At 70.5% G+C, this 225,615-nt stretch carries 219 protein-coding genes, 7 tRNA genes and 1 pseudogene (1 of these 227 cut by a window edge); 80 read left to right on the top strand and 147 right to left on the bottom strand.

Going from position 1 to position 225,615, the window contains the following annotated elements; genetic code table 11:
- The first annotated feature begins 22 nt into the window (after positions 1-22).
- Positions 23-574, top strand: a complete 552-nt coding sequence (locus BCF44_RS02415) for a hypothetical protein (RefSeq protein ID WP_116172379.1) — start codon at positions 23-25, stop codon at positions 572-574.
- Between the two features lie 57 nt (positions 575-631).
- Here the strand turns inward: BCF44_RS02415 and rplA are convergent, their stop codons facing one another.
- The 5 genes from rplA to BCF44_RS02390 all read right to left on the bottom strand — a co-directional run bounded on the left by rplA (position 632) and on the right by BCF44_RS02390 (position 3,495).
- Positions 632-1,351 carry a 50S ribosomal protein L1 gene (gene rplA, locus BCF44_RS02410; RefSeq protein WP_116172378.1) on the bottom strand — a complete coding sequence of 240 codons (720 nt, stop codon included), beginning with the start codon at positions 1,349-1,351 and terminating at the stop codon, positions 632-634.
- Positions 1,352-1,549: 198 nt separating this feature from the next.
- Positions 1,550-1,984: a 50S ribosomal protein L11 gene (gene rplK, locus BCF44_RS02405; protein ID WP_116172377.1), complete on the bottom strand. Its 435-nt coding sequence runs from the start codon at positions 1,982-1,984 to the stop codon at positions 1,550-1,552.
- Positions 1,985-2,069: 85 nt separating this feature from the next.
- Positions 2,070-2,876: a transcription termination/antitermination protein NusG gene (gene nusG / locus BCF44_RS02400; protein WP_116172376.1), complete on the bottom strand. Its 807-nt coding sequence runs from the start codon at positions 2,874-2,876 to the stop codon at positions 2,070-2,072.
- Between the two features lie 79 nt (positions 2,877-2,955).
- Complete coding sequence (secE, locus tag BCF44_RS02395) at positions 2,956-3,393, bottom strand: preprotein translocase subunit SecE (protein ID WP_116172375.1); 438 nt, start codon at positions 3,391-3,393, stop codon at positions 2,956-2,958.
- 29 nt (positions 3,394-3,422) lie between these two features.
- Positions 3,423-3,495: transfer RNA gene (locus BCF44_RS02390), tRNA-Trp, on the bottom strand.
- A 172-nt stretch (positions 3,496-3,667) separates the two neighbouring features.
- On the opposite strand from BCF44_RS02390, the gene BCF44_RS02385 reads away from it, so the two are divergent.
- A complete protein-coding gene (locus BCF44_RS02385; protein ID WP_116172849.1) occupies positions 3,668-4,909 on the top strand; it encodes a pyridoxal phosphate-dependent aminotransferase in 1,242 nt (413 codons plus the stop codon).
- A 45-nt stretch (positions 4,910-4,954) separates the two neighbouring features.
- Here BCF44_RS02385 and BCF44_RS02380 read toward each other — a convergent pair whose 3' ends face one another.
- The 6 genes from BCF44_RS02380 to BCF44_RS02355 form a co-directional block, all read right to left on the bottom strand.
- Positions 4,955-5,380, bottom strand: coding sequence for a MaoC family dehydratase (locus BCF44_RS02380; RefSeq protein WP_116172374.1), 426 nt, complete (start codon positions 5,378-5,380; stop codon positions 4,955-4,957).
- Entirely contained in the window at positions 5,380-5,829 is a 450-nt protein-coding gene (locus tag BCF44_RS02375; RefSeq protein ID WP_116172373.1) for a MaoC family dehydratase N-terminal domain-containing protein, read from the bottom strand. The genes BCF44_RS02380 and BCF44_RS02375 overlap by 1 nt, the downstream gene beginning before the upstream one ends.
- A gap of 81 nt (positions 5,830-5,910) precedes the next feature.
- Positions 5,911-6,075: a 50S ribosomal protein L33 gene (gene rpmG / locus BCF44_RS02370; RefSeq protein WP_025361417.1), complete on the bottom strand. Its 165-nt coding sequence runs from the start codon at positions 6,073-6,075 to the stop codon at positions 5,911-5,913.
- A 139-nt stretch (positions 6,076-6,214) separates the two neighbouring features.
- A tRNA-Met gene (locus BCF44_RS02365) sits at positions 6,215-6,287 on the bottom strand.
- A gap of 49 nt (positions 6,288-6,336) precedes the next feature.
- Positions 6,337-6,412 (bottom strand) — tRNA-Thr (locus BCF44_RS02360).
- Positions 6,413-6,490: 78 nt separating this feature from the next.
- On the bottom strand, positions 6,491-9,097 hold the full coding sequence (locus BCF44_RS02355; RefSeq protein ID WP_116172372.1) for a putative bifunctional diguanylate cyclase/phosphodiesterase: 2,607 nt from the start codon (positions 9,095-9,097) through the stop codon (positions 6,491-6,493).
- 349 nt (positions 9,098-9,446) lie between these two features.
- Here BCF44_RS02355 and BCF44_RS02350 point away from each other — a divergent pair, with 349 nt between their 5' ends.
- A complete protein-coding gene (locus BCF44_RS02350; protein WP_116172371.1) occupies positions 9,447-10,343 on the top strand; it encodes a GNAT family N-acetyltransferase in 897 nt (298 codons plus the stop codon).
- Here the strand turns inward: BCF44_RS02350 and BCF44_RS02345 are convergent.
- Positions 10,332-11,264, bottom strand: a complete 933-nt coding sequence (locus BCF44_RS02345; RefSeq protein WP_116172370.1) for a TIGR03621 family F420-dependent LLM class oxidoreductase — start codon at positions 11,262-11,264, stop codon at positions 10,332-10,334. The two genes, BCF44_RS02350 and BCF44_RS02345, sit on opposite strands and share 12 nt — an antisense overlap.
- Before the next feature lie 171 nt (positions 11,265-11,435).
- Here BCF44_RS02345 and BCF44_RS55245 point away from each other — a divergent pair, with 171 nt between their 5' ends.
- On the top strand, positions 11,436-11,900 hold the full coding sequence (locus tag BCF44_RS55245; protein WP_170217301.1) for a hypothetical protein: 465 nt from the start codon (positions 11,436-11,438) through the stop codon (positions 11,898-11,900).
- A gap of 117 nt (positions 11,901-12,017) precedes the next feature.
- Here BCF44_RS55245 and BCF44_RS55240 read toward each other — a convergent pair whose 3' ends face one another.
- Positions 12,018-12,233: a hypothetical protein gene (locus tag BCF44_RS55240; RefSeq protein WP_170217300.1), complete on the bottom strand. Its 216-nt coding sequence runs from the start codon at positions 12,231-12,233 to the stop codon at positions 12,018-12,020.
- A 128-nt stretch (positions 12,234-12,361) separates the two neighbouring features.
- On the opposite strand from BCF44_RS55240, the gene BCF44_RS55235 reads away from it, so the two are divergent.
- Both BCF44_RS55235 and BCF44_RS02335 read left to right on the top strand, forming a co-directional pair.
- Positions 12,362-13,228: a helix-turn-helix domain-containing protein gene (locus tag BCF44_RS55235; RefSeq protein ID WP_170217299.1), complete on the top strand. Its 867-nt coding sequence runs from the start codon at positions 12,362-12,364 to the stop codon at positions 13,226-13,228.
- Positions 13,225-13,419, top strand: a complete 195-nt coding sequence (locus BCF44_RS02335) for a DUF397 domain-containing protein (protein ID WP_116172369.1) — start codon at positions 13,225-13,227, stop codon at positions 13,417-13,419. The genes BCF44_RS55235 and BCF44_RS02335 overlap by 4 nt, the downstream gene beginning before the upstream one ends.
- Before the next feature lie 2,665 nt (positions 13,420-16,084).
- On the opposite strand, the gene BCF44_RS54660 is transcribed toward BCF44_RS02335, so the two are convergent.
- The 3 genes from BCF44_RS54660 to BCF44_RS02320 form a co-directional block, all read right to left on the bottom strand.
- Positions 16,085-16,615 carry a hypothetical protein gene (locus BCF44_RS54660; RefSeq protein WP_147328372.1) on the bottom strand — a complete coding sequence of 177 codons (531 nt, stop codon included), beginning with the start codon at positions 16,613-16,615 and terminating at the stop codon, positions 16,085-16,087.
- Between the two features lie 480 nt (positions 16,616-17,095).
- Positions 17,096-17,662, bottom strand: coding sequence for a class IV adenylate cyclase (locus tag BCF44_RS02325; protein ID WP_116172367.1), 567 nt, complete (start codon positions 17,660-17,662; stop codon positions 17,096-17,098).
- Between the two features lie 13 nt (positions 17,663-17,675).
- Complete coding sequence (locus tag BCF44_RS02320) at positions 17,676-18,509, bottom strand: XRE family transcriptional regulator (RefSeq protein WP_116172366.1); 834 nt, start codon at positions 18,507-18,509, stop codon at positions 17,676-17,678.
- Positions 18,510-18,586: 77 nt separating this feature from the next.
- Here BCF44_RS02320 and BCF44_RS02315 point away from each other — a divergent pair, with 77 nt between their 5' ends.
- Both BCF44_RS02315 and BCF44_RS02310 read left to right on the top strand, forming a co-directional pair.
- Complete coding sequence (locus BCF44_RS02315) at positions 18,587-18,991, top strand: hypothetical protein (protein ID WP_116172365.1); 405 nt, start codon at positions 18,587-18,589, stop codon at positions 18,989-18,991.
- Entirely contained in the window at positions 18,988-19,200 is a 213-nt protein-coding gene (locus BCF44_RS02310; RefSeq protein WP_116172364.1) for a hypothetical protein, read from the top strand. Before BCF44_RS02315 ends, BCF44_RS02310 begins: the two co-directional genes overlap by 4 nt.
- 11 nt (positions 19,201-19,211) lie before the next feature.
- On the opposite strand, the gene BCF44_RS02305 is transcribed toward BCF44_RS02310, so the two are convergent.
- Together BCF44_RS02305 and BCF44_RS02300 are read right to left on the bottom strand one after the other, a co-directional pair.
- Positions 19,212-20,153 (bottom strand): NAD(P)-dependent oxidoreductase, encoded by a 942-nt coding sequence (locus BCF44_RS02305; RefSeq protein ID WP_246014786.1) that lies wholly within the window; start codon positions 20,151-20,153, stop codon positions 19,212-19,214.
- The gene (locus tag BCF44_RS02300; RefSeq protein ID WP_116172363.1) at positions 20,150-20,989 is read right to left on the bottom strand and encodes a P-loop nucleotide/nucleoside kinase family protein; all 840 of its coding nucleotides are present in this window, start codon (positions 20,987-20,989) and stop codon (positions 20,150-20,152) included. Before BCF44_RS02300 ends, BCF44_RS02305 begins: the two co-directional genes overlap by 4 nt.
- A gap of 808 nt (positions 20,990-21,797) precedes the next feature.
- Between BCF44_RS02300 and BCF44_RS02295 the strand changes: the two genes are divergently transcribed.
- The 11 genes from BCF44_RS02295 (at position 21,798) to BCF44_RS02245 (ending at position 31,040) form a co-directional block, all read left to right on the top strand.
- Positions 21,798-22,121 (top strand): hypothetical protein, encoded by a 324-nt coding sequence (locus BCF44_RS02295; RefSeq protein WP_116172362.1) that lies wholly within the window; start codon positions 21,798-21,800, stop codon positions 22,119-22,121.
- Positions 22,121-22,585, top strand: a complete 465-nt coding sequence (locus BCF44_RS02290; RefSeq protein ID WP_116172361.1) for a Pycsar system effector family protein — start codon at positions 22,121-22,123, stop codon at positions 22,583-22,585. Before BCF44_RS02295 ends, BCF44_RS02290 begins: the two co-directional genes overlap by 1 nt.
- Positions 22,586-23,011: 426 nt before the next feature.
- Entirely contained in the window at positions 23,012-23,257 is a 246-nt protein-coding gene (locus BCF44_RS02285; protein WP_116172360.1) for a hypothetical protein, read from the top strand.
- Entirely contained in the window at positions 23,254-23,511 is a 258-nt protein-coding gene (locus BCF44_RS02280; protein ID WP_116172359.1) for a hypothetical protein, read from the top strand. Before BCF44_RS02285 ends, BCF44_RS02280 begins: the two co-directional genes overlap by 4 nt.
- Complete coding sequence (locus BCF44_RS02275; protein WP_116172358.1) at positions 23,511-23,840, top strand: hypothetical protein; 330 nt, start codon at positions 23,511-23,513, stop codon at positions 23,838-23,840. The genes BCF44_RS02280 and BCF44_RS02275 overlap by 1 nt, the downstream gene beginning before the upstream one ends.
- Positions 23,841-24,000: 160 nt before the next feature.
- Positions 24,001-24,852 carry an ABC transporter permease gene (locus BCF44_RS02270; RefSeq protein WP_116172357.1) on the top strand — a complete coding sequence of 284 codons (852 nt, stop codon included), beginning with the start codon at positions 24,001-24,003 and terminating at the stop codon, positions 24,850-24,852.
- Positions 24,853-24,864: 12 nt separating this feature from the next.
- Positions 24,865-27,132: an ATP-binding protein gene (locus BCF44_RS02265; protein WP_116172356.1), complete on the top strand. Its 2,268-nt coding sequence runs from the start codon at positions 24,865-24,867 to the stop codon at positions 27,130-27,132.
- Positions 27,133-27,393: 261 nt separating this feature from the next.
- Entirely contained in the window at positions 27,394-27,849 is a 456-nt protein-coding gene (locus BCF44_RS02260) for a DUF2742 domain-containing protein (RefSeq protein WP_116172355.1), read from the top strand.
- Positions 27,850-27,868: 19 nt separating this feature from the next.
- On the top strand, positions 27,869-29,476 hold the full coding sequence (locus tag BCF44_RS02255) for a DUF3631 domain-containing protein (protein ID WP_116172354.1): 1,608 nt from the start codon (positions 27,869-27,871) through the stop codon (positions 29,474-29,476).
- Positions 29,476-29,664 (top strand): helix-turn-helix transcriptional regulator, encoded by a 189-nt coding sequence (locus tag BCF44_RS02250; RefSeq protein WP_116172353.1) that lies wholly within the window; start codon positions 29,476-29,478, stop codon positions 29,662-29,664. Before BCF44_RS02255 ends, BCF44_RS02250 begins: the two co-directional genes overlap by 1 nt.
- A complete protein-coding gene (locus tag BCF44_RS02245; protein ID WP_116172352.1) occupies positions 29,664-31,040 on the top strand; it encodes a tyrosine-type recombinase/integrase in 1,377 nt (458 codons plus the stop codon). The genes BCF44_RS02250 and BCF44_RS02245 overlap by 1 nt, the downstream gene beginning before the upstream one ends.
- 122 nt (positions 31,041-31,162) lie before the next feature.
- Here BCF44_RS02245 and BCF44_RS02240 read toward each other — a convergent pair.
- Positions 31,163-31,243, bottom strand: a tRNA-Tyr gene (locus BCF44_RS02240).
- A 131-nt stretch (positions 31,244-31,374) separates the two neighbouring features.
- On the opposite strand from BCF44_RS02240, the gene BCF44_RS02235 reads away from it, so the two are divergent.
- Both BCF44_RS02235 and rfbA read left to right on the top strand, forming a co-directional pair.
- Positions 31,375-31,866, top strand: coding sequence for a YajQ family cyclic di-GMP-binding protein (locus BCF44_RS02235; RefSeq protein WP_116172351.1), 492 nt, complete (start codon positions 31,375-31,377; stop codon positions 31,864-31,866).
- Positions 31,867-31,878: 12 nt separating this feature from the next.
- Entirely contained in the window at positions 31,879-32,772 is an 894-nt protein-coding gene (rfbA, locus tag BCF44_RS02230) for a glucose-1-phosphate thymidylyltransferase RfbA (RefSeq protein ID WP_116172350.1), read from the top strand.
- A 116-nt stretch (positions 32,773-32,888) separates the two neighbouring features.
- On the opposite strand, the gene htpX is transcribed toward rfbA, so the two are convergent.
- From htpX to BCF44_RS57345, 4 genes are read right to left on the bottom strand one after another with little or no spacing between them, the layout of a single operon-like run.
- Positions 32,889-33,752 (bottom strand): zinc metalloprotease HtpX, encoded by an 864-nt coding sequence (htpX, locus tag BCF44_RS02225; RefSeq protein WP_116172349.1) that lies wholly within the window; start codon positions 33,750-33,752, stop codon positions 32,889-32,891.
- A gap of 5 nt (positions 33,753-33,757) precedes the next feature.
- On the bottom strand, positions 33,758-34,243 hold the full coding sequence (locus BCF44_RS02220; RefSeq protein WP_116172348.1) for a 4Fe-4S binding protein: 486 nt from the start codon (positions 34,241-34,243) through the stop codon (positions 33,758-33,760).
- Positions 34,240-34,821 carry an NADH-quinone oxidoreductase subunit C gene (locus BCF44_RS02215; protein ID WP_116172347.1) on the bottom strand — a complete coding sequence of 194 codons (582 nt, stop codon included), beginning with the start codon at positions 34,819-34,821 and terminating at the stop codon, positions 34,240-34,242. Before BCF44_RS02215 ends, BCF44_RS02220 begins: the two co-directional genes overlap by 4 nt.
- Positions 34,818-35,243, bottom strand: coding sequence for an NADH-quinone oxidoreductase subunit B (locus tag BCF44_RS57345; protein ID WP_246014785.1), 426 nt, complete (start codon positions 35,241-35,243; stop codon positions 34,818-34,820). The genes BCF44_RS02215 and BCF44_RS57345 overlap by 4 nt, the downstream gene beginning before the upstream one ends.
- 126 nt (positions 35,244-35,369) lie before the next feature.
- Between BCF44_RS57345 and BCF44_RS57340 the strand changes: the two genes are divergently transcribed.
- On the top strand, positions 35,370-35,753 hold the full coding sequence (locus BCF44_RS57340) for a hypothetical protein (RefSeq protein ID WP_246014784.1): 384 nt from the start codon (positions 35,370-35,372) through the stop codon (positions 35,751-35,753).
- 109 nt (positions 35,754-35,862) lie between these two features.
- On the top strand, positions 35,863-37,311 hold the full coding sequence (locus BCF44_RS02205) for an ATP-grasp domain-containing protein (protein WP_246014783.1): 1,449 nt from the start codon (positions 35,863-35,865) through the stop codon (positions 37,309-37,311).
- A gap of 42 nt (positions 37,312-37,353) precedes the next feature.
- Here BCF44_RS02205 and BCF44_RS02200 read toward each other — a convergent pair whose 3' ends face one another.
- Complete coding sequence (locus BCF44_RS02200; RefSeq protein ID WP_246014782.1) at positions 37,354-38,400, bottom strand: polysaccharide deacetylase family protein; 1,047 nt, start codon at positions 38,398-38,400, stop codon at positions 37,354-37,356.
- Positions 38,401-38,786: 386 nt separating this feature from the next.
- On the bottom strand, positions 38,787-39,656 hold the full coding sequence (gene ddaH / locus BCF44_RS02195) for a dimethylargininase (protein WP_116172345.1): 870 nt from the start codon (positions 39,654-39,656) through the stop codon (positions 38,787-38,789).
- Between the two features lie 75 nt (positions 39,657-39,731).
- Between ddaH and BCF44_RS02190 the strand changes: the two genes are divergently transcribed.
- From BCF44_RS02190 to BCF44_RS02175, 4 genes are all read left to right on the top strand, one after another.
- Positions 39,732-40,178: an Lrp/AsnC family transcriptional regulator gene (locus tag BCF44_RS02190; RefSeq protein WP_116172344.1), complete on the top strand. Its 447-nt coding sequence runs from the start codon at positions 39,732-39,734 to the stop codon at positions 40,176-40,178.
- A 10-nt stretch (positions 40,179-40,188) separates the two neighbouring features.
- On the top strand, positions 40,189-40,935 hold the full coding sequence (locus BCF44_RS02185) for an enoyl-CoA hydratase (RefSeq protein ID WP_116172343.1): 747 nt from the start codon (positions 40,189-40,191) through the stop codon (positions 40,933-40,935).
- A 252-nt stretch (positions 40,936-41,187) separates the two neighbouring features.
- Positions 41,188-43,071 (top strand): 2-oxoacid:acceptor oxidoreductase subunit alpha, encoded by a 1,884-nt coding sequence (locus tag BCF44_RS02180; RefSeq protein ID WP_116172342.1) that lies wholly within the window; start codon positions 41,188-41,190, stop codon positions 43,069-43,071.
- The gene (locus BCF44_RS02175; protein ID WP_116172341.1) at positions 43,068-44,141 is read left to right on the top strand and encodes a 2-oxoacid:ferredoxin oxidoreductase subunit beta; all 1,074 of its coding nucleotides are present in this window, start codon (positions 43,068-43,070) and stop codon (positions 44,139-44,141) included. Before BCF44_RS02180 ends, BCF44_RS02175 begins: the two co-directional genes overlap by 4 nt.
- Positions 44,142-44,202: 61 nt before the next feature.
- Here BCF44_RS02175 and BCF44_RS02170 read toward each other — a convergent pair whose 3' ends face one another.
- Together BCF44_RS02170 and BCF44_RS02165 are read right to left on the bottom strand one after the other, a co-directional pair.
- Positions 44,203-46,098 carry a sunset domain-containing protein gene (locus tag BCF44_RS02170; RefSeq protein WP_116172340.1) on the bottom strand — a complete coding sequence of 632 codons (1,896 nt, stop codon included), beginning with the start codon at positions 46,096-46,098 and terminating at the stop codon, positions 44,203-44,205.
- Positions 46,099-46,211: 113 nt separating this feature from the next.
- A complete protein-coding gene (locus BCF44_RS02165; RefSeq protein WP_116172339.1) occupies positions 46,212-47,234 on the bottom strand; it encodes a polyprenyl synthetase family protein in 1,023 nt (340 codons plus the stop codon).
- A gap of 182 nt (positions 47,235-47,416) precedes the next feature.
- Here BCF44_RS02165 and BCF44_RS58460 point away from each other — a divergent pair, with 182 nt between their 5' ends.
- Positions 47,417-47,545, top strand: a complete 129-nt coding sequence (locus BCF44_RS58460) for a hypothetical protein (protein ID WP_281283068.1) — start codon at positions 47,417-47,419, stop codon at positions 47,543-47,545.
- Positions 47,538-47,822, top strand: coding sequence for a helix-turn-helix domain-containing protein (locus BCF44_RS02155; protein WP_116172338.1), 285 nt, complete (start codon positions 47,538-47,540; stop codon positions 47,820-47,822). The genes BCF44_RS58460 and BCF44_RS02155 overlap by 8 nt, the downstream gene beginning before the upstream one ends.
- A 53-nt stretch (positions 47,823-47,875) precedes the next feature.
- Here BCF44_RS02155 and nuoN read toward each other — a convergent pair whose 3' ends face one another.
- The 19 genes from nuoN to BCF44_RS02060 form a co-directional block, all read right to left on the bottom strand.
- On the bottom strand, positions 47,876-49,396 hold the full coding sequence (gene nuoN, locus BCF44_RS02150; protein WP_116172337.1) for an NADH-quinone oxidoreductase subunit NuoN: 1,521 nt from the start codon (positions 49,394-49,396) through the stop codon (positions 47,876-47,878).
- Position 49,397: 1 nt separating this feature from the next.
- Positions 49,398-50,966: an NADH-quinone oxidoreductase subunit M gene (locus tag BCF44_RS02145; protein WP_116172336.1), complete on the bottom strand. Its 1,569-nt coding sequence runs from the start codon at positions 50,964-50,966 to the stop codon at positions 49,398-49,400.
- A complete protein-coding gene (nuoL, locus tag BCF44_RS02140; RefSeq protein ID WP_116172335.1) occupies positions 50,966-52,894 on the bottom strand; it encodes an NADH-quinone oxidoreductase subunit L in 1,929 nt (642 codons plus the stop codon). The genes BCF44_RS02145 and nuoL overlap by 1 nt, the downstream gene beginning before the upstream one ends.
- Before the next feature lie 15 nt (positions 52,895-52,909).
- On the bottom strand, positions 52,910-53,209 hold the full coding sequence (nuoK, locus tag BCF44_RS02135; protein WP_116172334.1) for an NADH-quinone oxidoreductase subunit NuoK: 300 nt from the start codon (positions 53,207-53,209) through the stop codon (positions 52,910-52,912).
- Positions 53,206-54,030: an NADH-quinone oxidoreductase subunit J gene (locus BCF44_RS02130; RefSeq protein ID WP_116172845.1), complete on the bottom strand. Its 825-nt coding sequence runs from the start codon at positions 54,028-54,030 to the stop codon at positions 53,206-53,208. Before BCF44_RS02130 ends, nuoK begins: the two co-directional genes overlap by 4 nt.
- 20 nt (positions 54,031-54,050) lie before the next feature.
- A complete protein-coding gene (gene nuoI, locus BCF44_RS02125; protein WP_116172333.1) occupies positions 54,051-54,575 on the bottom strand; it encodes an NADH-quinone oxidoreductase subunit NuoI in 525 nt (174 codons plus the stop codon).
- The gene (nuoH, locus tag BCF44_RS02120) at positions 54,562-55,905 is read right to left on the bottom strand and encodes an NADH-quinone oxidoreductase subunit NuoH (RefSeq protein ID WP_116172332.1); all 1,344 of its coding nucleotides are present in this window, start codon (positions 55,903-55,905) and stop codon (positions 54,562-54,564) included. Before nuoH ends, nuoI begins: the two co-directional genes overlap by 14 nt.
- Entirely contained in the window at positions 55,902-58,367 is a 2,466-nt protein-coding gene (locus tag BCF44_RS02115) for an NADH-quinone oxidoreductase subunit G (protein ID WP_116172331.1), read from the bottom strand. The genes nuoH and BCF44_RS02115 overlap by 4 nt, the downstream gene beginning before the upstream one ends.
- Positions 58,368-58,370: 3 nt before the next feature.
- Positions 58,371-59,672: an NADH-quinone oxidoreductase subunit NuoF gene (gene nuoF / locus BCF44_RS02110; protein WP_116172330.1), complete on the bottom strand. Its 1,302-nt coding sequence runs from the start codon at positions 59,670-59,672 to the stop codon at positions 58,371-58,373.
- Positions 59,673-59,682: 10 nt separating this feature from the next.
- Positions 59,683-60,417, bottom strand: coding sequence for an NADH-quinone oxidoreductase subunit NuoE (gene nuoE / locus BCF44_RS02105; RefSeq protein WP_211352883.1), 735 nt, complete (start codon positions 60,415-60,417; stop codon positions 59,683-59,685).
- Positions 60,418-60,425: 8 nt separating this feature from the next.
- Complete coding sequence (locus BCF44_RS02100) at positions 60,426-61,748, bottom strand: NADH-quinone oxidoreductase subunit D (RefSeq protein WP_116172328.1); 1,323 nt, start codon at positions 61,746-61,748, stop codon at positions 60,426-60,428.
- Positions 61,745-62,512, bottom strand: a complete 768-nt coding sequence (locus BCF44_RS02095) for an NADH-quinone oxidoreductase subunit C (protein ID WP_116172327.1) — start codon at positions 62,510-62,512, stop codon at positions 61,745-61,747. Before BCF44_RS02095 ends, BCF44_RS02100 begins: the two co-directional genes overlap by 4 nt.
- A gap of 9 nt (positions 62,513-62,521) precedes the next feature.
- Entirely contained in the window at positions 62,522-63,133 is a 612-nt protein-coding gene (locus BCF44_RS02090; RefSeq protein WP_116172326.1) for a NuoB/complex I 20 kDa subunit family protein, read from the bottom strand.
- A 16-nt stretch (positions 63,134-63,149) separates the two neighbouring features.
- On the bottom strand, positions 63,150-63,551 hold the full coding sequence (locus BCF44_RS02085; RefSeq protein WP_043721392.1) for an NADH-quinone oxidoreductase subunit A: 402 nt from the start codon (positions 63,549-63,551) through the stop codon (positions 63,150-63,152).
- Between the two features lie 429 nt (positions 63,552-63,980).
- Positions 63,981-65,261: a geranylgeranyl reductase family protein gene (locus BCF44_RS02080; protein WP_116172325.1), complete on the bottom strand. Its 1,281-nt coding sequence runs from the start codon at positions 65,259-65,261 to the stop codon at positions 63,981-63,983.
- A gap of 37 nt (positions 65,262-65,298) precedes the next feature.
- Entirely contained in the window at positions 65,299-66,249 is a 951-nt protein-coding gene (locus BCF44_RS02075) for a hypothetical protein (RefSeq protein WP_116172324.1), read from the bottom strand.
- Between the two features lie 307 nt (positions 66,250-66,556).
- Positions 66,557-67,246: a demethylmenaquinone methyltransferase gene (locus BCF44_RS02070; protein ID WP_116172323.1), complete on the bottom strand. Its 690-nt coding sequence runs from the start codon at positions 67,244-67,246 to the stop codon at positions 66,557-66,559.
- A 14-nt stretch (positions 67,247-67,260) separates the two neighbouring features.
- On the bottom strand, positions 67,261-68,370 hold the full coding sequence (locus BCF44_RS02065; protein WP_116172322.1) for a glycosyltransferase: 1,110 nt from the start codon (positions 68,368-68,370) through the stop codon (positions 67,261-67,263).
- Entirely contained in the window at positions 68,361-69,485 is a 1,125-nt protein-coding gene (locus BCF44_RS02060) for a glycosyltransferase family 4 protein (protein ID WP_211352852.1), read from the bottom strand. The genes BCF44_RS02065 and BCF44_RS02060 overlap by 10 nt, the downstream gene beginning before the upstream one ends.
- A 177-nt stretch (positions 69,486-69,662) precedes the next feature.
- Here BCF44_RS02060 and BCF44_RS02055 point away from each other — a divergent pair, with 177 nt between their 5' ends.
- A complete protein-coding gene (locus tag BCF44_RS02055; protein WP_116172320.1) occupies positions 69,663-70,532 on the top strand; it encodes an inositol monophosphatase family protein in 870 nt (289 codons plus the stop codon).
- On the opposite strand, the gene BCF44_RS02050 is transcribed toward BCF44_RS02055, so the two are convergent.
- Positions 70,465-70,971, bottom strand: a complete 507-nt coding sequence (locus BCF44_RS02050; RefSeq protein ID WP_246014781.1) for a DUF3592 domain-containing protein — start codon at positions 70,969-70,971, stop codon at positions 70,465-70,467. The genes BCF44_RS02055 and BCF44_RS02050 overlap by 68 nt on opposite strands.
- A 66-nt stretch (positions 70,972-71,037) precedes the next feature.
- On the opposite strand from BCF44_RS02050, the gene BCF44_RS02045 reads away from it, so the two are divergent.
- A complete protein-coding gene (locus tag BCF44_RS02045) occupies positions 71,038-72,279 on the top strand; it encodes an isochorismate synthase (RefSeq protein ID WP_246014830.1) in 1,242 nt (413 codons plus the stop codon).
- Here the strand turns inward: BCF44_RS02045 and BCF44_RS02040 are convergent.
- The 3 genes from BCF44_RS02040 to menD form a co-directional block, all read right to left on the bottom strand.
- Positions 72,276-72,698, bottom strand: coding sequence for a hypothetical protein (locus BCF44_RS02040; protein ID WP_116172319.1), 423 nt, complete (start codon positions 72,696-72,698; stop codon positions 72,276-72,278). The genes BCF44_RS02045 and BCF44_RS02040 overlap by 4 nt on opposite strands.
- Before the next feature lie 609 nt (positions 72,699-73,307).
- Positions 73,308-74,798 carry a M1 family metallopeptidase gene (locus BCF44_RS02035; protein WP_116172318.1) on the bottom strand — a complete coding sequence of 497 codons (1,491 nt, stop codon included), beginning with the start codon at positions 74,796-74,798 and terminating at the stop codon, positions 73,308-73,310.
- 102 nt (positions 74,799-74,900) lie between these two features.
- A complete protein-coding gene (menD, locus tag BCF44_RS02030) occupies positions 74,901-76,538 on the bottom strand; it encodes a 2-succinyl-5-enolpyruvyl-6-hydroxy-3-cyclohexene-1-carboxylic-acid synthase (protein ID WP_116172842.1) in 1,638 nt (545 codons plus the stop codon).
- An 18-nt stretch (positions 76,539-76,556) separates the two neighbouring features.
- On the opposite strand from menD, the gene BCF44_RS02025 reads away from it, so the two are divergent.
- From BCF44_RS02025 to BCF44_RS02015, 3 genes are all read left to right on the top strand, one after another.
- On the top strand, positions 76,557-77,468 hold the full coding sequence (locus BCF44_RS02025; RefSeq protein ID WP_211352851.1) for a 1,4-dihydroxy-2-naphthoyl-CoA synthase: 912 nt from the start codon (positions 76,557-76,559) through the stop codon (positions 77,466-77,468).
- On the top strand, positions 77,468-78,601 hold the full coding sequence (gene menE / locus BCF44_RS02020; RefSeq protein ID WP_116172317.1) for an o-succinylbenzoate--CoA ligase: 1,134 nt from the start codon (positions 77,468-77,470) through the stop codon (positions 78,599-78,601). Before BCF44_RS02025 ends, menE begins: the two co-directional genes overlap by 1 nt.
- 92 nt (positions 78,602-78,693) lie before the next feature.
- The gene (locus BCF44_RS02015; protein WP_116172316.1) at positions 78,694-79,653 is read left to right on the top strand and encodes a hypothetical protein; all 960 of its coding nucleotides are present in this window, start codon (positions 78,694-78,696) and stop codon (positions 79,651-79,653) included.
- 40 nt (positions 79,654-79,693) lie between these two features.
- Here BCF44_RS02015 and tnpB read toward each other — a convergent pair whose 3' ends face one another.
- Positions 79,694-81,151: an IS607 family element RNA-guided endonuclease TnpB gene (tnpB, locus tag BCF44_RS02010; protein ID WP_116172315.1), complete on the bottom strand. Its 1,458-nt coding sequence runs from the start codon at positions 81,149-81,151 to the stop codon at positions 79,694-79,696.
- A 160-nt stretch (positions 81,152-81,311) separates the two neighbouring features.
- Here tnpB and BCF44_RS02005 point away from each other — a divergent pair, with 160 nt between their 5' ends.
- The gene (locus BCF44_RS02005) at positions 81,312-82,190 is read left to right on the top strand and encodes a 1,4-dihydroxy-2-naphthoate polyprenyltransferase (protein WP_116172840.1); all 879 of its coding nucleotides are present in this window, start codon (positions 81,312-81,314) and stop codon (positions 82,188-82,190) included.
- On the opposite strand, the gene BCF44_RS02000 is transcribed toward BCF44_RS02005, so the two are convergent.
- From BCF44_RS02000 to BCF44_RS01990, 3 genes are read right to left on the bottom strand one after another with little or no spacing between them, the layout of a single operon-like run.
- Positions 82,191-83,135, bottom strand: coding sequence for a Gfo/Idh/MocA family protein (locus tag BCF44_RS02000; RefSeq protein WP_281283078.1), 945 nt, complete (start codon positions 83,133-83,135; stop codon positions 82,191-82,193). It lies immediately after the preceding gene.
- 28 nt (positions 83,136-83,163) lie between these two features.
- Positions 83,164-83,835: a DUF899 family protein gene (locus BCF44_RS01995; protein ID WP_116172314.1), complete on the bottom strand. Its 672-nt coding sequence runs from the start codon at positions 83,833-83,835 to the stop codon at positions 83,164-83,166.
- Complete coding sequence (locus BCF44_RS01990; RefSeq protein ID WP_116172313.1) at positions 83,835-84,806, bottom strand: TIGR03086 family metal-binding protein; 972 nt, start codon at positions 84,804-84,806, stop codon at positions 83,835-83,837. The genes BCF44_RS01995 and BCF44_RS01990 overlap by 1 nt, the downstream gene beginning before the upstream one ends.
- An 87-nt stretch (positions 84,807-84,893) precedes the next feature.
- On the opposite strand from BCF44_RS01990, the gene BCF44_RS01985 reads away from it, so the two are divergent.
- Positions 84,894-85,220, top strand: a complete 327-nt coding sequence (locus tag BCF44_RS01985; RefSeq protein WP_116172312.1) for an ArsR/SmtB family transcription factor — start codon at positions 84,894-84,896, stop codon at positions 85,218-85,220.
- A complete protein-coding gene (locus BCF44_RS01980) occupies positions 85,217-85,666 on the top strand; it encodes an SRPBCC family protein (RefSeq protein ID WP_116172311.1) in 450 nt (149 codons plus the stop codon). Before BCF44_RS01985 ends, BCF44_RS01980 begins: the two co-directional genes overlap by 4 nt.
- A 62-nt stretch (positions 85,667-85,728) precedes the next feature.
- Here BCF44_RS01980 and BCF44_RS01975 read toward each other — a convergent pair whose 3' ends face one another.
- From BCF44_RS01975 to BCF44_RS01960, 4 genes are all read right to left on the bottom strand, one after another.
- Positions 85,729-86,727, bottom strand: a complete 999-nt coding sequence (locus BCF44_RS01975) for a PLL family lectin (RefSeq protein WP_147328370.1) — start codon at positions 86,725-86,727, stop codon at positions 85,729-85,731.
- A 174-nt stretch (positions 86,728-86,901) separates the two neighbouring features.
- Positions 86,902-87,981 (bottom strand): L-cysteine desulfhydrase Cds1, encoded by a 1,080-nt coding sequence (cds1, locus tag BCF44_RS01970; RefSeq protein WP_116172309.1) that lies wholly within the window; start codon positions 87,979-87,981, stop codon positions 86,902-86,904.
- Entirely contained in the window at positions 87,978-88,235 is a 258-nt protein-coding gene (locus BCF44_RS01965; protein ID WP_246014780.1) for a DUF4229 domain-containing protein, read from the bottom strand. Before BCF44_RS01965 ends, cds1 begins: the two co-directional genes overlap by 4 nt.
- Before the next feature lie 11 nt (positions 88,236-88,246).
- Complete coding sequence (locus tag BCF44_RS01960; RefSeq protein WP_116172308.1) at positions 88,247-88,714, bottom strand: Lrp/AsnC family transcriptional regulator; 468 nt, start codon at positions 88,712-88,714, stop codon at positions 88,247-88,249.
- 338 nt (positions 88,715-89,052) lie between these two features.
- Here BCF44_RS01960 and BCF44_RS01955 point away from each other — a divergent pair, with 338 nt between their 5' ends.
- Both BCF44_RS01955 and BCF44_RS01950 read left to right on the top strand, forming a co-directional pair.
- Positions 89,053-89,286, top strand: a complete 234-nt coding sequence (locus BCF44_RS01955) for a BldC family transcriptional regulator (protein ID WP_043721356.1) — start codon at positions 89,053-89,055, stop codon at positions 89,284-89,286.
- A 62-nt stretch (positions 89,287-89,348) separates the two neighbouring features.
- Positions 89,349-89,540, top strand: coding sequence for a hypothetical protein (locus BCF44_RS01950; RefSeq protein ID WP_116172307.1), 192 nt, complete (start codon positions 89,349-89,351; stop codon positions 89,538-89,540).
- Here BCF44_RS01950 and BCF44_RS01945 read toward each other — a convergent pair.
- The 6 genes from BCF44_RS01945 to BCF44_RS01920 form a co-directional block, all read right to left on the bottom strand.
- Positions 89,510-90,550 (bottom strand): low temperature requirement protein A, encoded by a 1,041-nt coding sequence (locus BCF44_RS01945; protein WP_281283077.1) that lies wholly within the window; start codon positions 90,548-90,550, stop codon positions 89,510-89,512. The genes BCF44_RS01950 and BCF44_RS01945 overlap by 31 nt on opposite strands.
- 109 nt (positions 90,551-90,659) lie before the next feature.
- Complete coding sequence (locus tag BCF44_RS01940; RefSeq protein ID WP_116172305.1) at positions 90,660-91,943, bottom strand: MinD/ParA family ATP-binding protein; 1,284 nt, start codon at positions 91,941-91,943, stop codon at positions 90,660-90,662.
- Positions 91,944-92,030: 87 nt separating this feature from the next.
- Positions 92,031-92,987: a c-type cytochrome biogenesis protein CcsB gene (gene ccsB / locus BCF44_RS01935; protein WP_116172304.1), complete on the bottom strand. Its 957-nt coding sequence runs from the start codon at positions 92,985-92,987 to the stop codon at positions 92,031-92,033.
- Positions 92,987-94,492, bottom strand: coding sequence for a cytochrome c biogenesis protein ResB (gene resB, locus BCF44_RS01930; RefSeq protein ID WP_116172303.1), 1,506 nt, complete (start codon positions 94,490-94,492; stop codon positions 92,987-92,989). The genes ccsB and resB overlap by 1 nt, the downstream gene beginning before the upstream one ends.
- A 65-nt stretch (positions 94,493-94,557) precedes the next feature.
- Positions 94,558-95,337 carry a cytochrome c biogenesis CcdA family protein gene (locus BCF44_RS01925; protein ID WP_116172302.1) on the bottom strand — a complete coding sequence of 260 codons (780 nt, stop codon included), beginning with the start codon at positions 95,335-95,337 and terminating at the stop codon, positions 94,558-94,560.
- Positions 95,338-95,364: 27 nt separating this feature from the next.
- Positions 95,365-96,096 (bottom strand): hypothetical protein, encoded by a 732-nt coding sequence (locus tag BCF44_RS01920; RefSeq protein ID WP_147328369.1) that lies wholly within the window; start codon positions 96,094-96,096, stop codon positions 95,365-95,367.
- Positions 96,097-96,226: 130 nt separating this feature from the next.
- Here BCF44_RS01920 and BCF44_RS01915 point away from each other — a divergent pair, with 130 nt between their 5' ends.
- Entirely contained in the window at positions 96,227-96,751 is a 525-nt protein-coding gene (locus BCF44_RS01915) for a TetR/AcrR family transcriptional regulator (protein ID WP_116172300.1), read from the top strand.
- On the top strand, positions 96,748-97,257 hold the full coding sequence (locus BCF44_RS01910; protein ID WP_246014778.1) for a DUF1990 domain-containing protein: 510 nt from the start codon (positions 96,748-96,750) through the stop codon (positions 97,255-97,257). The genes BCF44_RS01915 and BCF44_RS01910 overlap by 4 nt, the downstream gene beginning before the upstream one ends.
- Positions 97,258-97,328: 71 nt before the next feature.
- On the opposite strand, the gene BCF44_RS01905 is transcribed toward BCF44_RS01910, so the two are convergent.
- From BCF44_RS01905 to BCF44_RS01845, 13 genes are all read right to left on the bottom strand, one after another.
- Positions 97,329-99,368: a phosphocholine-specific phospholipase C gene (locus BCF44_RS01905; protein WP_116172299.1), complete on the bottom strand. Its 2,040-nt coding sequence runs from the start codon at positions 99,366-99,368 to the stop codon at positions 97,329-97,331.
- 102 nt (positions 99,369-99,470) lie between these two features.
- Positions 99,471-100,046, bottom strand: a complete 576-nt coding sequence (locus BCF44_RS01900) for a TlpA family protein disulfide reductase (protein ID WP_116172298.1) — start codon at positions 100,044-100,046, stop codon at positions 99,471-99,473.
- The gene (locus BCF44_RS01895; protein WP_116172835.1) at positions 100,043-100,648 is read right to left on the bottom strand and encodes a histidine phosphatase family protein; all 606 of its coding nucleotides are present in this window, start codon (positions 100,646-100,648) and stop codon (positions 100,043-100,045) included. The genes BCF44_RS01900 and BCF44_RS01895 overlap by 4 nt, the downstream gene beginning before the upstream one ends.
- Before the next feature lie 328 nt (positions 100,649-100,976).
- Positions 100,977-102,293 carry a glutamate-1-semialdehyde 2,1-aminomutase gene (gene hemL / locus BCF44_RS01890; RefSeq protein WP_116172834.1) on the bottom strand — a complete coding sequence of 439 codons (1,317 nt, stop codon included), beginning with the start codon at positions 102,291-102,293 and terminating at the stop codon, positions 100,977-100,979.
- Between the two features lie 60 nt (positions 102,294-102,353).
- The gene (locus BCF44_RS01885; protein WP_116172297.1) at positions 102,354-102,908 is read right to left on the bottom strand and encodes a DUF4232 domain-containing protein; all 555 of its coding nucleotides are present in this window, start codon (positions 102,906-102,908) and stop codon (positions 102,354-102,356) included.
- Between the two features lie 150 nt (positions 102,909-103,058).
- Positions 103,059-104,540 carry a sensor histidine kinase gene (locus BCF44_RS01880; protein WP_246014776.1) on the bottom strand — a complete coding sequence of 494 codons (1,482 nt, stop codon included), beginning with the start codon at positions 104,538-104,540 and terminating at the stop codon, positions 103,059-103,061.
- A 5-nt stretch (positions 104,541-104,545) separates the two neighbouring features.
- Positions 104,546-105,250: a response regulator transcription factor gene (locus BCF44_RS01875; protein WP_116172832.1), complete on the bottom strand. Its 705-nt coding sequence runs from the start codon at positions 105,248-105,250 to the stop codon at positions 104,546-104,548.
- A 41-nt stretch (positions 105,251-105,291) separates the two neighbouring features.
- Entirely contained in the window at positions 105,292-107,040 is a 1,749-nt protein-coding gene (locus BCF44_RS01870) for an efflux RND transporter periplasmic adaptor subunit (RefSeq protein WP_116172296.1), read from the bottom strand.
- Positions 107,033-107,890 (bottom strand): DUF5666 domain-containing protein, encoded by an 858-nt coding sequence (locus BCF44_RS54655; protein WP_147328368.1) that lies wholly within the window; start codon positions 107,888-107,890, stop codon positions 107,033-107,035. Before BCF44_RS54655 ends, BCF44_RS01870 begins: the two co-directional genes overlap by 8 nt.
- Positions 107,891-107,904: 14 nt before the next feature.
- Positions 107,905-109,134, bottom strand: coding sequence for an ABC transporter permease (locus tag BCF44_RS01860; protein ID WP_116172294.1), 1,230 nt, complete (start codon positions 109,132-109,134; stop codon positions 107,905-107,907).
- Positions 109,134-109,865 carry an ABC transporter ATP-binding protein gene (locus BCF44_RS01855; protein ID WP_116172831.1) on the bottom strand — a complete coding sequence of 244 codons (732 nt, stop codon included), beginning with the start codon at positions 109,863-109,865 and terminating at the stop codon, positions 109,134-109,136. Before BCF44_RS01855 ends, BCF44_RS01860 begins: the two co-directional genes overlap by 1 nt.
- Positions 109,866-109,880: 15 nt before the next feature.
- A complete protein-coding gene (locus BCF44_RS01850; RefSeq protein ID WP_211352850.1) occupies positions 109,881-111,176 on the bottom strand; it encodes an efflux RND transporter periplasmic adaptor subunit in 1,296 nt (431 codons plus the stop codon).
- A gap of 166 nt (positions 111,177-111,342) precedes the next feature.
- A complete protein-coding gene (locus BCF44_RS01845; protein WP_170217298.1) occupies positions 111,343-112,503 on the bottom strand; it encodes a substrate-binding domain-containing protein in 1,161 nt (386 codons plus the stop codon).
- 98 nt (positions 112,504-112,601) lie between these two features.
- On the opposite strand from BCF44_RS01845, the gene BCF44_RS01840 reads away from it, so the two are divergent.
- Complete coding sequence (locus BCF44_RS01840) at positions 112,602-113,255, top strand: TetR/AcrR family transcriptional regulator (protein ID WP_116172291.1); 654 nt, start codon at positions 112,602-112,604, stop codon at positions 113,253-113,255.
- Here BCF44_RS01840 and BCF44_RS01835 read toward each other — a convergent pair.
- From BCF44_RS01835 to BCF44_RS01770, 14 genes are all read right to left on the bottom strand, one after another.
- Positions 113,252-113,569, bottom strand: a complete 318-nt coding sequence (locus BCF44_RS01835) for a hypothetical protein (protein ID WP_147328367.1) — start codon at positions 113,567-113,569, stop codon at positions 113,252-113,254. The two genes, BCF44_RS01840 and BCF44_RS01835, sit on opposite strands and share 4 nt — an antisense overlap.
- Before the next feature lie 49 nt (positions 113,570-113,618).
- Positions 113,619-114,041, bottom strand: coding sequence for a DUF3093 family protein (locus tag BCF44_RS01830; protein ID WP_116172289.1), 423 nt, complete (start codon positions 114,039-114,041; stop codon positions 113,619-113,621).
- Complete coding sequence (locus BCF44_RS01825) at positions 114,038-114,490, bottom strand: hypothetical protein (protein ID WP_116172288.1); 453 nt, start codon at positions 114,488-114,490, stop codon at positions 114,038-114,040. Before BCF44_RS01825 ends, BCF44_RS01830 begins: the two co-directional genes overlap by 4 nt.
- A gap of 22 nt (positions 114,491-114,512) precedes the next feature.
- Positions 114,513-115,025 carry a hypothetical protein gene (locus BCF44_RS01820; RefSeq protein WP_116172287.1) on the bottom strand — a complete coding sequence of 171 codons (513 nt, stop codon included), beginning with the start codon at positions 115,023-115,025 and terminating at the stop codon, positions 114,513-114,515.
- Positions 115,022-115,996: a porphobilinogen synthase gene (hemB, locus tag BCF44_RS01815; RefSeq protein ID WP_116172286.1), complete on the bottom strand. Its 975-nt coding sequence runs from the start codon at positions 115,994-115,996 to the stop codon at positions 115,022-115,024. The genes BCF44_RS01820 and hemB overlap by 4 nt, the downstream gene beginning before the upstream one ends.
- An 82-nt stretch (positions 115,997-116,078) precedes the next feature.
- Positions 116,079-117,611 (bottom strand): bifunctional uroporphyrinogen-III C-methyltransferase/uroporphyrinogen-III synthase, encoded by a 1,533-nt coding sequence (locus BCF44_RS01810; RefSeq protein ID WP_116172285.1) that lies wholly within the window; start codon positions 117,609-117,611, stop codon positions 116,079-116,081.
- Between the two features lie 14 nt (positions 117,612-117,625).
- Positions 117,626-118,564, bottom strand: coding sequence for a hydroxymethylbilane synthase (gene hemC / locus BCF44_RS01805; RefSeq protein ID WP_116172284.1), 939 nt, complete (start codon positions 118,562-118,564; stop codon positions 117,626-117,628).
- On the bottom strand, positions 118,561-119,889 hold the full coding sequence (locus tag BCF44_RS01800) for a glutamyl-tRNA reductase (protein ID WP_116172283.1): 1,329 nt from the start codon (positions 119,887-119,889) through the stop codon (positions 118,561-118,563). The genes hemC and BCF44_RS01800 overlap by 4 nt, the downstream gene beginning before the upstream one ends.
- A 43-nt stretch (positions 119,890-119,932) precedes the next feature.
- Positions 119,933-120,655 carry a redox-sensing transcriptional repressor Rex gene (locus BCF44_RS01795; RefSeq protein WP_211352881.1) on the bottom strand — a complete coding sequence of 241 codons (723 nt, stop codon included), beginning with the start codon at positions 120,653-120,655 and terminating at the stop codon, positions 119,933-119,935.
- Positions 120,656-120,803: 148 nt separating this feature from the next.
- Positions 120,804-122,306, bottom strand: coding sequence for a molybdopterin-dependent oxidoreductase (locus BCF44_RS01790; RefSeq protein WP_116172830.1), 1,503 nt, complete (start codon positions 122,304-122,306; stop codon positions 120,804-120,806).
- 115 nt (positions 122,307-122,421) lie between these two features.
- Complete coding sequence (locus tag BCF44_RS01785; protein ID WP_116172281.1) at positions 122,422-123,636, bottom strand: cytochrome P450 family protein; 1,215 nt, start codon at positions 123,634-123,636, stop codon at positions 122,422-122,424.
- A 58-nt stretch (positions 123,637-123,694) separates the two neighbouring features.
- Positions 123,695-124,138, bottom strand: coding sequence for a hypothetical protein (locus tag BCF44_RS01780; RefSeq protein ID WP_116172280.1), 444 nt, complete (start codon positions 124,136-124,138; stop codon positions 123,695-123,697).
- Between the two features lies 1 nt (position 124,139).
- A complete protein-coding gene (locus BCF44_RS01775; RefSeq protein ID WP_211352849.1) occupies positions 124,140-124,379 on the bottom strand; it encodes a glutaredoxin family protein in 240 nt (79 codons plus the stop codon).
- Positions 124,380-124,388: 9 nt separating this feature from the next.
- Positions 124,389-125,873 (bottom strand): AMP-binding protein, encoded by a 1,485-nt coding sequence (locus tag BCF44_RS01770; RefSeq protein ID WP_116172279.1) that lies wholly within the window; start codon positions 125,871-125,873, stop codon positions 124,389-124,391.
- 167 nt (positions 125,874-126,040) lie between these two features.
- Between BCF44_RS01770 and BCF44_RS01765 the strand changes: the two genes are divergently transcribed.
- The 3 genes from BCF44_RS01765 to BCF44_RS01755 all read left to right on the top strand — a co-directional run bounded on the left by BCF44_RS01765 (position 126,041) and on the right by BCF44_RS01755 (position 128,716).
- The gene (locus BCF44_RS01765) at positions 126,041-126,643 is read left to right on the top strand and encodes a sigma-70 family RNA polymerase sigma factor (RefSeq protein ID WP_116172278.1); all 603 of its coding nucleotides are present in this window, start codon (positions 126,041-126,043) and stop codon (positions 126,641-126,643) included.
- Between the two features lie 100 nt (positions 126,644-126,743).
- Positions 126,744-127,766 carry a DUF5667 domain-containing protein gene (locus tag BCF44_RS01760; protein WP_147328366.1) on the top strand — a complete coding sequence of 341 codons (1,023 nt, stop codon included), beginning with the start codon at positions 126,744-126,746 and terminating at the stop codon, positions 127,764-127,766.
- A 95-nt stretch (positions 127,767-127,861) separates the two neighbouring features.
- Entirely contained in the window at positions 127,862-128,716 is an 855-nt protein-coding gene (locus tag BCF44_RS01755; RefSeq protein ID WP_116172828.1) for an HAD family hydrolase, read from the top strand.
- A gap of 40 nt (positions 128,717-128,756) precedes the next feature.
- Here BCF44_RS01755 and BCF44_RS01750 read toward each other — a convergent pair whose 3' ends face one another.
- Positions 128,757-129,203 carry a YbjQ family protein gene (locus tag BCF44_RS01750; RefSeq protein WP_116172276.1) on the bottom strand — a complete coding sequence of 149 codons (447 nt, stop codon included), beginning with the start codon at positions 129,201-129,203 and terminating at the stop codon, positions 128,757-128,759.
- 72 nt (positions 129,204-129,275) lie between these two features.
- Between BCF44_RS01750 and BCF44_RS01745 the strand changes: the two genes are divergently transcribed.
- Entirely contained in the window at positions 129,276-130,235 is a 960-nt protein-coding gene (locus BCF44_RS01745) for an FAD-dependent oxidoreductase (RefSeq protein WP_246014775.1), read from the top strand.
- A 1-nt stretch (position 130,236) separates the two neighbouring features.
- Here BCF44_RS01745 and BCF44_RS01740 read toward each other — a convergent pair whose 3' ends face one another.
- The 14 genes from BCF44_RS01740 to BCF44_RS01675 form a co-directional block, all read right to left on the bottom strand.
- The gene (locus BCF44_RS01740; protein WP_116172275.1) at positions 130,237-130,725 is read right to left on the bottom strand and encodes a hypothetical protein; all 489 of its coding nucleotides are present in this window, start codon (positions 130,723-130,725) and stop codon (positions 130,237-130,239) included.
- Positions 130,726-130,782: 57 nt separating this feature from the next.
- Positions 130,783-131,757 carry a lysophospholipid acyltransferase family protein gene (locus tag BCF44_RS01735; protein ID WP_116172274.1) on the bottom strand — a complete coding sequence of 325 codons (975 nt, stop codon included), beginning with the start codon at positions 131,755-131,757 and terminating at the stop codon, positions 130,783-130,785.
- A 17-nt stretch (positions 131,758-131,774) separates the two neighbouring features.
- Complete coding sequence (locus BCF44_RS01730) at positions 131,775-132,818, bottom strand: NAD-dependent epimerase/dehydratase family protein (protein ID WP_116172273.1); 1,044 nt, start codon at positions 132,816-132,818, stop codon at positions 131,775-131,777.
- Positions 132,819-133,021: 203 nt separating this feature from the next.
- A complete protein-coding gene (locus BCF44_RS01725) occupies positions 133,022-133,123 on the bottom strand; it encodes a 30S ribosomal protein bS22 (protein ID WP_015105422.1) in 102 nt (33 codons plus the stop codon).
- Between the two features lie 180 nt (positions 133,124-133,303).
- Positions 133,304-133,522, bottom strand: coding sequence for a helix-turn-helix domain-containing protein (locus tag BCF44_RS01720; protein ID WP_116172272.1), 219 nt, complete (start codon positions 133,520-133,522; stop codon positions 133,304-133,306).
- Between the two features lie 274 nt (positions 133,523-133,796).
- Positions 133,797-134,606 carry a pyrroline-5-carboxylate reductase gene (gene proC / locus BCF44_RS01715; RefSeq protein WP_116172271.1) on the bottom strand — a complete coding sequence of 270 codons (810 nt, stop codon included), beginning with the start codon at positions 134,604-134,606 and terminating at the stop codon, positions 133,797-133,799.
- 50 nt (positions 134,607-134,656) lie between these two features.
- A complete protein-coding gene (locus BCF44_RS01710) occupies positions 134,657-135,502 on the bottom strand; it encodes a thioesterase family protein (RefSeq protein WP_116172270.1) in 846 nt (281 codons plus the stop codon).
- A complete protein-coding gene (locus BCF44_RS01705) occupies positions 135,499-136,425 on the bottom strand; it encodes a proline dehydrogenase family protein (protein ID WP_116172269.1) in 927 nt (308 codons plus the stop codon). The genes BCF44_RS01710 and BCF44_RS01705 overlap by 4 nt, the downstream gene beginning before the upstream one ends.
- Before the next feature lie 49 nt (positions 136,426-136,474).
- Positions 136,475-137,266 (bottom strand): sugar phosphate isomerase/epimerase family protein, encoded by a 792-nt coding sequence (locus BCF44_RS01700; RefSeq protein ID WP_211352848.1) that lies wholly within the window; start codon positions 137,264-137,266, stop codon positions 136,475-136,477.
- Complete coding sequence (locus BCF44_RS01695; RefSeq protein ID WP_116172268.1) at positions 137,267-138,586, bottom strand: hypothetical protein; 1,320 nt, start codon at positions 138,584-138,586, stop codon at positions 137,267-137,269. It lies immediately after the preceding gene.
- The gene (locus tag BCF44_RS01690) at positions 138,583-139,569 is read right to left on the bottom strand and encodes a Ppx/GppA family phosphatase (RefSeq protein ID WP_116172267.1); all 987 of its coding nucleotides are present in this window, start codon (positions 139,567-139,569) and stop codon (positions 138,583-138,585) included. The genes BCF44_RS01695 and BCF44_RS01690 overlap by 4 nt, the downstream gene beginning before the upstream one ends.
- 85 nt (positions 139,570-139,654) lie before the next feature.
- Positions 139,655-140,335, bottom strand: a complete 681-nt coding sequence (locus BCF44_RS01685; RefSeq protein ID WP_043721293.1) for a response regulator transcription factor — start codon at positions 140,333-140,335, stop codon at positions 139,655-139,657.
- A 70-nt stretch (positions 140,336-140,405) separates the two neighbouring features.
- Complete coding sequence (locus BCF44_RS01680; protein ID WP_379801701.1) at positions 140,406-141,677, bottom strand: sensor histidine kinase; 1,272 nt, start codon at positions 141,675-141,677, stop codon at positions 140,406-140,408.
- Positions 141,678-141,888: 211 nt separating this feature from the next.
- Positions 141,889-142,761 carry an oxidoreductase gene (locus BCF44_RS01675; protein WP_116172265.1) on the bottom strand — a complete coding sequence of 291 codons (873 nt, stop codon included), beginning with the start codon at positions 142,759-142,761 and terminating at the stop codon, positions 141,889-141,891.
- Positions 142,762-142,837: 76 nt separating this feature from the next.
- On the opposite strand from BCF44_RS01675, the gene BCF44_RS01670 reads away from it, so the two are divergent.
- The gene (locus tag BCF44_RS01670; RefSeq protein WP_211352847.1) at positions 142,838-143,482 is read left to right on the top strand and encodes a helix-turn-helix domain-containing protein; all 645 of its coding nucleotides are present in this window, start codon (positions 142,838-142,840) and stop codon (positions 143,480-143,482) included.
- A 34-nt stretch (positions 143,483-143,516) separates the two neighbouring features.
- Here the strand turns inward: BCF44_RS01670 and BCF44_RS01665 are convergent, their stop codons facing one another.
- A complete protein-coding gene (locus tag BCF44_RS01665; RefSeq protein ID WP_246014774.1) occupies positions 143,517-144,254 on the bottom strand; it encodes a phosphoglyceromutase in 738 nt (245 codons plus the stop codon).
- A gap of 49 nt (positions 144,255-144,303) precedes the next feature.
- Between BCF44_RS01665 and BCF44_RS01660 the strand changes: the two genes are divergently transcribed.
- Positions 144,304-145,455, top strand: a complete 1,152-nt coding sequence (locus BCF44_RS01660) for a hypothetical protein (RefSeq protein WP_147328365.1) — start codon at positions 144,304-144,306, stop codon at positions 145,453-145,455.
- Here the strand turns inward: BCF44_RS01660 and BCF44_RS01655 are convergent.
- Positions 145,452-145,652: a hypothetical protein gene (locus BCF44_RS01655; protein WP_116172262.1), complete on the bottom strand. Its 201-nt coding sequence runs from the start codon at positions 145,650-145,652 to the stop codon at positions 145,452-145,454. The genes BCF44_RS01660 and BCF44_RS01655 overlap by 4 nt on opposite strands.
- A gap of 233 nt (positions 145,653-145,885) precedes the next feature.
- On the opposite strand from BCF44_RS01655, the gene BCF44_RS01650 reads away from it, so the two are divergent.
- Positions 145,886-146,320 (top strand): hypothetical protein, encoded by a 435-nt coding sequence (locus BCF44_RS01650; RefSeq protein ID WP_147328364.1) that lies wholly within the window; start codon positions 145,886-145,888, stop codon positions 146,318-146,320.
- On the opposite strand, the gene BCF44_RS56465 is transcribed toward BCF44_RS01650, so the two are convergent.
- A complete protein-coding gene (locus tag BCF44_RS56465; RefSeq protein WP_211352846.1) occupies positions 146,304-146,750 on the bottom strand; it encodes an immunity protein Imm33 domain-containing protein in 447 nt (148 codons plus the stop codon). The two genes, BCF44_RS01650 and BCF44_RS56465, sit on opposite strands and share 17 nt — an antisense overlap.
- A gap of 114 nt (positions 146,751-146,864) precedes the next feature.
- Between BCF44_RS56465 and BCF44_RS01640 the strand changes: the two genes are divergently transcribed.
- Positions 146,865-147,323, top strand: coding sequence for a hypothetical protein (locus BCF44_RS01640; RefSeq protein ID WP_211352845.1), 459 nt, complete (start codon positions 146,865-146,867; stop codon positions 147,321-147,323).
- Positions 147,324-147,507: 184 nt separating this feature from the next.
- Here the strand turns inward: BCF44_RS01640 and BCF44_RS01635 are convergent, their stop codons facing one another.
- From BCF44_RS01635 to BCF44_RS01610, 6 genes are all read right to left on the bottom strand, one after another.
- Positions 147,508-149,073 (bottom strand): AMP-binding protein, encoded by a 1,566-nt coding sequence (locus BCF44_RS01635; protein WP_116172823.1) that lies wholly within the window; start codon positions 149,071-149,073, stop codon positions 147,508-147,510.
- A 390-nt stretch (positions 149,074-149,463) separates the two neighbouring features.
- A complete protein-coding gene (locus BCF44_RS01630) occupies positions 149,464-150,351 on the bottom strand; it encodes a DUF4349 domain-containing protein (RefSeq protein ID WP_116172260.1) in 888 nt (295 codons plus the stop codon).
- 77 nt (positions 150,352-150,428) lie between these two features.
- Positions 150,429-150,944 carry a type III secretion system chaperone family protein gene (locus tag BCF44_RS01625; RefSeq protein WP_116172822.1) on the bottom strand — a complete coding sequence of 172 codons (516 nt, stop codon included), beginning with the start codon at positions 150,942-150,944 and terminating at the stop codon, positions 150,429-150,431.
- 8 nt (positions 150,945-150,952) lie between these two features.
- Positions 150,953-152,239, bottom strand: coding sequence for a D-inositol-3-phosphate glycosyltransferase (gene mshA / locus BCF44_RS01620; protein WP_116172259.1), 1,287 nt, complete (start codon positions 152,237-152,239; stop codon positions 150,953-150,955).
- A gap of 1 nt (position 152,240) precedes the next feature.
- Entirely contained in the window at positions 152,241-153,047 is an 807-nt protein-coding gene (locus tag BCF44_RS01615; protein WP_246014772.1) for an alpha/beta fold hydrolase, read from the bottom strand.
- Between the two features lie 49 nt (positions 153,048-153,096).
- Positions 153,097-154,251: a L,D-transpeptidase gene (locus tag BCF44_RS01610; RefSeq protein ID WP_211352844.1), complete on the bottom strand. Its 1,155-nt coding sequence runs from the start codon at positions 154,249-154,251 to the stop codon at positions 153,097-153,099.
- A gap of 130 nt (positions 154,252-154,381) precedes the next feature.
- Here BCF44_RS01610 and BCF44_RS01605 point away from each other — a divergent pair, with 130 nt between their 5' ends.
- Entirely contained in the window at positions 154,382-155,119 is a 738-nt protein-coding gene (locus BCF44_RS01605) for an SDR family NAD(P)-dependent oxidoreductase (protein ID WP_116172256.1), read from the top strand.
- Here BCF44_RS01605 and BCF44_RS01600 read toward each other — a convergent pair.
- Together BCF44_RS01600 and BCF44_RS01595 are read right to left on the bottom strand one after the other, a co-directional pair.
- Positions 155,116-156,114: a chymotrypsin family serine protease gene (locus BCF44_RS01600; protein ID WP_116172255.1), complete on the bottom strand. Its 999-nt coding sequence runs from the start codon at positions 156,112-156,114 to the stop codon at positions 155,116-155,118. The two genes, BCF44_RS01605 and BCF44_RS01600, sit on opposite strands and share 4 nt — an antisense overlap.
- Before the next feature lie 109 nt (positions 156,115-156,223).
- Positions 156,224-157,324, bottom strand: coding sequence for a UDP-N-acetylmuramate dehydrogenase (locus BCF44_RS01595; protein ID WP_246014771.1), 1,101 nt, complete (start codon positions 157,322-157,324; stop codon positions 156,224-156,226).
- A 16-nt stretch (positions 157,325-157,340) separates the two neighbouring features.
- Between BCF44_RS01595 and BCF44_RS01590 the strand changes: the two genes are divergently transcribed.
- Genes BCF44_RS01590 through purU form a run of 4 tightly spaced genes read left to right on the top strand, consistent with a single transcriptional unit; the run spans position 157,341 to position 160,283 of the window.
- Positions 157,341-157,850 (top strand): DUF2505 domain-containing protein, encoded by a 510-nt coding sequence (locus BCF44_RS01590; protein ID WP_116172253.1) that lies wholly within the window; start codon positions 157,341-157,343, stop codon positions 157,848-157,850.
- Entirely contained in the window at positions 157,850-158,659 is an 810-nt protein-coding gene (locus tag BCF44_RS01585; RefSeq protein WP_116172252.1) for a class I SAM-dependent methyltransferase, read from the top strand. Before BCF44_RS01590 ends, BCF44_RS01585 begins: the two co-directional genes overlap by 1 nt.
- Before the next feature lie 10 nt (positions 158,660-158,669).
- Positions 158,670-159,386, top strand: a complete 717-nt coding sequence (locus tag BCF44_RS01580; RefSeq protein WP_116172251.1) for a maleylpyruvate isomerase N-terminal domain-containing protein — start codon at positions 158,670-158,672, stop codon at positions 159,384-159,386.
- Positions 159,387-159,407: 21 nt separating this feature from the next.
- A complete protein-coding gene (gene purU / locus BCF44_RS01575) occupies positions 159,408-160,283 on the top strand; it encodes a formyltetrahydrofolate deformylase (RefSeq protein WP_116172250.1) in 876 nt (291 codons plus the stop codon).
- An 11-nt stretch (positions 160,284-160,294) separates the two neighbouring features.
- On the opposite strand, the gene BCF44_RS01570 is transcribed toward purU, so the two are convergent.
- From BCF44_RS01570 to BCF44_RS01550, 5 genes are all read right to left on the bottom strand, one after another.
- Positions 160,295-160,846, bottom strand: coding sequence for a YbaK/EbsC family protein (locus tag BCF44_RS01570; RefSeq protein WP_116172249.1), 552 nt, complete (start codon positions 160,844-160,846; stop codon positions 160,295-160,297).
- 9 nt (positions 160,847-160,855) lie between these two features.
- A complete protein-coding gene (locus BCF44_RS01565) occupies positions 160,856-161,596 on the bottom strand; it encodes an alpha/beta fold hydrolase (protein ID WP_116172248.1) in 741 nt (246 codons plus the stop codon).
- Entirely contained in the window at positions 161,590-161,886 is a 297-nt protein-coding gene (locus BCF44_RS01560) for a DUF2516 family protein (RefSeq protein ID WP_281283067.1), read from the bottom strand. The genes BCF44_RS01565 and BCF44_RS01560 overlap by 7 nt, the downstream gene beginning before the upstream one ends.
- 88 nt (positions 161,887-161,974) lie before the next feature.
- Positions 161,975-162,577, bottom strand: a complete 603-nt coding sequence (locus tag BCF44_RS01555) for a hypothetical protein (protein ID WP_147328363.1) — start codon at positions 162,575-162,577, stop codon at positions 161,975-161,977.
- A gap of 5 nt (positions 162,578-162,582) precedes the next feature.
- Complete coding sequence (locus BCF44_RS01550) at positions 162,583-162,987, bottom strand: helix-turn-helix domain-containing protein (protein ID WP_116172246.1); 405 nt, start codon at positions 162,985-162,987, stop codon at positions 162,583-162,585.
- Positions 162,988-163,094: 107 nt separating this feature from the next.
- Between BCF44_RS01550 and BCF44_RS01545 the strand changes: the two genes are divergently transcribed.
- From BCF44_RS01545 to BCF44_RS01525, 5 genes are all read left to right on the top strand, one after another.
- Positions 163,095-164,246: a methyltransferase domain-containing protein gene (locus BCF44_RS01545; RefSeq protein WP_116172245.1), complete on the top strand. Its 1,152-nt coding sequence runs from the start codon at positions 163,095-163,097 to the stop codon at positions 164,244-164,246.
- 42 nt (positions 164,247-164,288) lie between these two features.
- Positions 164,289-165,002: a MerR family transcriptional regulator gene (locus tag BCF44_RS01540; RefSeq protein WP_116172244.1), complete on the top strand. Its 714-nt coding sequence runs from the start codon at positions 164,289-164,291 to the stop codon at positions 165,000-165,002.
- On the top strand, positions 164,995-166,110 hold the full coding sequence (locus BCF44_RS01535; protein ID WP_116172243.1) for an FAD-dependent oxidoreductase: 1,116 nt from the start codon (positions 164,995-164,997) through the stop codon (positions 166,108-166,110). Before BCF44_RS01540 ends, BCF44_RS01535 begins: the two co-directional genes overlap by 8 nt.
- Before the next feature lie 14 nt (positions 166,111-166,124).
- The gene (locus tag BCF44_RS01530; RefSeq protein WP_116172820.1) at positions 166,125-166,568 is read left to right on the top strand and encodes an RpiB/LacA/LacB family sugar-phosphate isomerase; all 444 of its coding nucleotides are present in this window, start codon (positions 166,125-166,127) and stop codon (positions 166,566-166,568) included.
- A gap of 98 nt (positions 166,569-166,666) precedes the next feature.
- Complete coding sequence (locus BCF44_RS01525) at positions 166,667-168,661, top strand: NACHT domain-containing protein (RefSeq protein WP_116172242.1); 1,995 nt, start codon at positions 166,667-166,669, stop codon at positions 168,659-168,661.
- A 3-nt stretch (positions 168,662-168,664) separates the two neighbouring features.
- Here the strand turns inward: BCF44_RS01525 and BCF44_RS01520 are convergent, their stop codons facing one another.
- Genes BCF44_RS01520 through BCF44_RS01510 form a run of 3 tightly spaced genes read right to left on the bottom strand, consistent with a single transcriptional unit; the run spans position 168,665 to position 172,196 of the window.
- Entirely contained in the window at positions 168,665-170,983 is a 2,319-nt protein-coding gene (locus tag BCF44_RS01520) for an FtsX-like permease family protein (protein WP_116172241.1), read from the bottom strand.
- Positions 170,980-171,675 (bottom strand): ABC transporter ATP-binding protein, encoded by a 696-nt coding sequence (locus BCF44_RS01515; RefSeq protein WP_116172240.1) that lies wholly within the window; start codon positions 171,673-171,675, stop codon positions 170,980-170,982. Before BCF44_RS01515 ends, BCF44_RS01520 begins: the two co-directional genes overlap by 4 nt.
- Positions 171,672-172,196 carry a PadR family transcriptional regulator gene (locus BCF44_RS01510; protein WP_116172819.1) on the bottom strand — a complete coding sequence of 175 codons (525 nt, stop codon included), beginning with the start codon at positions 172,194-172,196 and terminating at the stop codon, positions 171,672-171,674. The genes BCF44_RS01515 and BCF44_RS01510 overlap by 4 nt, the downstream gene beginning before the upstream one ends.
- 114 nt (positions 172,197-172,310) lie before the next feature.
- Here BCF44_RS01510 and BCF44_RS01505 point away from each other — a divergent pair, with 114 nt between their 5' ends.
- On the top strand, positions 172,311-172,844 hold the full coding sequence (locus tag BCF44_RS01505; protein WP_116172239.1) for a CGNR zinc finger domain-containing protein: 534 nt from the start codon (positions 172,311-172,313) through the stop codon (positions 172,842-172,844).
- 407 nt (positions 172,845-173,251) lie between these two features.
- On the opposite strand, the gene BCF44_RS01500 is transcribed toward BCF44_RS01505, so the two are convergent.
- Positions 173,252-174,451, bottom strand: coding sequence for a DUF445 domain-containing protein (locus tag BCF44_RS01500; protein ID WP_116172818.1), 1,200 nt, complete (start codon positions 174,449-174,451; stop codon positions 173,252-173,254).
- A gap of 153 nt (positions 174,452-174,604) precedes the next feature.
- Between BCF44_RS01500 and BCF44_RS01495 the strand changes: the two genes are divergently transcribed.
- Positions 174,605-175,768 (top strand): pyridoxal phosphate-dependent aminotransferase, encoded by a 1,164-nt coding sequence (locus tag BCF44_RS01495; RefSeq protein ID WP_116172238.1) that lies wholly within the window; start codon positions 174,605-174,607, stop codon positions 175,766-175,768.
- Positions 175,769-175,830: 62 nt separating this feature from the next.
- Here BCF44_RS01495 and BCF44_RS55225 read toward each other — a convergent pair whose 3' ends face one another.
- On the bottom strand, positions 175,831-176,004 hold the full coding sequence (locus BCF44_RS55225) for a hypothetical protein (protein ID WP_170217296.1): 174 nt from the start codon (positions 176,002-176,004) through the stop codon (positions 175,831-175,833).
- Positions 176,001-176,582 (bottom strand): RNA polymerase sigma factor, encoded by a 582-nt coding sequence (locus BCF44_RS01490; RefSeq protein ID WP_211352843.1) that lies wholly within the window; start codon positions 176,580-176,582, stop codon positions 176,001-176,003. The genes BCF44_RS55225 and BCF44_RS01490 overlap by 4 nt, the downstream gene beginning before the upstream one ends.
- A gap of 223 nt (positions 176,583-176,805) precedes the next feature.
- On the opposite strand from BCF44_RS01490, the gene BCF44_RS01485 reads away from it, so the two are divergent.
- Positions 176,806-177,699, top strand: coding sequence for a hypothetical protein (locus tag BCF44_RS01485; protein WP_116172237.1), 894 nt, complete (start codon positions 176,806-176,808; stop codon positions 177,697-177,699).
- Between the two features lie 372 nt (positions 177,700-178,071).
- Here the strand turns inward: BCF44_RS01485 and BCF44_RS01480 are convergent, their stop codons facing one another.
- The 15 genes and pseudogenes from BCF44_RS01480 to BCF44_RS01415 all read right to left on the bottom strand — a co-directional run bounded on the left by BCF44_RS01480 (position 178,072) and on the right by BCF44_RS01415 (position 191,838).
- On the bottom strand, positions 178,072-179,418 hold the full coding sequence (locus BCF44_RS01480; protein WP_379801720.1) for a glutamate-1-semialdehyde 2,1-aminomutase: 1,347 nt from the start codon (positions 179,416-179,418) through the stop codon (positions 178,072-178,074).
- 96 nt (positions 179,419-179,514) lie between these two features.
- A pseudogene (locus BCF44_RS59115) lies at positions 179,515-179,982 on the bottom strand (GNAT family N-acetyltransferase); the annotation flags it as partial.
- Between the two features lie 220 nt (positions 179,983-180,202).
- The gene (locus BCF44_RS01475) at positions 180,203-181,342 is read right to left on the bottom strand and encodes a glycosyltransferase (protein ID WP_116172235.1); all 1,140 of its coding nucleotides are present in this window, start codon (positions 181,340-181,342) and stop codon (positions 180,203-180,205) included.
- Positions 181,339-182,115, bottom strand: coding sequence for a WecB/TagA/CpsF family glycosyltransferase (locus BCF44_RS01470; protein WP_116172234.1), 777 nt, complete (start codon positions 182,113-182,115; stop codon positions 181,339-181,341). The genes BCF44_RS01475 and BCF44_RS01470 overlap by 4 nt, the downstream gene beginning before the upstream one ends.
- Positions 182,116-182,257: 142 nt before the next feature.
- Positions 182,258-183,721, bottom strand: coding sequence for a lipopolysaccharide biosynthesis protein (locus BCF44_RS01465; RefSeq protein WP_170217294.1), 1,464 nt, complete (start codon positions 183,719-183,721; stop codon positions 182,258-182,260).
- On the bottom strand, positions 183,718-184,536 hold the full coding sequence (locus BCF44_RS01460; RefSeq protein ID WP_211352842.1) for a glycosyltransferase family 2 protein: 819 nt from the start codon (positions 184,534-184,536) through the stop codon (positions 183,718-183,720). The genes BCF44_RS01465 and BCF44_RS01460 overlap by 4 nt, the downstream gene beginning before the upstream one ends.
- On the bottom strand, positions 184,533-185,486 hold the full coding sequence (locus BCF44_RS01455) for a glycosyltransferase (protein ID WP_116172232.1): 954 nt from the start codon (positions 185,484-185,486) through the stop codon (positions 184,533-184,535). Before BCF44_RS01455 ends, BCF44_RS01460 begins: the two co-directional genes overlap by 4 nt.
- A complete protein-coding gene (locus tag BCF44_RS01450) occupies positions 185,483-186,808 on the bottom strand; it encodes an O-antigen ligase family protein (protein ID WP_116172231.1) in 1,326 nt (441 codons plus the stop codon). The genes BCF44_RS01455 and BCF44_RS01450 overlap by 4 nt, the downstream gene beginning before the upstream one ends.
- Entirely contained in the window at positions 186,805-187,647 is an 843-nt protein-coding gene (locus BCF44_RS01445) for a Wzz/FepE/Etk N-terminal domain-containing protein (protein ID WP_116172230.1), read from the bottom strand. Before BCF44_RS01445 ends, BCF44_RS01450 begins: the two co-directional genes overlap by 4 nt.
- A gap of 57 nt (positions 187,648-187,704) precedes the next feature.
- Positions 187,705-188,661, bottom strand: a complete 957-nt coding sequence (locus BCF44_RS01440) for a glycosyltransferase family 2 protein (protein ID WP_170217293.1) — start codon at positions 188,659-188,661, stop codon at positions 187,705-187,707.
- Between the two features lie 268 nt (positions 188,662-188,929).
- Complete coding sequence (locus tag BCF44_RS01435) at positions 188,930-190,297, bottom strand: sugar transferase (protein ID WP_246014829.1); 1,368 nt, start codon at positions 190,295-190,297, stop codon at positions 188,930-188,932.
- A 561-nt stretch (positions 190,298-190,858) separates the two neighbouring features.
- Positions 190,859-190,932 (bottom strand) — tRNA-Phe (locus BCF44_RS01430).
- A gap of 30 nt (positions 190,933-190,962) precedes the next feature.
- Positions 190,963-191,036, bottom strand: a tRNA-Asp gene (locus tag BCF44_RS01425).
- A gap of 18 nt (positions 191,037-191,054) precedes the next feature.
- Positions 191,055-191,127 (bottom strand) — tRNA-Glu (locus BCF44_RS01420).
- Positions 191,128-191,595: 468 nt separating this feature from the next.
- A complete protein-coding gene (locus BCF44_RS01415) occupies positions 191,596-191,838 on the bottom strand; it encodes a hypothetical protein (RefSeq protein WP_116172227.1) in 243 nt (80 codons plus the stop codon).
- A 1,141-nt stretch (positions 191,839-192,979) separates the two neighbouring features.
- Between BCF44_RS01415 and BCF44_RS01410 the strand changes: the two genes are divergently transcribed.
- The 5 genes from BCF44_RS01410 (at position 192,980) to BCF44_RS01390 (ending at position 198,891) form a co-directional block, all read left to right on the top strand.
- The gene (locus tag BCF44_RS01410) at positions 192,980-193,297 is read left to right on the top strand and encodes a hypothetical protein (protein WP_116172226.1); all 318 of its coding nucleotides are present in this window, start codon (positions 192,980-192,982) and stop codon (positions 193,295-193,297) included.
- Positions 193,298-193,359: 62 nt separating this feature from the next.
- Positions 193,360-195,039, top strand: coding sequence for an NAD-binding protein (locus tag BCF44_RS01405; protein ID WP_116172225.1), 1,680 nt, complete (start codon positions 193,360-193,362; stop codon positions 195,037-195,039).
- A 214-nt stretch (positions 195,040-195,253) separates the two neighbouring features.
- Complete coding sequence (locus BCF44_RS01400; RefSeq protein ID WP_116172224.1) at positions 195,254-196,423, top strand: L,D-transpeptidase; 1,170 nt, start codon at positions 195,254-195,256, stop codon at positions 196,421-196,423.
- A 178-nt stretch (positions 196,424-196,601) separates the two neighbouring features.
- The gene (locus BCF44_RS01395; protein WP_116172223.1) at positions 196,602-197,615 is read left to right on the top strand and encodes a YbaB/EbfC family nucleoid-associated protein; all 1,014 of its coding nucleotides are present in this window, start codon (positions 196,602-196,604) and stop codon (positions 197,613-197,615) included.
- A 1-nt stretch (position 197,616) separates the two neighbouring features.
- Positions 197,617-198,891: an ADP-ribosylglycohydrolase family protein gene (locus BCF44_RS01390; protein ID WP_116172222.1), complete on the top strand. Its 1,275-nt coding sequence runs from the start codon at positions 197,617-197,619 to the stop codon at positions 198,889-198,891.
- Positions 198,892-198,989: 98 nt separating this feature from the next.
- On the opposite strand, the gene mihF is transcribed toward BCF44_RS01390, so the two are convergent.
- Positions 198,990-199,301, bottom strand: coding sequence for an integration host factor, actinobacterial type (gene mihF / locus BCF44_RS01385; RefSeq protein WP_184868828.1), 312 nt, complete (start codon positions 199,299-199,301; stop codon positions 198,990-198,992).
- A gap of 879 nt (positions 199,302-200,180) precedes the next feature.
- Between mihF and BCF44_RS01380 the strand changes: the two genes are divergently transcribed.
- The 10 genes from BCF44_RS01380 (at position 200,181) to BCF44_RS01335 (ending at position 218,478) form a co-directional block, all read left to right on the top strand.
- Positions 200,181-201,332, top strand: a complete 1,152-nt coding sequence (locus BCF44_RS01380; RefSeq protein ID WP_246014770.1) for a L,D-transpeptidase — start codon at positions 200,181-200,183, stop codon at positions 201,330-201,332.
- A gap of 139 nt (positions 201,333-201,471) precedes the next feature.
- Positions 201,472-201,747 (top strand): hypothetical protein, encoded by a 276-nt coding sequence (locus BCF44_RS01375; protein ID WP_425460063.1) that lies wholly within the window; start codon positions 201,472-201,474, stop codon positions 201,745-201,747.
- 10 nt (positions 201,748-201,757) lie between these two features.
- Complete coding sequence (gene glmS / locus BCF44_RS01370; protein WP_116172220.1) at positions 201,758-203,575, top strand: glutamine--fructose-6-phosphate transaminase (isomerizing); 1,818 nt, start codon at positions 201,758-201,760, stop codon at positions 203,573-203,575.
- 40 nt (positions 203,576-203,615) lie between these two features.
- The gene (locus BCF44_RS57335) at positions 203,616-204,917 is read left to right on the top strand and encodes a DUF2786 domain-containing protein (protein WP_170217292.1); all 1,302 of its coding nucleotides are present in this window, start codon (positions 203,616-203,618) and stop codon (positions 204,915-204,917) included.
- Positions 204,918-204,937: 20 nt separating this feature from the next.
- Entirely contained in the window at positions 204,938-205,291 is a 354-nt protein-coding gene (locus tag BCF44_RS01360; protein WP_246014769.1) for a nucleotide pyrophosphohydrolase, read from the top strand.
- Between the two features lie 319 nt (positions 205,292-205,610).
- Positions 205,611-212,165, top strand: a complete 6,555-nt coding sequence (locus BCF44_RS01355) for a type I polyketide synthase (protein ID WP_116172217.1) — start codon at positions 205,611-205,613, stop codon at positions 212,163-212,165.
- A gap of 5 nt (positions 212,166-212,170) precedes the next feature.
- A complete protein-coding gene (locus BCF44_RS01350; protein WP_116172814.1) occupies positions 212,171-216,205 on the top strand; it encodes a beta-ketoacyl synthase N-terminal-like domain-containing protein in 4,035 nt (1,344 codons plus the stop codon).
- Positions 216,202-216,504 carry an acyl carrier protein gene (locus tag BCF44_RS01345; RefSeq protein ID WP_116172216.1) on the top strand — a complete coding sequence of 101 codons (303 nt, stop codon included), beginning with the start codon at positions 216,202-216,204 and terminating at the stop codon, positions 216,502-216,504. The genes BCF44_RS01350 and BCF44_RS01345 overlap by 4 nt, the downstream gene beginning before the upstream one ends.
- 1 nt (position 216,505) lies before the next feature.
- Complete coding sequence (locus BCF44_RS01340; protein WP_116172215.1) at positions 216,506-217,345, top strand: alpha/beta fold hydrolase; 840 nt, start codon at positions 216,506-216,508, stop codon at positions 217,343-217,345.
- Positions 217,342-218,478 carry a glycosyltransferase gene (locus BCF44_RS01335; RefSeq protein WP_116172214.1) on the top strand — a complete coding sequence of 379 codons (1,137 nt, stop codon included), beginning with the start codon at positions 217,342-217,344 and terminating at the stop codon, positions 218,476-218,478. Before BCF44_RS01340 ends, BCF44_RS01335 begins: the two co-directional genes overlap by 4 nt.
- Here BCF44_RS01335 and BCF44_RS01330 read toward each other — a convergent pair.
- Complete coding sequence (locus tag BCF44_RS01330) at positions 218,361-220,208, bottom strand: AfsR/SARP family transcriptional regulator (protein ID WP_147328361.1); 1,848 nt, start codon at positions 220,206-220,208, stop codon at positions 218,361-218,363. The two genes, BCF44_RS01335 and BCF44_RS01330, sit on opposite strands and share 118 nt — an antisense overlap.
- A 235-nt stretch (positions 220,209-220,443) precedes the next feature.
- Between BCF44_RS01330 and BCF44_RS01325 the strand changes: the two genes are divergently transcribed.
- Positions 220,444-220,887, top strand: a complete 444-nt coding sequence (locus BCF44_RS01325; RefSeq protein WP_116172212.1) for an SRPBCC family protein — start codon at positions 220,444-220,446, stop codon at positions 220,885-220,887.
- A 178-nt stretch (positions 220,888-221,065) separates the two neighbouring features.
- On the top strand, positions 221,066-223,144 hold the full coding sequence (locus BCF44_RS01320) for a putative bifunctional diguanylate cyclase/phosphodiesterase (RefSeq protein WP_147328360.1): 2,079 nt from the start codon (positions 221,066-221,068) through the stop codon (positions 223,142-223,144).
- Here BCF44_RS01320 and BCF44_RS01315 read toward each other — a convergent pair.
- Both BCF44_RS01315 and BCF44_RS01310 read right to left on the bottom strand, forming a co-directional pair.
- Positions 223,141-224,112, bottom strand: coding sequence for an alpha/beta hydrolase (locus BCF44_RS01315; protein ID WP_116172210.1), 972 nt, complete (start codon positions 224,110-224,112; stop codon positions 223,141-223,143). The genes BCF44_RS01320 and BCF44_RS01315 overlap by 4 nt on opposite strands.
- A gap of 61 nt (positions 224,113-224,173) precedes the next feature.
- A protein-coding gene (locus BCF44_RS01310; protein ID WP_246014828.1) for a S8 family serine peptidase crosses the window boundary here: on the bottom strand, positions 224,174-225,615 show its end. 1,645 nt of this gene lie beyond the right edge of the window; 1,442 of the gene's 3,087 nt are visible here — the last part of the coding sequence; its start codon lies beyond the right edge, outside the window — the gene reads right to left on this strand; it ends in the stop codon at positions 224,174-224,176.

Below are 225,615 nucleotides of genomic sequence, written 5' to 3'. Positions count from 1 at the left end.
TCCAAAACGCTAGCCTTGCCCGGTGGCGAAGGAGCGGCGGCGGCGCGCGTACCTCCCGGCCGGCATCGTGATCCTGGCGGTGCTCGGCGGCGGTCAGTACTACCTGTCCAACATCTTCGCCCCCGCCGACACCGGCTCAGGTTCGAACGGAGGCTCCGGCGGCACCGCGCCCGGCGCGGGCCAGCCCCTCAAGGGCGAGGCCAATCCGAGCTACGCGGTGGTGTCCGTGTACACGGCGGTCGCCGCGAACGAGCCCGACCTGGTGTGCCACGACGTGCTCGGCGGCATCGGCGGCGTCCACTTCGCGAAGGACTTCGACGCGAGCTCCTGCGACGACGCGATTCACAAGGCGTTCGCGAAGGTCACCGACCGGAATGCCTACGGCGGCGTCACGGTGCCCCAGGGCGCCGTGCACAACACGGGGTCTTCCTCGGCGACGGTCTACTCCTGCGCGATGTCGATCAGTGGTGGCGGCTCGCTGGGCACGTTCCTGCTGAGCAACACGGCCAACGGCTGGATCGTCGTCGACCACCAGCCCGATCCGGCCACGTGCCCATCGGCGGCGTCCGGCTAGAACTGAAAGGGGCCGCACCCCTCGCGGGATGCGGCCCCTCGTTCAGCTACGTCGCACTCAGGCGCCGGCCTCGTCGGTCAGCAGGTTGCGGGTGCGGTTCGGGTCGACCGGGATGCCGGGGCCCATGGTGGTGGAGAAGGTGACCTTCTTCAGGTACCGGCCCTTGGCGGCGGACGGCTTGGCCCGCAGCACCTCGTCCAGCGCGGCCGCGTAGTTCTCCACCAGCTTGTCGGTGTCGAACGAGGCCTTGCCGATCACCAGGTGCAGGTTGGCCTGCTTGTCCACCCGGAAGTTGATCTTGCCGCCCTTGATGTCGGTGATCGCCTTGGCGACCGCCGGCGTCACGGTGCCGGTCTTCGGGTTCGGCATCAGGCCACGGGGGCCGAGGATGCGGGCGATGCGGCCGACCTTGGCCATCTGGTCGGGCGTCGCGATCGCGGCGTCGAAATCGAGCCAGCCACCCTGGATGCGCTCGATCAGGTCGTCGCTGCCGACGGCGTCCGCGCCGGCGGCCTCGGCCTCGGCGGCCTTGTCGCCGGTCGCGAACACGATCACCCGTGCGGTCTTGCCGGTGCCGTGGGGCAGGTTGACGGTGCCACGAACCATCTGGTCGGCCTTGCGGGGGTCGACACCGAGACGGATCGCGACCTCGACGGTGGCGTCCAGCTTGACCTTGGAGGTCTCCTTCGCCAGGTTGGCGGCCTCGAGCGGCGAGTACAGCCGCTCCCGGTCCACCAGCTCGGCGGCCTGGCGGTATGCCTTGCTGCGCTGCATGATTCCTGTCCTTCGTGGATCAGTAGTGGTTATGAGCTGCGCTGAGCTCTCCCACGCTGCCTTTTTGCCGCCCGTTCCGGGCGGGTGCTCGATCGCTCTGATCCGGTCTCTTCGCCTTGTCCAGGAAAATCGCTGAAAAGACGCGATTTTCCCGGCCCGCGGCTCCAGAGACCGGCGCGATCTCGCGGGGTGGTCTGTGTGTCAGCCTTCGACCGTGATGCCCATGGAGCGGGCGGTGCCGGCGATGATCTTCGCCGCCTGGTCCAGGTCGTCGGCGTTGAGGTCGGTCATCTTGGTCTGGGCGATCTCGCGGACCTGGTCCCAGCTGACCTTCGCGACCTTGGTCTTGTGCGGCTCGCCGCTGCCCTTCTCCACACCGGCGGCCTTGAGCAGCAGCTTCGCGGCCGGCGGGGTCTTGAGCTTGAAGTCGAACGAGCGGTCCTCGTACACGGAGATCTCGACGGGCACGACCGTGCCACGCTGCGACTCGGTCGCGGCGTTGTACGCCTTGCAGAACTCCATGATGTTGACGCCGTGCTGGCCGAGCGCCGGGCCGACGGGCGGCGCCGGGTTGGCGAGACCGGCCTTGATCTGCAGCTTGATGATCGCTGCGAGCTTCTTCTTCTTGGGTGGCATTTCGTCTGTCCTGTTATTCGTGTGGTTCCGCGCGGGGGCCCTGCCCGCCACCCGCGTGGCTGCGCGGCTCCCTGGCGGGAGCCGGTCAGATCTTGGAGACCTGGGTGAACGACAGCTCGACCGGCGTCTCGCGACCGAAGATCGACACGAGCACCTTCAGCTTCTGGCCGTCCGCGTTGACCTCACTGATGGTAGCCGGCAGCGTGGCGAACGGGCCGTCCATGACGGTGACGGACTCGCCGACCTCGAAGTCGACCTCGACGGTGGGCTTGGCCACGGCGGTGGCGGCCTTCTTGCCGCCCTCCTGCTTGGCGGTGTCCTGCTCGACCTGCGGGAGCAGGAACTTGAGCACGTCGTCGAGCGTGAGCGGGGACGGCTTGGAGGTGGCGCCCACGAACCCGGTGACACCGGGGGTGTTGCGCACCGCGCTCCAGGACGCGTCGTTCAGTTCCATCCGGACCAGGATGTAGCCGGGCAGCACCTTGCGCTGCACCTGCTTGCGCTGGCCGTTCTTGATCTCGGTGACTTCCTCGGTGGGCACCTCGACCTGGAAGATGTAGTCCTCCATGTCCAGGGTCTGGATGCGCGTCTCGAGGTTGGTCTTGACCTTGTTCTCGTAGCCGGCGTACGAGTGCACGACGTACCAGTCGCCGGGGGCGTGCCGCAGCGCGGCGCGCATCTCCTCGGCGGGGTCCAGTTCCTCGTCGACGGCCGCGGCGGCCGGCTCCTCGTCCTCGGACTCGAGCTGCTCGACCTCGGTGTCCTCGGCCACGTCCAGGTCGGCCTCGGACTCGGACTCGACGGCGTCGTCGGCGCCGGGCACGGCGTCGAGCTCCTGCTCGTCGGTGTCCGGCAGCTCCTGGCCGGCGGCGGCGCCGTTCTCGGAGGTCACAGCTGGGTCTCGCTTCCTCTCGTGCGTCAGTGTCCGGTCGCTCATGCCGGCGACCGGCGGACCCCTCTACCGGTTCGGGCTACTTGCCGAACAGGAAGGTCACGCCCTGGAGGAAGGCGAAGTCCAGTCCGAAGACCAACGCCACCATCACGGCCACGAACACCAGCACGACGATCGTGTACGTCAGCAGCATCTTGCGCGTCGGCCAGATGACCTTGCGCAGTTCGGCGACGACCTCGCGGAGGAACCGGACCAGGCGCTTGAAGACGTTGGGCCGCTTGGCCTTGCGGTCCCGCGACGCCGTCTCCTGGCCCTGCTCACGCTTCGACTGCGTGGTCTTGCCGTTGCTGCTGACAACCTTGGCCGAGTCGGCCTTGGCCGACTCAGTCTGGTCGCTCCCCGTCTCCGGCGCGACCTGGCGGGCGGAGGCGCGGCGCTCGCGTCGCGCTGCGGCGGTGACCGGACGGGCAGCGCCCTCGCGCTTCTCCGCCCGCTCCTGCTCGCGGTCCTCGCTCACGCCATCCTCCGCTCACCAAAGCTTCGATGCAGGGGCGACAGGACTTGAACCTGCAACCTGCGGTTTTGGAGACCGCTGCTCTGCCAGTTGAGCTACACCCCTTTGAGGCCGTCCTCCGCCGTCCCACGGACCCCGTGGGAACAGGCTTCATCACGACCCGGCTCGCCAGAGTCTACGGCACGAACGGGTGGTCACTGCAACCGCACTGGTCAACAGCGGTCTTCGGGGCCCCCGGACGCAAATTCGATGGGTGGCGTCTGCCACCATGAAGGCCATGGCAGCCCCCGAAGCTCCCCCTGTCCACAGTCCCGCGCAACGTCGCCGGGTCTCCGCCCGAATCGGCGGCATCGCCGAGTCCGCCACCCTCGCGGTGGACGCCAAGGCGAAGGCGCTCAAGGCGGCGGGCCGGCCGGTGATCGGTTTCGGCGCCGGCGAACCCGACTTCCCCACCCCCGACGCGATCGTCGAGGCGGCCGTCGCGGCCGCCCGCGACCCGCGCAACCACCGCTACACGCCCGCGGCCGGCCTTCCCGAGCTGCGCGAGGCGGTGGCGGCCAAGACCGCCCGCGACAGCGGCTACCAGGTGCAGGCCAGCCAGGTGCTGATCACCAACGGCGGCAAGCAGGCGGTGTACCAGGCGTTCGCGACGCTGCTCGACCCCGGTGACGAGGTCATCATGCCGGCGCCGTACTGGACCACCTACCCGGAGGCGATCACGCTCGCCGGCGGCGTCCCGGTGCAGGTGACCGCGGACGAGTCGACCGGCTACCTGGTCACCGTCGAGCAGCTGGAGGCGGCCCGCACGCCGCGCACCAAGGTGCTGCTGTTCGTGTCGCCGTCCAACCCGACCGGCGCCGTCTACGACCGCGAGCAGACCGAGGCGATCGGCCGCTGGGCGCTGGAGCACGGCATCTGGGTCGTCACCGACGAGATCTACGAGCACCTGGTGTACGACGGCGCGCAGGCGCACTCGCTGCCGGTGCTGGTGCCCGAGCTCGCGGACACCACCGTGGTGCTCAACGGCGTCGCCAAGACGTACGCGATGACCGGCTGGCGGGTGGGCTGGATGATCTCCCCCGCCGATGTCACCAAGGCCGCCGCGAACCTCCAGTCGCACCTGTCGTCCAACGTGAGCAACGTGTCGCAGCGCGCCGCGCTGGCGGCGGTCTCCGGCTCGCTGGACGCGGTGTACGAGATGCGCACCGCCTTCGACCGCCGCCGCAAGGCGATGGTCGAGCTGCTGTCGGCGATCCCCGGCGTGGAGTGCCCGACCCCGAAGGGCGCGTTCTACGCGTACCCGTCGGTGAAGGGCGTGCTGGGCAAGGAGATCCGCGGCCAGCGCCCGGAGACCAGCGGCGAGCTGGCCGCCCTGGTGCTGGAGCACGCGGAGGTGGCGGTGGTGCCGGGCGAGGCCTTCGGCACCCCCGGCTACTTCCGGCTCTCCTACGCGCTCGGCGACGACGACCTGGTCACCGGCGTCAACCGCATGGGCGACCTGCTTCGCGAGGCCAAGTAGGCGAAAGGGCCCTCCCGACCGGGAGGGCCCTTTCACTCGAACGAACTAGCCGAGCCGGACGATCGCGGTGGGCCGGCCGAGCACCGTCTGCCCCTCGAAGGCGACGGTGATCGCCACCTTGGCGGTGCCGTCCTCGCTCACCTCGGTGACCTTGCCGGTGATCTCCAGCAGCGCGCCCTCGCCGTCGTTGGGCACGGGCACCGGCCGGGTGAACTTGGTGGTGGTCTCGACGATCGCGCCGGGGTCGCCGACCCAGTCGCTGACGAGTTCGTTGGCCAGCGCCATGGTCAGCATGCCGTGCGCGATGACGCCGGGCAGGCCGACCTCGGCGGCGAACTTCTCGTTCCAGTGGATGGGGTTGAAGTCCAGCGAGGCGCCGGCGTAGCGGACTAGGCGGTCGCGGGTGACCCGGACCTGCTTGGCCGGCAGCTCGTCGCCCTTGGTGACCTTGGAGGCGGGCAGCCTGCTCATCACGCGTCCTCCCCTCGGGCCACCAGCAGCCCGGTCGACGTGCACACGGCCCGGCCGTCCTCGGTGGTGATCTCGGCGCGGATGGTCAGGAAGTCGTTGCCCATCCGGGTCTGCACGTCGTCCACGTGCACCTCGCTGACCAGCCGGTCGCCGGCGACCATCGGCCGGTGGTGGACGAAGGTCTGCGAGCCGTGCACCACCCGGCTGTAGTCCAGGCCCAGCTCGGGATCGTCGACGACGATCGAGGTGGCCTTCATGGAGATGACCGTGGCGAAGGTCGGCGGCGCGATCACGTCGGCGTAGCCGGCGGCGCGCGCGGCCTCGGGGTCGCGGTGCAGCGGGCTGGCCGCGCCGACGGCGTCGGCGAACTCGCGGATCTTCTCGCGGCCTACCTCGTACACGTCACCCGGCGGGTAGCTGCGTCCTGTGAACGACTGGTCCAGTGGCACCGGGCCAGGTTAGCCGGCAACTTTCCCAGAACGCGGCGAGGCCGCCCCGAGCACTCGGGGCGGCCTCGTCGAAGCGGAAGCTCAGCGGGTTTCCTTGTGGGCACGGTGCGTGCCGCAGTTCGGGCAGAACTTCTTGATCTCCAGGCGGTCGGGGTCGTTCCGACGGTTCTTCCTGGTGATGTAGTTGCGGTGCTTGCACTCCTCGCACGCGAGGGTGATCTTCGGTCGCACGTCGGTCGCAGCCACGGGGCACCTCTCCTATCGCTAGTCCCCCGTGCCGGGGGTCAAGGGGGCGGAGCCCCCTTGCTTGGGGTCTGGGGCGAGAGCCCCAGTGTATGGCGGAGCGATCAGGCTCGGCTTCGCCGAGCACACGTTCCCCATCGAGTAGCGATGGCCGGACTTGAACCGGCGACACAGCGATTATGAGTCGCTTGCTCTACCAACTGAGCTACACCGCCTCACACGCAGAGCAGCCGCGATGCCAACACGAAGCACCGCGGCGATCTCTGGAGCCCCAATACGGAATCGAACCGTAGACCTTCTCCTTACCATGGAGACGCTCTGCCGACTGAGCTATTGGGGCCTTGCTCTTGCGGAGCGATTAGAACTCTAGCGTACGGACCCCGCGATCACGAAATCGGGGGGCCACCTCCCACCTGCGTCAACTGACCAACGTGAGGACCGTCTCATCCCGCAGGCCACGGGCCCGGATCGTGCGCGCCCGCAGCCAGGCCTCGAAGCGCTCCTCGGACAGCGGCCGCGAGATCAGGTAGCCCTGCGCGACATCGCAGCCCATGCTGACGAGCTGCTCCCGTGCGGAGTCCTCCTCGACGCCCTCGGCGACCACGGTCAGCCCGAGCGAGTGCCCCAGCTCGACGATGGCCCGCACGACGGCCATGTCCGACAGGTCGGTGCCCATGCCGAGCACGAACGACTTGTCGATCTTCACCTCGTCCACCGGCAGCTGCCGCAGGTAGGCCAGCGACGAGTAGCCGGTGCCGAAGTCGTCCACGGCCAGCGTCACGCCCATGGCGTGCAGCCGCCGCAGCACCGGCAGCGCCCGCTCCGGGTCGGACATCACGCCGGACTCGGTGAGCTCGAAGGTGAGCAGCTGTGGCGGCACGTCGTAGCGGCGCAGCGCCTCGGCGACCAGGTCCGGGAAGTTGGCGTCGGCCAGGTTGCGCACGGACAGGTTGACGGCGGTGGACATGCGCAGCCCACGGTCCAGCCATGACCGCACCCGCTGCAACCCCTGCTCCATCACGAACGACGTGAGCGCGTCGACCAGGCCGGTGGCCTCCACGGCGGGCACGAACTCGTCCGGGTCGAGCGGCCCGAACTCGGGGTGCCGCCACCGCACCAGCGCCTCCACGCCGACCACCTGCCGGCTCGGCAGCGCGATCTTCGGCTGGTAGTGCACGGTGACCTGGCCGGTCTCCAGCGCGGACCGGAACTGGGTGACCAGCTGGAACCGCCGCAGGAAGATCTGGCCCATGCTCGGCGCGTAGCCGCGTACGGGGTCGCTGCCGCTGTGCGCGGCCTGCACGGCCACGTCGGCGCGCTGCAAGAGGGTGTCGACGTCGAGGGTGTCGTCGCCGTCCTCGGTGGTGTTGGAGACGTAGCCGATCAGCGCGCTGGCCTCCACGGTCAGCTTGTCCACCGGGTACGGCATGGACAGCCCCGCGCGCAGCTTCTCGCCGACCTCCTGTGCCTGCGCGTGCGTACGGTCGACGAGCAGCGCCGCGAAGGAGCCGCCCTCCAGTCGTGCCAGCGGCACCTCGTTGCCGAGGGCGTCGCGCAGCCGGCGGCTCGCCGCGAGCACCATGCGGTCGCCCCACGCGTAACCGAGCGCGTCCGCGACGCCGGACATCACATCCAGGTCGATGCGCATGACCACGCAGTTGTCCTCACCGCGCACGGGTTCGCCGGCGACCTCACGGAAGCCCGTGCGGTTGAGCAGCCCGGTCAGCGGGTCGTGGTACGCGTGGTGACGCAGCCGCCCGACCAGCCGCCGGTTGTCCATGGCGGTGGCGAGGTGGCTGGACAGCGTGCGCAGCAGCCGCACGTCGGCGCTGCCGAAGCCACGCCAGCGGCTGAGGCGGTCGTGCACCTCCATGGCGCCGAGCGGCTGGCTGGCGCCGCGCAGCGGCACCACCAGCACCTCGTACACGCCGCGGCGGCGCAGCGCCTCCTGCACGTCGTCGGCAGCGTCGGAGAGCTTGAAGTAGCGCACGTGGTTGCCGGCCAGCTGCAGGATCGGGTCGTCGCGGTCGGGGACGGTGTCCTCCGGCAGCGGCACGCCGGCGACGAGCTGGCGCACGTCGTCGGTGTCCAACTTGAGGTGCAGCACGACGCGCTTGGCGTTGAGCTGGTCCCGGATCCGCTCGACGATGGCCTGCCAGTCGGCGGGGTCCTCGGGCGGCAGCACGTTGGTCAGCACGGACGCCTTGTTCATGACGTCCTGGCCGGACCGCGCCACGTTGAGGCTGACGTCGGACAGCGTCTCCAGGTCCCGCTGCTCCCGCAGCAGCCCGGAGTACGCGCGGTACAGCGCCACCATCGACGCGGCGAGCAGGCCGGCCAGCAGCCAGCCCCACGGCGCGGTGTTCACGAGCACGAACGCGACCAGGCCGACGGTGACGTTCATCAGGCAGACGACCAGCGAGCGCAGGCCCAGCCGCGCGGCGGCGGGCATCCGCAGCTCGCCGCCGAGGACGTGCATGGCGCCGAGGCCCAGGGCGGTGCTGACCAGCGGTGACGTGAGCACGGCGAGCGAGGCGGCGGCCCACACGGGCATCGCGGTGAAGTCGTTGCGCAGCAGGTAGTAGGCGGCGTACGGGATCGCCACCTCGAGGCACATGATGCCGACGTGGTAGCTGAGGTGCCGCAGCTTGTGGCGGCTGATCTGCACGCCCAGCCCGGCCACCAGGTACGCGGCGAGCACGACCTCGAACGGCACCGTCACCAGGCCGAGCACCAGCGGGATCTCGGCGAAGGAGATCGTCCAGCTGACCTGCCGGACGTCGAAGTCGATGGAGAGCTGCTCGGACAGCAGGAAGCCGACGGCCAGCAGCGGGCCGGCGATCAGCAACTGTTCGGGCTGGGGATGGTCGGCGTGACCGAGCAGAACGGCCACCGCGACACCGAGGCCGGCGACCAGGACCGCCGCGGAGAACAGGCGGTACCGCCGGGTACGCTTCGGATCAAGCTGGGCGCGAACCGGCGGACGAGGCACCTCGGGTTGGACGGCACGGCGGTGGTCGGTCATCCACCCTCCTCGTCGGGCCACGCAGGCAGGGGCGCCTTCTCCCCCCTGACGACACTCCTGCCGGTGGTGTCCTCGGCATGACCGAGGGGTCCCGAGTGCACCGGAACCCCTCAATCCGCAGTTTACCCCGGTTGAGCGAGTGTGGCCCGTCTAGTTGACGAAGGCAACACTCCCAGTGAACAGTTTGGCTTCAGAAAGAGCAATTTGCACGTCCAACCGGGCTCTTGAAACGATTAAGCGGACAAAACGCCGGCAAATCGGACACTCGGATGCGCCGATCACGCCCCGTGTCGATCACCTAGCGTAATTCTCGCGACTTCACCCCGTCGCAGGAGTTGGATGTGTCGCCGTGGACATCGATGTCGAACGGCTGCACGCCGCCCGCCTGGCCCTGCTCGACCCGCTGCTGCCGGCCGATCCGCCGCTGACCGGGGACGTGATCGACACGGTGGGTGCACTGGGCGCGTCCACATTCCGGGAAATCGACCCGGAGTCCATCGACGCCAGCTGGGGACCGCTGCGCCGGCACACGCTGGCCGTCCGGCTGGCCGGCGCCGACCTCGCGCCCCTGCTCGACCGGTGGGAGGAGCACCTGGCCAAGGTCGTCACGCCCGGCGACGTCGACTGCGCCGCCCAGATCAGCTGGCCGAGCCGGGACACCGCCGCGGTGCGGACTTTGATCGAGCACGGCTTCGGCCCGTTGGCGGTGCTGGCCGTGCGCCGGGCCGGTGTCTTCGGCGAGGCGCCCAAGGCCCGGAATGTGTCCGTCCGGCACGCTACGAAGGCGGACTTGGTGGCGTGTGTGGCACTAAGTATGGAAGTCATTCGCTACGACACCCAGTTCGGCCTGCTGACCGAGCGGCCGTCCACGGAGGCCGAAGTGCGCCGGACCACCGCCGAGCTACTGGACCGGGACCAGCCGTGCGTCTGGCTCGCAGAGGTGGACGGGCGGGCGGCCGGCATCGTCACGGTCGACCTGCCGCCGCACTCCGAGTGGATCGCCGGCCGCACATCGGCTGGTCCGGCCGCCTACCTCGGCCTCGGCGGCGTCCGGGCCGACCTGCGGGGCGGCGGCGTCGGCAGCGCGCTGGTCGCCCAGGTGCACCGCGAGTTGGACGACGCCGGCATCGAGGCGACGCTCCTGCACTACGCGGTGCCCAACCCGCGGTCCGTGCCGTTCTGGTCCATCCAGGGCTACCGTCCACTCTGGACCGGCTGGAGCCGGCGGCCCGCGCTACGCGCCTGACAGCGCCCGCACCATCGGGGCGGCAGCCTCGAACTCCCGGTCCGACACGACCAGATAGGACAGTCCGAGCCGCTCCCGCCGGTGGTGCGCCAGCTCGACGACGTGGTCGAGCGGGCCCAGGAACTTCGCCGGCATGTCCGCGACCAGATCGGCCGCGCCGGCGCCCCAACCGCGTTCCACCGCATAGCGTTCCGCCGCGGCTCGAGGGTCGTCGGCCAGCTCCACCGACACCACCGAGCTGATCTCGACATCCCGGCCCTCGGCGCGGACCAAATCCGCTTTCGTGGCGAATGCCGCAGTGAATCGCTCCTCCATGGCGTCCGAGATGATGCCGCCGGGCAGCGCCTTGGCCAGGATCCCGACCGAGTCCGCCTCCCGCCCGGCGAGCCGCAGCATGCGCGGGCTGCCGGCCCCGATCAGCACGCGGGGCGCCCGGTCGACCGCGGGGAAGTTGGTGACGCCGTCGACCCGGTAGTGCGCACCGTCGAAGCGGACTTCCTTGCCTGCGAACAACTCCTTGAGCAAGCGCACCGACTCCTCCAGCCGACCGACCCGCACGCCGGCCCGGTCGAAGGCCATGCCCGCCGCCTCGTACTCGACGCGCAGCCAACCCGCGCCGAGGCCGAGCTCGAACCGGCCGCCGGACAGCTGTTGCAGCGTCGCGGCCTCCTTGGCCAGCACGACCGGATGCCGATAGTCGTTGTCCAGCACCAGGGTTCCCACACCCAGCGTGGTCGTCGCGCACGCCGCCGCGGCGAGGCCGATCAGCGGCGCCACCTGGTCCCCGAACGGTTCCGGCACGAAATGGTCGCGCAGCAACACCGTGTCGTAGCCGAGTTCCTCCGCGCGGCGGGCCGTCGCCACCAGTTCACCGACGCTGCCCGCCGATTCCGCCAACACTCCGAACCGAAATCCACCCATGACTCGATCCTCGCCGCCCTCCAGCGGCGATGCTGGCGGCTTTCGGCCGCCACGTTCGACCCGGACTTGACAAAGCCCGACCTGGGCAAACACTCCCGAACAAGATCGCTCCGGACGCACCCCCGACGATCACCCGCGCCGTCCACCTAGCGTGGCCGCAGGAGGTCACAGATGCGCACAAGCGTGCAACTCAGGGGCGAGGAAGAGATAGGAGACCGCAGTTACGCGGTCCACGTCCGGATGGACACGGATCTGACCGTGACCGTCGAACTGGAGGCCCAACTGCCCGACGGCGCCGTCGTGGCGGAGGGCAGTTTCATCCTGCCGGCCAGCGATCTGGTCCCGGCCGGCGAGCTGATCGAGGCCACCCTGCGCGGTCTGGCGACCGTGCGCGGCGGCGGCAAGGTGTCGTCGCGGGCCCGCCCGGCGCCGGCCAACGCCGGCACGCCGTGGAGCGCCGAGCAGGACGACGAACTCCGTCGCCTGTGGACGGAGGGCGACCAGCCGATCGCCGAGCTCGGCCGGCACTTCGGCCGCAGCCGGGCGGCGATCAAGGCGCGGTTGAGCCATCTCGGGCTCGACCCGGACGACCCGGAGCGCGGCACGCAGCCACGACACGACATCACAAAGCCATGACAGCACTCGAACTTGTGTTCGAACTCGTGCTACGCTTGCTCTCGTGGCCGGCGTCATTGGGAGGGGAAGCCCCAGGCGCCGGCCATCTACATCCACCAGGTCTTTTCGCCGCGATGCTCAGTGACCGCGACCGGCCTGCATCTCCGCCAGCGCGCGGGCGCAGGTGTGCACGAGGTCGCGAAGGCTTTCCCGGCACAGCCGGAGCACGTGCTCCTCGCGCTCGCCGATGTAGATGGTGGCCGTGTCGGCCTCGTGGTCGACATCCCAGCGCAGCGGCGCATCCGCGGAGAGCTGGATCTGCGACTCGACGCGGACCGGTGAGCGTGGTTCCACGACCATCACCCCTTCGCACCCAGACGGGAAGGAGAGAAAACGCCTATGTCCGACAGTCGGACTTGTTTAGCATAAGTCCGACCGTCGGAGTTTGGCCAGGCTCTACCCGGCCGAGGAGGTGCATCCATATGGGCAAAGTCCGCCCGACCATGGAGCGCCGACAGCTCGGCCTGCGGCTGCGCCGGATGCGTGAACGTCATGGCCTCACCCAACAGGACGCCGCCGACGCGCTGGGCCGCGTGCGGTCCCGGGTGGTCGATCTCGAGGACGGCCGCAGCACCATCCGCCTCCCCGATCTGGAGGTGCTGCTCGACCTGTATCACGCCACCGCCGCCGAACGCGCCGAACTCACCGCGCTGGCCATCCAGGCCGCACGGCGACGCCGGCGCCCGTCCACTTCGGACGTCCTGCCGGACGCGTTCACCCAGTTCGCCGAGCTGGAGGCCGCCGCAGTCGAGATCTGCGCCTACGAGCCCGCCGTAGTACCCGGCCTGGCCCAGTCGCCGTCGTACCTTCGGGCACTGATCGCCGAAGGCGTGGGCGTGTGGTGGCAACCGTCCGACGAGGAGTTCGAGGCCCGCGTCGCATTCCGCGAGGAGCGCCAGGCCCAGGTGCTCGGTCCCGCCGGCCCGGCCCGACTGCGGTTCGTGCTCGGCGAGGAGACCCTTCGCGCCGCCGTCGGCGACGAGGCGGTGGCGCGGGAGCAGCTGACCCATCTGCTGCGCCTGACCGAAGATCCCCGGATCACGATTCGGTTACTTCTCAGCTCAACGCCAAGCAATCCCGCTCGGGCCGGCGGCTTCACCGTGTTCAAATTCGGCGGCCGCAGCTCGCCTGTGGTGTTCTCCTCACAGGTGTACGGGTCGGAGCGGTTGTTCGACGACGAGGCCGATACCGCCAGGCTCGCGGACTGCTTCGAGCGGCTCTGTCGGTCGGCGCTGCCCTGTGAGGAGACGCGTTCTGTTCTCAGGGAAACGCTCAAGGGGAGTAGATGAGTCGACCGACCGGCCGTTGGGTGAGGAGTTCCTACAGCAGCGCCGCCGGCGCCAATTGCGTAGAGGTCCTGTTCGCTACAGCCAGCCTCGCCGTCCGCGACTCCAAGAACCCCGCCGGCCCCACCCTCAGTTTCCCCACCCCCGCCTGGCACGCCTTCCTCTCCACCCTCAGGCCGTCGACACCCGCATGACCTTCGTCACCCCCTGACAACAAAGGCGGCTGCCGTCGGCCCTGGTTGGCAAGACCCGAAGCAAAGCGCCGAGGGATGACCGCCCGTCGGAAGCCGACCCGCGAAGCCGGCAGCAGCTACGTGCCGCCCACTGGCCGCGTCGCCGCACCGTTCTCGAGTGTCGCGAGTAGACGCCGCCCGCCCGCGCCGGCTGATTGCCGATTCTCGGCGTCGCAAGTCAGCCACGAAAGACCAGGCCAAAGACCACAGCCAAACATTCCCGCACCACCGCAGCCCACACGGATCACCGACCCACCACAGCCCCCACGCAGGCCAGGCCGAAGGCCGAGTACCCCCGCGCCTGCGGCGGCCACACCAATCGCCGATCGACAACCCGCCCCACCGGCAGATCCCCGATCACGGCCCCCTACCGCAGGCCAGGCCGAAGGCCGAGGCCACCCAACCACGGCACCAAGCCACCGTCACAGAAGACAAAGCCTCAACGGGGATCGGGGGTGCAGGGGGCGGAGCCCCCTGCCTTGGGGCCTGGGGCGAGAGCCCCAGAAAACACGACAAGCGGGCTATGTCTGCGCTTTAACGCAGACATAGCCCGCCCATCCCGCGCGTGCCAGGTGAAGGATTTGAACCTCCGAAGCTTTCGCGGCTGATTTACAGACCGCCGCACAGACCCACCCTGAGCTGCGGTTATCCGTGATCCCCCGCCAACTTGGGCGGGTATCCGGCACAACAGCCACCTGGTCGCCGGCAGCGCGGCTAGCTCTCCCCACCTTGCGTAAGACACCCAGCCAACGCAGGAGGGTCTCCCTCACACGCTTTCGAGGTCTGCGAACCACCGCTCGCGGCCATCTGTTCGAGTCCAACCTGCCGCTCCACAGCAGGTCAGGCCGGGGTGCGAACCACGCCGAACTTGAGTGCACGCGGAGGGACAACAGGCAACTGAGACGACGTGTGAGTCCGCACCCCTGTCTCGCTGCCTACGACTTGTCGAGGCTCTGCTCGTGCCGACGTCGCATGAGGCGACCACCGCCCCACGCGCACCCGAGGTACAAGGCGACCGATGGCGCAATCACCAGAACAACGGTAACCCCGGCGATCACTAGACCAACGATGAGAAGTAGGTGCCAGCAGCGGCGCCCGTCCCGGAGAACTCGATCCACGATGCCGAGCATGGTTGTTGGATCGTCCTCCTCGGCGTCGGGCCTGACCCGGGACTGGGTCAACGTGCCTCCGGCCACGTCCGGCGAGGTCGTTGTGACTGTCGACCTGTTCGCCGGTCGCGTGTGTCGTATCGTCACTGGCGCTGTACCACTTTCTTGATCACTGAGACGGTCGGGGATGTGTACGGCGTGTTGCTGGAGGCCCCCCGACGCAACCGGGGGGCCTCCGTTCGTTCTGCCCCCGAGCAGGGGGCAGAACGCCCAATCAGCTAGTCAGCCGAACGGAATGCTTCGACGATTCCGGCACAGCCGACGCGCACCGAGGGCCATCGCGCGCCACAAGCTACTCGACCTGCGCGCCCCAGCCGGCACCGGAAGAAGAGGAAATACCCGTCGGTCACTCGTGACACGGCGACCGTGACCAAAGGGTGACACGGTGACCAAGGGTGACAACCTGTGGACAAGACACGCCCGACGCCCGACGACGGGGTCACGCCTCCGGCGGTCCTCCCGCCGTGAGGACTCCCCTTCGTACCGCCCACAACGGCCTTCCTCTCACGCCGCGAAGTGCATTCAACGATCTGGATCATGCTCGGCTCACGCGGTCGGTGCCAGGAATCCAACCAGGAAACTAACCTAAGACCCCAGGAAACTTGACTACTCGGAGTGACACCGCCGGTGGCGCGTTACTCCGAACCAGCGACCGCCGCACGAGGCGACCTCCACCCCCTGCACAACCGAGGTACAGAGCCAGTGATGGCGCAATCACGAGGACAGCGACGATCCCGACGATCACTAGTCCGACGATAAGAAGCAGGTGCCTGCAGCGGCGGCCGCCCCAAAGGACTCGATCAGCCATGCCTAGCATCGTCGTCGGATCGCCTTCCCGGGCTTCATCAGCGCTGACCCGTGGCTGCATCAATGTGCCGCCAGCCACTTCCGGCGGGGTGCTTGCCACTGCTGACCTTTTCAGCGGCCGCATGTGTCGTATCGTCACTGACCCAGTACCTCGTTCTTGATCCACTGGAGAGGGTCGGAAGGTGCGTATGGCGTGTCGCTGGAGGCCCCCGGTTGCACCCGGGGCCTCCGCGCGTTCCGCTTCAGTAATTGCCGCACTATCCCAATCGGGGTAGTCGACAGAACGGACTAACGGATGTAACCGCTACGGGCAGATACGCTAGATCGCGTTCCTACTTGCCGTCATCCTCCCGGCCTTACAGTCCTCCAAAGCTGCTTTCCTTCACGAAAAACAGCGCCTGAGCAGCGCAGACTCCGGAACCAATGGCCCAAAAAACGCGCGCTCACGTAACACAGAAGACGTGAGAAGACATTAGAATGCAGTTTTCGTTGCCTAATCGTGACCATATGTTCGAGAGGGCCTTGCAGGACGAGTTGCGGTCTAGACCCGAGCAGTGGATCACACATGAAGGGGGGCCAGAGTGGCAGCGCCAATTGACGCCCAAGAACTTGCCGGCCAATCGACATACCCTTGAGCACCAAGGCGCGATCTACAGAAAGCGCTCAATATCGGCTCTAAAGACCTCTGACAACTCGCCGATTACCGGCCAGATCTGCCATGTGCGATAACTCTTAGAGCAATTTCGCTTACGATCTCGAAAGTTGTCGAGATAACGTACGGAAACCCAGCGCTCAACGGCAACCACCACCGCTGGATGCCAACGATTTTCTTCCCAAACCCAAACGGGATCGTCAGGTTCATAGTATTCACCAGGTAGATAGGTGCCACGTTTACGGTGCACCTCAGGAGAAGCATAGGGCATAATGCCAAACGGATCCCAGGAAGGGTCGCGCGCATGAAGTTGGACATCATTCGCCAAGAACTCTTCATACAGCGGCATGCCAGCATGGAAGAAGCGAAACCGCCAGATAATACTTTCCCGTTGCGGGCGGTTCAAGGTAACCCTAACCGCGTGCCTCTTCGACTCGTTGGGAGGTTTAATTTCAAGATTAGCCGCAAGTGATCCCTTTTGGCGCATCTCAAACCAGCGTTGTTCCAGTCGATAGGATTGAGACTCCACACAACAAATAACACGCGCCGGTATTCGCACACCTCTCCAATGAACCAAAACAATGTCTCCCCTTTTGAATCGACCATCGTTTGGAACATCCATCCCCGGTCTACCTCATACGCAATAGCTGATTGCCGACGAGGACAACTCCGCACCGACACCGTCAAAGGAGACACTAAACCCAGCCTTACGGTACACCCTACTGCTAGGTTATCGGAAACAACAGAATGTAACCATGACTAACCCTGTGTAACACGGTCCGCCACCGCTGCCCGAATACTCCGACGACTGGCGTCAGCATCACGCAACCGCGAAGGTCTGCTGGATGCTGAGCTAAGGATCCGCTCGACCTTATTTACCCTGTTCAGGACGGTGGAGTAGGGGTCGGACCGCCGGGGGCAACCCCTCCCAACGCTTCATGTGGGCACGTCGTTGGCCACCACCCGGTGGCTCGGTCCCATGGGCCAGCACTGGCCCCGTATGTGAGGGTCAAACATGCCGCTTCGCTGCCACCGCTCCCGTATACGTCTCAGTGGTCAACTCGGTAGCACTGACTCCCAACTCGTTCAGCATGCAGCGCACTACGACCAACGCGTCATCCACATCGTCGTTGGTGGTCAGCGTCTCGACTTCAACGAAGGTCTCACCGTCCAACTCCGGCACCTCAACCACTGTGGCCACAAGGTCTCGGCCGTGCTCAGTGAACCGAAAGTTGGTACACCGCTTCTCGAATGCGATCAACTCGACCAACCCCAGCACGGTGACCAGCTTCGTGACCACGTTCGGGTCATCTACGGGCGTCTCATGCTCCGGCTTCGAGCCGCTGGCTGCGTCCACTGCCGGTTCTTTGAACGTCAGCAACGACCCCGAATTGCCGGCATCGTCGGTGATCGTACGGAGCCGCACCTCGTAGCCGGCGGCGCTGAGCCGGCGGTCCGGGTAATCGAAGTAGTGATCGGCGTAGACGGAGTGCTCGGCGGGTGCTCGCTCAGCGAGGCGTTGGCGCACCTGCTCAGGGTTGCGCAGTCGTGCCTTGAGTTCTGCCTCGACCGTCACGGCCGCCTCCCGGTCAGACCACGCGCCGCGCGGTGCGACGCAGCTCGTCGCTGAACCTACGGAAGCCGCGGTGCAGTGCGCCATGCGGCGATCCGGCGATTCGGTACATCGGCGAGGTGTGGCCTTCGTGGGTCTCGCCGAACGCGGACACGAACAGAGTGCTGTCTAGGCCGATGACGCGCCAGGTGGGCAGCAGCGCGTAGGTATGCGCTTCGACTTGCACGCCGTCGGCGGCGAGTTCGCGGAGGCGCTCGATTGACATACGGATGCCGCCGCTGAACGTCGTGTACGACTCGCCGATTTCGGAGGCCCTGCGGTGGGCTGCTTCGCTGTCGGGATCGAGCAGCAGCACGCGGACGACTGGGGTCGCCTTGCGCACGCTGGGGCGAAGGACCGAGTCGTTCATTCCTAGGATGCCCAGGCCGCGTACGGCCAGCACGTCCACAGTGGTGGCCTTGCCGGCAAGATCGCGGATTTCGGGCAGGGCGGCGGACTGAGACGGGTAGACCGCGATCAGCTCGGCCCGACCGGAGGCACTGAGGTGATCGAGCCCAGCAGGGTCCTGGGGTGCGAGTCCGAGCAGCATTCGCGCGTCGTCGGGCATCTGGACGCCGTCGGCGATGCGCTCGAAGAGCTCAAGCGTGGTGACCTTGCGGGTACCGGCGATGATCTCGCTGACACGGCCCTGAAGCAGGCCGGTAGCGCGGCCGATGCGAGTTTGGCTGGCACCGCTGTACTGCTGCACCGCCTTGAACAGCGCGGCCATGTCGCGGGCGCGGAGCGCGTCACGGACTTCGGGACGCTGCCATGCCCAGTCAGGGAGCGCCACGCCCTTCGGGTCGGTCATCCAACCAGGCTACATCTCGCGGTGAGATACCCATCTCGGTATGGGATAGGTAGCGCTCGGTGGTCGAAGGTCGAGGTATGCCCGGGGAGAAGATCTTCACGACGTGGTTGACGAGCACCGATCGCGTCGACCACGCCGTGACCGATGAGGAGTTCACCGCGCATCGCCCGGAGCCAGAGGCGGTGTGCGGTGCGGTGATCATGCTCGCGCCGATGGAGACTCCGCCCGGCCCGCATTGCGCCCGATGTTCAGCGTTCCTGGCCGCCCGCGAGTCGTTGCGGGACCTGGAGCAGCGGATCGATCCGCACCGGCACCGCCGGCCCTGTTGGCTGCACCGGATCCTGCATCGCACCTCGACTCCGGCCGTGCCGACCCCGCGCGCACTCGGTCGGCGCGGCCGGCTCCACACCCCGGCGGACGCGATGGGCTCCCCGGCCGTCGTGTCCGCCGGTCTTACTGGCTCAGACAGGGACCAGCGATGACTGCGAGCCAGCAGGAGACCGAGCAGCAGGAGCGGGCCAACCGAACGCTGACGCACTTCCACTTCTGCCTTGGGTTCCTGACCGTCGGGGACGTGTCCGGTGCGAACGACTACCTGAAGGACGTCGAGGCTCGGGACGGTCGGCAGATGTACCAGGCTGTGTGCGACATGATCGCCGTGCACACGTGCATCCCGCGCTTGGAACCGTGAGGACGGCCGCGTTAGCGAGCCGCGACGTTCGACGGGGTCTCTCCCCGTGCCAGCGCGGCGACCTGTTCGGCTGCGACCTCGTAGCAGAGTCGGTTGGTGCCTGGCACGGTCCGCGCTGAGTGCGGGCTGACGATGAGGCCTGAGCAGCTCCACAGTGGGTGGTCCGCCGGCAGAGGCTCAGGATCGGTGACGTCGAGCGCGGCGCGCAGGCGCTGCGCGGCCAGCTCGGCCACCAAGGCGTCGGTGTCGACGATGCGGCCCCGGCCGGCGTTGACGAGTAGTGCGCCGTCCGGCATCGCGGCCAGGATCTTGGCGTCGATCAGGCCCTCGGTGTCGGGAGTGAGTGGGCAGATGACGACCACGACGTCGTGCTCGCTGACCATCTCGGGGAGTTCATCGACTCCACGCACGCTGTCACGGGCGGTCCGGCCAACCAGGGTGGCGGTCGCGCCGAACGGCGGCAGCAAGCGAGTCACCGCGGTTCCGATTGCGCCGGCCCCGAGCACGAGCACGCGCTTGCCGCTCAACGTCTCGAAGTCGGTGCCTGGTCGCCGGTGAGCCCAGGTGTGCTGGTCCTGGTAGCGAATAAGCGCAGGCCAGCGGCGGTACGTGGTCAAGATCGCGGAGAGAATCCACTCGCTGACCGGGCCGGCATGGGCGCCGCGAGCGTTCGCCAGCATCACGCTGTGCGGGACGTGCGGACTCCACTCGTCGATGCCAGCGCTGAGCAGCTGCACGAGGCGAAGGTTCGGCAACTGCTTGACCAGCGGGATCGGGCGCTCGCTGCCCCGGTAAGGCGGCAGAAAGACATCGGCGGTGCGCTGCTGGTCAGACAGTCTGGTAGCGGTCGGGTCGTAGGTGATGACTTCGACGCCAGACACCTGGTCGAGCAGGCTGACGCCGACCTGGTCCTCTGCCTCGTTGCTGACCAGCACACGCAACAGGATGCTCACGCCGTCACGGTAGCGAGCAGCTGCTCAGCCTGTTCCTGCAATGGCCGAGCGTCAGACGAGTTGTTGATAACGGTGTGCTCGATCGCCGGCTCGAACGCCAGGTTGAGGCCCGCCACCCAGGCATCCCAGTCCGCGAGCTTGGCGGCGTCGCGCGCCGCGCCACGGTGACGGATGTACCGGCGCATCGACTCGGCGTCGGTCCGAACCCAGATGACGTGCAGGTCAGCGCCTAGGCGCGCGAGGTTCGCGGCCGTCCGGTCGCACCACGTCTTGTCCGCCAGTTCGAGGGCGAACGGCGCGGTGACGATGGCAGAGGTGCCACATTCGACGTTCTCCATCATGCCGGCGATGAGCGCTTCGTACTCGGCTGGCCGGATGGAGGTGCGGTACAGGTCCGACTCACGATCATGCGGCGAGTGGCCGAGCAGCTCCAATGCCTGCTCGACGACCGCGCGCGTGGTCGTGTCCTTGTCGAGCATCGGCCAGTGCGTGAGCCGGGCGAGGATCCGGCCGAGCTCGGTCTTGCCACTCCCCGCATAACCACCGATGAGCAGCACTTTTGGCCTGCTCGGCGCACTTCGCTCCTCAGGCGGCGGGTAGTTGACGATGCGACCCGCACGCGGCTTGCCGATGATCAGCCCTTCCGCCGCGAGGATGTCCATCGCCCGGCTGACCGTCGCCGGCGACGTGTCGTACTGCTTGGCGAGCTGCTTCGACGTCGGCAGGGGCGCGCGATGGGCGAGCCGGCCAGCTTCGATCTCCGTGCGCAGGTGGTGCGCCAGGGCTTGTGATGTCGCCTTGCCCGAACTTGGGACGTTCCCGAGGTCCGAGTCCATCTGAGTCAACGCCTCCCTCTGACGAGCCAACGTGACTCACACCGTACCAGTGACCCGCCTGGCTGGACTACCCCAAACCCGGTACATGGCCATTTACCTGGGCGGATGCGACGAGTTTCACAACACCTGTTGACTCGAGTTGGCTCGACTTGTTACGTTCTGACTCGCGTTGAACCGGAGTGAACCGGATCACCTCCCCGGAGGAGGTCCACCGCCCGGTCGTTCTTTGAGAACTGCATACGTTCCTGGATTCAGCGACTGGGCATAGGGGCTGACAACGGGGGCAGACCGCACGGCGACCACGACCGACGTGGGCGCTAGGTCCGTCCAAACCGGAGGGACATCACCCGACACGTTCGGGCCGATCCTGCAAGGTGCTTAAGCCTTTCCTGCCGCACAAGGGCTTTCGGCTGTGTGCGTCGATGTGGAGACGGTTGCCCAACTCGCTGCGTGTGCATGGTCCGGACGGGAAACCGCCGCGACACCTCAACCCATGCACCTATCCGCCGTGGACGTATCGCAGTCGTTCTTTGACTCCTCCACAGCGTTCGAGCGGCCCGCCTACCAGCCCTGCCTTAAGGGACGAGGGGGCCGACCGCTCTCAGCCGCGATTGCGGCTGGCTCTCCGGTGGACCGATACGACGGCACCGGAGAGCACCCCAACACCAGACGCACCCCGTCGGGTGCCGTTCCTCCGCACCACACCCGCTTGCGCGGGTGGCCCGCCGGTTCGGCGGGACGGCGGAGGTTCGGGAACCAACGGCACCGCCCGGTGCCCATCCACTTCGACACAGGGAGCACCAACCCCATGCACGTCAACGACTTCCCCGGCATCGACGACATCACCGAGCCGACCGCCGACGACATCGCCGCGATCGACGCGTCCGGCACCTTGACCACGCTGGACGCCGAGTACCACTACCTGATCAGCCACCCGAAGCTTTCCAGCGAGTTCGCGCAGCTGCGTGAGCCGCGCCCTGAACCCACGACGTCCCTGCTCGACGGCTCCGCCCGCGCCCGCCGGGACCGCCGTATCGCGCAGCGCACCCTCGGCAACGCCGTGCGCGTGCTGAGCGTCCACAGCGACCTGACGACCACCACGACCACGCAGGCCGGGAACGAGGCCGCGTAATGACCGAGCCCACGATCCCCACTGGCTTGCTGGCCGCCCGCGACCAGGTCCGCGATGAACTGCGACGCGCGGACAGCAAGGCCACAACGCTGTTGTCTCTGGTCGGTGCTGCCCTGGCCGGCATCATCGCCCTGACCGGGCGGAGCCTGCCGCCGGTCGCGACGGTTGCCCTGTGGACGTCGGCTCTGCCGATCGGGCTGAGCGTGCTTCTGCTGCTCGCGGCTCTCCGCCCCAACCTGAACGGCGCTGCCCCGGGCAGTTGGCTGCACTCGCTGACCAGCGAGCCGTACGAGCTGCTGAAGTACTACAAGACGGCGCACCCCGTTGACGTCGTGTACGACGTGCGGAGCCTGGCGCAGATCGCCTGCCGCAAGTTCATCCGCATCCGTCGCGCGGTCAACCTGCTCGTGCTCGGCCTGGTGGTGCTCGCCGTCGCACTGGTCACCGCGATGGTGCCGTTCTGATGGCACATCCGACGCCCCCAGGTGGGTACCGGCTCGATGATCCCCAAGGTCACTCGAACCAGCACCCACCCAAAACCCGGGCAGGCGATGGGGGGCGCCCGCCCCAGGCCGGAATCACCCAACCAGTCACACCACTCAAGGCGGGTTCCGGCCGACGCGTCCTCGGCTACCAGACCGGAGCCCACCCCCAGACCCAGACATGCGGTGTGCCCGGGTCCACGCGCCACACAACCAGCGACAACGTCCCGACACCAGAGGACGTGACGCCACTGGCCAGGACTGGCCAGCATCCGCCCAGATTTCGCTCAACACCCCAGGAACCGCCCCGGCCCGACAGCCCTCCGGCCAAGAAGCGACTGCCGGACCGGGATCACACCCCTACTGATCACTGACCAGAAGGGACACACAGTGTCTCGCATCCTCACTATGCCCACGACGGCCATCCGGTCCGACGCGTTGCTATGGGGCACCTGCCCCACCTGCCTGACCGAGCACTACACGCTGACCACGACCGGCCGCCTGCCTGAGCACCCGGTGCCCGGCTACGGCCAGAACCGGCCGCAGTGCGTCGGATCCCGCAGGTACCCGCTGCCCGGCAGCGCCGAGCCGGCCGAGACCTGCTTCAACGCCACCGGCAACTACGGCGTCGTGCAGCTGGGAGCCGCCGCGTGAACACCCGAGCATCCCTCGCCAACCTGACCACGACCGCAGTGATCGCATACGCGCTGCTGACGATCCTCACGCTGTTCATGCGGATCTTGACCACGAGCGCCGCACTGGCCGCCGAACTGGGCGACAGGTTCGCGGAGGCCGGTGACGCTGCCCGACACGCCGCACGTGCCTCCGGCACCCGGCAGCCACGACCGGGGCCGACCTACTACGGCACGACCACCCACGCCTACAACGCCGCCTCCGGAGGTGCCTGATGACCGCGAACACCAACTTGTTGATCGTGCTCGCGGTCGGCGTGGCCCTGCTTGTGGTGGGAATGGGCGCCCGGCTGGCCTGGCGTCGTGCCCGCACCGCCGCCACACGACCGATCGTCATCGCTCGGTCTGCCGGATCGCCGCTACGGACGTTGCTGGTCGGCGCGGTCGTCGTCGGCGTGCAGTGGGCGGTGGCTGCTCACGACCCGAGTCCGCGCCTACTGCTGGCTGTACTGGCAGTGCCCGCGCTGTTCGCCGGAGCGTCAATCGCCCGGCTGACCTCCGGCCCCGCGACCGTCCGCAATGGCCGGAAGGAGGCACGGCGATGAGCGGCATCACAGGCATCCCGAACCCGGACGGCAGCAAGCGGGACTGTGCCGGATGTGGTGCGCCGACGGTGGTCGTGTCGACGGCCACCGGCAATGAGCGTGTCCATTGCGGCACCTATCAGGCTCGCTGCCACACCACGACCGCGAGGAGGCGGACCCGATGAGTAGCGCATTCCCGCGCCCGGTTGACGAGTTGGTGCCCGCCGTCCGCGATTGGGCCACTGAGCTGGGACAGCTCCCGTCCCGCAACAAGATCAAGCAGCGGTTCCGGATCGGCGCGGACAAGGCCAACACGGTGCTGGCCGCGCTGGCCGAGACCGGGTTCGACCCGACCGCCCCAACTGAGCCGGCGACCCCGCCGGAGCGGCCGTTGCACCTGGTGCCCGACCCGACCGGCACCGACGCCGGCAGCGAGCCGGACACCGACGACGAGCCGGCCGAGCCCGCCAGCGAGACCAGCGCGGACCCGGACATCGACCGGCAACTGGAGGAGTCGCCGGCCGACAACCCGACCGAGGTGACGCCGCAGGTCAGCACCGACGCAGACCCGGGCACGCCGCCGACCGTTCCGCCGGCCGAGCCCGCCCACAAGGTGCGGCGCTGGCCGCTGCTGCTGCTCGCGGTCGGCGCGTTCGTGGCCATCTGGTCCGGGTGGGTCGGACTCGGCGAGATGACCGGGTTCGGCCTGGTCCACCCGCTGCCCGGCATCGCCGACGGCTTGACGCTCAACTCCGCGATCACCCTGCCCATCGGCGTTGAGACCTACGCCGCCTATGCCATGCGGGTCTGGCTCGCGCGGGTCGGCAGTCGCCGGGCGCAGCGGTTCGCCCGCACGTCCGCAATCGGGTCGCTGGTCCTGGGTGGCCTCGGACAGGTCGCCTACCACCTGATGTCCGCCGGCGGGGTCACCCACGCCCCGTGGCCAATCACCACGTTCGTCGCCTGCCTGCCGGTTGTCGTGCTCGGTTTCGGCGCGGCGCTGGCCCACCTGCAACACAGCACCGAGCAGTAAGGAACCCCCGCGATGAGCACCACCACCGTGACCGGGTCCCCAAGCCCGGACGACAACACCTCGATCCAGGACGCCAGGCCGGACAACGTTCGCGTGCTGCGGCCGCAGGTCAGCGATGCCACAGACCCGGGCAAGGCGCTGGCCCCGAAGATCTACGACAGCGAGATTGTCACGCCGTCCGAGTCCGCCGCCGTGGACCTACGGATGGCGGCACAGCAGGTCGCCCGGCGCGCACCGGGCCAGGTGGTCCGAGTCGTGCGGGTGGTCGCCACCCACGACCGGACCCGCAGAGCCGGCAAGGCAGTTGCCCGCAGTCTGTTCCTCTACGTCCCCGTCGGAGCGTCCCGGGTCGCTGTGCGGGTGTGGGAGGCCAAAACCAACTCCCGCTACGAACGGATGATGCGCGCGGCCGAGGCTGCCGGAGACCTGGAACGGGTGGCCGAGTGGGAGCAGCGGGCCGAGCTGGCCCGTGAACGCCGGCACCGCAGGCGGATGGCGATGCTCCAGGCCCCCGCCGTCGTGGTCAAGGCGACCGTGATCAGCACCTTGTCGCTGACGGTATTCCTGTTCGCGCTGGGCATCGTGCTCGCGATCGCTGAGGGGGACATAGCCGCGGTTCTCGGTCCGATCACCGCCGCGATTCAGGCCGTGCGGTTCACGGCGTGGCTGGTATCGGTGCTGGCCATGCCGGTGCTGATCGCCGCGCCGTGCGTGGGTGTGGGGCTGCTGTGGAACATCGGGCGCAAGGCCGAGATCGCCCCGAAGTGGCTGGCCAAGCAGAACACCGGCAGCGACGTCGGTGTGCCGATCACCCCGTCCATTGTGGTCACCGCGTTGCGGGACCTGGGCATCGCCGAGCTGCGCAAGGCCATCAAGGACATGGGCGACGCGGGCGCGTCGCTGCTCGGTCCGATCGTCATCGCCGGGCGGGGCGTCGAAGTGGACGTCACCCTCCCGTCCGGTGTCGCCACCGATGAGGTGCTGGCGCGGCGCGCGAAGCTGGCGGAGAACCTCAACCGGCATGAGCACGAACTGTTCATGACCAAGCCGCAGGCCGCGCGCACGGTGCGGCTGTGGATCGCCGACTCGGGCGCGTTGGACGAGCCGATCGGCCCGTCCCCGCTGGTGATCGACGAGTCGATGACCGCCGACATGTACACCGGGCGGGCGCCCTGGGGTGAGGACCTGCGGGGCGAGGCAGCCGCGATCTCGTTGTTGCAGCGGCACTTGCTCTGCACGGGTCTGTCCAACCAGGGCAAGACGGCCGCGTTGCGGGCGCTGGCTCTGTGGCTGGCCCTCGACCGGACCGTGGAGTTCCACATCGCCGACCTCAAGGGCATCGGCGACTGGCACATGTTCGACGAGTTGGCCACGACCCTGATCGAGGGGCCAACCGATGAGCACGTCATCCTGGCCACGCTCATGCTGGAGTGGGGCGTGGCCGAGATGGAACGTCGGCTGGAAGCGGTCGACCCGGAGACCCACAAGAACGGCGTCACCCGCGACCTTGCCCGCTCCGCCGCGGGCTTCCACCCGATCGTGCTGGTCGTCGACGAGGCGCAGCAGGCGTTCATGTGCCCGGCCATCGGCGAGGACAAGCGCCCTTACGGCGGGTCGAAGAACACCTCGCGGTACTTCATGGCCGCGCGCAAGCTGCACAACCAGGGGCGCGCGGTGAACGTGATCCTGTGGCAGGGCACGCAGAACCCGACCGATCAGAACCTGCCCAAGCTGGTCCGCGAAGGCGCGCACATCCGCGCGTCGCTGGTCGTGGGCACCGAGGCTGAAGCGCGGATGGCGTTGGGCGACAAGGCCATCAACGGTGGCGCGGCACCGCACAAGCTGCGCCAGGGCCTGGACAAGGGCACGCTCGTGGTCGCCGGGGACGGTGTCCCGCTGCCTGCGGGGCAGTCCTCGATCACCATCCGCACGCACTTCATCGACGGCGACGGCGCGACCGAGATCGCCGACCGCGCCAAGCAGCTGCGCGGCCGGCGGCACACCTCGGGCAGCACCGAGCCGGCCGCGCCCGCGCGGGACCTGCTGGCCGATGTGGACGAGGCGATGAAGGAAGAGACCCGCGTGCGCACCGAGGTCATCCGTCAGCGGCTGGCCGAGCTGTGCCCGGACGCCTACGAGGGCATGACCGCGAAGGAGCTGTCCGACGCGTTGGGCATCGTCGGGGTCGAGCCGTACAAGGCGCACGGCGGAGTGATGACCGTGCGGCTGACCGACGTCCGCGACGCGCTCACCGAGCGTGACGAGAACGGCGGGGAGTAGGCGGGGAGAAAGCCGGGGAGTCACGCCTAGTGCGGGGAGGGCTCCCCAACGCCCTCCCCGCCCCGACTCCCCGCAGTTGAGCAGGGCAAACCCCGTAACGGGGAGGTGGGGAGCCACACGCTCCCGACCTGCGAAAACACCGGGAAACGCCGCGCGGGAGAGGGTCCCCCATGCCTCCCCGCGCGGCGCCGCTCGCCGCAAACCAGCCACTCACCGTAATCGACGCCGACGTGATGGCTCGCGTCGAAAGGGCTGATCACCATGCACTACACCCGCGCTGCGATCGAGCGCACGCCGCAGGCCGTACGCCGCTGGGCTGCGCCGCTGCTGGCCGCCGCCACCCAGGCGGGGCCGATCCCGCTGGCCGGTAGCCCCGACTGGTCAAGGCTGGCCGACGACGACCCGCGCAAGTGGGCGGCCGTCGTGACCAGCGCGTTGGCGTGGCTCAGTGAGGCCACCTCGGCCGCGACCGCTCGCCGACTGCGTGCCGAGTTGGACGCCATCGACCGGGCCGTCGCCGAGCGGTTCAAGGCAGCCGCCTGCGAGCTGTCCGCCGCTCACGAGTGGTCGGCCACCGGGCCGGCGCACGCCGAACTTGAACGCCGTCGCGCCGCTCCGCCACGGCGTCCGATCCCGCCGTTCGACCCCGTCGCCGCTGCTCGGTGGGTCCGCACCGGTTACAGCGATCCGCCCTGCGAAGGCCACGCCGCCGCATGACCGAACACCAGGAGACCCGATGACGACCACAGTCGACACCACACTCACCGCGATCGACGACGTCATCGGCACCGACACGGACATCATCACGACCACGCCCGCCCGCTGCCACACCTGCGGCGGACCGCTGTCGGTGTCCGACCACTTTTGCTCGGAGGACTGCCAGACCCGATGGCTGGCCGCGCGCAGTGCCGCGCAGCCGGACGACGCCGGCCACGCGCCAGACCCGGAGCTCCCAGAAGCCATGCCGGACACGCCGATCGCATCCTGGCTGGGCGCTCCGCCGCCGGGCTCGGTCAAGCGGCCCGGCAACCAGGTGCTCGACAGCGTGGTGACGTTCCTGAACAGGTTCATCCGCTTCCCCAACGAGCACTGCGCCACAGTCGTGGCCTTGTGGTACGCCCACACCCACATCGCCGACCGGCTGTACGTCACGCCCCGGCTGATCCTGTCCTCAGCCGAACCGGGCAGCGGCAAGACGCGCGTTTTGGAGATCGGCCAATACCTCGTCCACAAACCGGAAATGACCATCTCCATCACCACGGCCGCGATCTTCCGGCTGCTACTCGACGAACCGGTGACGCTGCTGTTTGACGAGATTGACGCCGTATTCACCAGCAAGGGAGGCGGCAACAACGAAGACCTTCGCGGCCTACTCAACGCCGGATACAAGCGCACCGCCACTGTGTCCCGGTGCGTTGGCGACGCGAAGGCAATGAAGGTGCAGCGGTTTCCCGTGTACGCGCCGGTCGCGCTGGCCGGTATCGCCGGGCGAATGCCGGCCACCATCACGACCCGCGCCATCACCATCCACATGCGCAAGGCCAGCGAAGACGAACAAATTGAAGATTTCATGGAGGAGGATGTCGAGCGCGAGGCCCGGCCACTCCGCGAGGAACTGGCAGGGTGGGCGAATAGCGTCGCCGACAAGGTGGCCACCGCCCGACCGGAGCGGCCCGACGGCGTGCGGAACCGCGCGGCGGAGATCTGGCGCCCACTGCTCGCCCTGGCCGACGAAGCAGGCGGCGACTGGCCGGAGAAGACCCGCGCGGCCTGCACTCACTTCGTCGTCGACACAGCCGCCGACGCCGAACTGTCGACCGGCGTGCTGCTGCTGGCCGACCTCTACGGCCTGTTCACCGAACGCGACACCGATCGGCTCGCCAGCGCGGAAATCCTCTCGGCGCTGTGCGCACTCGACGAATCGCAGTGGGCAGACATGGGCGACAGCAAGCCGCTCAACGCTCGCAAGCTGGCCGCTGAGTTGGCGCGCTATGGCGTCCGCTCCGTCACATTCGACACGGCCACGGGCAGCAAGGCGCGCGGTTACGTCACCTACGAGACGACCGGCGGCCAAGCGCAGACGGGGCTGACCGACGCATGGTCGCGCTACCTGCCCGCCAAAGTCCGTAACTCCCGTAACTGCCGTAACCGAGCAGGTCAGACGGTTACGGACAGCGGAGCGGTTACAGATTCATCCGTAACCGGTGACTCGGCCACGCCGCCGCCGGTTACGGATCCATCTGTAACCAGCGGGGGCACGTGTAACCGCCTGGCCAGCGAGGTTACGGCAGTTACACCAGTTACGGACTTCACCAACCCGACCGCGACGCAGGGGGACAGCTGATGAGCACGCGCCGAGAGCTGCTGACGGTGGCTGAGTTCTGCAAGGAAGCGAAGGTGTCGCGGTCAACGTTCTACGAGTGGAAGGCGAAGGGACTCGGACCACGTTGCCGGAAGCTGCCCAACGGGCAACTCCGGATTGACCGCCGAGACGTTGACACGTGGTACGACTCTTGCGAGGTGGCCGCCTGATGGGAACGAGTTACAAGGTCACCATCCGCAAGACGTTCGTCTACAAGGGCCAACGAAAGACGACCCACTACGTTCGGTGGACGGTCGACGGGAAGGAGTTCAAAGAGCCGTTCGCGACGAACGCTCTCGCCGAGAGCTTCCGTTCGAAGCTGGTGACAGCCGCACGTGACGGCGAGGCGTTCGACACAACCGAGGGGCTTCCCCTCAAGATGCTCCGCACCGAAACACCGAGCATGTCCTGCTACGAATTCGCGTCTAGATACATGGATGCGAGATGGTGGGAGTTGGCCCCAAAGTCTCGACGAAGCACCGTGGACTCCCTCATCCCGATAACGCGCGCCATGGTGTCGACCGAACGCGGCGCACCGAGCGTCGACGCGCTCAACCGGGCACTGCGCTGGACGCTCAACCCACAGAACGCCATTCTTGAAACTCCGGCGGATCTCACGGCAACGATTGCATGGTTGAAGCGAACGAGTCGACCAGTTGGCGACCTAGGCAACCCGGAAGTGCTCCGAAAGCTACTCGCCTCGTTTGAGCTGAACGTGGGCGGAGCAAGGGCTTCGCTCAACACAATCCGCCTGCGACGCACGACACTGCGGAACATGATCGGAATCGCGATCGAGCAGAAGCTGCTGGACGGCAACCCGCTCGATGAGGTGAAGACGAAGAAAACCAAGGCAACGCTCGCACAGGTCGACCGGCGGTCCGTGGCCAACCCGGTGCAGGCCAGAACGCTGTTGCTCGCCATGGAGGAGGTGGACAAGCGTCTCGTAGCGTTCTTCGCCGCGATCTACTTCGCTGGTCTCCGGCCCGAAGAGGCCCTGAACCTGCGGGAGGAGGTTCTCACGCTGCCTGAGGGACGCTGGGGCACCATCCACCTTGAGAAGGCCGCTCCAGAAGTTGCGGCCCAATGGACGGATAGCGGTACGGCGAACGAAGAGCGGAGCCTGAAACACCGTGCGGAGACCGACAGCCGGACAGTCCCGTGTTGTCCTGAACTGACGGGCATGCTCCGGCAACACATCAAGAGGTACGGCACCACTCGGGAGGGCTACCTATTCCGTGGAGCGCGTGGCGGCAGGCTTGGCAGCACGGTCTACAGCAACGCTTGGGCGAAGGCACGAGAGAAGGCATTCACACCCGAGGTGTTCGCCTCACCGCTGGCCAAGCGACCTTATGACCTTCGTCACGCGTGCCTGTCGACGTGGCTCAACGCTGGCGTTGAGCCCACCCGGGTGGCTCAGTGGGCGGGCAACAGCCTGCGCGTGCTGCTGCACACGTACGCGAAGTGCTTCGACGGCGGCGAGCAGGCCGCGCTTGACCGGGTCGAGGCTCTACTCACGCCCAAGCCCAAGGGCAACGACGCCGCCTGAACTTGGGCAGGCATTTGGCAGAACCACCCGTAGATGACCGGACTCCGGCGGACGCAGCCGGACAGTAAGAGAACGGCCCGGTGACCTGTTGTTGCAGGTCACCGGGCCGTTCTCAGTGCACGTGCCAGGTGAAGGATTTGAACCTCCGAAGCTTTCGCGGCTGATTTACAGTCAGCTCCCTTTGGCCACTCGGGCAACCTGGCTCGGCTTCGCGGACCGGTGGTGGCGTCCGTGGGCAGAACTATACATAACCCGTGGGGGCGGTCTCCAACCGGTATCCCTCCGGGTAGCCTCCGTGGGTCTACCGGACCCGTGTGGCGGAGGTGCAGGACTCGTGGCGGACCCGTCGTTCGACGTGGTGAGCAAGGTCGACCGGCAGGAGGTCGACAACGCGGTGAACCAGGCCGGCAAGGAGCTGTCGACACGCTTCGACTTCCGGGGCACCGGTGCGTCGGTGGCCTGGGCGGGCGAGGAGGGGATCACCATCCAGGCGGAGACCGAGGAGCGCTGCACGGCGGCGGTCGAGGTCTTCAAGGAGAAGCTGATCAAGCGCAACATCTCGCTGAAGGCGTTCGAGGTGGGCGAGCCCGCGGTGTCCGGCAAGATCTACAAGGTCACGGGCAAGATCGTGCAGGGCATCGAGTCGGACAAGGCCAAGAAGATCTCGAAGGCCATTCGTGACGAGGGCCCGAAGGGCGTGCAGGCGCAGATCCAGGGCGATCAGCTGCGGGTGTCGGCCAAGAAGAAGGACGACCTGCAGGCGGTGATCGCGCTGTTGAAGTCGAAGGACTTCGAGATCGCCCTCCAGTTCACCAACTACCGCTAGGGGGACCGGTCCATGAAGGGCATCATCCTGGCCGGGGGCAGTGGCACCCGGTTGCACCCGATCACGCAGGCCGTGTCGAAGCAGCTGCTTCCGGTCTACGACAAGCCGATGATCTTCTACCCGCTGTCGGTGCTGATGCTGGCCGGCATTCGCGAGGTGCTGATCATCTCGACCCCGGCCGACCTGCCGAGCTTCCGGCGCCTGCTGGGTGACGGCAGCCAGTTCGGGCTGTCGCTGAGCTACGCCGAGCAGGCGCAGCCGAACGGCCTGGCCGAGGCGTTCATCATCGGCGAGGAGTTCGTCGCCGGCGACGACGTCGCCCTGGTGCTGGGCGACAACATCTTCTACGGCCAGGGTTTCGCCTCGATGCTCCAGAAGCACGCGGCGGGCATCGACGGCTGCGTGCTGTTCGGCTACCCGGTGCGGGACCCGGAGCGCTACGGCGTCGGCGAGGTGGACTCGACCGGCAAGCTGGTGTCGCTGGAGGAGAAGCCGGCCAGGCCGCGGTCGAACAAGGCGATCACCGGCCTGTACTTCTACGACAACGACGTGGTGGAGATCTCCAAGAACCTCCAGCCGTCGGCGCGGGGCGAGCTGGAGATCACCGACGTCAACCGGATCTACCTGGAGAAGGACAAGGCGCGGCTGGTGGACCTGGGCCGCGGCTTCGCCTGGCTGGACACCGGCACGCACGACTCGCTGCTGGAAGCGGGCCAGTTCGTGCAGGTGCTGGAGCACCGGCAGGGCGTGCGCATCGCGTGTCTGGAGGAGATCGCGCTGCGGATGGGCTACATCGACGCCGACTCCTGCTACACGCTGGGCCAGAAGCTGTCGAAGTCGGGCTACGGCCAGTACGTGATGGAGGTCGCGGTCTCGGCCGGCGCGACGCCGGCGACGCCCGCCTGATCCCCGCCTCGACCAGCGAAACGGCCGCCGACCCGCACCGGGTCCGGCGGCCGTTTCGTGTCCGGCGACGACAGCGGACGGCGGGACCGGACAACCAACTGCCTTGCGTCCCGGCCTCAGAAGGGGTGGCGGGCCATCTCTTCGAGGCGGCGGATGCGCTCCTGGATCGGCGGGTGCGTGGAGAACAGCCGCGCGCCGGCCTCGCCGGCGCGGAACGGGCTCGCGATCATCAGGTGCGACTGGGACACCAGCGACGGCTCGGGCGGCAGCGGGGCGGCCTGGGTGCCGTGCTCCAGCTTCCGCAGCGCGGCCGCGAGGCCGAGGGGGTCGCCGGTGAGCTGGGCCCCGGACTGGTCGGCCTGGAACTCGCGGGAGCGGCTGACGGACATCTGCACGATGCCGGCGGCCAGCGGGGCGACGAGCGCGATCAGGAGCAGGGCGACGGGGTTGGGGCGGTCGTCGTCGTTGCCGCCGAAGATGCCGGCGAACATCGCCAGGTTGGCCAGCACGGTGACGACGCTGGCCAGGGCGCCGGCGACGCACGAGATGAGGATGTCGCGGTTGTAGACGTGCGACAGCTCGTGCCCGAGCACGGCTCGCAGCTCACGCTCGTCGAGCAGCTCGAGGATGCCGACGGTGCAGCAGACGGCGGCGTTGGCCGGGTTGCGGCCGGTGGCGAACGCGTTGGGCGCCTGGGTGGGGCTGATGTAGAGCCGCGGCATGGGCTGCCGCGCGGACGTGGCCAGCTCGCGCACGATCCGGTACATCGCGGGCTGCTCCACCTGCGACACCGGCCGCGCGTGCATGGCACGCAGCGCCAGCTTGTCGGAGTTGAAGTACGCGTAGGCGTTCATGCCCACGGCCACCAGCAGGCCGATCAGCAGCCCGGTCCGGCCGAAGAACTGGCCGATCAGCAGGATCAGACCGCTGAGCGCGCCGAGCAGCAGCGCCGTCTTCAACCCGTTGACGTGCTTGTGCACCTTGCTCAGCCTCCGGGTCGTCGCGTCCTTCCAGACAACGCTCCGGGCCTGGTCCCAGTTCCGGGCGCCCCGCGTGACGGACGTCCCGGCGCGGCCTCGGGCGCGGGTTCGGCCGCCGCGTCCAGCGGCGGGGGCGGCGGCACCTGGTCGACCCATTTGCCCAGGTCAACGCGCTCGTGCACGAGTTCGGCGACCGCGTTGTCACCGGTACCGGGGTAGTCGTGCTCGGGCGCCCAGTGCAGCGCGTCGAAGGGACAGACCTCGACGCAGATGCCGCAGTACAGGCACTGGCCGTAGTCGATGGCGAAGCGGTCCAGCACGTTGAGCTGCCGCGGGCGGGCGGCCCCCTCCTGCTGGACGGTCTCGGTGTGCGAGTCGATGTGGATGCACCAGTCGGGGCACTCCCGCGCACAGATCATGCAGACGGTGCAGTTGGCCTCTAGCAGCGCGATGACACCGCGGGTACGAGGAGGAAGGGGGCGCTCGGTCATGACGGGTCCTCCTCTCGACGCGGTCCCCACGTGGCGTCGGGCACCCCGGGCGGCGCGAGCCGGCGGCGGCTCGGCGCGGCGGTCGACTCGCCGGGCTCCAACGCGCCCGGCCAGGGCCGCACGACCCGGGACGCGAGCACGAAGTCCTTGCGCAGCGGGTGCCCGGCGAACGTCTCCGACAGCAACAGCCGTTCCGCCGGAGCGCCGGCCAGCGCGATGCCGAACATCTCGGCCGCCTCGCGCTCATGCCACGCCGCGCCGGCCCACACGTGCGCGACGCTCGGCAACTCCTCGCCCACGCCCACCTCGGTACGCAGCAGCAGGCCGTCCCGGTTCGACGGGTCGACAACGTGCAGCAGCACCGTGTGCCGCTCGCCCACCGCGCCCGGCCGTCCGGCGTCCTCCGCGCCGAGCCAGTCGAACAACGCGCAGCCGAGCTCGTCACGGGCCAGCATCGCGGCGTTCACCCAGTCGTTGAGCGGAATTGTCACGATGGACTGACCGAACGCGGCCCTGGTGACGGCCGACGGCTGCAGGTCCGCCATTCGTGCCGCGAGTTCGCCCGATGCGGCACTCATGAGGCCACCATCCGGTGCAGCGCACGCAGCCCGTCGAGCAACGCCTCAGGCCGCGGCGGGCAGCCCGGCACCGCGACGTCGACCGGCAGCATCTGGTCGATTCCCTTGGTGACGCAGTAGGAATCCCAGTACGGGCCGCCGGTGTTGCTGCACGCGCCGACCGACAGCACGCGCTTGGGCTCGGGCATCGCCTCGTACGTCGCCAGCACCGCCGGCAGCATCACGTCGGTAACGGTTCCGGACACCACCAGCACGTGCACCACCTCCGGCGCGCCGGTCGGCACCGGTTCCGGGGCGTCCTCGCCGCGTCCGTGCAGCGCGGCCATCACCTCGACGCCGCAGCAGGCCAAGCCCAGGTCGAGCACCGTCACCTCGTACCGGGTGCCCCAGTTCAGCCGAACGGTCGACGTCGTCGTGGTCACGAAGACCAAGCCTAGACGTGCCACTGGCGGGGCTTGTGCCGACGGCGAAGATGGGCCCGTGAGCGAGCCTGCGAGCGAACCGTCGAACACAGTAGCGGCGCTCACGCTGCCGACGAAGGAGGCGGCGTGAGCTTCTGGGAGGAACTCGGGCCCGAAGAGTACTGGGTCATGATCAACACAATCGAGGAGGCCTACCTCAACGGGGTGATCTCCGATTTCCTCGGACACTCCGAGCGGTGCGGCACGGTCTGGATCCCCGGCACCGACGAGGAGGCGATCAAGGAGCTGATCCCGCGGTTCCGCCGGGTGGTCCGCGACCTCATCGACCGCGACCTGGTGGAGATCAGGGAGCCGTGCAACGCGATCTTCGACGACGCCCCCGAGCTGGGCGACATCGAGATCGACGACGTGCTGGCCGACCCCGGCACGTGGCTGAAGGCGCCCGGCAGCGTGAACCGGATGGTGATGTTGATGCCGACCGAGCGGGCGGACCGGCTGATCTCCCGCTGAGGCCCCAATACCGTTGCCAGACCGTGCTTTCGGCGACCACGCGGCGGGCTCTATGCTTCGGAGCATCCGGCGCTCGCCGGCCCTCAAGGCACTTCAGCTAAGTGAGTCCATGACTATGGATCATCAGTCTCGCGCGCTCTCCGAGCGCCTCCGTGGTCTGTTCGGCGGCCGCAAGGTCGTCCTCGCCGGTGGCACCCGGCTGTACCGGCGTGTGCAGGAACTGCAGCATCTGGGCGTCGATCGCACGCTCGTGATCAGCACCGATGATTCCGCGCCGCTGTACGACCCGCAGGTGGCCACCTGGCTGCCGCTGGGCATCAGCGGTCTGATCGCCACGGAACAGATGGGCCTTGAGGAAGCGCTGAGTAGTCCCGCCCCGGAGCTGGCCGGGGCGCTGCGCGAGTTCGACCCCGAGGGCGACGCGCTGGTGGTCGGGTCGCACTACATGGCGCTGCCCGAGGTCGACGGCCGCACGGTGATCAACTATCGGCGGCCCGAATGGGTGGCGCTGGAGAACAAGACCACCATCGACTCGCTGTGGCGGGACCTGTCCGCGCCGCACGCGCCGGCCGTCGTGTTCGACGCCGCCGGCGAGTCGTTCTCCTCGCTGTGGGAGGCGTCCAAGCGGCTGGACAGCGGCTGGGGCGTGGTGTGGTCCGGGGACGGGCCGGCGATCAACGGCGGGGCGAACTTCGTGCGCCGGGTGCGGACCCGGTCCGAGGCCAGGCGGGTGTTCCGGCACCTCGCGCCCAAGTGCGACTTCATCCGGGTGATGCCGTTCCTGGAGGGGATCCCGGTGTCGGTGCACGGCATCGTGTTCCCGGACGGCACCGCCGTGCTGCGTCCGATCGAGATGGTCGTGCCGCGGCGCACCGAGTCGGCGCGCTTCCTCTACGCCGGCTGCGCCAGCTTCTACGACCCGCCCTCGCAGATCCGTGACGAGATGCGCAACCTGGCCCGCCGGGTCGGCGAGCAGCTGCGCACCACCGTCGGCTACCGGGGCACCTTCACCCTGGACGGCGTCGCCACCGCCGACGGCTTCCGCCCCACCGAGATCAACACCCGCTACGGCGGCGCCATGACGTGCTTCGAGGACGCGCTGCCACAGGTGCCGATCGCGCTCGTGCACGTGGCGCTGGTGGCGGGGTACGACATCGGCATCTCCTCGATGGAGTTCGAGGACATGCTCGTGCACGCCGCCGACACCAGCCGGATCAGCTCCATCGGGGCCAACGTGAAGGCCGTGTCGCCCACGCACGAGGTGGAGCGGCCGATCGTGTGGACCGAGTGGGCGTGCCGGTGGGCGCACGAGGACGAGGTTCCACATGGGACGCTCCGGCTCAAGCCCGGCCGCATCGGCGGCCGGCTGGAACTGGACATGTTCCAGGACATGGTGCGCCCGGGTCGGGCCGCCGCGCCGCTGGTGGTGTCCGCGTTCGCCCTGGCGGACCAGGACTGGTGCACCGGGCTGGGGCGGCTGGAGCCGGCGCAGGCCGTCGTCGAGCCGGACGTCGAGGAACTGATGGCCGCCGTGGAGCAGGCCGCCGTCACGGCGTGAGGACCGTCGGTGGACGGCGCCTCCCGGCGCCGTCCACTGTGGTCAGTGCGTGGTCAGCAGATCATTGACCGTGACGAAGCGGTAGCCCTTGGCCCGCAAGCCGTCCACGATCCTGGGCAGCGCCGCGAGGTCCGCGTCGTGGTCGGCGTTCCACGGGTGCAGCAGGATGATCGAACCCGGCCGCACCTGGTCCAGGGTCGTGCTGGCGATGGCGTTCGGGTTGTCCGAGGCCGGGTCGCCTGAGTCGGAGTCCGGCTCCACGTCCCAGGTGATCGTCTTGCGGCCATGGTCGGCCAGGTACTTCGGCAGCTGGTAGATCTTCTTGCTGTACGGCGGCCGGAACACGATCTCGCCGCCGTAACCCGCCCGCCGGATCAGGGCATCGGTCCGTTCGATCTCCGAGGCCACGAAGTCCGCGCCCACGAACACCATGCGGGTGTGCGAGTACGAGTGGTTGCCGAGCTGGTCGCCCTGCGCCACCAGCCGCTCCGCCACGCCCGGGTGCTTCTCCATCTCGGAGCCGATGAGGAAGAACGTCGCCGGCACGCGCAGGCCGGCCAGCGCCTTCTCGATCGACGGCCCCTTGTCCGAGGGGCCGTCGTCGAACGTCAGCGCCACGACCTTCTCGTCGGTGTCCACGCGATAGGTCAGGCCGCCGAACAGCTGGAAGGTTCGGGAGTTCATCAGCACGTACAGGCCGACGCCGCTGCCGACGAGGAGCAGCAGCGCCACCGCGGAGACGATCAGCCACTTGCGCATGAAACGGCCGACGTCGGGCTGCCGCGCCGGGTTGCCCGCCGCCCACAGCAGCCGTCGTGACTCCTTGCTGTCCAACAGTTCCAGGCCGCGCCGGGCCCGATCCCCGAAGGACTCGTCCGTGAGCAGCGCCTCCGACCGCGCCTCACCGATCAGCTCCGACAGCCAGCACCGCAGGCCGCGATCGTCTCGCGCCGTACGGAACTCCTCGATCAGCCGGAAACTCGGATGACGCGGTCGCGCCGGACCCGGCACGCTGAACCCATGGCACATCAACACCCAGGAGACGATGCCGCGTAGGCGGCCCGCGCCGAACCCCAACCCAGGGGTCACCCATGCGCCCGGCCTTCCCCGCGGTACGCGAAAGCTCGCGGCGGCGGTGACCCGCCTGGAACGCGAACGCCTGTGGCCCGGCGCGGTGGCACGAGCCCTGCTCCGATGGACCCGAGTGGCCCACCGGCCCGCGCTCGAACTGTCCGGCGGCTGCGGCTGCCAGCTGTGCAGCCTGTTCCCTTTCGACGACGAACGCGACGTTCTGGAGATCGCGCTCCACGCCCTGCCACCCGGGCCGCACGAGAACTGCGGGCGATGGTCACGCCTCTGGACGAGATCTACCTCGCCAGAACCTGGCCGAACCCGTCCGCGCCGGCCGACGAGCAGTGGTGGAGGCGCCGGTGCTGGGGCTGATCGGGGCGGCCCCACCACCGGCGAGGTCGTGATCAGTCCCGGAGCTCCATGGTGCAGCACTTGGGGCCGCCGCCGGACTTGCGGAGCTCGGAGACGTCGACGTACACGGGCTGGTAGCCGCGGGCGGCGAGGCGGTCGCCGAGGGCGGTGGCCTCTGTGGGCAGCACGACGTTGTGACCGTCGGAGACTCCGTTGAGGCCGAGGCATTCGGCGTCGGCGGCGGTGGCGATGACGGCGTCGGGGAACAGATGGCGGAGCACCCGCTGCGACCCCGGTGAGAAGGCCTCGGGGTAGTAGCAGATCTCGGGCCGCGCGGAGCGGTCGTCGAGGACGAACAGCGCGGTGTCGAGGTGGTAGTAGCGCGGGTCGACGAGCTGGAGGGACACGACCGGCACGCCGAGGACCTCCTGGGCCTCAGCATGGGCGCCGGGGTCGGTGCGGAAGCCGGTGCCGGCCAACAGCACGGTGCCGGTCCAGGTGAAGTCGCCCTCGGCCTCGTTGACGCAGGTGGGCATCACGACGTCGCGGTAGCCGTTGCGCAGGAACCAGCGCCGGAAGTGGTCGGCCTCGGCGGCCCGCTGCTCGGCGCGGAACCGGGAGCCGAGCACGACGCCGTTGACGACGGTGCCGGAGTTCGCGGCGAACACCATGTCGGGCAGCCCGGGCTCGGGGTCGATGAGCTCGACCTTGTGCCCCAGCGCCTCGTAGGCGTCCTTCAGCGCGGTCCACTGCTCGACGGCGACCCGGGTGTCCACCGGACGCTCGGGATCCATCCACGGGTTGATCGAGTACTCGACGGTGAAGTACTCCGGGCGGCACATCAGGTACCGACGGGTGGTCGGCACCCGGACCTGGGCGATCTGCTCCGCGGTCGGGAGCGGCGCGTCGAGCGTGGCGGACATGGATCGAAATGTAAGTGGTGGGGGGACCATCGATCAACGCCGCTGCATTGCGTCCAATGGTGCAGAATGTTGCGTATGGACGCCATCGACCAGCGAATCGTTTCGTGCCTCGTCACCGACGCCCGATCGAGTTACGCGGAGATCGGCAACGCGGTGGGCCTGAGCGCCCCGGCGGTGAAGCGCCGGGTGGACAAGTTGCTGGATCTGGGCGTCCTGCGCGGCTTCACGGCGGTGGTCGACCCGGAGGCCCTGGGCTGGGGCACGGAGGCCTTCGTCGAGGTGCACTGCAAGGGCAACATCCCGCCGACGGAGATCCGCGGCCGACTGGAGCCGCTGCCGGAGGTGGTGGCCGCCTACACCGTCTCGGGAGCGGCGGACGCGATCGTGCACCTGCGCGCGGCCAACATCCACCACCTCGAGACGGTGTTGGAGCGCCTGCGCGGCCTGGACATCGTGGACCGGACGATCTCCACGGTGGTCCTTTCAACGCTTCTCGACCGGCCTCCCACTCCGGAGCACTAGCCTCGCCGCCATGAGTCAGATCCTTGTCGACCGCCGCGACCGGGTCGCGGTGGTGACGGTGCACGACCCCGACCGCCGCAACGCGCTGAACCTGGGCCTGGCCGCCGAGCTGGCGGAGGCGGTCCGGGCCTGCGAGGCGGACGAGCAGGTCGGCGCGCTCGTCGTGACGGGGACGCCGCCGGCGTTCTGCGCGGGCGCCGATCTGACGGCGCTCGGCGAGGCCCGCGAGGAGGGCCTGCGCAGCATCTACGCGGGTTTCCTCGCGGTGGCCAACTGCGCGCTGCCGACGGTCGCGGCGGTCAACGGCGCGGCAGTCGGCGCGGGCCTGAACCTCGCGCTGGCCTGTGACGTACGACTCGCGGGAGAGAAGGCGCGGTTCGACGCCCGGTTCCTGCAACTGGGCATCCACCCCGGCGGTGGCATGACCTGGATGCTGCAACGGATCGTCGGCCCGCAGCAGGCCGCCGCCATGACGCTGTTCAGTCGGGTCTGCGACGCGAACGCCGCCCTGGCGGCGGGGCTGGTGCTCGACGTCGCCGACGACGTCGTCGAGCGCGCGGTGCAACTCGCGAGCCAGGCGGCGCAGGCGCCGCGGGAGCTGGTGATCGCGGCCAAGCGCACCATGCGGGCGACGGCGGCGACCGTCGCGCACGCCGACGCGGTGGAGCTGGAGCTGGGCCCGCAGCTGGCCTCGATCGACTCGCCGGCGTTCACCGAGCGGCTGGCGGCGCTGCGGCGTCGGATCGGCGGCAATTGATGGCATTTCCCACATGTCGGACAGCGACACACATTACTGTGACGTGCACCGCACAACGACGTTTCACCTTACCGCCGGTAAGTACCGTTAACACCTGGTGGGAGCGCCGCGCCGAGCCGACGGTGAACAATGATCACCAAAGACTGCGAGAACACCCCGTGCCCGACGACTACGCTCGTGAGATAGCGCCAAGCCGGCGCCGCCAGCCGGTCGTGGCGTGACGTGGCCGAGGAGAAAGGCACTGTCGAGCCCATGAGTATTGACGTGGGTAGGGGGACGCGCACAACGGACGTCCGCAAGGTTGATCGAGTTGTGATCCGCTTCGCCGGCGACTCCGGCGACGGCATGCAGCTCACCGGTGACCGGTTCACCTCGGAGGCCGCGGCCTTCGGCAACGACCTTGCCACGCTGCCGAACTTCCCCGCCGAGATCCGCGCGCCACAGGGCACGCTGCCCGGCGTGTCCAGCTTCCAGCTGCACTTCGCGGACTACGACATCCTCACCCCCGGCGACCGCCCGGACGTGCTGGTCGCGATGAACCCGGCCGCGCTCAAGGCCAACATCGCCGACCTGCCCGCCGGCGGCATGCTCATCGTCAACACCGACGAGTTCACCAAGCGCAACCTGACCAAGGTCGGCTACGCCAGCAACCCGCTCGAGGACGAGTCGCTGTCGCAGTACCAGGTGCACCAGGTGGCGATGGCCAGCATCACCCGCGCCGCGCTGGAGCCGACCGGCCTGTCGAAGAAGGACGCCGAGCGCGCGAAGAACATGTTCGCGCTGGGCCTGCTGTCCTGGATGTACCACCGGGAGACCGAGGGCACCGAGCGCTTCCTGCGCGAGAAGTTCGCCAAGAACGAGGCCATCGCCGAGGCCAACATCCTGGCCTTCCACACCGGCTGGAACTACGGCGAGACCACCGAGTCCTTCGCCGTGACCTACGAGGTCGCGCCGGCCAAGCTGGCCACCGGCACCTACCGGCAGATCACCGGCAACACCGCGCTGGCCTACGGCATCGTCGCGGCCGGCCAGTGCGCGAAGCTTCCGGTGTTCCTGGGCACGTACCCGATCACGCCGGCCTCCGACGTGCTGCACGAGCTGGCCAAGCACAAGAACTTCGGCGTCACCACCTTCCAGGCCGAGGACGAGATCGCCGGCATCGGCGCCGCCCTCGGGGCGTCCTTCGGCGGCGCGCTGGGCGTGACCTCCACCTCCGGCCCGGGCATCGCGCTGAAGTCGGAGACCATCGGCCTGGCCGTGATGACCGAGATGCCGCTGGTGGTGCTGGACATCCAGCGCGGCGGCCCGTCCACCGGCCTGCCGACCAAGACCGAGCAGGCCGACCTGTTGCAGGCCATGTTCGGCCGCAACGGCGAGGCCCCGGTGCCGATCATCGCGCCGCGCTCGCCCGCGGACTGCTTCCAGGCGGCCCTGGAGGCGACCCGGATCGCGCTGACCTACCGCACGCCGGTGCTGCTGCTGTCCGACGGCTACATCGCCAACGGCTCCGAGCCGTGGCTGATCCCGAACGTCGAGGACCTGCCCGACCTGAGCGTGCAGTTCGCCACCGAGCCCAACGCCACCGACGGCTCCGGCGAGTTCTGGCCGTACCTGCGCGACCCGGAGACGCTGGCCCGGCCGTGGGCGGTGCCGGGCACCCCCGGGCTGGAGCACCGGATCGGCGGCCTGGAGAAGGCCGACAAGACCGGCAACATCTCCTACGACCCGGACAACCACGACAAGATGGTCCGGATCCGCCAGGCCAAGATCGACGGCATCACCGTGCCCGACGCCGAGATCGACGACCCGTCCGGCGCGGCCCGCGTGCTGGTGCTGGGCTGGGGCTCCTCCTACGGCCCGATCGGCGCGGCCTGCCGCCGGGTCCGCCGGCTGGGCATGGACGTCGCCCACGTGCACCTGCGCAACCTCAACCCGTTCCCGCGCAACCTGGGCGAGGTCCTCAAGCGCTACGACAAGGTCGTCATCCCGGAGATGAACCTGGGCCAGCTGGCCATGCTGATCCGGGCCAAGTACCTGGTCGACGCCGTGTCGTACACCAAGGTCGCCGGCCTGCCGTTCAAGGCCGAGGAACTCCAGGACGTGCTGATCGACTTCGTGAAGGGACTGGACGCGTGACCGCGATCGACCTCGGGCTTCCGCAGCTGGGTGGGCTCGCCGGCGTGCCGACCTTCGACGGCAAGCAGACCGCCAAGGACTACAAGACCGACCAGGAGGTCCGCTGGTGCCCGGGCTGCGGCGACTACGCCGTGCTCGCCGCCGTGCAGTCCTTCCTGCCGGATCTGGGCCTCAAGCGCGAGAACATCGTGTTCGTGTCGGGCATCGGCTGCTCCAGCCGCTTCCCGTACTACATGAACACCTACGGCATGCACTCCATCCACGGGCGCGCCCCGGCCATCGCGACCGGCCTGGCGACCTCGCGGGAGGACCTGTCGGTGTGGGTCGTCACCGGTGACGGCGACGCGCTGTCCATCGGCGGCAACCACCTGATCCACGCGCTGCGCCGCAACGTCAACCTGAAGATCCTGCTGTTCAACAACCGGATCTACGGCCTGACCAAGGGCCAGTACTCGCCCACCTCCGAGGAGGGCAAGGTCACCAAGTCCACCCCGATGGGCTCGCTGGACCACCCGTTCAACCCGGTGTCGCTGGCGCTGGGCGCGGAGGCGTCGTTCGTGGGCCGGGCGCTGGACTCGGACCGCAAGCAGCTCACCGAGGTGCTGCGGGCCGCCGCCGAGCACCGCGGGTCGGCGCTGGTGGAGATCTACCAGAACTGCCCGATCTTCAACGACGGCGCGTTCGACGTGCTCAAGGAGCCGGGCGAGCGCGAGGAGCGCATCGTGCCGCTGCGCCACGGCGAGCCGATCCGGTTCGGCGCCGACGGCCAGCACGGCGTCGCCCGCGACCCGAAGACCGGCACGCTCAAGGTCGTCGAGGTGGCCGAGGTCGGCGAGGACAACCTGGTCGTGCACGACGCCACGATCGAGGACCCGTCCTACGCGTTCGCGCTGTCCCGGCTGGGCAACCACAACCTGGACCACACCGTCACCGGCGTGTTCCGCAACGTGCAGCGGGCCACGTACGACGACCTGGCCCGGCACCAGGTCGAGCAGGCCAAGGCGGCCAAGCCCGCCAACCTGGGCGCGCTGCTGCGCGGCAAGGACACCTGGTCCGTCGCGGCGGACTGAAATCCGTGGACGCGAAGCAGGCCCCCGGCGAGATCGCCAGGGGCCTGCTTCGTCGTGACGCCTAGTCGGCCGGGTTGAAGCCGGCGCGCTCGGCCTCTTCGGCGCTGCGGAACCAGACCTCGGCCTTCGCGCCGGCGAAGCCGCCGCTGCTGGCCGTGTGATAGGTCCGCGAGCCGATGACGGCCTTGACCTGGAAGTCGTCCGAAGGCGCGGAGCCGTCCGGCTTGGGCAGCGCCGAGCCGGGGCCGAACGGGGTGCGCGGGCCGCCGCTGGACGGGCGGCGGATCGGCGCGGCGTCGGTGTTGCGGGGGATCGTGCTGAACGCCTGACGCGGCCGGAAGGGGGCCGGGTCGAACGGCTCCGGCCCGGCGGACAGGCCGTTGCCGCCGCGCGGCCACGAGCTGCTCACCGTGCGCTTGGGCAGGCCGGCCGAGGTGGACGCGGGCGGCGGCTTCGGCTGCTCGGCGGCCAGCAACTCCGGGGCCAGGATCGGGGTGAACGGCACCGAGTCGGTCGACGTGAACGACCGGGTCGTCGGCTCCTGGATGGGCGCGAAGCCGTCCAGGTCGTCGTACGGGTCGTCCCCGTCGGGGTCGAGCACCGGCTCGAACAGCGAGCGCGGGCGGGCGACCGCCTCCATGGGGGCCGGCTCGGGGCGCGGCGGGCGGGTCGGCAGCGGCGTGGCCGATTCGGCCGGCTCCGGCGGCGTGACGCTGCCGGGCGGGGTGAGAGCGCCGGGCGGGATCGGCTTGCCGAACTGGTTCGGGTCCAGCCGGATCGGCTCGGCCAGCGCCTCCAGCTGCACCTCGGGTTCCGGCTCCGGCTCCGGCGCGGGCTCGTTCTCCGGCAGGTCGTACACGCCGTCGGCCGGCTCCGCGGGCTGCTCGAACAGGCTGTGCCGGGACGCGGCCTCGGGCTCGGGTTCCGGCGCGGGCTCCTCCTCGGCCAGCTCGCCGGCCAGGCGGCGCTCCTGCACCGCCTTCTGCGCCGCGGCGATCACCGACACCGCGACCGGGCCGGTGGTCTCGGCGGCCGCCTCGCGCTCGGATTCCGTCAGGTCGTCGTCGACGACGTCGTCGACCAGGTGCTCGTCCTCGAGGTCGGCGGTCGGCACGTGCGCGAGCTGGCCGCGGGCCGGCGTGACCGGGCCGTGGTCGGCCAGCTCCATGTCCTCGGGATCCAGCGCCGGCGGCAGGATGCTGGTGGTCTCCGCCGCGTTCGCCTCGCCGACCAGCCGGTTGATCGCCGCCGTCATCTCGGCCGGGCTGGGGTTGGGGATCGGCGGAGCGGCCGGGACCGGCGCCTGGATCTGGGTCGGCTGCTCGTCGGCGGGCGGCTGCTCCTGGGCCGCCACGGGCTCCGGCTCGGGCTCCGCGGCCGGCGCCGGCTCGTTGTCCTGGTCGGCCCCGTGCTCGGCGTGGTAGCCGGCCTCGACGTGGTAGTCGGCCTCGACGTGGGGCTCGGCGTCCAGCGGCTCGAAGCGGGTGCGGTCGGCGGCCAGCTGCGGGCGGTCGGCCTGGGGCTCGACGGTGGCCGGCTCCGGGAACTGGGGCGGCTCGGCGGCCGGCGGCTCGTACCGGGTCGCCTCCGGCTCGTACGGCGTGAACTGCGGCTCCGGACGGTCCGGGCGGTCGTAGCCGAGGTCGTGCTCCGGCTGCGGGGCGACCAGCGTGCGGGGCGACTCGGGGCCGCGCTCCCAGGACGGTAGTCGGTCCGGGTCCCAGCCCGAGGCCGGCGACGGGTGCTCGTCGACGATGCTCGTCCGCTCGACGTCGCTCTCCGCCGGCACCGGCATCGCCGGCGGCGGCGCGGCCTCCGCGCGCTTCGCCTTGGCGAGCTGGATCTCCAGCTGCCGCACCTGCTTGCGCAGCGGTCGTGAGAACAGCACGGCGTCCAGCACCCCGCCGATCACGAACGACAGCAGGCAGAGCAACCACACCTGCCCGAACACCCACATCACCGGACTACACCCTCCTAGTGCCTGCTGGCCCTTGCGGCAGGCTAACGGCCGGCGGCCCGTTCGGGCCCCCTTGCCCGTCCAGGGCAGCATGACACTAACGGGTGAGCGTTTCAGTATGTGCGGGCGACCATGTAGTCGGTGAGGGAATCCAGCGCGTCACGCGCCGGACCTGCGGGAAGGACGGCCAGCTCGGAGCGGGCGCGGTCCGCGTAACCGGCGAGGGTCTGGCGGGCCTGCTCCAGGCCGGCCGACTCGCGCAGCAGTTTCAGCGCCTCCTCCACCAGGTTGTCGTCGGCGATCGGGCCGGCCAGCAGCTCGCGCAGCCGGTCGCCCTGCGGGTCCGGGTCGGTCAGCGCGTACAGCATGGGCAGCGTGCGCACACCCTCGCGCAGGTCCGTTCCGGGCGTCTTGCCGGATTCCGACGACGGGGAGGCGATGTCGATGATGTCGTCGGAGATCTGGAAGGCCTTGCCGATGGCGTCGCCGTAGGTGCTCAACGCCTGCACCCGCTCGGGGCTCACCCCCGCGAACATGCTGCCGAACCGGCCGGCCGTCGCGATCAGCGAGCCCGTCTTCTCGTCGATCACCTTCAGGTAGTGCGCGACCGGGTCCTGGCCGGCCGGCGGGCCGATCGTCTCGCGCATCTGGCCGGTGACCAGCTGGCTGAAGGTGCCGGCCATGATGTGGCCCGCCTCCGTGCCCAGGTCCGCCACCAGCTTCGAGGCGTGCGCGAACAGGAAGTCGCCGGTCAGGATGGCGATCGTGTTGTCCCAGCGGGCGTTCGCGCTGACCGCGCCGCGGCGCATCGTCGCCTCGTCCATCACGTCGTCGTGGTACAGCGTGGCCAGGTGGATCAGCTCCACCACCGCCGCCGCCTTCGTCACGTCCTCGCGGTCCGCGTCGCCGAACTGGGCGGCCAGCAGCGTGAACAGCGGGCGGAAGCGTTTGCCCCCCGCGTCCACCAGGTGCAGCGCCGTCTCCGTGACGAACTCGAGGTCGCTCTGCACCACCGAGCGCAGCAGGTTCTCGACTCTGCCCAGGCCGATCCGCACCGCGTCGGCCAGCGCCGGATCGGCGAAGTCGAATCGAATGCCCCGCTCCGAGGCGGTGTGCGTGTGCTGGTTGCCCGTCACGTGGATGTGTCCCCTACAGCGGCCCGGCTGCTGGCTGTTTCCCCAGCAGTAGTGTCACGTCCCCAGCAGCGTAATCGCCGCGAGATCGGTCGTGCCTGGGTAGTGGTGTGGAGAACTCCAGGATAGCTCGATCGCCACTCTGGGGAGCCGCGCTGTTACGGTGCGGGTATAGCATCTGCGCTATGAACTGGGGCACCGTCGAGCTGGAACCGGAAGTCCTCGACTGGCTGAAGAATCTGACCGCCGGGCAGTTCGCCACCGCGACCTTCCGCACCCCGGACGAGGACGACGGAAGCGAGACCGATGGCTGAGCGGAGCAGCTGGCGGGAGCTGCGTGACCGGAGGATGGCGGAGCCCGGCGCGGAGGAGGGCCACGCGGCTGCTCGGCTGGCCTACGAGCTCGGCAAGTCCGTACGCGAGATGCGCGAGAGGCGGGGCTGGACGCAAACGCAACTGGCGCAGGCCGCCGGTATGACACAGTCCGCAGTCGCACGGTTCGAGGCAGGCGGCACGATGCCGACGATTCCGGTGCTGGACCGGCTGGCGCAGGCGCTCGGCGCGAAGCTCGTGGTCAGGCTCGTGGCCTGAGACGACGAAGGGGCGGCCCCGCTCGGAGCCGCCCCTGTCGCGTGAAACGGTCCTCAGCCGAGGAAGCCGCCCTTGGCCCAGTCCAGGACGAAGCCGGGGACGACGCCGAGCAGCAGGGTGATGAACACGCCCAGACCGATGGCGACGGTGGTGAAGGCGCCGGGCACGGTGACGGTGGGGCCGTCCTCGGCGGGCTCGCTGAAGTACATCAGGACGACGACGCGCAGGTAGAAGAACGCGGCGACGGCGCTGAAGACCAGGGCGATGACGACGAGGGGGGCCATGCCGTCCTGCAACGCCGCGGAGAACACGACGAACTTGCCGACGAAGCCGCTGGTGAGCGGGATGCCGGCCAGGGCGAGCAGCAGGAACGTGAAGACGGCGGCCAGCAGCGGCGAGCGCTTGGCCAGGCCGGCCCATTCGGACAGGTCGGAGGCCTCGCCGTTGCCCCGGCGCACCAGGGAGATCACGCCGAACGACGCGATCGTGGTGAAGCCGTAGGCGACCAGGTAGAACAGGGTCGACTGGAGGCCGTTGGTGTTGAGGGCGATGGCCCCGACGAGCAGGAAGCCGGCGTGCGCCACCGAGGAGTAGGCGATCATGCGCTTCACGTCGGTCTGGGTCAGACCGAAGATCGCGCCGATGGCCATGGACACGATGCACACGGCCCACAGCACCCCGCGCCACTCCCACTGCGTGGACTGGAACGCCACGGTGAGCACCCGCAGGATCCCGCCGAACGCGGCCACCTTGGTGCAGGCGGCCATGAAGGCGGTGACGGGCGTGGGCGCGCCCTGGTAGACGTCCGGGGTCCAGGTGTGGAACGGACCGACGGCGGCCTTGAACAGCAGGCCGACGACGAGCAGGCCGAGACCGCCGAACAGCAGCGTGTCGGACCGGTTGGTGCCGACGGCGGCGTTGGCGATGTCGGACAGCCGCACCGAGCCGGCGTAGCCGTAGAGCAGCGCCAGGCCGTACAGGAAGAACGCGGACGCGAAGGCGCCGAGCAGGAAGTACTTGACCGCCGCTTCCTGCGAGATGAGGCGACGCTTCCGAGCCAGACCGCACATCAGGTACAGCGGGAGGCTGAGCACCTCCAGCGCGATGAACATGGTCAGCAGGTTGTTCGCGGCGCTGAACACCATCATGCCGCCCAGCGCGAACAGGAACAGCGGGAACGCCTCGGTCTGGAGCGCGCCGTCGGGGTCGACGGTCTTGTCGGCCAGCAGCAGCAACGCGAGCAGCCCCAGCGCCAGCAGCGTGCCCCACAGGAACAGCGCCGGCTGGTCGATGGAGATGACGTTGGCCAGCGTCAGCACGCCGGTGTGCCCGGCGACCCCGCCCTTGGCGGCGTCGCTGTTCATGAACAGGATGAGCGCCACGCCGGCGGCCAGGATGGACACCACGCACAGCCCGACCTGCAGGGCCCAGCGCGACTCCTTGGCCACGAAGGCCTCGATGAGCACGCCGAGGCAGGCCGCGCCGAGCACGATCAGGATCGGCGTGATCGCCGCGTACGACACGTCCGGCGGGTTGATCTGTCCCTGGGCCTGCGCGAGGAATTGAGAGAGCACGTCACTTGCCTTCCTGCGCGGGCACCGCGTCGGCCACGCCCACCGCCTGCATGGTCGCCGTCACGGACGGCCCCACGACATCGAGCACGGGCTTCGGATAAACACCAAGCACCACGATCAACAGCACCAGCGGCGCCAGCACCACCAGCTCGCGCTTGTTCAGGTCGGTCACCGCGGCCTTCTCGGGATCGGTGGCCGCGCCCGGACCGCCGGACACGCCGACCAGGGCGTTGCCCCGCACCGGACCCTGCATGACCCGCTGGTACAGCCACAGCACGTACAGCGCGGCCAGGATCATGCCGATGGTCGCCAGCACCGAGTACACCGGCTGCGTCGGGTACGAGCCCAGCAGCACCAGGAACTCCGAGACGAACGAGTTGGTGCCGGGCAGCGACAGCGTGGACAGACCCGCCACCAGGAACAGGCCGGCCAGCACCGGGGTCAGCTTCGACATGCCGCCGTAGTCGGCGATCTTCGTCGACCCGCCGCGGGCGATCACCATGCCGATCACCAGGATCAGCATGCCGGTGGCGATGGAGTGGTTGACCATGTACGACACCGCGCCGACCTCGGACTGCGAGGTGAAGGCGAAGATGCCGATCGCGATGAAGCCGAAGTGGGCGATCGACACGTACGCGATCAGCCGCTTCAGGTCGCTCTGCCCCACCGCGAGCAGCGAGCCGTACAGCACGCCGATCACGCCGAGCACCAGCACCAGCGGCGCGAGCGCCTTGCTGGCGTCGGGGAACATCGGCAGCAGGTAGCGCAGGAAACCGAAGGTGCCGACCTTGTCCAGCACACCGACCAGGATCACGGCCACGCCGATCGGCGCCTGCTCGGCGGCGTCGGGCAGCCACGTGTGCAGCGGCACCAGCGGCGCCTTGATGGCGAAGGCCAGGAAGAAGCCGAAGAACAGCCACACCTGGGTGCCCAGCGGCGCCTCGCGCACCACCGTCACCAGCTGCGCCCAGTCGAAGGTGCCGTGCCCCAGCTTGTCGGCGGCCAGCGAGTAGCAGCCGATCGCCGAGGCCAGCATGATCAGGCCGCCGAGGAACGAGTAGAGGAAGAACTTCACCGCCGCGTACTGCCGGCGCGGGCCGCCGTAGCCGCCGATCAGGAAGTACATCGGGATCAGCATGATCTCGAACAGCACGTAGAACAGGAACACGTCGGTGGCGGCGAACACGCCCACCATCAACGCCTCCTGCACCAGGATCAGCGACAGGAAGCCGCCGGCCGAGCGCCCGGTCGGCAGCCTGTCGGCCCAACTGGACCCGACCACGATCGGCACCAGCAGCGCGATCACGCCGATCATCACCAGCGCGATGCCGTCGACGCCGAACGACAGGTGGATGCCCAGCTGCCCGATCCAGTCCACCGACGAGGAGAACTGGATGCGGGCGCCGCCCGGCTCGTAGCTGACCCACAGCAGCACGGCCAGCACGAACTCGACCAGCGTCACGGCGAGCGCGGTGACCTTGGCCGTCCGGTCGTCGTTCTTCAGGAACGCCACCACCAGCGCGCCGACCAGCGGCACCACCAGCAGGGCGAGCAACAACCCAGTCCCCATCAGGAGAACCTCACCATCAGCAGAGCCGCGACCACCAGGACGGAGCCGCCGAGCATGGTCAGCGCGTAGGACCTGACGAAGCCGGTCTGGGTGCGCCGCAGCACCGAGGACAGGAAGCCGAGCGTGCCGGCCAGCCCCGTGACGGCACCGTCGACGCCCTTGTCGTCCAGCACGACCAGGCCCCGGGTGAGCACCTCACCCGGCTTGGCGAACAGCGCCTCGTTGATGGCGTTGCCGTACAGGTCGGCGCGCGCCGCACGGACCGGCCAGGACACCTTCGCCGGCTTCTCCACCGGAACGTCCTTGCGGCCCACGAACACCCAGGCCAGACCGGCGCCGATCACCATGAGCGCCAACGAGATCACCGTCAGGCCGATGCCCGGGATCGGGCCCTCGCCGTGCTCCTGGAGCTGGCCCAGGGTCGGCGACAGCCAGTCGGCCAGCCGGTTGCCGCTGGTGAGGAACCAGCCGGCACCGATCGAGCCGATGGCCAGGATGATCATCGGCACGGTCATCACGGCCGGCGACTCGTGCGGGTGGAAGTCCTTGCCGTCGCTGGACTTGAGGTCCTTCCAGCGTTCCTTGCCGAAGAAGGTCATCAGCATCAGCCGAGTCATGTAGAACGCGGTCAGCGCCACGCCCAGCATGGCGGCCCCGCCGAACACCCAGCCGCGCCAGCCCTCCTGGGAGAACGCCGCCTCGATGATGGCGTCCTTGGAGAAGTAGCCGGACAGGCCCGGGAAGCCGATCAGCGCCAGGTAGCCGAGGCCGAAGGTGACGAACGTGATCGGCATCCGCTTGTACAGGCCGCCGAACTTGCGCATGTCGACCTCGTCGTTCATGCCGTGCATGACCGAGCCGGCCCCGAGGAAGAGCCCCGCCTTGAAGAAGCCGTGCGTGAGCAGGTGCACGATGCCCAGCGCGTAGCCGATCGGGCCGAGGCCGACGCCGAGGATCATGTAGCCGATCTGGCTGACCGTGGAGTAGGCCAGCACCTTCTTGATGTCGTCGTAGGCGCAGCCGACGATGCACCCGATCAGCAGCGTGATCGTGCCGATGATGGTGACGACCAGCCGCCCGTCCTCGGTGAGGTTGTAGATCGGGTTGGACCGGGCCACCAGGTACACGCCGGCGGTGACCATGGTTGCCGCGTGGATGAGGGCGGAGACCGGGGTCGGGCCCTCCATCGCGTCGGGCAACCAGGCCTGGAGCGGGAACTGGCCGGACTTGCCGCAGGCGCCGAGCAGGAGCAGCAGGCTGATGGCCAGCACCGTGCCGGTCGGCAGCGTATTGATCTTGGCGAAGACGTCGGTGTACTGGGTGGTGCCGAGGTTGGCGAACATCAGGAAGATCGCCACGGCCAGGCCGACGTCGCCGACCCGGTTCATCAGGAACGCCTTCTTGGCCGCGGTCGCCGCGGACGGCCGGTTCTGGTACCAGCCGATCAGCAGGTACGACGCGAGACCCACGCCCTCCCAGCCGAAGTACAGCGTCACGAAGCCGTTGCCCAGCACCAGCAGCAGCATCGCCGCGACGAACAGGTTGAGGTAGGCGAAGAACCGCCGCCGGCCGTCGTCGTGCGACATGTAGCCGATGGAGTAGATGTGGATCAGCGAGCCGACGCCGGTGATCAGCAGCACGAAGGTCACCGACAGCGGGTCCAGCCGCAGGCCGAAGTCGACCTGGAGGGCCTGCACCGGGATCCAGGAGAACAGGTGCAGCTCCGAGACCCGGTGCGCGGCGTCGTGGCCGGTGGTGTCGAAGAACAGGATCACGCCGTACACGAAGGCGGCCAGCACCGTCGCGCAGCCGAGCAGGTGGCCCCACTTGTTGGCGGCCTTGCCGGCCAGCAGCAGGATGACCGCGCCGACCAGGGGCAACACGAGCAGCAGCCAGGCGTACGACCCGACCGCGGAGATATCCGTCATTTTCCCGGTCGCCCCTTAGTACTTGAGCAGGTTCGAGTCGTCGACCGAGGCCGAGCGACGGGTCCGGAAGATGGACATGATGATCGCCAGGCCGACCACGACCTCGGCAGCGGCCACGACCATCACGAAGAACGCCATCACCTGGCCGTCGAGCTGGCCGTTGATCCGCGCGAACGTGACCAGCGTGAGGTTCACGGCGTTGAGCATCAGCTCGACGCACATGAACACGACGATGGCGTTGCGCCGCACCAGCACGCCGATCGCGCCGATGCTGAACAGCAGCGCGGACAGCAGCAGGTAGTAGGTCGGCGTCATCGGGTCGCCTCCTCGTGGTCGCCGGTCAGCGCGTGCGCGTCGGCGTGGTGCTCCTCGCCGGCGACCTCGGCCCGGTCGTGCTCGAACGTCTCGGCCGCGGTGGCCTCGATCAGCTCGGACAGCGACTCGGGAGCGACGGAGCCGTCGGGCAGCAGCGCCGGCGTGGCCACCGAGTTGGCGGTGGCGAAGACGCCGGGGCCGGGCAGCGGCGAGGGCCGGTTCCCGCGGAACCGCTCGATCACCAGCTCGCGCTGGGTCTTGTGGGCCTGCTTGCTCTTGCCGACGAAGGCCAGCACCATCGCGCCGACCGCGGCGGTGATCAGCAGCGCCGAGGTCAGCTCGAACGGGAACAGGTAGTCGGTGAAGATCAGCTTGCCGACGGCGTTGATGTTGCCGCCCGAGTTGGCTTCGGCCAGCCCGGAGGACGGCACCTGGTTCAGCGCGCGCAGCAGGGCGCTGATCGCGACGCCGGCGAAGCCGATGCCGAAGATCGCCGCGATCACCCGCTGCCCGCGCAGCACTTCCACCACCGAGTCGGAGCTGTCCCGGCCGACCAGCATCAGCACGAACAGGAACAGCATCATCACGGCGCCGGTGTAGACGATGATCTGCACGAAACCGAGGAACGGGGCCTGCTGGAGCATGTACAGCACGCCGAGGCTGAGCATCGTCAGCACCAGGAACAGCGCGGAGTGCACGGCGTTGCGGGCGAACAGCATGCCCAGGCCGCCCAGCAGGGCCAGCGGGCCGAGGATCCAGAACCCGACGGCCTCGCCGGTGGTGATGACGTCCGGCGCGGGCGTGTTCTGCTGCTGTTGCATGACGAACTGCATCAACGCGCTCACTTGGCCGCCTCCCCTCGCGCCAGCTCGGGGCCGTTGACGTAGTAGTCCTGCTCGGTCTCGCCCAGCCGCATCGGGTGCGGCGGCTGCTCCATGCCGGCCAGGAGCGGCGCCATCAGGTCTTCCTTGGTGAAGATCAGGCGCTGCCGGTCGTCGTCGGCCAGCTCGTAGAAGTTGGTCATCGTCAGCGACCGGGTCGGGCAGGCCTCGATGCACAGGCCGCAGCCGATGCACCGGAGGTAGTTGATCTGGTAGTCCTTGCCGTACCGCTCACCGGGCGAGTAACGCGCGTCCTCGGTGTTGTCGCCGCCCTCCACGAAGATCGCGTCGGCCGGGCAGGCCCAGGCGCACAGCTCACAGCCGACGCACTTCTCCAGCCCGTCCGGGTGCCGGTTGAGCTGGTGCCGGCCGTGGTAGCGGGCGGCCGTCGGACGGTAGTCCTCCGGGTACTGCTCGGTCACGACCTTCTTGAACATCGTCGAGAAGGTGACGCCGAAGCCCTTGAGGGGATCAAGCATCCCCATCGCTGGCCTCCTTCGGGGTGGACGACGCCGCCACGGCAGCGGGTTGCGGTGCGGCCGCCGGCGCGGCCGGGCGACGCCGCTTGGGCGCCTTCGGGACCTTCAGGTCCAGCGGCGGCAGCGGGTAGCCGCCGCCGGTGACCATGACCCGGTCCGGGTCGGAGGGGGCCTTGCGCTCGGGGATCAGCGCGACCACCACGAGGATCGCGATGATCATGATCGCGATGACGACGCCGAAGCCGACCCCGCCCCAGCTGTTGGCCTGCGGGCCGTTCAGCGCGCGGATGCAGACCACCAGCACGATCCAGACCAGGCTGATCGGCACCAGGACCTTCCAGCCCAGCCGCATGAACTGGTCGTAGCGCATGCGGGGCAGGGTGCCGCGCAGCCAGACGAATACGAACAGCAGCACCATCATCTTGCCGACGAACCAGAGCATGCCCCACCAGCCGGTGTCGAAGTACCCGCCCGCGATGAGGTTGAGGGGGAACGGCGCGTGCCAGCCGCCGAGGAACAGCGTCGTGGCGAAGGCCGAGACGGTGACCATGTTGATGTACTCGGCCAGGAAGAACAGCGCGAACTTGAGCGAGCTGTACTCGGTGTGGAAGCCGCCGACCAGCTCCGACTCGGCCTCGGCGAGGTCGAACGGGGCCCGGTTGGTCTCGCCGACCATGGACACCAGGTAGATCAGGAAGCTCGGCAGCAGCGTGAGCACGTACCACAGGCCCTGCTGCGAGTTGACGATCTCGGCGGTGGACATCGAGTGCGACAGCAGGATCACGCCGACGATGGACAGGCCCATCGCGATCTCGTACGAGATCACCTGCGCGGCCGAGCGCAGCGCGCCCAGCAGCGGGTAGGGCGAGCCGGAGGACCAGCCGGACAGCACGATGCCGTAGACGCCGACGGACGAGCAGGCCAGCACCACCAGCACGCCGACCGGCAGGTCGGCCAGCTGGATCGCGGTGTCGTAGCCGAACATGTTGACCTCGCCGCCGAACGGCATCACCGAGAAGGCGAGGAACGCCGGCACGGCGGAGATCACCGGGGCCAGGAAGAACACCCACTTGTCGGCCAGGACCGGCCGGATGTCCTCCTTGAACGCCAGCTTGAGGCCGTCGGCCAGGGACTGGAGCAGGCCGAACGGGCCGACCCGGTTGGGGCCGGGCCGGTGCTGCATCCGGGCGACCACCCGGCGCTCGAACCAGATCATGAACAGGGTCATCACGACCAGGAAGACGAAGATCCCCAGGGTCTTGATGAGCACCAGCCAGAACGGGTCACCCGCCAGCAGCTGGGCCGTGTTCGGGCTGGGCGCAGCGTGGAACCTCATGCGTCACCTCCGCCAGCGTGCAAGGTCACCGCGGCGCCGTGCCCGGCGCCCAGGGTCCGGCGCAGTCGCGAGCCGCCGGAGTTGCCCGGCAGCCACACCACGTCGTCGGGCAGGTCGGCCAGCTCGACCGGCAGCGTCACGCTGCCCCGGTCGGTGGCCACGGTCGCCGCGTGCCCCTCGACGACGCCGAGCTTGTCGGCGGTCGCCGGCGACACCCGGATCACCGCGGTGCGGGCGGTGCCCGCGAGGTTGGGCTCGTCGTCCTGGAGCGAGCCGTTGTCGATCAGCTGCCGCCAACTGGCCAGCAGCACCTGGCCGTCGCCGGCCCTCGGGGCCTGCGGGGCCGCCACCGCCGGCGGCTCGGCCCGCCGGCCGGTGCGCGGCGCGCCCAGCCGGGCCAGGTTCGCCGCCGACGCCGCGGGCGTCTGCGTGAACAGGTCCGCGTCCATCTCGACGGCCAGCGTGTCCAGCACCCGGCAGTCGGGCAGCGCGCCGGTGCCGTCCAGGGTGGTGCGGAACGGCCGCTCGCGGTTCTCCCAGTTGCGGTAGCTGCCGGACTTCTCCGAGGACGGCGCGATCGGCAGCACCACGTCGGCCCGCTCGGTGACGGCGCTGGGCCGCAGCTCCAGGCTGACCACGAACGCCTTGTCCAGTGCCCGCAGCGCCAGCTCCGGGTCGGCCAGGTCGTACGGGTCGACGCCGCCGACCACCAGGCCGGCCAGCTCGCCGGACGCCGCCGCGGCCAGCATGCCGTCGGTGTCGCGACCCGGCTCGGCCGGCAGCGCGCCGGCGTCCAGGCCCCAGGCCTGCTCGACCTCGCTCCGCAGCGTCGGGTCGGTGACCAGACGCCCGCCGGGCAACAGGTTCGGCACGGCGCCGGCCTCCAGCGCGCCGCGCTCGCCGGCCCGCCGCGGGATCCACGCCACGCGGGCGCCGGTCCGCTCGGCCAGCCGCAGCACCGACGAGAACAGGCCCGGCACCTCGGCGGCGCGCTCGCCGGCGAGGATCACCGCCCCGCTGCCGGACAGCGCCTCGAACGCCTCCGCGGTGGCGGAGTTGAAGAACAGGCCCTCGATCGCCGCCGGCTCGCCGCCGGGCACGCACCGCAACAGCGTGCCGCCGGTCTTCTCGACGGCGGCGCTGGTGAACTGGCCGAGGTGGAACACCTTGGTCCTGCCGGTGCGGGAGGCCTTGCGCAGCCGCAGGAAGACGATCGGCGACTCCTCCTCCGGCTCGAAGGCGACGCACAGCACGGCCGGCGCCTTCTCCAGGTCGGCGTAGGTGACTCCGCCGTCCTCCGGGGAGTGCCCGACCACGTGCGCGGACAGGAAGTCCAGTTCCTCGGCGGAATGCGCCCGGGCCCGGAAGTCGACGTCGTTGGTGCCCAGGGCCACCCGCGCGAACTTGGCGTACGCGTAGGCGTCCTCGACGGTCAACCGGCCGCCGGCCAGCACACCCGCGCCGCCGTTGGCCTTGGCCGCCGCGAGACCCTCGGCCGCCCGACGCAGCGCGTCCGTCCAGGAGGCTTCGACCAGCTCACCGGTCTCCGCGTCCCGGACCATCGGCCGCAGCAGGCGGTCGTTGGCCACGGCGTAGCGGAAGGCGAACCGGCCCTTGTCGCAGTTCCACTCCTCGTTCACGGCCGGGTCGTCGCCGGCCAGCCGGCGCGTCACCTTGCCGCGCCGCCAGTCCGTGCGCTGCGCGCAGCCCGACGAGCAGTGCTCGCAGACGCCCGGTGTGGACACCAGGTCGAACGGGCGGGAGCGGAACCGGTAGGCGGCGCTGGTGAGCGCGCCCACCGGGCAGATCTGGATGGTGTTGCCGGAGAAGTAGCTCTGGAACGGCTGCTCCTCGGCGATGCCGATCTGCTGCTGCGAGCCGCGCTCCAGCAGGTCGATGAACGGGTCGCCGGCGATCTGCTTGGAGAACCGGGTGCAGCGCTGGCACAGCACGCACCGCTCCCGGTCCAGCAGCACCTGGCTGGAGATCGGGATCGGCTTGGGGAAGGTCCGCTTGGTCTCCACGAAGCGGGAGTCCGCCCGGCCGTGGGCCAGCGCCTGGTTCTGCAGCGGGCACTCGCCGCCCTTGTCGCAGATCGGGCAGTCCAGCGGGTGGTTGATGAGCAGCAGCTCGATCACGCCCTGCTGGGCCTTGTCGGCGACCGGCGAGGTGTGCTGGGTCTTGACCACCATGCCGTCGGCGACGGTCATGGTGCAGCTGGCCTGCGGCTTCGGCATCGGCCGGCCGCCCATCTCCACCTCGACCAGGCACTGCCGGCAGGCGCCCGCCGGGTCGAGCAGCGGGTGGTCGCAGAACCGGGGGATCTCGATGCCCAGCCGCTCGGCGGTCCGGATCAGCAGCTCTCCCTTGGGGGCCACCACCTCCAGCCCGTCGATGGTGAGCTTGACGTGGCCCTCCGGCACGACGAGCTCCGAAGAAGGCTTCTCAGGTGCGACAGTCATGTCTCAGTGCGCTCCTGCCAGTGCGTGCTTCCCGTTGCTGACCGCGTTCTGCTCGCACAGCGCCAGGAACTCGTCCTTGAAGTACTTGATGCCGCTCTGGATCGGGCTCACCGCGCCGTCGCCGAGCGCGCAGAACGAGCGCCCCAGCACGTTGTCGCAGATGTCCAGCAGGGTGTCGATGTCGGCGGGCGTGCCCTCGCCGCGCACCATCCGCTGGAGGATCTGCACCAGCCAGTAGGTGCCCTCCCGGCACGGCGTGCACTTGCCGCAGGACTCGTGCTTGTAGAACTCGGTCCACTTCATCACGGCCCAGGGCACCGACACCGTCTCGTTGAAGATCTGCAACGCGGTGGTGCCCAGCATCGAGCCGGCCTCGGCGGCGCCCTCGAAGTCCAGCGGCACGTCCAGGTGCTCGGCCGTGAACAGCGGGGTGGAGCTGCCGCCCGGCGTCCAGAACTTCAGCGGCACGCCGTCCTTCATGCCGCCGGCCAGCTCCAGCAGCTCGCGCAGCGTGGCGCCCATCGGCGCCTCGTACTGGCCGGGGTTGGTGACGTGGCCGGACAGCGAGAAGATCTTCGGGCCCGGCGAGCGGTCCCGGCCCATGGTGCGGAACCAGTCCGAGCCACCGTTGACGATGAACGGCACGCTGGCGATGGTCTCCACGTTGTTCACCACGGTCGGCGACTCGTACAGGCCCGAGGTGGCCGGGAACGGCGGCTTGAGCCGCGGCTGGCCGCGCAGCCCCTCCAGCGAGTCCAGCAGCGCCGTCTCCTCGCCGCAGATGTACGCGCCGGCGCCGGAGTGGATCACCACGTCCAGGTCGAAGCCCGAGCCGAGGATGTCCTTGCCCAGGTAGCCCGCCTCGTAGGCCTCGCGCACCGCGGCCTGCATCCGCCGGATGCAGTGCAGCGCCTCGCCGCGCACGTAGACCGCGGCGAAGTTGGCCCTGATCGCGTACGAGGTGATGATGATGCCCTCGACCAGCGAGTGCGGGTCGGCCATCATCAGCGGGATGTCCTTGCAGGTGCCCGGCTCGCCCTCGTCGGCGTTGATCACGAGGTAGTGCGGCTTGCCGTCGCCCTGCGGGATGAAGCCCCACTTCATGCCGGTCGGGAAGCCCGCGCCGCCGCGGCCGCGCAGCCCGGAGTCCTTGCACAGCTGGATCAGCTGGTCCGGGTGGGCCGTGAGCGCCTTGCGCAGGGCGGTGTAGCCCTCCAGCTGCTCGTAGGTCCGGATCGTCCACGAGCGCGGCGACAGCCAGCGCTTGGTCAGTACCGGGGTCAGTGGTTTGACGTCGTTGGTCACTGCCGCCCCCTCACTTCTTCTCCGGCAGAGCGGGGAACTCGACCGAGTCCGGCATCGCCGGCGCGGTCCACCCCTTCTCGTGCGCGATCTTGGCTCCGCGCAGCGTCTCCGGCGCGGCCGACGGACCGTCCACATCGGACTCCCGCCCGTCCAGGAAGCCGGCCAGCTGCAGCTCCACCTGGCGGAAGTCGGTCAGCGGCGCGCCCCTGGTGGGGTCCGGCTTCTTGCCGGCCTGCAGCTGCTTGACCAGGTCCAGCGCCGACTCCGGCGTCTGGTTGTCGTAGAACTCGTAGTTGACCTGGAGCACCGGGCCGAGGTCGCAGGCGGCCAGGCACTCGGCGTGCTCCAGCGTGATCGAGCCGGGCTCGCCCGGCTCGCCCGAGGTCTCCTCGTGGCCCAGCGGCTTGCCGCCCGAGCCGAGGTGCTTGCGCAGCCGGTCGTAGATGTCGTCGCCGCCCAGCGCCGCGCACAAGGTGTTGGTGCACACGGAAACCAGGTGCTCGCCGCAGGGCTTGCGCTTGTACATCGTGTAGAAGGTGGCCACCGCGCTCACCTCGGCGGTGGTCAGGTCCAGCTGGTCGGCGCAGAACGCGATGCCGTCCACGCTGACGTAGCCCTCGACCGACTGCACGAGGTGCAGCATCGGCAGCAGCGCCGAGCGGGCCCGCGGGTACCGGGCGATGATCGCCCGGGCCTTCTCCGCGAGGTCCGCGCCGAACACGTCGTCGGAGACGTCGTTGGACAGATCAGAGGTCACCGGTCACACCCACCCATCACCGGGTCGATCGAGGCCACCGCGGCGATGACGTCGGCGACCATGCCGCCCTCGCTCATCGCCGGCATCGACTGGAGGTTCACGAAACTTGGCTCCCGCACGTGCACCCGCATCGGCCGGGTGCCGCCGTCGGAGACGACGTGGTAGCCCAGCTCGCCGCGCGGCGACTCCACCGGCACGTACACCTGGCCGGCCGGCACCGCGAAGCCCTCGGTGACCAGCTTGAAGTGGTGGATCAGGGACTCCATCGACTGCCCCATGATCTTGCGGACGTGCTCGAGCGAGTTGCCCATGCCGTCCGAGCCGATGGTCAGCTGGGCCGGCCACGCGATCTTGGCGTCGGCCACCATCACCGGGCCCGGCTTGAGCCGCTTGACCGCCTGCTCGATGATCCGCAGCGACTGGTGGATCTCCTCCAGCCGCAGCAGGTAGCGGGCGTAGCAGTCGGCATCGGTCGAGGTGGGCACCTCGAAGTCGTAGGTCTCGTAGCCCAGGTACGGCTCGACCTTGCGCATGTCCCAGGGCAGGCCGGCCGACCGCAGGATCGGGCCGGTCATGCCCAGCGCCAGGCAGGCGTCCACCGGCAGCACGCCGATGCCGGCCAGCCGGTTCTTCCAGATCGGCTGGCCGGTCAGCAGCTTGTCGTAGTCCGGCAGCCGCTTCTTCATCAGCTTGACGAAGGCCGTGATCGTCTCGACCGCGTCGGCCGGGAAGTCCTGGGCCAGGCCGCCCGGCCGGATGTACGCGTGGTTCATCCGCAGGCCGGTCAGGTACTCCAGCAGGTGCAGGACTTCCTCGCGCTCGCGGAAGCCGGCGGTCATGCCGGTCAGCGCGCCCAGCTCCATGCCGCCGGTGGCCAGCGCCACCAGGTGCGAGCCGATGCGGTTGATCTCCATCAGCAGCACGCGGCCGACCTGCGCCCGCTCCGGCACCTCGACGCCGAGCAGCTTCTCCACCGCCATGCAGTAGGCGGCCTCGTTGAACAGCGGCGCCAGGTAGTCCATCCGCGTCACGAAGGTGACGCCCTGGGTCCAGTTCCGGTACTCGACGTTCTTCTCGATGCCGGTGTGCAGGTAGCCGATGACGGTGCGGCCCTGGGTGACGGTCTCGCCCTCCAGCTCCAGCACCAGCCGCAGCACGCCGTGCGTGGACGGGTGCTGGGGGCCGAGGTTCATCACGATGCGCTCGTTGCCGAGCGCGTCCTCGACGACCTCGTCCCAGTCACCGCCGAACACGTTGAAGACCGTGCCCTCGGTGGTCTCCCGCGAGCTCGCGTAGATGTCCTCTTCGGTGCTGCTCATGAGTACGACCTCCGCTGGTCGGGCGGCGGGATCTCGGCGCCCTTGTACTCGACCGGGATGCCGCCCAGCGGGTAGTCCTTGCGCTGCGGGTGGCCGTCCCAGTCGTCCGGCATCAGGATTCGGGTCAGCGCGGGGTGGCCGTCGTAGACGATCCCGAACATGTCCCAGGCCTCGCGCTCCTGCCAGTCCGCGGTCGGGTAGACCTCGACCACGGACGGCATGTGCGCGTCGTCCACGTCGACGCAGACCTCCAGCCGGATCCGGCGGCGGTAGGTCATCGACGTGAGGTGGTAGACGGAGTGCAGCCGCTGCGGCACGTCCGCGCCGTAGTCCACGCCGGACACCGAGCTGCACAGTTCGAAGCGCAGCGCCGGGTCGTCCCGCAGGATCCGGGCGACCTCCAGCAGGTGCTCGCGGCGCAGGTAGAAGGTGATCTCGCCGCGGTCCACGGTGATCTGCTGCACGGTGTCGTCCGGCAGATCGGCGTCGGAGATCGCGGCCAACAGCTCGTCGGCGACCTCGTCGAACCAGCCGCCGAAGGGCCGCTCGCTGGGGGCCGCCACGTGCGCCGGCAGCCGCAGGCCGCCGAAGCCGGAGGTGTCGCCGGAGCCGGAGATGTGGAACATGCCCTTGCGGGCGCGACCGGTCACCAGCGGGCCGCCCGCGGGCTGCGGCCCGCGGGGCTCCAGGCCCTCGGCCGGGCGGTCGGCGCTGGACTGCACGCCGCCGGGCTCGGGAGTGGTGGTGGGCTTGTCGTCAGTCACGGGAACGCGTCACTCCCCGGCGGTGAGCTGGTGGCGGTGGCTGGGGTCGACCGGGCCGCGGAAGCTCTTGCTGCCGGGCTTGCCGTAGTGGACCGAGGACGGCACCAGCTCGGTGCGGTGGCCGGAGGCGGCCAGCAGCGCGGCGCGCTTGGCGCCCAGCGGCTCGTCCATGATCTTCTGGTGGATCTTGAGGATGGCGTCGATGAGCATCTCGGGGCGGGGCGGGCAGCCCGGCAGGTACATGTCCACCGGCACCACGTGGTCCACGCCCTGCACCACGGCGTAGTTGTTGAACATGCCGCCCGACGAGGCGCACACGCCCATCGCCAGCACCCAGCGCGGCTCCGGCATCTGGTCGTAGATCTGGCGCAGCACCGGGGCCATCTTGTTGGTCACCCGGCCGGCCACGATCATCAGGTCGGCCTGCCGCGGCGAGGCGCGGAAGACCTCCATGCCGAAGCGCGCCAGGTCGTAGCGGGGCGCACCGGTGGTCATCATCTCGATGGCGCAGCAGGCCAGGCCGAAGGTCGCCGGCCACAGCGAGGACTTGCGCGTCCAGTTGACCAGTTTTTCGACGCTGGCCAGCATGATCCCGTTGGGGAGCTTCTCCTCAAGACCCATCTCGCCGCTCCCTAGGTCAGTTCCAGTCCAGGCCGCCGCGGCGCCACACGTAGGCGTAGGCGAACCCGACGGTTGCGATGAACAGGACGATCTCCACGACCCCGAACAGCCCCAGGGCGTCGGAGTTCACCGCGAACGGGTAGAGGAAGACCATCTCGATGTCGAACAGGATGAACAGCATCGCGGTGAGGTAGTACGCCACCGGCATCCGGCCGCCGCCGACGATCGGCTGCGGGGACGGTTCGATCCCGCACTCGTAGGCGTCCAGCTTGGCCTTGTTGTAGCGGCGGGGTCCCGTGAACGGCGCCGCCGTCACCGAGAACAACGCGAATGCGGCCGCCAGCACGAACAGGCACACCAACGGGACATAGGCCCCCAGAGCCGAGGGGGCCGCTGCGGCTTCAGCGACGTTCAGCACCTTTTCGTCTCCTCCGTGTGGGGCCGATCACCGGCCACGTGACGGAACCCTAGGGGTGACGTTCGCCGCACACTCGGTAAGGCAGACCTAACCTCGACCGCCCCGACCTGCGGGTTCATCGACACCTCCCACCGTCGACGCCTGCCAGCCTTGTGAAATTCTTCACAAGCTTGTGAACCAGTTCACAAGCGAGCCGAGTGTATGCCCCCTCCCCCCGCTCTCTACAGGGGGTTGACAACCAGCGGGTTTCAAGATCATGAAGGGTGACGTTCCGCTACGCCGATCGGGTGTTTTCGGGAATTCCCCGACAATGGCCGGGAAATGAAAAATCCCCTCGTGCGAGGGGATTTTTCGCGGCTCCGAGCTGGGCAAACGGGGTGTCACACAGGGTGATCGGCCGGACGTGGGACGTCCGGTGTGATCATGATCTCAGACCGCCGGGGCGAGCCTCGTGGCCAGCGTGATCACGCGGTCCATGGCGTCGCCGTCCTTCTCGTCGTACAGGCCGGCCAGCAGCTTCAGCACCAGCTTCATCAGCCGCTCCTGCGGCATGCCGTAGCGGGTGGCCGTGCGCATGATCGTCGGGTTGCCGATCAGCTTCGAGAAGATGTTGCCCAGGCGGTAGTAGCTGCCCAGCGCCTCGCGCAGGCGGGTCGGGTAGGCGTGCAGGGCGTGTTCGCGGGACATGCCGGCCGGGCGGGCCATCGCCTGCACCACGCACTCCGCCGCCAGCCGCGCCGACTCCATGGCGTAGCCGATGCCCTCGCCGTTGAACGGGTTCACCGTGCCGCCCGCGTCGCCCACCAGCAGCAGGCCGTTGCGGTAGTGCGGGGTGCGGTTGAAGCCCATCGGCAGCGCGGCGCCGCCGACCTTGCCGATCGCGTTCTCGTCGCGGAAGCCCCACTCCTCCGGCGTGCCGTCCAGCCACGTCTTCATCAGCGCGCGGTAGTCCGTGCGGCCGTAGGCCTTTGAGGTGGACAGGATGCCCAGGCCCACGTTGACCGTGCCGTCGCCCATACCGAAGATCCAGCCGTAGCCCGGCATCAGCACCGGCTTCGCCGGGTCCGAGCGGTCCCACAGCTCCAGGTGCGACTCGAGGTAGTCGTCGTGCGTGCGGGGGCTGCGGTAGTAGCGGCGGACCGCCACCCCCATCGGCCGGTCGTCGCGCTTCTCGATGCCCATCGACAGCGCCAGCCGGGCCGACACCCCGTCGCAGGCCAGCACGATCGGCGCGCGGAACGTCTTGCCGTCCTTGGACTTCACGCCCTCGATCCGGCCCGTGCGGTCGTTCGTGATCGCGCCCGTGATCGTCGTCGCCTCGTGCAGCCGGGCGCCCGACTTCTGGGCGTTGCGGGCCAGCATCTCGTCGAAGTCCTGGCGGGGGCGCACCACGCCGTAGGGCGGGAAGCTCGCCAGCTCCGGCCACGGCAGGTCCAGCTTCGTGCGGCCCGCGATCACCCGCAGGCCCTTGTTGTGCAGCCAGCCCGCCTCTTCCCGGGTGTCGATGCCCAGGTCGATCAGCTGCTTCACGCCGCGCGGCGTCAGCCCGTCGCCGCACACCTTCTCCCGCGGGAAGGTGCTCTTCTCCAGCAACAGCACGTCCAGCCCGGCCCGCGCCAGGTACGTCGCGGCGGTCGAACCGGCAGGCCCGGCCCCCACCACGATCACGTCGGCGTCGTCGCCGGCCTGGCCTCGGCTGGGCGTGGTCATGCCGGACTCCCTCGTTCACGTGCAGGTCGAACCGAGTCTAGCTGTGGGCGCCCGACACCCTCGCCGACCGAGTCACTGCGCTGTCATAGGCACCGCAGAGGTCACGCAGGACACCGGCCGGGTCCTTGTGCAAGCGCGACGGCACCGTGTGCACGACCAGGACGCCGGCGGCCGTGAGGGCCGAGTGCCGGCGCGTGGTTCGCTCGTGGTCGGCCGGGGCCAGGTGGAACTCCCTCGAGTCGATCTCCCAGGCCAGGCCGACGTCTTCCCACCAGGCGTCCACGACCGCCAGAGACCGTCCCTGCTCGTCCCGCAGCTCCACGTTCCACGCGGGGGCGGGCAGCCGACTGCGCAGGACCAGCCGGCGCGCCCAAGCCTCCGCCGCCGACCGGACACCGTCATCGACCTCCGTGAGCACCATCCGCGGCAAGGCCGAACCGCGGAGCCGGAGGTGCGCCAGTTCCGTGGTGAGACCGGCGATCGTGCACACATTTCGCTGAAGCCCGTCGGCGATCATCGACCGCACGACGTCCAGCCGGCCTTCCCGCCTTGCCGCGTCGACAAGCGCACGCGCCGCGCTGACCAGCGGAATCCCGTCCACGACTGTCGTCGACCATCGCCGCTTCGAACGTTCGACCAGCATGAACGACTGGCTGCCCAGCCGGCTGTCGGGCTCGACCAGCACGTGCACCGGACCTTCAGCCGGAACGCGGCGGACACCGTGTCGCCTGGCCGCCTCCACACCGGTGATGACTGCGTTTGGTCCGGCACGTAGCAACGCGGCTCTCACCATCTGCCGACGATTCGGCGCACCCCCGGTCAGCAGGTAGACACCCGTCAGCAGCCTGGTCCAGCCGCCGCCCGGTCGGCAGCGGCGAGCCGGCAGCGACTGGTCGACGCCGAGGCGTACCAGGTCCGTCCAACACGCCACGGCGTCGGGGAACAACGCCAACAACCGGCCGTCATCGAGGGTGTTGTGTCTCGTCACTCTCCCAATGATCGGCATACGCGCGCGCGACGCCACCACCAATCTCCAACCTGTGGATAACTCCGCACCCCTGTGGAAAACCCCACCAACCACACCCTTTTGTTGCCACATGCGCTTCCCATTTGGCGTCTGGTGACATCTAGGAAGCGCATGTGGCACCGGGGCGCTCGGCGGCTGAGGCCCCTCGGCAGTAGCGGGTGATGCCACATGCGCTTCCTACTTGTCACTGGGACGCAAGTAGGAAGCGCATGTGGCGGAAAAGCGCATGCAGGGGTGGGTGGGCGCCGAGAGAGTGGGAGGGAGGCTGCTAGGCCGGTTTGGTGGCGCGGTGGAGGGCGGCCATGCCGCCGGTGAGGTTCATCCAGGCGACGTCCTCCCAGCCGGCCTCGGCGATGAGCTCGGCGAGGGTGCGCTGGTCGTGCCAGTCGCGGATGGACTCGGCGAGGTAGCTGTAGGCGTCGGAGTTGGAGGCGACGGGGCGGGCGATCACGGGCAGGGCCCGGAGGGCGACGTTGTTGTAGAGCTGGCGGAGGGGTTTCCAGCTGGGCTTGGAGAGTTCGCAGATGACGAGGCGGCCGCCGGGGCGGACCACGCGGGCCATCTCGCGGAGGGCGTCGACGGTGCCCTGGAAGTTGCGCAGCCCGAAGGAGACGGTGGCGGCGTCGAAGACGCCGGAGGCGAACGGGAGGTGCAGGGCGTCGGCGGCGATCTTGGGGACGGGGCGGCGGGCGCCGGAACGCAGCATGCCGAGGGAGAAATCGGCGGCGACGCACCAGGCGCCGGCGCTGCCGAACTCGACGGTGGACACGGCGGTGCCGGCGGCGAGGTCGAGGATCTTCTCCCCGGCCTTGGCGTCGAGGACCTTGCGGGTCCACTCGCGCCACCGCCGGTCGAACCCGAGCGTCATCACGGAGTTCGTCAGGTCGTAGCCCTTGGCCACGCCGTCGAACATCTCGGCGACCTCGCGCGGGTTCTTGTCCAAGCCGGCTCGCGACATGACGGGAGCCTATGTCACCCCGCGCGCAGGGCGGCCAGCATCCCGTCGACGGCGGCGGGCCAGGGGAACTCCTCGGCCCGGGCCCGGGCGGCGGCCCGGCGGTCGGCCTCGGGGTCGGCGAGCAGGTCGGCGACGGCGGAGGCGAAGGCGGGCGCGTGGTCGGAGACGGCGGCGCCGCAGCCGGGGGCGACGATTTCTCGCAATGCGGAAGAGGCGGACACGACGACGGGGGTGCCGGAGGCGAGGGCCTCCAGCGCCGCGAGCCCGAACGTCTCGTGCGGGCCGGGGGCGAGCGACACGTCGGCGGAGGCGAGCAGGGTGGCGACCTGCGGCCGCGACGACACGAACCCGAGGAAGGTGATGGGCAGGCCGGCGGCGCGGCGTTCGAGGGCCTCGCGGCGCGGGCCGTCGCCGGCGATGACCAGGCGCACGTCGTAGCCGGATTCGTACAGCTCGGCGACGGTGTCGACGCTGCGTTCCACGTGCTTCTCGGGCGACAGCCGGCCGCAGTGGACGATCAACGTGCTGGCGCCGCGAACGAGATCACCCCTTACTGCCGTGTCACGCCGCCAAGGCGTGAATTCGCGCAGGTCGACGCCGAGGGGGACGCGGCGCACGTTGGTGGCGCCGATGCGGTCGAACTCCTCGCGGGCGAAGTCGGTGGTGCAGACGACGGTGTCGTAGCTGGCGGCCATCCGCCGGTTCGCCCAGTCCGCGCCCCGCGCGGCCGGCCGGTGCGGCACCAGGAACTGCTCCAGCAGCCGGTCGAGCCGCTCGTGCGAGATCACGACGCTGGGCACGTCGTGGTCGCGGGCCCAGTGCCCCATCCCCCGCAGCGTGAGGCGGTCGGAGACCTCCAGCCGGTCCGGCCGGAGCTGGTCGAGCAGCGCCCGCACCCGCCACGGGTCGACGGCGCGGTAACCGCCGGTGCCGGGCAAAACCGGTGCACGCAGCGTGATGCGCCGGACGCCGTTGGCCAGGCGTTCACTCGACGGGGTATCACCCGGAACAACGAGGTAGACCTCGTGCCCGCGCAGCACGTAGCCGGCGCCGAGGTGGTGCAACGCGGTGCGCAGCCCGCCGGATCGTGGTCCATAGAAATTGGCGAGCTGGACTACGCGCACCGAGACTCCGGCTGGTCGAGCAGCTCGGCGTAGTGCCCGAGCAGCTCGTCGCAGACCGCCGGCCAGGTTCGGGCCTGCACGGATCGACGCGCGGCCGCACCGAATGCGGCCCTGGTGGCGTCATCGCGCAGCAGATCCACGCTTCGCCGCAGGCCGGCGGCGAACTCGTCGTCGGCCCACGGCGGCAGCAGGAAGCCGGTACGGCCGTGGTCGATCAGGTCGGACGGCCCACCGGCGTCCGGTGCGACCGCCGGCAGCCCGGACGCCAGCGCCTCCTGCACGGTCTGGCAGAACGTCTCGTGCGGCCCGGTGTGCACGAACAGGTCCAGGCTCGCGTAAACCTGGGCCAGCTCCTCGCCGGTCTTCATGCCCAGGAACGCGGCCCCCGGCAGCTTGTCCCGCAGCACCTGCTCGTCGGGGCCGGCGCCGACGACGACCAGCCGCACCCCCGGCGCCTCGTTCAGCGCGGCGAGCCGGTCGACCCGCTTCTCCGGCGCGAGCCGCCCCACGAAGCCGACCAGCAGCTCGCCGTTGGGCGCCAACTGGGCGTGCAGCGCCTCGTCCCGCTTGGTGGGATCGTATCGCTCCACGTCAACGCCCCGGCCCCACCGGTGCACCCGCGGCACCCCGCGCTCCCGCAGCTCGCGGACCGCCCAGCTGGACGGCGCGAGGGTGCGGGTGGCCAGCGAGTGCAGGCGTTTGGTCCAACGCCAGGCGGTTCTGGCGCCGAGCCCGAGTCCGTACGAACCGGCGAAGCCGGCGATGTCGGTCTGATAGACAGCGATGGTCGGCAGGCCGAGCTTGCGGGCCGCCGACAGCCCGCGGGCGCCGACCACGAACGGTGAGGCCAGGTGCACCAGGTCCGGCTTGAAGTCGGCCAGCGCGGTGAGCACCTTGCGGGTCGGCACGCCCACGGGCAGCGAGCTGACGAACGGGAAGTCGACGGCCGGCAGCCGCACCACCGGGGTGTCCTCATGGCGGTCGGGACCCGCCCCGGGCGCGACGACCAGGCTCTGGATACCGTACCGGCGCAGGTGCGCCAGCACCTGGACGACGGAGTTGGTCACCCCGTTGACCTGCGGCAGGAAGCTCTCGGTGACGATCGCGACGCGCACCCGCCCAGCGTCCGCGCCCATCCCGTACGGAGGGTGACCGGATGGCGAACGGTGCCCGAACTCCTCAGGTCAGGGATTCCGCCCGGCCCGGGCGGCCCGCAGACTTGATCTGGTGATCTCCGGGACGTCACCTCTGATTCTCGTCGGCGACACCGAGCGCGTTCACGCTCGGGTGGCGTGACCCTCTTGTCCTCCCGATCGATTCAGCCGGTGGACCCCGGGCTGCTGTCCCGGGCGCTGGAGGTCGCCGGTCGCCTGGCCAACGACGCGTCCGACGTGATCACGGCGACGGCCGGCCGCGGCGCGCGGCCGGAGTCCAAGGACTCCCCGTTCGACTGGGTCACCGACACCGACCGCACCCTGGAGCGCCACACCCGCCGCGTGCTGGCCAGCGAGTTCCCCGGCATCCCCGTGCACGGCGACGCGTTCGGCGCCGACGAGGAGATCAACGACGCGCCGTACCGCTGGGTGGTCGACCCGGTGGACGGCACCACCAACTACGTCGCCGGCATCCCGTGGTGCGCCTACAGCCTCGCGCTGCTCGACGTGCACGGACCGGTGGTCGGCGTGGTCGCCGACCCGTACCGCGCGCAGATCTACGCCGCCGCGCGCGGCCGTGGCACCCGGGCCAACGGCACGCCGGTCAAGCTGGTGGACAAGACCGAGGTCGCCGGGGCCGTGATGTGCACGGAGTGGACCAAGACCGGCCCGTGGCCCGGCATGGACAGCTTCATCGCCCGTGCGGCCAAGGCGCGCACCGGCGTGCGCGTGCTCGGTTCCGCGGCGCTGTCGGTCGCACAGGTCGCGCTCGGCCATGCCGCCGCGGCCGTGCTGCACGGCTATCACGAGTGGGACGTCGCCGGCGCGGTCGCGCTGGCCGTGGAATCCGGCGCCGTGGTGCTCGACCGGCGCGGCGAGGGCGATCCGCTGCCCTTGGACGGCCTGCTGGTCGCGGCGCCGGGCGTTGCGGACGAGGTGCTCACGTGGTGGCAGGAGTCCTTGGACGTCGCAGCCACCAGACCAGTCCAGCCGCGACTGCCCACGTGATGGCGAACAGCATGCCGACCGGCAGGAACGACAGGCGGTAGTCGCGCCCGGCCACGCGGACCAGCTCGTCCGGGTGCGCCGTGTCGTACTCGATCTGCACCCGCTGACCCGCCTGGAGGTCCTGCGGGTAGAGCACGCCGTTGTACGGAATGTGGGTCGTGCCGTCGGGAGTGGTGAACCTCACGACAGTTCGGTCGAAGGCCACGGACTGCACGTCGGCGTCCGCCTTGCCCAGCCGGGACTCGATGGCGTGGTCGTCGCGCCAGGCCCCGGCGATCAGCAGCAGGCCCATGGCCGTGACCAGCGACGCGGCCGTCACCACGGCGATCAGCCAGCGACGACGGGCCGCCGGCAGCCGGTCCAGACCGAGGAACGCCCAGCGTGTCCGGTTCGGACCGGCCTGCTCGACCGGTCGGGCCGCGACTGCGTTCTCCACCACAGCGCCCGAGTGTAGGCCCGCTCCGGGTCACGGTCCGGCGGACCGCGCTCTACGCTCGAAGGCGTGATGACCGCTCCGAATCCCCGCGCCACCGGTTTGCGAGCCCGCAGCCGCGTGGTGCGCACCGACGAGGATCTGCTGCGGCTGCTGCCCTCCGCCGAGGAGGCGCTGGCCTGGGTGATGCGTGGTGAGGGGCTGGTCGGCTGGGGCGAGGCCGCCCGGTTCGAGCCGTCCGGCGCGGACCGGTTCGAGCAGGCCGACCGCTGGTGGCGGGATTACGCCGCGGGCATCGACTGCGCGGACGAGGTCGGGCTGCCCGGCTCCGGGCCGGTGGCGTTCGTCAGCATGGCGTTCGCCGACGACCCCGGCTCGTCCGTGCTGGTCGTGCCGCAGGTGCTGGTCGGCCGCCGGGACGGCATCACGTGGGTGACGGAGATCGGCGAGCCGGCGGAGGGGCCGTTCCACGCGGTCGAGCCGGTGCGCAAGCCGTCCACGATCCGCTACTCCGAGGGTGAGCTGTCGGTCACCGACTACCGGGACGCGGTGGAGCAGGCGGTCAAGCGGATGCGGGCCGGAGAGCTGGACAAGGTCGTGCTCGCGCATGACCTCGTGGCCAGCGTCGAGGAGACCGTCGATCCGCGGTTCCTGCTGCACGGCCTGTCGGCGAAGTATCCGAGCTGCTGGGTCTTCTCGGTGGACGGACTCGTCGGCGCGACGCCGGAGATGCTGATGCGCCGGCAGGACTCACGGGTGTACTCCCGGGTGCTCGCCGGCACGATGTGGCCGCACGCCGGCGTGGACGCTGACGAGCTGGCGCAGGAGCTGCTGGCGTCGGCCAAGAACCAGGGCGAGCACACCTACGCCGTCGAGTCGCTGGCCGAGGCGCTTCGACCGTTCTGTTCCTCGATGTCCGTGTCGCCGCGTCCGCACGTGCTGCGACTGCCGAACGTCATGCACTTGGCCAGCGATGTCGCCGGCGAGCTGGCCGGCGAGTCGTCGCTGCTGCGGCTGGCCGGGGCCGTGCATCCCACCGCCGCTGTCGGCGGCACTCCGCGGGCGAAGGCCGTGGCCACCATCACCGAGTTGGAGGGCATGGACCGCGGCCGGTACGCCGGGCCCGTCGGCTGGGTCGACGCCAACGGCGACGGCGAGGTCGGCATCGCGCTGCGGTGCGCGCAGGTCGCCGGGTCCACCGTGCGGCTGTTCGCCGGCGGCGGTGTCGTGCCCGATTCCGATCCCGACACCGAGGTCGCCGAGGCCGCCGCGAAGATGATCCCGATCCGCGACGCCCTGGAGCGTGCCGACTAGCCGGCGAGGGCCTCCGCGAAGCGCATCCCGTCCGCCTTGGCGAAGATGAAGGCGACGTTGATCACTAGCGGCTCGCCGTCCACTGCCAGCTTGAACCGCACCTTCAGTGGGCCACGTTTGAGGCCGCTCAGCATGATCAGGCGACGCGGGATGCTCGCGATCACCTTCGATCTCCGGAGCGTCACGCCCGGCTGGACCAGCAGCAGGCGGTGGTCGGTCAGCGCCAGGTAGATCGTCGACGGCGCCACCGTCCCCGCCATCATGCCGCCGGTCAGCACCGCCGTCGCCACCGCGATGCCGATCTGCTCGCGCATCGAGGTCGTGCTGACGCTGGCCTGGCCGAGCAGTTCCAGGCGCTCACCCGGCGCCAGCTCCGGCACGAGCGTCTCGGTGAGCAGTCGCTCGTGGATGCCCCTCATGGTCCGCCTTCCGTCCGCATCGGCTCTTCGGGCCAATGGTCGGCGGACCGGGCACGGGCGGAACATCGGGGAAATCACCACGGATTCGAGCGGACGACCCGCCGTTGACCTTGGCTGCGCTCGGCGATCCAGCTCCCGCCGAGCCAATCCAGGGCCGCCGAGCCAATCCAGGCCCGCCCGGCACGAAAACAGCCCCCGCCCTATCCCGGGGGGTCGTCCCAGGCCCAGCCTATCCGAGGTGGGGCGGTGTGGATCAGTTGTGGGTAAGGCTGTGGATAACTGGCCGGGGCTGTGGACAACTCGGGGGGCGGGTGTTGACAAGGTGTCGATCACCTGTGGAAGGCAGAGGCCATCGGTGGTTGTGGCAGGGCCGCGGTCGCCGGTGGAAGGCGAGTGCCATCGGCATGAGGTGGTGGCGGGTGAGCGGGTACGTCACCCAGATGGCAAGCGCCATCGCGGACAGGCGGGTGACGGGGCCACTTGCGGACGGCAAGCGCCCATCGGCGGGTAGGTGGACGGGTGCAAAATCCGTCCTTCTCCGGCGCAGAACACATCCAGTGGTGACAAAGCAGCGGCGCTCACCCGGGAGGGCGAGCGCCGCTGCAGAAGTCAGTGCTTGGACGTGGCCAGGAGGGCGTTGGTGCGGTCGATCTCGGCGACGGACTTGGGCACCGAGGGGGCGACGCGGGCAGCGGCGACCGGGGCGGACAGGGTGGGCCGCGCCGGGGTGAACAGCCACTGCTGGAACAGGTCGTGCAGGGGCTTGCCGGACACCTTCTCGGCGATGCCGATGAACTGGTCGATGGTGCCGTCGCTGTACTTCCGAGCGGCGACCCACGCCTTGAGGATGGCGAAGAAGGCGTCGTCGCCGACGGTTGTGCGCAGCGCGTGCAGGGTGAGCGCCCCGCGCGTGTAGACGGCGAAGTCGCTGAACTGGTTGTCGGCGCCGGGGTCGCCGGGCAGGGTCTGCCACTGCGGGTCCGAGGCCGGCACGGAGTTGTAGTAGTAGTCGAAGAGCTGCTGGGCGGTGCCCTCGCCCTCCTTCTCCGACCACAGCCACTCGGCATACGAGGCGAAGCCCTCGTTCAGCCAGATGTCGCTCCACCGGTGCACGGACACGGCATCGCCGAACCACTGGTGGGCGTTCTCGTGGACGATCACGGACAGGTCGCTGCCGGACCGGAAGAACCGCGGGTCGTACACGGGCCGGGTCTGGTTCTCCAGCGCGAAGCCGAACTGGACGCCGGGCACGACGCCGCCCTCGGCCTCGAACGGGTACGGCCCGAACACGGTGGACTCCCAGGCGAGCACCTCGGGCGTGCGCTCGACGCTGGCGACGGCGGCGTCGTGGTTGGCGCCGAGGTTCGCCCCGTACGCGGTGGTCACGGGCAAGCCGTCGGGACCCGTGCCCTGCCGGATGTCGTACTTGCCGATGGCGATGAACGTCAGGTACGTGGCCTGCGGCTTGGTGCTGCGCCAGTTCCACCGCGTCTGCCCGAGCTGGCTGCGCGAGCTGACCAGCACGCCGTTGGACACGACCTGCGTGCCGTCGGGCACGGCGACGGAGACGTCGTAGGTGGCCTTGTCGGTCGGGTGGTCGTTGGCGGGATACCAGAAGGCGGCGATGTGCGGCTCCTGCACGGCCTGCGCGCCGTCGGGAGTGCGCAGCCAGTCCTTCTCGCCGTTGATGGTGACCTGCGACGGAATCCCGTCGTAGCGAACGACGACGGTGATCGGGCTGCCCTTGGGCAGCGTGGCCGCCGGCGTGATCACGAGCTTGGAGCCGGTGCTGGTGTAGGTGGCCGGGAAGTTGTTGACCAGGACGGAATCGGTGTGCAGGCCGAAGTCGAACGAGAACTGGGACAGGTCCTGCGTGGCGGTGGCGAGAATGGTCGCGGTGCCGCTGAGCTGGTCGCTGGCCGGCTGGTACTGAAGGCGTAAGTCGTAGTGGCCTACGTCGTAACCGGTGTTGCCGTCGGTCGGGTAGTACGGGTCGCCGACGGTCTGGCCGCCGGGGCTACCGGTGCCGGCCGCGGCGGTGCCGGCCAGCAGCAGGCCGGCCACGGTGGTCGCGAGCGCGACGAACGCGGGTGATCTCAAGGCGTACCTCCCCTAGTGGGCCTGGAAACCCGAACCTAGGAGAGGCACCCGAGGGGCACTACCCAACGTTAGTAGGTTCCTACGGAGCGAGAGTGGTAACGATCACCAGGCCTCCGCGACCACGGAGCGCAGTCGGGAATGCAGGTCTCGCAACCGAGAGCGATCGGCCCGGACCTCGATGACCCGGATGCCGTCGGCCGGCGCGAGGGCCTCCCGCAGTGACGCGGCGTCGGAGACGAGCACGTGCGGCACCCGGTAGCCGGCGCACAGCGCGGCGAGGTCGGCGCCATGCGGGGTGCCGAAGACGTGCTCGAACGAGTCGGCGTGCTCCGGGGATCCCTGCTCCAGCAACGAGAAGATGCCGCCACCGTCGTCGTTGAGCACGACGACGGCCAGGTTGGGCCGGATCTCGCCGGGACCGATGAGCAAACCGTTGATGTCGTGAAGGAAAGTCAGGTCGCCGACGAGGGCGTAGCCGTACGCGGCGTCGAGGCTGGCGCCGACGGCGCAGGACAGGGTGCCGTCGATGCCGGCGAGCCCGCGGTTGGAGAACATCCGCAGATCGACGCGGCGCGCAGCGGCCAGGTCGACGTCCCGGACGGGGTTCGACGAGCCCAGGAAAAGCGTTGCCCCGTACGGCAGGGCGTCCACGAGTGCCTGCGCGACGTGCAGGCCGGTCGGCCACGGCTCGTCGGCCAGAAACTTGTCCACAATGGACCGAACGCCGGCGTCGGCGTCCCGCCAACGAGAAAGCCACGCGTCGCCGAAATTCGGCGGCGGCACCGCCAGCGGGCCGGTGACGTAGTCGGCCCGATGCTGCGGATCGGTCCACTGTGGGTGCTCGGAAACCACGTGCACGACCGGGGTTTCGCGGATGACCCGCTGCTCGCCCCGGCTCAGCGAGGTGTGGCCGACGACCAGCAGCGAGTCCGGCCGCAGCGCCGCGGGCAGGCCGACGGCCAGCATCAACGAGCCGGTGCCGATCGTCTCACCGGCGGCGAAACCCAGCGGCTCGACGATGATCGGCCAACCGGCCGCGGCCGCGAAGGAACCCGTGGCACGGGCGACCTCCGGCGAGACGTCGCCGACGACGACCAGGGTGCGCTCACCGAGGTGGCCGATATCCGTTGCGCCGGAACGGCTTTCTGCGACCGGAGACACCGCGGTCCACGGGCCGGCGCGTCCCTCCAACGGTTCCGGCCAGTCGAGATCGCCATCGGGCACCAGCGGCTCACGGAACGGCACGTTGAGGTGCACCGGTCCGTCCGAGCGCAGGGACCGGCAGACCATGCCACGCCACAGGGCGTTCTGCCCGGGTCGCCGCTCGGCCATCGGGAAGTCCACGGTCGACACCAGGGCGCCGAAAACGCCGTGCTGCACGGTGGTCTGGCTGGCGCCGGAGCCGACCAGCTCGATCGGACGATCCGCGGTCAGCGCGATCAGGGGCACGTGGCTGTGCGCGGCCTCCAGCATCGCCGGGTGCAGGTTGGCCACGGCCGTGCCGGACGTGCACACGACGGCCACCGGCCTTCCCACGGCGCGGGCGATCCCCAGCGCGAGGAAGCCGGCCGACCGCTCGTCGATGCGGACGTGCAGCGTCAGCCGCCCTGCAACCGAGGCGTGGTGCAGCGCGATGGCCAGCGCGGCATTGCGTGATCCGGGACACAGCACGACATGCCGCACGTCGTTGCGCACGAGTTCGTCGACCAGGACACGGGCCTGCGCGGTGGACGGGTTCACCCGCCTATTCTCCCAGGTGTGGCTGATGAACACGTGTCCGACTTGTTCGACCCGACCGCGTGGCGCGCCGTCGAGGGCTTCGACTTCACCGACATCACCTACCACCGCGCGGTGGACCAGGGCACGGTGCGGATCGCCTTCAACCGGCCCGAGGTCCGCAACGCCTTCCGCCCGCACACCGTGGACGAGCTCTACCTCGCCCTCGACCACGCCCGGATGTCGCCGGACGTCGGCTGCGTGCTGATCACCGGCAACGGACCGTCCCCGAAGGACGGCGGCTGGGCCTTCTGCTCCGGCGGCGACCAGCGCATCCGCGGCCGCGACGGCTACCAGTACGCCAGCGGCGACACCGCCGACACGGTGGACAAGGCCCGCGCCGGCCGGCTGCACATCCTGGAGTGCCAGCGGCTGATCCGGTTCATGCCCAAGGTGGTCATCGCGGTGGTCCCGGGCTGGGCCGCGGGCGGCGGGCACAGCCTGCACGTGGTGGCCGATCTCACGCTGGCCAGCGCCGAGCACGCCCGGTTCAAGCAGACCGACGCCGACGTGGGCAGCTTCGACGGCGGCTACGGCTCGGCCTACCTGGCCCGGCAGGTCGGCCAGAAGTTCGCCCGCGAGATCTTCTTCCTGGGCCGGCCCTACACCGCCGAGCAGGCCCACCAGATGGGCATGGTCAACGCCGTCGTGCCGCACGCCGAGCTGGAGGCCACCGCGCTGGAGTGGGCCCGCGAGATCAACGGCAAGTCGCCGACCGCGCAGCGGATGCTCAAGTACTCCTTCAACCTGATCGACGACGGCCTGGTCGGGCAGCAGATCTTCGCCGGCGAGACGACCCGGCTGGCGTACATGACCGACGAGGCCGTCGAGGGCCGCAACGCGTTCCTGGAGAAGCGGGACCCGGACTGGTCCGACTACCCGCACTACTTCTGATGGTTCGCGAGCTGCGGGCACTGCCCGTGCCGACCAGGCCGGCCGAGGTGCTGGCGCTGTTGCCGACGCTGGCGGCGGCGCTGGCCGGCGACGGCCCGGCGCTGCTGCCGGTCACCGACCAGGAGCCGGGTCTGCCGGCCGCGCTGGGCGTGGACCGGCCGGTGGACGACCGGGTGGCGCTGGTGATCGGCACGTCCGGGTCGACGGGTGCACCGAAGGGCGCATTGCTGGCGTCTGACGCCATCAAGGCGTCCGCCACTGCCACGCACGCCCGGCTCGGCGGGCCAGGCACCTGGCTGCTGGCGATGTCCGTCCGGTACATCGGCGGACTTCAAGTGCTGATCCGTTCGCTGCTCGCGGGCACTCGACCGGCCGTCGCGGACCTGACGGACGGTTTCCGGCCGGAGGAGTTCACGAAGGCGGCCTTCGCTGCGCTGGAGGCGCCGGGGCGGCACTACACCGCCCTGGTGCCCACGCAGCTGACCCGGCTGATGACCGGCGACGCCCTGGAGGCGCTGCGCGGTTTCGACGCCATCGTCATGGGCGGTGCGGCGATGCCCGAGGCGCTTCGGCAACGCGCCCGCGACGAGGGCGTCAACGCCATCCCCTCGTACGGGATGAGCGAGACGGCCAGCGGCTGCGTGTACGACGGGGTGCCGCTGGACGGCGTATCGATCAGGCTCACCGACGGCCGGATCGACATCCGGGGGCCGGTGCTGGCCGACGGCTACCGCGGCTTCGACGGCGAGTCGCCGTTCGTGGACGGCTGGTTCCTCACCAGCGACCTCGGCCGCTGGCTGGCCGACGGCCGGCTGGAGGTGGTCGGCCGGCTCGACGACGTGATCAACACCGGCGGCGTGAAGATCGCTCCGCTGCTGGTGGAACGGGCCCTGACGGCGGTCGACGGCGTCAGCGACGCCTGCGTGATCGGCCTGCCCGATGCGGAGTGGGGCCAGATCGTGGCGGCGGCGATCGTCGCCACCGAGCCGCCGAGCGAGGCTCAGCTCCGCGAAGCCGTGAAAACCGCAGCCGGCCGAGCGGCGGTGCCGAAAGTGATCCGCTTCCTGCCGGAACTGCCGCTGCTGGGACCGGGCAAAGTGGACCGGAAGGCCGTCCGGAGGGCACTCGGCTGACCGGCAGCCGTGACCGGCGGCAAGGTGAGTAATTCACGGGCACATCGCCGCAGTACGTTGAGTAGTCACGAAGTCACGGATTCGCTCAGCGTATGCGAAAGACACCCCTGTACGCGGCGCTGCTGGTGACGGCCGCCACGGTCCTGCCGTTGTCGCTCAGCGCCCCGGCCCAGGCCGCGACCACCACGTGGACGGCGGACCTGGCGTCCCACAACGAGGACAACAGCAACATCGCCAACGCCGACGGCGTGGTGCGGCTGGCCGGCGGCCCGGCGCACGCCGCCACCGACCAGCTGAACCTGGAGAACGGCATCATCATGTTCGACCCGCGCCAGCTGCCGGCGAAGGCGAACACGGTCGCCGCCGCGTTGGACGGCGCCGTGCCGGCCGACTCCGAGCTGGCGGTGGACGTCCGCGGTCTCAAGGCCGACGGCCAGTGGACCGAGTGGACGGAGGCGACCTCGGACGCGCCGGCCGTGCTGCCGGAGGCCAGCGCGACCGTGCAGGTGCGAATGATGCTCACCGCCCCGTACGGGTCGACCGGCCCGGTCGCCCACAAGCTGACGCTGTCGGCGAGCACCTCGATGGCCCCGGCGGTCGCGCCGCACGCGGCCCGCTCGTACAAGGTGTACGCCACCCGTGAGGGCCTGGTCGGCAGCACCACCGCGAACGGCCACAAGATCGTCTCGCACGACCACTTCGTCGCCCTGCCGTCCGGGAAGTCGTTGAACCCCAACGGAAAGAAGACGTACCAGGTCAAGGTGTGCGCGGCCAACGGGCGCTGCGAGACGGCCCCGGTGTGGGACGTCGGCCCGTGGAACACCAAGGACGACTACTGGAACCCGTCGAGCACCCGGCAGGAGTGGAAGACCCTGCCCGAGGGCAAGCCCGAGGCGCAGGCGGCCTACCAGAGCGGCTACAACGGCGGCAAGGACCAGTTCGGCCGCAAGGTCTCCAACCCCGCCGGCATCGACCTGGCCGACGGCACGTTCCTGGACGGCCTCCGGCTGACCGACAACGCCTGGGTGACCGTGACCTATCTGTGGACGTAACCGTTGCCTTCTAGCGAGCAGACGTAAGTTTGCTCAGCAATCAGGCAGCCGTCCCTTGCGAGACGGCGGTCCCCGCCTGACCAACCCGAATCGGGTTGTGCAGGGTTGACGCTTCACGGCCTCCTGCCTCGCCCGCTCGCGCGGGATCGGTCTCACGGGTGGCTCCACGTCCTGCCACCGACCCACTGTCGGCGGGACTCTGTGCACCCAACGTATGGGTCTCGCCGAGTCGGGCGAGGTTGGTCGCGGCGTTGAGATCACGGTCGATCCGCGCGCCGCAGTGGTCGCAGGTGTAGGTGCGGTCGGCGAGCGTGAGGTTTGGCTTTCGCCCACCGCACACAGAACACGTTTTGGAACTCGGGTAGTACCGGTCGGCCTCCACCAATTGGATGCCATACCAGCGGGTCTTGTAGCCCAGCATCCGCCTGAACTCCGCCAGCGCAGCGTCGGCCAGCGCGCGATTGAAGCCGCGTTTGCGGGCGCCGCCGGCTTTGCCCATACCGGCGACGTTCAAGGTCTCGACCACCACAACGTTGTGCTGTTGGGCGAGGGCGGTGGTGACCTTGTGCAGGATGTCCCGACGAACGTCGGCAGCCCGGGCATGGATCCTGCCAATGCGCGTCTGCGTCTTGCGCCATCGCTTCGACGGCCGCCGCTTCGCCCGAGTGGCAGTGGCGCGGGGCCCATGTTGACGAGCGGCCTTGCGCTGCAATTGCCGCAACCTGGGCTGAGCGGCGGTGAGCGACTTCGGGGCCGCGACCCGCCGTATCTCCGTTCCGTCCGGTGCCGCCACCACCAGCAGATCTCTCACACCGACATCGACACCCACCACCCGATGGGCAGACCGCAGTGCGTGGGCGGGGCGTGCCTTGGACATCACCAACGCCTGGAATGAGCAGAACCAGCGGCCGGACGAGTCCTCGACGACTGTCGCCGACAGAATCCGTGCCGTGCCGGCCTCGAGTCGTCGCACCAATTTACGGGTGGACTCATGCGCCTTGATAGTGCCCACGCGCGGGAGGGTGATGTGACGCCGATCGGTCTCCACACGGATGACCCCGGTGGTGAACCGGACTGAACGCTCGACTCGCCTGGACTTGAACCTCGGGAACCCAACCGCCTTACCCGCGCGCTCACCCGTACGAGACTTCGACCAGGCGTCCAGGCCGCGTGCCAGGGCATCAAGGCCGGTGTTGTAGGCCTCTTTGGAATTCTCCCGCCACCACGGCGCAGCCGTGTCCTTCCGTTGGTTCCATGTTTTCCGCAGCGCGGGCAGCGACCACCCCGTTGAGGGTGTGAGTTCATCTTCGGGGAGGCCGTAGGTGCGCTCCGCCGCCCGCTGATCGAGCACTGCCTTTGTCAAGGCGAGCATATGGTTGTGCGCGAACCGCGCGGCACCTGCATGCGAGACAAGGACACCAACCTGGGCCGGGGTGGTGTCGAGAGCAAACCGGTACGCCTGTGCCGTCCACCCATCCGGAACCTCGAACCTAGCCACGTGCGTCCGGCCTCGGTTGACACACACCGTTCACCCGCGTCCGCCCAGCCAACGTCACACATTCATGCAAACACATGTTCGATCACGTTTGCTCCCGACACGCCACGTGGACGTAACCCCTGGTTGACGGGCGGCCGTGGCCGTGTCGGAAGATGACGGCATGGCCACGGTCGCTCAGTGGATCGAGGGTGCCCGACCGCGCACCCTGCCCAACGCCATCGCCCCGGTGCTGGTGGGCAACGGCGCCGCGTACGCGCTCGGCGCGTTCGACCTCACGCGGGGGGTGCTCACCTTGGTGGTGGCGCTCGCCCTGATCATCGGCGTGAACTTCGCCAACGACTACTCCGACGGCGTGCGCGGCACCGACGACGTGCGGGTCGGCCCGTTGCGGCTGGTCGGCTCCAAGGTGGCCAAGCCGACGACCGTTCGGCTGGCGGCGTTCGTGTGCTTCGGCGTCGCCGCCGTGGCGGGCGTAGCCGTGACGGTGCTCAGCGGCTCGTACTGGCTGATCGGGGTCGGCGCGGTCTGCATTGCGGCGGCCTGGTTCTACACCGGCGGCAAGCGCCCCTACGGCTACGCCGGCCTCGGCGAGCTGGCGGTGTTCATCTGCTTCGGACTGATCGCCGTGCTCGGCACGCTGTACGTGCAGGCCGGCGACTTCAGCGGCTACGGCATCGGCGGCGCGGTGGCGATCGGCTGCTTCTCCAGCGCCGTGCTGGTGGCCAACAACCTGCGCGACATCCCCACCGACACCGAGGCCGGCAAGCGCACGCTGGCCGTGCTGATCGGCGACCAGGACACCCGCAACCTGTACCTGGGCCTGGTCGTCGTGCCGTTCCTGGTGAGCATCGTCGGGAGCCTGCGCGACGGCTACCTGCTGCTCGGCTTCCTGGCGCTGCCGCTGCTGGTCGGCAGCGCCCGGAAGATGATCAAGGGCGTCAAGGGCAAGGCGCTGATCCCGGTGCTCCGGGACACCGGCCTGGCCATGTTGGTGTGGGCGATTACCACCGCCGCCGCGCTGGTGCTCGGCGGCCGCTGATCAGGCCCGGGCCAGCACCGCGTCCATCGTCTCCATGATCGACACGCTCTCGTCCAGCGACATCAGCGGGCTCTCGGTCTCGCCGGCGGCCAGCCGCCGCGCCACCTCGTCGGCCTGGTGCCGCAGGCCACGGCCCTCGTGCTCGCTGGCGAACACCGTCGGCGAGCCGTCGCGCGGGACCAGCCGGACCGTGGTCGGCGCGAAGAACTCGCTGTCGATCTCGATCCGGCCCTCGGTGCCGACGACGGTCGCCCGCGTCGGACTGGTGCCCCGCAGGGTGCAGTTCAGCAGGGCCTGTGCGCCGCTGTCATAACCGAAGATCATCGACGTCTGGGCGTCGACGCCGGTGAACGCCGGATCGATCATCGAGACGATCTTCGACGGCGTGCCCAGCACCATGGAGGCGAACGACACCACGTAGATGCCCAGGTCGAGCAGTGCGCCGCCGCCCAGCTCCGGCGCGAACAGCCGGTGATCGGCCTCCTCGGGGAAGCCGTAGCCGAAGTCGGCGGTCACGGTGACGATGTCGCCGAGACCGCCGACCAGCTCGCGGACCTTGCGCATGTGCGGTAGGAACCGGGTCCACATCGCCTCCATCAGGAAGACGTTGTTGGCCCGCGCCACCTTCACCAGCTCGCGCGCCTCCTCGGCGTTCATGGTGAACGGCTTCTCCACCAGCACGGCCTTGCCGGCATTGAGGGCGAGCAGCGCGTTGGGGTGGTGCATGGGGTGCGGCGTGGCCACGTAGACGGCGTCGACCTCGGGGTCGGCGGCCAGGTCCGCATAGCTGGCGTGCCGGCGCTCGATCGTGAACCCGTCGGCGAAGTTGTCCGCGCTCGCCCGGCTGCGTGAGCCGACCGCGACGACCTTGCCGGAGTCGGTCAGTTCCAGGTCGGTCGCGAACTGCTGCGCGATCCCGCCCGTGCCCATGATCCCCCACCGCACCGGATTGCCCACCGCACATGCCCCTTGCTCAGGTCCGACTCCCGCTGACGAGTCGACCGTAGTCGAGGCCGGCGTACCAGTCGCCCCTGCCGGCGGGCGTCAGGTCCAGCAGGTGCCAGACCGGGGCCAGCAGGTCGATGCCGCGCTCCTGGATGTCCTCGGCCATGCGCGGGTGGGCCGTGTAGTGGTGCCGGACCACGCCGTCGTCGTCACGGACGAAGACCGACACCGTCGAGTCCTGGTTGCCGTCCTCGTCCTCGCTACGCAGGTCGCGCTTGAACGTGCTGTCGCCGGCCGACAGCAGGCGCAGCTGGTCCCAGCCACGCTCCCGGCCGTAGCGGTCGAGGTCGTCGGGCTCGGCCGCGGCGACGATCGCGAGGTCGACATTGCGGGCGATGTGCTGGGCCACGCCGTTGAAGCCGTCGATCCACATGGTGCACATCGGGCAGGGCGTGGTCTGCCGCTTGCCGTACATCAGGTGGTAGACGATCAACGGCCGGTCGGTGACGAGCTCGTCCAGGGTGACCGGGCCGTTGCCGTCGCGGAGCACGTAGTTCGGCACGACCGGGCCCGGCGGCAGGTCGCGCCGCTGCCGCGCGACGCGTTCGCGCTGCCGCATCAGCTCGATCTCCGCCAGCCGCAGGTCCTCGCGGGCCGCGACGTACTCGGCGGACTCGCCGGTCAGATCGGTGTGGCGCATCAAGCAGCCCTCCCCGTGAAAGCGATCAGCTTGTCGAGCGCGCCCGCGTCGGCGCCGACCGGCGTCTCGGCCTGGAACTGGCCGCCGGCCCGCAGGTCCACCGCGGCGTCGAGGCGGCGCACCTGCTCCAGCACGTAGCCGGTGAGCTCGTCGGGCGCGGTGAACGGCAGGCCGGCGGCCTGGGCGAAGTCCCAGGCGTGGACCAGGAATTCCACTGACAGGATCGACGCCGCGAGGTCCGCCGGCAACTCCTGCGGGCCGGCCGGAACGGCGCCGTCGACGCCGCGGATCCGCCACGCCTCGGTCACGCGCTGGCCAGCGTCGGCGACCCGCTCCTCCGGCGTGCCGTCGGTGGCCGCTTCGAAGGGGCGGCCGGTCATCGCGGCGAGACCGGTGAGCGAACCGAGCAGGTGGTCGACGAGATCGTCCACAGTGAACTTCTCGCACGGGGTCGAGGAGGTCCCACGGTTGGCGCCCATCTCCCGCAGCACGGGCAGGCAGAGCGCCAGCGATGCCTCGGCGGCGTTGAGCAGGGTGAGGTCCTGCATCGCCGCGAACTCGTCGGGACCGGCGTCGCCGCTGGTCGTCACGGCCTTGAGGCGGTCGAGGTAGTGCGTCCACCCCTCGTGGTGGCCCTTGGCCTGGGTGTCGGAGAGGCCCTCGTGCACCAGCCGGACCTCGCTGCCGCCGGCCGCCGGCTCGATCGTGATCTCCACGGTGGACGATCCCGGCGGCACCTCCTCGTCGCCCTCCCAGCCCCAGGTGCAGGCCAGCCGGCGGCCCGGCTCGATCGCCGTGTACGCGCCGAGGGCGGTGTGGCCGGGCACGACCAGCCAGCGGAACTCGCCGCCGACCCGCAGGTCCATGCGGCCGGTGACGATCTGCCACCGGCGCAGCCGCGCCGGCTCGGTCAGCCAGGTGTAGGTCTCCTCGGCGCCGGTCGGCACCAGCACGCTCACGTCCACGGTCATCTCGGGCTCCCATCTATTTTAGCGACGGCTAAAGCTAGCCCTGCGGCCCGCTCGACCGCAAGCTTTAGCCAGAGCTAAACTGCCGGCGTGGACGCGCTGCACGCTGTCGCCGAACCACGCCGGCGGGAGATCCTCCGCCTGGTGTGGGACGCCGAGCGCTCCGCCGGCGACGTCGCCGCGCACTTCGACGTGACCTTCGGCGCCGTGTCCCAGCACCTCGCCGTGCTGCGCAAGGCCGGTCTCGTCAGCGTGCGCAAGGACGGCAACCGCCGGCTCTACCGCGCCGACCGCGCCGCGCTCGGGCCGCTGGCCGCGTGGCTGGAGTCGATGTGGTCCACCGAGCTGGACACCCTCGCCGCGCTGGCCGAGCAGGTCGAGCGGGACAACGCCGAACAGGAGGGACGGTCGGCATGACCGAGCCGTCGACGCGGGCGCCGGAACTGGTCGTGGAGAAGCGGATCAACGCGCTGCCCACGACCGTGTTCTCGTTCTTCACCGACCGGGACCGCTGGCTGTCCTGGCAGGGCGAGGAGGCCGAGATCGACCCGCGCCCCGGCGGCGTGTTCCGGATGAACGTGCGGGAGGGCAACGTCGCCTCCGGGCAGTTCGTCACCGTCGAGCCGTACCACCGGATCGTCTTCACCTGGGGCTGGGAGAACCCCGGCAACCCCGCGCCGCCCGGATCGTCCACAGTGGACATCACCCTGCGCCCCGACGGCGCCGCCACCGTGCTCACGCTGACCCACCGAGGCCTGCCGCTGGAGCTCTTCGAGTCGCACGGCATCGGCTGGAACCACTACATGGAGCGCCTGCTCGTCCGCGCCGAGGGCGGCGACCCCGGCCCCGACGAGGGCGCGTAGTAGCGCCGAGACGGGGGAAGGTCCCCGCCGTCACCGACGGCGGGGACCTTCCATGTCACCAGCTACTTGCCGTTGTAGGTCTGCTTGTAGAGGGAGAGCAGCGTGGTCGCGGTGGTGATCGCGTAGATGATGCCGTTGACCACGCTCAGGTTGACGCCCCACGGGGTGGTCTGGCCGCTCTGGTCCCGGGTCCAGTTGCCGCCGTTCAGGCCACGGCCGTCCGGCCCGATCTCGGTGTACCAGATGGCGTTGTCGGCGGTGGACCGCGCCGCGATCTGCATGTTGGTGCCGGTGCTGGCGAACCCGACCGGCCCGTAGACGCTGCCGCCGACCCGGATCGTGCTGCTCCAGTTGCTCGAACCGAGGGTCTGGAAATTGAGCTGCACGGCGGCGGTCGGGTCGACGTGCGCGACCCAGATCCGGCGATTGGCCGCGTTGTACGTCACCGTGGGCGCCGAATGGGTCTCGGCGTCGATGTACTGGGTGTCACCCCAGCGCTGACCGTCGTAGAAATTGCCGAGAATCGCGGTGCCCAGGGAATCGTCCTCGCGATAGGCCAAGTACAGCTGGGTGCCGCTCTGACTGGGGATCTGGGTGACGGACGGGCCGTACTCGGAGCGGAACGGGAGCTGGGTCCAGTTGGTGCCCCGCGCACGGGGATTGAGCCACGCCCAGTAGATGTGGTGATCCGTCGGATGGGTGTAGAAGAGGGCGACGCCGCCGCCGAACTGGACGACGGTGGGTGAGTAGTTGGAACGAACGCCGCCCAGCTGGAAGGCCTCGCCGCCGTTCCACGAGCCCCACAGCACGCCCTGTCCATCCGCGCTGCGCCAGATGTGCAGCAGATTTCCGTTGGTCGTCCGCGCCTCGGCCATCACACCCTGGGTGGTGATCTGCCGATTGTTGTGATTGGGACTGCTGTCCTGGTAGTACTCGCCGTGCCAGCCCTTTTCCTCGCCCGGCGCGCCGGCGGCGAAGGCGGAACCCTCGTTCGCCAGCACGACCGCGCCGGCCGCCAGCAGGCCGACGGTCACGGTTCGCCACTTATTCGAAAAGAACATGACTTCCCCTCGGACGCGATTCGCTCGTTGTTTCCGAACACCATCGACGGTATGAGCGCTCGCGCGATCGCTTCAAGGCGGCGGGGCGTTGATGCATTTAACCGTGCCCGGACGGCAAAAGCGTAATCGAGGCCACAGCATTAGCGGCCGGAACTGGCCGCTAATGCCGGGAGATCAGGCGGTCCATTCCCCGGTGGCGAAGAACTTCTCCAGGGTCTGGGTGTGCGGCCGCAGGTCGAGGCCCTGCGCGGCGACCCACTCGTCGTCGTAGTAGGTGTTCTCGTACCGCTCGCCGCCGTCGCACAGCAGCGACACGACGCTGCCCGGACGGTCGTGCCGGCGCATGCCGGCGATGATCTGGAACGCGCCCCACAGGTTGGTGCCGGTCGACCCGCCGACCTTGCGGCCCAGCAGCTCCCGGGCGAACCGGATGGTGGCGATGGACGCGGCGTCCGGCACCTTGATCATGTGGTCGATGACGTCGCCGACGAAGGAGGGCTCCACCCGCGGCCGGCCGATGCCCTCGATGCGGGAGCCCTTGCAGCCGGTCAGCGCGGGCGCGGCGTCCTGCCAGGCGTCGTAGAACACCGAGTGCTCGGGGTCGACGACGGCCAGCCGGGTGCACAGCCGCCGGTAGCGCACGTAGCGGCCGATGGTGGCGCTGGTGCCGCCGGTGCCGGCGCCGACGACCACCCAGGCCGGCTCGGGGTGCTGCTCGGAGGCCATCTGCTCGAAGATCGACTCGGCGATGTTGTTGTTGCCGCGCCAGTCGGTGGCCCGCTCGGCGTGCGTGAACTGGTCCATGAAGTGGCCGTGCAGCTCGCCGGCCAGCCGCCGCGACTCGTCGTAGATGGCGCCGGGCTCGTCCACGAAGTGGCAGCTGCCGCCCTGCCGCTCGATCAGCGCGATCTTCTCCCGGCTGGTGGAGCGGGGCATCACCGCGATGAACGGCAGCCCCAGCAGCCGGGCGAAGTAGGCCTCGGACACGGCGGTCGAACCGGACGACGCCTCGATCACCGGTGTGCCCTTGGTCACCCAGCCGTTGCAGATCGCGTAGAGGAACAGCGACCGCGCGAGCCGGTGCTTGAGGGAACCGGTCGGATGCGTTGACTCGTCCTTGAGATAGAGATCGACACCCCACTCCCGGGGCAGCGGGAAGGTCAGCAAGTGCGTGTCGGCGCTGCGGTTGGCGTCCGCCTCGATGATGCGAACGGCCTCCCGGACCCAACATCGGGTGGCGTCGGCGCTGGTCATTGCGTGTCCTCGCCGCGCAGCTGGGCGCGCATCTTCAGGCGCTCGGCCCGGCGCTCGGTGAGCGCGGCCGCGATGCGGGTGTTCAGGCCGCGCAGCAGCACCATCGACAGCGGCCAAGCCAGCACCAGCCCGACGGCCACCGCGATCAGCAGCGGCACGTGCGCGAGGGTCAGCAGGAACGCGATGACCGCGAGCAACCCGATCCGGGCCGCCGTGTACACCGTGATGTCACGGCCGAAAGTGCTGGTCTCCACGGCTGCCCAGGTTACTCGGCCCGGGCGGCCATCTCCTCCGGGCTGTTCGGACGGCCCTCGAACCGGGTGGACAGCACGACGGTGGTGTTCGTCCTGGCCACGCCGTCGATCCGCCGCAGCCGGCCCAGCGTGCGCTCCAGGTCGTCCACGGTCGCCACCCGGACCTTGACCACGAACGCCTCGTCCCCGGCCACGGCGTAGCAGGACTCCACCTCCGGCAGCCGGGCCAGCGCGGCCGCCACCTCATCGTCGTCGCCCGTGTCGGACGGGTGGATGCCGACCAGCGCGGTGACGCCCAGGCCGACCAGCCGCGGGTCGACCACCGCGTGGTAGCCGGTGATGACGCCCGAGGACTCCAGCTTGCCGACGCGCTCGTGCACGGCCGACGCGGACAGGCCCACCTGCCGCCCGAGGTCGGCGTACGTGGCGCGGCCGTTCGCACGCAGGGCGGCGATGATCTGACGATCCAGGGCGTCCATCCGCGAATCCTAGGACTTCACGGGACCCGAACCTCCGTCGGCGTACAACCGACGGCGACAGGAGTGCGCGAGGCCGCGCCGGTCTCTTGACCGCGGGCTCGCGAAGATCGAGTCTTTCCATCGATCTTCGCGAGGCAAGGGAAGAGACCGGCTTGAGGCGGCCTAGCCTCCGCGCGGCACGCGCGGCGAAGACGCAGCGCAAACGAATGCATACGTGCCCGTTTTCATGCCTTTTGCGCCTTACTACCTCTTTACCATCACCCAAGCGTTCGAGTACCCGCAGGGTGAGATGCCACGATGCGACCGGAACGCCCGAACCAGTGACTGGGAGGTCGAGAGTGACCGCGACCGTGCCGCACCCCCGCCAGCACGCCGGAGAGCGCCTGCTCACCCCCGGCGAGGTGGCCACCCTGTTCCGCGTCGACCCCAAGACGGTCACCCGCTGGGCGACCGCGGGCCGCATCGGCTCCATCCGCACCCCCGGCGGCCACCGGCGGTTCCGCGAGTCCGAGGTGAAGACCCTGCTGGCCGAGCTGACCACCGAGGCCACGGAGCCCGTGCGTAACGCCTGAGCGGCACACCCCGAACCCACTGTTCACGAGATAGTCTCGGGGCAGTTGACCGGAGGTGCCGCATGGTCTACCTGCTCGCGGTGATCGGCGCGATAGCCGTGGCCTATCTGCTGTGGCGCGCATTCGGGTCCGACCGGGTGCGCGTGGGCAGCAAGGCCCGGAAAGGCGTCGGTCCCGACGACGACCCGGAGTTCCTGCGCAAGCTGGCCGAGCAGGCCAAGCGTCACCGTGAGGACGGCACGCCGCCGGGCTGACGGGCTAGGTGCTCGGCCGCCACGAGCAGGACGACCACCGCGGCGAGCACGGCGAGTTGGGCGACGGCCGATTCGGTCGCACCCACCACCGTGCTGGCCGCGGCGAGCACGGCGGCGACGCAGCGGGTCCAGTTCGACCCGAGCCGCAGCAGCACGTCGCCGACCAGGTACAGCGCCATGCCGCCGCCGACCGCGAGCGCGGCCGGCGCGGACAACGCGTCCTCGGGATGCGCCACGGCGGTCTTCACGCCGGCGGCGAGCACGATGATGCCGCCGAACAGCGGCAGGTAGCAGTGGCCGTAGCCGATCAGTGACAGCCGGGTGCGCCGAAACGGCTCGGCCGTGGTCAGGGTGGCCTCGGCCCGCTTCTCGCTGTCCCCGGCGAAGTATCCCCACCACAGCCCGGCCAGCGTCACCATGGGCAGCGCCGCGGCCACGATCAGCCCCGGCGTGACCTCGAGCCCGGCCTCGCCGATGCCGATGGCCACCACGGACTCGCCGAACGCGATGATCAGCACCAGCCCGTGCCGCTCGACGCTGTGCCGATTTCTCTTGGGCGACGGCCGCAGGTCGAAGGTGCCGGGCCGGGTCAGCACCAGCCCGTGCCGCTCGACGCTGTGCCGATTTCTCTTGGGCGACGGCCGCAGGTCGAAGGTGCCGGGCCGGGTCAGCAGCGGCACGGTCAGGTTCCACGGCAGCACTCGCGGAGTGCCCTGCCGGTTGCTGGGATGGGCGGTGGTCAGGAAGACCCCGGAGTGCACGAGCACGATCACCAGGTACGCCGCGGCGAACGCCCAGCGGTTGGCCTCGAACGCGCTCGGCACCGAGATCGCCAGCACCACGTAGGCGACCATGGCCAGGACGAGCAGCCCGCGCGTGGACGTCTTGCGCGGCGGCACCGCGTTGGTGAGCCACGCGTAGCCGCCGTACATCCACCAGATCACGGCCAGCAGGAGCCCCATCCGCGCCAGCCCGGCCAGGTCGAGCTCGTGCGACAGGACCGACGTCAGCTGCGTGATCGTGCTGTGTCGTCAAACGAGGCGAAAGACCAGGTCGAAGAACAGTTCGAGGCTGCTGACGCCGAGCTGCTCCTCCTCGGCCGGCGCGGCCACCTCCGGCTCAGCGCGTCGGGAAGTCGTCGGCCACCGTGGCGGCCAGCTCCAGCAGCGCCAGCCGGGTGTCCGGGCTGAGCCGCTCCAGCTCGATCTCCGCGCCCTCCTCCAGGTGCGGGTCGAACGGGATGCGCACGACCGCGCGGCAGCGGCTGGCGAAGTGCTGGGACAGCTTGTCCAGGTCCACCTTGCCGGCCCGCGGCCGAACCGAGTTGATCACGGCCACGGAGCGCCGGATCAGGTCGCGGTAGCCGTGCGCCTCCAGCCAGTCGATGGTCGCCGACGCGCTGTTGGCGCCGTCCACCGAGCCGGACGAGACGATCACCAGCGAGTCGGCCAGGTCGAGCACGCCGGCCATGGCCGAGTGCATGAGGCCGGTGCCGCAGTCGGTGAGCACGATGTTGTAGAAGTGCTCCAGCAGGTCGACCACGCGCCGGTAGTCGTCCTCGCTGAACGCCTCCGAGACGGCCGGATCCTGTTCGCTGGCAAGGACTTCCAGCCGGCTCGGGCCCTGCGAGGTGTAGGCCCGCACGTCGCTGTACCGGGTGATCCGCTTGGCGTCGCGCAGCAGGTGCCGCACGGTCGCGGTGGTCTCCAGCGGGATCTTCTGGGACAGCGTGCCGCGGTCCGGGTTGGCGTCCACCGCGATCACGCGGTCGCCGCGCAGCGAGGAGAAGGTGGAGCCGAGCGTGGTGGTGGCGGTGGTCTTGCCGACACCGCCCTTCAGGCTCAGCATGGCGATCTTGTAGCAGCCGCGCAGCGGCTGGTTGATCCGCGCGATCAGCTCGCGGCGGCGCACGTCGGCCGGGCTCTCGCCCAGGTTGACCAGCCCGCCGGACAACTGGTGCAGGCTGCGCCGCCAGCCGGACTGCGGCGGCCGCTTGGCCTGCTTGATCAGCTCCTGCGGGGACAGCGCGTTGTTGGGCTGGCCCGGCTGCTGCGGCCGCTGCTGCTGGGCGTAGGGCTGCTGCTGCGGATAACCACCCTGCTGGGGGTAGGGCTGCTGCGGGTACCCCTGCTGCTGCGGCGCCTGGTGGTACGGCCCCGAGGTCGCCGGGTCCACCGGGTACGGGCCGGAGGGACCTCCGCTGACCGGGTACGGCCCGGACTGGTTGCCGCTGACCGGGTAGGGACCAGACTGGCCGCCGCCGACGGGGTAGGGACCCGACTGACCGCCGCTGACCTGGTACGACCCCGAGGACGCGGGGTCGACGGGGTGCGGACCGGACTGGACGGCCTGGTCCTGGCCGGGCGCCTGCCAGCCCTCGGGCTCCTCAAAACGACCAGTCACCGCTGGGGTCCTCCCTCGCTGGCGGATTCACACCGCTGACGTCCGTTGACGACGGTAGTAGGCGAGTTCCGCCGGGTCGACACGGGGTCAGGCGACCCCGGCGTACGAGTGCAGCCCCGAGGTGACCAGGTTGATGAAGAACAGGTTGAACACCATCGCCGCGAAACCGAGGATGTTGATCACCGCCGCGCGGTTGCCGCGCCAGCCGGCGGTGGCCCTGGCGTGCAGGTAGACGGCGTAGATCACCCAGGCCACGAACGCGCAGGTCTCCTTGGGGTCCCAGCCCCAGAACCGGCCCCAGGCCGACTCGGCCCAGATCGCGCCGGCGATCACCGCGAAGGTGAACAGCGGGAATCCCACGATCGTGACGCGGTAGGCGAGCCGGTCCAGCTTGTCGGCCGACGGCAGCCGCACCGCGAAGCCGGCGAACTTGCCGTCCTTCTCGTACGCCGCGCGGAACAGGTACATCACGCTGGCCACGCCGGGGAGCAGCAGCAGGCCGCTGGCGATGGACACCGCGGTGACGTGGATGGCCAGCCAGTACGACTGGAGCGCCGGCTGCACCGGGGCGGCCGGGGTGTAGAGCACGGTGCCGCCGAGGAAGAGCAGCAGCACGATCGGCAGCAGCACGAAGACGCTCAGCCGCCGCAGGTCGAACTTCTTGGCCAGGAACAGCCAGCCGACCACCGCGACCAGGCAGACAGCCGAGCCGTACTCGTACATGTTGCCCCACGGCACCCGGCCGGTGGCCAGGCCGCGGGTGAGCACCGCAGTGGCGTGCAACAGGACGCCGAGGATGTTCAGCGCCATGCCCATCCGGCCGATGCGGTCGGCCCGGGGCGAGCGCTGGACCACCAGCGTCGTCGGGGCCCCGTCCGCCGTCTCGCTGCCGCCGCCGACCGTGGCCAGCTCGCGCGCGGCCTGCCGCTTGGTCTTGGTGAGGGCCTGCTCGACCAGGTAGAACGCCATCGCCAGGACGTAGATCACGACGGCGGAGGCGTAGCTCCAGTCGCTGTACTGGGCCAGCGTCTCGTTGACCGGCATCAGGTGTCTCTCTTCCCTGTCATCGGCTCGACCCTCAGAAGTTCGGCGCTGAGTCGGGTGAACTCCTCGCCGTACCCGGCCTGGTCGGTGCGGGCCAGGCCGCCGACCTCGATCACCGTACCGTCACTCGACGGTGTCACGCGCAGCCACAGCCGGCGGCGCTTGATCGCCAGCGAGCCCATCAGGCCGACCAGCATCAGCACCGCGAACACCAGCACGTAGTCCTGGGTCGGGTCGTGCGAGACCTGGAGGCCGACGAACTCGTAGACCTTGTCGAACTTGACCTTGGTGCCGTCGTCGAGGGTGATCTCCTGGCCCAGCTTGAGGTTCTTCATCGCCTTCTGCACCAGCCGGCCCTGGTCCACCATGGACTGGTCGATGGTGAACAGGTTGTGCGCGAAGCCGGAGTTGTTGCCCAGGTCGCCCTCGTACACCTGGACGGCGACGGCCGGGTTGTTCGCGCCCGGGTAGTCCGAGGTCATCAGCGAGCCGTCGAACACCGCGGACGGCGCGAACAGGCCGGTGATGGCGATCTGGTGCTTGCGCAGCTGCACCTCGTCGGTGGTGTCCGGCGGGTCGAACGTGGTGGTGCCGCTGGACAGCATGGTGTTCAGGTCGCTCGGATTCCACTGCACGGTCTTGGTGCGGGTCTGACCGTTGGGGAAGGTGACCGTGAACTGCGGCGCGTAGCCGTGGCCGAGCAGGTAGACGCGGTCGCCGGCGGTGCGCAGCGGGTGGTTGGTCTGGAGGTCGTAGGGCCGCCAGGTGTTGGTCTTGAGGTCGTCGCCCGACTGGTACTGGAGGTCGGTGTCGAAGCTGTCGGCCTGGCCGTCGGGCAGGTAGCTGGCCTTGAAGCCGTTCACCTTGATGCAGAACGGGTCCAGCTGCGTGCCGTCGACCTGGAGGCCGGGGTTGAAGCTGTCGTAGGCCAGCAGGCCGGAGTTGCAGAACTGGGAGCCGTTCGCGATCACCGCGACCTGGCCGGAGTAGCCGACGAGCTTGCCGATGGCGAAGGCCACCACCAGGCCCAGCAGCGCGAAGTGGAAGAGCAGGTTGCCGGTCTCGCGCAGGTAGCCGCGCTCCGCACTGACCGTGCGGACGCCGTTGTCCTCCTCGCGGACGACCAGCCGCCAGCCGCGCAACCGCTTGCGGGAGGCCTCCACCACGTCGTCCACGGCGACGTCCACAGTGGACGTCCCGTGGTGCGGCATGCGGGCCAGGTTGCGGGGGGTGATCACCGGCTGCTGGGTGGCCTGCTTGGCGTAATCGAACAGCCGCGGCGTGAGGCAGCCGACGAGCGAGATCATCAGCAGCAGGTAGATCGCGGCGAACCAGTAGCTGGAGTAGACGTCGTAGAACTGGAGCTTGTCCAGCAACTTGCCCCACCAGCCGTGCTGGCTGATGTAGTCGTCCACCTTGGACACGTTCAGCTGCCGCTGCGGCAGCAGCGCGCCGGGCAGCGCGCCCAGGGCCAGTAGCGCCAGCAGGATCAGCGCCGTGCGCATCGCGGTGAGGCCGCGCCACGTGTTGCGGAGGTACGCGAGTGCCGACCTACCCAGAGAAGGAGTTGTCACAGCGGCACCGGCGCGTTCGACACGAAATGCTCCTGGATGATCGCGAGCAGCTGGCCCCACAGCCCGGTGACGAGCAGGACGCCGACGACGACGAGCAGGCCGCCGCCGGTCAGCTGGACCGCGCGGACGTGCTGGCGCAGCCAGCCGGTGACCCGCACCGCCCACCGCGCGCCCATCGCGATCAGCACGAACGGCACGCCGAGGCCGACGCAGAAGACCAGCATGAGAAAGATGCCGCGCAGCGCGATGGAGCCGACGGGCGTGCCGGCGGTCAGCGACAGCACGCCGCCCAGGGTCGGGCCGACGCACGGCGACCAGCCCAGCCCGAACACCGCGCCCAGCACAGGGGCGCCGAGCAGGCCGACCTTGGGCTGGCGGTGCAGGCGCAGGTCGCGTTGCAGCGCCGGGACGAGCCCGACGAACACGAGGCCCATCAGGATCGTCACGACGCCGCCGATGCGCTGCAGCAGCTCCTGGTTGAGCAGCAGCAGGTCCGTCAGCCCGAACAGGGTGACGGTGCCTATGGTGAACACCACCGTGAAGCCGAGCACGAACAGCCCGGACGCTCCGACCACACGCCAGCGGCCCTTCTTGGCCGGCTCGTCCGCGCTGACGGCTGGGGCGTCCGCGCCGACGAGGCCGGCGAGGTAGGCCAGGTAGCCGGGCACGAGCGGCAGGCAGCAGGGGGACGCGAAGGACACCGCACCGGCGAGCAGGGCAACCGCCGCGGCCAGCAGGAGCGGCCCCGACGCGGCTAGCTCTGCCAGCGGGTTCACTCGGTCGAGAGTAGGTAGTGGCCCAGGTCACCGAGCAACCGGGTCGGGTGACGGCCCCGTTTGCCGCCCTTGCGCGACATGTGATTCCCGTGTGCTGCGCAGCCGCAGCAAGGAGAGCACGTGCAGGGCCAGTGCTAGGGGCACCGCGACGGTCGGGATGAGCACCAGCGGCAGCATCGTGACGGCCTCGGTCGACGGCGTCACGTGGATCAGCTGGGTCGGCCCGGTGGCGGCGAGGTAGCCGATGCTGACCGCCACCACGAGATCCACGATGCCCATGACGTTGAACCACACCGCGCCGCGGGTCGACCCGTTGCGCAGCCGCCGCGCGATGAACGGCGCGGCGATGCCGACCGCCATGTCGCCGAGGCCGGCCGGCAGCGCGAACACCGCCGGCAGCTGACCCAGGGCCATGACCAGCAGGAACATCACGCCGACGACCCGCAACACCTGCGGCGCGACGAGCCGCGCCACGGTGTCCGGCGCCGCCAGCGCCTGCCGGACGGCCGGGATGCGTGCCGCCGCGAGCAGCACGGCGACCACCCCGACGAGCGCGATCCCCAGCCACGGTTTGACCGCCGACGCGTCCTGGTCGTACGCGCCGGACGCCGCCAGCAGCGCGCTGACCACTCCCCAGGCCGCCATGACGACGACTGCGCCAACGGCGACCTTCGGTGCGCGGCGGTAGAGCAGCGCGGCCGTCACCGTCGGCAGGCCGACCACTCCGATCAACACCAGCGCCCACACAAAACTCGGCATTTCATCCCTCCCGAACATCGAGTACGTTGTCGAACACTGTGTTCGGAAACGTCGCCCGGGCACAACAAGCAATGCCGGCCGTCCGTGCGGTACGGGACAGACGGCGGCAGATGTCCGGAAAGGGGCCGCGATGGCCGAGGAGGACCGCCGCGTCCGGCGCACCCGCCGCACGCTGCACGAGGCACTCATCGAGCTGGTGCTGGAGCGCGGCTACGAGCGGCTCACCGTGCAGGACATCCTCGACCGGGCCGACGTCGGCCGGTCCACCTTCTACGCCCACTTCCGGGACAAGGAGGCGCTGCTGCTGGCCAGTTTCGACGACATCCGGGACCGCCTGCGCGAGGACATCGACGCGGCGCCGGACCGGCCGGCGACGCTGCTGTTCGAGCACGCCTACCAGCACCAGCGGGTCTACCGGGCGCTGTGCGGGCGGCAGGGCGGCAGCCTGGTGATCCAGCACGTGCACGGCCTGATCGGCGACGCCCTGCGCGAGCAGCTGGCCGTCGACGGGGTGCCGGCCGAGGTCGTCGCCGAGTTCCACACCAGCGGCATCCTGGGGCTGCTGGTCTGGTGGATCGACCACGACTTCTGCCACGGCCCGGAGTGGCTGGCCGGCGTGTACCGCCGGCTCGCCCCGTCGACAATGGCGTCGTGACCGTCGAACTGCTGGACCCTGCCAAGGCCGCCTCGCTGCAGGCCGCGCCGCTGACGTACGCCGAGGTCGGCGCCACCGTCGGCGCGATGCCCGCCGGCTACCACGCCATCAGCCGCCGCGTGCGGCTGCGCACCGGCTTCGAGGAGGCGGCGGAGAAGCTGTTCGCCTGGCGGGCGCAGGAGGCCAGCGGGCTGCGCGTGCAGGCGTCGTCCAAAACCGTGGAGCCGAAGGCGGTGGTGGTGCTGCGGCTCGGGCCGATCCAGGTGCCGTGCCGGGTCGTGTACGTCGTCGACCAGCAGAACCGGAAGGGCTTCGCCTACGGGACGCTGCCCGGACACCCGGAGAGCGGCGAGGAGGCGTTCATCGTCGAGCGCAACGCCGACGGCACGGCCTCGTTCACCGTGACGGCCTTCTCCAAGCCGGCGACGCTGCTGGCCAGGCTCGGCGGCCCGTTCCCGCGGATGGCGCAGAACCTGGTGACGGACCGGTATCTGAGGGCGCTGTAGCCCTATGCGGGGAAGGGCGCCTTACCCGCGCTGGACGAGGGTAAGGCGTCCTTCCCTGCATGTTGGACGACTCAGCCGGTGATGCTGGGTTGTCCGTTCTCGATGTGGCCGGTGTAGCGGCGCAGGAAGACCGGGTCGGCGTCGATTGTGACGCTGAGGTCGTACCAGCCCTCGCACGGGGCGAAGACGTGGTCGACGGTCTTGCCGGCGGCGACGGTGAAGGTCTGCTTGCCGTTGCCGTAGTGGTTGGTGGTGACCGTGAACTTCACGGCCTTGGCCGACGGGTTGCTCAGCGCCAGCTTGAGCTTGAAGTCGGCGGTGTAGCTGGCGGCCGCGTCGATCGCGCCGGCGGCGTTGGTGTCGGCGGCGAACTGCCAGAGGAACCGGTTCGGGCCGTGCACGGCGACGTTGTACTTGTCGCCGTAGCTCCAGATCTTCCACTGGTCGCTGACCTGCTTGCCGGCCGGCACGTCATACTGCCACGGGCCGTCCAGCTTGCCGTCGGCGCGGAACGCCCACAGCTGCACCTCGGCGGTGCCGTAGTTGGCGAAGGTCGTGGTCAGCGTGCCCTTGTCCGCGGACAGCGACGTGGTGACGGCCGGCTGGTACGGCAGCGGCCGCGCCGGGCGCGTGCCCTGGTCCTGAAGCGGCGTGACCTGCTTGCCGGTGGCCGGCGGGGCCGGCTTGGGCAGCTTGGTCTGGGTGTCGTCGGCGATCTGGCGGAGTTTCGCGGTGTCCGGCAGCAGCGGGATGCTCAGGTTCTTGGTCCCGAAGTCGAAGCAGCTGGTCAGGTCGCCGCAGATGGCGCGCCGCCAGTCGGTGATGTTCGGCTCGTGCACGCCGGTCCACTGCTCGAGGAAGCGGATCACCGAGGTGTGGTCGGACACCTCGGAGTTGATCCAGCCGCCGCGGCTCCACGGCGAGATCACCGTCATCGGCACGCGGGCGCCGAGGCCGATGGACTTGCCGTTGATGAACTCGCCGGGCGTGCCGGCCGGGGCCATCGGCGGCGGCACGTGGTCGAAGAAGCCGTCGTTCTCGTCGTAGTCGATGAGAACGACCGTGTTGTCCCAGAGCTTCTTGTTGTGCCACAAGGCGTTCAGCACGGCCTGGGTGTACGCGGCGCCGTCCACCGGGCGGGCCTCGGGGTGCTCGCAGTAGCCGTAGGGCGCGACGATCCAGGACACCTTGGGCAGCGTGCCGGCGGCGCAGTCGGCGATGAACTCCGACAGCACGTGGTTGACGTCCTTGCCCTGGCCCGAATCCGGCTCCCAGGTCTGGAACACGCTCGCCCGCTTGGACAGTTCGCTGTTGTAGTCCTTGTGGTACTGCTCGAACAGCCACAGCGGGTTGTCGCCGTAGTCGCCGACGAACGGGTGCGCCCCGTCGTCGCCGACCTCCTTGTTGGCGTACACCTTCCACGACACGCCCGCGTCCTGGAGCCGCTCGGGGTAGGTGGTCCAGCGCAACACGCCCTTGTAGTCGTCCGGGTTGTAGTTGACCGGACCGCCGTACTTGCCGTCGGCGTCGATGGTGCCGGTGAACAGGTAGAGCCGGTTCGGCGTGGTCGGCCCCTGCACCGAGCAGTGGTAGGCGTCGCACAGCGTGAAGGCGTCGGCCAGCGCGCGGTGGAACGGGATGTCCTGCTCGGTGAAGTAGCCCATGGTCATCTCGCCCTTGGCGGTGATCCACGAGTTGTTGGCGCCGCCGTTCATCGCCAGGTGCTGGTCGTCCCAGCCGTGGCCCAGGTCGCCGAGGTCCTGGCCGTCCACCTTGGACGTGTCGACGTGGAACGGCAGCAGCGCGTTGCCGTCGGTGCGGGCCAGGTCGAACTGGTGGTAGATGTCCTTGCCGTTGGGCTGGATCACCGCGGTGCGGTCGCCGAAGCCGCGGACGCCGCGCATGGTGCCGTAGTAGTGGTCGAACGACCGGTTCTCCTGCATCAGGACCACGACGTGCTCGACGTCGCTGATGCGGCCCCGGCGGCGCGGCTCGGCGAGCGCCTCGGCCATGCCGGGCGGCAGCGCCCCGAGCGCGCCGGCGGCCGCGACCGTGCCGGCGACGCCGCCGAGGAACCGGCGGCGCGTGAGTCCTGAGTTCGAGTCGGCCATGCGTGTGCTCCATCCGTGTGGGCGGGACCGCAGGCGACGTTAGATGACCGAATGAGCTCGGAGAACCCGTCATACGAACGGAAATAATCAGTGAACGCGAGCCTACTTCTCGGCGAGGAGTTGCTTCACCTTGGACAGCAACTCGTCCTTCTCAACCGGCAAAAGGGACACCCAGGCCACCCGGTGCTGGCGGTCGAGCACCAGCGTGGACGGCGTGGTGGTGCGCGGATAGCCCTGCAACACCAGCAGCGACCGCCCCGGCGGGTCGAAAATCGACGGATAGTCCAGTTTGTCGTTGTGGTAGAAGTCCAGCGCCGCCGACCGGTCGTCGCGCACGTCCACGCCCATCACCTGGACGCCCTGCGCCTTGGTCTCGTCGTACACCTGCTGGAGCTGCGGCGCCTCGGTCCGGCACGGCCCGCACCACGCGCCCCAGATGTTGATCACGACGATCTTGCCGGTGTAGTCGCTGAGCCTCACCTGCTTGCCCTCGTCGAGCAGGCTGTCCCCGGACAGCTCGGCCAGCGGCTGGCGCTGCTGGCCGGTGTAGTCGATGTGGGTCTGCCCGCCGGGCGCGGTGAACTGGAAGGTGCCCTGGCCCTGGACCACGGCGTCCTTGCCGGTGCTGCACGCGGCCAACGTGACCAGCAGCGCGGCGGCGATGGCGATGCGCTTCATGCCCCCGTCACCCTCGGATCGGTGCTGCCGGCCGGCTCCGAGTAGCTGATCCGGATCAGCTGCTCGTCCTCGAACGTCAGCGAGGTCAGCGAGGCCAGCGAGCACTGGCGCTTGCGCGGGTCGTGCCACATGCGCTTGCCCTCGAGGAACCGGCGGACCGTCCAGACCGGCAGCTGGTGCGACACGCACACCGCCTCGTGGCCGGCGGCGGCCGCGCGGGCCCTGTGCACGGCGCCGAGCATCCGGTGGGCGATCTTCAGGTACGGCTCGCCCCAGGACGGCTCGAACGGGTTCCACAGCTTCGGCCAGTGCTGCGGGGAGCGCAGCGCGCCGTCGCCGACGGCCACCTTCAGGCCCTCGAACTTGTTGTCCGCCTCGATCAGCCGGTCGTCGGTGACCAGCTCCAGGCGGTGCGAGTCGACGATCGGGCGCGAGGTCTGCTGCGCCCGCTCCAGCGGCGACGCGACGACGTGCACGATGTCCCGGTCGGCCAGGTACTCGGCGACCCGCAGCGCCTGCTTCTCGCCCTGCGCCGACAGCCGGAAGCCGGGCAGCCGCCCGTAGAGGACGCCGGTCGGGTTGTGCACCTCGCCGTGCCGCATGAGGTGCACGACGGTGCGGGTCACAGTCCCACCTCGCTGGCGCTCGGAGGGTCTGCGACCCAGGCCACTGCACCGAATGGTGCCCTCGCAAGCTCGGTCACAGTCCCACCTCGCTGGCGCTCGGAGGGTCTACGACCCAGGCCACTGCACCGAATGGTGCCCTCGCAAGCTCGGTCACAGTCCCACCTCGCTGGCGCTCGGAGGGTCTACGACCCAGGCCACTGCACCGAATGGTGCCCTCGCAAGCTCGGTCACAGTCCCACCTCGCTGGCGCTCGGAGGGTCTACGACCCAGGCCACTGCACCGAATGGTGCCCTCGCAAGCTCGGTCACTGACCGTCCTCCTTGGCCGCGGCGGCGGCCGCGGCGGCGTGCGGCAGAGCCTGCTCGATGACCTCGAACGCGGCGTCGTCCATGGCGGCGTTGACAAACCACGCCTCGAACGCGCTCGGCGGCGGGTAGACGCCGCGCTCCAGCAGGGCATGGAAGAACGGCGGGAAGCGCCAGGTCTGCGCGGCCTGCGCGCCGGCGTAGTCCCGCACCGGCTCGTCGGTGAAGAACACGCTGACCAGGTTGCCGGCGTACTGCACCTGGTGGGCGACGCCCTCGGCGGTCAGCGCGTCGCCGAACAGCTCGCCCAGCAGCCGGGCGTTGCGGTCCAGCTTGCGGTACACCTCGTCGTCGGCGAGCTTGAGCGTGGTCAGGCCGGCGGCGACCGCCACCGGGTTCCCGGACAGCGTGCCGGCCTGGTAGACCGGGCCGCTCGGCGCCAGCCTCGCCATCACGTCGGCGCGGCCGCCGAACGCCGCCGCCGGCAGGCCGCCGGACATGACCTTGCCGAACGTGTAGAGGTCGCCCGCCACGTGCTCCAGGCCGTACCAACCGGCCTTGGAGACGCGGAAGCCGGTCATCACCTCGTCGATGATCAGCAGCGCGCCGTCGGCGTGGCAGGCCTCGCGCAGCGCCGCGTTGTAGCCGGGGTCCGGGGCCACCGCGCCCATGTTGCCGGCGGCCGCCTCCGTGATGATGGCCGCGATCTCGCCGGGATTCGCCGCGAAGGCCTCCTTCACGGCGGCGACGTCGTTGTAGGGCAGCACGATCGTGTCCGCCGCCTGCGCGCCGGTGACGCCGGGCGTGGTCGGCAGGCCCAGCGTCGCCACGCCCGAGCCGGCCTGGGCCAGCAGCGCGTCCACGTGCCCGTGGTAGCAGCCGGCGAACTTGACGATCTTGCGCCGGCCGGTGAAGCCCCGGGCCAGCCGGATCGCGCTCATCGTCGCCTCGGTGCCGGAGTTGACCAGGCGGACCTGCTCCACCGGCTCGACCCGGCCGATCAGCTCCTCGGCCAGCAGCACCTCGCCCTCGGTCGGCGTGCCGAAGGACAGGCCGCTGGTCGCCGCCTTCGCCACCGCCGCCACGACCTCCGGGTGCGCGTGGCCCAGGATCATCGGGCCCCACGAGCTGACCAGGTCGACGTAGCGGTTGCCGTCGGCGTCCCACAGATGCGGGCCCTCGCCGCGGACCATGAATCGGGGCGTGCCGCCGACCGAGTGGAACGCCCGCACCGGCGAGTTGACCCCGCCGGGCGTGGCCTTGGCCGCTCGGTCGAACAGCGCACGCGAGGTGTCAACGCTGGCTGCCTGCTCGATCGTCACGACCCCCAGTCTTACAGGTGACCCCACGTGGCCGCCGTCACGGTGTTGTGTGCATCAGCCGAACTCCTGCCACGGGGTGACGGACACAGCGTCACCGCACTCGCTGAAATGGGTCCCGTAGACCATCGGCGCGGGGACGAGCTCGTCGGGGACGCCGACGAGCACAACCGCCGCCTTGGTCGGCATGGCGCCGGACGCGCACTTGAGGTCGGGGGTCTCGGGGGACGCCACGACGGTGATCGCGTCGTCGCCGGGTTGCAGCGTGAACGGAACGGCCTTGCCGTTCGACCTCACGGACATCGCCTTGCGCGGCGGTTGGGATCCGTCGGCCGGCGGCTGGTCGGAGATCGCCACCTTCGGGATGCCCGTGAGCGTGCAGGCGAAGTCGCCGTTGTTGACCAGTTCGACGCGCACGGCCTCGGTGCCGGCCGGCGGCGGGGTCGGGATGGTGGGCAGCGCCTTCATGTCGGCCGCCCGGCACGGCGGCGCCGTGGACGAAGCCGGCTTCGTGTTGCCCGCAGTGGACGTCTTCGAGGTGATCACGACGGGCGAGCCGCAGGCCGTGAGCAGCAGGCCGGCCAGGGCAACGGTGATCAGTGGGAGTCGCATGGCCGTGAGACGACAGGTCGAGGCGGCGGTTCCGCACGCGGATTCGCCACGCACCTATGCCCGCAACCCCTCGCCCCGAGGGGCAACCGGGCCCACCCCATCTGCCCGAAACCGTATTTCGGTGTGTCCCAGAGCGCGACTCGCGGGGGTTCAGGTGTTCTGGGGGAGGAGGACGCGGAAGGTGGCGCCGTCACCGGGGGCGGTGTCCAGCTCGACCCGGCCGCCGTGCGCGGCCACCAGGGCGGCGACGATGGCCAGTCCCAGCCCGGTGCCGCCGTTCTCCCGGCTGCGCACGGCGTCGGCCCGGTAGAACCGCTCGAAGATCCGCTCGGTCTGCTCGCCGGTCAGCCCGGGCCCCTGGTCGCTGACCTCGATCACGACCAGCGGCTGGCCGCTCTCGTCCCGCCGCGACAGCCGCACGTCCACCGGGGTGCCGGCGGGCGTGTGCGTGATGGCGTTGTTGACCAGGTTGCTGAGCACCTGCCGCAGCCGGGCCTCGTCGCCGAGCACGGCCAGCCCGCCGCCGTCCTCCTCGTCCAGGTCCATGGTGACGTCGAGGTGCAGCCCGATCTTGCGGTCCGGGTCGAGCATCCGGGCGTCGTGCACGGCGTCGACGGCGATCACGGTGAGGTCGACCTCCCGCTGCTCCAGCGGGCGCTGCTGGTCCAGCCTCGCCAGCAGTAAGAGGTCCTCGACGAGCAGGCCCATGCGCGCGGCCTGGTCCTCGATCCGGCCCAGCACCTCGGCGACCTCGGCCGGCGAGGTGACCGCGCCCTGCCGGTACAGCTCGGCGTAGCCGCGGATCGACGTCAGCGGTGTGCGCAGCTCGTGGGAGGCGTCGGCGACGAACTGCCGCATCCGGTTCTCCGAGCGCCGGGCGGCCTCCTCGGACTTCTGCCGGGCCGCGAACGACTCCTCGATCCGGCCGAGCATCACGTTCAGCGAGTTGGCCAGCTTGCCGACCTCGCTGCCGGGCCGGCGCACCGGCACCCGCCGGGACAGCTCGCCGGTGGCGATCACGTCGGCGGTCGCCTCGACCTCCTCCAGCGGCCGCATGCTGCTGCGCACCAGGGCATAGCCGAGCCCGGCGACCAGCACGAGGGCGCCGAGGCAGATCATCAGCGACCGGATCCGCATGTCGGTGACGGCGGCGTCCAGGTCCCGCTGGTCGGTGGCGACCACGATCTCGACGCCGTCCACCTGCAACGCCTGCACCCGCCACTGCGGGCCGCTGTCGCCCTGCGAGGGCAGCGTCACCGACGAGCCGGCGGGCAACTGGCCCATCGGCGGCAGCGCCGGCCGCGCCGTGCCGTCGTCGGTGGGCGTGCTGAGCACCTGGGTGTCGGTCGCGTTGCGCAGTTCGACCAGGCTGCGGCCGGGCAGCCGGAATCCCGTGCCGAACCCCGGCGGTCGGGGCCGCGGCCGGCCGATGCCGGCCTGCACCTGCCGCTGGGTTGCCTGGAGCATGCCGTGCAGCCGGCTGTCGGTCTGGCCGATCAGGTAGTTCTCCAGCACCTTGGACGTGATGAACCACGCCCCGAACAGCGCAACCGCGACCAGCACCACCAGGCCGGAGACCAGGTGCACCCGCAACGGCATGCGGCCGAAGTAGTCCCGGACCCACCTGATCACCCGGTTCACGACGTGGACTGCCGTAGCACGTAGCCGACGCCGCGGACGGTGTGGATCAGCCGCGGCTCCACGTCGTCGACCTTGCGGCGCAGGTAGGAGATGTACGACTCGACCACGCCGGCCTCGCCGTTGAAGTCGTAGTGCCAAACCTGGTCCAGGATCTGCGCCTTGGACAGCACCCGGCCGGCGTTGCGCAGCAGGTAGTGCAGCAGCTTGAACTCGGTCGGCGACAGCTGCACCAGGCGGCCGGCGCGGCGCACCTCGTGGCTGTCCACCTCCAGCTCCAGGTCGGCGTAGCGCAGCCGGTTGTCCGGCGGCTCGGGCTGGGCCTTGGTGCGCCGCAGCACGGCGTTCACCCGGGCGATGACCTCCTCCAGGCTGAACGGCTTGGTGACGTAGTCGTCGCCGCCGATGGTCAGCCCGGTGATCTTGTCCTCGGCCCCGTCCCGCGCGGTCAGGAACAGCACCGGCACGCCCAGCCCGCCCGAGCGCAGCCGCCGCACCACCTCGAAGCCGTCACGGTCGGGCAGCATCACGTCGAGCAGGATCAGGTCCGGCCGCTCCCGCTCGACGCTGCGCAGCGCGTCCGTGCCGGTCGACGCCGTGTCCACGTCGAAACCGGCGAACCGGAGGCTGGCGGCCAGCAACTCCCGGATGCTGGGCTCGTCCTCGACGACGAGCAGCCTGCTGCGCTTGCTTGGCTCGGGCATGGACACATAGTGCTCCACACCCGAGCCGTACGTGTCAGCCGTCACCCGCCGGCCCGGCCGCCGCCACCGGCGGCGCCCCCACCGCCCCCGGCCCCACCTTGGCGGAAGCCGCCTCCGCCGCCTGTCAAGCCGCGTGCGCCGGCGCCGGTCGTCGCGGTCGGCAGGGCCTGGCTCAGGTCGGCCAGGACCACCTCGTCGCCGGCGTTGAGGCCCTCGGTGATCTGGGTGACGGTCGCGCCGATGACGCCGACGGTGACCCGCTTGAGCGTGGACTGGCCGTCGACCAGCGTCGCCACGAAGCTGTTCGCGCCGACGGTGTGCACCGCCGAGGTCGGCACGGTGACGGCCGCCTTGGCGCTGCCCAGCGTGATCGCCACGGCCGCGGTGGACCCGGCGAACAGGGCCTTGCCGTTGCCGTCCAGCGAGATCGTCACGGGGAAGCTGGCCGAGCCGCCGGAGGTCGTGCTGGCCAGCGCGCCGATGGAGACGACCTTGCCGGCCAGCGGCTTGCCCGCGCCGTCCGGGGTGATCGCCGCCGCCTGCCCGGGCTTGACCTGCCCGACCTGGTTGTCGTTGACGGCGGTGGTGACCTGGTTGCCGCCCGCGCCGACGATCACGATCTTGGCGGTGGACGAGTTGGCCGAGGCGTTCTGGCCGGCGGCGATGTCCACCTGCGCGACGGTGCCGTCGATCGGGCTGACCAGGCTCGCGGCGGCCATGTTCTGCTGGTTGGCGGCCAACTGCGCGTTGGCGGCGTCCACGGAGGCCTGGTCGGCGGCGATCTGGTCGGCCGACGGTGGCGTCGAGGAGCCACCACCGCCGCGCCCGCCACCGCCGGTGGACGGTGTGGAGGACGTCTTCGGCGTGGCCGAGCCGGTGGTGATGCTGGTGCCGCTCGTCGACGCCTGCTGAACGGCGGTGGCCGCCTGCCCCAGCGCGGTCGACAGCGACGCCTCGGCCTGGCTCAGCGCCGTCTCGTCGGCGGCGGTCTTGGCCTGCGCGTCCTGGACCTGCTGGAGCAGATCCGTGCAGTCGCTGACGTTGACCGGCGGGGCGGTCGGCGGCGGCGTGGGCGTGGTCGACGTCGGATCCGAGCCGTCGGACGGCGGCGTGGCGCCGCCCTTGCCCTTGGCCGCCGGGGTCGAGGTCGGGTCCGTCGCGGGCGGGGTGGCCCCGAGCTGCTGGATGACGTTCGGGCAGGTGGCCTGCGCCTTCTTCAGCGCCGCCCCGGCGAACTGCACGTCGGCGTCCACCTTCTGCTGCGCGCCGCGCACCGCGTTCTGACCGTCCGAAATGGACCGCAGCAGCCCGGTCAGCTTGGCCGAGGAACCGCCGCTTGAGGAGGACTTCGAGGTGGACGGCGTCGACGACTGGGTCGACGGCGTGGCCGCCGAGGTCTGGCTGTTCTGGTCGGACGCCAGCTTCGCCTGCGCGGTGGCCAAAGTGGACTGCGCGGTGCTGACCTGGCCGGCCAGCGTCGTCGTGTTCAGCGACGCCAGCACCTGGCCGGACGTCACCTGGTCGCCCTGCTTCACCGCCACCGACGCGACCTGCCCGGACACCGGGAAGCTGACCGTCGCCTCGGACACCGGCTGCACGGTGCCGATGCCGTTGAGCATCGACGTCACCGAGGCCGGGCCGGCGATCGCCGTCCGGTACGAGGGACCGCTGCTCCGGGTGGCGGCGAAGGCCGCGGCCCCGCCGCCGAGCAGGACCAGCACCACGATGCCGATCACCACCCTGGAGCGGCGGAAACCCCTTCTGCGGGCGTCCTTCTTGCGGTCAGCCATTGCCGCCGCCGTTCCCGCCGCCCTGGCCGCCGCCGCTGCCGCCACGACCGCCGCGCCCGCCGCCGAAGCCACCCCGGAAGCCGCCGGTGCAGCCGTTGGGGCCGGCCTTGCTCACGGCGATCGAGGTCGCCGCCACCGCGCCGGTGTCGTCGGCCTTGCCTTGCGCCGCAACGCACGCGCCCACGACCAACACGCTGGGGTCGGCCGTCACGGTCTTGGTGTACGTCGTCGCCGACGTGACGTTGACGGAGGTGTCGGTGGTGTTCGTGCCGAAGGTGGAGTGCACGGTGAAGCCGGTGGCGGACACGGCCGTCACGGCGCCGAAGGCGCGCGGGCCGCCGGCCGGGTTGTTGCCGGTGCTGGGCCGGGGACCGTTGCTGCCGCTGGGCCGCGGCGCGCGAGACCCGGAGGGACGCGGCGTGTTCGAGCCGGACGGCCGCTGGCCGCCGTTGCCGAACGTGCAGCCGTTGGCGCCGGCCGGAGTGATCGTCACGGCGGTGGCGCTGACCGGCTGGCCCTGCCCGGTGGACGTGCCGACCACCGACACGCACACGCCGGAGGTCACGTCGCTCAGCGCGCCGGCCACCGAGTTGGTGATCTTGGTCGAGCCGTCGTAGCTGACCGCGACCTGACCGCTCTGCGGGTTCTGCACCTGGAGCGTCTGGCCGGACACCGCGGCGATGCTGCCGAACACCCCGGGCGGCGCGCCGCCGCCGCGGCCCTGCTGGCTGTTGCCGCCCTGGTTGGCGGCCGGCGCGGGGGCCGACCCGCCACACGCGGCGAGCGTGAACGCCAGCGCGCCGGCGACCAGTCCGAGGACCGGGGCGGACTTGCGGATCTGCACGGACATCGTTGGGCTCCAGCTCATTCGCTTCGGAGAGCGTCGATCGGGGCCAGGCGGGCGGCCCGGCTGGCCGGGTACACGCCGAAGGCCATGCCGATGGCGATCGAGGTCAGGATGGCCAGCACGGTGGCCGTCGGGGACACGGTGATGGTCGAGGAGATCAGGCCCGGCAGCACCAGCGCGCCCACGATCCCCAGCAGCGCGCCGAGTATCCCGCCGGACAGCCCGAGCACCGAGGCCTCCACCAGGAACTGCCGCCGGATCACCGTGGGGCTCGCGCCCAGCGCCTTGCGCAGGCCGATCTCGCGGATCCGCTCGGTCACCGACACCAGCATGATGTTCATGACGCCGATGCCGCCGACCAGCAGCGACAGCGCTGCCACGCCGCCGAGCAGGATGGTCAGCGTCTTGCTCACCGACGTCGCCGTCGTCAGCAGCGACTCCTGGCTGGCGATGGTGAAATCGGCCGCGGTCGGGTCGGTGATGTGGTGCAGCGTCAGGAGTTCCTGGTTGGCTTCCTGGTAGGCGGCGGACAGCGTGTCCGCCGTGGTGGCCTCCACGTAGATCGACTGCACCGACGTGCGGGTGGCGCCGCCGAAGATCCGGTCGGACGCGGTGCTGATCGGCACCACCGCCTGGTCGTCCTGGTTCTGCGCGGACGACGTGCCCTCGCTGGCCAGCACGCCGACCACCGTGAACGGCACGTTGCCGATGGTCACCGTGCGGCCGACCGGGTCGGCGAAGCCGAACAGCTGCTGCGCGGTGGTGGTGCCCAGCACCACGTTCGCCGCCTCGCCGCTGACGTCCTGATTGGACAGGAACCGGCCCTCGGACAGGGTGCGGGCGCGCACGCCCAGCCAGTCCGGGGTGGTGCCGACCACCGACGTCGTCCAGTTGGTGGAGCCGGCGGTCAGCGACTCGGAGCGGCTGTTGCTCGGGGCCACGGCCTGGATGTCCGGCGCGACCGACTTGTCGCCCAACGCCGTGGCGTCGCTGGCCGTCAGCGACACCGAGGTGCCGGAGCCGCCGCGCACGCCGCCGGTGGTGCTGCTGCCGGGCGAGACGACGAGCAGGTTCGTGCCCAGCGCGTTGATGGCACTGCTGACCTGCTGCTGCGCGCCCTCGCCGAGGCCGACGGTGAGGATGACGGCCGCGATGCCGATGAGGATGCCGAGCATGGTCAGCCCGGACCGCAGGCGGTGCGAGCGGATCGCGTCCCAGCTGGTGCGCAGCGTTTCGAGCCACCCCATTACGCCGCACCTCCCACGTTCATCGTGTCGGACTCGATGAGCCCGTCCCGCAGCCGCACCACCCGCTGCGCGCACGCCGCCACATCCTCCTCGTGCGTGATGAGCACGATGGTGTGGCCGGCGCGGTGCAGGTCGGAGAAGACGCTCAGCACGTCCGCGGTGGCCTTGGAGTCCAGCGCGCCGGTCGGCTCGTCGGCCAGGATCAGCGCCGGCACGTTGACCAGCGCCCGGGCCAGCGCCACGCGGGACTGCTGGCCGCCGGACAGCTCGGTCGGCTTGTGCTCCACGCGGTCGCCGAGGCCGACCCGCTCCAGCTGCTCCACGGCCCGGCGCTTGCGCTCCGACTTCGGCACGCCGGCGTAGCTCAGCGGCAGTTCCACGTTGCGCCACGCGGTGAGCGAGGTGAGCAGGTTGAACTGCTGGAAGACGAAGCCGATCCGCTTGTTGCGGATCACCGCCAGCTCGTTCTCCGTCAGGTCGCTGACGTCCTCGCCGGCCAGGAAGTAGCTGCCCGAGGTGGCGACGTCCAGGCAGCCGATGATGTGCATCAGCGTGGACTTGCCGGAGCCGGACGGCCCCATGATCGCCACGTACTCGCCCTCGTCGATGCGCAGCGACACGCCGCCGAGCGCGGCCACCTCGACCGAGCCGGTCTTGTAGATCTTGGTGACGTCCTGGATGCCGATGACCGTCTTCGGGCCGCCGATCACCGGGGGGATCGGGGTCGTCATGTCGAGGCTCATGGCTCAGCCGCCGTTCGCCTGGCCGCCGCCACCGCCGGCGCCGCGGCCACCACCACCGCCGCCACCACCGAATCCACCGCCGCCGAACCCGCCCCCGCCAAGACCGCCGCCACCGAATCCGCCGCCACCGGTGCCGCGGCCGTTCGTGCCGGTGGTGCCGCCGGTGCCGGTTCGCGTGCCGCCGTTGGTGCTGGTGTTGCGCGTCGGCACGACCACCTGGTCACCGTCGGACAGTCCGTTGGTGATCTGGGTCTGGCCGCCGGAGGTCATGCCGGTGGTGACCTGCTTGGACACCTGCTTGCCGCCGGACATCTGGTAGACGACCGCGTTGCCGTTCTCGTAGTGGATCGCGGCGGTCGGCACGACCACGGCGTCGGTGACCTGCTTGACCGTTATCGCCACGGTCGCGCTGGCCCCCGGGTACAGGCCGGTCGGCGTGCCGGTGACGCCGATGGTCACCGGATAGCTCGGCACCGTCGAGGAGGAGCTGGCCAGCATCGCCACCGAGGTGACAGTGCCGTACACCGGCTGGGTGCTGCCGTTGGCGGTGATGGTCGCCTGCTCGCCGTTCTTGATCTGACCGACCTCGGTGTCGTCCACGCTGGCGTTGACGATGTACGAGCCGGTGGAGATCACCACAACCTGGGCGGAACTGGCGGAGCTGGACGAACTCGACGAGCCGGTCGAGGCGCCGCCCCCACCGCCACCGCCGCCGGCGCCGCCACCACCGCCGGACCCACCGGATCCGCTGCCGCCGCTGCTGGTGGACGTGCTGCCGCCCGACACCTGCTGCCCGACGGTCAGGTTCACCGCCGCGACCGTGCCGGCGATCGGCGACGTGAGAGTCGCCTCGCTGAGCGCGTTCTGGGCGTTGCTCAGGGAGTTCTGGGCCGCGGTGACCGCGGCCTGGTCGGCGGTGACCTGCGCGCTGGACGCGCCGGCAGTCTGGTCGCTGGTCAGCCGGGCCTGGTCGGTGGAGACGGTGGCCTGCGCCTCGGCGACGTTGGCCGCCAGCGCGGCCGAGTTCACGGTGGCCAGGGCCTGCCCCGCCGTCACCTGCTGGCCGACCGTCGCGGTGACGCCGGTGACCTGACCGGACACCGCGAAGTTCAGGTTCTCCTGCTGCGCCGGCTCGATGGTGCCGGACGAGGAGACGGTCTGCTTGAGCGTGGCGGTCGTCGCCGTGGCGAACGACGTGGTCGACGCGTCCGCGGTCGGACGGGTGGCGGCCCATGCGATGCCGCCGCCCGTCGCCACCACGACCGCGGCCACGATGATGATCACCGACCGTCTGGTCAAGCGCAGTCGAATTCTCGACAACACGAGGTCCTCACTCTGCTCGCATCCCTGGCCTGGGGGGAGCGCGGCAGCAACTTCAAGGCCCCAGGGCGGTTGTCAACACCCTGATCCTCTGTGTTCAGCCTGTCGTCAGACTGGATGCTGCCTGTGAGTTAGCTGAAGGTGCTCAGTCGGCCCTTCCCCACGCGGCCCGATATGCGCTTCGGAAGTCGATTGTCGGTTTGTACGCGTTGTTCGACGGCGGGTTCACCTCGTCGTCGATGAGCTGCCAGCCGAGTCCGGAATCGGCCGGTTGCTGCCCGATGAACAGGCTGTTCACCGTGTCCACGGCCGCCCAGCCGTACCAGTCGGAGGGGATGACGGTGACCGCGGACAGTCCTTCGTGCTTGCGGATCAGGTCGAGTTCCGGCTCGAATCCCTCGCCGCCCATGACATACAGCGAGGCGGCACGCCCGGACTTCATCACCGCCGGGCTCACCGCGGCCAGCGTCGCGGCGGTATACGGACTCTTCACGGCGTTCGCGTCAGGATGGTCGTGCAGGACCTTCAGCACGCTCGCAGCGGCAGCCGGCGTGGTGAGGTCGGCGGCCTTGATGTCCACCTCGGCCACGATGGAACAGGTGGTGCACTTGGTGATGGTGTCCCGGAAGCCCTGGATGGTGTGTCGGATCGAGGTGAACTCGTTGTCCGTCACCAGGACCACCTTGGCCTTGCCGTCGGTCTGCGCGATGACCGTGTTGGCCTGGTCGGCGCCGTAGAGCTGGGAGAAGTCCGCGATGTTCCGGTTCACCGGCGGCCCGAAGTCCACGTAGGAGCTGAACAGTGACGGCGCTGTCCCGCCGAAGAGCACGTCGTTGCAGTCGAACGCGAAGATGCCGACGATCTTGATGCCCTTGGCCTTGGCCTCGGCCAGCGGCTGGGCCACGGCCGGGCAGTCCACCGCCACCAGCACGATGCCCTGAGCGCCGTTGGCCACCGCCTGGCTGACTAGTCCCGGCCAGGACTTCGGGTCCAGCTTGCCGTCGTACAGCTTGGCGTCCCAGCCGATGGTGGCCGCCGCCTCCATCACGGCGCTGGCCGGCACCAGCGAGCTGATGGCGTTCTGGCCGGACGAGATCACCGCCAGCTTCTTGTTGCGCGCCGCCGGCCGGGGCTGGGAGGACGGCTCGTGATAGGTGCCGCTGATGGCGGCCTGGGTGGCCTGCAGCGCCTGGGCGCTGTAGTCGACCGGTGACTTGGTGGGTGTCGGCGCTGCCGACATTCCCGAGCAGGCGGTCAGGGCGAGGGCGAGCGCCGTGGTCAGGACGGCGAGCCGGGAGGAGGACACCGCGGGCCTTTCACGTTCGGGCGGTAAATGACCGTTCATATACCCCGGAAGGTCCTACCGTCGTCGGCGGCCGAGGTCAAGTGGGCGAGGATTGACCGATGACGAGTGTGGAGACCCGATCGCGGGACCGGCTGCTGGCCGCGGCCACCACGCTGTTCTACGAGCGGGGGTTCCTCGCCACCTCGGTGAAGGAGATAACCCAGGCCTGCGGTTTCACCCAGGGCGCGCTGTACAACCACTTCTCGTCCAAGGACGAGCTGCTGTACGAGCTGGTCCTGGACATCCACGCCGAGCTGGAACGGCACACGATCCGGGAGCGCGCCAACGCCGGCGACGACCCGGTGGACCAGTTCGCGGCCCTGGTCGCCGTGCACGTCACGGCCCACTGCCAGTTCCGTGAGCGCTCGCGCGTCGGCAACCACGAGTACCGGTACCTGACCAGCTCACGGCTCGTCGGCGTCCTCGACATCCGCCGCCGGCTGCGCGACCAGCTCGCCGAGGTGCTGGCGGCCGGGGCGGCCGCCGGGGCGTTCCACCTCGTCAGCGGCTCCGCCACCGGCACCGCGCGGGCGGTGCTGGACATGTGCGGGCTGATCAGCGAGTGGTTCCGGGACGACGGCGAGCTGACGCCGCTGGCGATGCACCGCCGCTACGTCGAACTGGCGCTGCGCATGGCCGGCGGCCCGCCGGAGCCACCGCACTGGCCCGTGCTGCCGGAGCCGCCGCAGTTCCCGGGGGTCGACGACGCCTAGGCCGACGGGGCCTCGGCCGTCTGGATCGGCGGCAGCGGGTTGCTGTCCCGGGTGCGGACGGCCAGCAGCAGCTGCCGGCCCGCGCCCACCAGCAGCAGCGCCGCCACCGTGCCCAGGCCGATCGCGGCGGCCATCCAGCTGCCGATGAAGCGGGTGGACGCCAGCTCGGGCGTGCCGTCGCCGGCCGGGACGTCGTACCGGATGATGCCGTGCTGCCACGACCAGATGGCGGCGAGCACCGCGAGCACGGCGACGACCACCAGGCCGCCCGCCACCGCGGCGCGCCACGGCTGGTTCAACCGGGGGCTGCTCATGCCCATCAGGTTCTCACGCCCGCCGTGGTGCCCGTGTAGCGCAGCGCCGTCACGCCTCGAGCAGGCTCGACAGCGCCGCGCGCAGGTCGTCCGGCCGCCGGGCCCACGCCAGCACCACACCGCCGTCGCGCAGGCGGAGCGGCACCGCGCCGGTGCCCTTGGGTGTCGTCCAGCCGCCGCCCAGCACCTTGGCCGCCTCCGGTTCGTCCTCCTCGACGGCGGCGATGCTCGTGACCGGCAGCTCCTCCTCGCCGAGGCGGAGCGTGTCGTCGGTCAGGCACACGGACCGCAGCCGACGCCGTGCCGCCACCCACAGCGCCCAGACGCCGGCGAGCACCAGTGCCGCCAGCGTCCAGCCCAGCCAGTGCACCGAGCCGCTCAGCGCCTCCACGCCCGCGCCCAGCAGCGCGAAGCCAGGGGCCCACAGCACCGGCCAGAACGACGAGCCCGGCTCGGCGTAGCGCACCGTCACGCGGTTCGCTTGAGCCCGGCGAAGTACGCGTTGGAGGACGGCAGGAACAGGAACGCGAGACCGACCAGCCCGAGCAGGGTGCCGGCGGCCACCGGCACGATGCCGATGCCGAACGCCAGCTGGCAGGCCAGCTGGACGAACGCCATCACCACCAGCGCGATCCGCGACCAGCGGTTGCCCTTCATCAGCAGGTAGACGAGCAGCACGGTGAGGATGCCGACGCCGAGTGCGGTGAACTCCTCGAACGTCAGCTGCCCGTTGATCTGGTCCCGCGTGATGTTCTTCGGCGCGGTCTTGACCAGCGAGTCGACGATGGCGCCGTGGCTGCTCATCACCAGCGTGGCCCCGGCGAGGTAGGCGAGCCCGTCCAGCGCCCACAACACGATCGCGGTGGTGACGAGCTTCGGCCGGACGACGACGTCCTGCTCGCCCGATTCGTCAATGGTCACGGGCGGCACGGTACACGTCCACTCAGCGCATGAACTGGTTCGGCGGCGGTGGCATGACGCGTTGCGCCGAGATCGTGCGGAAGTAGGCACTGGACGGCGGCAGCCACATCGCGACCAGCGCGGCGACGTCCACCGCGACCCCGATCACCGACAGCACCACCTCGGTGGGATCCACGCTGACGCCGACGGCCGCGGCCAGGCCGCCGGCGATGCCGATCAGGCCCAGCGCGCCGGACACCGCGAACACCGCGCCGAAGAACGTGAGCAGCACTCGGGCCCACGACCGGCCGGCGAGCATCTTGTTGGCCACCAACACGTACAGCGCGACGACCACCGTGCAGAACAGCACGCCGAGGACGATCTCGCCGTTCACGGCGGCCTCGACCTGCTGCATGGTCAGCGTCGAGTCGGCCTGCCGGACCTGGTCGCGCAGGCCCTGCCGGTCGGCCAGCGCGACGTAGGTGCGCACGGCGAACAGCAGCCCGGCGGCCACCCACAGCCACCGGGCCACGTCGACCGCACGCGGCGGTGTCACGCCGTCAGCCAGCGGGAGACCTCGGCGGCCCAGTACGTGAGGATCATGTCGGCGCCGGCCCGGCGGAGCGAGGTCAGCGACTCCATGATGGACCGCTGCCGGTCCAGCCAGCCGTTGGCCGCCGCCGCCTCCACCATCGCGTACTCGCCGGACACCTGGTAGACCGCGACCGGCACCTCCGAGTTGTCCGCGACGACGCGCAGGATGTCCAGGTACGGCAGCCCCGGCTTGACCATCACCACGTCCGCGCCCTCGGCCAGGTCCAGCGACAGCTCGCGCAGCGCCTCCCGCGCGTTGCCCGGATCCTGTTGGTACGTCTTGCGATCGCCCTTGAGCTGGGACCCGACGGCCTCGCGGAACGGGCCGTAGTAGGCCGACGCGTACTTGACGGCGTAGGCCAGGATCGCGGTGTCCAGGTAGCCGGCCTCGTCCAGCGCCTCGCGGACCACGCCGACCTGGCCGTCCATCATGCCGCTGGTGCCGACCATGTGCGCGCCGCACCGGGCCTGCTCGATGGCCATGTCGGCGTAGATGCGCAGGGTGGCGTCGTTGTCCACGGCGCCGTCGGAGTCCAGCACGCCGCAGTGGCCGTGGTCGGTGAACTCGTCGAGGCACAGGTCGGACATCAGCACGGTGTCGTCGCCGAGCTCGCTGCGCAGGTCGCGCAGGGCCACGTTGAGAATGCCGTTGGGATCGGTCGCGCCGGAGCCGACGGCGTCGTGGGTCTGCGGCACGCCGTACACCATCAGGCCGCCGACGCCGGCCTGCACGGCCTCCACGGCCGCCTTGCGCAGGGTGTCACGGGTGTGCTGGACGACGCCCGGCATGGAGGCGATCGGGATCGGCTCGGTCGCCCCCTCTTTGACGAACATCGGCAGGATCAGGTGGCGCGGCTCGATGCTGGTCTCGCTGACCAGGCGGCGCATCGCCGGGGTCTGGCGCAGCCGGCGGGGACGATGTGTGGGGAACACGACGAGTACTCCCTTTTAAGTGAGGAAAGGACCATTCCTAACGTTCAGTGTTAGGAATGGTCCTTTCACAGCATTTCAGGCACTAGGACCGGCGCAGGCGCTTGGTCTTGCGCGGCGGCGGCAGCGCGCCCTCGGCGCGCAGCCGGGCGGCGTGCTGGGCCAGCGCGTCCACCAGGGCGGGCACGGTGGCGAACTCGGGCTGCACGTCCACGCGCAGGCCGAACTCGCGGGCGGTCTCGGCGGTCTGCGGGCCGATGCACGCGACCAGGGTCCGGGTGTGCGGCTTGCCGGCGATGCCGACCAGGTTGCGCACGGTGGACGAGGACGTGAAGCAGACCGCGTCGAAGCCACCGGACTTGATCATCTCGCGGGTGTCGGCGGGCGGCGGCGCGGCCCGCACGGTGCGGTACGCCGTCACGTCGTCGATCTCCCAGCCGCGCTCGCGCAACCCGGCCGCCAGCGTCTCGGTGGCGATGTCGGCCCGCGGCAGCAGCACCCGGTCCACCGGGTCGAGGATGTCGTCGTAGGGCGGGAAGTCCGCGAGCAGGCCCTCGCTGGACTGCTCGCCGGACGGGATCAGCTCGGGGATGATGCCGAACGACCGGACCTTGGCCGCGGTGCTCTCGCCGACGCAGGCGATCTTCACGCCGGAGAACGCGCGGGCGTCCAGGCCGAACTCGCGGAACTTCTCCCACACCGCGCGCACCGCGTTGGTGGAGGTGAAGATGACCCACTGGTACCGGCCGTCGACCAGGCCCTTGACCGAGCGCTCCATCTGCGCCGGGCTGCGCGGCGGCTCGACGGAGATCGTCGGCACCTCGACCGGGATCGCCCCGTGCTCGCGCAGCCGCTCGCTCATCGCGCCGGCCTGCTCCTTGGTCCGCGGCACCAGCACCCGCCAGCCGTACAGCGCCCGCGACTCCCACCAGGACAGCTTGGACCGGCCGGCGACGGTGCTGCCGACGGTGACCACCAACTGCCCGGACAGGTCGCCCGCGTCGGCGGCCAGCGAGGCCAGCGAGGTGTCCACGGTCTTCTGCCCGAAGGCGGTGCCGCCCGCGGTCACCGCGACCGGGGTCTGCGGGGCCAAACCGTTCTCCACCAACGAGGACGCGGCCTCGGCGAGGTGGGAACCGGTGGCGTGCAACACGAGCGTGCCCGGCGCGGAGGCCAGCCCGGCCCAGTCCACAGTGGACCGGACGTCGGCCTCGGTGTGCACGGCGCCGAGCGCGACGCCGGCGTAGGCGGGAACCGCGGTGCCGCCGGGAACTCCGGGCACCACGTCGAAGTCCACAGTGGACCGCGCCACCGACTGGGCCTCGGTCACGACCGAGTCCAGCGTCAGCGGGTCGCCGGCGACCAGCCGGACCACGCAGCGGCCGTTGCGCGCCTCGTTGACCAGGTCCTTGGCCACGTCCGCCGGCTCGCCGACCGCGGGGCGCACCTCGGCGCCGTCCGCGAGGGCGATCACCTCGGACGGCACGTCCGGGTCGGTCACCACCAGCTCTGCCCTGGCTAGCAACTCGGTGGCCCGGACCGTCAGCAGCCCGGCGTCGCCGGGGCCGGAACCCACGAACGCGACGCGTCCGGGGGTCTTACGTGCGCGGGTCGTCATCAGGGCACTCCCCATCACTTGCTCCCCGGGCCACTGAGCACGGTGGCGCCGAGATCAAGCAGTTCGGCCGCGAGCGCCCGGCCCAACTGCTCTGCTGTGGTCAAGTCACCGGTGGCCGACGCGCGCAGCAGCTCGTTCTGCGGCGTAGCGGCGACCCCGCGCAACGACAGGCGGAGTACCGTCCGGCCGTCGTCGTCGAGGTCTTCCACCACATCGGCCAGTGCGCCGACGGGCGCGCTGCACCCGGCCTCCAGCGCGGCAAGCATCGCGCGCTCGGCGGTGACAGCGGCCCTACTGGCCTGATCATCGAGGCTAGAGCGAAGCAGGTGTTCGGTGTCCACGTCGTCGACCCGGCACTCCAGCGCCAGCGCCCCCTGCGCGGGGGCGGGCAGCATCTGGATCGGGTCGAGGAACTCGGTCACCATGTCGAGCCGGCCGAGCCGGGACAGGCCCGCGGCGGCCACCACGACGGCGTCGAGCTCGCCGTCGAGCACCTTGCGGACACGGCTGTCCACGTTGCCACGGATCGGCACCATCTCCAGCCCGAGGCCCAGGGCCTCCAGCTGGGTGACCCGGCGGGCCGCGCCGGTGCCGACCCGGGAGCCGGCGGGCAGCTCACCGAGCACCATGCCGTCCCGCGCGACCAGGGCGTCCCTGGGGTCCTCGCGGGTGGGCACGGCGGCCAGCACGAGCCGCGGGTCCGGCGCCGTGGGCAGGTCCTTGTACGAGTGGACCGCGATGTCCACCTCGTCGTTCGCCAGCGCGTCGCGCAGCGCCGAGGTGAACACCCCGACGCCGATCTCCGCGATCGGCGCGTGCGACCGGTCGCCCGGGGTGCTCACGGTGACGATCTCCACCGTGGCGCCCGCGCGCTCCAGCCGCTCGGCCATCAGGCCGGTCTGCGCCAGTGCGAGGGCACTGCCTCGTGTGCCGATCCTCAACGTCCGGTTCACCGGTTTCCACCGCCGTGCTCGGTCTCTACAGTGCGTGGCGAGCTGACCACCGCCGCCGCCTGCGGGTCGAGCTCGAAGAGCTCCCGCAGCGCGTCCGCGTAGCCGGCCCCGCCGGGTGACGAAGCCAGTTCCTTGACGCGGACGGTCGGGGTGTGCAGCAGCTTGTCCACCACCCTGCGGACCGTCCGGGCCAGCTCCGCACGGATGGAATCATCCAGGTCCGGGAGCCGTGAGTCCAATCGCAACAGTTCGGCGTCCACGACCTCGGCGGCGCGGCGGCGCAGCGCGGTCACGGTCGGGGTGACCGCGGCGGAGCGCTGTCCGGCCAGGTAGTCGCGCACGCCCTCGGCGACGATGGCCCGCGCGCGCTCGGTGTCCAGCGCCGACGGCGCCGAGGACAGCCGGTGCTGCAGCGTCTCCAGGTCCACCAGGGTCACGCCGGCGATCGCGCCGACCTCGGGGTCCACGTCGCGGGGCAGGCCCAGGTCGCAGACCACCAGCGGGCCGCTGCGGGCGCCCGGGTGGAACCGGTCGACGCCCACCACCACGTCCATCGCGCCGGTGCAGGCGAGCAGCACGTCCGTGGCGGAGATCTCATCGTCGAGGCGGTCCAGGCCGACCGCGCGGGCCGGCACCCCCTCCTCGATCAGGGCGGCGGCCAGCCGGTCGCCGTTGGCCGGAGTGCGGTTGGCGATCACGATCTCGCCGATGCCGGCGCGGCGCAGGTGCGCGGCGGCCAGGCCGCCCATCGAGCCGGCTCCGACCAGCAGCGCCCGGCGGCCGGCCAGGCCGCCCAGCACGCGCTCGGCGTCGGCCAGCGCCTCGGACACCACCGACGCGCCGGCGTGGTCGATGCCGGTCTCGCTGTGCACCCGCTTGCCCACCCGCAGCGCCTGCTGGGCGAGCTCGTGCAGGGTCTTCCCGACGGTGCCGGCCTCGTCCGCGTCGGCGTAGGCGCCGCGCAGCTGGCCGAGGATCTGGGCCTCGCCGACGACCATCGAGTCCAGCCCGGCGGCCACCGAGAACAGGTGCTCCACCGCGGCCGCGGCGTAGTGCACGTAGAAGTGCTCGCACAGCTCGTTGACCTCGATGCCGGAGTGCCGCGAGAGCACGGAGGTGACGTCGGCCAGCCCGCCGTGGAAGGCGTCGACGACCGCGTACACCTCGATCCGGTTGCACGTCGACAGCAGCACGGCCTCGGAGACGTTCTCCTGGCCGAGCAGCTCGTCGAGCAGCTTGGCCATGCCGTCCGAGGACACCGCCAGCCGCTCCAGCGTCCGCACCTCGGCCGTCCGGTGGGACACACCGACCGCGAGCAGGCTCATTCCGACCACCCCCAGGCTAGAACGGTCGAGCCGGCCTTCGAGTTCACCCGGGCACCACCATTCCGCTCTCGTCCGCGTTCGCCGCCTCGTCCGCGCGGCGCGCCACGTGGAACGACAGGATCTGCATCTCCACCGCCAAGTCGACCTTGCGCACCTCGACGTGGTCGGGGACCTGGAGCACGACGGGTGCGAAGTTCAGGATGCATTGCACGCCCGCGGATACCAAACGGTCGCAGACCCCCTGCGCGGCGGGTGGCGGCGTGGCGATCACCCCTATCGACACCTCCCGTTCGGCGCACACCCGCGGGATGTCGTCGACGTGGCTGACCAGGATCCCGCCGACCGGCACGCCGATCAGATCGTCGTCCACGTCGAACAGCGCCGAGACCGGGAAACCCCGCCCCGGGAAGCCCGCGTAGTTGGCCAGTGCGTGACCAAGGTTACCGATCCCGACCACGCAGACGGAGTGTTTTCGGGTCAGTCCGAGAATTCGCTCGATCTGGTCGACGAGGACTTCCACCTCGTACCCGACACCCCGGGTGCCGTACGAGCCGATGTAGGACAGGTCCTTGCGCAGCTTCGCGGAGTTGACCCCGGCGGCGGCCGACAGCTCCTCGCTGGAGATGGTCGTCACGTCCTGCTCGGCCAGGCCCGACAGCACCCGCAGATAGACCGCGAGGCGGGCGACGGCGGCCTCGGGAATGGCCCGGGCGCGCTCGCGCACGGCCGGCTCGTCGTTGCCGGGAAGCCGGCCGGGGGCGGTCACGACCTCGACGTCCTCACCCCGCCGTGCACCCACGCTGGTTGCTCCCTCGATTGGTGTGATGGGTCAACCGTAGCGCTTGTGAACGTGTGCACAAAGTCGGCCGGTCGGCATGGTCACGGCCTCGCCCGAACGGGCGACTCAAGTCGGATCAGGCGGTCGTGAACACCACCGAGTGCAGCCCGGTGGCCCCGTCCGGGATCGGATCGGCCCGGTCCATGGTCTGGGTGTACCCGGTCGAGTCGGTCGCGCGCACCAGCACGGTGTGGCTGCCGGGCCGCAGGTCGAAGGTGCGTCGCCACATCCGCCAGGCCTCCTTGGTCGGCTGCACGGCCAGGTCGGCCTCCTGCCACGGGCCGCCGTCCATCTGGAGCTCGACCTTGGCGATGCCCTTGGTCTGGGCCCAGGCGATGCCGGCGACGACGACCTTGCCGGCCGGCACGGAGGACTGCCCGCGCGGGCTGTCGATGCGGGACTCGGTCTTGACCGGGGCCTTGGCCGAGTAGCCGCGCGGCACCCAGTACTGGGTCTTCGCGTCGAACGTGGTCAGCTCGACGTCGGTGACCCACTTGGTGGCCGACACGTAGCCGTACAGGCCGGGCACCACCAGGCGGGCCGGGAAGCCGTGCTCGGGCGGCAGCGCCTCGCCGTTCATGCCGACGGCCAGCATCGCGTTGCGGCCCTTGTCCATGATCACCTCCAGCGGGCTGCCGGCGGTGTAGCCGTCCACGCTGGTGGAGAACACCTGGTCGGCGCCGCTGTGCACGCCGACCTTGGCCAGCAGGTCCCGCAGCAGCACGCCGGTGAACGGCGCGGTGGAGATGTACGGGCCGCCGACGTCGTCGGACACGCAGGTCATGGTCACGGTCCGGGTGATCAGGTCCATGCCCATCACGTCGTCGAAGCTGAGCGTGAGCTCCCGGTCGACCATGCCGTGGATGCGCAGCGACCAGTCCTCGGCCCGCATCCGGGGCACCGACAGGGCGGTGTCGATCCGGTAGAAGGTGTCGTTGGGCGTCAGGTACGTCGGCGTGCCGTCCTGGGCGAAGTCCGCGCCGGCCACCCCGCTCTGCTCGCGGTACTTGGCCAGGCGCTGGGTCACCGCCGCGCGGGAGCCCTCGACGTCCACGCGGGAGCCGAGAAGCTGGCCCGCGATGCCGGCGATGCCCGCGCCGACGGCGACGCCGGCCGAGCCGATGAGGAACGTGCGCCGCTCCGGGCTGTCGGGCCCGCCGCCGACCTCCCGCACGCGCAGGGCGGCCGCGTGCAGGCGTCGGAAGGTCATCACGCCGGCGACCAGGCTGGCCAGCGGCGCGATGCTCGCCAGCTGCCCGAGATCCGTACGGCTGAAGACGGCGACGATCGCCAGGCCGCCGAGCATCACCGCGAGCACCGTGCCCGGGATCGGGCTGCGCCGCGACAGCAGCCCGGCCACGCACGCCGCCACCAGCAGGAAGACCGCCATGCCGGCGAGCAGCACCGTCTTGTCGGCGGTGCCGAACGAGGTGACCGCGAACTCCTTGAGCCACGACGGCGTGAGGTCGATCGCGGCGTTGCCGACCGCGAGGAACGGCGAGGCGTTCGGGTCGATGAAGGCGGCGACGAGATGCCCGGCGGCCAGCGCCGCGGCCACGCCGAGGACGCCGATCAGCATGGCGACGCCGGTCGGGATCCTCACGTCCGTGGCGGGCTCGGGCGTGGCGGTAGTCGTAGCTGCACCCACACTTCAGATTCGTTCCACGGCGGCGGAAGGTTCAAGCCGCCGGTGCTTACGAATTCGTGACGACCGTCCGCGCGCCCAGCAGAACGGGCATTGCCGCGAAGCCGTTCATGATCGGCACCCGGCGGTGGGTCAGCTCCGCCGCCGGCACCGCCAGCCGCGCCTGCGGGAACTGCCGGGCCAGCGCGGTCAGCGCGATGTCGCCCTCCAGCCGGGCCAGCGGCGCGCCGAGGCAGTGGTGCAGGCCGTGCCCGAACGCGATGTGCCCGCGGGCGCCACGGTCCAGGTCGAACTCGTCGCCGTGCTCGAACCGCGCCTCGTCCCGGTTGGCCGACCCGATCGCCAGCGCCACCAGCTCCCCGGCGGGAATAGTCACGCCGCCGACCTCGACGTCCTCCGTGGTGAACCGCGTGGTCGCCAGCATCACCGGCGAGTCCACCCGAAGCAGCTCCTCCACCACCGGGGCCGGGTCGGCCAGCACCGCGTCGGCCAGGCCCGGCTCGGTGAGCAGCCGCCGGATGCCGGCGCTGATCAGGTTGGCCGTCGTCTCGTGGCCGGCGACCAGCAGCAGGGCCGCCATCGACACCAGCTCGTCCGCCGACAGCCGGTCGCCCTGCTCGCTGGCCGTCGTCATGGCGGACAGCAGATCCTCGCCCGGCCGCTCGGACTTGGCCTTGATCAGCTCCTTGAGGTACGCCTGGATGGCGTCGTTCGCGGGAGTGATCCGCTCCGGATCCCCGGACAGCAGCGCGCCGGTCCAGCCCTGGAACCGGTGGCGGTCCTCGCCCGGGACCCCGAGCAGCTCGCTGATCACCAGCGCCGGCAGCGCGACGGCGAACCCGTCGGCCAGGTCCACCGGGCCGTCCTGGGCGGCGGCCGCGGTCAGCAGCTCGTCGGTCAGCCGCTCGATGAACGGCCGTAGCTGGGCGATCCGCCGGGCGGTGAACTCCTTGGCCAGCAGCAGCCGCAGCCGCGTGTGGTCCGGCGGATCGGCCATCAGCATGTTCCGGCCGAACAGGGCGCTCACCCGCGGCTCGTGACCGGCCTCGGCCAGGCGCGCCCGCAGGATCTCGCCGAGTCGGACGGAGTCCTTGCTCAGCCGGTCGTCGGTGAGCAGCGCCCGCACCTCGTCGTAGCGGGTGACCACCCAGGTCGGGACGCCGCTCACCTGGCGCACGCGGAACACCGGCTCCTCGGCGCGGGCGGTGGCCATGAACTCGTGCACGTGCGCGAAGTACTGCTCGGTGAACATCTCGCGGGTCATGCCGACAACGTAAGCACTGAACCGGCCTTCATCGCTTGCGATTGCGTGAAGAGGAGGGTCACAACCACCCGTAGTGGTGCGAGAGCGAGTCGCCGAGCCGGTTGTGCACCTTGTCCAGCACACTGGCCCACTCCAGGATGATCGTCGCGATCAGCTCCGCCTCCCGCTCGTGCTCGGAGTCGTAGCAGGTGCGGCGGGCCACGTTCGCGGTCGAGCCCTCGTCGCTGGGATGATCGGCGATCATGTGCCCGAGCTCGTGCAGGATGATGTGGTCCTGGTGCGGGCGGGTCGTCTCCTGCTGGTAGACGATGAAATCCGCGCCGTCGGTGGCGAACCACAGCCCGAACGGGCCCGGCACCTCGATCGGATACGGCACCAGCCGGATCGGCCGGCCCCGGCTGGCCGCCAGCCGGTCGCACAGGTCGCGCACGTCCAGGGGCGGCCGCACGTCAAGGTCCCGCAGCAGCCGCCGGCACCTGCGCCGGAGCGCGCCCTCGCGCACGTCAGCCCGCCAGCGCCGCCCGCAGGCGCGGCTCCTCGACCTTCCAGTAGCCGTGCTCGCGGCCGTCGACGAGGATCACCGGCACCCGGTCGCCGTACTCGGCGCGCAGCTCCGGATCGGTGTCCACGTCCCGCGCCGCCCACGACACGCCCAGCTCGTCGCAGATGCGCCGGACGTCCGACTCGGCCTGCACGCAGTGGTCGCAGCCGACCCTCGTCATCACGGTCACGGTGTGGCTCACGGCGTCAACCTACGCCTGCGGCAGCCGCAGCCGGCTGCGAACCAGCTTGCCGGTCGGAGAGTGCGGCAGCACCTCGGTGAACTCCACGGTCACCGGCACCTTGAACTTCGCCAGCCGCTCCGCGCAGTGCGCCACCACGTCGTCCGCCGTGAGTTCCGCGCCCGGCCCCAGCACCAACACGGCCTTCACGGCCTCGCCGGTCGTCTCGCTGGGCACGCCCACCACCGCGGCCTCGACCACCGCCGGCAGTTCGGCCAGCACCCGCTCCACCTCGTGCGGGTAGACGTTGAAGCCGTTCACGATGATGAGGTCGCCGGCCCGGTCGACCAGGTGCAGGTCGCCCTCGGCGTCGAAGTAGCCGACGTCGCCGGTGCGGAACCAGCCCTCGGCGTCCGGGCCGTGCGCGCCGTCGGGCCAGTAGCCGCTGAACAGGTTCTCGCCCCGCACCGACACCAGGCCGGCGTCGTCGTCGGGCAGCACGAAGTCCTCGTCGTCGGCGAAGGGCTGGCCGTCGGTGTCCACCAGCCGCATCTCGACGCCCGGCAGCGGGCGGCCCACCGATCCGGGCTTCACCTGCCCGCCGACCAGCGTGGACGTCAGCACCGGGGCCGTCTCGGTCAGGCCGTAGCCCTCGAACACCGGCAGGCTCGTCGCCTTCTGCACCGCCGCCAGCAGCGACGCGCTCAGCGGCGCGGCGCCCGAGGTGAGCAGACGCACCGTGATCAGGGCGTCACGCAGCCGCGCCGGGTCGACGTGCAGCAGCGCCTGGTACATCGGCGGCACGCCGACCAACGTCGTCACCCGGTGCTGCTCGATTGCGTCAACTGCTGCCTCCGCGTCGAAACGTTGCAGCAGAACAGCGGTCGCGCCGGCGGCCGCGACCTGGAACAGTCCTGGTCCAAGCCCGTAGGAGTGGAACAGCGGCAAGGCGAGGAGCACGCGGTCGGCGGCGGTGACCGGCGCCGGACGCAGCGCCGCGCACTGCGCCACGTTCGCCAGCAACGCGCGGTGCGAGAGCATCGCCCCGCGCGGCACACCGGAGGTACCCGACGTGTACGCGAGCACCGCCACGTCCTCGCCGCCGCGCACCGACTCGCCGGTGAGGCCGCCATCGACGCGCAGCACCGGCGCGGACAGCGTCGTCACGGACGCGCCTTCGCCGTCGCCCACGAGCAGAGTGGCGCCGCTGTCGTCCAGGACTCGGGTCAGCTCACGGGTGGGGCCGCCGGTGCTCACGGGCACCACGACGCCGCCGGCGCGCAGCGTGCCGAACACGGCCACCGCGAACTCCGCCGACGTGGGCAGCCGCACCGCGACCCGGTCGCCGGGTTGCAGACCGGCGTCGCGCAGCCGGCGGGCCTCGACGTCGGTCGCGCCGTCCACCTCGGCCCAGGTCAGCGTGTCCCCCGTGGCCGCGTCGATGAACGCGGGGTGATCGGGACCACGGACGGCGGCGGTCCGGACCAGATCCGCCACGTTGCTGGCACCGGGCATACGAGACCTCCCCATCGAGCCGATCGCAGGATTTTGTCACGCTGGTCCGGCGTCACGCAGGACCTGGTGTCGCCGTCTCACCAGGGTCCGCCCGTGAGCGCTACCTACTTGCAAGTAACAACACGTATGCTGCCGCTACGCCGACCAAGGGAGGTGCTGCTGGACCTATGAGCAGCCCTGCCCGCTCCAAACAGCCCAGTGGCGCACCCGTGACCGCCGACGAGCACGCCGAGGCGTGGCAGCTCGTGGACAAGGCGCAGCGCGGTGACGTGGCGGCGTTCGGCCTGCTCTACGACCGCTACGTGGACCAGGTCTTCCGTTACGTGCTGTTCCGGGTCGGCGACCGCACGCTGGCCGAGGACGTCACCTCCGAGACGTTCCTGCGCGCGCTGCGACGGATCACCACGGTGAGTTACCAGGGACGCGACGTCGGGGCCTGGTTCGTCACCATCGCCCGCAACCTCGTGCTCGACCACGTCAAGTCCAGCCGGTACCGATTGGAGATCACCACTGCCGAACTGGACGACAATCGCCAGGTCACGGCCGGTCCCGAGCAGGCCGTGCTGGACGAGGCGACCACGAGCGAGTTGTTGCGCTGCGTGAGCGAGCTCAACGACGACCAACGGGAGTGCATCGTGTTGCGCTTCCTACAGGGCCTGTCGGTGGCCGAGACGGCCGAGCAGATGGGCCGAAACGAGGGCGCGATCAAGGCTTTGCAGCATCGCGCGGTACGCCGGCTGGCCCAACTGCTGCCGGCCGAACTGCGCTAGCTGTATTCGAATGCTGACGCGATGCTCTTACGCGTAACCGATGCAGTGCCGCCGTCGTTTCCTCGAATGGGAACGAACAGGTGGTGAGGTGGAGACCCGGATGGAGCACGAACGCGTCGCAGATCTGCTGCGGCGCTCGGCCGACGCGTTGGCGCCGACCCCGCGCGAGCGGGAGCGCATGCGGCTGCGGGTGCTCGCCGAGTTCAAGACCATGGACTTCAGCGCGCCGGCCGAGGCCGGCGGCAACGTCCGGAGCTTAGCCAGCCGGTCCACCGCGCCCGGCCGGCTGATGGTGGCCATGGCCGCCGCGCTGTGCCTGATCCTGTCCCTGGGCGCGATGAGCCTGCTGCTCAGCCGCGACGCGCTGCCCGGCGACCCGCTGTACGCGATCAAGCGCACCGCCGAGTCGGCGTCCTTCGGCCTGGCCTTCGACGACGCCGCCAAGGCCCGCAAGCACCTCGATTTCGCCACCGCGCGGATCGACGAGATCGAGGGCATGGCCGCCCGCGGCAACACGCCCATCGGCTCGTACCTGACCGCGCTCACCGACTTCGACACCGACGCCGCCGCCGGCTCGCGGCTGCTCACCGTGCTCAGCACCAACGGCGACGGCTCCGGCCTGACCTACCTGCGCGACTGGGCCAAGTCCCAGGCACAGCGGCTCAAGACGCTGCGGCCGTCGCTGCCCCAGCGCGCCGACACCAGCGCCGAACTGCTGACCGCCATCACCGACCGGTCCGAGGCGCTGATCGGCCGGCTCAACTGCTACACGATCACCTCCGGCACCGCGGATGACATCGGCGCGCTGCCGGCGACCGGGGCCTGCGCGACGCGGCCGCCGGCCTCGCAGGGCGGTGGCGGGGCTCCGACGCCGACGACCCGCCCCGGCGAGTCCGCGTTGGTGAACGGCACCACGGGGGCCGGTGCGGCGACCACCGTCACCACGACGCCGACCGTCACGTTCACCACACCCACGACGGCGCCCGCGACGACCGGGACCAAGACTTCGCCGCCACCCACGACCGGCGGCAAGCCCACCGGCGTGACCGTCCCCCTCCCCGTGCCGCTGGGCAGCCTGCCTCCGCTGCTGCCCGGACTGCCGAGCATTGTCCTCGGTGGTTGATCGCTACCCTTGCACGATGAGAGACCGGCAGGAACGGACCGGGAGGCGCGGTGCCACGCTGGCGTGACGGGGCGGAGCACGCCGAACTCGAGCGGATGGCCGAGCTGGCCGGCGAGGCCTCGGCCGACGCCGCCGTGGCGGCCGCCGCCGACCTGGAGGCCGCCCTCGCGGTGCCGCCGGACCTGACCGCGGCCGCGTTCTTCGACGTGGACAACACCATGATGATGGGCGCGTCGATCTTCCACTTCGCCCGCGGCCTGGCCAGCCGGAAGTACTTCACCACCGCCGACCTGGCCGGCTTTGCCTGGCGGCAGCTGCGGTTCCGGCTCGGCGGCAAGGAGAACCCGGACAGCGTGCGGGCCAGCCGCGAGCAGGCGCTGGGCTTCGTCGCCGGCCGCAGCGTGCAGGAGCTGGTCGATCTCGGTGAGGAGATCTACGACGAGCTGATGGCCGCCAAGATCTGGTCCGGCACCCGGGCGCTGGCGCAGATGCACCAGGACGCCGGGCAGCGCGTCTGGCTGGTCACCGCGACGCCGGTCGAGCTGGCGTCGATCATCGCCCGGCGGCTCGGTCTGACCGGCGCGCTGGGCACCGTCGCCGAGAGCAAGGACGGCGTGTACACCGGTCGGCTCGTCGGCGATCTGTTGCACGGCAAGGCGAAGGCCCACGCCGTGCGAGCGCTGGCCGCCAAGGAGGGCCTGGATCTGCGGCGCTGCACGGCGTACTCGGACTCGATCAACGACGTGCCGATGCTGTCGACGGCCGGCACCGCCGTGGCCGTCAACCCCGACCCCGGGCTGCGGGAGCTGGCCCGCCGCCGTGGCTGGGAGATCCGCGACTTCCGCACGGGCCGCAAGGCCGCCCGCATCGGCGTCCCCACTGTCCTGGGCGCCGGTGCCCTCGCCGGCGCCGTAGCCGCCGGGCTCGCCTACCGCCGCCGCTCCTCCTGACCGTGCTGGGCCGGCCCGCCGACAGGCCGGCCCACTCGGGTCAGCGCTGCTGCTGTTGCTGCTGGGGCGCGTACTGCTGCTGTTGCTGCGGGGCTTGGTGGGCCTGCGCGGCGTGCTGCTGCTGCGGCGGCTGGTCGATCGGCACGATGTAGACGGCGGTGCCGTAGGCCGCCACCTCGCTCATCGTCTGGGCGATCTCGTTGCAGTCGAAGCGCATGGCCAGCACGGCGTTCGCGCCGTAGCCCATTGCCTGCTGGCAGAGCCGGCCGAGCGCCTCGTTGCGCGAGTCGGACAGCATCTGGGTGTACTGGGTCACCTCGCCGCCGCCCAGCGACTTGATGCCGGCCATGAAGTTGACGCCGATGGCGCGGCTGCGGACCGTGAGGCCGAAGACCTCGCCGAACACGTGCGTGACCCGGCAGCCGGGGACGTCGTTCATGGTCGAGATCAGGATCGGGAACTGCGGGGGTGCGCTTGGCTGGGACATGTCCGCGAATCGTAGCCGCCACTGTCCCTTTCGGACTCGGTATTCGCTGCCCGATGCCCTACCGTGACGAGCGTGAGTGACGACGTGCTCGTCATCGGGGCCGGCGTGATCGGCCTGACCACCGCGGTATGCCTGGCCGAGGCCGGCGTGCGCACCAGGGTGATGAGCACCGACCTGCCGCGGCAGACCACCTCGGCGATGGCCGGCGCGATGTGGGGCCCCGCATTCGCCGAACCCGCCGACGAGGTGCTGCGCTGGAGCCGCCGCAGCCTGGCCGAATTCACCGACCTGGCCCGCGATCCGGCCACCGGCGTGCGCCTCACCCGCGGCCGGATGGCCAGTCGAACGCCGCTGCCGCTGAGCAATCTGCCACCGCAGGTCACGATGGTTCCCGGACTCGTCGACTGCGGCCGCGGCGAGCTGCCGCCGGGCTTCGTCAGCGGTCAGTGGGGACGCGTGCCGCTGATCGACATGCCGCGCTACCTCGGCTACCTCACCGGCCGCCTGACCGCCGCCGGCGGACGCCTGGACATCAGGTCCGTCACGCGGCTGAGCGAGGCTGTCGACGAGGCGCCGGTCCTGGTCAATTGCAGCGGCGTCGGCGCGCGCCGGCTCGTGCCCGATCTGACCGTGCGAGCCGCCCGCGGCCAGCTCGTCGTCGTCGCCAATCCCGGCGTCGAGGAGTTCTTCGTCGAGATCACCACCGCGGCCGAGTCCACCAGCTACTTCCCGCACGGCGACCAGGTCGTGCTCGGCGGCGTGTCCACGGTGGGCGACTGGCGGCTCGAACCCGACGCCGTCATCGCCGAGGGCATCCTCGACCGCTGCGCCGCCGTCGAACCACGGCTGGCGGGCGCCCCGATCCTCGAGCACCGCGTCGGCCTACGCCCCGAACGCAACCCCATCCGGCTGGAGGTGCGCGAGATCGCCGGCCGGCCCATCGTGCACTGCTACGGCCACGGCAGCCTCGGCGTGACCCTGTCCTGGGGCTCCGCCCGCGAGGCCGCCGAACTGGCGGCGGATCTCATCTGACTCAGTTCGCCACGTTCAGCGTGAAGTTGATCCGGTCCGGCGTGGGGTACGTGATCGTGCCCTCGCCGCGGGCGTTGGCGTACTGGCCGGTGCCGCCGACGATCGCGATGGGGTTCTGCGCGGGCGACGGCACCACCATGGCGTGCATCGAGCTGAGGTGCAGCTCGCCCTTGAACGCGGCGGACAGCCGCAGCACGATCTTCATCTGCACGACCAGCTTCGGCGGGCTGTCCACCGTCACGTTGACGACGGTGCCGATCATCGAGCCGTCACCGGCGGCCGCCGACGTCGAGTCGAACAGCGTCAGCAACGAGCCGAAGGTGGTGCCGACGACGGCCTTGTCCAGCGACGAGCTGGTGGCCCGCGACGCCACGAACGTCAGCGCGTCCGCCGGCGTCGCCGACACGGTGGACGCGCCGACGACGACCAGCCCGCCGGCGGCCATCGCCGGCGCCGCGAGCAATGCGGATCTCCGCGACCACAGCGCCATCGGAACACGGTAAGCACCGCGCCCCGCGTGCGCCGGTCAGCGCCACTATCGGGTGACTCAGCCCAGCCAGACGTTGCGACGCTGGGTGAGCAGCCGGTAGAGGGTCTGCTGGATGGTCTCCCGGACCTGGTCGGTCAGGTTGAACACCAGCATCGGGTCCTCGGCCGCGCCCGGCTCGTACTGGTCGGTCCGGATCGGCTCGCCGAACTCGATGTACCACTTGGACGGCAGCGGCACCGCGCCCAGCGGCCCCAGCAGCGGGAACGTCGGCGTCACCGGGAAGTACGGCAGGCCGAACAGCCGGGCGATCAGCTTGATCTCGCCGATCTTGGGGTAGATCTCCTCGGCCCCCACGATGGACACCGGGATGATCGGCGTCCGGGTGCGCAGCGCCGCCGAGACGAAGCCGCCGCGGCCGAACCGCTGGAGCTTGTACCGGTCCTTGTACGGCTTGCCGACGCCCTTGAAGCCCTCCGGCCACACGCCGACCAGCTCGCCGCCGCGCAGCAGCCGCTCCGCGTCGGGGTTGCAGGCCAGCGTCTGCCCGGTCTTGCGGGCGATGGAGCTGAGCATCGGCGTCCGGAACACCAGGTCCGCGCCGAGCATGCGCAGGTGCCGGTTGGCCGGATGGTGCTCGTGCACCGCGACCGCGGTCATCACCGAGTCCATCGGCAGCGTGCCGGAATGGTTGGCGACCAGCAGCGCGCCGCTGTCGGACGGCACGTTGTGCAGGCCGATCGTCTCCACCCGGAACCACTTCTCGTACAGCGGCCGCAGCAGCGGCATCATCACGTTGTCGGTCAACTCCCGGTCGAAGCCGAACTCGTCGACCTGGTAGTCGCCGGTGATGCGCCGACGCAGGAACGCCAGCGTGTCGGCCAGCCGGCGCTCCCACAGCGGGGAGGTCTCGGCCGGGGTCGCGCCGGTGGTGTCCGCGGGCGGCGGCACCTGCTCCATCCTGGGTCGCGACGGCGTCGTCGTCCTCGGCACGGGACGGTCGGCGTGCAGCGGGATCACACGTGCGTCGGGCATGGGTTCCACCTCCTCACTCACCTGATCGGGATGCGGGCGGCGAAGTCGAGAATGCTCCGCTCCGCCGCCGCCAGGGTGTCCGCGTCGATCGTCGGGCGCAGGGCGCGCCCGCTCACGTAGTCGTCGAAGGCCTGCGTCGTTGTCCAGCGCGGTGTGAAGCCGAAGTCGCGCTGCAACAGCGTCGTGTCCACGACGCGGCCGAAGTTCAGGAAGCGCATCTGGTCCGGCGAGAAGTCGACCAGCCGGGCGCTGCGGACCAGCCGGCCCACCGTCGGGACGGCCATGCTCGGCACCGGCAGCGCGACCCGCCCGGCGCGGCGGATCGCCTGGGACAACATCAGCACGCCGTCGCCGCCGACGTTGAACACGCCGGGCAGGTCGTGCTGGGTGGCCCGCTCCATCACGGCCAGCGCGTCCTCGGAGTGCAGCAGCTGCATGCGGGCGTCGTAGCCGAGCACCGTCGGCACGATCGGCAGGGCGAAGTACCTGGTCAGCACGGTGTCGATGCGTGGGCCGATGAAGTTGGTGAAGCGCAGCGTGGTCACCGCGACGTCCGGTCTGCGCCGGGCGAAACCGCGGACGTAGCCCTCGACCTCGACGGCGTCCTTGGCGTAGCCGCTGGAGGGCAGCTCCTTGGGCGCCATGTCCTCGGTGAACATCGCCGGGTCGCGCGAGCTGGCCCCGTAGACCGCGCTGGTCGACTTGATCACCAGCCGGCGCACCACCGCCGACCGCTGGCAGGCGGCCAGCAGCTGCATGGTGCCGATGACGTTCATCTCCTTCATCGCCGTGCGGCCGGTGGGTCCGGCCGGGTTGGCGGTGACGGAGGCGTGCACCACGGTGTCGACCCGGGCGCTGCCGATCACCTTGGTGATCAGCGGGTTGCGGATGTCCGCGCGGACGAACTCGGCGCGGCCCATCCGCCGGAGCAGGTCGCGCGGCGGCGGCACGGTGTCCACGCCGAGCACCCGCTCGATGGAAGGGTCGGCGGCCAGGCGCGCGGCGAGATGGCCGCCGAGGAAGCGGCTCACTCCGGTGACGAGGACGACGTTGGGCGCCATGCGACTCCCTGGCATAGGCGGCGACCCGAGCGATGCTACTCGCCGTGATGTCCCGCAACAGGGGCCAGCAACGTCGCATTGACGCAGGTCACGCCGGTTTTACCACGGTCTCACCCGATCGGCGGGATCTCCTGTGAGCCCCGTAACGAACGTCGGCACCCGCGCGATCGCGCGGGTGCCGACGGGGCTTCAGGCCGAGCGCCTCACTTGCCGCGCTTGCGTCGCTGCACCCGGGTCTTGCGAAGCAGCTTGCGGTGCTTCTTCTTCGACATGCGCTTGCGGCGCTTCTTGATGACCGAGCCCATACGGGATCCTTAGGTGTAGACGGTGTGGTCGTTGGTGTGCCCTCGTGCTGCACAGGGCTGCCGAGCCCCTGCCGCCGCGTGGGGACGCGGCCATGGCACCGAGCACGAACGACCTATCACTTTACCCGCATGGGCGAACCCGGCTGGCACAGGTACCAGCCGGGAGCCCGTTCGGCTGTCTCAGCCCGCGTCGTAGTACGCGTTCTCCAGGTAGTCCTGCACCGCCTTCTCGGTCACCCGGAACGACTTGCCCACCCTGACGGCGGGCAGATCACCGGAGTGCACCAGGCGGTACACGGTCATCTTCGAGACCCGCATCACCTTCGCCACCTCGGCGATGGTGAGGAACTGAACCTGTGCGAGCCCGGGCTGCGCTGTCTCCTTCTGCTGCGTAGGCATGCGTCACCGCGTCCTTAAACACGTGTCGCGCCGTCGGCTTCCCCACCGGCGGTATCGACACGCACGTGCTCACCCGAGCGTAGCGGGACGCATGGGGCTGCTGCGACGTCCGAGCCGCGTCGTGCGCCCAGTGGTGGCGGGATCCACTCGAAGGCACCACCACCACGCGGCGGTTCGACCATTCGGCAGACCGACGGTGTCACTCGCCGCTTAACGCCACATGCGCTTCCTACTTGGCGCCAGGTGCCAAGTAGGAAGCGCATGTGGCATCAGTTCAGGCGTCGTGGGCGCGGCCGAGCTCGGCGGACCGGTCCCGCGCCGCCTCGATCGCCGCCAGCAGCGCCGCCCGCACGCCGTGCTTCTCCAGCTCGCGGATCGCCATGATCGTGGTGCCCGCCGGCGACGTGACGGCTTCACGCAGCGTCACCGGGTGCTCCCCCGAGTCGGCCAGCATCGTCGCCGCGCCGACCGCCGACTGGATGATCAGCTGCGCCGCCGTCGCCCGCGGCAGGCCGAGCAGGATGCCGGCGTCGATCATGGCCTCGACCAGGAAGAAGAAGTAGGCCGGCCCGGAGCCCGACAGCGCCGTCACGGCGTCCTGCTGCGCCTCAGGCACCCGCAGCACCTTGCCCACGCTGCCCAGCAGCTTGTCGACGAGGTCCATGTGCTCCGACGTCGCGTGCGCCCCGGCGGAGATCGCGCTCATCGCCTGGCCCACCAGCATCGGCGTGTTCGGCATCACCCGCACCACCGGCGTCCCCGCCGGCAGCTCGCGCTCGTACAGGGCCGTCGGCAGGCCCGCGCACAGCGACACCACCAGCGTGCCCGGCTTGAGCAGCGATTTCAGCTCCGCCAGCAGCGGGTCGATGTCCTGCGGCTTGACCGCCACCACCAGCACCTCGGCCTGCTCGGCCGCCTCCGCCACGGTCACCGCGCGCACGCCGTAGTGCTCCGTCAACTCCCGGCAGCGCTCCTCGTACCGCTCGGTGAACAGCAGGTCGCCCGGCCCCCAGCCCGCGTCCAGCAGCCCGGACAGCAGCGCCTCACCGATCTTGCCCGCCCCCAGCACCGCGATCCTCGTCATGCGGTCAAGCGTGCCAGTCCCGGCCAGTGGGATTCGGACGGGCCACCCGATCAGGAGCTGTTGGTCTCCTGGGGGCTCAGGGCGAGCTGACGGGCCTGGCAGACGAGGCGGCCGGAGGCGTCGAGGATGGTGGCGTCCTGGTCGAACCACTGGCCGTGCACGGCGCGGCACTCGACCTGCGCCCGCAGCCAGCCGGGCTCGGGGCGGGCCCGGACGAGGCCGGTGAGCTGCACTGTGGGCGACCAGCCGAACCGGCCGAGGTTGAACGTCAGCGGCATGGCGATGTCGCCGGCGACGAGGGCGAAGAACGGGTCGGGCTGCTCGCCGCCGCGGGGGCGCACCCACATGCGCAGGCGCAGGGGATCGCCGGTGCGGCGCTCGAGGAACCCGGCGCCGATGGGGTCGACGAGCACCTCGCAGGCCCGGGCCAGCTTGAACACGCCGACGGCGTTGGGCAGGGAGCCCAGGTCGATGGCGTTGGCGGGCGGCACGACGGGCAGCTCGGGCAGGTCCCGCCAGGCGGGCCGCTCCTCGGGCAGCCGGCCGATGGTGACCATGGACTCGACGCAGGCGGAACCGCGCTGTTCGAGGCTGACCCGCACGACGACGACGGTCCGACCGGTCTTGCGGATCTCGGTGCGCAGCATGACCGGCCCGACGGACGGCGCGCGCAGGAACTGGGCGCTGACGGCGAGCGGGTCGAGCAGGTCGCTGCCGGAGCTCTCCACGACCTGCACGCCGGCCCGCGCGAGCAGCGCGAGCAGGAAGCCGCCGTGCGGCTTGGTGCCGACGGTCCAGTCCGGCGGCAGGTCCGCGATGGCGGTGCCGTCGCCGAGCGGACGCACGGCGGACGCGGCCGAGAACGGCCGGATCGCCGAGGCCTGTCCGGCGCTCATGACCGGCCGACCAGGGACCGGAGGAAAAACGCCGTGTTCGCGGGACGTTCGGCCAGCCGCCGCATCAGGTAGCCGTACCACTGTTCGCCGTAGGGCACGTAGACACGCACCGCCTCACCTGAGTTGACGAGCCGTCGCTGCTCGTCGGGTCGGATTCCGTACAGCATCTGATATTCGTAGCTACCTGGTTTACGGCCGTACCACAGCGCGCGTTCGGCGATCACGGCGACAAGTCTCGGATCGTGGGTGGCGAACATGGGGTAGCCGCGGCCGGCGAGAAGCGCGTTCGCGCAGCGTACGTAGCTGAGGTCGACCTCGTGGGGATGCGCGAACGCCACCGAGGACGGTTCCGCGTATGCCCCTTTGCACAGCCGAACGCGGGACCCGGAGCCGGCCAGGGTCACGCAGTCGTCGAGCGTACGGCGCAGGTACGCCTGGAGCACCGCCCCCACCCACGGCCAGGTCCGCCGGAGTTCGGCGAGCACCCTCAGCGTGGAGTCGGTGGTGGTGTGGTCCTCCATGTCCAGCGTGAGGGTGGTGCCGCACTGCTCGGCCGCGGCGGCGATCCGCGAGGCGTTGTCGAGGGCGAGCCGCTCGTCCAGCGCCTGCCCGACGGCCGACAGCTTCACACTCACCTCGGCCCGCGCGGACAGGCCCTCGGCGTGCAGCCGGTCGAGCAGCCGCAGGTAGGCCTGCACGGTGCGTTCGGCGAGCCGCTCGTCGGTGGTGTCCTCGCCCAGGTAGTCCAGTGACACCGACAGTCCGTCGGCCACCAGCCGCGACGTGACCGCGACGACGTCGTCGGTGCCCTCACCCGCGACGAACCGGCGCACGACGTCCCGGCTCACCGGCGCGGTCGCCACCAGCCTGCGGACGGCATCGTTGGCGCCGGCCGCGAGGATGAGGGTTCGCAGCGGATGCACGGCGTGACTCTACGTCCCTCCGGACGATCACGGGCACCGAAGTTACCGATCAGTTCTGCCCGAGGTTGAGGCGTGCGAACAGCAGCGCCTCGGCCAGTTCGGCGGCGCGCTCGACAGGGGTGCGGGCCCGCCGCGTGTTCACCTCGAGCACGACCTGCCCCGAGAAGTCGGACTCCGCGAGCTGCTCGCAGAACGTCGCGCACGGCTGGGTCCCGCGGCCGGGGACGAGGTGCTCGTCACGGGAGGAGCCGCTGCCGTCGGCGAGGTGGACGTGGACGAGGCCCTTGCCCATGCGCCCGGCCAGCTCCAACGGGTCCATCTGCGCGGCGGCGCTGTGGGAGAGGTCCAGCGTGTAGTGCCGGTGACCGGCGTCGGTGGGGTCCACGGACGGCTTGAACGCCGACAGCTCGGTGCCGCGCAGCCGGACCGGGAACATGTTCTCCACGGCGATCTTGACGCCGCTGGTCTCGTCGAGCTCCGCGACGAGGTCGGAGAACCGCTCGGCGTAGCGGCGCTGCCAGCGGAACGGCGGGTGCACGACCACGGTGGGCGCGTCCAGCACCTGCGCGGCGGTCACCGCGCGACGCAGCCGGATCACCGGATCGGGGGACCACACCCGCTGGCTGATCAGCAGGCACGGCGCGTGCACGGCCAGCACCGGCATGCCGTGCCGGTCGGACAGGTCCAGCAGGGCGTCCATGTCCTGGCTGACCGGGTCGGCCCAGACCATCACCTCGACGCCGTCGTAGCCGAGGTCACCGGCGAGCTCGAAGGCCGCGCCGGCCGGCTGCGGCCACACCGATGCCGTGGACAGCCCGACCGGGATGTGCCGCGTGGCCAACTAGTGCCCGATCAGCCGCAGCGCGGCCGGTGACACCGTCACGATCAGGCCGACCAGCACCGCCAGCACCATGGTCTGGAGGTCGTCGGCCTTGCGGATGCGGCGCACGACGATCACCAGGGCGACGATCACCGCGACCGCGGCGGCCAGCGCGGCGGCCGGCAGCGCGTTCCACAGCCACTGGAAGCCCAGCCAGAGCGCGGCGCCACCGACGACGCCGATGGCCAGCTGGGCGATCATCATCAACCACTGCTTGCCCGGCGAGCCCTCGGTCTCCTCCGCCGCCTCGCCGTCCTCGACCTCGAGCGCGCCGCCGACCCCGGCGGGCGCGGCGTCGTGGTCGACCGAGTACGAGAAGTCGTTGTTGCCCTGGTAGTCGTCGTACTCGTACTGGTCGTCGTCATCGTCGACGTACGGGCCGGCGTGCGCCTGCGTGCTCTCCATCGGCGGCATGGCACCGCGCGGGGCCCCGAAGGCGTCCTCGTCGTCGTCGACGAGCGGCCCGGGGTGGGCCTGGGTGCTCTCACCCACCGACGCCGGGATGCGCGGCATCTGCTCGGTGACGCCCTCCTGCGGCGGCGCGCCGTTCAGCCGGTTCGCCAGCGAGTTCGGCGGCGGCGTGTCCGCGGTGATGGGCGGCAGGTAGGTGGTGTCCGCGGTGGCGTCCACCGGCGGCGGGTTCTGCGTGCCGGGCGGCACCGGCCGGAAGTAGGCGGTGGGCTGCGGCTGCTGCGCGTTCGGCCGCGACAGGTCGGCCCGCGACAGGTTCGTGCGGGACGACTCGATGCGCGGCGGGGGCGGAGGCGGCGTGCGACCAGGACCAGCGGCGGGCGCGCCGGGAGGACCGGGACGCACCGGCGGGCGCATGCCCGTGGCGGTGGCCTGGGACGCGGCGGCGGGCGGCGGGGCCTGCGGAGGCTGTGCGGTAGGCGGCTGCGGCGGGCCCGCCTGCGGCGAAGGTGACTGTCCCGCCTGCGGCACGGGCGGCGGGGTCTGCTGCGGTCCGGGCGTCGGCGGCTGCTGCACCGGTCGCTTGGGCAGCTGCTGCGAGGCAGCCGGTGGCGGGGGCGGCGTCGGCGGCTGCTGGCGTACCGGCGGCTGGGTGCCGACGGTGGTCTCCTCGACGTCGTCGCGGATGGCCATCAGGTTGCCGCTGTCCGACAGCACCCGGTCGATGATCGCCTGGGGCGCCGTGTCGGTCGGTTCGTCGGCCCGGCGCCGACGACGTCTGGGCGCACTGTCCTCGGAGTTGGCCCCGTACTGGGCGAGCAACTCCGCGACCGTGCGCTGACTGCGCTCGGAACCGCTTTCTCGACTCATTGATTCCACCGTGCCCCGAAGTGGGCCGTCCGTCCAGTCTCGCCGGGCGGCACCGCGCCGTCCGTGTGGTCCAGTCGACGAAGAATGACACCTTCGCGCAGCGCCCAGGGGCAGATCTCGAGTTCTGTGAGTGACAACGCTCGCATGGTGGCCTCCGCCACGAGTGCGCCGGCGACCAGCTGGGCCGCCCGGCCCGCGCTGACGCCCTCCAGCTCGGCGATGTCCTCGGCGGACATCCGGGAGATGAAGGCGATCAGCTGACGCAGCCCCGAATGGGTGAGCACCCTGCGTACGCGCGGCCCCTGGCCGGACGGGGCGGCGCCGGTCAGCCGGGCCAGCGTGCGGAAGGTCTTCGAGGTGGCGGCGACCAGGTCCGGCTCGCCCAGCCGGAGCACCCGCTTGGCGACCGGGGCGAGCTGCTCGTCGATCCACTCCACGGTGTCGCGCAGCTCGTGCCGGGTCGGCGGGTCGTGCTTGAACCGGGTCCGGGTCAGCCGGCCCGCGCCCAGCGGGATCGAGCAGGCCAGGTCCGGGCTCTCGTCGCGGCCGACGGCGATCTCCAGCGAGCCGCCGCCGATGTCCAGGTTGAGCAGCCGGCCGGCGGACCAGCCGTACCAGCGGCGCACCGCCAGAAAGGTGTAGCGGGCCTCGTCCTCGCCGCTGAGCACCTCCAGCTCGACGCCGGTCTCCTTGCGCACGCGCTCCAGCACGGCGGCGGAGTTGCCGGCCTCGCGCACCGCGGAGGTGGCGAACGCCATCAGGTCCTCGCAGCCGAACTGGACGGCCGAGGCCTTGCCTTCGGCCACCGCGCGCACCAGCGCGTCGGCGCCGTGCCGGGACAGCGTGCCGCTGCCGGTGAGCTGCTCGGCCAGCCGCAGCACCGACTTCTCCGAGGACATCGGCGTCGGATGGGCACCACGATGCGCGTCCACCACCAACAGGTGGACAGTGTTCGACCCGACGTCAAGCACCCCTAGGCGCACGCGGAGCACCGTACCTGGCGAGCGTGACAATCCCGTAATCCCCCATCCGGTGAAGCGCTTCCACCGGATGGGGCACGACGCGGGATCAGGACTCGAACTTGTAGCCGAGCCCGCGCACGGTCACCAGGTGCTGCGGGGCGGACGGGTCCGGCTCGATCTTGGACCGCAGCCGCTTGACGTGCACGTCCAGCGTCTTGGTGTCGCCGACGTAGTCGGCGCCCCACACCCGGTCGATGAGCTGGCCTCGGGTCAGCACCCGGCCCACGTTGCGCAGCAGGTACTCCAGGAGGTCGAACTCCTTGAGCGGCAGCGACACCTCGGCGCCGTCCACGGTGACCACGTGGCGCTCCACGTCCATCCGGACCGGGCCTGCCTCCAGGACCTGCGGCAGCAGCTCCTCGGACTCGCCGCCGCGACGCAGCACCGCGCGGATGCGGGCGATCAGCTCGCGCGCCGAGTACGGCTTGGTGACGTAGTCGTCCGCGCCCAGCTCGAGGCCCACGACCTTGTCGATCTCGCTGTCCCGGGCCGTGACCATGATCACGGGCACGGCCGACCGCTGGCGCAGCGCCTTGCACACGTCGGTGCCGCTCATGCCGGGCAGCATCAGGTCCAGCAGCACGATGTCGGCGCCGTTGCGGTCGAACTCCTCGAGCGCCTCCTGGCCGGTGCCGGCCAGCGCGGCGGTGAAGCCCTCCTTGCGCAGCAGGAAGGCCAGCGGGTCGGCGAAGGACTCCTCGTCTTCGACGATAAGCACCCTTGTCACCGACCCACCTCGCTGGCGCTCGGCGAGTCTGCGACTGTCTCTGAGCCCATTGGTGCCCTCGCAAGCTCGGTCACAGTTTTCCTCCATGATCGCCGCCGTCGCCGGCGTCCGCACCATCCGCCCAGGTCGGGACGAGCCTGGTGTCTCCGGTCGGGACGTGCCCGTTGTTCCTGTCGCTCACGGCCTCGGGCCGCGTTCCTTCCGGTTCGTCGCCGTCCCGCGGCACGGGGGCGCCGTGGGCCGGGATCCGCAGTGTGAAGGTCGACCCGGTGCCGGGCAGACTCCACAGCTTCACCTCGCCGCCGTGGTTGGCGGCGACATGCTTGACGATGGCCAGCCCCAGCCCGGTGCCGCCGGTCATCCGCGAGCGGGCCGGGTCGGCCCGGTAGAACCGCTCGAAGACCCGGTGCTGCTGGTCGGGGGCGATGCCCATGCCGCGGTCGGTGACCGCGATCTCGACGAAGCCGTCCGCGGTGCGGCGGCTGACCGACACCGGGCTGCCCGGCTGCGAGTACGCGATGGCGTTGTCGAGCAGGTTGCTCAGGGCCGTGACCAGCAGCGTCCGGTCCCCGTCGACGACGAGGTCGCTGCCGGCGTCGGTGGTGATCTCGATGCCGGCGGACTCGGCGGCCAGCCGGCTGCGGCCCAGCGCCTCGCGCACGACCTCGTCCACCGAGACCGGCGTCATCTCCGGCAGCTGCTCGGCGCCCTGCAACCGGGACAGCGCGATCAGTTCGGTGACCAGGCGGCCCAGCCGGGTCGCCTCGTGCAGGATCTTGCTGCTGAACCGGCGCACCTCGACCTGGTCGTCGGCCGCGTCCAGGACGGCCTCGGCCAGCAGCGCGAGCGCGCCGACCGGGGTCTTGAGCTCGTGGCTGACGTTGGCCACGAAGTCGCGGCGGATCGCCTCCAGGCGGACGGCCTCGGACTCGTCGCTCGCGTCGACCACGGTGAAGCCGTCGCCCAGCGGGCGGACCTCGGCGCGGACCGCCTCGGGCTGCCGGCCGCCGCGCGACTGGAGCGGCGACAGGTCGACCTCCATCACCTCGCCGGAGGCGGCGACCAGCTCGGCCGCCTTGCGGGCGCGGTCGTCGACCTGCGAGCCCTTGACCACGCCCAGCGCGGCGGCGCGCGGGTTGTGCAGCACCACGTCGCCGAAGTGGTTGAGCACGACGACGCCGTTGTGCGCGGAATGCACCACGCGTTGCACGAGATCGGAAACGGTCAGTACGACCGGCTGCGAAGAGGTCCTCCGGGCCGTCGCGCGGCCGATGAGGGAACCAACCAGCAAGCCGATCACCAGTAGGCCGATCGACAGGGCGAAGTAGCCCGATGCGGTCACGCCACGCATCGTAAGCAGGTCAGGGGCCTGCCGGCCTACCCCTCGGGCCGCAACCGTGACACCGGCGACACCTCTGAACGGCACTGTTCCACGCCGCGTCGCCTCTCGTTCACCCACTCGTGTCCTTGAGGTGCCACATGCGCTTCCCACGTGGCGCCAGAAGGCAAGTGGGAAGCGCATGTGGCAACGGGAGCACTCGGGCGGGTGAAGATCAGGCGGCGACCGGCTCCAGGGCGGTGACGTCGTCGTCCGACAGGCGCAGGGAGGCGCCGGCGATGTTCTCCTCGAGGTGCGCGAGCGACGAGGTGCCGGGGATCGCGAGCAGGTTCGGCGAGCGCTGGAGCAGCCAGGCCAGGGCCACCTGCGGCACCGTGGCGTTGTGCCGGTCGGCGACCGCCTTGATGCGCGGATCGTCCACCAGCTGGAAACCGCCGAGCGGGAAGAACGGCACGTAGGCGATGCCCTGGTCGTCGCAACTGCGGACGAGCTGCTCGTCCTGCCGGTTCGCGATGTTGTAGAGGTTCTGCACGCAGACGACCGGTGCGATCCGCTGGGCCTCGGCGAGCTGGTCGGCAGTGACGTTGCTCACACCGAGGTGCCCGATCAGGCCCTGCTCCTTGAGCTCGGCCAGCACCGTGAACGGCTCTTCCAGGGAGCGCGGCTCCGGCGCGGCGAATCCCGGCATGCGGAGGTTCACCACGTCGATCTGCTCCACGCCCAGGCGGGTGAGGTTGTCGTGCACGGCCTGGCGCAGCTCGTCCGGGCTCAGCGCCTCCGGCCAGCCGCCGTCCGGCGTGCGCAGCGCGCCGACCTTGGTCACCAGGACCAGATCGTCGGCGTACGGGTGCAGCGCCTCGCGGAGGATCTCGTTGGCCACGTACGGGCCGTAGTAGTCGCTGGTGTCGATGTGGTTGACGCCCAGCTCGACGGCCCGGCGCAGCACGGCGACCGCCTCGGCGCGGTCCTTCGGCGGACCCATCACCCCCGGACCGGTGAGCTGCATCGTGCCGTACCCGACGCGCGCCACCTGCCGACCGCCCAGGTCCCAGTGCCCCGACTTCGTCGCGGAGATGTTCGATGTCATGGGTTCAGCCTCGTCCCGAGCGGACCGAATTGCTCGGGGTTGGCCAGAAGTGTCCACGGTGGCGGAGACTTTCGGGGTGGACCAAGTCGTCATCCTGCGCGGGGCACACGAGCTGCGCGCCAAGGCGTATCACCTTTTCGAGGCCGAACACGAGTTCACCTGCGCCGCCTCGGACATCGCGACGTGGGCGGCGATCGAGCAGGCCGAGGGCATGGCCGAACGGATGCGGGCGCGGACCGCGGCCGGCGTCCGGGTGCGCAAGGTCTACCACGCGAGCATCCTCGACGACTCCGTCGCCGCCGCGCGGCTGTCCGTGCTGGCCGAAGCCGGTCTCGGCGTGCGGCTCTGTCACACGCCGCTGTCCCACGAGACGATCATCGTCGACCGCAAGATCGCGATCACCGCCGGTCCGCCGGTCGACGGCGTGCGCAACTACGCCATAGTCCGGACGCCCGAGCTGGTCGCCGGGCTGGCGATGTTGTTCGAGGCCACCTGGGACTCCGGCGTCGACCTGGCCGAGTTCGACGGGCTCGCGCTGGACGAGCGCAGCCGCGAGGTCGCCCAGATGCTCGGCACCGGGCTCACCGACGAGGCCGCGGCGCGACGGCTCGGCCTGTCGCTGCGGACGTACCGGCGGCGGGTGGCGGAGCTGATGGAGCTGCTCGCGGCCGACTCCCGGTTCCAGGCCGGGCTGCGGGCGCGGGACCTCGGGGTGCGGTGAGGATTCGGGCCGACGCCGTTGGCGGCCCGCGTGCTCAGCGCCCCTGGTTGGCGACGGCCTGGATGGCGTCCGCGGCCGCGTCCGGGTCGAGGTAGGTGCCGCCCGGCGTGACCGGCTGCAGGTTCTCGTCCAGGTCGTAGCGCAGCGGGATGCCAGTCGGGATGTTCAGCTTGGCGATCGCGTCGTCGGAGACGCCGTCCAGGTGCTTGACCAGGGCACGCAGCGAGTTGCCGTGCGCGGCGACCAGCACCGTCCTGCCGGCCTTGAGGTCCGGCACGATCGCCGACTCCCAGTACGGCAGCAGCCGGGCGACGACGTCCTTCAGGCACTCCGTGCGGGGCGCGGTCGGGCCGAGGTCGGCGTAGCGGGGGTCCGCGTCCTGGCTGAACTCGCTGCCCAGCTCGATCTCCGGCGGCGGGGTGTCGTACGAGCGGCGCCAGAGCATGAACTGCTCCTCGCCGTACTCGTCCAGGGTCTGCTTCTTGTTCTTGCCCTGGAGGGCGCCGTAGTGGCGCTCGTTGAGGCGCCAGTCGCGGCGGACCGGGATCCAGTGCCGGTCGGCCGTGTCCAGCGCGATGTTGGCCGTGGAGATGGCCCGGCGCAGCAGCGAGGTGTGCAGCACGTCGGGCAGCAGGCCCGCGTCCTTCAGCAGCTCGCCGCCGCGCTTGGCCTCCGCGAGGCCCTTCTCGGACAGGGGGACGTCCACCCAACCGGTGAACAGGTTCTCGGCGTTCCAGACGCTCTCACCGTGACGCAGCAGGACAAGGCTCATGGCGGCAAGCCTGCCAGACCGGGTTCCATGATCCGCTACGGTCACCGTCATGAGGCTTTTGCCGGTTGTGGCGGCGTTGATGCTGGTCAGTTCCGGCGTGGCCCAGGCCTCGCCCGTGTGCGACGAGCACGTGTTCGGTGTTGCCGAGCACTACGAGGTCGGCGGCACCACGCTCCGTGTCTACGGCACGGACGGCAAGGTCGCCGTCGAGGACAACCGGGTGCCCCGCACGCTGCGGTTCGGGGTTTCCGCCAGTTCCGCGACCATGGTCAGCGGGGCGTCCCGCGCCGGCTCGCGGTTCCTGTTCGACGCCGTGGACCTCGACGTCGACAATGCCGATGGCACAAGGACTCTCACCCTCGGCGTCGGCCCGGCCCAGGCCTCTTTCGTGATCCCGCTGCGGCTCACTGTTCGTCAGGGTGAGGTGCCCATCGACCTCACGCCGTCCGGGACCGAGATCGTCACCATGCAGCCCGTCGACGGCGTTGGCGTGGTGCTGCGCAGTTACCCAGCGTTGCCGGTCAGCCGGGGTTCCGTCCTGGCGACCTACCCCGCCGCGCTCGGCGGTCTCGGTTCGCTTGTGATGCAGTACGAGGGCGCCCTTCGCTTCGGCGCCCCCGATGTGGCGTTCCCGCTGGCGTACGGGGATGACCGTCTCTATTCGGTCACCGAGTCCGGCACCATCGTCTCCGCCGTTCGCGGCGGCGAGTTCTCGCCCGTACAGGCGCCCGACGGCAGCATCGCCGACGGCATGCAGCTCAGCGCCGATGGCGTCGCCCTTGTGCACACCTTCGCCGGGTATTGGCTCGTCAAGCGGGGCACGTTCACCCAGCTCCCCGACGCCTGGTTCGACGGTGTGAGCCTGTCCGGCGCCTTGTCCCCCGGCGGCCGGTCCTTCGCCTTCGGCGTCTCCGCCTCGAAGCCGACCGTGCCCACTCAGGTGATCACCGTCGACCTGGCTTCCGGCGCTCGGCGGACGTACTCACTGCTCGACGCCACCCTGCCGTCCGTCGCCGGGCTCGCCTACTCCGTGCGGCATCCCGGGCGGCTGTACCTGTTGCGCAACAGCCACCCGATCAGCATTCACCAGCCGGTGACCACCCAGTTGCAGGCCTTGGACCTCGCCGGCGGGACGGTCGCTGCCATCGGCCCCGCCATCCCCGAGTACGCGCCTCGGCTGTTCCCCGCCGACGTCGGCTAGAGGGGCGGGCACAGGCCCGGCAGGGCCGAGTCGCCGTCGCACAGGTAGCAGACCCGGCCCGCGTTGACCGTTCGCGGGACGCCGCCGAGGACCCCCAGCACCGGGTGGGCGATCTCACCCACGCCGCCGCAGAGGTGGCACACCGTGCGAGGTTCGCGGTAGTCCGGCAGCACCTCGTCGTCCTCTTCGCTGTCCATGTCAGGTCGCAGGTCCCATGCAGGGCACCGTACAACGCGTTGATCAGCCGCGATACAGGCAACCTCGCGCCGATCCGGTGAAAGTCGCGCCGAGGCCGTACCCTTGTTGCGCGCGCCCCGTCCATCCCCCCATGACGGAGGCGAGCACGACTGCCCCGGCACCCACCCCCCTGGTCCGGGGCAGTCCCTTATTTTCGGCGGTGTCGTATCTCCGGTTCCGTATCTTCGGTGTCGTGCAGCTTCCCCGCGGTGTCACCGGCTTCTGGCACGTCCACTCCCCGCCGCCCGTGCCCGTCGACGTACGGACCTTCAAGACCCTCGGCTATTCGGTCGGCCGCGTCCTGGAATTCCGCCCAGCCGGCGTCACCCCCAACTTCCACCTGTTGGTGATCCGGGTCGGCTACAGCGACGACGTCGGCGTCATCTGCAACTCGACGCTGCCGCTCCTCGCCTTCGTCACCCTGCCCCTGGACAGCTGGCTACCGACCTTCATCGACCGCCCCGATCTGGCTCCGTCCTTCCATGGCTTCGACGTCCTGACCACCGCTGCTTTGAGCACGCCCCTCAGCAGCTGCGACCTCTCGATGTTGACGGACGTCGAACACCACCACATCCGCTACTGGCGCCCCGCCACCGCCGGCGAAGTCATCTTCAACTCCTGGGACTGACGAGGTTCTCGTCGAACCACACGTCCTCATGGCCCTTCGCGAGCACCACTCCCCATCCCGGCGGCAGCGCCAGGTACGGGATCAACTCCGGCGCATGGTCCCCGAGGTGCTCAACGTGGCTCGGCACAAAGAAGTCGTCCTGATCATTCGGGATCTCGCCGCCTCGCCACACGTACCAACCGTTGCTCTGCCCCTCCGGCGGATACCGCACTGCGTTCAACGGCAACAGATCCCGCCCCCTCGACGGCGCGATGCCGATCATCGTGCCCGCCGCCGGTATCGCCGGCACCACACCAAACCGTCGACACACCTTCCGCTGCACCCTCCGAAGCCGCACGCGTACATCCTCCACCGTGGTACGGCGTCTGTTGTCCGAACCGACTGCCGCGCCGGCAAGAGGAGAGACCTGCTTCAGGTGCCGGTTCGCCACGACACGCCTCCGACTATCAACAAGAACCCGAGGTCGCAGTAACTGAAGCTTTGCTTCAGCGGCGTCGGTCAGCCTGATTGGATTCACGTCATGGTGGACAGGTATCCGAGACTCATGGTCGACCGAGAAATTGTGGTTGTGCGAGACGGTCAGCCTGAGCAGACGCGGTTGCGGGCATGGCTGGTCGGTTACGACGGACCGGTGCCGACCTATCGGATCGAATTGGTCACACGCCAAGGGGCCTACCCCTGTCCTTACACCGCCACGGGACCGGACATGTTCGAGGCACTGGTTCGCCTACGTCGTCAGCTTGAACCGGACGGCTTGACGATCGCGGTGCAGGGATCACGGCGCGATACCTACCCGAGCGGGATGCAACGTGACATGAGCGGCGGCGGGCGGGTCTATGTTCTGCGCCCGGGGAGGCCCGTAGGCAGGGATGACGTCGTGAAGACCTTTGATGACGCCCCCGTCGACCAGGTGGCGACGGTCGAGGAACAGCGGGCGTTCTGGGACGCGTGGCGGGCTACGCGCAAGAAGCCGCCGTCAGGTCGGGCGGATGCCGCTGGCTGAGATCCCCAAGCTCATGGCGGCAGGCCAGGTGCCGGACGGGCATCCATGGCGGCGCTGGGATTTCTCCTCGCCACCCGATGACAGGGCGGGGGGCGGGGGCGTATGACGAACTTCCTGGCACAGCTCAAGGTCTGCGCCAGGAAGTCCTCGAAACCTCCAACTACCGAGCCTTCAATTACATCCGCTACTTCGCCGCTTCCCGGGCGCGGAGGTCCTTGCGGAGGATCTTGCCGGAGGCGGACTTGGGGATGGCGTCGAGGAATTCGACCACGCGGACCTTCTTGTGGGGGGCTACGCGGTCGGCGACGAAGGTCATGACGTCGTCGGCGGTCATGGCGGCGTCGGCCTGGGTGACGACGAAGGCCTTGGGGACCTCCTCGCCTTCGGCGTCCCGCACGCCGATGACGGCGGCGTCGGCGATCTGGGGGTGGGTGAGCAGGAGGGCCTCGAGCTCGGCCGGCGGGACCTGGTAGCCCTTGTACTTGATGAGTTCCTTGACCCGGTCGACGATGCTGACGACGCCGTTCTCGTCGATGACGGCGACGTCGCCGGTGTGCAGGTAGCCGTCGGAGTCGAGGGTGGCGGCGGTGGCCTCGGGATTGTTGAGGTAGCCCTTCATCACGTTGGGCCCATTGCACCAGAGCTCGCCGCGTTCGCCGACGCCGAGCTCCTCACCCGTCGCCAGGTCGACGACCTTGTTCTCCATGTTGGGCAGGATGAGGCCGACGGTGCCGATGGCGATGTCGTCCCGGTCGTCGGGGATGGTGTGGCTGACGGGACTCATCTCGGTCATGCCGTAGCCCTGCTTGATCTTGCAGCCGAGGCGCTTGTGGACGGCTTCGGCGAGTTCCTCGTCGAGCGGCGCGGCGCCGGAGAAGAGGACCTTCATGGCGGACAGGTCGTAGGAGTCGACCATGGGGTGCTTGGCGAGCGCGACGGCGACCGGGGGCGCGATGTAGACGCGGTCGGTGCGGTGTTCGGCGATGACGCGGAGGAACTCGGCGAGGTCGAACTTCGGCATGGTGACGACGGTGGCGCCGATGGCGAGCGCGTGGTTGAGGGTGACCTGCATGCCGTAGATGTGGAAGAACGGCAGCACGGCCAGCACCCGACCGATGTTGGACGTGTCCATCATGGCGTCGGTCTGCACGATGTTCGCCACGAGCGCCCGGTGGGTGAGCATGACGCCCTTGGCCCTGCCGGTGGTGCCCGAGGAGTAGGGCAGCACGGCGAGGTCCTCGGCGGTGTCGAAGGAGATCGACGGCGCGGGGGCGGTCGAAGCGAGCAGGTCGGAGAGGCTCACATGACCGTCGGCCTTGTCGAAGACGTAGACGTCGGTGATGCCGGCGAGCTTGGCGGCGGCGGTGGCCCGATCCAGGAACCCGGAGACGGTGAACAGCGCCTTGGCGCCGGCGTCGGTGAGCTGGCCGGCGACCTCCTCGGCGGTGTACAGCGCGTTCGCGGTGGTGGCGACGGCGCCGGCGCGCAGGATGCCGTGCAGGGTGATGGCGTACCCGGGGGTGTTGGGCGCGAACACGCCGATGACGTCGCCCTTGCGCACCCCGCGTTCGGCCAGGGCCGCGCCGAGCCGGTCGACGGCGGCGGCGAACTCGCCGTAGGTGATGGTCATGCCGGTGATGCCGTCGATCAGGGCGGGTCGGTCGGCCTTCTCGGCCAGCCCACGGAAGATCAGCTCGTGCACCGGCTGCGTGGGGATGTCCACATCGGGGAAGGAACTACGGAACACCATGGCGACCCTGCCTTGCTCGCTCGGCACCTGCGACCCCGTGGACACTGCCACGCCGCACGGACGTGAGCGAGCGCACACGCGCGTCCACCGTGAAGTTGTTCCCGCAAGCAGTGCCGTTACGACACTCGACAGTGAATCACTCTTATGGAGTAGCAAATCTACTTGTGGTGGACATTATCGGTCTGCGAAGTTGTGTTCGCCCACCGGATCGGCTCTCACACTCCCCGATCCGGCGAGTCATGTGCGGTTCGTCCCCCCGTCGGACCGCCGCCCCGCTTCGGCCCCCTGCGGCACCCCCTCGCCCAGGACCGCCGCCGCGGCGGGTGAAACGACGTGGGACGGCCCGGGGCCTCGACTCCCCTTCGACCCGGGACCGTCCCACGGTTCACGTCAGGGCGCCGGCTGCGACCGAGCCTTCCGCTGCCGAAGGTACACATACACCGCACCGGCTGGAATGCCGATGACCAGCAGGAACGGCAATATCGCGCCGAGCCCCACACCGATCCCGTTGACGGTCGCGACCAGCGCGTGCCAGCCGGCGCCGAGTGCGCTCAGGAAAGTGGCCTGATCCTCGACGGGCGGAGGCGGCGCGGCGGTCCTGCTCACGTCTACGGTGACGGTGGACATCGCGACCTGCGCGGCGAGGGTGTCGTGGCGCTGTTCGAGGGATTCCAGATCGGCCTCGCGCTTGGTCAGCTCGCTCTCGATCTGGGTTATGTCGCTCAGCGACGTCGCCTTGTCCATCAGCGCCCGCACACGGTCGACGCTGGCCCGCTGCGTGGCGAGGCGACTGGTCACGTCGACCATCTGGTCGGTGACGTCCTCGGCGTGCTCGCTCTGCGAGGTGACCTTCGTCGCGTACGAGCCGATCGTCTTGAGCACCGCGTCCAGCTTGTCGGCCGGGACCTTCAGCGTCAGGGTGCCGTGATCGTCGCTGGAGTTCTGGTCGCTGGAGTAGCCGCCGACGCCGGCCGCGGCGGCGCGGATCTTCGCCACGGTGTCGGTCACGTGATCGGTCGTCACGTTGATGGTCGCGGTGCGGACGACCTGGCGGCCGTTGTCTGCCGGCGGTAAAGACGTCTGACCACCGGCGGATTGACTGGCTCCGGACTTGCTGTCGCCGGGCTGATTCACGCTGGGCGCCTTGGCGTCTCCACCGTTCGAACCGGCGATGGCCGCGGTTCCCGCCGACGTGTTGGCGGGGCCCGCCGCGGAGCAGCCCGTGACCAGCAGCCCGGCCAGGCAGACGAGTGTGAACGTTCTTCGGGTGCGTGACATCCCTGCGCCCTCCCCTTCTCGGATTCCTCCCGAGGACGGGATCCGACGCCGGGCGCGTTGCGGTCAGAACGTCACGATCAGGACTCGTCCGCGACGGCCGGCCGGTCGCCGGCGGAGCCGACGAGGTGTTGGAAGGCGCTGAGGTTGGCCAGGGACTCGCCGCGCGACACCCGCCAGTCCCACTCCCGCCGGATGGCCCCGGCGAAGCCGATCTCCAGCAGTGGGTTGAAGTCGCCGTCGGCGGCCTCGAGCACCTGCCCGAGCAGCCGGTCGAGCTCGTCGGGGGTCACGGCGTGCAGCCCGATCCGGCCGACGAGGTAGATGTCGCCGCGGTCGTCGAGCGTGTAGTGCACGCCGTAGAGCCGGGCGTTGCGGCGCAACAGGAAGCGGTAGACCTCCTCGAACGCCTCGTCCGGCTTGCGGCAGACGAAGGCCTCGACGAGCAGCGCGTGCTCCGTGACGATCAGCCAGCAGTTGGTCTGCAGCTTCTTGGTGCCGGGCAGGGACAGGAAGTAGCGTCCCGGGCCGCGGCGGTCGTAGGAGATCTCGTTGTCCCGCAGCGTCCCGGCGATCAGGCCGTCCAGCTCGTCCAGCGTGGCGGTCACACCGTCACCTCCCGTCGTCGCACCTCCGACAGGAAATCACGTCCGGCCTCGGCGTACCCGGCCAGGAGGGCGTCGGTGGTGCGGTCCCACGAGAATCGCCGGGCATGGCCGACGGCGTTGCGCGCGAGTTCCTCGCGTAGGGACGGGTGCAGGGCGACATCGCCGAGGACCCGCGCCCAGTTGGCCGGGTCGTGGTTGCCGACGAGGCGTCCGGTGACGTCGTCGACGACCGCGATGGGCAGCCCGCCGACCGCGGCGGCGACGACCGGGGTGCCACACGCCTGCGCCTCCAGCGCGACCAGCCCGAACGACTCGTTGTGGCTGGGCACGGCCACGACGTCGGCGGCCCGGTACACCTGGGCCAATGACTCGCCCCGCTGCGGCGGCATGAACCGTACGACGTCGAGGATGCCCAGCTCGACGGCCAGTTCCTGCAAGGCCTTGGGCTGCTCCAGGCCGGATCCGGACGGCCCGCCGACGATGACGACCACCAGCTTCGACCGCAGCTCGGGCCGCTCCACCAGCAGCTCGGCGGCGGCCCGCAGGAGCACGTCCGGGGCCTTCAGCGGCTGGATCCGTCCGACGAAGGTCAGCACGATGGCGTCCAGCGGCAGGTCCAAGGCCGCCCGCGCGGCGGCCTGACTGCCCGGGGTGAACCGGCCGAGGTCGACGCCCGGCGGCACGGTGAGGACTTTGGTCGGATCGGCGTCGTAGAGCGACACCAGCTCGCCGGACTCGACGTCGGTGTTGGCGACCAGGCGATCCGCCTCGGCGACGACCTGTTCCTCGCCGATGACCCGCATCCGCGGCTCGGGGGTGTCGCCCTTGGCCAGGGCGGCGTTCTTGACCTTCGCGAGCGTGTGGGCGGTGTGCACGAGCGGCACGCCCCAGCGCTCGCGGGCGAGCCAGCCGACCTGGCCGGACAGCCAGTAGTGGGAGTGCACGACGTCGTAGTAGCCGGGCTCGTGACGGGCCTCGGCCCGCAGCACGCCGGCGGTGAAGGCGCAGAGCTGGCCGGGCAGCTCGTCCTTGGCCAGCCCCTCGAACGGCCCGGCGACGACGTGCCGCACGGTGACGCCGGGCGCCAGCTCGGCGACGGGCGGCAGGTCGGAGGACGTGGCCCGGGTGAAGACCTCGACGGCGATGCCCCGCTCAGCCATCCGCCGCGCCGTCTGGGCGATGTAGACGTTCATGCCGCCGGCGTCGCCGGTGCCCGGCTGTTCCAGCGGCGACGTGTGCACGGACAGCACCGCCACCCGGCGCGGGGATCGCTCTGGGGTCACGTCAGGATCCTGCCTTCGTCGTCGTCACGGATCGCGCGAAAGTGGCCAGGTCGGCGGTGAAATCCTCGACACATTCCACGAAGGGCATATGCCCGACGCCCTCGTACCAGCGGGTCCGGGCGTGCGGGACGAGGCCGGCGGCGTACTCGCTGGCCCGCAGGTCCACGACCGAATCGGCGGTGCCGTGGACGATCAGCGTCGGCACGTCGACGGAGCGCAGGACCTCGGCGCTCTCGACGTCACGCTGGAACAGGGCCGCCCGCACGCGCGGCGGCACGGAGAGCGGAATGGACAGGGCGCTCTGGAGGGCCGGACCGTCCAGCGGCGTCGCCGTCATCCGGCGGGTCAGCTCCAGCAGCGCCGGCACGGCGACGTCGGCGTCCTCGGACAACGCCGCCGGCAGGGCGGCGCGCATCGCCGGGCCGACGTGGCCGCCGGGGTGACGTCCGATCTCGGTGATGGCCCCGACCAGCACGATCCCGGCCACACCGGCGGTGCCGTGGCGACGCAGGTAGTCGGTGATGACGAGCCCGCCGTAGGACCAGCCGACGAGCACCGCGGGCGCGCCGACAGCGTCCAGCACGGCGGCGACGTCGCCGGCCCAGGTTTCCGTATCGCGGTAGCCGTCCACGGGACGGTCGGAGTCGCCGTGCCCGCGAAGATCCAGCGCAAACGTTCGCAACTGGCCGGATCCGACGTCGCCCCAGCTGCTCGCCGCTGCCGCCCAGCCGTGGATCAGCACCACGGGTGGCGCGTCCTCCGGTCCCGACACGTGGCAGGCGAGCGCCGTCCCGTCCCCAGCCGTCACCCTCACAACGTCGTCAACGCCGCAAGTACCGCGGGTTCTTCCCGAACGGTCAACGCAGTGCCGACAGGCCCTGCCACTGCTCCCAGCCCATCGCCCAGTCGTAGATGTCGCCGTCGGCGGCCGACAGCGGCACGTCGGAGCCGGTTACCTCGACCGGATCGCCGTACATCGCCGTGCCGAAGTAGGCCTGCGCGTCCTCGGTGGACAGGTTGACGCAGCCGTGGGTGACGTTGCTGTTGCCCTGGTCGCCGACGGTGTTCGGGTTGGCGTGGATGAACTCGCCGTTGTTGGAGATGCGGACCGCCCAGCGCTCGTGGGCGTGCTCGTAGTACGGCGGGTTGGACATGTCCTTGTCCTCCCACTTCTCCGTCACGATGTGCGTGCCGTTGCGGGTCACCCGGTCCTGGCTGGCGCCGGATCCCATGCTCGCGTTGTAGGTGGCGACCACGTTCCCGTCCCTGACCACGGTCATCTTGTGTGTGGTCACGTCGGCCTTGACGATCTGCGAGCGGCCGATGGTGAAGGCCAGCGTCAGGTTCGCCTTGCCGTAGGTGTTGTTGCCGTAGGGCACGCCGTACAGGGCGGCGGTCAGGTTGATCTTGCTGCCGGGCTTCCAGTAGTCCTTGGTGCGGTAATGGATGCGGGAGCCCTGGTCGCTGTCGGGCAGCCAGCCCCAGGCGCCGGTGTCGGGCTGGTCGGACCGCACGGACAGCGCCTTCTCCACGGCGTTGCGGGCCTTGTCGTCGATGTGCCCGGCGAACTGGAGGATGATCGGCGCGGCCACGCCGACCTGGGCGTTGTCGTCGATGTTGAGCATGCCGCGGACGAGGGTGCCCGGCGCGACGGTGCTGAAGCTGCCGTGCACGGTTGTGGGCTTCCCGTCGGCGTTGACAGCGCTCGCGTCGTACGTGTACGTCTGGCCGAAGTCCAGCTGCCCCGTGTTGGTCCAGGTCTTGCCGTCCGACTTGCCCTCGACGGCCTTGCCGGCGCCGTCGGCCAGCTTCACGTCCTTGATCGTGCCGCCGTCGGCCGTGAACGTCACCGGCGTGTTGACGGTGACGGCCTTGCTGCCGTCGATCGGCGCGCCGGTCAGCTTGGCGGCCGGCGCGGGTGGCTTGGCCGGTGTGCCGGGCAGTCCGCCCGAACAGCCCGCGAGCACCAGCGCCGCCGCGATCACCAGCCCTGCACGCATCCGACCAGCCACGATTACCTCCTGACGTTGCTCCCCACCGGGGAGACGTCCGACCGGGTTAACAGGTAACGGTCGGCGCGTGTGAGCTTGCTCACCTGAGACCGGTGGCGGCCCACCGCGAACAGAGGAGAGGATCGAGGCCGTGAGCACTCAGCCCCGCATCGCAGTCGTCACCGGCGCCAGCTCCGGCATCGGCGAGGCCACCGCCCGTCGCCTGGCCGCCGAGGGTTTCCACGTCGTGCTCGGCGCCCGCCGGTTCGAGCGGATCAAGGCCGTCGCCGCCGAGATCGACGGCACCCCGCTGGCGCTGGACGTGACCGACGCCGCGTCCGTGGCGGCCTTCGTCGACCAGATCCCGGAGGCCAACGTGTTGGTGAACAACGCCGGCGGCGCCTTCGGCCTGGAACGCGTCGACGCCGCCGACGAGGACAACTGGCGCCGCATGTGGGAGACCAACGTGATCGGCACGCTCCGTCTGACGAAGGCGTTGCTGCCCAAGCTGATCGCCTCCGGCAACGGCCACGTCGTCACGATCACCTCCATCGCCGCCCAGGAGATCTACGACAACGGCGCCGGCTACACCTCGGCCAAGCACGCGCAGTCCGCGCTGCACCGCACGCTGCGCGGCGAGGAACTCGGCAAGCCGGTTCGTTTCACCGAGGTGCTGCCCGGCATGGTGGAGACGGAGTTCTCGGTCGTGCGCTTCGAGGGCGACGCCGAGCGCGCCGCCAACGTCTACCAGGGCCTGGTTCCGCTGGTGGCGGACGACGTCGCCGACGTCATCGCGTTCGCCGTGACCCGGCCGGAGCACGTCAACCTGGACCAGATCGTCATGAAGCCCCGGGCCCAGGCCTCGGCGACGCGGGCCCACCGGGACTAGTCGGCGACCAGGTCGACGTCCAGCTCGTCGAGGACTTTCCCGATGGGGCTGGCGAAAACGACCGTGCCCGAGGTGTTGCCGGCCACGTAGAGGCCGACCACCCGGTTGTCGGGATCGACTACGGCGGAGCCGGAATCGCCGTAGTCGCCCATCATCCCGCCCACGGACTCGATCCGGAGCTGGTCCCGCAGCACGCGGACGCACAATCCGTCGCGATAGTCCAGCAACACCGTGGCGTCCACGGACGCGATGCGGCCGGTGGTCAGCCCGGTCGTGCGACCCCGTTTGCGCACAACGGTTCCCCGCACGGCCGGCGCCGATCCGGTCACCGCGCCGATGTCCACAATGGATGGCCGCCACGACCTCCTGCGCGACAACAACACCGCGGCCGCGTCGACCGAGCCGGACAGCGCCGCCCGGCACAGCGCGCCGACCACGTCCTCCGGACGGCTGCCACCGTCCACACGGGACGGATGCACCATCACGTCCCCGATGGACCACGCGTCGTCGACGCAGGCGGCGTGAAAAGTGGTGAGCCCCATGACGTTGCCGTCGCGATCGGTCGCCAACGCGCCCAGCGTGCCGACGATCGCGTACTCGCCGACCCGCGACACATCCGGCGGCGCGAGCAGGACCGTCCGCCACGGCCCCATGCTGATCCCCCCGAGCACGTCCTGATGCCGCTCGGCGCCGCGTGCCGGCGGGAAATCGGCGCCCGTCGCGAACAGAGCCCGGTGCAGCACAACGTCATCCGCGACGACATCCGTGACGATGCCGTCGATCTCGGCCGGCACCAGGTCGTCCCGGCGCAGGCGCTCCGCGGGGATCTTGTGCCGCACCGACACGACGATCCCGATCTGGCCGGTGCGCCGACCAGCGGTGATCTTCTCGCCGATGTCGACGCCGACAACCCCGCGCAGGGACAGCAGGTCGACCTCGGCCCGTCTCTTCACGGGCCGGATCCCGGCCCGCACCAACTCGTCCGCGCTGGTCACGGCGACCTCCTCCGCGCGTTTCCCCCAACAAACCCATGAAAACACGCGGGGTGAGTGTCAGTTGACTCACTGTCACTCGTTCAGCGGCGGCCGAACGGGTTGTTCCCGGTCAGAGTCGGCAGCCGACCAGCACCGGCTCGGCCTGCAACCGCACGCCGAACGCCGCGAGCACGCCGTCGCGCACCTCGCCGGCCAGCGCGAGCAGGTCGGCGGTGGAGGCCTCGCCGCGGTTGGTCAGCGCGAGGGTGTGCTTGCCGGACAAGGACACCCGCCCCTCGGCGGCCGGGTAGCCCTTGCCGAACCCGGCCCGCTCGATCAGCCACGCCGCCGACATCTTGGTCTTGCCGGCGCCGCCCGGGTACTGAGGCACCGTCGCGTCCGCGCCGACCCGCGCGGCGACCTTGGCCAGCACGTCCGGCAGCTCGCCGTCGTCGACGATGGGGTTGGTGAAGAACGACCCCGCGCTCCACGTGTCGTGGTCCTCGGCGTCCAACACCATGCCCTTGCCGCGGCGCAGCTCCAGCACGGCCCGGCGGGCGTCGGCGACGGGCACCCGCGCGCCGAGCTCGACGCCGAGCAGCCGGGCCAGCTCCGCGTAGCGGATCGGGGCGGACTGGCCGCCGTCCTGCAACGCGAACCGGGCCCTCAGGACCACGGCGGAGTCGGTGCCCTTGAGCACGCTGGACCGGTAGGTCAGCCCGAGGTCCTCGGCCTGCACCTGGTGCACCCGCCCGTTTCGGCGGTCGAGCAGGTCCACGGAGGTCAGCACGTCGGCGATCTCCACGCCGTACGCGCCGACGTTCTGCACCGGCGTCGCGCCGACCTGGCCCGGGATCCCGGACAGGCACTCCAGCCCGCCCAGCCCCTGCTCGGCGGCGAAGGCGACGGTGCGGTCCCAGTCCTCGCCGGCCTCGATGGTCAGCTCGACCCGGCCGTCGGCGAGCCGGTCGAACGACCGTCCCTGCGTCGCGACGCGCACCGCCAGGCCGTCGAAGCCCTCGTCGGCGATCACCAGATTGGAACCGCCGCCGAGCACCAGCAGCGGCTCGCCGGACTGGTCGGCGGCCCGCACCGCGTCGACGACGTCGGCGGCGCTGGTGGCTTGCAGGAAACGGGCAGCCGGACCGCCCAGACGCAGCGTCGTGTACCCGCTCAGCGGGACGGACGTGCGTACTTCGGTGCTGGACAGGGGGGTGGTCACGGACGTCAACGGTAGCCTCCGCGACATGGCACGCCGCATTGAGCACCAGGCGACTACCCGGTGGACCGCCGACCAGGTCCACACAACCCTGGTCGACCCGACCTACCTGCGCGACCGCTTGAGCAAGCTCGGCGGCACCGACGCCACCCTGCTGGAGCACCAGGTAGACGGCGAGAAAGTGCACCTGCGGCTGCGGCACGGGGTGCCGGCCAGCGAGCTGCCGTCGGCGGTCCGCGCGTTCCTCAAGGGCGACCTGGTGATCGAGCGCACAGAGGACTGGGACCGCAACGGCGACGGCGGCTGGCTGGGGCGGGTACAGGCCGGCATCCCGGGTGTCCCAGGTCACATCAAGGGCGCGATGCGGCTGTCCGACGAGGCCGCCGGCGGCAGCACCATGCTGATGCGCGGCGAGGTGGCGGTGAACATCCCGTTCGTCGGCGGCAAGGTCGAGGAGATCGTCTCCGGCCAGATCGTGAAGCTGCTGACCCGGGAGTTCGAGCACACCACCGAGTGGCTGGCCAAGCACGAGAGCTGATGGCCAAGCAACCACGGCTGGCGGCCGGCCGCGCCCGAGCGATGGGCCTGCCGACCCGCGGCACGACCAACCCGAACCGGCTGCGCCGCGTCGACCGCTGGATGGTCGGCGACCCCACCGTGCGCACTGCCCTGGCGGCGGGCTCCCTGGTGGTGGACCTCGGCTACGGGGCGACACCGGTGACGACTGTCGAGATGGCGGCGCGGCTCCGGACCGTGTGCCCCGACCTGCGCATGGTGGGCCTGGAGCTGGATCCCGAACGGGTCGCGGCCGCCGAGCATGCCGCCGATCCGCCGCTGCTGACGTTCCGCCGCGGCGGCTTCGAGCTCGCCGGCCTGCGACCGGCGCTGGTGCGCGCGTTCAACGTGCTGCGGCAGTACTCGGAGGCGGACGCGTTGCAGGCCTGGGACGGCCTTCGCGGCCGCCTCGCGCCCGGCGGGCTGCTGGTCGAGGGCACGTGCGACGAGATCGGCCGGCGCTGCTGCTGGGTCCTGCTCGACGAGACGGGCCCGCTGACGTTCACCATCGCGTGCAAGCCGGCGGACATCGCGACGCCGTCGGACGTCGCCGAACGCCTGCCCAAGGCCCTGATCCACCGCAACGTGCCCGGCGAGCGGGTGCACGAGTTGCTCACGGCGATGGACGACTGCTGGGCGACCGCCGCCCCGTACGCGCCGTTCGGGCCGCGGGCGCGCTGGGTCGAGACGTGCCGGCTGGTGGCCGACCGCTGGCCGGTGCTCGACGACCGGCGCCGGTGGCGGCTGGGCGAGATCACCGTTCGCTGGTCGGCGGTGGCGCCGGCGGGCTAACGTCGGTCGGGTGCACTACGCGGAGTTGACCGACGCGTTCCACGCCCAGAGCACGGCGTTTCGGGAGTCCGCCATCCAGGCGGGGCCGGACATCCCAATCGCCACCTGCCCGGACTGGCGGATGGAAGACCTGGTCGTGCACGTGGTCGGCGTGTACGACTTCATCCTGCGCGCCATGGAAGGCGAGCAGGCGAAGTTCGAGCGTTCCTCGGGTTCGTGGCCGGAGCTCCTCGCCCACTTGGAGGACGTGGTTCCCACGCTGCTGCAACGGTTGCGCGACGGGGATCCCGACCAGCAGGTGTGGACGTCACGGGATAAGCCGACCGACCTGCGGTCGATGGCTCGTCGCCTCGCGCACGAGACGGCGATCCACCGCCTCGATGCCGACAGCGCCGTCAAGGACCTGCCGACCCTGGTGTACGGCACGGAGTTCGCCGCCGACGGCGTCGACGAGTTCGTCAATGCGATGCTGCCGGCCATCACCGAGCGCCGGCCGCCGACGGTCGCCGGCACCGTGCTCTACCACGCCGCCGACGCCGGCCAGATCTGGCAGGTACAAGTGGACATCGGCACGCCCGTCGCGCCGACCGAGCCCGGCGCCGCGGTGAACGCCGACGTCAGCGTGGTGGGCACGGCCGACGCGGTCTACCGGTCGGTGTGGGGCCGGCCGAGCACCGCCGTCGTCAGTGGTGACCGTTCGGTTCTGGCCGCCCTCACGCCCCCGTGATCTCTGCCAGAATCTCCGGCTGTGTCCTCCAACGAACGCCGTTACGTGATCACCCTCGGCTGCCCCGACCGCACCGGTATCGTCGCCCGGATCGCGAGTTTCCTGGCCGAGGCGGGCGGTTGGATCGTGGAGGCGGCCTACCACACAGACCAGGCCACGAACTGGTTCTTCACCCGGCAGGAGGTCCTCGCCTCCTCGCTGCCGTTCGACATGCGGGAGCTCAGCGCGCGGTTCGCCACCGTGGCCCGCGAGCTGGGGCCGCGGGTGGACTGGCGGGTCACCGACACGGGGGAACGCAAGCGCGCGGTGATCCTCGTGTCCAAGGAGGGCCACTGCCTGTACGACCTGCTCGGCCGGGTCTCCTCCGGCGAGCTGGACGTCGAGATCACGTCGGTGATCGGCAACCACCGGGACCTCGCCGGCATCACCGAGGCGCACGGCATCCCGTTCCACCACGTGCCGTTCCCGGTGGGCGACCCGGAGGGCAAGGCGGCCTCGTTCGCGCAGCTGCGGCAGCTGGTGGACGGCCACCAGCCGCACGCCGTCGTGCTGGCCCGGTTCATGCAGGTGCTGCCGCACGAGCTGTGCATGGCGTGGGCCGGCCGCGCGGTGAACATCCACCACAGCTTCCTGCCGTCCTTCGTCGGCGCGAAGCCGTACCACCAGGCCCACACCCGCGGCGTGAAGCTGGTCGGCGCGACCTGCCACTACGTGACCGCCGAGCTGGACGCCGGCCCGATCATCGAGCAGGACGTGATCCGCGTCAGCCACAGCGACTCGGACCGGGACATGGTCCGCAAGGGCCGGGACATCGAGAAGATCGTGCTGGCCCGTGGGCTGCGCTGGCACCTGGAGGACCGGGTCCTGGTGCACGGCAACCGCACTGTCGTTTTTTAGATCGGTGCGGGCTAGCCGGCCAGGCCCTCGATGACCTCGGCGCCGGCGAGCTTGGCCAGCAGGTCGCCGGGGACGAGCAGCTTGCCGCCGCGAATGCCGCTACCGACGACCAGTTCCGGCTCCGCCGCGACGCGGGCGTCCAGCAGCAGCGGCCAGTCCGACGGCAGGCCGATCGGCGTGATGCCGCCGTACTGCATGCCGGTCAGGCCCACGGCCTCGTCCATCGGCGCGAACGACGCCTTGCGGACGTCGAGGCGGCGCTTGACCACGCCGTTCACGTCGGCACGGGTCGTGGCCAGCACCATGCACGCCGCGTACCGGAGCTCGCCGGCCCGCTTGCCGGCGACGACCACGCAGTTCGCGGACGCCTCCAGCGGCACGCCGTAGTGCTCGCAGAACGCCGCCGTGTCGGCAAGGTCGGGGTCGATCTCGGTGGCGCCGATGCGGTCGACGTCGGCGGCGTCCAGGGCCCGGATCGCGTCCAGCACCGGCGGGGCGAGCAGCTCCGGTCGGGCCAGGGCCGGGCCTACCTGCAAGGTTCCAGCAATGCTCCACTGCGCCATGGCGTCACATTAGCCAGCGAGGAAGTCGACGAGCAGCGATCGGACCTCGCGGCGGTGGGTGATCAGCGGGGCCGGCGAGTCGATGATCTCCAGCCGGCCGTTCGGCAGCGCGGCGGCGACATCGCGTGCGACCTGCTCGGGATGCAGCGGATCGCCGACGGCCCCGACCACCAGCACGGGAGCGGTGACCTTTGCCAGCAAGGAGGCGTCAGGGGTCGGCACCTGCTCCGGCAGCAGGCGCAACGCGTCGCCGAGCCTCAGGAGCGCCGTCACCCGGGTCGAAACGTGCTCGCCGACAGCGATTCCAGCGGGCACCTCCGCGGCGACAAGCTTGTGCAGGCCGTCGACGTCACCGGCTTCGACGGCCTCGGCGAGCTGCTCGAACGCCCACATCGCCGGCGTGGCCCGCGGCTTGTCCAGGGCGGCCGGCAGCATCAGCACGACGCGTTCGAAGCGGTCCGGACGACGGGTGAGCAGGGTCGTGATCCCGCCGGCACCCATCGAGACGCCGACCGCACGCGTGGCCAGTGCCTCGTCGGCGATCCGCTCGATGTCGGCCGCGATGGTCGGATACGTCCAGTAGTCGGCGGGGGCGTCCGGGGCGTCGCCGTGCGACGGAAACGTGACGACGACCCTCGTACCGGGCAAACCGGATGCCGGGATGCGAGCCTCACCGGGAGTGGCGCCGAGACCCGGCGCCACCAGGGTGACCGGCGTGCCGCGGCCGTGCGCCTGCCAGGCGGCTACCAACGGTTGCCGCGCTGGACCTCGTTCAGCTTCGGCCGCACGTCGACGATGTAAACCAGCACCGCCACCAGGGCGGCCATCCACAGGATGAAGGTGCTGCTCTGCGGGCGGAACAGCAGCAACGCGGCCAGGCCGCCGCCGGTGATGAGCGACCACGCCGTCTTGGTCATGCGGTCCGCGGCGGTGTACGCGTCCGCGCGCTGGAGCAGCGCGTGCAGGAACGCGTACGCGCCGACCGGCATGGCGGCGCACCAGATCGCGAACAGCACCCAGTAGTCAAGAGGGAAGGCCACGGAGGTCAGCCTACGTCGCAGAGGCGGCGGACGGGAATGACAGTGCCGGGGAGCGCCGCGGCGGGCGCTCCCCGGCGGTGCCGGTGGATCAGGCCTCGGGGGTCTCGTCGGCCTTCTTGGCGGCGGTCTTGCGCGGCGCGGACGCCTTGCTCGTCACCTTGCGGGTCTCCGCGGCCACCTCGGCGCCGGCCTCGACAACGGCCTCGGCGACGTCCTCGGTCGCCTCCTCGATGTCCTCGGCCACCTTCTCGCCGGTCGCGCGGGTGCGGCGGGCCAGGTTGCCCAGCACGTCGTCGGCGCGGTGCTGGAGGTCGCCGACCTGGTCCAGCACGATCTTGACCTGCGGCTGCTCGCGCAGCTTCTCCAGCGTCTCCTCGCCGTGCTCGGCCAGGTAGGTGTACAGGTTCGAGGCGGCCGTGGTGTAGGTGTCCAGCAGCTTGCGCAGCTCGGACGGGTCCAGCTTCTCGCGCAGGCCCGGCAGCTCGTCGACGGCGGTGCGGGCGGCCTCGGCCCGCTCGTTGACCTGGGTGCGGGCCTTGGTCAGCGCGTCGGACAGCGCCTTGCCGGCCAGGTCGCCGGCGCCGAGCGCGGCCAGCAGCGGCGTCTTCGCCTGCTCCAGCAGCGCGGCGAAGGTGGCGGCGGCCTGCTCGCCGGCCTTGCGAACGTCCTCGGTGGTGGGAAGGGTGGGCATCGAAATCACTCCTCGGTTGCGTCGGCGGAGTGCTTGCTAGCGTTCTCCCGCCGGAAGGTCTCGTAGACGTCGAGCAGCACCTGCTTCTGCCGCTCGGTGAGCTCGGTGTCGGCCAGCACGGCGTCCACCACCGCGCCCCCGACCCGCTGCTCGAGGATGCCGGCCTGGACGTACAGCGCCTCGGCCGAAATCCGCAGTCCCTTGGCGATCTGCTGCAGGATCTCCGCGCTGGGCTTGCGCAGACCCCGCTCGATCTGGCTCAGGTACGGGTTGGACACGCCGGCCAGCTTGGCCAGCTGCCGCAGCGAGATCTGCGCGTTGCTGCGCTGCTCGCGGATGTAGTCGCCGATGTCTCGCCCCAGGTCGGCGACCGCTTCCACGGCCTGATCGACGCTGTTCTTCTTGTCCATCCCGCCTCCTTTCCTCCTCCGACGGTACGCACCTGTGCTAGCAGTTGCAAGCGGAGTGCTAACACTGGTCGCGTGCTTGCGGTCACACCGGTCTACCGTGGTGCGGTGTGCGTGCCGACCTCGAACGCGAGGCGCGCAGACTGCGCGGCCGCCTCGTGGACGAGCTGGTCGACGAGGGTCTGCCGCTGGACTCCGGCTGGCTCGCGGCGTTCGAGGACGTGCCGCGCCACATGTTCCTGCCATGGCTGTTCGAGCAGCTGCCCAGCGGCGCGTGGACGCTGCTGCCCCACACCGACGAGCGCTGGCTGCGGATCGTGTACGCCAACCGCGTCGCGGTGACCCAGCTCAACGGCGACGAGTCCCGGCGCGACTCGGCGCTGGCCGGACCGGTCGACGGCGTGCCGACCTCCTCGTCCAGCATGCCGGCGATCATGGCGATCATGTTGGCAGCGCTGGACGTCCGCACCGGCGACCGGGTGCTGGAGATCGGCGCCGGCACCGGGTACAACGCCGCGCTGCTGTGCCACCGGCTGGGCGAGCACCGCGTCACCACGGTCGACGTGGACCCGGCGATCGTCGCGCGGGCGGCGCAACACCTTGCGGCGAGCGGCTTCCACCCGACCTGCGTCGCCGCCGACGGTGCGCAGGGGTATCCGGCCAACGCCCCGTACGACCGGGTCCTGGGCACCTGCTCGGTGTCGACGATTCCCTTGGCGTGGTTGGAACAGACCGCCCCGGGCGGCTACGTCGTGACGACGCTGAACCGGCCGATCGGCGCCGGTCTGGTCAAGCTCACCGTGGACGGCGAGCGCCACGCCACCGGCCGGGTGCTGGCCGACGACGGCCGGTTCATGCCGCTGCGGGCGCACCGTGGGCCGGGGGTGCACGAGTTGATCAACAAGGTCCGCGACGTGACCGCGCCGGTTCGGCCGACCGGGCTCACCGCGACCCGGCTGTTGCGACCGGCCGACCGGTTCGAGTTCTTCGCGGGGCTGGCGCTGCCGCACGTACTGGCCTGGTCCGGCGGGCACGGCGAGACCTGGCTCGCGCACGCCGACGGCTCGTGGGCCTGCTACGCGCGGCACAGCGTCCGCGAGGGCGGCCCGCGGCAGCTCTGGGCCATCGCCGAGGGCGCCTACGAGCGGTGGTTGGCGCTGGACACGCCGCCGCGCGAGCGCTTCGGGCTGACGGTCGGGCCGGACTGTCAGGAGTTCTGGCTGGACGACCCGGACTCCACGATCAGGTGGCCGCTGACCTAAGGTCTTGCGCCTGACGTAGCGTCAGGTGTCAGGGTGTCCCCCATGACCAACGACCGCGGTTGGAAGGTCGGCGAGTTAGCGCAGGCAACCGGGCTGACCGTCCGCACACTGCACCACTACGACCAGATCGGGCTGCTGAAGCCCACGGCGCGCAACGGCAGCGGGCACCGGGTGTACCGCGAGGCCGATGTCGTCGCCCTGTACCGGATCGTCGCGCTGCGGGGCCTCGGCCTGCGGCTGGACGAGATCAGGGACTTCGACGGCTCGGACTCCCGGGACGTGCTGGCCGAGCAGCTCCGCCGGCTGGACCGGCAGCTCGCCGCGGGCCGGCAGCTGCGCAGGACTGTGGTGTCCGCGCTGATGCGGATCGACGCCGGCGAGAGCATCGACCTGCTACCGCTGATCAAGGAGATGACGTTCAGCGAGCAGGCGCTGCGTGATCACCTCGGCGATGACGAGGTCGAGCGGCTTCGCACTCGTACGGCCGAATTGGGCGTGATCGGGCAGCACGCGATCGGCGTGGAGTGGCCGCAGCTCTACGTCCGTGCGCAGGCCGAGCTCGAGGCGGGCACGCCGGCCGAGGCCCCGGAGGTCCGCGCGATCGTCGACCGCATGGACGAGCTGAGCGCGCTGTTCAACCAGGGATCGCCTACGCCGCACCAGGGTGTCCGCGAGCTGTGGGTGGAGAACGGCGGCAATCCGTACGCGAGACTCGTCGAGTACCTCGACCGAGCGCGGGCGGCGCGCGGTGCTTGAGTCGGTGATGGTGATCGGCGGCGGCCTCGGTGGACTGTGCCTGACCAGCGGTTTGCACAAATCACGCATTCGCGCCACCTTGCACGAAAAAAATCCGGCGGCCGACACGCACGGCCAGGGCTACCGGCTGCACCTCGACGACCGCGGCGATGACGCCCTGCGGGAATGCCTCCCGACCAGCGCATATGCACTCCACCGGGCCGCCGGCGGCGGACCCACCTCGCAGTTCTCGGTGCTGACCAAGCGGTTGCGAACGCTGAAGGTCGTGCCCACCGGCGCCAGCGGGACGTGCGTCGACAGGTCCACACTGAGGGCGGCGCTGATGCGGGGTCTGGAAGGAGTGGTGCGATTCGGCGAGGAGTTCACGGGATACGAGTTGTTGCCCGACGGCAGGGTGCGCGCGCACTTCGCCAACGGCGCCCGCCAGGAGGCCGATCTCATGGTCGCCGCCGACGGGATCAACTCCGTGGTGCGCAAGCAGTTCCTGCCCGACGCGCGGCTGATCGACACCGATGCCCAGGTGGTGTACGGCAAGACTTTGCTGACCCCGCAGACGATGCCGCTCATCCCGGACCAGCTGCACAAGGGCTTTGTCGCCGTGACGGCGTGGCCGCGGCACCACGGCCTGGCGATGGGACTCATGCGCTTCGCGACACCGCCGGCGAGGCTCGGGCTGCCCGCGGTCCCCGACTACGTGATGTGGGGATTCACCGCGCCGCCCAACGACTTCGGCGATGTGCGGGAGCTGATGCGTGGCTGGCATCCGAACTTGCGGGCGCTGGTCGACCGCTGCGAGCCGGACGAGACGTTCACGGTGCGGGTCCGGCACGCCGGTCCGATCGGCGGATGGGGCGTCGGGCCGGTCACGCTGCTCGGCGACGCCGCGCACGCGATGCCGCCGAGCCGCGGTTCCGGCGCGAACTTGGCGCTGCGCGACGCCGCGCGGCTGTGCCGGGAACTGGTCGCGGCGCACCGCGGCGAGCGGCCGTTGCGAACGGCTCTGGACAACTACGAGGAGGTGATGTTGAGGGAGGGTTTCGCCGAGGTGGACGCCAGCGTCCGGGCGCCGGGCGAGTGGTTCCGGCGTTCCCGCCGCCGGGCGGGGTGAGTAGCGTGTGTCCGGTGAAGATCTCGGTTTCCGCGGACATGCTCGACGGCATCGGCGCCGACATCGCCGAGGAACTGCGCAAGCGTGGGCACGAGGTGCTGACCCACGGCGCGCTGAACCCGGACGAGTCCAGCGACTGGGCCCGGGCCAGCGAGGCCGCGGCCAGCGACGTCGCCGAGGGGCGCGCGGACCAGGGCGTGGTGTGCTGCTGGACCGGCACCGGGGCGTCGATCGCGGCGAACAAGGTGCCGGGGGTGCGGGCGGCGCTGTGCACCGACCCGTACACGGCGCAGGGCGCGCGGCGCTGGAACGACGCCAACGTGCTGGCGCTGAGCCTGCGCCTGACCTCGCTGCCGCTGCTCGACGAGATCCTCGACGCGTGGTTCGCCGCCGACGTCACTGAGGACGAGGACGACCTGGCCAGCATCGACCACCTTGCCGAGATCGGTCGGGGCTGACCGGAATCCGCCGATCCGCCTAACGATTCGGCATGCGCGGTGACGACGCGCCACCACCAGCCGACGCGCGGTAACGCGCGGTCGGTCATGATGCTGGGGTGTCCATCTACCGGCAGCGTGCCGTCGTCGTCGCCTGTGTGCTGATCGCCCTGCTGGCGACGGTCGGCCTGGTGTGGACCCAGGACGGCGTCAACCCGACCACCTGGCTTGGCGCGGTGGTCGTGCTGTTCATCGTGTTGATCGGACTGCTCGACCCGTGGCTGCGGCACACCGGTGCCACCGCGCCGAGCACGACCGCGCAGCTGGCCGCCGCCGGCCGGGCGCTCGCCGTCGCAACGACCGCGCAGCTCCAGGCGGAGGCCGACCTGCGGGAGTTGCTGCGGCCATGTCAGCTGAACGTGACGTGGTCGGGCGCGGATCCCGAACTCGCCGACGCGAAGTGCGCGACGGCGGCGCTGTCGGGCTCGCTCGACGGACTGGTGTCCTGGTACCGGCGGCTGCCGAGCCGGCGGCTGGTGATGCTCGGTCCGGCCGGCTCGGGCAAGAGCTCGCTCGCGACGCTGCTGGCGCTGGGCCTGTCGGAGGACGCCGCCCTCAACGACCCGCTGCCGCTGGTGCTGCCGCTGGGATCGTGGAACCCGCGGGTGGATCTCCGCACGTGGATGACCCAGCGGCTGCGCGACGACTACCCGGCGCTGCGCAACATCGAGCTGTACGGCAGCTACGCCGCCGACCTGCTCATCGAGCAGCGGCGGATCCTGCCGATCCTGGACGCCTTCGACGAGGTGCCGGCCAACCTCCGGATCTCGGCGCTGCAAGGGATCGACCGCGCGATGCCGCCGGCCACGCCGGTGGTGGTGACGTCGCGGCGGCGGGCGTACGCGTCGACCGTCGCGAAGACCGGCCCCTTGCGCAACGCGCACGTCGTCGAGCTGGAGCCGGTCGCCGAGGAGACGCTGGCGGAGGTGCTGCGCGGCAGTTCGAGCCGGTTCGGCGCGTCCCGCTGGGAGCCGCTGCTGATGCAGCTCCGGCACGAGCCGAACGGCCCGCTCGCCGCGGCGCTGGGCAGCCCGCTGATGGTGTGGCTGACCAGGACGAAGTACGCGGACGTCGCCACCAACCCCACCGAACTCCTTGACCCGACCCGGTTTCCCGACCGCGCGACGATCGAGGAGTTCCTGCTCGACGAGCTGGTGCCGACGCTGTTCCCGGAGGAGGACGCCGAGCACCTGCCGGTCACGTCGGACCACTGGCCGCCGGAGCAGGCCAAGCTGTGGCTGGAGTTCCTCGCCGCCCGCATGCAGCAGCGCGAACTGCCGTGGTGGGAGCTCCGGCGGCTGGTGCACCGCTACTGGCTCACCGTCTTCGGCGCGGTCTCGCTCGGCCTGGTGACTGCGCTGAGCGTCGGCATGATGGTCGCCCTGGTCAACAAGCTGACCGTGCTGGACGTGGCGTCATGGACCGGGGTGAGCTCCGGCTGCCTGGTCAGCGTCGGCACCGTCGTGAACGCGACGTCCAAGGGGCGCAACGCTTCCGCGTCGATGCGCTTCGGCGCGGCGCGCAGCATGCTGGTGGTCAGCCTGGTCGCCGGCACCGCCGTCGGCCTGGTCTTCGGCGCGCTGTTCGGCGCGGATCCGGGTCTCATCTCCGGTCTGAGCGTGGCGATCGCGACCGCGCTGCGGTTCTCGCTGGGCAGTCCGGTGGAGCTGAGCCGGCCGCCGAGTCCCGAGGCGACGATGGCGCGTGATCGCGCCCTCGTCGGCCTGGTCTGCCTCGTGTTCGGCGTCGGCGTCGGATCCGCCGCCGCGCTGCTGTTCGGCGCCGGCCGCACCGGCATGGTGTGGCTCGGCTTCAGTTCCGGCTCGCTGCTCGGCTTCGTGCTCGCCGTGATGTCCCGCAACTGGTGGTGGTTCACCGTCGCGCGGACCTGGCTGGCGATGCGCGGGCGCCTCCCGTACCGGCTGCTCGAATTCCTCGAGGACGCCCACAAGCTCGGGGTGCTCCGGCAGGTCGGCGCCCGCTACCAGTTCCGTCACGCCCGGCTCCAGGACCACCTCGCGAAGGATTCGGCGCTCGTGCAGAACCTGGGCTGATCGCTACTCGTCGCGCAAACCCTCGACACTCGCGGCCCGCCACAGCGACGGCAGCGTGCAGCCGGTGCTGGCCAGCACCGCCACGACGGCCGTCCCCACGAACAGCGCCATAGCGGGCCAGTCCAGCACGAGCGGCTGTCCGGAGACGTAGAGCAGCAGGCCGGTCAGCGTCAGGCCGATGACCATCGCGACGACAACCGCCACCGCGATCGGCACGGCGGACTGCCACAGCAGCGATCGCGCCAGCACGGACCGCTTGACCCCGTTGGCGGTCAACACCGCCAACGCCCGTCGCCGTTCGCGGATCTGCTCCAGGGCCACCACCAGCAGGCTGGCGGCCGCCAGCAACAGCGTGATCACCGAGCCGATCGTCAGCACCTCGCCGATCAACCAGAAGGTGCCGCTGACGATGGCCGTGCCGGCGAAGGCGGTCGCCCGCCAGCCGTACGGCACCAGCGCATTGCGCACGTGCTGGACGACGACGTCATCACTCGCACTGAGCTGAACTGTCGCCTCGACGTCGATCGGCAAGGAGACGCCGGCGAGCGCGGCTGGCGTCGCGTACAGGACCGAGCCTTCCGTCGCCTGCCCGTGCTGCTGCCGCCGCACCTTGCCAGTGATGGCCGGAACGGTCCACTGCGCCACGTTGGTCGTCGAACCGCCGGCGTACGACTCGAGCGTCACGCGCTGCCCGGCGGTCGGTGCCACCGGATTCGCGCCGGGCGGCGGGTCGACGGCGAACACGTCGCCGTCGCTGCACGACGTGATGGCCGCGCTGCGGCGCAGATCGTCGCAGTTCGCGATGTACATGCCGAGCAGGCCGCCGTCGCCGTTGCGCACCTCGGCGAAGGCACCGGCGTCGATCTGGCCCGCGCCCGGCACCTTCCTCAGTTTGTCCTCAAGGGAGAACGCGGTGCGGAGGTCCGCGCTCGGCATGCTGACGTACATCTTCGGCTCGCCGACGGCCGGCGCGTACTCGGTCGTGGCCGGAATGAACATGGCCTGCAACGCGATCGCGCCGGTGAGCACCACCGCGACGCCACCGACCACCCGCGCCGGCGTGCCGCTGTCCAGTTGCAGCCGCCGGATCGCCAGCTGCCATGCCGGCGAGCCGCCGGCCAGCCTCGCCACGACCCGTTCGACGATCCACGGCAGCACCAACGGAACGGCGGCCAGCAGGAGCACGATTCCCGCCGCCACTGGGAGTTCCGAGCCGGCGGTCAGCTCGTTGCGGAGCCGGCCGCCCTGGGTCGCCAGCAGACCGATGCCGAGCACCGGCGGCACCAGCCGCCACCACAGCCGGCGACGCTGGTTGTGGGCTCGGCGGACGACCCCCAGCGGCTCGATGATGACGCGCCGCAACGAAAACGTGGCGACGGCGACCGCGAGCAGCGGCACCGCGACGACGATCAGCGTCGCGAGTATCCAATTAGGACTGATGTCCGCGCTGAAGATGCCGCCGCGCAACGCGGGCACGGTCAGGTTCGGCACGAGCGAACGGCCGATCAGGAACAGGACCACGCCGACGAGCAGCCCGGTCAGGGCGCCCACGAAGGCCTCGCCCGCCGCGATCCGCCGCACCTGATCGCCGTCCGCGCCGACCAGTCGCAGCGCCGCCAATCGGCGATCCCTTGCTGCGGCGGCAAGTCTGGCGCTGGAGGCGACGAAAACGACCACCGGTACGAGCAACGCGGCCGCGCCGAGCACGATCAGCAGCCACAGCAAGCCGGTCAGCTTCGTCGGCACGCTCGGCACGCCGAACCGGTACACCCGCACCGCTTCGTGCTGGTCTGCCACGTCGGAAACGCCTACGTAGAAGAACAATTCGTGGGGACCGGTCAGGCCCTCGGGCCCGACAGCGCCGATTGCGCGCTCGGTGTACCTGGGTCGCAGCAGGTCCCCGCCCGGCGCGTTCAGCATCTCGGCCAGCGCCGGCGACAGCACCATCTCGCCGGGGTCGGGCAGGCGGTCGACGCCCGGCGCCAATGGCGCGTTCGGTCCCGTCTTCTGCACGATGTAGCCCGTGATGTCGCGGCCCGCGAACTGGTCCGTGCGCTGGGCCGCGTAGACCGGATCCACGCCGGCCACGGGAGTCTGCCTCGCCTGGTTCGGGTCCCCGTTGGAGATCGACCGCGCATAGCCGCGGTCGTCGCGGGCTTGCAGCATGTTGCCGACCGAGGTCGCGGCCAGTAGCACCGTCACCCCCAGCCCGACGCCGATCGCCGTCAGCGCCAGGCGCCCCCAGCCGGCCCGGCCGCCGCTGACCGCGAGACGTATCCCCAACATCAGGTCTTGCCACCAGCGGAACATCCGAACGATCACTGAGCGAGCTCCACCTGGCGGGTCCTGCCGTCGCGGACGACGACCTCACGGTCCGAGTACGCCGCCACGCGCGCCTCGTGCGTCACCAGGACGACCGCAGCACCGGTGTCCTTGGCCGCGTTGACCAGCAGCTTCATCACCCGCTCGCCGTTGAGGGAGTCGAGGGCGCCCGTCGGCTCGTCCGCGAAGACCACCTTCGGCCCGGTGACCAGCGCCCGCGCCACCGCGACGCGCTGCCCCTGGCCGCCCGAGGTCTCGCCCGGCCGCTTGTTGGCGACGTCCGCGACCTCGAGTCGCTCCAGCCACTCGGTCGCGGCCCGCTCGGCCTCGCGGCGGCGCTGGCCGCCCAGCCGCAGCGGCAGCGCCACGTTCTCCAGGCACGTCAGCTCCGGCACCAGCTGTCCGAACTGGAAGACGAACCCGAAGTCCGTGCGCCGCAACTCGCTGCGTGCCACGTCCGACATCGAACTCAGCTCGGCGCCGCGGTAGTACACCGTGCCGCTGTCCGGACGGAGGATGCCCGCGAGGCAGTGCAGCAGCGTCGACTTGCCCGAGCCGGACGGGCCCATGACCGCGACCACCTCGCCCGGCCACAGCCGGATCGCCGCGCCGTCCAGCGCCGGCGTCGGGCCGAAGGCCTTGTGCACGTCCACCGCCTCCAGCAGCGGCCCTCCGTCGATCTCCGCGCTCATGGCCGAACCTCCTTGGCGAGCTGGTCGAGCCGGGCCGCGGTGAGCTCGAGCCAGCGCAGGTCGGCCTCCAGATGGAACAAAGCGTGGTCGCAGATGAGCTGGTCCGCGAGATCACCGGTCAACTTGCGGCGGGTCAGGCCGCGCATCGTCTCCAGGTGGGAGGCGCGCTGCACGTCGAGGACCTCGGCGGCGCTGCGCCCGGACATCAGCGCCAGCACCACCTTCGTGTACAGCGTGCTGTGCAGGTACGGCTCCGGCCGCTCCGGCGTTATCAGCCAGTCGTGGACGTCGGTGACCCCCGCGGAGGTGATCGCGTAGCGCTTGCGCTCGGGGCCCTCGCCGACCTCAACGCCGTCGACCTCGACGAGGCCGTCGCGGAGCAGCCGGGACAGGGTCGAGTACACCTGGCCATAGTGCAGCGGGCGGTCCTGCCCGAAGTGCTCGTCGTAGGCACGCTTGAGGTCGTAGCCGTGCCGTGGACCCGTCTCCAACAGGCCCAGCAGGGTGAGTCCGATCGACATGCCGGCCACTCTACCCCCGGTGTATACCTCCGGTCTATACACCGGGTTTATATCCCTCGACCTGGACTTATCCAGAACGTTGGAATTGCCGCATAGAGTGGAGTGGTGACTGGTATGGCCGCCGGCGCTCGCGCCGTGCAGGAAACCGGTTGGGATGCCGAGCGGGACGTGGAGCTCCTGCTCGCCTTCCTGAACACCGTGAACATGACCGAGGCCACCGACGTGCTGGACGACGAGGCGGCGTGGCGACAGTGGGCGGCCGACCGCCGACTAGGCGCCGCCGGCGCGCCGCACAAGGCACGGGCCAGCAGAGACGCGCTGCGGTCCGTCGCGCTCGCCCACCACGGCGTGCAGGCCGAGGCCGCCCCGCCCGCCGACATGACCCACGGCTCGATCCGCATCGAGCTCAGCGCCGGTGTTCCCGTCCTCACCGCCGGCGACGCCCTCGGCGCCGTCCTCGCCGCCGCCGCGCGGCTGGCCGTGCTCGGCTACTGGGAACGGATCAAGATCTGCCCCGCCGACGACTGCCGCTGGGCGTTCTACGACCGTTCCCGGAACCGCTCGCGAACCTGGTGCTCGATGCGGGTGTGCGGGAACCGGGAGAAGGCCCGCAACTGGCGGGAACGAGCCCGCAGCACCGCTTCCTGACCCGCGGCCGGGAGAACCGGCGCCGCCGGACACGGCGGACATGCGAGCCGACGCAGCCGGACACGGCGGACCGGAGGGACCAACACCGCCGGACATGGCGGACGTGTGAGCCGACACCGCTGGACATGGCGGACCGGGGGACCAACATCGCCGAACATGTGAATCGACGCCGCCAGACATGGCGGACGGGAAGAACCGGCACGGCACGGACATGACGGGGGACCAACGCTGCCGGACATGACGGGGAACCAACGCTGCCGGACATGGCGGCACGACCCGCAACACATGACCCACCCAACCCAAGGGGGCCGTCCCCGAGCCCAGTCTACCAGCGCGGACCCGAAGTCGATCTTCCGTGATCCCCAGCTGTGGACAACTCCGCCGGCCTGTGGACAAACGCTTGCCGCTCAGAACAGGAACTGGGAGGCGGCGTAGATGATCAGGCCGGCGAGGGCGCCTACGACGGTGCCGTTGATGCGGATGAACTGAAGGTCCCGGCCGACCTGGAGCTCGATCTTGCGGGAGGTCTCCTCGGCATCCCAGCGCTCGATGGTGTCGGTGATGAGGGTGAGGATCTCGGCCCGGTAGTGGGTGACGACGTACGCGGCCCCGCCCTCGATCCAGCCCTCGACCTTCTCGCGGGTGGCGTCGTCGGTCTCGAGCCGCTCGCCGAGCACCACCAGCCCCTCCAGCACCCGGCGGCGCAGCTCGCTGGACGGGTCCTCGGCGGCGTCCAGGAGCATGCGCTTGGCGTTGGTCCACGTGGTGCCGATGACGTGCTGCACCTCGGGATGGGTCAGCACCTGCTGTTTGACGGCCTCGGCCCGCTCCATGGTGATGGGATCGGTCTGGAGATCCCCGGCGAAGTCGATCAGGAACCGGTCCAGGGTGCCCCGCATCGGGTGGTTGACGTCGGTCTTGACGGCCCACGCGAAGCCGAGGATCTCGTTGTAGACCCGGTCGGCGAGGATCGAGTCCACGAACTTCGGCGACCACGACGGCGACCGGTCGGCGACGACGCGCTGGATGGTGTCGTGGTTGTCGCGAACCCACTCGTACGCCCGGTCGCACATCAGGTCGACGAGCTTGTGGTGCGAACCGTCGGCCAGCACGTGGGCCAAAAGCTTGCCGAGCGGCGGGCCCCACGGAATGGCCATGAGGCGCTGCACGACGGCGTGCTCGACGACGGCCTGAACGTCCTCGTCCCGAAGCACGGCGACGACACCGCGAGCGACGTTGGCGAGCTCGGAGGTGATCCGCGCCGCGTTCTCCCGCTGCGACAGCCACGCCCCGAACCGCTTGCTGATGTCGGCGCGGTGCAGCCGGTCCCGGACAACTTGCTCCGAAAGGAAGTTGCTGCCGACGAAGTCGCCGAGGCTGGCCCCGAGCAGGTTCTTCCGGTTGGGAATGAGGGCGGTGTGCGGAATGGGCAGTCCGAGCGGCCGGCGGAACAGCGCGGTGACGGCGAACCAGTCGGCCAGCGCGCCGACCATGCTGGCCTCGGCGGCGGCGTGCACGTAGCCCAGCCAGACCGGTCCGGCGAAGATCCCGGACAGCACGTACAGCACGGTGGCCAGGACCAGGAAGCCGACGGCGACCAGCTTCATCCGACGCAGCGCACGGCGCTTGACCGCCTCCGCGGCGGTGAGTCGCTCCACGGCTCCATTCTCCCTGCGCACGACGGCGATCGCCGTGTCCGGCGACACAGATCGGGGATCGCCCGGGTGACATCCCGGGGAAGGATCGGCGAGGATCCGGATGTGCGTACACCTGCTCTCGTGCCGCGGCTGCGGCCGTTCACCTCGACGATCTTCGCGGAGATGACCGCGCTGGCCACCCGGACCGGCGCGGTCAACCTCGGTCAGGGCTTCCCGGACACCGACGGGCCGGCCGAGATGCTCGCGACCGCCCAGCGGGCCATCGCCGACGGGATCAACCAGTACCCGCCCGGCCCGGGGCGCCCGGAGCTGCGGCAGGCGATCGCCGAGCACCGCCGCCGGTACGGCACGGAGTACGACCCGGACACGCAGGTGCTGGTCACGGTCGGCGCGACCGAGGCGATCGCCGCCTCGCTGCTGGCCCTGGTCGAGCCCGGCGACGAGGTGGTGCTGATCGAGCCGTACTACGACTCGTACGCGGCCTCGGTGGCGCTGGCCGGCGCGACCCGCACGGTGGTGTCGCTGGTCGAGGACGGCGACCGCTTCGCGCTCGACGTGGACGCGCTGCGGGCGGCCGTGACGCCCCGCACGAAGGCCCTGCTGCTGAACTCGCCGCACAACCCGTCCGGCACGGTGTTCACCCGGCAGGAGATGGAGGAAGTGGCCCGCATCTGCCAGGAGCACGACCTCATCGCGATCACCGACGAGGTGTACGAGCACCTGATCTTCGACGGCCGCGAGCACGTGACGCTGTCGGCGCTGCCCGGCATGGCCGACCGCACGCTGGCCATCTCCAGCTCGGGCAAGACGTTCAACAGCACCGGCTGGAAGATCGGCTGGGTGTGCGGGCCGGCCGAGCTGGTCGGGGCGGTCCGCGCGGCCAAGCAGTTCCTCACGTTCGTCGGCGGCGCGCCGTTCCAGCCGGCCGTCGCCTACGCGCTGCGCAACGAGATGGCGTGGGTCGACCAGCTGCGCGACGACCTCCAGCGCAAGCGTGACCGCCTGTCCGCGGGGCTGTCGGACGCCGGCTTCGGTGTCCGACAGGCCGCCGGCACCTACTTCGTGTGCGCGGACGTGCGCCCGCTGGGCTTCGCCGACGGCGCCGAGCTGTGCCGGCAGCTGCCGGAGCGCATCGGCGTGGCCGGCGTGCCGGTGCAGGTGTTCACCGATCACCCCGATCAGTGGCAGCATCTCGTGCGTTTTGCGTTCTGCAAGCGCGACGACGTAATCGACGAGGCGATCGCGCGGCTGCGCAAGCTCGGCTGAGCGGACGAGGCGTAACAATGGGGTCTCGAAGCTTTTCGGGACCCCATTGCCGTGTTAGTCGATCACCACACCCGAGCCATTACCCTCCGACGCGAGGCAATGCGCTGATAGAGTGAATCGGCGGCCGCCATGACCTCTTGCGGAACCGGATCGATTCCACGCAGCAGCACCCGGAGTTGGTTCAGCAACGCTCGATCCGCCGGATCGAGCAGCCGCCACACGGACATCTGCCTCATCGCGCCCCCTCCGCGAACAATCCCGCCAGCGCCGCCTTTCGGCGTAGTTCGATCAGACACCGTCCCCTTGTCGGCCCAACGCTGCCGGGCGCGATGCCGACCGCTGCGGCCACTTGCTCGTAGGAAAGCTCCGGCGAGTGCACCAGCACCCGCAGCACCTTCTGGCAGTGTTCCGACAACTGGGTGAACGCCCGCCACAACTCGGCGTGCCACGCGTCCCGCACGACCGGCACGTCGGCCGCCTCGGCCCGCAGGTCGGCCGATCGTGGCTCGTCAACCGGGGTCTCGCGGCGGCGCGCGGCCACCACCCGCAGGCTGTGCCGGCGCGCGGTGGTGGCGAGCCAGGCCGCCAGCCGGGCCGGATTGTGAATTCCGTTCATATTCTCCAGCAATGACAGCCAGGTGTTCTGCACGACGTCGGCCGCGTCGGCCCGATCGAGCCGATGCGCCCGCGCGACGGCCCACACGGTCGGCGTGAACCTGGCCACGAGTTCGCGCCAAGCGGCCCGGTCGCCTTGTTCTGCGGCACTGAGCAGTTCGGCCGCGGAGGCCGTCCCTGACGATGTGTCGACTTGCACTCGGTCCTCCCCGTAGACGAGTTGGTCACGGGTTAGAAGCGACACCGAGGGGAGCGGATCCCCCGCTCGGCCGAAAACCCTCAAACGAGTGGCCGACCACGGAACGCAACCTGCGGTTGCCACGTTGTGCGAGACTGATCCCGGACAACCGACGGGCCGCGAATCGATCGCGGCGCTAAACGCGAGTCCGACAACTTCATGTTTTTGTCAGCGGCAGCGGACGGTGGTGGTGACGGTGGCCGGCGAGGGTGCGGTGCGGTGCGCCGGCACTGCGCTGCGCGCCGCCGTCATCCGGGTCGCCGTCACCGGCGGCCTGACCCTGCTGGCCTGCGTGCTCGGCTCCGCCGTGGCGAGCGCGGCGACATCGCACGACACGCCGCAGCCCAAGCCCGTCTCGGACACGCTCCAGTCCGACCTGTCCTCCCTGGTCAACGGTCTGCTGAAGGACCTCGGCCGGCAGAGCCACCTGCGCCTGCCGAGCCCCGACACCCTTGTCCTGCTCCAGCAGCACGGCAACGACAACAGCCAGGGCAACGGCGGCCACCTGAACAGCCTCGTGCACCCGGGCAACTCCCAGAGCACCGGGAACCAGGGCAACGGCAACGCCGACAACCAGGGCAACGAAGACAGCGCCAACTACACCACGCCGTCCCAGGGCACCGGCGGCACCAGCACCGGCGACGTGTGGACGGGCACCACCACCGTCACCGTCCCGGTGAAGACAACCCCGCCGCCCCCGGCCGCACCACCGGCGGCGCCGCCGGTCGCGCCGCCGCCGGTCCATGTGCAGCCGACCGCGCCGCCGGTCAGCCCCCTTGTCGGGCAGCCGGCCACGAAGTCGATCGAGTCCTCCATGGGGCAGCCCGCCGGGGCCGTCCCCGACCTGCCGCAGACCCCCAGCGACCTGCCGCTCGAACAGCCGGCGGCGCAACCGATCTCCAGCCCGTCCACGAGCGGTTCCTCCTCCGGCCACGACCTCGGCGGCGCCAACGGCGTCGCGGCCGTCGTGCCGCCGGGCGCCGGCTTCCGGCCCAGCCCCGGCTCGACCACCGACGAGCACAGCGCCAAGCGCGTCAGCGACGGCGTTCCCGGGCTGCCCAGCACCTCGCCTGACTGACGCCGACCACGGTCGCACGGCACTCGTGTGCCCTCGTGCGGCCGCGCCGAGCTGATCCGGGCCCGGGGATGCCCCCAGAGTGGGTCATCGCCGCGTATGCCGACCACGTCGAGCACGTCCTCACGGTGCTGTCGCGCCGCGGGCGACGATCCTCCCCCCACGTGTCCCGGATCTTCCCGACCTGCCGACCGCGCCCGGTCAGGTCGGGGGCTGGCCCCGGCGTCGCGTTGCCCCCGTGGCGTCGGGGCTCCCAAACTTGGCCACCGGTGACGACTCCTCCGGCACTACGAGGGGCAGAGCCGACGGAACGTCAGCGATGGCCAACCGAGGGCGCTGGACGGTGAGAACCGCCCAGCGCCCTCATTTCTGTCCTCAGAGCTGGCGCGGCCGGGCCAGCGAACGCAGCGCCGGCGCGACGGGGCGACCGATCAGAAACCGGTCCACGCCACCGTCTTCCAGCGCCTGGCGGTAGACGACCAGGGCCTCGCGGGTGGCCCGGATGGTGTGCTCGACGTCGGCGACGGTGTGCGCCGCCGAAATGACGAACGACTGCCCGAGCACTCCCCGGCGCAGCAGCTCCTGGAGGAACAGCGTGCGGTACGGCTGGGAGGGCCGCCCCTCGCCGTCACGGGTGGTGAACACCATGCACGACGGCCGGCCGATGGCGGCGACGAGGTGCTCGACGCCCAGCTCGCTGGCGGCGGAGTTCACTCCCTCGGCCAGCTGCGTGCCGCGGCGCTCCATGACGCCGATCGGGTCGCTGTCGGCGTAGGCCCGCACGACGGCGCGAAACGCCGCCAGGGACACGGTTTCGGGGCCGTGGGTGGTGGAGAGCAGGAACACGCGCGGCGACTCCGTCCGCAGCCCGCCGAGTTCCATCAGGTCCCGCCGGCCGGCCAGCGCCGAGATCGGGAACCCGTTGCCCATCGCCTTGCCCCAGCACGACAGGTCCGGCCGCACCCCGTACACGGTCTGTGCCCCGCTGGCCGACCACCGGAATCCCGTGATCATCTCGTCGAAGACGAGCAGCGCGCCGTGGGCGTCGCACAGCGCGCGGACCCCTTCCAGGAAGCCGGGTTCCGGCTCGGCCAGCGCGGTGGCCGCCTCCATCACCACGCACGCGATCTGGCCGCCGTTCTCGGCGAACCGCTGCCGCAGCGACTCGAGGTCGTTGAACTGGAAGCGAACCGTCTGGTTGCGGGTGTTCTCGGGCACGCCGGCGTTCATCTCGACCGCGCCGATGAACCAGTCGTCGGCGGAGAAGAACGGCTGATCGCACACCGCCACCATGTCCCGGCCGGTGGCCGCGCGGGCCAGCCGGATCGCCGCGGACGTGGCGTCGGAGCCGTTCTTGGCGAACTTCACCATGTCCGCGCCGGGCACCAGGCTCAGGAAGTCCTCGGCGGCGGCCACCTCGAGCCGGGTCGGCCGCGAGAAGTTCACGCCGTCGGCCAGCGCGCGGTGCACGGCGTCGAGCACCGGCCGGTAGCCGTGGCCGAGGGTGACCGACCTGAGGCCCATGCCGTACTCGATGAAGCAGTTGCCGTCGGCGTCCCAGACCCGGCAGCCGTCGCCGCGGACGAGCACCGGCGCCATGTCCTCCGGGTACTGGTCGGAACCCCGCGCGTAGGTGTGGGCCCCGCCGGGCACCAGTTCGTGCAGCCGGCGCTGCAACGCGCTCGACCGCTCGAAACCCCTACCACCGCCAGGAACGTCCACCGCCGACACTATAGGTAAGTCCGAAATGGACTCCTCAGGGCGGTCGGTGGCCAGCAGCGACCACAGTTCGTAGTCGAGCGATCGCCGGTATCCGCGCAGCAGCCCCTCGCGACGGAAACCGGCGCGGCTGAACAAGGTCGCCGCGCCGTGGTCGCCGACCGGAATCGCCGCGGTCAGCCGGCGCAGCTCGTACTCGCCGAAGGCGTGGTGCAGCAACAGCCGCAGCGCGGACGCCGTGATCGAGGCGCCCTCGCGTGCCTGCGAGATCCAGACGTCCAGCTCGGCGGAGCCGCGCCCCCGGTCGACGCGGTCCAGCAGCAGCTCGCCGGCGATCCCGCCGTCGACGGTGATCAGGAACGGCAGCGCCTTGTCGTCACGGGCCAGTCGCCGCAGCTCCGCGCACCGCTCCCGCCACGCGGCCTCGCTCGTGCGCGTCACCCAGTCGAGATCACTCTCGGCCCACCGGGGCTCCAGACGGTCACCCTCCGGGCGGGCCAGCCGGGACCACTCGGCGGCGTCGGCCCCCTCCGGCGGCCGCAGCTCGACGACCTTGCCCCTGGTCACGACCGGGCCGAGCGTCACGAGCCCGGTGCCGCCCAGTGATCCGAAACGGAAGCGCAACGCCTGACGGAGCAGACCGGGCACCGGACCTCCTGACCGTCGACGCGTCCACCGTGTCCGACATCCTGATACCGGGGGTGTGCTCCAGCCAACCCCGTGTCGGGCAACACACAATCGAGATGACCCTTATGGGTGACAATTCGACACTTTCCGTGCACGCCGGTTAGGACGTGCCGCCGGAAGTCAGCACCGAGGTGAGCATCGCTCCGGTCCGCGCCGGGTCGTTGCGCAGCACCCAGTCGCGCACGTCCGACTCACGCCCCGAGCACGACCACTTGGCGATGCCCTCGGCGATGGCCGCCGGCTCGTCGGCGACCAGCCACGGCCCGTCGGGATCGACGGCGTCGGCCAGCGCGCGGGGCACCAGCGCGGACACCCCGAACTCGGCCGCTTCGATCATCTTGACGCTGATCCCCGTGCTCACGCCGAAACGCGGCACCACAACCAGACCGACCCTCGCATAGAAGTCCGTCTCGTCGGCGACCCAGCCGCTGGAGACGACCCGCGGGTGCCCGGCGAACTCGTCGGTGCCACGACCGGCCAGCACGAAGCGGACGTCGGAGCCGAGCCGCTCCAACTCCTCGTGCACGGGGCCGAGCAGCGCACGCAGGGCGCTGGCGTTCGGCGGCCACGACGCCTTGCCGATGAAGCCGACGGTGTTCGGCCGCTCGGAAACCGATTCCCCCTGCGGGACAACGGGAATCGGCAGGGCCTCGGCGACCGCGCCCCAGTTGCGCAGCACGGACGCGTCCGTTCGGGACAACGCGAACACCCGCCGCGGCGTGCGCAGCAGCCGGCGTTCGGCGTGGCGCAGCCGTGCGCGTTCGCCCAACAGCCGCAACGGCGTCGGCGAATGCTCGGCCGCGATCACGGACTCCACGTTGTGCGCGACGTGCGCGGAAACCGTTACACCGGCGGCATGGGCCAGCAACAGAGCGGGCCATCCGCTGGTGAGCACCGGTTTTCCGGCGGCCCGCGCGCGAAGCAGCTGCACCGCCCGGGACCAGCCGCCGAAGGCCGTGAACTTCCTTGCCAGATAAGGCTCCGGGCTCACCAGCATGCCGAGGGCGACCCGGGCGAGGGCTGCTCGGTCCGAGCGCATCTCCAACGGCACGGAGCCGGCGGAGACGCCGCTGTAGCCGTGTTCCCGCCACTCTCCGTCGGGTCCGGTCACCGTGACCAGGTCGACCGAGGTTCCGTTGACCCGCAACGACTCCAGCAGCCTTCGGTCGACCCAGCCGCCGCCGCCGAGCTCCCTGCGACCCGGCGGGTACGCGGTGACGACGCAGACCTCGGCGGTCACCGCCGCGCGCCCAGCAACCGGGCCACGGCGGCGTCACCGAGGACCCGCAGGACAACCGGGACGGATCGTGCATACCGCCCGGCCAGCCGGCGCGGCTCCCGCAGCATGCGGTACAGCCACTCGGCGCCGAGTTTCCGCCAGATCTCCGGCGCCCGGGTCTGCTCACCGGCGATGAAGTCGATCGCCGCGCCGACGCAGACGGACACGCCCCGACCGGACATCCGCAGCCAGCGATCGGCGAAAAGCTCCTGCTTGGGCGCGCCCAGACCGACGAAAAGCAGCTGGACACCGGACATCTCGACCAGCTCGGACGTCTCGCGGCACACGTCCTCGTCGTTCTCGAAGCCGAGCGGCGGCGAGTGCACGAGCTCGACCTTCAGCTCGGGCAGGCGGCGCACCAGCCGCTCCGCGGCCTTGGCGGCCACACCGGGCTTGCCGCCGAGGAAACCGACGGCGATGCCCCGATCCGCGGCCTCGGCGCACAGCGCCGGCAGCAGGTCCGCGCCGGTCACCCGGGCGCCGGCCTTGGCCCCGCGCCACTTCATCGCCAGCACCACCGGCCAGCCGTCCGGCAGCACGAGCTCCGCTCGGTGATAGGCGGCCATCAGCGCGCGGTCGCGTTGGAGCAGGTCCAGGTGCTGGCCGTTCGGGGTGACCACGACGGCGCGCTCGCCGGCGTTGGTCTCGGCGAGTCTGAGGATCTCCTGCGCGGCGGGGTCGAAGTCGAGGTCGTGCACACGCACGGGGCCCACCCGCAGCGCCGGAATCGTCATGGATCGTGTTTCCCTTCGCGATCCCACAGTCCCGATCGGACTCGCCGGACTTTCCTCCTGCCACGCCTGCACTTCTGAAGCGTCGCAACGTCGAGTATGGGGGAAGATCAGATCCGCCTGCGGGCGGGGTGCCCTCACGGACTCAGACCTCCGCCGGGGCGTCAAGTGCCGTGGACAAACGGTCACGTCCGCCGAACCACCCAAGGGCCACCACCGCACCGGTGATCACCATGCCGGTGACCAGGTACAGCAGCGAGTGGTGCAGCACGAGCCCCGTGCCGACCAGGGCGGCGACGACCACCGCGGTCGCCGCCAGCGGCACCGCCAACCCCCGCAGCAGGGCCGGCACGTGCACGCCGGCCCGCCACAGACCCCATGCGTGTACGGGAAGCGCCACGACACAGGCGACGGCCGCGACCGCCCACCCCATGCCGACGAGCCCCCAAGTCGCCGTGGCGACAATGGCGGTCGGCACCAGCGCGACGAGCCAGATCACCTGCACCAGCACGGAAGACAGCGCCGAACCCGCAGTGATCATCAGGTTGAACACGAGGTCGGCCAGCACCCGGGCGATGGTGGCCACGGCCAGACCGGCGAGCACCGGCGCGGCCGGCGCCCACTTGTCGCCGTAGACCAGCTCGACGATCTGCGGCGCGAGCAGCGCCAGCGCGGCGCCGCCGGGCAGCACCGCCATGGCGACCATGCCGATCACCGCCGACGCCGCGCGGTCGAGGTCCACGCCGGCGTCACGCGCCCGAGAGAAGGTCGCGAGGCCGACTCGCTCCACGGTCGTGGTGATCACGGAGGCGGGCCAGCTCGACACATTCGACGCGAGGTAGAAGAAGCCGAGCGCGGTGGCGCCGAGCATCCGTCCCGTAATCGTTTGCGGAGCGTATTGCAGCAGCACCATCACCACCGACGACACCACGACCGCGCCGCCGTACTTGGCGACCTCGGCGACGTGCTGCCGCCTGATCCCGAAGCGCGGCAACTGCTTGGTGACGATCAGCAGCAGCAGCGTGACCACCGCCGTGCCGCTGACGTGGCCGATCACGAGCGCCCACGCGCCGAAGCCGGTCACCGCCAGGGCGGCGGTCAGCCCGAGGTTCACCAGCAACCCGGCGACGTCGGCGATCAGGCGTCTGGCCTGGCGCAGGTTCCGCGTCAGCAGCGCGCCGGGCACGGCCGCGAACCCGTCCAGCAGGACGTTGATCGACAGCACCCGCACGAGATCGGCGGCCTGCGGCGAGCCCAGGCCGGTCGCCAGCGCGGGCGCGGACAGCAGGCACAGCACGTACACGATCGACGCGCCGCCGACGGAGATCGTCCAGACCGTGGGCAGCATCGGGCGGACGTCGCCCTTGTGCCGGACGAGCGCCGTCGCGGTGCCGAAGTCGTTGAATGTGAGCAGCAGCGTCTGCACGACCAGGGCGGTCGTGTAGAGCCCGAACTGCTCGGGCGCGAGCAGCCGGGCCAGCAGCACCCCGACGGCGAACGTCGCCAGCCGCGAGAACACCGTGTTGATCAGGCTGAACCGCAGGCCGAGCTTGAACTGCCCGGACAGCGCGCCGTCGGAGTCGCGCGAGCCGTCGACGACCTCGCTCACGTGGAAACTCCGATCGCCGTTGCGTCCCAGTCGGTGAAGTAGCTGCCACTGTGCACCGAATAGTCCACAGTGGCCACTGGAACGTGGCGTACCCGTAATTTCGCGGAGACCCGGTGCACGAATTCCCAGTCCTCACGCGGATGCACCCAGCGCGGCCGCGCCCACGGATCGAACCGGACGCCGGCGAAACGCCGCAGCACCACGGCATTGATGTCCACCCACTCGCCGTCGCGGTGGGCCGCGCGGTCGAACGGCCGGCTCAGCACGTCCAGCTCGCTGCCGTCCTCGCGAAGCCGGCGCAGCGCCGTGTACACCATGCCGGCGCCGGACTCGAGCGCCGCCAGCGCCCGCTCCAGATGGTCGGGACGCCAGGTGTTGTCGTCGTCGAGGAAGGCCACGTACGGGGATCGGCTCAGCTTGAGGGCGACGTTGCGAGCCAGGCCCGGGCTGCCGTGGTTGCGCGACAACCGGAGCACGACGAGCCGCGGGTCGTCCGGCAGTCCGTCCAGCTCGCCGCCGCCGTCGTCCACCACGACCACGACGACGTCGCGCACGGTCTGGTTCAACGCACTTGTCACCGCGGTGACCAAACGGTCGGCGCGGCGGTAGGTCGGCGTGATGACGGCGACACTCGCGGACGGCACTCGCTCCAGGCCACGCGCCAGCGCGGCCACCTCCGTGTGCTCGGCCCGCTCCGCGTCGAAGCGTTCGGCCGCGAAGCGCACCCGCCACCAGTTCTCGCCGACGACGTTCTTGCCCACCGACTGTCGGAGCAGGTCCTTCACCGGCTGCGGCAGCAGGGCATAGTCCCTCACGCACGGCCTCCTATCGCCCTGGTCACCCGGATTCGTCGGCGGAACTCCGGCGGTGCGGCCGGGTTGGTCGGCACGCCGGCGACCAGCACGCGCCGCCCGCGCAGGAGTTCCCGAAGCGCGCGGCGGTGGATGCCCCGGCGCAACGGTAGCCGGATGAGCTGGGCGATCAGCAGGGTGGCCCACACCAGCTCGGCGGCCGTGCGGCCCTCCCAGCGGGCCACGTGGACGACCTTGTTGGTGATCAGCTGGGCCCACAGCGCCGGCGAGGTCGTGACGTCACCGCCCTCGTGCGTGGCGCGCGCGGTGGGGACCTGCCGCACCCGCCAGCCGGCGTCAACGACGCGGCGGCAGTAGTCGACCTCCTCCGAGTACAGGAACAGGTCCTCCTGCCACTTGCCGATACGCAGCCGCACCTCGGCGGGGATCAGCAGCGCGGCGCCGTTGGCCCAGTCGACGTCGATCGGGCGCGCCGGCATCGGCGCCTCGACGCGCTCGCCGAACGCGCCGGCGCGGGCGCCGAGCAGCGCCTCCGCCAGCACGCGAGTCGGCGTCGGACGTCGGCGCAGCGTCGGCTCGACGGTGCCGTCGGTTCGGGTGACGAGCGGGACGGCCACGCCGACCGAGCCGGTCGAGCAGGCCGCCAGCAGCGCCAGCGCGCAGCCGCGTCCGAGCACGACGTCGGCGTTCAGCACGAACAGCGCCTCGTCGGGCTCGGCCCACTCCGCGCAGGCGTTGATGCCGGCGGCATAGCCCAGGTTCGCGCCGGTCTGCACCACCTTCGCGTCCGGCGCGAGGCGGTTGATCACGTCGACGGTGTCGTCGCTCGAACAGTTGTCGGCCACGACGAGCCGCCAGTCGGTGCCGTCCATGCCGGCGGGCAGGCTCGCCACCAGCCGGGGCAGATCGGCGGCGGAGTTGAAGGTCACGACCGCGACCAGCACCCGAGTCATGCGACCACCTCGGTTCGGCGGGCGATCCGGTACAGCGCCCCCGCACTGCCGACGAGCATCAGGGACACCCCTTCGAACTGCGGGAAGGTGAGCCCGTCGTACGTGCCGAAGCTCAACGCGCACACCAGCAGCGCCACCCCGATCGCCCAGGCCGCGTCCCGCACCTGCGGCGGCGACTCGATCTTCTTCGACCGCCAGAACCGGAACGACCACCACATCGGGACCCCGAGCAGCAGCACGAAGCCGACCAGGCCGGGCAGGCCCGACTCGACGGCGGTCAGCAGGTACTGGTTGTCCAGGAACGGCTGGACCGACGTGACGTAGGTGCCCAATCCCTGACCGCCCAGCGGTTTGGCCAGGAAGTGCTGCCACACGTAGTCGTACTTGGTCAGGCGGGACCAGATGCTGCTGTCCTTGCTGGACCCGGCGACCGTGCCGACCAGCACGTCCATCAGCTTCGGCTGCACCACGCCGGCGGCGAGCACCATGCTGGCCATCAGGCCGCCGGCCAGCAGCCAGCGGACCAGCCCGTACCGGGGCAGCAGGAACAGCGCGACCACCGCGAGCCCGAGCAGACCGGTGCGGGAGATCGACACCAGCGGGCCGACCGCGAGCACCGCGGCGCAGGCCCACCAGAACGTCTTGAGCCGGCCGTACCGGGCGAGGTGCAGGGTGAGCGGCAGCATCGCCGCGGCGGTCGCCGCCAACTCGATGGGGTGATTGGCGAAGCCCAGCGAGCGCACGAGGCCGCCACGTGGCAGCGAGATGCTCACGAGCTGCTGCGTGACCAGGCCCGGGAACACGGTGAGCGTCCGCAGGTCGACGGCGTGGACGAACTGGCCGATCGCGGCGATCGCCGAGCAGCTGAACCCCACCACGGCGCCGGCGAACACCGCCCGCAGCGCGCGGGTGCTGCTCAGGCCGTCGCAGACGAGCAGCGCCACACCCGCGGCGAGCACGAAGAGCATCGCGGTGCGGTCCGCGCCGGAGATCCTCGAATCCGGCACGCCGCCGATGAACGCGACGGCGTCGGCCGCCGCCAGCAGGCCGAGCGCCACCAGCACGATCCGGCGTACCGGGTTGGGACCCGTGGCCAGCTTGAATCCGCCGGCGAACCGGGCCACCAGCCACCACAGCAGGCAGCCGCCGGCCACGATCCGGGCCGGGGTGATCGCCCCGCCGCCGCCGGCGAGCACGTTGTTCTGCGGCAACGCCAGCAGCAGCATGTAGACGGCGAGGACGACGTGCGGCGAGACCCGGAACAGGGCTTCGGCGGCGAGCGTGGTGACCGGCACGCGTCTGCCGGCCGCGGCCACCGTCATCGGCGGCTTCCCCCGCCTTGCTTCTGGTCGCTGCGCACCGGCGAGAACTTGATCGTCGGCGAGTCGGCGGGCGAGGTGACGGCGGGCAGCACGCCCCGGCGGTGGTCGTTCGCGCCGTTCAACTTCTCGACGGCCGCGCCGGCCGCGGTCGGCGGAGCCTTCGGGGCCGGCGGGGTGGCCGCCGGCGGGGTGGCCGCCTCCTCCGCCTCGGCGGCTTCGCGGCGCTTGGCCCGGGAGACCAGCACCCGGTCGGCGACGACGATGCCCAGCACGCCGAGCACCAGACCGAGCGCGGCGACCAGGCCGACGGCCCGCAGCTGGGAGGCGTGCGTCGTGACGGCGTCCGTCGTCGGCAGCACGTCGGTCAGCGTCAGCCGCTGCGCGGCGGCGACCTGGGCCGCGTCCTGGCGGTTCTTCAGCTCGTCGATCGCCCGCTGCCGCACGACCTGCGCGCCGTGCACCGCGCCGGCCGCCGACAGGTCGGTCACGGTGATCGTGATGAAGGGGCTGTCGGTCTGGGAGGTGTCGGTGACGCCGTTGGCGTTGGTGACCTCGATGGTGCCGTTCGCGCCCTTGGCCACGTAGCCGTCGGCGGTGGCCGGCGCGGTGAGCACGGTGACCAGCAGCGCCGCCATCCGCGACTGGGCCTGGTCCGAGACCGTGTACGGGTTCTGCACGTCCTGGTTGCTCGCCGGCGTGACCAGGGCGATCGCGGTCACCTTGTACTGCTGGGGCACCAGGAACAGCACCGCGCCGACCAGCACGGCGAACGCGGCGGCGACCGCTGCGGTGATCTGCCACCGCCGTCGCAGCACTCGCAGGATGTCCAACGCGTCCACGTCCGTGTTCCCTTTCGCGTCACTCTGCGCCGCGGGCGGCAGGCCCGCGGCTCGGTCTCACTTGCCCAACAGCCGGCCGGAGGCCGACGCGGCCATGCGTGCCCCGTCGAGGGCCGCCCTGGCCACGTTGCGCGCCATCGGCGCCGCGTTCTCGCGGACCCACGGTCGCAGTGCCAACAGTGCCAGCACTCGATCCTGGCGTCGCAGGGGTGCCCCCGCGATGGCCCTCAGGTACCAGCCGGCCTCCTCGACGTTGGGGAGGACCAGGCGGCGGCCGTCGGTGCGCTGCGTCCGGTACCAGTCGCGGGCCGAGACCGACTGGGTGAGGCGCTGCTCGTGCAGGCGGTGCAGCAGCAGTTCCTCGCGGACCTCGACGAACCGGCCGTACAGCGCCAGCTCGGCGATCAGGATCCGGTCGTTGTTCTTGACCGGCGGCAGCAGGTGGGTCTTCGTCAGCACGTCCCGCAGGTACAGGCCGTAGCAGTGGTAGTTCTCGTGCTCCAGGCCGATCAGGTCGCGGATGCGGACGACCGGGTCGACGTGGTCGGTGCGACACGGATTGTGCCAGTGCCCGACCGTCCGCCCGCCGGAGTCGATCTGACGGGCCGAGGTGAAGGCCAGCACCGCGTCGGGGCGGTCGGCCAGCGCGGCGACCATCTTGTGCAGCCGGTCCGGCTCGTACGCGTCGTCGGAGGCGGCCCAGGTGAAGTACCGCGACCTGGCCTCGTGCACCAGGCGGTTGTGGTTGGCGGTCGGGCCGATGTTGCGCTCGCGTCTGCGGTAGCGGATCCGGTCGTCGTGCCGGGCGGCCTCGCGGCACAGCTCCTCGGTGCCGTCGGTGGAGCAGTTGTCGCCGATCCACAGCTCGAAGTCGACGTCCCGCTGCGCCAGCAGGCTCGCCAGCGCGGCGGCCAGGTAGGGCTCGCCGTTGTACACCGGCAGTCCGACGGCGACCGGCGCGGTCGCGGCGCCGATGAGCGTCGGGGCCGCCTTGTCCGCGACCTTCCTGTTCACCAGACCTCCAGTGATGACGGCGGGATCCCCGGTACAGGCTCGGTCATGCCGCTGGCATTCGGCAAGGTCCGACGCCGCCGTTCGGCTCACCCGGGATCGATGCGTCAGCTTCCCAGCCGGTGCGGCGTGGACCAATTCGGACAGGAGGCCGGCAAAACGGGTCGTACGGGGCATTTTTTGTCCACAATTCACAATCGTGACCGACCGCATTCGTCGCGCGGTCGGCGGTCATGGAAGATCACCGGAGCGTTGTGTTCGACAATTTCGGTCAGTACGCGCCTTGGCCGCGCACCACCGCGCGAACCGTCTTCCACAGGATCAGCGCGTCGAGCGCGAGCGACCAGTCCTCGACGTATCGCAGATCGAGGCGAACCGATTCGTCCCACGGCAGATCGCTGCGCCCACTCACCTGCCACAAACCGGTGAGGCCGGGTTTCACCAGCAGCCGGCGCAGCATGTCCGGCCCGTAGGCCTGCACCTCGCTCGGCAGCGGCGGCCGGGGGCCGACCAGCGACATGGTGCCGCCGAGAACGTTGAACAGCTGGGGCAGCTCGTCGATGGAGAACCGGCGCAGCACCGCCCCGATCGCCGTCACCCGGGGGTCGCGGCGCATCTTGAACAGCGGGCCGGCGGCCTCGTTGCCGGCCTGGAGGTCGCCGCGGTGCCGGTCGGCGTCGACCACCATGGTGCGGAACTTGAGGATCGTGAACGGGCGGCCGTCCTTGCCGATCCGCCGCTGCCGGTACAGCGCGGGGCCCCGGTCGCCGAGCCGGATCGCGGTGGCGATGGCGAGCAGCACCGGGGAGAGGGCGGCCAGCAGCACGAGCGCGCCGATCTTGTCGACGATCTCCTTGACCACGCGGCGGGCGCCGGTGAAGGTCGGCGCGCTCACGCGCAGCAGCGGCAGGCCGAGCACGCCGGTGACGTGCACCCGCGGGCCGGCGACCTCCATCAGGACCGGCGCCACGACCATCTCGGTGGAGGTGCCTTCGAGCTGCCAGGCCAGGCGCTGCAAGCGAAGCGGGGTCCAGTACGGGTCGGGCGTGACGGCGACGACGCGGTAGCCGCCGCGCCGGACGCGGTCGGCCAGGTCGTCCAGTTGACCCACGACCGGCACGCCGTCGATCTCGCCGTGCTCGACCGGATCCGACTGCCCGCCGGCGCACACGGCCTCGATGCGCCAGCCGTTGTGCGGCTCGCGGCGGGTCCGCGCGATCAGGTCGGTGGCGGTGTCCACGCTGCCGGCCACCATCACCGGGAGCAGGCAGCGGCCGGCGCGCCGGCGGCGGTGCAGCAGCTGGCGGAGGATGTAGCGCAGCGGAAAGGCGACGAGCGCGATCGTCGGCGTGACAACGAAGATCCAGCCCCGCACGCCCTGCACGTTCAGGCCGAGACTCACCACGGCCAGCACCACGGCGGCGGCGACGATCGCCTTGCCCAGCCGGCGGAACTCCTCGGCCTCCTGGCCCAGCACCGCGGTGCTCCAGGCGCGGCAGGCGGTGAGCGAGGCGAGGATGGCGGTCACCGTGGCGCCCGCCAGGAACAGCGGCGGATAGTCGCCGCTCGGCGCCGACGCGGCGATCAGGCTGCCGACCGTCAGCACGACCGCGAGGATCGAGCCGAGGTCGCTGGCCATGACCACCCGGCGGTACTTGATCTCCCAGGTGGTGATCGGCCGCGCGGGCGGGTGGGCGTCCACCTGCCACTGTCGGCGGAGATCGACGGGGACCGGGATCCGCACCGTGTCGGCGTCGTCCCGTCTGAGCTGTCTCACCCGGACCCGCATCCCGTCTCCCAAGATCAACTTATTCGGGGCCAGAAGTGCCTCCCGATGACCCGCGTGCACGAAGGGCGGGGCGGGGTCGGCGTGACGATATCCGAACCACGGCCTCGACGATTCGGCAGTTAGGTTATTGCTTGTACCGCCGAACGCTTCCAGCGGCATGCACGAATATCCCCCACTTGAGTGACAAGTAAGCATCGCGCCTTGTCGATACGGGAAAGTTACGGCGAAAGTTGAACCGAGAGTGACGCAGATCCGTGGGGTACCGCGACCGGTGAACACTCAGTCGAGTGAGCACGCCACGTCTGAGTGGTCGACTGCCGGCGGCCGAACGCGAATAACACAAAGGGCACGGAACATCAGAGATGTTCCGTGCCCTGCGCAATCTCACACTGTGCGAGCTTTAACGAGCTGTGGCCAGGGGCGGGGTCGAACCGCCGACCTACCGCTTTTCAGGCGGTCGCTCGTACCAACTGAGCTACCTGGCCAGGAAGACCGGAAGCCCGATCGTACTCCTGCGACCCAGACGGGACTTGAACCCGCGACCTTCGCCGTGACAGGGCGACGCGCTAACCAACTGCGCCACTGGGCCTTGCTTGTTCGGTTTTCGTGCCCCCAACGGGATTCGAACCCGTGCTACCGCCTTGAAAGGGCGGGGTCCTAGGCCGCTAGACGATGAGGACTCCGGCTTCCTTGGACCTCCTACGAGGGACCTTGGCATCCGGGCCCTCCAACGACCATCCGCTGGAAGCTCCGCAAGCATAGAACACGTCGGGGACATCCTCCAAAACCGGGGGGCCGGAACGCGCCTACCTGCGCTTTTACCCCGGCCGCAGACGACCCCCGGACGATCAGGCCCTGATCAGGGCCCTGATCCGGCCCGCCGACGCCGCCGGACGCGTCGAAGTGTGCTGCGCCACATCTGGATCGCCGGGCGACGCCCGCCCGCGCGGCCGGAATTCACCGGTCGGCAAAGCCGACCCGTTCACACACCCCGGCGCGTGAATTCCACGAGACGGCTCGAACATTTCGAATGCGGCTCCCGCCGCACCTGACGGAACCTCATGTGTGGGCGGACCGACCGCCGGGAGGCGCCCCGAACGCCTTCGGCCCCGGCGACCGGCCTGGTCCCCGCGGGGAGGAACGCCGCGTCACCGACGGACCGGCGGCACCCCGTCCTCACCGGGCGCGAGCCCCAACATGTCGAGCAGCTGCCGGCAGTCGTCCACGTCGAGCGCGCCGCGGGCGACCGCGAGGCGGGCCCGGTGCACCTGCTCGGCGGAGATCTTCGAGGGCTCGTCGCTGCGCTGGGCGGGCACGCCGTTCGTCGAGCCACGCGGCATCGCGTCGTCGTGCTGCCAGAGGAGCTTCCGGACTTCCAGGTTCCCGCTCATGATGCCTCCCCGACTCGGCCTTCGGCGGCGAGGCTAAGCGAGCCGCGGCGCGCCTTGCAGCCCCCCGGAGAGTGATTCCCATCAGACGGAGAGTGACCGTGAGTTATGCACCAGAACGGCCACTGATCAACACCTCCGGGCCTGCACCGGTCAAGCCGGTCGCCGGGGGTCGTCGCCGGCGCCGCCGCCATTGCCCGCACGGGCGAGGCGGCACGCCTCAACGGGCCGCGAACCATGCGGGGAACACGGTGGAATGGTCGCGGACGCGTGCCGACGGCCCGGGGCGAACCCGGGTTCGAGAACGCGGCCACACGCCGGAGAACAACAAGCTGATCGCGTTGCTCTTCGTAGTGTGCGGCCACGCCCCGGAAGTCGCGCGAGCAAGCCCGCGTCACTCTCCGGAGAGCGACACCGCGCCGAGAGAGAGCATGGCTCAACCATTGTCAATGGCGTCGCACAAGAAGTTGTCACGTGTGTCGTCGGCCGCCGCCGCCCGGTTCGACGACTTCGAGAACCGCGGACATACCGTCCATGCCAACGGCGGGGATTGCCCGGTCGTCACCCGCCCTCATGATCGCGGCCGGCACGCCGCCGCAGGTCAGGGGCCATCGGCCGCCTCTTTGACGGCCGTACAGGCTATGCGGCGCGAGGACTCCGACACGCGCCAACGAGGCATCCGCGGACCCCGCGAAAAGTTCACATACCGTGGATGGTGAATGTCGTCACTCAAAGTCGCGACGGCACCCGAATGCGACGATGAGTAGCGAGTCACCGCCGCGGTCACACTGCGTACTGTCGGCCTCAACCGTTTCAACGCATCCGTAGCGGGCGGACGCCGTCGAACGCAAGCGCTGTCCGGAGCAGCCCCGCTCAGCCGGGCCGAGCAATGATCACCCCGAACGGTTGGCGACTATCTGGTTTTCAAGCAGGAAATTCGGGCATGAATCCAGTGCGAAACCCTCGCACGCGGCAACGGCGCATGTCACAATCGTTTTGCTGACATACCCCCGGTCAGCGCCTGTGGAGATCCCCTCCGGCCCCCGCGTTCCTCCCCCTGGCGCGGGGGCCTCTCCACGCCGGGGCAGGTGTGGCGCCGGACACACCCGTCACCCGCCCGCAACCGAACCGTTATCCTCCTTCGGTGCCTCTTCCCTCGCTTGGACGGAAAAAAGACGGTAGACACCGCGAGCCGGCCCGTGAGCAGCAGGAAGCCGCTCCGGACCACGAGCTGGAGAACTACCTGGCGGCGCTGGCCCCCGAGGGCGACGTCGAGACCACCGGGTCCGGCCGCCGCTTCGGCAACGCGCAGGTCTACCAGCTGCGGCTCTCGCTGACCGCGAACGAGCAGCTCCGCGAGCTCGCCGCCATGCACCACACCTCCCCGCAGTCGCTGGCCCAGGAGTGGATCACCCAGCGCCTGGCCTGGGAGTCCCAGAACCAGCAGCAGGGCCGCTACTGAACCCAGGGGACCACTTCCCCACAACCGGCCCCTGACGCGTTCGGCTCGCATACGATCAAGCCGTGCCGACGCTCCAGCTCCGCAGGAACGACCGGCGTCGGCATCTGGTGGTGTGCGGGGACAGCCCGCTGGCCTTCCGGCTCGTCGACGAGCTGATCAATCGGTACGACGAGGACGTCACCGTCATCCTGCGGTCGAAGCAGGAGAACTACGGTCCGCGGATCGCCCAGCTCAGCCGGGTCCGGGTGATCGAGGCGGCGGCCCCCGACAACGCGGCGTTCCTCCAGGCCAAGCTGTCGACGGCCCGGGCGCTGGCGCTGCTCGGCTCCGACGACGCCGGCAACATCCACGCCGCGCTGCTGGCCCAGGACATCAACCCCGAGCTGCGGCTCGTGCTGCGCCTGTTCAACACGAGCCTCGGCCACCGGGTCCGCACCCTGTTCGCGGACTGCGCGGTGCTCTCCGACGCGGCGATGGCCGCGCCCTCGTTCGTCGCGGCCTCGCTCGGCCGCGAGGGCCCGACGCACATCCGGGTGTCGGGCCGCACCTTATATGTGGTGCGGCGGGACGAGGTCGCGCCGGAGCGGATCATCTGCGGCCTGGCCGACACCACCGACTCCACCCATCCCGACCTGCTGCCGGTCACCGAGCACTCGACCGACCTGGTGCTCGCCTTCGCCAACGGCTCGGTGGTGGAGAAGCCGGTGCGCCGCCGGCCCAGCGCGTTCATGGCGGCGCTGCGGCGCAATTTCGGCTCGGTGCTCAACCGCAGGGTCGCCGCCGCCGCGGCGTCGCTGTTCGTGCTGCTGGCCATCGGCACCACCATGTTCGCCGTGTTCGGCGGCTACACCTGGTGGAACGCCGTCTACGAGACGGCGCTGGACGTCGCCGGGGCGGCCCAGCCGACGGACAGCCTGCCGGTGATCAACAAGATCACCCAGGTGATGGTGACGCTGGTCGGCATCTCGATCATTCCGATCATCACCGCGGTGGCGCTGGACGCCGTGGTCAGCGCGCGGCTGGCGGCGGCCAACGGCCCCCAGGGACCGTTCCGCGACCATGTCGTGGTGATCGGGCTCGGCCAGGTCGGCGCCCGGGTGGTCGCCCAGCTGCACGACCTGGGCGTGCCGGTGGTCGGCGTCGACCGCAACGAGAGCGCCCGCGGCATCCCGCTGGCCAGACGGCTCGGGCTGCCGGTGATCATCGGCGATGCCAGCCGGGACGACACGCTGCGGGCCGCCTACATCGGCACCAGCCGGGCGCTGGTCACGCTGAGCTCGCACGACGTGGTCAACCTCGAGGCGGCGCTGACCGCGCGGGCCATCCGCGACGACCTGCTGGTCGTGCTGCGGCTGTTCGACAACGACTTCGCCCGGCTGGTCGAGCGCCGCTTCAACATCGACGTCTCGCGCAGCGTGTCGGCGCTGGCCGCGCCGGCCTTCGCCGCCGCCATGGTGGAACGGCAGGTCATCGGCACGATCCCGGTCGGGCGGCGGGTGCTGCTGATCGCCGAGGTGCCGGTCGGCGACGGGACCGGCCTGGGCGGCCGGACCATCGGCGAGGTCGAGCAGCGCACCGAGGTCCGGGTGATCGCGCTCCAGCGCCGCACCGAGCAGCGGATGGACTGGCAGCCGCCGGCCGACCACCAGCTGGTGCCGCGGGACCGCCTGATGGTGGTGGCCACCCGCACCGGCCTGGGGCAGATCCTGGCCAGCAGCATCGTCGGCGGTTCCGGACAGTAGCGCCATCTTGATCAGATCGAGAGCGTCGCTGTCGGCATCCGGCGGTACCGTTCAAGAAGTCGATCGTCATCGCCTGTCCGGCACCTGTGACATGAATCACGTTTAGCGCTGTCAACGCGGGCCGTAGCTGCGACGTCGAATGAGTTACAGGACGTGATGAGGGGTTTCGGGGGAAGGGGTGGCCGTGCGGGCGGTCAGAGGAACACGCTGGGTCATGGCGGCGGGGGTCATGGCCACCATGCTCGGCTTAGCCGCGTGCGGATCCACCGGGACGACGCAGCCGCCGGCCAAACCCACGACCGCCGAGCAGAAGGTGTCGCCGGCGGCCGTGTCCAAGCCGGCCAAGGTCACCCAGATCCCGGGCGACACCGCGCAGAACGTGTCGCCGGCCGACCCCGTGCAGGTGACCGTCGCCGACGGCGCCATCACCGACGTGCACCTGGTCAACGACGAGGGCCGGCCCGTGGCCGGCCTGACCTCGCCGGACAAGCACAGCTGGACCGCCACCGAGTCGCTCGGCTACAACCGCACGTACACCTGGTCCGGCACCGCCGTCGGCTCGGACGGCAAGCAGGTGCCGCTGGGCGGCACCTTCCACACGCTCACGCCGGCCCGCCAGATCGACGCCCAGATCAACGTGGCCGACAACGCCACCGTCGGCGTCGCCGAGCCGATCGTGCTCACCTTCAGCTCGCCGGTGCAGGACAAGGCCTCGGTCGAGCGGGCGCTGACCGTGCAGACGTCCAACCCGAGCACCGGCTCGTGGGCCTGGCTGGACGACCAGACGCTGCACTACCGCACCAAGGACTACTGGCCGGCCAACACCAAGGTCACCCTGCTGGCCAAGCTGTACGGCACGTCCTTCGGCAACGGCGCGTACGGCGCGGAGGACCTGACCACGTCGTTCACCGTCGGCCGCAGCATGATCCTGCGCGGCAACACCCAGACCCACCGCCTCCAGATCGTCCAGGACGGCAACGTGATCGCCGACTACCCGGCGAGCTACGGGCTGGACTCCGACCCGGGCCGGGTCACCAACAGCGGCACGCACGTGGTCATGTCCAAGAGCCCGACCTTCGCCATGAGCAACCCGAAGTACCACTACGAGAACGTGGTGGTGCCGTGGGCGATGCGCATCTCCAACAACGGCGAGTTCGTGCACGGCTACGCCGGCAGCATCTGGGCCCAGGGCAACACGAACGTCTCGCACGGCTGCGTGAACCTGGCGCCGGCCACCGCCGAGATCGTCTACAACGAGGTCATGGTCGGCGACCCCGTGGAGATCACCGGCTCGACCCAGCAGCTGGGCGCCAAGGACGGCGACTACTACGACTGGGCCGTGCCGTGGGACCAGTGGCTGGCCAAGTCGGCCCTGCACGGCTGATCCACCCTTGCCTCACACTGAGCCCCGGGCCGATGGCCCGGGGCTCAGTCGTCGGTGGCGCACGTCACGACGCGGGTTCGAGCAGTTCAGCCGGGAATCCGCCCGACCGTTGCGTCAACGTTGCTGTGTTGCCGGATCGCGCTGGGTACCGTCCTGTCTGCCGATCAGAGGGGCGAGGATGACCGATTCGGAGCAGATGGCGGAGCTGCTGGCCCGCAACGCCGCGCTGCTGGACTCGATGAGCCAGCTGCTGGACAGTTCGCGGCAGCAGTTGGCGCACGCGCAGCAGCTCAATCGCGATCTGCGGACGCGCACGACCATGGCGCAGTCGCCGGACCGGATGGTCACGGTGGTGGTCGACGGCGTCGGCGGCCTGCGGCAGCTGTCGTTCGACCGGGACGCGTTCGAGCACCACACGCCGGCCAGCCTGGCCGAGGCGGTCGCCCGTGCGGTCCGCGAGGCTGCGCGGCAGGTGGGAGCCGCACCGCTGGAGGACGCGGAGCTGCCGGCCCCGGAACCGACCCCCGAGCCCGTGGACCCCCTGGACCCGGACCCGCTGGGCGTCGACCCGCTCGCGGTCGCCCCCCTGGGCTCCGACCCCCTGGGCGGCGATCCTCTGATTTCCGATCCTCTGGGCGGCGATCCCCGGGGTTCCGAGTCGTTGAGCAGGGATCTCGTGGCGGAGGACCGGCCGGGCCTCGATCCGCTCGACCTGGACGAGCCGCCGGCTCCCGTCGAGCCGATCCTGGACCCGGAACCGGTCCCGGTGCCGGTGCTGATCCAGGACCCGCCCGCGCCGGCCCCGGACCGGCCCGCCGACAGCGGCAGCCAGATCGACCACGTCGTGACGGCGCTGAGCAAGCTGCCGTCCTACGCCGGCATCGTGACCCGGGTGCTGGGCGTCCGCGATCCCGACCGGGCGGCGGCCATCGCGGCCGAGTACCACCTGGGCGACACCATCGTGGAACGCACCTTCCTGAGCACGTCGGCCAATCCGGCCTACACCGGCGACGGCCTGGTCCGCTACACCATCGACGCCCGCCACGGCGGCAAGCTGATCGGCGCCATCTCCCAGGACGGCGAGCAGTTCGCCGAGGTGGTGTTCGGGCCGGGGTCGACGTTCCGCGTCACGGGCAAGCGGTACTACCCGAGCATCAAGGGCTGGGACATCGCGCTGGAGGAGCTGGGCTGACATGGCGTTGAGCGAGTGGGAGTGGGCTGCCGGCGCCAGCCCGGAGCACATCGACCGGATCACCCGGTTCCACCTGGACAGCCTGGCCGTGCCGGTCGAGCAGCGGATCCGGCCGCTGGACCCGGGGCGGCACGACTTCCCGATCGGCCTGGACGAGAACGGCCGCAAGTTCCCGGTGCCGGCGTCGGCGACGACCTGGGCGGACCGGGTGCTGGGCTGCGTGCTGGCCGGCGCGGTCGGCGACGCGCTGGGGGCGTCCATCGAGTTCCTGCCGATCGACATGATCCGGCGCCAGCACGGAGAGCAGGGCGTGACCGGCCTCGGGCCGACCGGGCCGGACGGCACCATCACCGACGACACCCAGATGACCCTGTTCACGCTGGAGGGCCTGATCCGGGCGCACGTGCGGGACCGGGTGTCGGGTGCCGGCGACCCGGTGCCGGTGGTGCAGCACGCCTATCAGCGCTGGCTGCACACCCAGGGCTTCGACTGGCCGCAGGCCGGCGGGCCGTTCGCCGAGGGCCGGGCGCAGCCGGACGGCTGGCTGATCACCGAGCGCGGCCTGTTCGCGCGCCGGGCCCCGGGCAACACCTGCGTGACGGCGCTGCGGGTGTTCGCCGCGGACGGCACGGCCGGCTCGATGACCAACCCGTTGAACGACTCGAAGGGCTGCGGCGGCGTCATGCGGGCCGCGCCGGTGGCGCTGTGGTCGACGGACCCGGAGAAGGTGTTCGGGCTGGCCGCGGCCACCGCCGCCCTGACGCACGGGCATCCGAGCGGCTACCTGTCGGCGGCGTCGCTGGCGTTCCTCGTGCACGGGCTGCTCGGCGGCGCGTCGCTGCCGGAGTGCATCGCGGCGCTGACGCCGGTGCTGACGCGCTGGCAGGGGCACGAGGAGCAGCTGGCGAGGCTGACCACCGCGGTCCGACTGGCGGACGAGGGGCTGGTCAGCGCCGAGCGGCTGGCCGACGAGCTGGGCGGCGGCTGGGTCGGCGAGGAGGCACTGGCGATCGCCGTCTACGCGATGCTGGCGACCGACGACCTGCCGTCCGCGCTGCGGCTGGCGGTGAACCACTCGGGCGACAGCGACTCGACCGGCTCGGTCTGCGGGAACCTCGCCGGGGCGCGCTACGGCGTGGCCGCGATCCCGGCCGACTGGCTGGAGCGGCTGGAGCTCAGGCCCGCGATCACGTCGCTGACCAGGGACGCGCTGGCCGAGTTCGGTCCGAACCCGCCCGGCGACGACGCGTGGTTGCAGCGCTATCCGGGGTGGTGACTAGTTGCGGTCCGACCCGGCGCGACAGCTGCGCCGGGTCGGACTGACTCGATATCGGTCGACCGGACCTTTATCGGTCGTCGAGCACATGGCCGTGCTCAGCCGATCGCGTCGAGCAGCGCCTGGCGCTGCCGGTCGCCGAGGCCGGCGGCGCGGCGGTCGGCGTCGATGCCGGTCTCCTCGAGCAGCTTGGCGACCTTGACGGCGCCGAGCCCGGGCACGGCCTTCAGCAGCTGGGCGACCTTCGTCTTGCCGACGGTCTTGTCGTCCTTGGCGCGCTTGAGCACCTCACCGAAGGTCGTCTCACCGGACTTGATCGAAGCAAGCAGCGCGGTGCGGGCCTTGCGGGCCTCCGCAGCCTTCGCCAGCGCTTCCGCACGCTGCTCAGGGGTCAGTGTGGGCAGAGCCAACTTCATGGTCCTTTCTTGCGACGAGGGGTTGCTCGACCGCCATCATGCACGCTGACCACGACTTTCGTCAGCGTTCGCGCTTGTTGGCGCGTCGCGGCAACCCCGAGGGTGACGCTACGCCAGCCTTTCCAGTGACACCCGTCGAGCGGGATAAGTTCATCCAGGTGAACCTGCCCTCACACGGAGTTCACACCACCGGCGCCTACCGGACCGCGGCACCCGGCCGGGTGCCGACGCCTCCCGAACGGTCCACAAACGACGGCCGATCGGCCACTGAGCTGCGCAAACGTCACCAACCCCCAGGTCGGGGGCGCTATCGCGGCAGGTCAGCGGCCGACCGACGGAACCGATCCAGCGCGCGGACCGGCGGCCGGTGACTCATCCACAACTCCACCGGCCGTGGCCACCCCATCTGGCGATCACGAGAGTGTCGTACGCCACCTGATCGACATGGCCGCGTCGACCAGGCCGGACCCGTCGGCGCGGTCGATCGCGCAACCGGGCGCAGCGATCTCTGAGCCAACTGTCAGCAATGCGCTATCAGCACGGGCAGTTATCCCCTGAACGGCCCAATCAACGCCGTTCCGGGGACAGAGCACCCGGCGGAACGGGGTCGCTGACTGCGCTGCGCGGACCAAATGTCACCGGATCGCGCGTCGCCCCAAGGCGGGAGGCAACGTCGGGCCGCCCACCACGTCTTATTCATCGAGAGGCCGCCGCCTACCCTTCTGGGGGCGAGGTCGGCCACGGATGGGTCTGGGCTGATCCGGGACACGGGCCGTGAGTGAAGAGGGTTACATGCTTGTCGGAGGAAGCACTGTCCAGAGAAGCTCTGGGCGCCGGCGGCGTCTGGGGTCCGCGGGGGTCGTCGGACTCGCCGTGGCGGCACTGGCGCTGAGCGCCTGCTCGTCCAGCGCGGACGGGACAGCCAGCGGCACCACGACCACAAGCACCAAGCCGGCCGCGCCCGCGGCGCAGGTGAGCATCTCGCCCGGCGACCAGGTCAGCCCGACGACGCCGATCGTGGTCAAGGCCACCAACGGCAAGCTGACCACCGTCACCGTCACCAACGCGGCCAAGGGCAACGCGGTGAAGGGCGACCTGTCGGCGGACGGCCTGACCTGGACGTCCAGCGAGCCGCTGGGCTACGGGTCCACGTACAACATCGTCGCGGACGCGAACAACGCCGACGGCAAGCAGACCGAGCAGAAGAGCACCTTCACCACGCTCACGCCCAAGGCGCAGGCCTACCCCTCGTTCACCCCGGCCCCGCCCGGCGACGGCGCGACCTTCGGCGTCGGCCAGATCATCGGCGTCTCCTTCGACTCGGCGGTGACGAACAAGGCGGCCGTGGAGAAGGCGCTGACCGTCACCACCACCCCGGCCCAGCAGGGCTCCTGGTACTGGGTCGACGCGAAGACCGCGCACTACCGGGCGGCGAACTACTGGCAGGCCGGCACCACGATCAAGCTCGACGCCAACCTGTACGGCGTGGACATGGGCGGCGGCGTGTACGGCAAGACCGACCGCTCGACCACGTACAAGATCCACGACTCCTGGATCGCCAAGGCCGACGGCAACACCAAGCAGATGCAGATCGTGCACAACGGTGCCGTGGTCAACACCATGCCGATCAGCCTCGGCAAGGACGCGACGCCGACCCACGTCGGGCCGCACGTGATCTCCGACAAGCAGCAGCAGGTCGTGATGGACTCGGCGACCTACGGCGTGATGCCCGGCCAGCCCGGCTACTACAAGTCGACCGAGTACTGGGACGAGCGCATCTCCAACGACGGCGAGTTCGTGCACGAGAACCCGAACACCGTCAACCAGCAGGGCAACTCCAACGTCTCGCACGGCTGCGTGAACCTCAGCCCGGAGAACGCCCAGTGGTTCTTCAACAACTTCAACCTGGGCGACGTCGTCGAGGTGACCAACTCCGGCGGCCCGTCGCTGCCGATCTGGGACACCTTCGGCGACTGGGAGCTCAGCTGGGCCGACTGGCAGAAGGGCAGCGCCGTCACGGGCTGATCCACGGCCGTTCCCACGGGGGCCGCACCCACCTCGGGTGCGGCCCCCGTGGCATGTCCGCGACCAAGTCACGTGATCCTGCCCGATTTCGGGCAGGATCGTTGCGATCACGCCGCGATAACGGGCAGCATCACCGTTCGTGTCGGCCGCCAGTCACCCGTTCGGGGATCTCGTTTCGCACCTGATGCGCACCACCGCGCTCGGTCCGGGCGAGGCGACGCGGGTCGTCGCCGACGTGCTCGCCTACTTCGACGAGCCGGTCGAGGCGGTCGTCCGCCGCCGGCACGTCGAGCTGAAGTCGGCCGGGCTGACCAACGACCAGATCTTCGAGCGCATCGCCGCCGAGCTGCCGCAGCGCCGCGTCGCGGCGCCCGAGCTGTCGGTGCGGCAGCTGCGGCGCATCGTCTACGGGTGAGGGAACGACCATGTGTGGAATCGTCGGATACGTCGGGCCCCGGGACTGCGTCCCGATCCTGCTGGAGGGCCTGGCCCGGCTGGAGTACCGCGGCTACGACTCGGCCGGGGTCGCCGTGGTCGGCCGCGGCAAGCTGCGGGTCCGCAAGGTCAAGGGCCGCGTCGGACAGCTCGCCCAGGACGTGCCGGCCCGCCTGTCCGGGCCGGTCGGCATCGGCCACACCCGGTGGGCGACGCACGGCGTGCCGAGCGAGGAGAACGCCCACCCGCACGTCGACGGCAGCGGGCGGGTCGCGGTCGTGCACAACGGCGTCATCGAGAACGCCGAGGAACTGCGGGCCAAGCTGACCGCCAACGGGGTCGTCCTGGTCTCCGAGACCGACACCGAGGTGCTGGCCCACCTGATCGCCGCCGTCGACGTCGATGACATCGAGGAGGCGGTCCGCCGGGTGCTGCCGGACATCGTCGGCACCTACGGCATCGCGGTGGTCGACACCCGCCAGCCCGACCGGATCGTGGCGGCCCGCAACGGCAGCCCGGTGATCCTCGGCGTCGGCGACAAGGAGCTCTTCGTCGCCTCAGACGTGATGGCGCTGGTCCGGCACACCTCGCAGGTGGTGCACCTGGAGGACGGCGAGGTCGCGGTGCTCACCGCCGACGGCTTCAGCACCCGGACGCTGGACGCCACCGTCACCACCCGGCCGCCGACGACGGTGGACGTCGAGGACGACGACTACCAGGCCGAGGGCTACGGCCACTTCATGCGCAAGGAGATCCACGACCAGCCGACGGCGGTCGAGCGGACCCTGCGCGGCCGGCTCGACGAGCGCTTCGGCACCGCCCATCTCGGCGGCCTGAACCTCACCCCGCGCGAGTCGCGGGAGTTCAAGCGGGTCAAGATCCTCGGCTGCGGCTCGGCGCACTACGCCGGCCAGATCGGCGCCCAGCTGATCGAGGAGCTGGCCCGGGTGCCGGCGGACTCCGAACCGGCGTCGGAGTTCCGCTACCGCAATCCGTTGATCGACCCGGACACGCTGTACGTGGCGGTGAGCCAGTCCGGCGAGACGTACGACACCCTCGCCACCGTGCAGGAGATCCAGCGCAAGGGCGGCCGCGTGCTCGGCGTCGTGAACGCCGTCGGCAGCTCCATCGCGCGGCAGTGCGACGGCGGCATCTACCTGCACGCGGGTCCCGAGATTTCTGTGACGTCGACGAAGGCGTTCACCGTGACCACCGTGGACTTCGCCCTGCTGGCGTTGCACCTCGCACGGGTGCGTGACCTCTCGCCGGCCGACGGTCAGCGGCTCGTGCGGGGCCTGCGCGCGCTGCCGGCGCAGATCGGCGAGATCCTCAAGCTGGAGGACCAGATCGCCGGGCTGGCGGCGGAGTACGGCACGTGCCCGAACGTGATGTTCATCGGCCGGGTGCGGGGCTGGCCGGTCGCGCGCGAGGGGGCGTTGAAGCTCAAGGAGGTCTCGTACGTGCACGCGGAGGCGTACCCGGCCTCGGAGCTCAAGCACGGGCCGCTGGCGCTGATCAGCCCGGAGACTCCGACCGTCGCGATCGTCCCGGACGACGAGCTGTACGACAAGAACCTGACCACGCTCGGCGAGATCAAGGCGCGGGGCGGTCGAATTCTCGCGCTGGCGCACCGCGAGCTGCCGGCCGCGCTGGCCGATCACACGATCGTCGTGCCGCGGGCCGAGCCGGAGCTGGACCCGATCCTGCTGGGGATTCCGCTGCAGATGCTCGCCTACCACGCGGCCGTGCTGCTCGGGCACGACGTCGACCACCCGCGAAACCTGGCGAAAAGCGTGACCGTGGAGTGAACGGAGGGTGACGCCGGGCCCGGTCGGTAACCTCATGCACGTGGGGAGTTCAGACCGGGGCCGGCGCGCCGCCAAGGAGCGGGCACGCGCGCGCCACGCGCAGCGGATGACCGACGGCGTCGACGCGCGCTCGCTCGACGCGAACGGCCTCGCGGCGCGGCTGTGGGCCGCGGCCAACGACTACTCGTACGGGCAGCGTCAGGTCGCGGCGGCCGAGGCCACCGCGCTGGGCGACGCCGACGACCGCCAGCTCGGACTGGCCGTGGCCGGGGTGTTCCACCGCACGCTGAACCTCCTCTGGCCGAGCGGCTGGCTGCCGTACGACCTCGTCCAGGTGATCCGGCGGGAGTGCGACGACTTCGCGACGGCGCTGGTCACCGATGTCATCGCGGTGGACATGTCGCAGCACGCCGAGGCGACGCTGCACGAGCGGTGGCGTGACCAGCTCCGTCAGATCGAGGCGCGCCCGTGGTGGCCGCACGACCGGCAGCACTTCGAGCAGTGGCTCACCCGCCACATCCTCACCAAGGTGGAGGGGCTGGAGGTCGTCATCGTCGCGCTGGCGACGTTGATGACGCTGCCCAAGCTGCCGCTGATCCTGCCGCTGCCGGGCACCTCCACGGCCGCCGACGCGGCGACGGCCGTCGTCGTCGACCAGAAGGTGCTGGCCAAGGTGCGAGGACTGCTCGCGAAGGCCGAGTCGACGGAGTTCCCGGAGGAGGCGGAAGCGTTGTCCGCCAAGGCACAGGAGCTGATGACCCGGCACGCCTTCGAGCGGGCGCTGCTCGACGCCGACGAACACGTGCCGCAGACTGCCAGTTCGCGGCGGGTGTGGCTGGACACGCCTTACGTCGGCGCGAAGGCGCAGCTGGTGGCGGCGGTCGCGGCGGCGAACCGGTCGCGCGGCGTGGTGTACGAGAAGATCGGCTTCATCGCGCTGATCGGGGCCGACCTGGACCTCGAGATCACCGAACTGCTGTCGACTTCCCTGCTGTTGCAGGCGACTCGGGCGATGGTGGCGGCGGGCACGTCCACGGCGAGCGGCATCGAGGCGCGCAGCCGCACGTACCGGCAGTCGTTCCTGCTGGCCTACGCCACGCGGATCGGCCAGCGGCTGCGGGCGGCGGCGCAGGAGAGCGACGACCTGGTGTCGGACGACCGGCTGCTGCCGGTGCTGGCCGATCGGGAACACGCGGTGGAGCAACTGTTCGAGGAGCTCTATCCGAGCACGGTGAAGAAGTCGTACACGGTGGGCAGCGCGGCGGGATGGGAGGCCGGAACCGCGGCCGCAGATCTGGCCGACATCGGTGTGAGCCGGCAAAAGCTGACGCCCACTCGATAAATTCGATTACCGTACGGGCCGTGACCGACATCGAGGACCTGACGGCTCGCATTCGCGCCTTCGCCGATGCGCGCGACTGGGCCCGGTTCCACACGCCGAAGAACCTGGCGATGGCGCTCGCCGGCGAGGCCGGGGAGCTGCTGGCCGAGCTCCAGTGGCTGTCCGACGAGGAGATCCGGACCGGCCTGTCCGAGCCGGAACTGCGGGCACGGGTGGCCATGGAAGTCGCCGACGTGTTCCTGTATCTGGTCCGTTTCGCCGATGTGACCGGCATCGATCTGGCCCAGGCGGCGTTGGACAAGTTGGCTCGCAACGAATTGCGGTACCCGGTCGAGAAGTCACGGGGAAACGCGACCAAGCACGACCGTCTTTAAGATCATGACCAGCCATTTCATCGGATATATACGCACGAGCAACGGTCGCGACATCCACCGGGACTGGCGCCGGCCACCTCGATCGACCGCAACCCGTTCGGCCCAGCTGGGCAGGTCAGCGGGGTTGTCATCCCGGCGGGAACCGCGACGCGAACGCTTGAGCCGGGCTGAAGTCCCACGCAAACTTTCCTGAACTCACTAGTTCCTCAATTGACGGAATACCCGGTTCAGCCATAGCCTTTCCGCTCGGATCCACCCATTAGGGTGTGGCTACACCGATGTGCGCACCCCAAGGTCCCGTATACCCTGCGGAGGCTCGATGGCTGCCCACACCTCCGGCTCTGGATTCTCACGGAATCTTGTGCTGGGAGTCAGCCCGTTCACCCTTCCCGATGCCCGATTGGTTTCCGCGGTCGATCGCGCGGGTGGTGTCGGATTCCTCGATCTCGGCGTCGGCGACCGGCGCAGCCGGGAGGCACTGGACCTGCTGCTGAGCTGGGCCGGCGGCCCGTTCGGGGTGCGCGTGACCGGCGCGTGCGCGCTGCGCCCGAGCGACCTGCCGCACGCGCACGTGCACACCGTCCTGCTCGGACAGGACGCGGATTGGTCCATCGCCGACCTCGTCGAGCACCACCGGGTGCTGGTGGAGGTTTCGAGCCGGGCGGAGGCCCTGCGCGCGGTCGACGGCGGCGCGCACGGGATCGTCGCTCGTGGACACGAGGCCGGCGGTCCGGTCGGCGAGCTGAGCTCCTTCGTGTTGCTGCAGCAGCTTGTCGACGCCGTGGACGTGCCGATCTGGGTGTGCGGCGGCATCGGCGTGCACACCGCGGCGGCCGCGGTGGTCGGCGGAGCCGCCGGTGTTGTCCTTGACACACAACTGGCCCTGCTCTCGGAGTCCGATGTGGACAACGAGATCGCGGTGGCGATCCGCCCAATGGATGGTTCCGAGACTTCCGTCGTCGACGGCCAGCGGCTGTTGGTGCGTCGCGGCGCCGGCCAGGGCCGGATTCCGGTCGGCCAGGACGGTTTTCTCGCCGCGCGGTACGCGACCGAGTACGGGCGCGTGGAGCGGCTCGTCCGCGCTGTCAAGGAAAGTGTTGTAACGGCACTGGAACAGCCGCCGGCGGCGCCGAGCCTGATCGCCCAGGGGCCGATGACCCGGGTCAGCGACCGGGCGCGGTTCGCGGCATCGGTGGCGGAGCACGGCGGCCTGCCGTTCGTGGCGCTGGCGCTGGCGAACAAGGAGCAGACCCGGGCTTTGCTCCGGGAGACAAGGGATCTGCTCGGCGACCGGCCGTGGGGCGCGGGCATCCTGGGCTTCGCCGCCGAGGACGTGCGGACCGCGCAGCTGGAGGTCATCCAGGAACTGCGGCCGCGCTACGCGATCATCGCCGGTGGACGGCCCGCGCAGGCGGCGGCGCTGGAGGAGCTGGGCATCGAGACGTTCCTGCACGTGCCGTCGCCGGGCCTGCTGCGGCAGTTCCTCGACGCCGGCGCGCGGCGGTTCATCTTCGAGGGCTCGGAATGCGGCGGCCACGTGGGCCCACGGTCGAGTTTCCCCCTGTGGGAGGCCCAGATCGGCGTGCTGCTGGACTTCCTGCGCGCGAATCCCTCGGCCGAGATGGACATCCTGTTCGCCGGCGGCATCCACGACGAGCGGTCGGCCGCGATGGTCAGCGCGATGGCCGCGCCGCTGCGGGCTTCTGCCTGCAATGTCGGTGTCCTGATGGGGACCGCGTACCTGTTCACGGAGGAAAGCGTTCGCGACGGCGCGGTGCGGCCGCTCTTCCAGCGGCAGGTCATCGCGGCCGAGGGGACGGCGCTGCTCGAGACGGCGCCTGGCCACGCGACCCGGTGCGTGACGAGCCCGTTCGCGGAGGACTTCCTGGCCCTGCGGAACGACCTGCGGAGCAGCGGACGTCCGGATCGCGAGGTCTGGGAGGAGCTGGAGCAGCTCAACATCGGCCGGCTGCGGATCGCGAGCAAGGGCGTCGAGCGGTCCGGCGCGGAGCTGCTCGACGTCGCCGAGGACCGTCAGCTGGCCGAGGGCATGTTCATGGCCGGGCAGGTCGCCGTGCTGCGCGACGCCGTGACCACGATCGCGGACCTGCACGAGAGCGTGCGTGAAGGCGCGCTGCGGTACCACGCCGACCGCGCCGAGGCTCTGGGCGTTGTCGGCACCGTCGAATCGGAGCCGGAGCCCGAGCCGCTGGACGTGGCGATCATCGGCATGGCCTGCATGTTCCCCAAGGCCCCCGATCTGCCGACGTTCTGGGCGAACGTGCTCGCCGGCATCGACGCCGTGACCGAGGTGCCGGCCGAGCGCTGGGACGCGGGCGTCTACTACTCGGAGACCGGCGCGGTGGACCGGACCCCGTCCAAATGGGGCGGTTTCCTGCCGGAGATCCCGTTCGACCCGTTGCGCTACGGCATTCCGCCGGCCTCGCTGGCGAGCATCGAGCCGGTGCAGCTGCTGGCATTGGAAGCCGCGTACCGGTCGCTGGCGCACGCCGGCTATGGCGACCGCGACTTCGACCGGTCGAAGACCAGCGTCGTCTTCGGCGCCGAGTCGGGCAGCGACATGGCCAGCGCCACCACGCTCCGCACGGTTCTGCCGTCGTATCTGGGCACGCTGCCCGAGGAGCTGGACAGCCAGCTGCCGAGGCTGACCGAGGACACCTTCCCCGGCGTGCTGGCCAACGTGATCGCCGGGCGGATCGCCAACCGCCTGGATCTCGGCGGCGCGAACTTCACCGTCGACGCCGCCTGCGCCTCTTCGATGGCGGCCGTGGACGTGGCGTGCAAGGAGCTCGTCACCGGTACCAGCGACATGGTCCTGTGCGGCGCGGCCGACCTGCACAACGGCATCAACGACTACCTCATGTTCAGCTCGGTCGGCGCGCTGTCGCCGTCGGGCCGCTGCAAGACGTTCGACAGCTCCGCCGACGGCACCACCCTCGGCGAGGGCGTGGCCTGCCTGGTGCTCAAGCGTCTCGCCGACGCCGAGCGGGACGGCGACAAGGTCTATGCCGTGATCAAGGGCATCGGCAGCGCCAGCGACGGCAAGTCGCTGGGGCTGACCGCGCCGCGTCCCGAGGGCCAGCGCAGCGCGGTGGAGCGGGCGTACCGCAACGCCGGGGTGTCGCCGGCGCAGGTCGGGCTGGTCGAGGCGCACGGCACCGGCACGGTCGTCGGCGACCGTACCGAGCTCGGTTCGCTGGCCAAGGTGTTCATCGAGCACGGGGCGGCGGCCGGCAGCTGCGCGATCGGATCGGTGAAGTCGCAGATCGGGCACACCAAGTGCGCGGCCGGGTTGGCCGGCCTGATCAAGACGGCTTTGGCCCTGCACAACGGGGTCAAGCCGCCGACGCTGCACGTGTCGCAGCCGAACGCGGCGTGGGAGATCGAGGGCAATCCGTTCGCTCTACACGCCGAGCCGGTGCCGTGGGCGGTTCCGGCGGCGGAGCGGATCGCGGCCGTCAGCGCTTTCGGCTTCGGCGGCACCAACTTCCACCTCGTGCTGTCGGCGTACGACAAGGCGCCGGTTCCGCGGCACAGCAGCGACGAATGGGTCGCGGAGCTGTTCACCTTCCGCGGCGAGGACCACGCGGCGGCGGTCCGTTCGGTGGACTGGCTGCTCGACCTCGTCGCCAAGAACGAGGCTGCCGGCCGGCCGTGGCGGCTGCGCGACCTGGCCCTGACCGCTTCACGCCGGGCCGAACAGCGTTCTCTCCCAACGCAGATCGCCGTGGTCGCTGCGAGCCTCGACGAGCTGCCGGAGCTGCTACGGGACGCTGCCGCGGGCCGCCACGATCCGCAGCGCGGGGTCTTCGTCCAGCAGGAGGGCGGCAAGGTCGCGTTCCTGTTCCCCGGACAGGGCAGCCAGCGGCCGGGCATGCTCGCCGAGTTGTTCGTCGCGTTCCCGGAGATCCAGCACCTGCTGCACCTGGGCCGGGACTGGGCCGATGCGATCTTCCCGCCGGCCGCGTTCTCCCCGGACGCCGCGGCCGCCAGCAAGGCACGGATCACCGACACCCGCGCCGCACAGCCGGCGCTCGGCATCGCCGGCCTCGCCGTCAACCAGCTGCTCGGCCGCCTCGGCGTGACGCCGGATCTGTTGGCCGGTCACAGTTACGGCGAGCTCGTCGCGTTGAGCGCCGCCGGTTCCTTCGGGCCGGCAACGCTGTTGGCACTGAGCCGGGCCCGGGCGGAGAGCATCCTCGGTGCGACCGGCACCGACCCGGGTTCCATGGCGGCGATCAGCGGAACCGCCGACGACGTGGCCGCCGTGCTCACCGAGGATCTGGTGCTGGCCAACCACAACGCCCCTCGGCAGACCGTGATCTCCGGGCCGACCGACCAGGTGCGCCGGGCCGTGGAGACCCTGCGCGCCGCCGGCGTCTCCGGCAAGCAGATCCAGGTGTCGTGCGCCTTCCACAGCCCGCTGGTGGCCGGGGCTTCTGACGCATTCGGCGACTTCCTGTCCACACAGGACGTACGTCAACCCGAGCTGCCGGTGTGGTCCAACCGCACCGCCGCCCCGTACGCCGGCGATGTCCGTACGGAACTGGCCGCGCAGATCGGCGCCGCCGTCCGGTTCGTCGACCAGATCGAGTCGATGTACGAGGCCGGCGCGCGGGTGTTCGTCGAGGTCGGGCCGGGCAGGGTGCTCACCCGGCTGGTCGACGCCATCCTCGGCGACCGGCCGCACGTCCGCGTCACCACCGACGGCGGCGTGCGCGGCTTCCTCTCCGCCGCCGCCCACCTCGCCGTCTCCGGCGCGCCGGTGCGCACGAGCTGGCTGTTCCACGGCCGCGACGCCGTGGACGTCAGCACTTCCACCCCGCCGAGGCGTCCCGGTTGGACGATCGACGGCCAGCTGGTCCGCACGGCCGACGGGCAGTACCTGACCGGCGGGCTGACACCCGCCCGACGAGTGGAGTTGTCGATGGGCCAGCCGAGCGCCGGTCAGGACGCGCTGATCAGCGAGTACCTGCGCACCAGCCGCGAGATGATCGCCGCGCAGCGGGACGTGCTGCTCAGCTACTTCGGCGGCGCGGCCAACGCCCCGGCCCGGATCGTCGAGCACATCGCCCCGCCGCCGGTGGTCGAGATCCCGGTGGCCGTGCCGGTCCCCGAGCCCGAACCCGTGGTCGTCGCCGACGTGCTGACCACCGTGCTGGACGTCATCAGCCAGCAGACCGGCTACCCCACCGACATGATCGACCCGACGCTGGATCTCGAGGCCGACCTGTCCATCGACTCCATCAAGCGCACCGAGATCGCCGGCACGCTGGTCGGGCGGCTGGGCTCGGTCAGCGCGGACGTGGAGGAGCTCACCAAGGCCCGCACCGCCCAGCAGATCGCGGACCTGTTCACCGCTCCCATTGATGCAGGGAAGGACGCCTTCCCTGCATTGGACGAGGGTAAGGCGTCCTTCCCTGCATCGGGTCGGGCGCCGCAGCGGTTCGAACTCGTGCCGACGGACGTCGGGGCGGCTCGCCTGCTCGAACCGACCGTGCTGGCCGGCCGGGAGTTCCGCATCATCGGCGGCCAGCCAGAGCTCGTCGCCGAGGTGACGGCCGCCCTCTCCGAGCACCACGCGTCCGTCACCGGCAACGCCGACAACCTCCTGTACCTCGGGGCTCTCTCCCCTGGCGACGACCCGGTCCTGCCGGGGGCGTTCACCGAGTTCAAGGCGGCACTGGCCGGCAATCCGCGGTGGGTGGTCGCCGTGTCGCCGGTGGCGGAGCGCGCCGACGACCGGGTGGTGGGGCTCCGTGGCTTCTTCCGGACGATCTCCCGCGAGTACCCGGAGACGACCGCGAAGTTGATCGAGGTGGAGGCGACGGACGCGGCGAAGGGCCTGCTCACGGAGTTGCTGGCGGACGACCGGCACCCGGTGGTGGTACGGGGCGACGGTGCCCGCATGACCATCGACATGCGGGCGGTGGATCTGGGATCGCTCGGCACGACGGGCGCGGGACCGGCGGGCGACGGCACGGCGGAGGCGCAGGCGATCGGCCTGAACCGGGACTCCGTGGTGCTGCTGGTCGGCGGGGCGCGCGGGATCACGGCGCAGTTCGCGGCAAAGCTGGCCATGACCAGCGGATGCCACATCGAACTGATCGGCCGCACGCAGTTGCCGGCGGAGCCGGAGGATCCGGCGACGGCGTCCGCGACGGACAAGGCGGCATTGCGGCAGGCGCTGATCGCCCAGGGACTGCGCTCGCCGGCGGAGATCGAGGCCAGGACGGCGCAGATCCTCGCGGCGCGGGAGGTGCGGTCGACCCTGGACGAGCTGCGGGCACTGGGCAGCACGGTCGGCTACCACTCGACAGACGTCCGTGACCAGGAGGCCTTGCACCGCATCGTCAAGGAGATCTATACGGATCGGGGCCGCATCGACGGGGTCTGCTACGCCGCCGGCGTGATCGAGGACAAGCTGATCGCCGACAAGGACGCGGACTCGTTCCGGCGCGTGTTCGACACGAAGGTCGACGGGGCGCGGGCGTTGCTGTCGGCCATCGAGGAACTGCCGACGCCGCCGCGATTCGTGACGCTGTTCGGCAGCATCGCGGCTGCGCTGGGCAATCGCGGGCAGATCGACTACTCGGCGGCGAACGACGCTTTGCAGACGCTGGGCGCGTTGTGGGCCACGCGTACAGGCAATCGGGCACTGACCGTCCACTGGGGACCGTGGGCGCCGGACGCTCGCCACGGCGGCATGGTCACGCCGGAGCTCCAGCAGGAGTACGGCCGCCGCGGGATCGAGCTGATCGACCCGGAGGAGGGCGTGATGGCCCTGCTGCGGGAGCTCGCCTTCGGCCGCGACGACGTGCGCGCCGTGGTCTACACGGCCTCCGGTTGGTGACGCCGATGCCCGATGTCGCGATCGTCGGCATGTCGGTGCTGCTGCCGGGCGCGCCGGATCTCCAGACGTACTGGCGGAATCTGGTCACCGGCGTGGACGCGATCACCGACGTGCCCGAGCACCGCTGGGATCCCGCCTACTACGACCCGGCGGGCTCGGCGCGGGCGGACCGGCTGTACTGCCGGCGCGGCGGGTTCGTCGACGAGTACGCGGACGTGGACCCGACCCGGTTCGGGATCATGCCGAACTCGGTGGCCGGCGCGGAGCCGGACCAGCTGATCGCGATGCGGGTGGCGGCGTCCGCGATCGCCGACGCCGGCGGCGACGACCGAATGCCGGCGCGCGACCGGATCGGCGTGATCCTCGGCCGCGGCGGCTACCTGACGCCGGGCGTCGTGCGGCTCGACCAACGCGTCCGCACGGCGGTGCAACTGGTGCGCACGCTCGGCGAGCTGGTGCCGGGCATCGGCGACGCCGAGTTGGAACGCGTGCGTGCGGCGTTCACCGAGCAGCTCGGCCCGGAGCAACCGGAATCGGCGATCGGCCTGGTGCCGAACCTGGCGGCCTCACGCGTGGCGAACCGGCTCGATCTCCGCGGCCCGGCGTACACGGTCGACGCCGCCTGCGCCTCGTCGCTGATCGCTGTCGACCATGCGGTGCACGAGTTGACCAGCGGCCGCTGCGACGTGGTGCTGGCCGGCGGCGTGCACCACTGCCACGACATCACGTTCTGGAGCGTGTTCACGCAGCTCAGGGCGCTCTCGACCAGCCAGCGGATCCGCCCGTTCCACCGCGACGCCGACGGCATCCTGATCGGCGAGGGCACCGGCGTGGTGGTGCTCAAGCGGTTGGCGGACGCGGAGCGCGACGGCGACCGGATCTACGCCGTGGTGCGGGGCACCGGCGTCGCCAGCGACGGCCGCAGTGCCAGCCTGTTCAACCCCGATCCCGGCGGGCAGGTCCTGGCCGTCCGCAAGGCCTGGGCGGCGGCCGGACTGGATCCCTCGGAGGACGGTTCCGTCGGTCTGCTCGAAGCGCACGGCACGGCCACCCCCGCCGGCGACGCGGCCGAACTTTCCACGCTGGCCACGGTTTTCGGCGGGCCGAAGCGCCGGCACGCGGTGATCGGCTCGGTGAAGTCGATGATCGGCCACACCATGCCGGCCGCCGGCATCGCGGGCCTGGTGAAAGCGGCTTTGGCCGTGCACCACGGGGTTCTGCTGCCGACGCTGCACTGCGACGACCCGAACCCGGCGCTGGCCGCCACCCGGTTCCGGCCGATCGACACGGCGGAGGCGTGGACCGACACGGTCCGGCGTGCCGGCGTCAACGCGTTCGGGTTCGGCGGAATCAACGCGCATGTGGTGCTGGAGCAGGCGCCGGCGCCGAAGCCCGCGCCGGCGACGATCACCGTCACCGAGCCCGCGAAGGTGCTGCGGATCGCCGCGAACACGCCCGATGAGCTGCTCCGACGGCTCAAGGACGGCCGGAACCACGAGGTCGGCCGCCTTCGTCTGGCCATCGTCGAGCCGACGCCGAAGAAGACGGCGCTGGCGGAGAAGGTCATCGCCAAGGGTGTGCCGTGGCGCGGCCGCAGCAACGTCTGGTTCAGCCCGGAACCGCTGCTACGGGGCAATGCCGGCATCGCGTTCGTCTTTCCCGGGCTGGAGGCCGACTTCGACCCGCGCGTGGACGACGTCGCCGACCATTTCGGGCTCATCCGGCGAACCGTCGGCAACGGCGACCTCGGCCGGCACGGCATGAGCGTGCTCGGCGTCGGCCGGCTGCTGGACGGCGCGCTGCGGCGCATGGGCATCGTGCCGACGGCGCTGGCCGGGCACAGCATCGGCGAGTGGACCGCGATGTCGGTCAGCGGCATGTTCTCCGACCGCGCGGTGGAGGACCAGCTCGCCGCGTTCGATCCGACGTCGGTCGAGGTGCCGGGGGTCGAGTTCGCCACCATCGGCTGCGGCGTCGACCGGGTCGCGGCGGCGATCGCCGACCGGCCGGACATCGTGCTGTCGCACGACAACTCGCCCAACCAGACCATCGTCTGCGGGCCGCCGGACGAGATCGCCGAGCTGGTCGCCGAGTTCCGCAAGGGCGCGGTGATCAGCCAGGTGCTGCCGTTCCGCTCCGGCTTCCACACGCCGATGCTCAAGCCGTTCCTCGAACCGTTCGTGGAGCTCGCCGACCGGCTGGACATGGGCCGGCCGGCGCTGCCGATCTGGTCGGCCACCACGGCCTCGCCGTACCCGACCGACCCGGACGGCATCCGCGACCTCTACATCCGGCACCTGATCGAGCCGGTCCGGTTCCGGGCCACCGTGCGCGCGATGCACGAGTCCGGCATCAGGGTGTTCGTACAGGTCGGCGCCGGCCAGCTCGGCTCGCTGATCGACGACACCCTGAAGGGCGCCGATCACCTGACCGTCGCGGCGAATTCGACGCACCGCGGCGGGGTCGAACAACTGCGCCTGGTCGCGGCGGCGCTGTGGGTGGAAGGCGCGTCGCCGGACTTCTCGGTGGTGGAGCCGACGCGACAGCCCGTCACCTTGCAACTCGGCTCGCCGCTGGTCTCGGTCGACACCACGATCAGCACCGGTCCGTCCCGTTTGGACACCCTGACCGCCGATTTCCCCATTGCCGCGGAGCTTGAGGCGCTGCTCCGCGAGACCGCCGAGTCGGCCGCGCAGGTGATGGCCGCACGGCAACGGCCCTCGGTTCGGTCGCTGACCAAGCGGATGACCATCTCGACCGACGTGATGCCGTTCCTGCTCGACCACTGCTTTGCCCCGCAGCGGGAAGGCTGGCCCGATCTCGCCGACCGCCGGCCGGTGGTGCCGGGCACGACCCTGATCCAGCTCATGATGGACGCCGCCGAGGAGGCCGCACCCGGCCTCAAGGCGGTGCGGGTGCACGACGTCAAGCTGCTGCGGTGGCTCATCGGCGCGCCGGCGACGGACGTGACGATCACCGCCGAGCCGATCGGTCCGGATCGGGTGCGGGTGGCGGTCGGCGATCACTCGCAGGCCACCGTGGAGCTGACGCCGGACTGGGCCCCCCGGCCGCAATCGGCCTGGTCGGTGGCGGCGAGCGCGCGCAGCACGCCGGACATGACCGCCCGCGAGTTCTACGAGCGGCGCGTGATGTTCCACGGCCCGGCGCTGCAAGGCATCACCGCGCTGACCAGCGTCGGGACGCACCACGTCAGCGGCGTGATCACCACCCCGGACGTGCCCGGCGGCCTGCTCGACAACGTCGGCCAGCTGCTGGGCTACTGGATCTGGGTGACGCAGACCGAGAAGCGGATCGCCTTCCCGGTGCAGATGGGCCGCATCGAGTTCTTCGGCCCGCACCCGGCCCCCGGCACGCCGGTCGACTGCCTGATCAAGGTCGTCGACGTCAGCGAGCGGCTCTACCAGGTCGACGCCCAGCTGACGGTGAACGGCGTGGTGTGGGCGGAGATCACCGACTGGCGCGACCGGCGGTTCGACAGCCACATGGACCTGGACGAGGCGTGGCGGTTCCCCGAGCGGAACGCGTTGTCGCAGCGGCAGCCCGGCGGCTGGGTGGCGGTCGCCGAGCGGTGGCCCGACCTGGCCTCGCGCGAGCTGTACCTGAGCAAGTACCTCAGCGGCCGCGAGCGGGCCTGCTACGACCAGCTGCCGCCCCGCAACCGCCGGCACTGGCTGCTCGGTCGGATCGCCGTCAAGGACGCCGTGCGCAACCTGTTGTGGGACAACGGTTCCGGGCCGGTGTTCCCGGCGGAGGTCCTGGTCTCCGACACCGCCGACGGCCGGGTCACGGTCGCCGGCAACAACGGCTTCCCGCTGCCGGAGGTCTCGGTGTCCCTGGCGCACAAGGACGAGCTCGGGGTGGCGATCGCGCGGTTCGGGCGGGCGCCCGTGAGCATCGCGATCGACGCCCCGTCGACCGACGGCCGGCGGCGCGCGGTCGTCAGCAATCCAGCAGACCTGCCGGCCCGGCAGTACGTCGTCGCGTGGACCGCCGGTCCCGCCGATCAGGAGGACGAATGACCACCACCGAGGCGTCCCGTGACGTCGTGTTCGCCGAGATCGCCGGCATGCTGCGGACCGTGCTCGCCGAGTTGGGCGTGGACGACGTGGAGATCGACGAGGGCACGTCGTTCAACGAGGACCTGGAGCTGGAGAGCATCGACCTGGTCACGCTGACCGCGTTGATCTCGGAGCGCTGGGGCGAGCCGGTGAACCTGGCCGAGTTCCTGGCCGACAAGGACCTCGACGAGGTGATCGCGCTCAAGGTCGGCGACCTGGTCGACTTCGTGGTGACGGCGCTGGCGCGCGCGGGAGGCTGACGTGGGCAAGATCCTGGCCAACGGCAACAACACGCACTACCAGCGGATGGACGCCAAGGGCGTGGACCCGGCGGCCGCGCCGACGGTGGTGTTCATCCACGGCCTCGGCACGGACAGCCTGGCCAGCTTCTACCTGACGCTGGCCGCGCCGGTAGCCGCGGCCGGGATCAACGTGCTCGCCTACGACCTGCGCGGCCACGGCCGCAGCGAATGCCCCGACACGGGCTACACATTCCAGCACTTCGTCGGCGATCTCGGCGCACTGCTGGACGTCCTGGAGATCGAGGGCCCGGTTCACCTGGTGGGCAACAGCTTCGGCGGCACCGTCGCGTTCGGGCACGCGCTGGCACGGCCGGAGCAGGTGGCGAGCATCGTGTCGATCGAGTCGGAGCCGCCGACGCAGCCCTGGGCGGATCGCATGGTGCAGGCCATGGACTACATGGCCGAGCAGCTCTCGAGCGAGCAGACCTTCCTCGACCTGGAGGCCCAGAACGGCGCGCACCACGCGAAGTTGGCGAGGAAGGCGGCCGCCAAGCTCTTCGCCACGACGATGATCTCGGAGGTGTGGCACGGCCGGCTGACGTCGGCCGAGGAGCTGCGCTCGCTGCCGACGCCTGTGCTGCACATCCTCGGCGGCGAGGGCTTGCAGGGCGGGGATCCGCACGCCCTCGAGCGCGCTCTGTCCCACTGCCGGACCGTGGTGATTCCGGGCCAGGACCATTCGGTGCTGGTCGACGCGCATCGCAAGGTACGGGAGCTGCTGATCCCGTGGGTGCGTGGGATCCACACCGACGTGCCGTGGATCGACGCGGTGGCCGAGGCGCGAGCGCTGATCGCGTGAGCCGGTTCCTGTTCGTCGTGCCGCCGCTGGTCGGGCACATCAACCCGACGATCGGGGTGGCGGCACGGCTGAAGGCGGACGGGCACGAGGTCGGCTGGGTCGGGCCTACGGCCGCACTCGCTGCGTTATTCGATGTGAATGCCGCCTTTCTCCCATCGGATCGGCCCCTGCCGGAGTTCCAGGTCGCCGGCCGACCCCCGCAGCTGCGGGGGTTCGCGTCGCTGAAGTTCCTCTGGGAGGAGTTCCTCGTCCCGCTGGCCGACACCATGGTTGCGCTGGTGGACGCTGCCGTCGACGAGTTCCGGCCCGATGCGCTGCTGGTGGACCAGCAGGCGCTGGCCGGTGCGCTGGTGGCAGAACGCCGGGACATCCCGTGGGCGACCTCGGCGACGACCTCGGCCGAACTCCTCCAGCCGCTGGCCGAAATGCCGAAGGTCGCGGCCTGGCTGGACGACCTGCTCGCCGGGCTGCGGCAGCGGCACGGCTCACCGACGGCAACGCACGACCTGCGGTTCTCCCCGCACGGCGTGCTGGCGTTCAGCACCGAGGAGCTGGTCGGGCCGGTCGACGGCAAGATCGTCTTCGTGGGGCCGTCGATCAACGCCCGTCCCGACAGCACTTCGCTGCCCGAGCTGGACGGACGGCCGGTGGTGCTGGTGTCGCTCGGCACCGCCAACGCCGAGGCCGGCGAGAAGTTCCTCCGTACCGCCATCGAGGCCCTGGCGGAAATGCCCGACTACCAAGGCGTTGTCGTCGATCCGACGGGCGAGGTGACCGACGTGCGCCGGGTTCCCCAGCTGGCGCTGCTGCCCAGGTGCGCGGTGGTGGTTTGTCACGCGGGGCACAACACGGTGTGCGAGACGCTGAGCCACGGGGTGCCGCTGGTCGTCGCGCCGATCCGTGACGACCAGCCGATCGTCGCCCAGCAGGTGGTCGACGCCGGCGCGGGCGTGCGGGTGCGGTTCGGCCGCGTCACGGCGGACCAGCTCCGGGCGGCGATCACCGAGGCGCTGGATCACGCCGAGGGGGCGCGGCGGATCCAGAGGTCGTTCGCCTCGGCCGGCGGCGCGGGCGCGGCGGCGAACTGGCTGAGCGAGCTCGCGGCCACCCGGACGAGCGGGCTGAAGCGGTAGTGGAACCGTCCGGCGAAGGACTCCGGCTGCGCCGGGTCGACGGTGGCGAGCTGGTGCTCGACCAGCGACTCGAGGATCGCCTCGGCGGTGCGCTGGTCGCAGCCGAGCAGCGCGGCCGCACCCAGCGTGGTCAGCGGCTCGTCCACCGACGCCGCGAGCTGGAAGAAGGCGTTGCGGTGGGCCGGCGCGAGCGAGCGGCAGCTCAGCTCGACGCTGTTGATCAGATCGACGCGGGCGTTGACCAGTTCGTCGAGCCAGTCCCGGCGGTGCCGGAGCCGGTCGAGCAGCACCGTGATCGTCCAATGTGGACGGATGGCGAGCCGGTTGGCCGCGGCCACCAGCGCCATCGGCGAGGCGTCGAACAGCCGGATCAGCCGGCGCGCCGGCGGCAGCTCGGCCCGCAGCCGCCGCCAGCCGATCACGGAGCCGAGCAGTTCGAGGGCCTCGTCCTCGGCGAGCGGCAGCAGGTCGACGGCAAGGCTCGTGCCGCGCAGCGGCAGCCGGGTCCGGCAGCTGACGATCACCGCGCAGCCACCCCCGCTGGGCATCAGCGGCGCCAGCTCGACCGTGCTCACGGCGTTGTCGACCAGCACCAACACCCGCCGCTCGGCGGTCCAGCCCCGGAGCAGGTGGCTGCGCTCCTCAATACTGTCGGGCAGCTGCGCACGGGGGCCTCGGATCGCGCGAAGGAAGCCGGTGAGCGCCTCGACCGGCGTCTGCTCGGCCAGGTCGGCGTGCAGTTGACCGTGCGGGAACCGGGCCCGGACGCGATGCGCGAGGTGTGTGGAAAAAGCGGTCTTGCCCGAACCCGGCGGGCCCACGACCGAGACGACGGCCGGCGCGGAGCGGGCCGGCTGCTGGAGCTGGCTCTCGGCGGCGGCCAGTTCGACCGCGCGGCCGACGAAGACCGGCAGGTCGGCCGGCAGCTGCGCGGGCGGGTCGACCCAGCTTCCGGTGCGCAGCGCGCCCGTCGGCGTCAACGCCTCGAGCTGCGGATTGCCGACCAGCAGCCCGCGATGGACCTGTTGCAGCTGCTGCCCCGGCTCCAGGCCGAGGTCGTCGACGAGGGTGGACCGGATGCGCTGGAACACGTGCAGCGCCTCGGACCGGCGGCCCAGCAGGTGCAGCGCCATCATCAGCTTGACGTGCAGACCCTCGTGCGAGGGGTAGTCCCGGACCAGCGTGCTCAGGTCGTTGATCACCTGGTGGTGGTGGCCGAGCATCAGCTCGACCTCCATGCGCTGGTCGATGACCCCGACCTTGGTCTCCTCCAGGCTGCGGATGTGGTGTTCCAGCACCGGGCCGACGTCCACGTCGCTCAGCGCCGACCCGCGCCACACCGCCAGCGCCGCGCGGAAGGTCTCCGCCGCCGCCTCGACGTGGCCGCTGTCCAGCTCGGACCGGCCGCGCGAGACCATGCCGGCGAACCGGCCGGCGTCGACGTCCTGGTCCGGCAGCGTCAGCGCGTAGCCGACGTGCCGGGTGTGCAGCACCGACACCGCCGAGTCGTCGAGCAGCCGGCGCAGGTGTGACATATAGGTCTGGAGGGTGCCCAGCGCCTTGCCCGGCGGCTCCGGACCCCACAGCTCCTCGATGAGCTGCTCGGCGCGGACGACGGTGTTGGCGTTGAGGGCGAGCAGCGCGAACAGCTGGCGCAGCTTCGGCTGCGAGGGCGTGATGCGGGCGTCGCCGAGGGAGACCTCGAACTGCCCGAGCACCCGGACCTGCATGTCCAACACCTCCCGCCAGAGGTCGTCTTCCGGTGCGCAGTTCCTATCGCGCTGCCGCGGTCGCGTCCAGCACGAACGAACTGTCAGTCACGCTCTGTACCCGAACGGTTCCCATCGGTCGGGTCTATTGTCCCGGCTCACTCACGCGATGTGACCTGTGGCGCGCGTCTCGTCCCACCGCTGCCCCGCGTGGGTGAGCGCGCCGCGCCCAGGGGACGCTGCGAGAATCGGCGGCATGGCAGAGGTGAAGGCGACCGCCGAGCGGGTCATCGACAAGCCCTCGGACGACGTGTACGCGGCGCTGGCGGACTACGCCGGCACCCGGGCGGGCATGCTCCCCGAGAACTACAGCGAGTACGAGGTGCTCGCCGGCGGCAAGGGCGCCGGCACCAAGGTGCACTGGAAGCTCCAGGCGACCAAGAAGCGCGTGCGGGACTGCGTGCTGGAGGTCACCGAGCCGGCGCCGGGCACGCTGGTCGAGTCCGACCAGAACTCGACCATGGTGACGACCTGGACCGTCACGCCGCAGGGCGCGGGCAGCAGCTCCGTGCACGTGCAGACGACGTGGCAGGGCGCCGGCGGCGTGGCCGGCTTCTTCGAGGGCACCTTCGCGCCGCTGGGACTGCGCCGAATCCATACGGCGACGCTGGACAGGCTGGCTGCAACCGTTCGCAGCTAGGCTGCGTGGGTCCCCCTCGCCCTTGTTCGCTCGATCGAGTGAACAAGGGCGAGAGATCATGGTGGGCCTCGACCAGCCGGTACGCTTCCGCCACCGCGAGCTTGGCAACGGCGAGGTGAACCCGAGTGCTGTCGGCAGTCCATCGTGGCGGGGGCGGCGCACGCACAGGCCGATCGGCATGAGCGTCCCGCAGCCGCGTCAACCGATCAGTTCGCGCGAGCGGATCAGGCTCACCAAGAAGTGGGCCTATCTGGTGGCGAAGGCCAACTACCTGCCGCTCTCCCACGGCGAGGTCGAGGAACGCTTCGGCGTGCTGGTCGACCAGCTGGTGCGCGCCGCCGAGGCGGAGCCGATGGACACCGCGGCGGCCGCCCGCGTGGGGCGCCAGCTCGTCGCCCTCAACTGCGTCAGCGACGACAGCCTGGCCTACACCGTCGACGTGCTCGGCGCCGGGCTGCTCGAGCAGCCCGAGCTGCGCGGCCGCCGGCAGGTGGCGGAGCGCGTGGTCACCGTGCTCGGCGCGCTGGCGTCGGGCTACGCCGAGGCGACCAAGCAGTCGATCTTCGAGCAGCAGCAGAACCTCACCAAGTCGCTGTTCACCGCGGCCAACGAGACGCAGCAGAGCCTGACCGCGGCGATGGCCCGGTTCGACGAGGTCGCACTGGCGTCGGCCAGCGGCATCGCCATCACCGATCACGTCGGCCGCTTCCTGCGCACCAACGAGGCGCTGCGGGAGATCCTGGACCGCGCCGACACCGAGCTGGCCGGACTGACCCTGTTCGACCTGATGGTCCCCGCCGAGGCGATGCGGCTGCGGACCGCCTGCGCCGAGATGGCCGAGGGCCGGCTGGACCGGATCCTGCGCCGCCGCACCGTGCTGCTGTCCGACGGCAAGCCGCTGGTGTCGATCGCGCCGGTGCGCGGCGGCCGGGAGCTGATCGTCGTCGTCGACGACGACTCCGAGCTGGGGCTGCTGCGCAACCAGCTCAAGCACCAGTCGCTGCACGACGTGCTCACGGGCCTGCCCAACCGGCAGTACCTGAGCACCCGCCTGGAGTCCGTGCTGCACCGGGTCGACCGGGACAGCGGCATCACGCTGTACCAGCTCGACCTGGACGCCTTCTCGATGATCACCGACGGTCTCGGCCGGCAGGCCGGGGACCAGGTGCTGCGCAGCGTCGCCGACCGACTGAACGCGGCCTTCCTGGGCGAGCGGGCGATGGTCGCGCGGCTGGGCAACGACGAGTTCGCGGTGCTGGTGGAGAACTCGCCGGCCACGCCGGACGTGGTCACGATGATCGGGCGGATCAACGACGAGCTGGCCGAGCCGATCTACCTGGCCGACGGCAGCGGCGTCGCCGCGTCCGCGACCATCGGCGTGGTGCACCGGCCGCCGGCCGAGATGTCGATGGAGGACGTGCTCCAGACCGCCGACTTCACGTTGCGCCGGGCCCGCCGCAACGGCACCCGGCAGTGGGGCCTGCACGACTCCCGCAGCGACGACGCCGACCGTGAGCGCTACGCCATGGCCGCCGTGTTGCCGGGCGCGTGGGAGACCGGCGAGGTCCGGCTGGTCTTCGACCGGCAGGTGGAGCTGGCCTCCGGACGTACGCATGCCGTGCAGGCGCTGCTGCGCTGGGATCGGCCGGGGCATGGCGTGGTCGAACACCGGCAGTGCGTGGACCTGGCCGAGCAGACCGGGCTGATGCCGCCGCTGGGGCTGTGGCTGCTGCACAGCGCGTGCGAGCAGGCGGCCGAGCTGGCCGACGCGCCGCCGGTGGAGATCAGCCTGCCGGCGTGCCTGGCCAACGACGACGAGCTCGTGGCGCGAGTGCTGCGGGTGCTCAACAGCAGCGGGCTGCCCGCCTCGCGGCTCAGCCTCGGGCTGCCGGTGGACTCGCTCGACGGCGCCGCCGCCGAGCACCTCGGCTACCTGGCGCAGAACGGCATCGGCGTGGTCGTCGAGGACTTCGGCGGCGGCGCCCGGGACCTCGCCCACCTCCAGGACCTGGGGTTCCGCTCGGTGCGGGTGGCCCGCTGGCTCGTCGAGCGGCAGGCCCGGCCGAAGGGTCCCGGGGCCGCCGTGCTGCGGTCGGTGACCCAGCTCGTGGACATCGCCCACGAGTCCGGCGCCAGCGTCGCCGTGGACGGGATCGTGTCCGCCGAGCAGGCCGACTGGTGGCGGGACCTGGGCTGCGACATCGCCTCCGGCCCGCACTTCGGGCCGACGACCCCGCTCGCGGCGGTGGCCGACTAGCAGCGTGGTGGGCCACCGGTCGCGCCCAGGACGCGGTTTGCCCACGTCACAGCGGCCGTGAACCAGTCGGGGGCGTACGGGGCGAGGTTGAGGTCGTGCCCGGCGTCCGGCAGCCGGTACGTGGAAACGCACGGCGAGTGCGGGTAGTGCGCCGGCTCGTGGGCCAAAGCGTTGGCGTAGGCCAGATCCTGCTGGCCGACGGCGGCCAGCACCGGCACGGTGATGCCGTCGGTGGTGCCATTCGCCTGGGCCACAACGGTGTCGGCCAGCTCGGACGTGGTGACGGTGTCCTTGGTCGCCTCGTCGGCGGCGATGACGGCCGGGTCGTCGTGGGGGCCGTGCCAGAACACCTGCCGGGTGCCGGGACGGGTGGTGAGGTAGGTGGGATCGCCCAGCTGGGGGACGAGCGAGGTGGCGACCGGGACGGCGGCGGCGGGCTGGACCTCGTGGGCCATGCCGGTGACGAGGAGGGCGTCGACGTCGGCGTAGGTGGCGGCCTCGTACCAGGCGACGACGGACCCGTACGAGTGGCCGGCCAGCAGGACGCGGGTGAACACGGCGCCGAACTTGCCCAGCCGCGCCGCGTTGACGACCTGGTGCACGGCGCTGGCCTCGCTCGCGTTGGTGAGCAGCAGCCCGGGCGGGTGGGAGCTCGCGCCGGTGCCGGGCCGGTCGAGGGCGAGGGTGGTGTAGCCGGCCGCGGTGGCGCGGCGGACGTAGGAGTAGGTGTCCGACTGGTACGGGAAATCCCAGTACGAGCGGTTGTACGTGGCGCCGGCGAGCAGGATCTGCACGGTGGGCGCCGGCGAGGAGCCGGCGAAGCACAGGGATCCGGCGACGGTTTGCGTGCCCGCCAACGGCATCGTCACCGGGACGGCGACATCGCGGCAGGTGGGCGGCGGGGTCGAGGCGGGCGTGAGCGTCGCAGCGGACAGGACACCGGCGAGCAGCGCCGCAACCTTGGACACGGGCGGAGCTTAAGGTCGTCGCCGTGCCGGCACGGGCCGGCACGGCGACGATCTCACTCGATCAGCTGACGGTGTAGCTGTACGGGATGCCGATCAGCTCGGATCCCTGCCCCACGAGCGGGTTGAAGGTGTCGACGTACACGGTGCCGTGCACGACGGTGCCGGCCGGGGCGGTCGGCTTGAGGGTGATCTTGATCGTGCGGGTGACGCCGGCGACGACGAACACCGGCGTGGCGGCCTGACCCGTCCAGAAGTCGCCGGTGTCCGAGGCGAACCACGGGTCGAACGGCGCGGTGACGGCGCTGGCCCCGATCTTCGCGGTGCCGGCGGGCGCGCCGTTGGGGAACGGCCCGACGGCCTGCACGTCCGAGCTCCACGTGCCGGTGGCCAACTGCCTCGCCGACACGGTGTCGGTGACGGCGTGGTCGGGCCGGTGCGTGGCCGGCGCCAGCTTCTCCGGCGCGCCCAGGTTGTTGAACAGGTCGAGATCCACCGGCATGGACGCCGTGACCGTCGAGGACAACTTGCTGGTGTGCGGCGGAACGAGCCAACTCGGCGGGGACGTGTCGCTGGTGTGCAGCGGCAGCGTCAGCGACGTGCTGCCGGCGGACGGCGTGAGATCCACGTTGGCCTGCCCGGCGAGCCGGGGGTCGAGGAAGAACCACTGGCCGCTCAGCCCGGCGTTGGTGACGTCGATCGACGCCGTCACCGTGCTGCCGGACTTGATCTTCGTGCCGGCCGGCAGGCCGCTGGCCCGCGCAGAGGTGGCGTCGAAGCGGACCTTGCCGCCCACCTGCTCGCTGAACTCCTTGCCGCTCACGGGGTTGGTCAGGATCACCAGCAGCTGCCAGCGACCGGCGACCGGGTTGTCCACGGTGAGGCTGGCGCCGCCGTTGGCGGCCCGGGTCGACGGGGTCTGCCAGGAGCCCTCGACCGCGTTCGTGTCCCCGGACAGGATCTGCTGGTCGGGGCTGACGAGGTAGAACTCCAGCGGGGTGCCGGAATCCTGCGGCGCGAGGTCGACGGTGAGGCTGTGGTGCCCGGCCGGCACGTCGAGGTAGAAGCCCTGCCCGCCGCCGAAGCCGCGGCCGACGCCGCCGATCACCGTGGCCGAGAAGGCGTTGTCCTGACCCGGAACCGTGGGGATGAGGGCCCGCCGGTTGACCGGCACGGTCAGGTGCGAGCCGCCGACCGCGTCGAACTGGAGCGACGACGTGATGTCGCCGGCCTTGGCCGGCAACGGAACCGTGAAGTCGAACGTCGCCGAGCCCCCGGCGGGAATGACCTTCACCGGCGTGCCGGTGATGCCCGCCGACGCGAACTTCTTGCCGACGAACTCGATGGAGGCGTTGCCACGGAAGGAACCCGGGGTCAGCGGCGGCTCCTGGAGGTGGGCACGGCCGTTGCTCCACACCACCTTCGCCGTCCACTTGCCCGCCACCGGGTTGTGCACGGTGATGTACTGGTTGTCCGCGAAGCCGTAGTCATAGGACTGCTGCACGA

The sequence above is a fragment of the Kutzneria buriramensis genome (assembly GCF_003387475.1).
Classification (GTDB): domain Bacteria; phylum Actinomycetota; class Actinomycetes; order Mycobacteriales; family Pseudonocardiaceae; genus Kutzneria; species Kutzneria buriramensis.
The sequence above is the reverse complement of the archived record's forward strand: the minus strand, read 5'-3'. Positions and strand labels throughout refer to the sequence as shown.

What these genes read in the sequence shown, in the direction of transcription:
- BCF44_RS02260 (WP_116172355.1), top strand. Translation starts at nt 27,394, where the DNA reads ATGCACTACACCCGCGCTGCGATCGAGCGCACGCCGCAGGCCGTACGC.
- BCF44_RS58460 (WP_281283068.1), top strand. Translation starts at nt 47,417, where the DNA reads ATGAACTGGGGCACCGTCGAGCTGGAACCGGAAGTCCTCGACTGGCTG.
- BCF44_RS02180 (WP_116172342.1), top strand. Translation starts at nt 41,188, where the DNA reads ATGAGTATTGACGTGGGTAGGGGGACGCGCACAACGGACGTCCGCAAG.
- nuoI (WP_116172333.1), bottom strand. Translation starts at nt 54,575, where the DNA reads ATGGGGATGCTTGATCCCCTCAAGGGCTTCGGCGTCACCTTCTCGACG.
- rplK (WP_116172377.1), bottom strand. Translation starts at nt 1,984, where the DNA reads ATGCCACCCAAGAAGAAGAAGCTCGCAGCGATCATCAAGCTGCAGATC.
- BCF44_RS01435 (WP_246014829.1), bottom strand. Translation starts at nt 190,297, where the DNA reads ATGGCCAGCGACCTCGGCTCGATCCTCGCGGTCGTGCTGACGGTCGGC.
- BCF44_RS02070 (WP_116172323.1), bottom strand. Translation starts at nt 67,246, where the DNA reads ATGTCGCGAGCCGGCTTGGACAAGAACCCGCGCGAGGTCGCCGAGATG.
- BCF44_RS02130 (WP_116172845.1), bottom strand. Translation starts at nt 54,030, where the DNA reads ATGCAACAGCAGCAGAACACGCCCGCGCCGGACGTCATCACCACCGGC.
- BCF44_RS54655 (WP_147328368.1), bottom strand. Translation starts at nt 107,890, where the DNA reads ATGTCCGTGCAGATCCGCAAGTCCGCCCCGGTCCTCGGACTGGTCGCC.
- BCF44_RS01870 (WP_116172296.1), bottom strand. Translation starts at nt 107,040, where the DNA reads ATGGCTGACCGCAAGAAGGACGCCCGCAGAAGGGGTTTCCGCCGCTCC.
- proC (WP_116172271.1), bottom strand. Translation starts at nt 134,606, where the DNA reads ATGACGAGGATCGCGGTGCTGGGGGCGGGCAAGATCGGTGAGGCGCTG.
- BCF44_RS01750 (WP_116172276.1), bottom strand. Translation starts at nt 129,203, where the DNA reads ATGTCCCAGCCAAGCGCACCCCCGCAGTTCCCGATCCTGATCTCGACC.
- BCF44_RS02145 (WP_116172336.1), bottom strand. Translation starts at nt 50,966, where the DNA reads ATGGGGACTGGGTTGTTGCTCGCCCTGCTGGTGGTGCCGCTGGTCGGC.
- BCF44_RS01790 (WP_116172830.1), bottom strand. Translation starts at nt 122,306, where the DNA reads ATGCTGATCGGCGTCCTCGGCGTGGCCGCGGCGCTGGCCGCCGGGCAT.
- BCF44_RS01395 (WP_116172223.1), top strand. Translation starts at nt 196,602, where the DNA reads ATGACCGATTCGGAGCAGATGGCGGAGCTGCTGGCCCGCAACGCCGCG.
- BCF44_RS01725 (WP_015105422.1), bottom strand. Translation starts at nt 133,123, where the DNA reads ATGGGCTCGGTCATCAAGAAGCGCCGCAAGCGCATGTCGAAGAAGAAG.
- BCF44_RS01415 (WP_116172227.1), bottom strand. Translation starts at nt 191,838, where the DNA reads ATGAGCGGGAACCTGGAAGTCCGGAAGCTCCTCTGGCAGCACGACGAC.
- BCF44_RS01570 (WP_116172249.1), bottom strand. Translation starts at nt 160,846, where the DNA reads ATGGCGCAGTGGAGCATTGCTGGAACCTTGCAGGTAGGCCCGGCCCTG.
- BCF44_RS01675 (WP_116172265.1), bottom strand. Translation starts at nt 142,761, where the DNA reads ATGACATCGAACATCTCCGCGACGAAGTCGGGGCACTGGGACCTGGGC.
- BCF44_RS55245 (WP_170217301.1), top strand. Translation starts at nt 11,436, where the DNA reads ATGCGCACAAGCGTGCAACTCAGGGGCGAGGAAGAGATAGGAGACCGC.
- BCF44_RS01760 (WP_147328366.1), top strand. Translation starts at nt 126,744, where the DNA reads ATGGAGCACGAACGCGTCGCAGATCTGCTGCGGCGCTCGGCCGACGCG.
- BCF44_RS01400 (WP_116172224.1), top strand. Translation starts at nt 195,254, where the DNA reads ATGGCGGCGGGGGTCATGGCCACCATGCTCGGCTTAGCCGCGTGCGGA.
- BCF44_RS01660 (WP_147328365.1), top strand. Translation starts at nt 144,304, where the DNA reads ATGAGGCTTTTGCCGGTTGTGGCGGCGTTGATGCTGGTCAGTTCCGGC.
- BCF44_RS01720 (WP_116172272.1), bottom strand. Translation starts at nt 133,522, where the DNA reads ATGCCTACGCAGCAGAAGGAGACAGCGCAGCCCGGGCTCGCACAGGTT.
- cds1 (WP_116172309.1), bottom strand. Translation starts at nt 87,981, where the DNA reads ATGACCAGCGCCGACGCCACCCGATGTTGGGTCCGGGAGGCCGTTCGC.
- BCF44_RS01800 (WP_116172283.1), bottom strand. Translation starts at nt 119,889, where the DNA reads ATGAGCCTGCTCGCGGTCGGTGTGTCCCACCGGACGGCCGAGGTGCGG.
- BCF44_RS02215 (WP_116172347.1), bottom strand. Translation starts at nt 34,821, where the DNA reads ATGAGTGCCGCATCGGGCGAACTCGCGGCACGAATGGCGGACCTGCAG.
- BCF44_RS02045 (WP_246014830.1), top strand. Translation starts at nt 71,038, where the DNA reads ATGACCGCTCCGAATCCCCGCGCCACCGGTTTGCGAGCCCGCAGCCGC.
- BCF44_RS02245 (WP_116172352.1), top strand. Translation starts at nt 29,664, where the DNA reads ATGGGAACGAGTTACAAGGTCACCATCCGCAAGACGTTCGTCTACAAG.
- BCF44_RS01470 (WP_116172234.1), bottom strand. Translation starts at nt 182,115, where the DNA reads ATGACGATTCCGGCGCTGCGGGTGGGCCCCGTGCGTGTGCACGACCTC.
- BCF44_RS01655 (WP_116172262.1), bottom strand. Translation starts at nt 145,652, where the DNA reads ATGGACAGCGAAGAGGACGACGAGGTGCTGCCGGACTACCGCGAACCT.
- BCF44_RS02285 (WP_116172360.1), top strand. Translation starts at nt 23,012, where the DNA reads ATGCCCACGACGGCCATCCGGTCCGACGCGTTGCTATGGGGCACCTGC.
- BCF44_RS02220 (WP_116172348.1), bottom strand. Translation starts at nt 34,243, where the DNA reads ATGACCGAGCGCCCCCTTCCTCCTCGTACCCGCGGTGTCATCGCGCTG.
- BCF44_RS02355 (WP_116172372.1), bottom strand. Translation starts at nt 9,097, where the DNA reads ATGACCGACCACCGCCGTGCCGTCCAACCCGAGGTGCCTCGTCCGCCG.
- BCF44_RS01665 (WP_246014774.1), bottom strand. Translation starts at nt 144,254, where the DNA reads ATGAGCCTTGTCCTGCTGCGTCACGGTGAGAGCGTCTGGAACGCCGAG.
- BCF44_RS02290 (WP_116172361.1), top strand. Translation starts at nt 22,121, where the DNA reads ATGACCGAGCCCACGATCCCCACTGGCTTGCTGGCCGCCCGCGACCAG.
- resB (WP_116172303.1), bottom strand. Translation starts at nt 94,492, where the DNA reads ATGCGCACGGCGCTGATCCTGCTGGCGCTACTGGCCCTGGGCGCGCTG.
- BCF44_RS02345 (WP_116172370.1), bottom strand. Translation starts at nt 11,264, where the DNA reads ATGGGTGGATTTCGGTTCGGAGTGTTGGCGGAATCGGCGGGCAGCGTC.
- BCF44_RS02250 (WP_116172353.1), top strand. Translation starts at nt 29,476, where the DNA reads ATGAGCACGCGCCGAGAGCTGCTGACGGTGGCTGAGTTCTGCAAGGAA.
- nuoH (WP_116172332.1), bottom strand. Translation starts at nt 55,905, where the DNA reads ATGAGGTTCCACGCTGCGCCCAGCCCGAACACGGCCCAGCTGCTGGCG.
- BCF44_RS01755 (WP_116172828.1), top strand. Translation starts at nt 127,862, where the DNA reads ATGGCCGAGCTGGCCGGCGAGGCCTCGGCCGACGCCGCCGTGGCGGCC.
- BCF44_RS01355 (WP_116172217.1), top strand. Translation starts at nt 205,611, where the DNA reads ATGGCTGCCCACACCTCCGGCTCTGGATTCTCACGGAATCTTGTGCTG.
- BCF44_RS02190 (WP_116172344.1), top strand. Translation starts at nt 39,732, where the DNA reads ATGGACGCCATCGACCAGCGAATCGTTTCGTGCCTCGTCACCGACGCC.
- BCF44_RS01390 (WP_116172222.1), top strand. Translation starts at nt 197,617, where the DNA reads ATGGCGTTGAGCGAGTGGGAGTGGGCTGCCGGCGCCAGCCCGGAGCAC.
- BCF44_RS01905 (WP_116172299.1), bottom strand. Translation starts at nt 99,368, where the DNA reads ATGGCCGACTCGAACTCAGGACTCACGCGCCGCCGGTTCCTCGGCGGC.
- BCF44_RS01695 (WP_116172268.1), bottom strand. Translation starts at nt 138,586, where the DNA reads ATGAGTCGAGAAAGCGGTTCCGAGCGCAGTCAGCGCACGGTCGCGGAG.
- BCF44_RS02185 (WP_116172343.1), top strand. Translation starts at nt 40,189, where the DNA reads ATGAGTCAGATCCTTGTCGACCGCCGCGACCGGGTCGCGGTGGTGACG.
- BCF44_RS02100 (WP_116172328.1), bottom strand. Translation starts at nt 61,748, where the DNA reads ATGAGCAGCACCGAAGAGGACATCTACGCGAGCTCGCGGGAGACCACC.
- BCF44_RS01810 (WP_116172285.1), bottom strand. Translation starts at nt 117,611, where the DNA reads ATGACGACCCGCGCACGTAAGACCCCCGGACGCGTCGCGTTCGTGGGT.
- BCF44_RS01990 (WP_116172313.1), bottom strand. Translation starts at nt 84,806, where the DNA reads ATGACCGTGGACGTGAGCGTGCTGGTGCCGACCGGCGCCGAGGAGACC.
- BCF44_RS02295 (WP_116172362.1), top strand. Translation starts at nt 21,798, where the DNA reads ATGCACGTCAACGACTTCCCCGGCATCGACGACATCACCGAGCCGACC.
- BCF44_RS02275 (WP_116172358.1), top strand. Translation starts at nt 23,511, where the DNA reads ATGACCGCGAACACCAACTTGTTGATCGTGCTCGCGGTCGGCGTGGCC.
- BCF44_RS01585 (WP_116172252.1), top strand. Translation starts at nt 157,850, where the DNA reads ATGGCCAAGCAACCACGGCTGGCGGCCGGCCGCGCCCGAGCGATGGGC.
- BCF44_RS01330 (WP_147328361.1), bottom strand. Translation starts at nt 220,208, where the DNA reads ATGCAGGTCCGGGTGCTCGGGCAGTTCGAGGTCTCCCTCGGCGACGCC.
- BCF44_RS01980 (WP_116172311.1), top strand. Translation starts at nt 85,217, where the DNA reads ATGACCGAGCCGTCGACGCGGGCGCCGGAACTGGTCGTGGAGAAGCGG.
- BCF44_RS01895 (WP_116172835.1), bottom strand. Translation starts at nt 100,648, where the DNA reads ATGCGGCACGGCGAGGTGCACAACCCGACCGGCGTCCTCTACGGGCGG.
- BCF44_RS01740 (WP_116172275.1), bottom strand. Translation starts at nt 130,725, where the DNA reads ATGGCGCTGTGGTCGCGGAGATCCGCATTGCTCGCGGCGCCGGCGATG.
- BCF44_RS01765 (WP_116172278.1), top strand. Translation starts at nt 126,041, where the DNA reads ATGAGCAGCCCTGCCCGCTCCAAACAGCCCAGTGGCGCACCCGTGACC.
- BCF44_RS01950 (WP_116172307.1), top strand. Translation starts at nt 89,349, where the DNA reads ATGGTCTACCTGCTCGCGGTGATCGGCGCGATAGCCGTGGCCTATCTG.
- BCF44_RS02315 (WP_116172365.1), top strand. Translation starts at nt 18,587, where the DNA reads ATGCCCGGGGAGAAGATCTTCACGACGTGGTTGACGAGCACCGATCGC.
- BCF44_RS55225 (WP_170217296.1), bottom strand. Translation starts at nt 176,004, where the DNA reads ATGAGGCAGATGTCCGTGTGGCGGCTGCTCGATCCGGCGGATCGAGCG.
- BCF44_RS01840 (WP_116172291.1), top strand. Translation starts at nt 112,602, where the DNA reads ATGACGAGTGTGGAGACCCGATCGCGGGACCGGCTGCTGGCCGCGGCC.
- BCF44_RS01995 (WP_116172314.1), bottom strand. Translation starts at nt 83,835, where the DNA reads ATGCGCCACACCGATCTGACCGGCGAGTCCGCCGAGTACGTCGCGGCC.
- BCF44_RS01785 (WP_116172281.1), bottom strand. Translation starts at nt 123,636, where the DNA reads ATGACCCGCGAGATGTTCACCGAGCAGTACTTCGCGCACGTGCACGAG.
- BCF44_RS01975 (WP_147328370.1), bottom strand. Translation starts at nt 86,727, where the DNA reads ATGTTCTTTTCGAATAAGTGGCGAACCGTGACCGTCGGCCTGCTGGCG.
- BCF44_RS01875 (WP_116172832.1), bottom strand. Translation starts at nt 105,250, where the DNA reads ATGCCCGAGCCAAGCAAGCGCAGCAGGCTGCTCGTCGTCGAGGACGAG.
- BCF44_RS01915 (WP_116172300.1), top strand. Translation starts at nt 96,227, where the DNA reads ATGGCCGAGGAGGACCGCCGCGTCCGGCGCACCCGCCGCACGCTGCAC.
- BCF44_RS01835 (WP_147328367.1), bottom strand. Translation starts at nt 113,569, where the DNA reads ATGAGCAGCCCCCGGTTGAACCAGCCGTGGCGCGCCGCGGTGGCGGGC.
- BCF44_RS02270 (WP_116172357.1), top strand. Translation starts at nt 24,001, where the DNA reads ATGAGTAGCGCATTCCCGCGCCCGGTTGACGAGTTGGTGCCCGCCGTC.
- BCF44_RS01320 (WP_147328360.1), top strand. Translation starts at nt 221,066, where the DNA reads ATGAGCGTCCCGCAGCCGCGTCAACCGATCAGTTCGCGCGAGCGGATC.
- BCF44_RS02005 (WP_116172840.1), top strand. Translation starts at nt 81,312, where the DNA reads ATGGCCACGGTCGCTCAGTGGATCGAGGGTGCCCGACCGCGCACCCTG.
- BCF44_RS02170 (WP_116172340.1), bottom strand. Translation starts at nt 46,098, where the DNA reads ATGTGGGTGTTCGGGCAGGTGTGGTTGCTCTGCCTGCTGTCGTTCGTG.
- BCF44_RS01510 (WP_116172819.1), bottom strand. Translation starts at nt 172,196, where the DNA reads ATGTCGATCGGACTCACCCTGCTGGGCCTGTTGGAGACGGGTCCACGG.
- BCF44_RS02040 (WP_116172319.1), bottom strand. Translation starts at nt 72,698, where the DNA reads ATGAGGGGCATCCACGAGCGACTGCTCACCGAGACGCTCGTGCCGGAG.
- rfbA (WP_116172350.1), top strand. Translation starts at nt 31,879, where the DNA reads ATGAAGGGCATCATCCTGGCCGGGGGCAGTGGCACCCGGTTGCACCCG.
- BCF44_RS02205 (WP_246014783.1), top strand. Translation starts at nt 35,863, where the DNA reads ATGACTATGGATCATCAGTCTCGCGCGCTCTCCGAGCGCCTCCGTGGT.
- BCF44_RS02115 (WP_116172331.1), bottom strand. Translation starts at nt 58,367, where the DNA reads ATGACTGTCGCACCTGAGAAGCCTTCTTCGGAGCTCGTCGTGCCGGAG.
- glmS (WP_116172220.1), top strand. Translation starts at nt 201,758, where the DNA reads ATGTGTGGAATCGTCGGATACGTCGGGCCCCGGGACTGCGTCCCGATC.
- BCF44_RS01635 (WP_116172823.1), bottom strand. Translation starts at nt 149,073, where the DNA reads ATGGTGTTCCGTAGTTCCTTCCCCGATGTGGACATCCCCACGCAGCCG.
- BCF44_RS01735 (WP_116172274.1), bottom strand. Translation starts at nt 131,757, where the DNA reads ATGCCCGACGCACGTGTGATCCCGCTGCACGCCGACCGTCCCGTGCCG.
- BCF44_RS01550 (WP_116172246.1), bottom strand. Translation starts at nt 162,987, where the DNA reads ATGGACAAGAAGAACAGCGTCGATCAGGCCGTGGAAGCGGTCGCCGAC.
- BCF44_RS01710 (WP_116172270.1), bottom strand. Translation starts at nt 135,502, where the DNA reads ATGAGCGCCGGACAGGCCTCGGCGATCCGGCCGTTCTCGGCCGCGTCC.
- BCF44_RS01770 (WP_116172279.1), bottom strand. Translation starts at nt 125,873, where the DNA reads ATGCCCGGTGCCAGCAACGTGGCGGATCTGGTCCGGACCGCCGCCGTC.
- BCF44_RS01505 (WP_116172239.1), top strand. Translation starts at nt 172,311, where the DNA reads ATGGCCGCCGGCGCTCGCGCCGTGCAGGAAACCGGTTGGGATGCCGAG.
- BCF44_RS01455 (WP_116172232.1), bottom strand. Translation starts at nt 185,486, where the DNA reads ATGACTCGGGTGCTGGTCGCGGTCGTGACCTTCAACTCCGCCGCCGAT.
- ccsB (WP_116172304.1), bottom strand. Translation starts at nt 92,987, where the DNA reads ATGCCGGTCAACGAGACGCTGGCCCAGTACAGCGACTGGAGCTACGCC.
- BCF44_RS02080 (WP_116172325.1), bottom strand. Translation starts at nt 65,261, where the DNA reads ATGACCACGCCCAGCCGAGGCCAGGCCGGCGACGACGCCGACGTGATC.
- BCF44_RS01500 (WP_116172818.1), bottom strand. Translation starts at nt 174,451, where the DNA reads ATGAAGCTGGTCGCCGTCGGCTTCCTGGTCCTGGCCACCGTGCTGTAC.
- BCF44_RS01630 (WP_116172260.1), bottom strand. Translation starts at nt 150,351, where the DNA reads ATGTCACGCACCCGAAGAACGTTCACACTCGTCTGCCTGGCCGGGCTG.
- BCF44_RS02380 (WP_116172374.1), bottom strand. Translation starts at nt 5,380, where the DNA reads ATGAGCAGGCTGCCCGCCTCCAAGGTCACCAAGGGCGACGAGCTGCCG.
- menE (WP_116172317.1), top strand. Translation starts at nt 77,468, where the DNA reads ATGGTTCGCGAGCTGCGGGCACTGCCCGTGCCGACCAGGCCGGCCGAG.
- BCF44_RS01325 (WP_116172212.1), top strand. Translation starts at nt 220,444, where the DNA reads ATGGCAGAGGTGAAGGCGACCGCCGAGCGGGTCATCGACAAGCCCTCG.
- BCF44_RS01590 (WP_116172253.1), top strand. Translation starts at nt 157,341, where the DNA reads ATGGCACGCCGCATTGAGCACCAGGCGACTACCCGGTGGACCGCCGAC.
- BCF44_RS01555 (WP_147328363.1), bottom strand. Translation starts at nt 162,577, where the DNA reads ATGCCCACCCTTCCCACCACCGAGGACGTTCGCAAGGCCGGCGAGCAG.
- BCF44_RS02265 (WP_116172356.1), top strand. Translation starts at nt 24,865, where the DNA reads ATGAGCACCACCACCGTGACCGGGTCCCCAAGCCCGGACGACAACACC.
- nuoL (WP_116172335.1), bottom strand. Translation starts at nt 52,894, where the DNA reads ATGACGGATATCTCCGCGGTCGGGTCGTACGCCTGGCTGCTGCTCGTG.
- BCF44_RS02320 (WP_116172366.1), bottom strand. Translation starts at nt 18,509, where the DNA reads ATGACCGACCCGAAGGGCGTGGCGCTCCCTGACTGGGCATGGCAGCGT.
- BCF44_RS01885 (WP_116172297.1), bottom strand. Translation starts at nt 102,908, where the DNA reads ATGCGACTCCCACTGATCACCGTTGCCCTGGCCGGCCTGCTGCTCACG.
- BCF44_RS01450 (WP_116172231.1), bottom strand. Translation starts at nt 186,808, where the DNA reads ATGACGGTGGCCGCGGCCGGCAGACGCGTGCCGGTCACCACGCTCGCC.
- nuoK (WP_116172334.1), bottom strand. Translation starts at nt 53,209, where the DNA reads ATGACGCCGACCTACTACCTGCTGCTGTCCGCGCTGCTGTTCAGCATC.
- ddaH (WP_116172345.1), bottom strand. Translation starts at nt 39,656, where the DNA reads ATGTCCGCCACGCTCGACGCGCCGCTCCCGACCGCGGAGCAGATCGCC.
- BCF44_RS01640 (WP_211352845.1), top strand. Translation starts at nt 146,865, where the DNA reads ATGGTCGACCGAGAAATTGTGGTTGTGCGAGACGGTCAGCCTGAGCAG.
- BCF44_RS02015 (WP_116172316.1), top strand. Translation starts at nt 78,694, where the DNA reads ATGCGAAAGACACCCCTGTACGCGGCGCTGCTGGTGACGGCCGCCACG.
- BCF44_RS01540 (WP_116172244.1), top strand. Translation starts at nt 164,289, where the DNA reads ATGACCAACGACCGCGGTTGGAAGGTCGGCGAGTTAGCGCAGGCAACC.
- BCF44_RS02300 (WP_116172363.1), bottom strand. Translation starts at nt 20,989, where the DNA reads ATGGACTCGGACCTCGGGAACGTCCCAAGTTCGGGCAAGGCGACATCA.
- BCF44_RS01345 (WP_116172216.1), top strand. Translation starts at nt 216,202, where the DNA reads ATGACCACCACCGAGGCGTCCCGTGACGTCGTGTTCGCCGAGATCGCC.
- BCF44_RS02335 (WP_116172369.1), top strand. Translation starts at nt 13,225, where the DNA reads ATGAGTCGACCGACCGGCCGTTGGGTGAGGAGTTCCTACAGCAGCGCC.
- BCF44_RS01860 (WP_116172294.1), bottom strand. Translation starts at nt 109,134, where the DNA reads ATGGGGTGGCTCGAAACGCTGCGCACCAGCTGGGACGCGATCCGCTCG.
- BCF44_RS01900 (WP_116172298.1), bottom strand. Translation starts at nt 100,046, where the DNA reads ATGAAGCGCATCGCCATCGCCGCCGCGCTGCTGGTCACGTTGGCCGCG.
- BCF44_RS01730 (WP_116172273.1), bottom strand. Translation starts at nt 132,818, where the DNA reads ATGGCGCCCAACGTCGTCCTCGTCACCGGAGTGAGCCGCTTCCTCGGC.
- BCF44_RS55235 (WP_170217299.1), top strand. Translation starts at nt 12,362, where the DNA reads ATGGGCAAAGTCCGCCCGACCATGGAGCGCCGACAGCTCGGCCTGCGG.
- BCF44_RS01960 (WP_116172308.1), bottom strand. Translation starts at nt 88,714, where the DNA reads ATGGACGCCCTGGATCGTCAGATCATCGCCGCCCTGCGTGCGAACGGC.
- BCF44_RS01350 (WP_116172814.1), top strand. Translation starts at nt 212,171, where the DNA reads ATGCCCGATGTCGCGATCGTCGGCATGTCGGTGCTGCTGCCGGGCGCG.
- BCF44_RS02155 (WP_116172338.1), top strand. Translation starts at nt 47,538, where the DNA reads ATGGCTGAGCGGAGCAGCTGGCGGGAGCTGCGTGACCGGAGGATGGCG.
- BCF44_RS02090 (WP_116172326.1), bottom strand. Translation starts at nt 63,133, where the DNA reads ATGGGTCTTGAGGAGAAGCTCCCCAACGGGATCATGCTGGCCAGCGTC.
- BCF44_RS01855 (WP_116172831.1), bottom strand. Translation starts at nt 109,865, where the DNA reads ATGACGACCCCGATCCCCCCGGTGATCGGCGGCCCGAAGACGGTCATC.
- BCF44_RS02310 (WP_116172364.1), top strand. Translation starts at nt 18,988, where the DNA reads ATGACTGCGAGCCAGCAGGAGACCGAGCAGCAGGAGCGGGCCAACCGA.
- BCF44_RS02255 (WP_116172354.1), top strand. Translation starts at nt 27,869, where the DNA reads ATGACGACCACAGTCGACACCACACTCACCGCGATCGACGACGTCATC.
- BCF44_RS01515 (WP_116172240.1), bottom strand. Translation starts at nt 171,675, where the DNA reads ATGAGCGCGGAGATCGACGGAGGGCCGCTGCTGGAGGCGGTGGACGTG.
- BCF44_RS02385 (WP_116172849.1), top strand. Translation starts at nt 3,668, where the DNA reads ATGGCAGCCCCCGAAGCTCCCCCTGTCCACAGTCCCGCGCAACGTCGC.
- BCF44_RS01920 (WP_147328369.1), bottom strand. Translation starts at nt 96,096, where the DNA reads ATGCCGAGTTTTGTGTGGGCGCTGGTGTTGATCGGAGTGGTCGGCCTG.